At 68.5% G+C, this 222,794-nt stretch carries 202 protein-coding genes, 8 tRNA genes, 3 rRNA genes, 3 pseudogenes and 2 riboswitches (2 of these 218 only partly in view); of the genes and pseudogenes, 90 read left to right on the plus strand and 126 right to left on the minus strand.

What is annotated here, in order from left to right; translation table 11 throughout:
- From GT347_RS27510 to GT347_RS11440, 5 genes are all read left to right on the plus strand, one after another.
- Positions 1 to 141, plus strand: the 3' portion of a protein-coding gene (locus tag GT347_RS27510; protein ID WP_229722838.1) for a hypothetical protein. 102 nt of this gene lie to the left of the window's left edge; only the last 141 of its 243 coding nucleotides appear in the window; the start codon falls outside the window, past its left edge; it ends in the stop codon at positions 139 to 141.
- Positions 129 to 1,016: a TauD/TfdA family dioxygenase gene (locus GT347_RS11425; protein WP_229722839.1), complete on the plus strand. Its 888-nt coding sequence runs from the start codon at positions 129 to 131 to the stop codon at positions 1,014 to 1,016. Before GT347_RS27510 ends, GT347_RS11425 begins: the two co-directional genes overlap by 13 nt.
- A gap of 242 nt (positions 1,017 to 1,258) precedes the next feature.
- Positions 1,259 to 3,388 carry a hydantoinase/oxoprolinase family protein gene (locus GT347_RS11430; protein ID WP_160552070.1) on the plus strand — a complete coding sequence of 710 codons (2,130 nt, stop codon included), beginning with the start codon at positions 1,259 to 1,261 and terminating at the stop codon, positions 3,386 to 3,388.
- Positions 3,389 to 3,393: 5 nt separating this feature from the next.
- Complete coding sequence (locus GT347_RS11435; RefSeq protein ID WP_229722840.1) at positions 3,394 to 5,025, plus strand: hydantoinase B/oxoprolinase family protein; 1,632 nt, start codon at positions 3,394 to 3,396, stop codon at positions 5,023 to 5,025.
- A 61-nt stretch (positions 5,026 to 5,086) separates the two neighbouring features.
- Positions 5,087 to 6,079: a Bug family tripartite tricarboxylate transporter substrate binding protein gene (locus tag GT347_RS11440; protein ID WP_160552071.1), complete on the plus strand. Its 993-nt coding sequence runs from the start codon at positions 5,087 to 5,089 to the stop codon at positions 6,077 to 6,079.
- On the opposite strand, the gene GT347_RS11445 is transcribed toward GT347_RS11440, so the two are convergent.
- Positions 6,076 to 7,014, minus strand: coding sequence for a LysR family transcriptional regulator (locus tag GT347_RS11445; protein ID WP_160552072.1), 939 nt, complete (start codon positions 7,012 to 7,014; stop codon positions 6,076 to 6,078). The genes GT347_RS11440 and GT347_RS11445 overlap by 4 nt on opposite strands.
- Before the next feature lie 164 nt (positions 7,015 to 7,178).
- Between GT347_RS11445 and GT347_RS11450 the strand changes: the two genes are divergently transcribed.
- The 11 genes and pseudogenes from GT347_RS11450 to GT347_RS11500 all read left to right on the plus strand — a co-directional run bounded on the left by GT347_RS11450 (position 7,179) and on the right by GT347_RS11500 (position 20,251).
- Positions 7,179 to 8,333, plus strand: a complete 1,155-nt coding sequence (locus tag GT347_RS11450; protein ID WP_229722841.1) for a pyridoxal phosphate-dependent aminotransferase — start codon at positions 7,179 to 7,181, stop codon at positions 8,331 to 8,333.
- Between the two features lie 139 nt (positions 8,334 to 8,472).
- Positions 8,473 to 11,537, plus strand: a pseudogene (fdnG, locus tag GT347_RS11455) (formate dehydrogenase-N subunit alpha).
- Positions 11,538 to 11,547: 10 nt separating this feature from the next.
- Positions 11,548 to 12,531: a formate dehydrogenase subunit beta gene (fdxH, locus tag GT347_RS11460; protein WP_160552074.1), complete on the plus strand. Its 984-nt coding sequence runs from the start codon at positions 11,548 to 11,550 to the stop codon at positions 12,529 to 12,531.
- Positions 12,509 to 13,216 carry a formate dehydrogenase subunit gamma gene (locus GT347_RS11465; protein WP_160552075.1) on the plus strand — a complete coding sequence of 236 codons (708 nt, stop codon included), beginning with the start codon at positions 12,509 to 12,511 and terminating at the stop codon, positions 13,214 to 13,216. Before fdxH ends, GT347_RS11465 begins: the two co-directional genes overlap by 23 nt.
- A gap of 86 nt (positions 13,217 to 13,302) precedes the next feature.
- Positions 13,303 to 14,262 (plus strand): formate dehydrogenase accessory protein FdhE, encoded by a 960-nt coding sequence (gene fdhE, locus GT347_RS11470; RefSeq protein ID WP_160552076.1) that lies wholly within the window; start codon positions 13,303 to 13,305, stop codon positions 14,260 to 14,262.
- 2 nt (positions 14,263 to 14,264) lie between these two features.
- A complete protein-coding gene (gene selA / locus GT347_RS11475) occupies positions 14,265 to 15,683 on the plus strand; it encodes an L-seryl-tRNA(Sec) selenium transferase (protein ID WP_160552077.1) in 1,419 nt (472 codons plus the stop codon).
- Entirely contained in the window at positions 15,680 to 17,635 is a 1,956-nt protein-coding gene (gene selB, locus GT347_RS11480; RefSeq protein ID WP_160552078.1) for a selenocysteine-specific translation elongation factor, read from the plus strand. Before selA ends, selB begins: the two co-directional genes overlap by 4 nt.
- A gap of 29 nt (positions 17,636 to 17,664) precedes the next feature.
- Positions 17,665 to 17,757 (plus strand) — tRNA-Sec (locus GT347_RS11485).
- 129 nt (positions 17,758 to 17,886) lie between these two features.
- Entirely contained in the window at positions 17,887 to 18,132 is a 246-nt protein-coding gene (locus tag GT347_RS11490; RefSeq protein WP_160552079.1) for a hypothetical protein, read from the plus strand.
- A 120-nt stretch (positions 18,133 to 18,252) separates the two neighbouring features.
- Complete coding sequence (locus GT347_RS11495; protein WP_160552080.1) at positions 18,253 to 19,287, plus strand: LacI family DNA-binding transcriptional regulator; 1,035 nt, start codon at positions 18,253 to 18,255, stop codon at positions 19,285 to 19,287.
- A gap of 37 nt (positions 19,288 to 19,324) precedes the next feature.
- Entirely contained in the window at positions 19,325 to 20,251 is a 927-nt protein-coding gene (locus GT347_RS11500; RefSeq protein WP_160552081.1) for an EamA family transporter, read from the plus strand.
- Positions 20,252 to 20,260: 9 nt separating this feature from the next.
- Here GT347_RS11500 and GT347_RS11505 read toward each other — a convergent pair whose 3' ends face one another.
- A complete protein-coding gene (locus GT347_RS11505) occupies positions 20,261 to 21,220 on the minus strand; it encodes a LysR family transcriptional regulator (protein ID WP_160552082.1) in 960 nt (319 codons plus the stop codon).
- A 97-nt stretch (positions 21,221 to 21,317) separates the two neighbouring features.
- Between GT347_RS11505 and GT347_RS11510 the strand changes: the two genes are divergently transcribed.
- The 8 genes from GT347_RS11510 to GT347_RS11545 all read left to right on the plus strand — a co-directional run bounded on the left by GT347_RS11510 (position 21,318) and on the right by GT347_RS11545 (position 29,010).
- Complete coding sequence (locus GT347_RS11510; protein ID WP_160552083.1) at positions 21,318 to 22,670, plus strand: aspartate aminotransferase family protein; 1,353 nt, start codon at positions 21,318 to 21,320, stop codon at positions 22,668 to 22,670.
- Positions 22,671 to 23,322: 652 nt separating this feature from the next.
- Positions 23,323 to 24,468: an IS481 family transposase gene (locus GT347_RS11515; protein ID WP_160552084.1), complete on the plus strand. Its 1,146-nt coding sequence runs from the start codon at positions 23,323 to 23,325 to the stop codon at positions 24,466 to 24,468.
- A gap of 351 nt (positions 24,469 to 24,819) precedes the next feature.
- On the plus strand, positions 24,820 to 25,935 hold the full coding sequence (gene rutA, locus GT347_RS11520) for a pyrimidine utilization protein A (RefSeq protein ID WP_160552085.1): 1,116 nt from the start codon (positions 24,820 to 24,822) through the stop codon (positions 25,933 to 25,935).
- Between the two features lie 7 nt (positions 25,936 to 25,942).
- Positions 25,943 to 26,686: a pyrimidine utilization protein B gene (rutB, locus tag GT347_RS11525; RefSeq protein WP_160552086.1), complete on the plus strand. Its 744-nt coding sequence runs from the start codon at positions 25,943 to 25,945 to the stop codon at positions 26,684 to 26,686.
- A gap of 28 nt (positions 26,687 to 26,714) precedes the next feature.
- Complete coding sequence (gene rutC / locus GT347_RS11530) at positions 26,715 to 27,107, plus strand: pyrimidine utilization protein C (protein WP_160552087.1); 393 nt, start codon at positions 26,715 to 26,717, stop codon at positions 27,105 to 27,107.
- A 1-nt stretch (position 27,108) separates the two neighbouring features.
- A complete protein-coding gene (rutD, locus tag GT347_RS11535) occupies positions 27,109 to 27,936 on the plus strand; it encodes a pyrimidine utilization protein D (RefSeq protein ID WP_160552088.1) in 828 nt (275 codons plus the stop codon).
- On the plus strand, positions 27,920 to 28,510 hold the full coding sequence (locus GT347_RS11540; protein ID WP_160552089.1) for a malonic semialdehyde reductase: 591 nt from the start codon (positions 27,920 to 27,922) through the stop codon (positions 28,508 to 28,510). Before rutD ends, GT347_RS11540 begins: the two co-directional genes overlap by 17 nt.
- Before the next feature lie 14 nt (positions 28,511 to 28,524).
- Positions 28,525 to 29,010 carry a flavin reductase gene (locus GT347_RS11545; protein WP_160552090.1) on the plus strand — a complete coding sequence of 162 codons (486 nt, stop codon included), beginning with the start codon at positions 28,525 to 28,527 and terminating at the stop codon, positions 29,008 to 29,010.
- A 3-nt stretch (positions 29,011 to 29,013) separates the two neighbouring features.
- Here GT347_RS11545 and hpaH read toward each other — a convergent pair whose 3' ends face one another.
- Genes hpaH through GT347_RS11570 form a run of 5 tightly spaced genes read right to left on the minus strand, consistent with a single transcriptional unit; the run spans position 29,014 to position 32,974 of the window.
- Entirely contained in the window at positions 29,014 to 29,832 is an 819-nt protein-coding gene (gene hpaH, locus GT347_RS11550; protein WP_160555312.1) for a 2-oxo-hept-4-ene-1,7-dioate hydratase, read from the minus strand.
- A complete protein-coding gene (locus GT347_RS11555; protein ID WP_160552091.1) occupies positions 29,832 to 30,698 on the minus strand; it encodes a fumarylacetoacetate hydrolase family protein in 867 nt (288 codons plus the stop codon). The genes hpaH and GT347_RS11555 overlap by 1 nt, the downstream gene beginning before the upstream one ends.
- Positions 30,695 to 31,597, minus strand: coding sequence for an amidohydrolase family protein (locus GT347_RS11560; RefSeq protein ID WP_160552092.1), 903 nt, complete (start codon positions 31,595 to 31,597; stop codon positions 30,695 to 30,697). The genes GT347_RS11555 and GT347_RS11560 overlap by 4 nt, the downstream gene beginning before the upstream one ends.
- A 7-nt stretch (positions 31,598 to 31,604) precedes the next feature.
- Entirely contained in the window at positions 31,605 to 32,012 is a 408-nt protein-coding gene (locus tag GT347_RS11565) for a RidA family protein (protein WP_229722843.1), read from the minus strand.
- On the minus strand, positions 32,009 to 32,974 hold the full coding sequence (locus GT347_RS11570; RefSeq protein WP_160552094.1) for a Bug family tripartite tricarboxylate transporter substrate binding protein: 966 nt from the start codon (positions 32,972 to 32,974) through the stop codon (positions 32,009 to 32,011). The genes GT347_RS11565 and GT347_RS11570 overlap by 4 nt, the downstream gene beginning before the upstream one ends.
- Before the next feature lie 156 nt (positions 32,975 to 33,130).
- Here GT347_RS11570 and GT347_RS11575 point away from each other — a divergent pair, with 156 nt between their 5' ends.
- The 4 genes from GT347_RS11575 (at position 33,131) to GT347_RS11590 (ending at position 35,656) form a co-directional block, all read left to right on the plus strand.
- Positions 33,131 to 33,763 carry a flavin reductase family protein gene (locus tag GT347_RS11575; RefSeq protein WP_160552095.1) on the plus strand — a complete coding sequence of 211 codons (633 nt, stop codon included), beginning with the start codon at positions 33,131 to 33,133 and terminating at the stop codon, positions 33,761 to 33,763.
- The gene (locus GT347_RS11580; RefSeq protein ID WP_160552096.1) at positions 33,760 to 34,590 is read left to right on the plus strand and encodes an IclR family transcriptional regulator; all 831 of its coding nucleotides are present in this window, start codon (positions 33,760 to 33,762) and stop codon (positions 34,588 to 34,590) included. Before GT347_RS11575 ends, GT347_RS11580 begins: the two co-directional genes overlap by 4 nt.
- Positions 34,591 to 35,000: 410 nt before the next feature.
- On the plus strand, positions 35,001 to 35,288 hold the full coding sequence (locus GT347_RS11585; RefSeq protein WP_160552097.1) for a KGG domain-containing protein: 288 nt from the start codon (positions 35,001 to 35,003) through the stop codon (positions 35,286 to 35,288).
- Positions 35,285 to 35,656: a hypothetical protein gene (locus tag GT347_RS11590; protein ID WP_160552098.1), complete on the plus strand. Its 372-nt coding sequence runs from the start codon at positions 35,285 to 35,287 to the stop codon at positions 35,654 to 35,656. Before GT347_RS11585 ends, GT347_RS11590 begins: the two co-directional genes overlap by 4 nt.
- Positions 35,657 to 35,663: 7 nt before the next feature.
- Here the strand turns inward: GT347_RS11590 and GT347_RS11595 are convergent, their stop codons facing one another.
- The gene (locus tag GT347_RS11595) at positions 35,664 to 36,914 is read right to left on the minus strand and encodes an arsenic transporter (protein WP_160552099.1); all 1,251 of its coding nucleotides are present in this window, start codon (positions 36,912 to 36,914) and stop codon (positions 35,664 to 35,666) included.
- A gap of 109 nt (positions 36,915 to 37,023) precedes the next feature.
- Here GT347_RS11595 and GT347_RS11600 point away from each other — a divergent pair, with 109 nt between their 5' ends.
- Entirely contained in the window at positions 37,024 to 37,782 is a 759-nt protein-coding gene (locus GT347_RS11600) for a substrate-binding domain-containing protein (RefSeq protein ID WP_160552100.1), read from the plus strand.
- 6 nt (positions 37,783 to 37,788) lie between these two features.
- Here the strand turns inward: GT347_RS11600 and GT347_RS11605 are convergent, their stop codons facing one another.
- The 13 genes from GT347_RS11605 to GT347_RS11665 all read right to left on the minus strand — a co-directional run bounded on the left by GT347_RS11605 (position 37,789) and on the right by GT347_RS11665 (position 49,486).
- Positions 37,789 to 39,624 carry a serine aminopeptidase domain-containing protein gene (locus GT347_RS11605; RefSeq protein WP_160552101.1) on the minus strand — a complete coding sequence of 612 codons (1,836 nt, stop codon included), beginning with the start codon at positions 39,622 to 39,624 and terminating at the stop codon, positions 37,789 to 37,791.
- Entirely contained in the window at positions 39,621 to 42,155 is a 2,535-nt protein-coding gene (locus GT347_RS11610) for a beta-mannosidase (RefSeq protein ID WP_160552102.1), read from the minus strand. The genes GT347_RS11605 and GT347_RS11610 overlap by 4 nt, the downstream gene beginning before the upstream one ends.
- Positions 42,156 to 42,158: 3 nt before the next feature.
- Positions 42,159 to 43,184: a DUF1839 family protein gene (locus tag GT347_RS11615; protein ID WP_160552103.1), complete on the minus strand. Its 1,026-nt coding sequence runs from the start codon at positions 43,182 to 43,184 to the stop codon at positions 42,159 to 42,161.
- Positions 43,181 to 44,095 (minus strand): amino acid--[acyl-carrier-protein] ligase, encoded by a 915-nt coding sequence (locus GT347_RS11620; RefSeq protein WP_160552104.1) that lies wholly within the window; start codon positions 44,093 to 44,095, stop codon positions 43,181 to 43,183. Before GT347_RS11620 ends, GT347_RS11615 begins: the two co-directional genes overlap by 4 nt.
- Positions 44,096 to 44,114: 19 nt before the next feature.
- Positions 44,115 to 45,287 carry an acyl-CoA dehydrogenase family protein gene (locus GT347_RS11625; protein ID WP_160552105.1) on the minus strand — a complete coding sequence of 391 codons (1,173 nt, stop codon included), beginning with the start codon at positions 45,285 to 45,287 and terminating at the stop codon, positions 44,115 to 44,117.
- A gap of 39 nt (positions 45,288 to 45,326) precedes the next feature.
- The gene (locus GT347_RS11630; RefSeq protein WP_160552106.1) at positions 45,327 to 45,572 is read right to left on the minus strand and encodes an acyl carrier protein; all 246 of its coding nucleotides are present in this window, start codon (positions 45,570 to 45,572) and stop codon (positions 45,327 to 45,329) included.
- 98 nt (positions 45,573 to 45,670) lie between these two features.
- Positions 45,671 to 46,057 (minus strand): holo-ACP synthase, encoded by a 387-nt coding sequence (gene acpS / locus GT347_RS11635; protein ID WP_160552107.1) that lies wholly within the window; start codon positions 46,055 to 46,057, stop codon positions 45,671 to 45,673.
- 10 nt (positions 46,058 to 46,067) lie between these two features.
- Positions 46,068 to 46,802: a GntR family transcriptional regulator gene (locus GT347_RS11640; RefSeq protein ID WP_160552108.1), complete on the minus strand. Its 735-nt coding sequence runs from the start codon at positions 46,800 to 46,802 to the stop codon at positions 46,068 to 46,070.
- Positions 46,803 to 46,872: 70 nt separating this feature from the next.
- Complete coding sequence (locus tag GT347_RS11645; RefSeq protein WP_160552109.1) at positions 46,873 to 47,793, minus strand: ornithine cyclodeaminase family protein; 921 nt, start codon at positions 47,791 to 47,793, stop codon at positions 46,873 to 46,875.
- 5 nt (positions 47,794 to 47,798) lie between these two features.
- Positions 47,799 to 48,092: a 2Fe-2S iron-sulfur cluster-binding protein gene (locus GT347_RS11650; protein WP_160552110.1), complete on the minus strand. Its 294-nt coding sequence runs from the start codon at positions 48,090 to 48,092 to the stop codon at positions 47,799 to 47,801.
- 32 nt (positions 48,093 to 48,124) lie between these two features.
- Positions 48,125 to 48,427: a ferredoxin gene (locus GT347_RS11655; protein ID WP_160552111.1), complete on the minus strand. Its 303-nt coding sequence runs from the start codon at positions 48,425 to 48,427 to the stop codon at positions 48,125 to 48,127.
- A 15-nt stretch (positions 48,428 to 48,442) separates the two neighbouring features.
- Complete coding sequence (locus GT347_RS11660) at positions 48,443 to 48,757, minus strand: 2Fe-2S iron-sulfur cluster-binding protein (protein ID WP_160552112.1); 315 nt, start codon at positions 48,755 to 48,757, stop codon at positions 48,443 to 48,445.
- A 6-nt stretch (positions 48,758 to 48,763) separates the two neighbouring features.
- Positions 48,764 to 49,486 carry a TenA family transcriptional regulator gene (locus GT347_RS11665; RefSeq protein WP_160552113.1) on the minus strand — a complete coding sequence of 241 codons (723 nt, stop codon included), beginning with the start codon at positions 49,484 to 49,486 and terminating at the stop codon, positions 48,764 to 48,766.
- Positions 49,487 to 49,653: 167 nt separating this feature from the next.
- Here GT347_RS11665 and GT347_RS11670 point away from each other — a divergent pair, with 167 nt between their 5' ends.
- The 5 genes from GT347_RS11670 to GT347_RS11690 all read left to right on the plus strand — a co-directional run bounded on the left by GT347_RS11670 (position 49,654) and on the right by GT347_RS11690 (position 55,965).
- Entirely contained in the window at positions 49,654 to 51,114 is a 1,461-nt protein-coding gene (locus tag GT347_RS11670) for an aldehyde dehydrogenase family protein (RefSeq protein WP_160552114.1), read from the plus strand.
- 33 nt (positions 51,115 to 51,147) lie between these two features.
- Positions 51,148 to 51,627 (plus strand): GlcG/HbpS family heme-binding protein, encoded by a 480-nt coding sequence (locus GT347_RS11675; protein WP_160552115.1) that lies wholly within the window; start codon positions 51,148 to 51,150, stop codon positions 51,625 to 51,627.
- 26 nt (positions 51,628 to 51,653) lie between these two features.
- Entirely contained in the window at positions 51,654 to 52,673 is a 1,020-nt protein-coding gene (locus GT347_RS11680; RefSeq protein ID WP_160552116.1) for a 2Fe-2S iron-sulfur cluster-binding protein, read from the plus strand.
- 272 nt (positions 52,674 to 52,945) lie between these two features.
- Entirely contained in the window at positions 52,946 to 54,490 is a 1,545-nt protein-coding gene (locus GT347_RS11685) for a hypothetical protein (protein WP_160552117.1), read from the plus strand.
- Positions 54,491 to 54,495: 5 nt separating this feature from the next.
- On the plus strand, positions 54,496 to 55,965 hold the full coding sequence (locus GT347_RS11690) for a gamma-glutamyltransferase family protein (RefSeq protein WP_160552118.1): 1,470 nt from the start codon (positions 54,496 to 54,498) through the stop codon (positions 55,963 to 55,965).
- A 708-nt stretch (positions 55,966 to 56,673) separates the two neighbouring features.
- Here the strand turns inward: GT347_RS11690 and GT347_RS11695 are convergent.
- From GT347_RS11695 to GT347_RS11710, 4 genes are read right to left on the minus strand one after another with little or no spacing between them, the layout of a single operon-like run.
- Entirely contained in the window at positions 56,674 to 58,194 is a 1,521-nt protein-coding gene (locus GT347_RS11695) for an amidase (protein WP_160552119.1), read from the minus strand.
- Between the two features lie 14 nt (positions 58,195 to 58,208).
- Positions 58,209 to 59,330 carry a DSD1 family PLP-dependent enzyme gene (locus GT347_RS11700; RefSeq protein ID WP_160552120.1) on the minus strand — a complete coding sequence of 374 codons (1,122 nt, stop codon included), beginning with the start codon at positions 59,328 to 59,330 and terminating at the stop codon, positions 58,209 to 58,211.
- The gene (locus GT347_RS11705; protein WP_160552121.1) at positions 59,327 to 60,298 is read right to left on the minus strand and encodes a Bug family tripartite tricarboxylate transporter substrate binding protein; all 972 of its coding nucleotides are present in this window, start codon (positions 60,296 to 60,298) and stop codon (positions 59,327 to 59,329) included. Before GT347_RS11705 ends, GT347_RS11700 begins: the two co-directional genes overlap by 4 nt.
- A gap of 34 nt (positions 60,299 to 60,332) precedes the next feature.
- On the minus strand, positions 60,333 to 61,682 hold the full coding sequence (locus tag GT347_RS11710) for a D-serine ammonia-lyase (protein WP_160552122.1): 1,350 nt from the start codon (positions 61,680 to 61,682) through the stop codon (positions 60,333 to 60,335).
- A 98-nt stretch (positions 61,683 to 61,780) separates the two neighbouring features.
- Here GT347_RS11710 and GT347_RS11715 point away from each other — a divergent pair, with 98 nt between their 5' ends.
- From GT347_RS11715 to GT347_RS11725, 3 genes are all read left to right on the plus strand, one after another.
- A complete protein-coding gene (locus GT347_RS11715) occupies positions 61,781 to 62,746 on the plus strand; it encodes a LysR substrate-binding domain-containing protein (RefSeq protein WP_160552123.1) in 966 nt (321 codons plus the stop codon).
- A gap of 101 nt (positions 62,747 to 62,847) precedes the next feature.
- A complete protein-coding gene (locus tag GT347_RS11720) occupies positions 62,848 to 63,309 on the plus strand; it encodes a MarR family winged helix-turn-helix transcriptional regulator (protein ID WP_160552124.1) in 462 nt (153 codons plus the stop codon).
- Positions 63,306 to 64,514 (plus strand): multidrug effflux MFS transporter, encoded by a 1,209-nt coding sequence (locus GT347_RS11725; protein ID WP_160552125.1) that lies wholly within the window; start codon positions 63,306 to 63,308, stop codon positions 64,512 to 64,514. Before GT347_RS11720 ends, GT347_RS11725 begins: the two co-directional genes overlap by 4 nt.
- Positions 64,515 to 64,574: 60 nt before the next feature.
- On the opposite strand, the gene GT347_RS11730 is transcribed toward GT347_RS11725, so the two are convergent.
- The gene (locus GT347_RS11730; protein ID WP_160552126.1) at positions 64,575 to 64,961 is read right to left on the minus strand and encodes a hypothetical protein; all 387 of its coding nucleotides are present in this window, start codon (positions 64,959 to 64,961) and stop codon (positions 64,575 to 64,577) included.
- A 274-nt stretch (positions 64,962 to 65,235) separates the two neighbouring features.
- On the opposite strand from GT347_RS11730, the gene GT347_RS11735 reads away from it, so the two are divergent.
- Positions 65,236 to 66,267 carry a LacI family DNA-binding transcriptional regulator gene (locus GT347_RS11735; protein ID WP_229722844.1) on the plus strand — a complete coding sequence of 344 codons (1,032 nt, stop codon included), beginning with the start codon at positions 65,236 to 65,238 and terminating at the stop codon, positions 66,265 to 66,267.
- Between the two features lie 14 nt (positions 66,268 to 66,281).
- Here GT347_RS11735 and GT347_RS11740 read toward each other — a convergent pair whose 3' ends face one another.
- A complete protein-coding gene (locus GT347_RS11740) occupies positions 66,282 to 66,572 on the minus strand; it encodes a GNAT family N-acetyltransferase (protein WP_160552128.1) in 291 nt (96 codons plus the stop codon).
- A 101-nt stretch (positions 66,573 to 66,673) separates the two neighbouring features.
- Between GT347_RS11740 and GT347_RS11745 the strand changes: the two genes are divergently transcribed.
- The 3 genes from GT347_RS11745 (at position 66,674) to GT347_RS11755 (ending at position 68,832) form a co-directional block, all read left to right on the plus strand.
- A complete protein-coding gene (locus GT347_RS11745) occupies positions 66,674 to 67,168 on the plus strand; it encodes a MarR family winged helix-turn-helix transcriptional regulator (protein WP_160552129.1) in 495 nt (164 codons plus the stop codon).
- A gap of 66 nt (positions 67,169 to 67,234) precedes the next feature.
- The gene (locus GT347_RS11750) at positions 67,235 to 67,657 is read left to right on the plus strand and encodes an organic hydroperoxide resistance protein (protein WP_160555313.1); all 423 of its coding nucleotides are present in this window, start codon (positions 67,235 to 67,237) and stop codon (positions 67,655 to 67,657) included.
- Between the two features lie 71 nt (positions 67,658 to 67,728).
- Entirely contained in the window at positions 67,729 to 68,832 is a 1,104-nt protein-coding gene (locus tag GT347_RS11755) for a serine/threonine protein kinase (RefSeq protein WP_160552130.1), read from the plus strand.
- A gap of 7 nt (positions 68,833 to 68,839) precedes the next feature.
- On the opposite strand, the gene GT347_RS11760 is transcribed toward GT347_RS11755, so the two are convergent.
- A complete protein-coding gene (locus tag GT347_RS11760) occupies positions 68,840 to 70,510 on the minus strand; it encodes a Na+/H+ antiporter (RefSeq protein ID WP_160552131.1) in 1,671 nt (556 codons plus the stop codon).
- A 171-nt stretch (positions 70,511 to 70,681) separates the two neighbouring features.
- On the opposite strand from GT347_RS11760, the gene GT347_RS11765 reads away from it, so the two are divergent.
- The 3 genes from GT347_RS11765 to GT347_RS11775 are packed head-to-tail and all read left to right on the plus strand — an operon-like array spanning position 70,682 to position 73,012.
- Positions 70,682 to 71,536, plus strand: a complete 855-nt coding sequence (locus tag GT347_RS11765) for a hypothetical protein (RefSeq protein WP_160552132.1) — start codon at positions 70,682 to 70,684, stop codon at positions 71,534 to 71,536.
- Positions 71,533 to 72,159: a hypothetical protein gene (locus tag GT347_RS11770; RefSeq protein ID WP_160552133.1), complete on the plus strand. Its 627-nt coding sequence runs from the start codon at positions 71,533 to 71,535 to the stop codon at positions 72,157 to 72,159. The genes GT347_RS11765 and GT347_RS11770 overlap by 4 nt, the downstream gene beginning before the upstream one ends.
- 10 nt (positions 72,160 to 72,169) lie before the next feature.
- Positions 72,170 to 73,012: a hypothetical protein gene (locus GT347_RS11775; RefSeq protein ID WP_160552134.1), complete on the plus strand. Its 843-nt coding sequence runs from the start codon at positions 72,170 to 72,172 to the stop codon at positions 73,010 to 73,012.
- On the opposite strand, the gene GT347_RS11780 is transcribed toward GT347_RS11775, so the two are convergent.
- The 3 genes from GT347_RS11780 to GT347_RS11790 all read right to left on the minus strand — a co-directional run bounded on the left by GT347_RS11780 (position 72,976) and on the right by GT347_RS11790 (position 76,446).
- Positions 72,976 to 74,427 (minus strand): sensor histidine kinase, encoded by a 1,452-nt coding sequence (locus GT347_RS11780; RefSeq protein ID WP_160552135.1) that lies wholly within the window; start codon positions 74,425 to 74,427, stop codon positions 72,976 to 72,978. The two genes, GT347_RS11775 and GT347_RS11780, sit on opposite strands and share 37 nt — an antisense overlap.
- Complete coding sequence (locus GT347_RS11785) at positions 74,424 to 75,089, minus strand: response regulator transcription factor (protein WP_160552136.1); 666 nt, start codon at positions 75,087 to 75,089, stop codon at positions 74,424 to 74,426. Before GT347_RS11785 ends, GT347_RS11780 begins: the two co-directional genes overlap by 4 nt.
- Positions 75,090 to 75,150: 61 nt before the next feature.
- Positions 75,151 to 76,446 (minus strand): D-amino acid dehydrogenase, encoded by a 1,296-nt coding sequence (locus GT347_RS11790; RefSeq protein WP_160552137.1) that lies wholly within the window; start codon positions 76,444 to 76,446, stop codon positions 75,151 to 75,153.
- Between the two features lie 64 nt (positions 76,447 to 76,510).
- Positions 76,511 to 76,616, minus strand: a riboswitch (glycine riboswitch).
- A 4-nt stretch (positions 76,617 to 76,620) separates the two neighbouring features.
- Positions 76,621 to 76,705, minus strand: a riboswitch (glycine riboswitch).
- A gap of 184 nt (positions 76,706 to 76,889) precedes the next feature.
- On the opposite strand from GT347_RS11790, the gene GT347_RS11795 reads away from it, so the two are divergent.
- On the plus strand, positions 76,890 to 78,032 hold the full coding sequence (locus GT347_RS11795; RefSeq protein WP_160552138.1) for a glycosyltransferase family protein: 1,143 nt from the start codon (positions 76,890 to 76,892) through the stop codon (positions 78,030 to 78,032).
- Between the two features lie 561 nt (positions 78,033 to 78,593).
- Here GT347_RS11795 and GT347_RS11800 read toward each other — a convergent pair.
- The 20 genes from GT347_RS11800 to GT347_RS11895 form a co-directional block, all read right to left on the minus strand.
- Positions 78,594 to 79,289 (minus strand): hypothetical protein, encoded by a 696-nt coding sequence (locus GT347_RS11800; RefSeq protein WP_160552139.1) that lies wholly within the window; start codon positions 79,287 to 79,289, stop codon positions 78,594 to 78,596.
- 627 nt (positions 79,290 to 79,916) lie between these two features.
- Positions 79,917 to 79,992 (minus strand) — tRNA-Phe (locus GT347_RS11805).
- A 44-nt stretch (positions 79,993 to 80,036) separates the two neighbouring features.
- On the minus strand, positions 80,037 to 80,762 hold the full coding sequence (locus GT347_RS11810; protein ID WP_160552140.1) for a response regulator: 726 nt from the start codon (positions 80,760 to 80,762) through the stop codon (positions 80,037 to 80,039).
- Positions 80,763 to 80,832: 70 nt separating this feature from the next.
- Positions 80,833 to 83,118 carry a sensor histidine kinase gene (locus tag GT347_RS11815; protein WP_160552141.1) on the minus strand — a complete coding sequence of 762 codons (2,286 nt, stop codon included), beginning with the start codon at positions 83,116 to 83,118 and terminating at the stop codon, positions 80,833 to 80,835.
- Between the two features lie 28 nt (positions 83,119 to 83,146).
- Positions 83,147 to 83,758, minus strand: coding sequence for a DUF4390 domain-containing protein (locus tag GT347_RS11820; RefSeq protein ID WP_229722845.1), 612 nt, complete (start codon positions 83,756 to 83,758; stop codon positions 83,147 to 83,149).
- Positions 83,751 to 85,139 (minus strand): 16S rRNA (cytosine(967)-C(5))-methyltransferase RsmB, encoded by a 1,389-nt coding sequence (gene rsmB, locus GT347_RS11825; RefSeq protein ID WP_160552142.1) that lies wholly within the window; start codon positions 85,137 to 85,139, stop codon positions 83,751 to 83,753. The genes GT347_RS11820 and rsmB overlap by 8 nt, the downstream gene beginning before the upstream one ends.
- Positions 85,136 to 85,687 carry a LemA family protein gene (locus GT347_RS11830; RefSeq protein WP_160552143.1) on the minus strand — a complete coding sequence of 184 codons (552 nt, stop codon included), beginning with the start codon at positions 85,685 to 85,687 and terminating at the stop codon, positions 85,136 to 85,138. Before GT347_RS11830 ends, rsmB begins: the two co-directional genes overlap by 4 nt.
- A 93-nt stretch (positions 85,688 to 85,780) precedes the next feature.
- The gene (gene rpoC, locus GT347_RS11835; RefSeq protein ID WP_160552144.1) at positions 85,781 to 90,004 is read right to left on the minus strand and encodes a DNA-directed RNA polymerase subunit beta'; all 4,224 of its coding nucleotides are present in this window, start codon (positions 90,002 to 90,004) and stop codon (positions 85,781 to 85,783) included.
- Between the two features lie 20 nt (positions 90,005 to 90,024).
- Positions 90,025 to 94,137, minus strand: a complete 4,113-nt coding sequence (gene rpoB / locus GT347_RS11840) for a DNA-directed RNA polymerase subunit beta (protein WP_160555315.1) — start codon at positions 94,135 to 94,137, stop codon at positions 90,025 to 90,027.
- A gap of 277 nt (positions 94,138 to 94,414) precedes the next feature.
- A complete protein-coding gene (gene rplL, locus GT347_RS11845) occupies positions 94,415 to 94,789 on the minus strand; it encodes a 50S ribosomal protein L7/L12 (protein WP_160552145.1) in 375 nt (124 codons plus the stop codon).
- A 43-nt stretch (positions 94,790 to 94,832) separates the two neighbouring features.
- A complete protein-coding gene (gene rplJ / locus GT347_RS11850; protein ID WP_160552146.1) occupies positions 94,833 to 95,372 on the minus strand; it encodes a 50S ribosomal protein L10 in 540 nt (179 codons plus the stop codon).
- Between the two features lie 269 nt (positions 95,373 to 95,641).
- Positions 95,642 to 96,340: a 50S ribosomal protein L1 gene (rplA, locus tag GT347_RS11855; protein WP_160552147.1), complete on the minus strand. Its 699-nt coding sequence runs from the start codon at positions 96,338 to 96,340 to the stop codon at positions 95,642 to 95,644.
- 2 nt (positions 96,341 to 96,342) lie between these two features.
- Positions 96,343 to 96,774, minus strand: a complete 432-nt coding sequence (rplK, locus tag GT347_RS11860; protein ID WP_160552148.1) for a 50S ribosomal protein L11 — start codon at positions 96,772 to 96,774, stop codon at positions 96,343 to 96,345.
- Positions 96,775 to 96,916: 142 nt separating this feature from the next.
- Complete coding sequence (gene nusG / locus GT347_RS11865; RefSeq protein ID WP_229722846.1) at positions 96,917 to 97,531, minus strand: transcription termination/antitermination protein NusG; 615 nt, start codon at positions 97,529 to 97,531, stop codon at positions 96,917 to 96,919.
- Entirely contained in the window at positions 97,531 to 97,914 is a 384-nt protein-coding gene (secE, locus tag GT347_RS11870; RefSeq protein ID WP_160552149.1) for a preprotein translocase subunit SecE, read from the minus strand. Before secE ends, nusG begins: the two co-directional genes overlap by 1 nt.
- A gap of 93 nt (positions 97,915 to 98,007) precedes the next feature.
- A tRNA-Trp gene (locus GT347_RS11875) sits at positions 98,008 to 98,083 on the minus strand.
- A 15-nt stretch (positions 98,084 to 98,098) separates the two neighbouring features.
- Positions 98,099 to 99,289, minus strand: a complete 1,191-nt coding sequence (gene tuf / locus GT347_RS11880; protein WP_160552150.1) for an elongation factor Tu — start codon at positions 99,287 to 99,289, stop codon at positions 98,099 to 98,101.
- Between the two features lie 80 nt (positions 99,290 to 99,369).
- Positions 99,370 to 99,444 (minus strand) — tRNA-Thr (locus GT347_RS11885).
- Between the two features lie 77 nt (positions 99,445 to 99,521).
- Positions 99,522 to 99,595 (minus strand) — tRNA-Gly (locus GT347_RS11890).
- A gap of 64 nt (positions 99,596 to 99,659) precedes the next feature.
- Positions 99,660 to 99,745 (minus strand) — tRNA-Tyr (locus GT347_RS11895).
- A 138-nt stretch (positions 99,746 to 99,883) separates the two neighbouring features.
- Here GT347_RS11895 and GT347_RS11900 point away from each other — a divergent pair.
- Positions 99,884 to 100,966 (plus strand): patatin-like phospholipase family protein, encoded by a 1,083-nt coding sequence (locus tag GT347_RS11900; protein ID WP_160552151.1) that lies wholly within the window; start codon positions 99,884 to 99,886, stop codon positions 100,964 to 100,966.
- Here the strand turns inward: GT347_RS11900 and GT347_RS11905 are convergent, their stop codons facing one another.
- The 6 genes from GT347_RS11905 to gph form a co-directional block, all read right to left on the minus strand.
- Positions 100,967 to 101,674 carry a uracil-DNA glycosylase gene (locus GT347_RS11905; RefSeq protein ID WP_160552152.1) on the minus strand — a complete coding sequence of 236 codons (708 nt, stop codon included), beginning with the start codon at positions 101,672 to 101,674 and terminating at the stop codon, positions 100,967 to 100,969. It abuts the gene before it with no gap.
- 10 nt (positions 101,675 to 101,684) lie between these two features.
- A complete protein-coding gene (gene trpC, locus GT347_RS11910) occupies positions 101,685 to 102,476 on the minus strand; it encodes an indole-3-glycerol phosphate synthase TrpC (protein ID WP_160552153.1) in 792 nt (263 codons plus the stop codon).
- Positions 102,473 to 103,519, minus strand: a complete 1,047-nt coding sequence (trpD, locus tag GT347_RS11915; RefSeq protein WP_160552154.1) for an anthranilate phosphoribosyltransferase — start codon at positions 103,517 to 103,519, stop codon at positions 102,473 to 102,475. The genes trpC and trpD overlap by 4 nt, the downstream gene beginning before the upstream one ends.
- Before the next feature lie 17 nt (positions 103,520 to 103,536).
- Positions 103,537 to 104,115: an aminodeoxychorismate/anthranilate synthase component II gene (locus GT347_RS11920; RefSeq protein WP_160552155.1), complete on the minus strand. Its 579-nt coding sequence runs from the start codon at positions 104,113 to 104,115 to the stop codon at positions 103,537 to 103,539.
- Between the two features lie 5 nt (positions 104,116 to 104,120).
- The gene (trpE, locus tag GT347_RS11925) at positions 104,121 to 105,644 is read right to left on the minus strand and encodes an anthranilate synthase component I (RefSeq protein WP_160552156.1); all 1,524 of its coding nucleotides are present in this window, start codon (positions 105,642 to 105,644) and stop codon (positions 104,121 to 104,123) included.
- 257 nt (positions 105,645 to 105,901) lie between these two features.
- Entirely contained in the window at positions 105,902 to 106,594 is a 693-nt protein-coding gene (gene gph / locus GT347_RS11930; protein ID WP_160552157.1) for a phosphoglycolate phosphatase, read from the minus strand.
- A gap of 159 nt (positions 106,595 to 106,753) precedes the next feature.
- Between gph and GT347_RS11935 the strand changes: the two genes are divergently transcribed.
- Both GT347_RS11935 and GT347_RS11940 read left to right on the plus strand, forming a co-directional pair.
- Positions 106,754 to 107,236, plus strand: a complete 483-nt coding sequence (locus GT347_RS11935; RefSeq protein WP_160552158.1) for a hypothetical protein — start codon at positions 106,754 to 106,756, stop codon at positions 107,234 to 107,236.
- A 15-nt stretch (positions 107,237 to 107,251) separates the two neighbouring features.
- Positions 107,252 to 107,503: a hypothetical protein gene (locus GT347_RS11940; protein ID WP_160552159.1), complete on the plus strand. Its 252-nt coding sequence runs from the start codon at positions 107,252 to 107,254 to the stop codon at positions 107,501 to 107,503.
- A gap of 64 nt (positions 107,504 to 107,567) precedes the next feature.
- Here the strand turns inward: GT347_RS11940 and GT347_RS11945 are convergent, their stop codons facing one another.
- Both GT347_RS11945 and rpe read right to left on the minus strand, forming a co-directional pair.
- A complete protein-coding gene (locus GT347_RS11945) occupies positions 107,568 to 109,745 on the minus strand; it encodes a catalase (protein WP_160552160.1) in 2,178 nt (725 codons plus the stop codon).
- Between the two features lie 418 nt (positions 109,746 to 110,163).
- Positions 110,164 to 110,853 (minus strand): ribulose-phosphate 3-epimerase, encoded by a 690-nt coding sequence (gene rpe / locus GT347_RS11950; protein ID WP_160552161.1) that lies wholly within the window; start codon positions 110,851 to 110,853, stop codon positions 110,164 to 110,166.
- 66 nt (positions 110,854 to 110,919) lie between these two features.
- On the opposite strand from rpe, the gene apaG reads away from it, so the two are divergent.
- Both apaG and GT347_RS11960 read left to right on the plus strand, forming a co-directional pair.
- Positions 110,920 to 111,324, plus strand: a complete 405-nt coding sequence (apaG, locus tag GT347_RS11955; protein WP_160552162.1) for a Co2+/Mg2+ efflux protein ApaG — start codon at positions 110,920 to 110,922, stop codon at positions 111,322 to 111,324.
- Positions 111,324 to 113,378, plus strand: a complete 2,055-nt coding sequence (locus GT347_RS11960) for a site-specific recombinase (protein WP_160552163.1) — start codon at positions 111,324 to 111,326, stop codon at positions 113,376 to 113,378. The genes apaG and GT347_RS11960 overlap by 1 nt, the downstream gene beginning before the upstream one ends.
- Positions 113,379 to 113,385: 7 nt before the next feature.
- Here GT347_RS11960 and GT347_RS11965 read toward each other — a convergent pair whose 3' ends face one another.
- Positions 113,386 to 114,621 (minus strand): sensor domain-containing diguanylate cyclase, encoded by a 1,236-nt coding sequence (locus GT347_RS11965; RefSeq protein ID WP_160552164.1) that lies wholly within the window; start codon positions 114,619 to 114,621, stop codon positions 113,386 to 113,388.
- Positions 114,618 to 115,163: a YfiR family protein gene (locus tag GT347_RS11970; RefSeq protein WP_160552165.1), complete on the minus strand. Its 546-nt coding sequence runs from the start codon at positions 115,161 to 115,163 to the stop codon at positions 114,618 to 114,620. The genes GT347_RS11965 and GT347_RS11970 overlap by 4 nt, the downstream gene beginning before the upstream one ends.
- A gap of 302 nt (positions 115,164 to 115,465) precedes the next feature.
- Here GT347_RS11970 and GT347_RS11975 point away from each other — a divergent pair, with 302 nt between their 5' ends.
- Genes GT347_RS11975 through GT347_RS11985 form a run of 3 tightly spaced genes read left to right on the plus strand, consistent with a single transcriptional unit; the run spans position 115,466 to position 118,938 of the window.
- Positions 115,466 to 116,761, plus strand: coding sequence for a cation:proton antiporter domain-containing protein (locus GT347_RS11975; protein ID WP_160552166.1), 1,296 nt, complete (start codon positions 115,466 to 115,468; stop codon positions 116,759 to 116,761).
- Positions 116,751 to 117,872, plus strand: a complete 1,122-nt coding sequence (locus tag GT347_RS11980; RefSeq protein ID WP_160552167.1) for a YbdK family carboxylate-amine ligase — start codon at positions 116,751 to 116,753, stop codon at positions 117,870 to 117,872. The genes GT347_RS11975 and GT347_RS11980 overlap by 11 nt, the downstream gene beginning before the upstream one ends.
- Positions 117,873 to 117,930: 58 nt before the next feature.
- Positions 117,931 to 118,938, plus strand: coding sequence for a tripartite tricarboxylate transporter substrate binding protein (locus GT347_RS11985; RefSeq protein ID WP_160552168.1), 1,008 nt, complete (start codon positions 117,931 to 117,933; stop codon positions 118,936 to 118,938).
- Between the two features lie 10 nt (positions 118,939 to 118,948).
- Here the strand turns inward: GT347_RS11985 and GT347_RS11990 are convergent, their stop codons facing one another.
- Positions 118,949 to 119,761 carry a hypothetical protein gene (locus tag GT347_RS11990; RefSeq protein WP_160552169.1) on the minus strand — a complete coding sequence of 271 codons (813 nt, stop codon included), beginning with the start codon at positions 119,759 to 119,761 and terminating at the stop codon, positions 118,949 to 118,951.
- Between the two features lie 125 nt (positions 119,762 to 119,886).
- Here GT347_RS11990 and GT347_RS11995 point away from each other — a divergent pair, with 125 nt between their 5' ends.
- Both GT347_RS11995 and GT347_RS12000 read left to right on the plus strand, forming a co-directional pair.
- Positions 119,887 to 120,486, plus strand: coding sequence for a hypothetical protein (locus tag GT347_RS11995; protein ID WP_229722847.1), 600 nt, complete (start codon positions 119,887 to 119,889; stop codon positions 120,484 to 120,486).
- Complete coding sequence (locus tag GT347_RS12000; protein ID WP_160552170.1) at positions 120,476 to 121,162, plus strand: hypothetical protein; 687 nt, start codon at positions 120,476 to 120,478, stop codon at positions 121,160 to 121,162. The genes GT347_RS11995 and GT347_RS12000 overlap by 11 nt, the downstream gene beginning before the upstream one ends.
- A 45-nt stretch (positions 121,163 to 121,207) precedes the next feature.
- Here GT347_RS12000 and GT347_RS12005 read toward each other — a convergent pair whose 3' ends face one another.
- Positions 121,208 to 122,329 (minus strand): DNA alkylation repair protein, encoded by a 1,122-nt coding sequence (locus GT347_RS12005; protein WP_160552171.1) that lies wholly within the window; start codon positions 122,327 to 122,329, stop codon positions 121,208 to 121,210.
- Between the two features lie 52 nt (positions 122,330 to 122,381).
- Here GT347_RS12005 and thiL point away from each other — a divergent pair, with 52 nt between their 5' ends.
- Genes thiL through GT347_RS12020 form a run of 3 tightly spaced genes read left to right on the plus strand, consistent with a single transcriptional unit; the run spans position 122,382 to position 124,385 of the window.
- Entirely contained in the window at positions 122,382 to 123,338 is a 957-nt protein-coding gene (gene thiL, locus GT347_RS12010; RefSeq protein ID WP_160552172.1) for a thiamine-phosphate kinase, read from the plus strand.
- Between the two features lie 14 nt (positions 123,339 to 123,352).
- The gene (locus GT347_RS12015) at positions 123,353 to 123,871 is read left to right on the plus strand and encodes a phosphatidylglycerophosphatase A family protein (protein ID WP_229722848.1); all 519 of its coding nucleotides are present in this window, start codon (positions 123,353 to 123,355) and stop codon (positions 123,869 to 123,871) included.
- Between the two features lies 1 nt (position 123,872).
- On the plus strand, positions 123,873 to 124,385 hold the full coding sequence (locus tag GT347_RS12020; RefSeq protein ID WP_160552173.1) for a CinA family protein: 513 nt from the start codon (positions 123,873 to 123,875) through the stop codon (positions 124,383 to 124,385).
- Here the strand turns inward: GT347_RS12020 and GT347_RS12025 are convergent.
- Both GT347_RS12025 and GT347_RS12030 read right to left on the minus strand, forming a co-directional pair.
- Positions 124,382 to 125,938, minus strand: a complete 1,557-nt coding sequence (locus tag GT347_RS12025; protein WP_160552174.1) for a diguanylate cyclase domain-containing protein — start codon at positions 125,936 to 125,938, stop codon at positions 124,382 to 124,384. The two genes, GT347_RS12020 and GT347_RS12025, sit on opposite strands and share 4 nt — an antisense overlap.
- Entirely contained in the window at positions 125,923 to 126,747 is an 825-nt protein-coding gene (locus tag GT347_RS12030; protein WP_229722849.1) for a YecA/YgfB family protein, read from the minus strand. The genes GT347_RS12025 and GT347_RS12030 overlap by 16 nt, the downstream gene beginning before the upstream one ends.
- Positions 126,748 to 126,955: 208 nt before the next feature.
- Between GT347_RS12030 and GT347_RS12035 the strand changes: the two genes are divergently transcribed.
- The 3 genes from GT347_RS12035 (at position 126,956) to GT347_RS12045 (ending at position 131,151) form a co-directional block, all read left to right on the plus strand.
- Positions 126,956 to 128,725, plus strand: coding sequence for an FMN-binding glutamate synthase family protein (locus GT347_RS12035; RefSeq protein WP_160552175.1), 1,770 nt, complete (start codon positions 126,956 to 126,958; stop codon positions 128,723 to 128,725).
- A gap of 108 nt (positions 128,726 to 128,833) precedes the next feature.
- Positions 128,834 to 130,270: a hypothetical protein gene (locus GT347_RS12040; protein ID WP_160552176.1), complete on the plus strand. Its 1,437-nt coding sequence runs from the start codon at positions 128,834 to 128,836 to the stop codon at positions 130,268 to 130,270.
- Positions 130,271 to 130,308: 38 nt separating this feature from the next.
- Positions 130,309 to 131,151 (plus strand): BUD32 family EKC/KEOPS complex subunit, encoded by an 843-nt coding sequence (locus GT347_RS12045; protein ID WP_229722850.1) that lies wholly within the window; start codon positions 130,309 to 130,311, stop codon positions 131,149 to 131,151.
- On the opposite strand, the gene GT347_RS12050 is transcribed toward GT347_RS12045, so the two are convergent.
- Entirely contained in the window at positions 131,148 to 131,855 is a 708-nt protein-coding gene (locus GT347_RS12050) for a GntR family transcriptional regulator (RefSeq protein WP_160552177.1), read from the minus strand. The two genes, GT347_RS12045 and GT347_RS12050, sit on opposite strands and share 4 nt — an antisense overlap.
- Positions 131,856 to 132,028: 173 nt before the next feature.
- Here GT347_RS12050 and GT347_RS12055 point away from each other — a divergent pair, with 173 nt between their 5' ends.
- Genes GT347_RS12055 through GT347_RS12070 form a run of 4 tightly spaced genes read left to right on the plus strand, consistent with a single transcriptional unit; the run spans position 132,029 to position 136,727 of the window.
- On the plus strand, positions 132,029 to 133,396 hold the full coding sequence (locus GT347_RS12055) for a homoserine dehydrogenase (RefSeq protein ID WP_160552178.1): 1,368 nt from the start codon (positions 132,029 to 132,031) through the stop codon (positions 133,394 to 133,396).
- A gap of 27 nt (positions 133,397 to 133,423) precedes the next feature.
- Positions 133,424 to 134,776, plus strand: coding sequence for a GntT/GntP/DsdX family permease (locus GT347_RS12060; RefSeq protein ID WP_160552179.1), 1,353 nt, complete (start codon positions 133,424 to 133,426; stop codon positions 134,774 to 134,776).
- 17 nt (positions 134,777 to 134,793) lie between these two features.
- Positions 134,794 to 136,080: a 3-oxo-tetronate kinase gene (otnK, locus tag GT347_RS12065; protein ID WP_160552180.1), complete on the plus strand. Its 1,287-nt coding sequence runs from the start codon at positions 134,794 to 134,796 to the stop codon at positions 136,078 to 136,080.
- Positions 136,077 to 136,727, plus strand: a complete 651-nt coding sequence (locus GT347_RS12070) for a class II aldolase/adducin family protein (protein WP_160552181.1) — start codon at positions 136,077 to 136,079, stop codon at positions 136,725 to 136,727. Before otnK ends, GT347_RS12070 begins: the two co-directional genes overlap by 4 nt.
- Positions 136,728 to 136,744: 17 nt before the next feature.
- On the opposite strand, the gene soxR is transcribed toward GT347_RS12070, so the two are convergent.
- Positions 136,745 to 137,209 carry a redox-sensitive transcriptional activator SoxR gene (soxR, locus tag GT347_RS12075; RefSeq protein ID WP_160552182.1) on the minus strand — a complete coding sequence of 155 codons (465 nt, stop codon included), beginning with the start codon at positions 137,207 to 137,209 and terminating at the stop codon, positions 136,745 to 136,747.
- A gap of 128 nt (positions 137,210 to 137,337) precedes the next feature.
- Between soxR and GT347_RS12080 the strand changes: the two genes are divergently transcribed.
- The 3 genes from GT347_RS12080 (at position 137,338) to GT347_RS12090 (ending at position 141,121) form a co-directional block, all read left to right on the plus strand.
- A complete protein-coding gene (locus tag GT347_RS12080; protein ID WP_160552183.1) occupies positions 137,338 to 137,757 on the plus strand; it encodes a RidA family protein in 420 nt (139 codons plus the stop codon).
- Complete coding sequence (locus tag GT347_RS12085) at positions 137,754 to 138,935, plus strand: MFS transporter (protein ID WP_160552184.1); 1,182 nt, start codon at positions 137,754 to 137,756, stop codon at positions 138,933 to 138,935. The genes GT347_RS12080 and GT347_RS12085 overlap by 4 nt, the downstream gene beginning before the upstream one ends.
- A 377-nt stretch (positions 138,936 to 139,312) precedes the next feature.
- Entirely contained in the window at positions 139,313 to 141,121 is a 1,809-nt protein-coding gene (locus tag GT347_RS12090; protein ID WP_160552185.1) for an FUSC family protein, read from the plus strand.
- A gap of 6 nt (positions 141,122 to 141,127) precedes the next feature.
- On the opposite strand, the gene GT347_RS12095 is transcribed toward GT347_RS12090, so the two are convergent.
- Positions 141,128 to 141,583 (minus strand): putative toxin-antitoxin system toxin component, PIN family, encoded by a 456-nt coding sequence (locus tag GT347_RS12095; protein WP_229722851.1) that lies wholly within the window; start codon positions 141,581 to 141,583, stop codon positions 141,128 to 141,130.
- The gene (locus tag GT347_RS12100; protein ID WP_160552187.1) at positions 141,580 to 142,827 is read right to left on the minus strand and encodes a THUMP domain-containing class I SAM-dependent RNA methyltransferase; all 1,248 of its coding nucleotides are present in this window, start codon (positions 142,825 to 142,827) and stop codon (positions 141,580 to 141,582) included. Before GT347_RS12100 ends, GT347_RS12095 begins: the two co-directional genes overlap by 4 nt.
- Positions 142,828 to 142,908: 81 nt before the next feature.
- On the opposite strand from GT347_RS12100, the gene GT347_RS12105 reads away from it, so the two are divergent.
- On the plus strand, positions 142,909 to 143,556 hold the full coding sequence (locus GT347_RS12105; RefSeq protein ID WP_160552188.1) for a DUF4197 domain-containing protein: 648 nt from the start codon (positions 142,909 to 142,911) through the stop codon (positions 143,554 to 143,556).
- Between the two features lie 3 nt (positions 143,557 to 143,559).
- On the opposite strand, the gene GT347_RS12110 is transcribed toward GT347_RS12105, so the two are convergent.
- The 10 genes from GT347_RS12110 to GT347_RS12155 all read right to left on the minus strand — a co-directional run bounded on the left by GT347_RS12110 (position 143,560) and on the right by GT347_RS12155 (position 153,120).
- Entirely contained in the window at positions 143,560 to 144,828 is a 1,269-nt protein-coding gene (locus GT347_RS12110; protein WP_229722852.1) for a type II toxin-antitoxin system HipA family toxin, read from the minus strand.
- Positions 144,809 to 145,150 (minus strand): helix-turn-helix domain-containing protein, encoded by a 342-nt coding sequence (locus tag GT347_RS12115; protein ID WP_160552190.1) that lies wholly within the window; start codon positions 145,148 to 145,150, stop codon positions 144,809 to 144,811. Before GT347_RS12115 ends, GT347_RS12110 begins: the two co-directional genes overlap by 20 nt.
- 74 nt (positions 145,151 to 145,224) lie before the next feature.
- Positions 145,225 to 146,784 carry an RNA polymerase factor sigma-54 gene (gene rpoN, locus GT347_RS12120; RefSeq protein ID WP_160552191.1) on the minus strand — a complete coding sequence of 520 codons (1,560 nt, stop codon included), beginning with the start codon at positions 146,782 to 146,784 and terminating at the stop codon, positions 145,225 to 145,227.
- Positions 146,785 to 146,923: 139 nt separating this feature from the next.
- Positions 146,924 to 147,688 (minus strand): LPS export ABC transporter ATP-binding protein, encoded by a 765-nt coding sequence (lptB, locus tag GT347_RS12125; RefSeq protein WP_160552192.1) that lies wholly within the window; start codon positions 147,686 to 147,688, stop codon positions 146,924 to 146,926.
- Positions 147,685 to 148,371, minus strand: coding sequence for a lipopolysaccharide transport periplasmic protein LptA (gene lptA / locus GT347_RS12130; RefSeq protein WP_160552193.1), 687 nt, complete (start codon positions 148,369 to 148,371; stop codon positions 147,685 to 147,687). The genes lptB and lptA overlap by 4 nt, the downstream gene beginning before the upstream one ends.
- 107 nt (positions 148,372 to 148,478) lie before the next feature.
- Complete coding sequence (locus GT347_RS12135) at positions 148,479 to 149,159, minus strand: thiol:disulfide interchange protein DsbA/DsbL (RefSeq protein ID WP_160552194.1); 681 nt, start codon at positions 149,157 to 149,159, stop codon at positions 148,479 to 148,481.
- 50 nt (positions 149,160 to 149,209) lie between these two features.
- Positions 149,210 to 149,914 (minus strand): SPOR domain-containing protein, encoded by a 705-nt coding sequence (locus GT347_RS12140; protein WP_160555321.1) that lies wholly within the window; start codon positions 149,912 to 149,914, stop codon positions 149,210 to 149,212.
- Positions 149,915 to 149,952: 38 nt separating this feature from the next.
- On the minus strand, positions 149,953 to 151,638 hold the full coding sequence (gene argS / locus GT347_RS12145; protein WP_160552195.1) for an arginine--tRNA ligase: 1,686 nt from the start codon (positions 151,636 to 151,638) through the stop codon (positions 149,953 to 149,955).
- Positions 151,639 to 151,688: 50 nt separating this feature from the next.
- Positions 151,689 to 152,147, minus strand: a complete 459-nt coding sequence (locus GT347_RS12150; protein ID WP_160552196.1) for a DUF2214 family protein — start codon at positions 152,145 to 152,147, stop codon at positions 151,689 to 151,691.
- Positions 152,148 to 152,190: 43 nt separating this feature from the next.
- Entirely contained in the window at positions 152,191 to 153,120 is a 930-nt protein-coding gene (locus GT347_RS12155; RefSeq protein WP_160552197.1) for a LysR family transcriptional regulator, read from the minus strand.
- A 133-nt stretch (positions 153,121 to 153,253) separates the two neighbouring features.
- Here GT347_RS12155 and GT347_RS12160 point away from each other — a divergent pair, with 133 nt between their 5' ends.
- From GT347_RS12160 to GT347_RS12175, 4 genes are read left to right on the plus strand one after another with little or no spacing between them, the layout of a single operon-like run.
- On the plus strand, positions 153,254 to 155,428 hold the full coding sequence (locus GT347_RS12160) for a malate synthase G (RefSeq protein WP_160555322.1): 2,175 nt from the start codon (positions 153,254 to 153,256) through the stop codon (positions 155,426 to 155,428).
- 23 nt (positions 155,429 to 155,451) lie between these two features.
- Positions 155,452 to 155,682, plus strand: coding sequence for a cysteine-rich CWC family protein (locus GT347_RS12165; protein WP_160552198.1), 231 nt, complete (start codon positions 155,452 to 155,454; stop codon positions 155,680 to 155,682).
- A gap of 35 nt (positions 155,683 to 155,717) precedes the next feature.
- Positions 155,718 to 155,906 (plus strand): 4-oxalocrotonate tautomerase, encoded by a 189-nt coding sequence (locus GT347_RS12170; protein ID WP_160552199.1) that lies wholly within the window; start codon positions 155,718 to 155,720, stop codon positions 155,904 to 155,906.
- A 25-nt stretch (positions 155,907 to 155,931) separates the two neighbouring features.
- Positions 155,932 to 156,699 (plus strand): class II glutamine amidotransferase, encoded by a 768-nt coding sequence (locus tag GT347_RS12175; RefSeq protein WP_160552200.1) that lies wholly within the window; start codon positions 155,932 to 155,934, stop codon positions 156,697 to 156,699.
- Between the two features lie 118 nt (positions 156,700 to 156,817).
- Here GT347_RS12175 and rrf read toward each other — a convergent pair.
- From rrf to GT347_RS12260, 17 genes are all read right to left on the minus strand, one after another.
- A 5S ribosomal RNA gene (gene rrf / locus GT347_RS12180) occupies positions 156,818 to 156,930 on the minus strand.
- A gap of 127 nt (positions 156,931 to 157,057) precedes the next feature.
- A 23S ribosomal RNA gene (locus tag GT347_RS12185) occupies positions 157,058 to 159,935 on the minus strand.
- A 352-nt stretch (positions 159,936 to 160,287) separates the two neighbouring features.
- Positions 160,288 to 160,363 (minus strand) — tRNA-Ala (locus tag GT347_RS12190).
- 43 nt (positions 160,364 to 160,406) lie between these two features.
- Positions 160,407 to 160,483: transfer RNA gene (locus GT347_RS12195), tRNA-Ile, on the minus strand.
- A 79-nt stretch (positions 160,484 to 160,562) separates the two neighbouring features.
- Positions 160,563 to 162,095, minus strand: a 16S ribosomal RNA gene (locus tag GT347_RS12200).
- Together the 16S, 23S and 5S rRNA genes with 2 tRNA genes alongside form the textbook arrangement of a ribosomal RNA operon.
- A 451-nt stretch (positions 162,096 to 162,546) precedes the next feature.
- Positions 162,547 to 163,497, minus strand: a complete 951-nt coding sequence (gene gshB / locus GT347_RS12205; protein ID WP_160552201.1) for a glutathione synthase — start codon at positions 163,495 to 163,497, stop codon at positions 162,547 to 162,549.
- A gap of 38 nt (positions 163,498 to 163,535) precedes the next feature.
- Entirely contained in the window at positions 163,536 to 164,717 is a 1,182-nt protein-coding gene (locus GT347_RS12210) for a benzoate/H(+) symporter BenE family transporter (protein WP_160552202.1), read from the minus strand.
- 37 nt (positions 164,718 to 164,754) lie between these two features.
- The gene (locus GT347_RS12215) at positions 164,755 to 166,626 is read right to left on the minus strand and encodes a potassium transporter Kup (RefSeq protein ID WP_160552203.1); all 1,872 of its coding nucleotides are present in this window, start codon (positions 166,624 to 166,626) and stop codon (positions 164,755 to 164,757) included.
- Positions 166,627 to 166,762: 136 nt separating this feature from the next.
- Positions 166,763 to 168,055 carry a glutamate--cysteine ligase gene (gshA, locus tag GT347_RS12220; protein ID WP_160552204.1) on the minus strand — a complete coding sequence of 431 codons (1,293 nt, stop codon included), beginning with the start codon at positions 168,053 to 168,055 and terminating at the stop codon, positions 166,763 to 166,765.
- A gap of 113 nt (positions 168,056 to 168,168) precedes the next feature.
- Positions 168,169 to 169,449 (minus strand): glutamate-5-semialdehyde dehydrogenase, encoded by a 1,281-nt coding sequence (locus tag GT347_RS12225; RefSeq protein ID WP_160552205.1) that lies wholly within the window; start codon positions 169,447 to 169,449, stop codon positions 168,169 to 168,171.
- Positions 169,450 to 169,494: 45 nt separating this feature from the next.
- Entirely contained in the window at positions 169,495 to 170,565 is a 1,071-nt protein-coding gene (holA, locus tag GT347_RS12230; RefSeq protein ID WP_160552206.1) for a DNA polymerase III subunit delta, read from the minus strand.
- Between the two features lie 7 nt (positions 170,566 to 170,572).
- Positions 170,573 to 171,085 (minus strand): LPS-assembly lipoprotein LptE, encoded by a 513-nt coding sequence (locus GT347_RS12235; RefSeq protein ID WP_160552207.1) that lies wholly within the window; start codon positions 171,083 to 171,085, stop codon positions 170,573 to 170,575.
- Between the two features lie 11 nt (positions 171,086 to 171,096).
- Positions 171,097 to 173,757, minus strand: coding sequence for a leucine--tRNA ligase (leuS, locus tag GT347_RS12240; RefSeq protein WP_160552208.1), 2,661 nt, complete (start codon positions 173,755 to 173,757; stop codon positions 171,097 to 171,099).
- A 69-nt stretch (positions 173,758 to 173,826) separates the two neighbouring features.
- Complete coding sequence (locus GT347_RS12245) at positions 173,827 to 174,261, minus strand: ExbD/TolR family protein (protein ID WP_160552209.1); 435 nt, start codon at positions 174,259 to 174,261, stop codon at positions 173,827 to 173,829.
- A gap of 16 nt (positions 174,262 to 174,277) precedes the next feature.
- Positions 174,278 to 174,904, minus strand: coding sequence for a MotA/TolQ/ExbB proton channel family protein (locus tag GT347_RS12250; protein ID WP_160552210.1), 627 nt, complete (start codon positions 174,902 to 174,904; stop codon positions 174,278 to 174,280).
- Positions 174,905 to 174,920: 16 nt separating this feature from the next.
- A complete protein-coding gene (dapB, locus tag GT347_RS12255; protein WP_160552211.1) occupies positions 174,921 to 175,760 on the minus strand; it encodes a 4-hydroxy-tetrahydrodipicolinate reductase in 840 nt (279 codons plus the stop codon).
- A 63-nt stretch (positions 175,761 to 175,823) separates the two neighbouring features.
- The gene (locus tag GT347_RS12260) at positions 175,824 to 176,387 is read right to left on the minus strand and encodes an outer membrane protein assembly factor BamE (protein WP_160552212.1); all 564 of its coding nucleotides are present in this window, start codon (positions 176,385 to 176,387) and stop codon (positions 175,824 to 175,826) included.
- A 106-nt stretch (positions 176,388 to 176,493) separates the two neighbouring features.
- Here GT347_RS12260 and fur point away from each other — a divergent pair, with 106 nt between their 5' ends.
- On the plus strand, positions 176,494 to 176,934 hold the full coding sequence (gene fur / locus GT347_RS12265) for a ferric iron uptake transcriptional regulator (RefSeq protein WP_160552213.1): 441 nt from the start codon (positions 176,494 to 176,496) through the stop codon (positions 176,932 to 176,934).
- Positions 176,935 to 176,967: 33 nt separating this feature from the next.
- Here the strand turns inward: fur and hprK are convergent, their stop codons facing one another.
- The 3 genes from hprK to hpf form a co-directional block, all read right to left on the minus strand.
- Positions 176,968 to 177,921, minus strand: a complete 954-nt coding sequence (hprK, locus tag GT347_RS12270; protein ID WP_160552214.1) for an HPr(Ser) kinase/phosphatase — start codon at positions 177,919 to 177,921, stop codon at positions 176,968 to 176,970.
- 38 nt (positions 177,922 to 177,959) lie between these two features.
- Positions 177,960 to 178,427, minus strand: coding sequence for a PTS sugar transporter subunit IIA (locus GT347_RS12275; RefSeq protein WP_160552215.1), 468 nt, complete (start codon positions 178,425 to 178,427; stop codon positions 177,960 to 177,962).
- Between the two features lie 81 nt (positions 178,428 to 178,508).
- The gene (hpf, locus tag GT347_RS12280) at positions 178,509 to 178,838 is read right to left on the minus strand and encodes a ribosome hibernation-promoting factor, HPF/YfiA family (protein ID WP_160552216.1); all 330 of its coding nucleotides are present in this window, start codon (positions 178,836 to 178,838) and stop codon (positions 178,509 to 178,511) included.
- 460 nt (positions 178,839 to 179,298) lie between these two features.
- On the opposite strand from hpf, the gene GT347_RS12285 reads away from it, so the two are divergent.
- A complete protein-coding gene (locus GT347_RS12285) occupies positions 179,299 to 180,288 on the plus strand; it encodes a magnesium and cobalt transport protein CorA (protein ID WP_160552217.1) in 990 nt (329 codons plus the stop codon).
- A 1-nt stretch (position 180,289) separates the two neighbouring features.
- Here GT347_RS12285 and GT347_RS12290 read toward each other — a convergent pair whose 3' ends face one another.
- Complete coding sequence (locus tag GT347_RS12290) at positions 180,290 to 181,051, minus strand: 5'-methylthioadenosine/adenosylhomocysteine nucleosidase (RefSeq protein WP_160552218.1); 762 nt, start codon at positions 181,049 to 181,051, stop codon at positions 180,290 to 180,292.
- Positions 181,052 to 181,056: 5 nt separating this feature from the next.
- Positions 181,057 to 182,733, minus strand: a complete 1,677-nt coding sequence (locus GT347_RS12295; RefSeq protein ID WP_160552219.1) for an AMP-binding protein — start codon at positions 182,731 to 182,733, stop codon at positions 181,057 to 181,059.
- Between the two features lie 78 nt (positions 182,734 to 182,811).
- On the opposite strand from GT347_RS12295, the gene GT347_RS12300 reads away from it, so the two are divergent.
- Entirely contained in the window at positions 182,812 to 183,303 is a 492-nt protein-coding gene (locus GT347_RS12300; protein ID WP_160552220.1) for an NUDIX hydrolase, read from the plus strand.
- A 22-nt stretch (positions 183,304 to 183,325) separates the two neighbouring features.
- Here GT347_RS12300 and secF read toward each other — a convergent pair whose 3' ends face one another.
- The 3 genes from secF to yajC form a co-directional block, all read right to left on the minus strand.
- The gene (gene secF, locus GT347_RS12305) at positions 183,326 to 184,279 is read right to left on the minus strand and encodes a protein translocase subunit SecF (RefSeq protein ID WP_160552221.1); all 954 of its coding nucleotides are present in this window, start codon (positions 184,277 to 184,279) and stop codon (positions 183,326 to 183,328) included.
- 12 nt (positions 184,280 to 184,291) lie between these two features.
- Entirely contained in the window at positions 184,292 to 186,178 is a 1,887-nt protein-coding gene (gene secD, locus GT347_RS12310) for a protein translocase subunit SecD (protein WP_160552222.1), read from the minus strand.
- Between the two features lie 114 nt (positions 186,179 to 186,292).
- A complete protein-coding gene (yajC, locus tag GT347_RS12315) occupies positions 186,293 to 186,628 on the minus strand; it encodes a preprotein translocase subunit YajC (RefSeq protein WP_160552223.1) in 336 nt (111 codons plus the stop codon).
- 256 nt (positions 186,629 to 186,884) lie between these two features.
- Here yajC and GT347_RS27280 point away from each other — a divergent pair, with 256 nt between their 5' ends.
- From GT347_RS27280 to GT347_RS12325, 3 genes are all read left to right on the plus strand, one after another.
- On the plus strand, positions 186,885 to 187,055 hold the full coding sequence (locus tag GT347_RS27280) for a hypothetical protein (RefSeq protein ID WP_195812411.1): 171 nt from the start codon (positions 186,885 to 186,887) through the stop codon (positions 187,053 to 187,055).
- Positions 187,056 to 187,198: 143 nt separating this feature from the next.
- Entirely contained in the window at positions 187,199 to 188,170 is a 972-nt protein-coding gene (locus GT347_RS12320) for a Bug family tripartite tricarboxylate transporter substrate binding protein (protein WP_160552224.1), read from the plus strand.
- 118 nt (positions 188,171 to 188,288) lie between these two features.
- Positions 188,289 to 189,569 carry a hypothetical protein gene (locus GT347_RS12325; protein ID WP_229722853.1) on the plus strand — a complete coding sequence of 427 codons (1,281 nt, stop codon included), beginning with the start codon at positions 188,289 to 188,291 and terminating at the stop codon, positions 189,567 to 189,569.
- 12 nt (positions 189,570 to 189,581) lie between these two features.
- On the opposite strand, the gene GT347_RS12330 is transcribed toward GT347_RS12325, so the two are convergent.
- Positions 189,582 to 191,096, minus strand: coding sequence for a CoA-acylating methylmalonate-semialdehyde dehydrogenase (locus GT347_RS12330; protein WP_160552226.1), 1,515 nt, complete (start codon positions 191,094 to 191,096; stop codon positions 189,582 to 189,584).
- A gap of 110 nt (positions 191,097 to 191,206) precedes the next feature.
- Between GT347_RS12330 and GT347_RS12335 the strand changes: the two genes are divergently transcribed.
- Both GT347_RS12335 and GT347_RS12340 read left to right on the plus strand, forming a co-directional pair.
- Positions 191,207 to 192,133, plus strand: coding sequence for a LysR family transcriptional regulator (locus GT347_RS12335; protein WP_160555323.1), 927 nt, complete (start codon positions 191,207 to 191,209; stop codon positions 192,131 to 192,133).
- Between the two features lie 106 nt (positions 192,134 to 192,239).
- Positions 192,240 to 193,432 (plus strand): IS3 family transposase gene (locus tag GT347_RS12340; RefSeq protein WP_160552227.1). Its coding sequence is split into 2 segments (ribosomal slippage): positions 192,240 to 192,513 and positions 192,513 to 193,432, totalling 1,194 coding nucleotides; the frame shifts between segments, so codons are not numbered across the junction.
- A 567-nt stretch (positions 193,433 to 193,999) separates the two neighbouring features.
- On the opposite strand, the pseudogene dinG reads toward GT347_RS12340, so the two are convergent.
- From dinG to GT347_RS12355, 3 genes and pseudogenes are all read right to left on the minus strand, one after another.
- Positions 194,000 to 196,188, minus strand: a pseudogene (gene dinG, locus GT347_RS12345) (ATP-dependent DNA helicase DinG).
- Between the two features lie 67 nt (positions 196,189 to 196,255).
- On the minus strand, positions 196,256 to 197,155 hold the full coding sequence (locus GT347_RS12350) for a LysR family transcriptional regulator (RefSeq protein ID WP_160552228.1): 900 nt from the start codon (positions 197,153 to 197,155) through the stop codon (positions 196,256 to 196,258).
- A gap of 46 nt (positions 197,156 to 197,201) precedes the next feature.
- A complete protein-coding gene (locus tag GT347_RS12355; RefSeq protein WP_160552229.1) occupies positions 197,202 to 197,426 on the minus strand; it encodes a hypothetical protein in 225 nt (74 codons plus the stop codon).
- Between the two features lie 111 nt (positions 197,427 to 197,537).
- On the opposite strand from GT347_RS12355, the gene GT347_RS12360 reads away from it, so the two are divergent.
- Positions 197,538 to 198,518 (plus strand): Bug family tripartite tricarboxylate transporter substrate binding protein, encoded by a 981-nt coding sequence (locus tag GT347_RS12360; protein ID WP_160552230.1) that lies wholly within the window; start codon positions 197,538 to 197,540, stop codon positions 198,516 to 198,518.
- 16 nt (positions 198,519 to 198,534) lie between these two features.
- Here GT347_RS12360 and GT347_RS12365 read toward each other — a convergent pair whose 3' ends face one another.
- Positions 198,535 to 199,455, minus strand: a complete 921-nt coding sequence (locus GT347_RS12365; protein WP_160552231.1) for a LysR family transcriptional regulator — start codon at positions 199,453 to 199,455, stop codon at positions 198,535 to 198,537.
- 111 nt (positions 199,456 to 199,566) lie between these two features.
- Between GT347_RS12365 and GT347_RS12370 the strand changes: the two genes are divergently transcribed.
- Positions 199,567 to 200,328, plus strand: a complete 762-nt coding sequence (locus tag GT347_RS12370) for an SDR family oxidoreductase (RefSeq protein WP_160552232.1) — start codon at positions 199,567 to 199,569, stop codon at positions 200,326 to 200,328.
- Positions 200,329 to 200,338: 10 nt separating this feature from the next.
- Here the strand turns inward: GT347_RS12370 and cuyB are convergent, their stop codons facing one another.
- From cuyB to GT347_RS27840, 4 genes are all read right to left on the minus strand, one after another.
- Positions 200,339 to 201,046 (minus strand): cysteate racemase, encoded by a 708-nt coding sequence (gene cuyB, locus GT347_RS12375; protein WP_229722906.1) that lies wholly within the window; start codon positions 201,044 to 201,046, stop codon positions 200,339 to 200,341.
- Between the two features lie 5 nt (positions 201,047 to 201,051).
- A complete protein-coding gene (locus tag GT347_RS12380) occupies positions 201,052 to 201,951 on the minus strand; it encodes a transporter substrate-binding domain-containing protein (protein ID WP_160552234.1) in 900 nt (299 codons plus the stop codon).
- Between the two features lie 109 nt (positions 201,952 to 202,060).
- Positions 202,061 to 202,717 (minus strand): OmpA family protein, encoded by a 657-nt coding sequence (locus GT347_RS12385; RefSeq protein WP_160552235.1) that lies wholly within the window; start codon positions 202,715 to 202,717, stop codon positions 202,061 to 202,063.
- Positions 202,718 to 202,809: 92 nt separating this feature from the next.
- Positions 202,810 to 202,935: a hypothetical protein gene (locus tag GT347_RS27840; RefSeq protein ID WP_268236193.1), complete on the minus strand. Its 126-nt coding sequence runs from the start codon at positions 202,933 to 202,935 to the stop codon at positions 202,810 to 202,812.
- Here GT347_RS27840 and mltA point away from each other — a divergent pair.
- From mltA to GT347_RS12400, 3 genes are all read left to right on the plus strand, one after another.
- A complete protein-coding gene (mltA, locus tag GT347_RS12390; protein ID WP_407704153.1) occupies positions 202,934 to 204,139 on the plus strand; it encodes a murein transglycosylase A in 1,206 nt (401 codons plus the stop codon). The two genes, GT347_RS27840 and mltA, sit on opposite strands and share 2 nt — an antisense overlap.
- Positions 204,136 to 204,531: a hypothetical protein gene (locus tag GT347_RS12395; RefSeq protein WP_160552237.1), complete on the plus strand. Its 396-nt coding sequence runs from the start codon at positions 204,136 to 204,138 to the stop codon at positions 204,529 to 204,531. The genes mltA and GT347_RS12395 overlap by 4 nt, the downstream gene beginning before the upstream one ends.
- An 89-nt stretch (positions 204,532 to 204,620) precedes the next feature.
- A complete protein-coding gene (locus GT347_RS12400) occupies positions 204,621 to 205,028 on the plus strand; it encodes a LytTR family DNA-binding domain-containing protein (RefSeq protein WP_160552238.1) in 408 nt (135 codons plus the stop codon).
- A 12-nt stretch (positions 205,029 to 205,040) separates the two neighbouring features.
- Here GT347_RS12400 and GT347_RS12405 read toward each other — a convergent pair whose 3' ends face one another.
- The 7 genes from GT347_RS12405 to GT347_RS12435 form a co-directional block, all read right to left on the minus strand.
- On the minus strand, positions 205,041 to 207,458 hold the full coding sequence (locus GT347_RS12405) for a fimbria/pilus outer membrane usher protein (RefSeq protein WP_160552239.1): 2,418 nt from the start codon (positions 207,456 to 207,458) through the stop codon (positions 205,041 to 205,043).
- 6 nt (positions 207,459 to 207,464) lie between these two features.
- Positions 207,465 to 208,181 (minus strand): fimbria/pilus chaperone family protein, encoded by a 717-nt coding sequence (locus GT347_RS12410; RefSeq protein WP_160552240.1) that lies wholly within the window; start codon positions 208,179 to 208,181, stop codon positions 207,465 to 207,467.
- Entirely contained in the window at positions 208,178 to 208,900 is a 723-nt protein-coding gene (locus tag GT347_RS12415; RefSeq protein ID WP_160552241.1) for a DUF1120 domain-containing protein, read from the minus strand. Before GT347_RS12415 ends, GT347_RS12410 begins: the two co-directional genes overlap by 4 nt.
- A gap of 140 nt (positions 208,901 to 209,040) precedes the next feature.
- Positions 209,041 to 209,769, minus strand: coding sequence for a DUF1120 domain-containing protein (locus GT347_RS12420; RefSeq protein ID WP_160552242.1), 729 nt, complete (start codon positions 209,767 to 209,769; stop codon positions 209,041 to 209,043).
- A gap of 135 nt (positions 209,770 to 209,904) precedes the next feature.
- Complete coding sequence (gene pyk / locus GT347_RS12425; RefSeq protein WP_229722907.1) at positions 209,905 to 211,278, minus strand: pyruvate kinase; 1,374 nt, start codon at positions 211,276 to 211,278, stop codon at positions 209,905 to 209,907.
- Positions 211,279 to 211,514: 236 nt separating this feature from the next.
- Positions 211,515 to 213,392 (minus strand): gamma-glutamyltransferase family protein, encoded by a 1,878-nt coding sequence (locus GT347_RS12430; RefSeq protein WP_160552244.1) that lies wholly within the window; start codon positions 213,390 to 213,392, stop codon positions 211,515 to 211,517.
- A gap of 211 nt (positions 213,393 to 213,603) precedes the next feature.
- On the minus strand, positions 213,604 to 214,797 hold the full coding sequence (locus GT347_RS12435; RefSeq protein ID WP_160552245.1) for a phosphoglycerate kinase: 1,194 nt from the start codon (positions 214,795 to 214,797) through the stop codon (positions 213,604 to 213,606).
- Positions 214,798 to 215,023: 226 nt separating this feature from the next.
- Here GT347_RS12435 and GT347_RS12440 point away from each other — a divergent pair, with 226 nt between their 5' ends.
- Complete coding sequence (locus GT347_RS12440; RefSeq protein WP_160552246.1) at positions 215,024 to 215,401, plus strand: response regulator; 378 nt, start codon at positions 215,024 to 215,026, stop codon at positions 215,399 to 215,401.
- Positions 215,402 to 215,410: 9 nt separating this feature from the next.
- Here the strand turns inward: GT347_RS12440 and GT347_RS12445 are convergent, their stop codons facing one another.
- The 5 genes from GT347_RS12445 to def are packed head-to-tail and all read right to left on the minus strand — an operon-like array spanning position 215,411 to position 218,576.
- Positions 215,411 to 215,758 (minus strand): AzlD domain-containing protein, encoded by a 348-nt coding sequence (locus GT347_RS12445; RefSeq protein ID WP_160552247.1) that lies wholly within the window; start codon positions 215,756 to 215,758, stop codon positions 215,411 to 215,413.
- Positions 215,758 to 216,561: an AzlC family ABC transporter permease gene (locus tag GT347_RS12450; protein WP_160552248.1), complete on the minus strand. Its 804-nt coding sequence runs from the start codon at positions 216,559 to 216,561 to the stop codon at positions 215,758 to 215,760. The genes GT347_RS12445 and GT347_RS12450 overlap by 1 nt, the downstream gene beginning before the upstream one ends.
- Positions 216,558 to 217,520 carry a methionyl-tRNA formyltransferase gene (gene fmt, locus GT347_RS12455; RefSeq protein WP_160552249.1) on the minus strand — a complete coding sequence of 321 codons (963 nt, stop codon included), beginning with the start codon at positions 217,518 to 217,520 and terminating at the stop codon, positions 216,558 to 216,560. Before fmt ends, GT347_RS12450 begins: the two co-directional genes overlap by 4 nt.
- A 10-nt stretch (positions 217,521 to 217,530) precedes the next feature.
- Positions 217,531 to 218,067, minus strand: a complete 537-nt coding sequence (locus GT347_RS12460) for an outer membrane protein assembly factor BamE (protein WP_160552250.1) — start codon at positions 218,065 to 218,067, stop codon at positions 217,531 to 217,533.
- Positions 218,064 to 218,576 carry a peptide deformylase gene (def, locus tag GT347_RS12465; RefSeq protein ID WP_160552251.1) on the minus strand — a complete coding sequence of 171 codons (513 nt, stop codon included), beginning with the start codon at positions 218,574 to 218,576 and terminating at the stop codon, positions 218,064 to 218,066. Before def ends, GT347_RS12460 begins: the two co-directional genes overlap by 4 nt.
- 190 nt (positions 218,577 to 218,766) lie before the next feature.
- Here def and GT347_RS12470 point away from each other — a divergent pair.
- Together GT347_RS12470 and dprA are read left to right on the plus strand one after the other, a co-directional pair.
- A pseudogene (locus GT347_RS12470) lies at positions 218,767 to 219,971 on the plus strand (LysM peptidoglycan-binding domain-containing protein).
- A 23-nt stretch (positions 219,972 to 219,994) separates the two neighbouring features.
- Positions 219,995 to 221,131, plus strand: coding sequence for a DNA-processing protein DprA (gene dprA, locus GT347_RS12475; protein ID WP_160552252.1), 1,137 nt, complete (start codon positions 219,995 to 219,997; stop codon positions 221,129 to 221,131).
- Positions 221,132 to 221,134: 3 nt separating this feature from the next.
- On the opposite strand, the gene GT347_RS12480 is transcribed toward dprA, so the two are convergent.
- Complete coding sequence (locus tag GT347_RS12480) at positions 221,135 to 222,463, minus strand: chloride channel protein (RefSeq protein ID WP_160552253.1); 1,329 nt, start codon at positions 222,461 to 222,463, stop codon at positions 221,135 to 221,137.
- Between the two features lie 148 nt (positions 222,464 to 222,611).
- Here GT347_RS12480 and ssb point away from each other — a divergent pair, with 148 nt between their 5' ends.
- Positions 222,612 to 222,794: the 5' portion of a single-stranded DNA-binding protein gene (gene ssb, locus GT347_RS12485; protein WP_160552254.1), read on the plus strand. 378 nt of this gene lie beyond the right edge of the window; 183 of the gene's 561 nt are visible here — the first part of the coding sequence; it begins with the start codon at positions 222,612 to 222,614; its stop codon lies beyond the right edge, outside the window.

Here is a 222,794-nt window from a genome sequence, read left to right on the forward strand (position 1 = left end):
GCCGCCCTGCGCCATGCCGCCGCCCTGGACAAACCCCTGCTCGACATGGTGCAGGCCGACTTCCCCCTGGCCCCGCCACCCAGGCCCTGCTGCGCCAGGCCATCGCCACCACCCAGCAGCGCTGGGGCATGTGCCTGTTGAAGGGCTTTCCCACGGACGACTGGACCGAAACCGAGACCCGCCTGGCCTACTGGGGCCTGGGCCTGTACATGGGCGTGGGCCGCACGCAGAACCGCGCCAGCGAGTTCATCAACGATGTGCGTGATGCCGGCGGCTCCTACAAGGTCAAGGGCGGCCGCGGCTACAACACCAATGCCAAGCTCGATTTCCATACCGATTCCTGCGACGTCGTCGCACTGATCTGCCGGCGCACCGCCAAGTCCGGCGGCAGCAGCAAGGTGGTCAGCACCATCGCCCTGCGCGACGAGGTACAGCGCCTGCGGCCCGACCTGCTGGCCGTGCTGGAACAGCCCTTCTTCCACACCTACCAGGGCACGCAGGACGCCAGCCAGCCGCCCTTCTATCCGCTGCCCATCTTCGGACAGCAGGGCGAATTCTTCTGCGGCCGCACCAACCGCAAGAACATCGACGGCGCCTTGCGCGACTTCCCCGAGATCCCGCGCCTGACGCCGCAGCAGCTCGAAGCCATCGACCTGCTCGAAGAACTGATGGCCAGCGACAAGCTCTGCTTCGGCATGGAGCTCGAACGCGGCGACCTGCAGCTGCTCAACAACTTCGTGATCCTGCATTCGCGCACCGCCTTCGAGGACTTCGAGGAGCCCGACCTCAAGCGCCACCTGCTGCGCCTGTGGCTGGCCGTGCCCGGCTCGCAGCCGCTGCCCGAGGACTGGGAGGTCTACTTCATCGACGGCCGGGCCGGCGCCCTGCGCGGCGGCGTGCGCGGCAGCTCGATCACACCCGAGTTCCTGGCCTACGAGAAACGCCAGGCCGATGCCCTGGGCATGCCCAACAAGCCCTGGGCGCCCAAGGTGCTCAAGGAGGCCGTGGCCGCCTGACCTTTTTCCGAAGCCCGTGCAAGGCGGGCTTCGTTCTTGCTTGATGCCTGCAGGCCGCCGGCATCGCCCGGCCCGCCCGGGCTCCCCCGCTCCTCCCATCGAAGGCTCCCGCCGCCCATCCTGCCCAGCGCCGCTGGCAGGGTGACGCCGGTGCTGGGCGGCCCTCGACTGTTCGCGATTCACGAAAAAACACGCCGTTTTATTCGTTGGATTTGCCGGGCGCCACTTCCCAGAATGAAGCCATGCAAAAGCATTCATCAGGAGCAAACGGCGTGTCGAACTGGGCCATCGGAATTGATATCGGAGGGACCTTCACGGATGTGGTGGCCCTGGACTACGAAGACGGTGCGCTGCGCACACTCAAGGTGCTCACCACCCACGGCGACCCCGCCCGCGGCGTGGCAGAAGGCGTGGAGCGGCTGATCGCCGAGCACGCCATCGAGGCCGCCAGGGTGGGCCGCGTGGTGCATGCCACCACCCTCTTCACCAACGCGCTGATCGAGCGCCGCGGCGCCCGCACCGGGCTGATCGCCACCGAGGGTTTTCGCGACGTGCTGGAGATCGGCAACGAGCGCAAGTACGACCTCTACGACCTCAACATCGAGGCGGCCCCGGCCCTGGTGCCGCGCCGGCTGCGCGCCGAGATCGGCGCCCGCATGAACCACCGCGGCGAGGAGATCCGCCCGGTCGATGCCGAAGAGGTGAAGGCGGTGGTACGGGACCTGCTGGCCCAGGACGTGGATTCCATCGCCATCTGCCTGCTGCACGCCTATGCCGACGGCCGCCACGAGCGGGCGGTGCGCGACATCGTGCTGGCCCACGCGCCGCAGATGGACATCACCCTGTCCAGCGAAGTCGCCCCGGTGATCCGCGAATTCGAGCGCGGCTCCACCACCGTGGCCAATGCCTACATCAAGCCCCTGGCCAACCGCTACCTGGCCAGCCTGCAGCGCCGCCTGGCCGCGCTGGGCCTGCCTGCGGACGTGCTGATGATGCTGTCCAACGGCGGCCTCTCGCACCTGGACGAAGCCCGGCGCACCCCCATCGAGCTGCTGGAATCCGGCCCGGCGGCCGGCGCCATCTCCGCCTCGCACCACAGCCTGCGCGACGGCCAGGCCAATCTGCTGGCCTTCGACATGGGCGGCACCACCGCCAAGCTCTGCCTGGTGGAGAACGGCAAGCCGGCCATCGCCTACAGCTTCGAGGCGGCGCGGCAGAAGCGTTTCGCCGAGGGCTCTGGCCTGCCGATCCGCATCACCACCATCGACCTGATCGAGATCGGCGCGGGCGGCGGCAGCATCGCCCACCGCGACGCGCTGGGTCTGATGAAGGTGGGGCCGCAGAGCGCCGGCTCCGAGCCCGGCCCGGCCTGCTACGGCCTGGGCGGCACGGCGCCCACGGTCACCGATGCCAACCTGGTGCTGGGCTATCTGAATGCCGAGTACTTCGCCGGCGGCACCATGAAGATCGACCTGGGCGAGGCGAAGAAGGCCATCGCCGCCCTGGGCGAACAGCTGGGCCGCCCGGCCGCCGAGGTGGCCTGGGGCATCCACGACATCGTGGCCGAGAACATGGCCGGCGCCGCCCGGGTGCATGTGGCCGAGCGCGGCCGCGATCCGCGCGATTTTGTGCTGCTCTGCACCGGCGGCGGCGGGCCGCTGCACTCCTACTACGTGGCGCAGAAGATCGGCGTGAAGACCATCATCTGCCCGCCCGCGGCCGGCGTGGCCTCGGCCTACGGCCTGCTGGTGGCCCCCGCCCGGGCCGATCGCTCGCGCACCGCCAGCGTGCGGCCGATGAGCGATCCGCTTGAGGTGCTGGAAGCCTCCTTCGCCGAACTCGAAGCCCAGGTCTGCGCCGTGCTGGCGCCGCTGGACGACACCTTCGGCCCGGTGCGCCTCGGCCGCAACGCCGACGGCCGTTTCGTCGGCCAGGGCTTCAACCTCACCGTGCGCCTGCCCGACGGCCCTTATGCCGGCCCCGGCGCGGCCGACACCGCCGCCATGCGCGCGGCGCTGACCCGCGCCTTCGAAAGCGGCTACCGCGACAAGTTCGGCCGCACCCCGCCGGACGTGCCGGTGGAGCTGGTCAACCTGCGTGTCACCGCCGAGGCGCCGCCGCGCCAGCAGCCCGGCAGCGCCTTCCTGGCCGAGGCCGCGCAGGCCGAGCCCAAGGCGCACCGGCCGGTGTACTTCCGCGAACTCGACCGCCATGTCGACACCCCCATCTACGACCGCGCCGCCCTGGCCGCGGGCTTCGACCGGCGCGGCCCGCTGCTGGTGGAAGACGAAGGCTCCACCCTGGTGGTGGGCCCCCTGGGCCGGGTGCGCCAGCTGGCCACCGGCAACCTGGTCATCGACATCGGAGCCTGAGCATCATGGAACGCAAGAACAAAAGCCTGAACGAGGCAGCCGCCGACCCGATCTTCCTGGAGGTCTTCTGGACCCGGCTGCGCTCGGTGGTCAACGAGGCCGCCAAGCTGATCATCCGCACCTCCTTCTCGACCCTGTCCTCGGAGGCCAACGACTTCGCGGTGGTGGTCACCGACTCGGCCGGCCGGGCGCTGTCGGAGAACAGCGGCAGCATCCCCTCCTTCATCGGCACCCTGCCGCGCACGGTGCAGGCGGCCATCGCGCATTTCGGCACGGCCAGCATGCAGCCGGGCGACGTCTACATCACCAACAACCCCTGGATCGGCACCGGCCACCTGAACGATGTGAGCCTGGTCAAGCCGGTCTTCCACGGCGGCCGGCTGGTGGCCTTCGCCGCCTCGACCGCGCATGTGCCCGACATCGGCGGCCGCATCCGTTCGGTGGACACCCGCGAGCTGTACGAGGAGGGCTTCCACATCCCGCTGATGCGCCTGCTGCGCGACGGCGTGGCCGACGAGAGCCTGCTGACCCTGCTGCGCACCAACGTGCGCACGCCGGAGCAGACGGTGGGCGACATCTGGTCGCAGGTGGCGGCGGTGGAGCTGATGGCCGGCCGCATCGACGACATCCTCGGCGAGTACGAGCTGCCCGGCCTGGACGAACTGGCGCAGGCCCTGTTCGACCGCAGCGAGGCGGCCATGCGCCAGGCGATCCGCGCCCTGCCCGACGGCGACTACGGCTACGAGATGTCGACCGACGGCTTCGACGACCGCCTGCTCTTCAAGGTGCAGGTGCGCATCCGCGGCGACGAGATCAGCTGCGACTTCGACGGCAGCTCGCCGCAGCAGCCGCGCGGCATCAACTGCGTCTGGGCCTATACGGCGGCGATGACGGTCTATGCGATCAAGGCGCTGCTGCTGCCGGACCTGTCCAACAACGAGGGGCTGTTCCGCCCGATCAAGGTGCTGGCGCCCGAGGGCTCGCTGCTCAACCCGCGCCAGCCGGCGCCGGTCGGCGGCCGCTCCTGCACCGGCCACTATGTGCCGACCGTGGTGCTGGGCGCCCTGCATGCGGTGCTGCCGGACAAGGTCATCGCCGGTGCCGGCTCGCCGCTGTGGGTGGCCAACTTCACCGGCACCCGGCCGGACGGCCGGCCGTTCGCCACCGTGCTCTTCTTCAACGGCGGCATGGGCGCCTCGGCGCTGAAGGACGGCGCCTCCGTCATGGCCTGGCCGAGCAACATCTCGCCCACGCCGGTGGAGATCGCCGAGCGCGAGTCGCCGCTGTTCTTCGAGGCCAAGCGCCTGCGCGACGGCTCCGGCGGCGCCGGCCGGCAACGCGGCGGCCTGGGCCAGGAGGTGCGTTTCATCAACCGCCACACCGGGCCGCTCACCACCATCTTCATGGCCGAACGCACCAAGGTGCCGGCGCCCGGCATCGGCGGCGGCGGCACCGGCGGGCTGGGCGCGGTGCTGATCAACGGCGTCGAGATCGACAACCGCAAGCCCTGCGTGCTCCAGCCCGGCGACGAGGTGGTGCTGCGCACGCCCGGCGGCGGCGGCTTCGGCCGGGCCGATGAACGCAGTGCCGGGCAGCTGCGGCACGACCAGGAACAGGGTTACGCCAGCCTCGCCTGAAGGCGGGCTGGCCGATCGGCAGGGCGGGCCTTCCGCACCATATGACTCCAGGGAAAAAACGATGAATCTTCTGCGTACTGTCTTGCTTCATGTCTTGCGTATGCCGGCCGTGGCGGCCGCCCTCGCGCTGTCCGGCTTCGCCGTGCCGGCGCTGGCCGCCTGGCCCGACCAGCCGATCCACTTCGTCGTGCCCTACCCGGCCGGCGGCTCCACCGACGTGATGGCGCGCACCCTGGGCCAGCGGATGAGCGAGGTGCTGGGCCAGCCGGTGATCGTGGAGAACCGGGCCGGCGCCAGCGCCAACATCGGCACCAACTACGTGGCCAAGTCCAAGCCCGACGGCTACACCATCCTGCTGGCCACCTCGACCGCGCTGTCGGTCAATCCCAGCCTGTTCAAGAACCTGCCCTTCGACCCGCAGAAGGACCTCTCGCCCATCCTGCTGGCCGCGACCATGCCCAACATCGTGGTGGTGGGCAAGAACGTGAAGGCGGATTCGCTGCCCGAACTCAATGCCCTGATCAAGCGCGATCCCACCCAGGCCTCCTATGCCAGCGCCGGCAACGGCACACCCTCGCACCTGGGCGCGGAACTCTACAAACGCACCGTCGGCCTGGACGTTTCGCAGATCCCCTACAAGGGCGGCGCGCCGGCCCTGCAGGACCTGGTGGGCGGCCAGACCACCTTCATGATCGCGGTGATGCCCGAGGCCATGCCGCTGGTGAAGGACGGCCAGCTGAAGGCCCTGGCGATCACCACCAAGAACCGCCTGCCCGAGCTGCCCAACCTGCCCACCGTGGCCGAGACGGTGCCGGGCTACGAACTCACCGCCTGGTACGGCATCCTGGCCGCGGCCGGCACGCCCGAGCCCATCGTGCGCAAGTTCAACACGGTGCTCAACGATGCGCTGAAGGACCCGGTCATCTCCGCCAAGTTCAAGACCATGGGCTTCGACCTGCTCGGCGGCCCGCCTTCGGCGCTGACGCAGCTGATGGTGAGCGAGACGCCGAAGTGGAAGCAGGTGATCGAGGCGGCCAACATCAAGGTCGACTAGAGGCCTTTGGCCAAGGTGACGCCGGCGGGCAGTTCGCTGTCCGCCAGCACCTGCAGCAGCAGGGAGACGAAAGCCTCGCCGGCCGGCGACAGCGAACGCAGGCGGCGGGTGATCAGGCAGACCTCGCGCGCCAGGGCGGGCGCCGCCAGCGGCCGAAAACGCAGATGGCGGGCGGCGTCCACCGAGACCGACAGCGCCGTCAATATCGAATATTGCCCGGGCATTTTCATCAGCGAAAAAAGGGATGTGGTGCTGGAGACTTCGTCATGCACGCCGGCGCGTTCGAAAAAATCCGGCGCATTCGCATGCAGAAAGGCGCCGATACCGGTATCGCCGGTGAATCCGACAAAACGCCGGGCATCCAGCGCCGACCATTCGATTTCACCCTCTTCATTATTCAGCGCATCGTCCGGCCGGAATACCACGCCATAGGAATCGCGCAGCAGCGGTTGATAAACCAGCTCGTCCCGGCCGCTGAAACTGCTGGTGATGGCGAAATCGATCTCGCCCTCGTCCACCAGTTTCTCGACCAGCCGGGCACCCGCATCGCGCACCGAAAAGGTGATGCCCGGATATTTGCCGCGCATCAGCTCGATGACCTGCACGATGAAGATGTCTAGCACCGAGGCCGCCACGGCGATACGCAAGTGCCCACGCTGCAGTTGTGAAAAGGAGCGCAGGTCGGCGATCGAGGCATCGAAACGCTTGATCAGCTGCTCCGCATCCGCCACATAACGCGCGCCCTCGTCGGTTAGCGTGACCCGCCGGGTGCTGCGGTCGAAAAGCTTCAGCCCCACGCCTTCCTCGAACTGCTGGATGATATTGGTCAGCGAGGACTGCGTCATATACAGCCGCGAGGCCGCGGTGGTGAATGAGCCGCAGCGCGCGATTTCCAGGAAACAACGCAGGTGGCGAAGGGATATATGGCGCGACATGGGTATTAATCGGTTTTCACGAATAATAACGCCGATTTCTCCATTGGTGTAAAACCAGGCGGCTGCGTAGACTTTTCCATTCCCTTATTCCGCCCCAACCCGCAGGCCCGCCCGTGTCGATATTCGCCCAACGCGTACACCGCATCCAACCCTCCCCCAGTTCCATGGCCGGCGTGCGCACCCGCAAGCTGATCGCCGAGGGCCGCGACATCGTCGCGTTGACCAATGGCGAGCCGGATTTCGCCACGCCGCCCAACATCCTGGAAGCCGCCTCGCGCGCCATGGCCGCCGGCCGCACCAAGTACACCGACGTGGGCGGCACGCCCGAGCTGCGCGAGGCGGTGCGCCACAAGTTCAGCCGCGAGAACGGGCTGAGCTACCGGCAAGACGAGGTGGTCGTCGGCACCGGCGGCAAGCAGGTGGTCTTCAACGCGCTGATGTGCACGGTGGAGGCGGGCTGCGAGGTCATCATCCCGGCGCCCTACTGGGTGTCCTATCCGGACATCGTGCTGCTGGCCGGCGGCAAGCCGGTCTTCGTCGATTGCCCGGAGGCGCGCGGCTTCAAGCTGCAGCCCGAGGACCTGGAGCGCGCCATCACGCCGTCCACCCGGTGGTTGATCCTGAACGCACCCAACAACCCCAGCGGCGCCATCTACCGCCGCGAGGAACTGCGCGCCCTGGCCGACGTGCTGCTGCGCCATCCCCATGTCTGGGTGCTGACCGACGACATGTACGAGCATGTGATCTATGACGGCCTCGCCTTCCACACCATCGCCCAGGTGGAGCCCGCGCTGCAGGAGCGCACGCTGACGGTCAACGGCGTCTCCAAGGCCTATGCCATGACCGGCTGGCGCATCGGCTACGGCGGCGGGCCGGCGCCGCTGATCGCGCAGATGGTGAAGATGCAGTCGCACAGCACCTCCAACCCCTCCTCGGTCGGCCAGGCGGCCGCGGTGGAGGCGCTGCTCGGCCCGCAGGACTTCATCGCCGAGCGCTGCGCCATCTTCCAGGCGCGGCGCGATTTCGTGGTGGCGCAGCTGCGCGCCTGCCCGGGCCTGGACAGCCATCTGCCCGAGGGCGCCTTCTATGCCTTCCCCTCCTGCGCCGAGCTGATCGGCAGGAAGACACCGCAGGGCAGGACCATCGCCTCGGACAGCGACCTGGTCATGTACCTGCTCGACGAGGTCAATCTCGCCGTGCTGCAGGGCGCCGCCTACGGCAGCTCGCCGTATTTCCGGCTCTCCTACGCCTCTTCCATGCCGGAGCTGGAGGAAGGCGCCCGCCGCCTGCGCCTGGCCTGCGAACGACTGCAGGACTGAGCCGGGGCTGATCCCTGCCGCTATAGCCGGTTGGAAATAACGTGGGTATGTCCTAGCTTCCCCCTCTGGATTGATCCGCCTGCATGATGGGTTGCCTGCCTAAAATTGCAGCAAGAATCCGTCCCAAGAGGCACCCACGATGCAACTCTCCCGCCGCCAGTTCATGAAAGTGACTGGCTCCAGCCTGGCGGGCTCCAGCCTGGCCCTGATGGGCTTCTCGCCAGCGACCGCGCTGGCCGAAGTCCGCCAGTACAAGCTCGCCGCCACCACCGTCACACGCCAGACCTGCACCTACTGCTCGGTCGGCTGCGGCATCCTGATGTATTCCCTGGGCGACGGCGCGAAGAACGCCAAGCCCTCGGTCATTCATGTCGAGGGCGATCCGGACCACCCGGTCAACCGCGGCACGCTCTGCCCCAAGGGCGCGAGCCTGCTGGACATCGTCAACAGCCCCAACCGGCTGCTGTATCCCGAGTACCGCGCGCCCGGCTCCACCGAGTGGAAACGCATGTCCTGGGACGATGCCCTGAACCGCATCGCCGCCCTGATGAAGGCCGACCGCGACGCCAACTTCATCGAGACCCTGCCCGACGGCAAGCGCGTCAACCGCTGGACCACCACCGGCATGCTGGCCGCCTCGGCCTCCAGCAGCGAAGCCGGCTACATCACCCACAAGATCGCCCGCTCCTGGGGCCTCGTCGCATTCGATAACCAAGCCCGTGTCTGACACGGCCCGACGGTGGCAGGTCTTGCCCGACGTTTGGCCGTGGAGCGATGACGAACCATTGGGTCGACATCAAGAATGCGGACGTGATTCTGGTGATGGGCGGCAATGCAGCCGAGGCCCATCCCTGCGGCTTCAAGTGGGTGACCGAAGCCAAGGCCCATAACAAGGCCTATTTCATGGTGGTCGATCCGCGCTTCAACCGCTCGGCATCGGTGGCCGATTTCTATGCGCCCATCCGTTCGGGCAGCGACATCGCCTTCCTGGGCGGCGTGATCCGCTGGCTGCTGGAGAACGACCGCATCCAGCACGACTACGTGAAGGCGTACACCGACTTCAGCTTCATCGTGCGCGAGGACTTCAGCTTCGCAGACGGCTACTTCTCCGGCTACAACGAGGAAAAGCGCCAGTACGACAAGGCCAGCTGGGACTACGAGCTGGGCGAGGACGGCTTCGTCAAGACCGACCCCACGCTGCAGCACCCGCGCTGCGTCTACCAGCTGATGAAGCAGCACTACAGCCGCTACACGCCCGAGAAGGTGGAGAGCGTCTGCGGCACCCCCAAGGCCAAGTTCCTGCACATCTGCGAGAAGATGGCCAGCACCGCCGTGGCCGGCCGTGCCATGACCATCATGTACGCGCTGGGCTGGACCCAGCATTCCATCGGCGCGCAGATCCTGCGCACCGGCGCCATGGTGCAGCTGCTGCTGGGCAATATCGGCGTGGCCGGCGGCGGCATGAACGCGCTGCGCGGGCACAGCAACATCCAGGGCCTGACCGACCTGGGCCTGCTCTCGGCCAGCCTGCCGGGCTATCTGACGATGCCGCGCGATGCGGAACAGGACTACCAGGGCTACATCACGACCCGCACGCAGAAACCGCTGCGCGCCAAGCAGATGAGCTACTGGCAGAACTATCCCAAGTTCCACGTCAGCCTGATGAAGGCCTGGTACGGCCCGGCCGCCACCGCCGAGAACAACTGGGCCTACGACTACCTGCCCAAGCTCGACAAGGAGTACGACATGCTCCAGATCTTCGAGCTGATGAAGGAAGGCAAGGTCAACGGCTACCTGGCGCAGGGCTTCAATCCGCTGGCCGCCCTGTCCAACAAGGACCGGGTGCGCGAGGGGCTGGCCAAGCTCAAGTTCCTGGTCATCATGGATCCGCTGGCCACCGAGACATCGGAGTTCTGGAAGAACTACGGCGAGCACAACGACGTGGACTCCTCGAAGATCCAGACCGAGGTGTTCCGCCTGCCCACCACCTGCTTCGCCGAGGAAGAGGGTTCGGTCGTCAGCTCCTCGCGGGTGCTGCAGTGGCACTGGAAGGCCGCCGCGCCGCCGGGCCAGGCCGAGACCGACATCCGCATCATGTCGGAGCTGTACCTGCGCATCAAGGCGATGTACCAGAAGGACGGCGGCAAGTTCCCGGACCCCATCGTCAACCTGTGGTGGCCCTACGCCCAGTCCGACGAGCCCACGCCCATGGAGGTGGCCAAGGAATACAACGGCCGCGCCCTGGTCGACCTGATGGACCCGGCCGACCCGACCAAGGTGCTGCGCAAGGCCGGCGAGCAGATCTCCGGCTTCGGCGAACTGCGCGACGACGGCAGCACCATGAGCGGCTGCTGGATCTTCGCCGGCAGCTGGACCCAGGCCGGCAACCAGATGGGCCGGCGCGACAACTCCGACCCCACCGGCATCGGCAACACCCTGAACTGGGCCTGGGCCTGGCCGGCCAACCGGCGCATCCTCTACAACCGCGCCTCCTGCGATCCCGCGGGCAAGCCCTGGAACCCCAAGCGCGACCTGGTCCACTGGAACGGCAGCGCCTGGGTGGGTGCCGACGTGGCCGACTTCGGCGCCAACCTGGCGCCCGAGACCGGCGCCGGCCCCTTCATCATGAACCCCGAGGGCGTGGCGCGTTTCTTCGCCCGCAAGGGACTCAACGAAGGCCCGTTCCCGGAGCACTACGAGCCCTTCGACACGCCGCTCGGCTACAACCCGATGAACCCCAACAACCCCAAGGCGACCAGCTCGCCGGCGGCGCGGGTGTTCAAGTCGGTGTGGGAGACCTTCGGCAAGGCGGCGGACTTCCCGCACGTGGGCACGACCTACCGGCTGACCGAGCATTTCCACTACTGGACCAAACACGCGCTGCTCAACGCCATCGTGCAGCCGCAGCAGTTCGTGGAGATCGGCGAGGCGATGGCCAGGGAGTTGGGCATCGCCAACGGCCAGATGGTCAAGGTCAGTTCCAAGCGCGGCTACATCAAGGCCGCGGCGGTGGTGACCAAGCGCATCAAGCCGATGACGATCGAGGGCAAGACGGTGCACCACGTGGGCATCCCCATCCACTGGGGTTTCAAGGGCGTGACCAAGGCCGGTTTCCTGGCCAACACGCTGACTCCCTTCGTGGGCGACGGCAATACCAACACGCCGGAATTCAAGACCTTCCTGGTCAAAGTGGAAAAGGTCTGAGGAGCCCGACATGTCATTGCAATCGCTCGATATCAAACGGCGCTCCGCCACCACCCTGCCCGAGCCGCAGGCCCGCTCGCCCCATTCGGGCGAGGTGGCCAAGCTGATCGACGTCTCCAAGTGCATAGGCTGCAAGGCCTGCCAGACCGCCTGCATGGAGTGGAACGACCTGCGCGACGACGTGGGCAGCACGCTCGGTGTGTACGACAACCCGGCCGACCTCACCGAGAACTCCTGGACGGTGATGCGTTTCACCGAATACGAGAACGAGGAGAGCGGCAACCTCGAATGGCTGATCCGCAAGGACGGCTGCATGCACTGCGAGGACCCGGGCTGCCTCAAGGCCTGCCCTTCGCCGGGCGCCATCGTGCAGTACACCAACGGCATCGTGGACTTCCACGAGGAGGCCTGCATCGGCTGCGGCTACTGCATCGCCGGCTGCCCCTTCAACGTGCCGCGCATCTCCAAGAAGGACAGCAAGGCCTACAAGTGCACCCTGTGCTCGGACCGCGTGGCCGTGGGCCAGGAGCCGGCCTGCGTGAAGACCTGCCCCACCGGCGCCATCATGTTCGGCACCAAGCAGGCCATGAAGGACCAGGCCGAGGAACGCATCGAGGACCTGAAGGAACGCGGCTTCGACAAGGCCGGCCTGTACGACCCGGCGGGCGTGGGCGGCACGCATGTGATGTACGTGCTGCACCATGCGGACAAGCCCTCGCTGTACAGCGGCCTGCCCAACAAGCCCAAGATCAGCCCGATGGTCGGCTTCTGGAAGGGCGCGGCCAAGCCGCTGGCGCTGGCCGGCATCGCGCTGACCGCGCTGGCCGGCTTCTTCCACTACACCCGTGTCGGTCCCAACGAGACCAACCAACACGAGGAAGACGATGCCGAAGCCGAGGCGCTGGCCCGGCGCGAGGATGCGGGCGTGGACACCGACCCGCTGGCCGAAGTGAAGGAACAGGAGGCCCGCCATGAGCAGCATCCACAAGGCTGAAGCACCCACCGCGCGCGACTTCGCCACGGCCAACGAGGAGCCGGTGATCCAGCGCTACACGCCCAACGAGCGCAGCAACCACTGGATCACGGCGATCTGCTTCGTGATCCTGGCGCTGTCGGGACTGGCGCTGTTCCACCCCGCCATGTTCTGGCTGACGAACCTGTTCGGCGGCGGGCCGTGGACACGCATCCTGCATCCCTTCGTGGGCGTGGCGATGTTCATCTCCTTCACGCTGCTGGTGATCCGTTTCTGGCACCACAACTTCCTGGAACAGAAGGACGTGCAGTGGATGAGGCAGATCGGCGACGTGCTCACCAACCACGAGGAGAAGCTGCCCGCCATCGGCCGCTACAACGCCGGCCAGAAGCTGCTGTTCTGGGTGCTGCTGGCCTGCATGCTGGGCCTGCTGCTGACGGGGCTGGTGATCTGGCGGGCCTACTTCAGCCATTTCTTCCCCATCTCGGTGATCCGCGCGGCCTCGCTGCTGCATGCCTTCTTCGGCTTCGTGATCATCTGCTCCATCATCGTGCACATCTATGCGGCGCTGTGGATCAAGGGCTCGATCCGCGCGATGACCCGCGGCTGGGTGACCTACGCCTGGGCGCGCAAGCACCACAAGGGCTGGTATGACGAGGTGGTGGACCGGGAACGCGCGCTGGCGCGCGAGCGGCGCGATGTCTAGACTGGCCTGCCCGATCCTGTAGAAAGACGCCGGGTCCGCCCGGCGTCCCTGTTTTTGTCGATCCTTCTGCTTTGGGATATCTGTCCGTGCAACGCATCCTCCAGCCCGGCGAGATCGAGACCCTCGACCGCATCCACTTCCCCCGCATTCGCCTGCCGCAGCCGGCCACGCTGTTCCAGGAGCGGGCCGCGCGGCTGCGCCAGCTCGCGGCGGGCAATCCCATCGCCGACTACCTGCTGTTCGCCGCACGGCTGGTGGATGCGCAGCATCACCAGGTGAGCCAGGCGGCGCCTGCCGAGCCGCTGCCGGCCGGAGCGGCCGAACGCGCCAGCGCGCACGGCATGCCGCTGCTGCCGGTGGCCGATGCGCTGCCCGCGGCCTGGCGCGGCACGCTGCGCGGCCTGGTCGCCGAACTGAAGGGCGATGCCGCCGTGCCGGCCGCCCTGCAGCCGGTGTTCGACCACCTGGCCGCGCTGGACGACACCGCGCTGGATGCCCTGGCCCGCCAGGTGCTGGCCGACAACATCGGCCGGGAAGAGCTGGCCGCAGCCCCGCTGGTGATGGCCGCGCTGCAGGTGGTCTACGCCATACGCGCGGCGGCGCTGTCCGAGAAGGACGTGCCCTATGCCGAGCCCGCCACCGTCTGCCCCGTCTGCGGCAGCGCCCCGGTGGCCAGCGTGCTGCGCATCGGCGGCGAGGCGGGCGGCCACCGCTATCTGCACTGCAGCTGCTGCGCCACCGAATGGCACATGGTGCGGGTGAAATGCAGCCACTGCGAATCGACCAAGGGCGTGCGTTACCAGGGCGCGGCCGATGCCCAGGCCACGCCCGCGGGCAAGGCCGACACCCGCCAGCCGGTGCTAGCCGAGACCTGCGACACCTGCCACACCTACCGCAAGCTGGTGGACCAGGAGCAGGACCCGTATGTCGACCCGGTGGCCGACGACCTGGCCAGCATCACGCTGGACCTGCTGATGGGCGAGACCGAGTTCTCGCGCGCCAGCGGCAATCCGCTGCTGGCCATCGAGAAGCCTCTGGCGGTGTGAGCATGGACCAGCCCGCCCAGCGCCTGCCCTCGGTCGACCGTGTGCTGGGAGCAGCGCCGCTGCGGGCCCTGGCCGAGCGCTACGGCCATTCCGCCGTCGCCACCGCCCTGCGCGCCGAGTTCGACCGGCTGCGGCCCGCCGCCCTGGCCGGCCAGCTCGCGGCGGACGCCATCGCCGACGACACCCTGGCCGCCGCCTGCGAGCGCACCCTGGCCGAACGTTTCGCACCCAGGCTGCGTGCCGTCTTCAACCTCACCGGCACCGTGCTGCACACCAACCTGGGCCGGGCGCTGCTGCCGGACGCGGCGGTGCAGTCGGTGCTGCAGGCCCTGACCGCGCCGGCCAACCTGGAATTCGACCTGGCCACCGGCGGCCGCGGCGACCGCGACGACCTGGTCGCCGAGCTGCTCTGCGAGCTGACCGGCGCCGAGGCCGCCACCGTGGTCAACAACAATGCCGCCGCCGTGCTGCTCACGCTCAATGCGCTGGCGCCGCGCAAGGAGGTCATCGTCTCGCGCGGCGAGCTGGTGGAGATCGGCGGCGCCTTCCGCATCCCGGACATCATGGGCCGGGCTGGCGCGCGCCTGGTGGAGGTGGGCACCACCAACCGCACCCATGCCAAGGACTACCAGGAGGCCATCGGGCCGCGCACCGGCATGCTGATGAAGGTGCACTGCAGCAACTACGCCGTCACCGGTTTCACCAAGAGCGTGGGCGAGGCCGAGGTGGCCGCGATCGCCCATGCCCACGGCCTGCCGCTGGCGGTGGACCTGGGCTCGGGCACGCTGGTGGACATGGCGCAGTGGGGCCTGCCCCACGAACCCACCGTGCGCGACGTGGTGGGCGCGGGCGCCGACATCGTCACCTTCAGCGGAGACAAGCTGCTGGGCGGCCCGCAGGCCGGGCTGATCGTGGGCCGCCGGGACCTGATCGCGAAGATCAAGAAGAATCCGCTCAAGCGCGCCCTGCGGGTGGGCAAGCTGACCCTGGCCGCGCTGGAGCCGGTGCTGCGCCTCTACCTCTCGCCGGAACACCTGGCCGAGCGGCTGACCACGCTGCGCCTGTTCACCCGGCCGCAGGCGCAGATGCGGGCCGAGGCCCAGCGCCTGCTGCCGGTCGTGCAGGCGGCGGCGAAGGATTTCGAGGTGACGGTGGCGACCATGTCCAGCCAGATCGGCAGCGGCGCCCTGCCCGTCGATACCCTGCCCAGCGCCGGCCTGCGCCTGGCGCCGCGCGAAGCCAAACGCGCCGGCCGTCAGCTGGCCCGGCTGGAGGCCGCCCTGCGCGGGCTGCCGAGGCCGGTCATCGGCCGCATCGCCGACCAGTCCCTGTGGCTGGACCTGCGCTGTTTGGAAGCCGCCGACGAGGCCGCCTTCACCGACCAGCTCCCCATGCTGCAGGCACTGCTGGCCACGACATGATCCTGGGCACCGCCGGCCATGTCGACCATGGCAAGACCACCCTGGTGCGCGCCCTCACCGGCGTGGACACCGACCGGCTGAAGGAGGAGAAGGCGCGCGGCATCTCCATCGAGCTGGGTTACGCCTACGCACCGGTGCCGGAGGGCGGCGGCGTGCTGGGCATCATCGATGTGCCGGGGCACGAGAAGTTCGTCCACACCATGGCGGCCGGCGCCTCCGGCATCGCCCATGTGCTGCTGGTGGTGGCGGCCGACGACGGCGTGATGCCGCAGACCCGCGAGCACCTGGCCATCGTGGAACTCTTCGGCATCGCCCAGGGCACGGTCGTGCTGACCAAGACCGACCGGGTGGATGCCGAACGCATCGCCGCCGTGCGGACCGACATCGCGGCCCTGCTGCACGGCTCGCCGCTGCAGGACGCGCCGGTGTTCGAGACCGCCATCGCGCCCGACACCACCGGCCCGCAGCACGGCATCGAGGCCTTGCGCGAACACCTCTTCACCCTCGCCCGCCAGTGGCGCCAGCGCCGCGACGACGGCCTGTTCCGCCTGGCGGTGGACCGGGTCTTCACCCTGGCCGGCCAGGGCACGGTGGTCACCGGCACCGTCTTCGGCGGGCGGGTGGTGGTGGGCGACACGGTCACGCATTCGGCCACCGGCGAGCCGGTGCGGGTGCGCAGCCTGCATGCGCAGAACCGGGCGGCGACCGAAGGCCGGGCCGGCGAGCGGGTGGCGCTCAACCTGGCCGGGATCGACAAGCAGCGGATCGGACGGGGCGACTGGATCGCCGATGCCCGGGTGCTGCGACCCACCCAGCGCATCGACGTGCGCCTGCATCTGCTGGCCGACGCGCCCGCGCTGGGCGCCTGGACGGCCCTCCATGTGCACCTGGGTGCCGCCCACCGCCAGGCCCATGCGGTGCCGCTGCAGGCCGACACCGTCGCCCCCGGCGGCGAGGGCTGGGTGCAGCTGGTGTTCGACGCGCCGGTCTTCGTGCTGCCGGGCGACCGGCTGATCCTGCGCAACGCCCAGGGAAACCGCACGGTGGGCGGCGCCGTGGTGCTGGACCCGCAGGCCCCCGAGCGCCGCCGCCGCAGCGCCGAGCGTCTGGCCTGGCTGGCCGCGCTGGAAACCCTGGTGGCCGAGGGCGATGCCCGCCCGCTGCTACTGGCCGCGCCGGCCGGCCTCACCCGCAGCGGCCTGGCCCGCCTGCTGGGCCGCTGGCCGGATGCCGGCTGGGCCGGCAGCGACGCACCCGCCTTCCCTTTGGGCGGCGGCGCGGACGACGACCTGCTCTGGCTGGCGCCGCAGGCCTGGGCCGCCCTGCGCCAGCGCATCGTCGAAGCCCTGGACCGCCACCACGTCCGCGCCCCCGACGAGCCCGGCCTGAACAGCGCCCGGCTGCAGCGCATGGTCTTCCCCGCCCGGGGCAGCGCGCAGGCCCCGTACTGGAACGCCTGGATCGCCCGCCTGCTGGACAGCGACGACGGCGCCCTGCAGCGCAGCGGCCAATGGCTGCACCGCCCCGGCCACCGGCTGGAACTGGACGCAGCCGAAGAGGCGCTGGCCCGACAACTCCTGCCCCTGCAGCTGGCCGGCGGCAACGACCCGCCCTGGGTGCGCGACCTGGCCGCCGCCACCGGCCAGCGCGAGGACGCGGTGCGCGAGCTGCTGCGCAAGCAGGCCCGCAGCGGCGCCATGCACCAGGTGGTCAAGGACCTGTTCTATCCGTCCGAAAGCATCGCCAAGCTGGCCGGCATCGCCGCCGCGCTGGGCGACGGGCGGCCGGTGGAGGCCCGCGAGTTCCGCGATGCGGTGCAGCTGGGCCGCAAGCGCGCCATCCAGATCCTGGAATTCTTCGACCGCATCGGCTACATGCGCCGCGTCGGCGATGCGCACTGGATCCGCCCCGGCATGCGCTGGACCGAACACGGCCCGGCCAGCGAAGCCTGAACGCCTAGAATTTGCCTTTCGTTCATCGAGGAAAGCACACGCATCCGGTGGTGTGCCCGGGCTTCAAACCCGGTAGGGGGCGCCAGCCGCTTCCTGGTCGGTTCGACTCCGGCTGCTTTCCGCCCCTCCCCCCTTTTTCGCCGACGCATCCATGCGGTTGTCCGCCGACAGGGCCATGGGCTGCAGCCCTGCTTGCCGCGCGTTCCGCGGCCCCTAGAGTGGCCGCATTCCAACCCTTGACGGATCGCGCCATGTCCCAGCCCCACACCCTGATTTGCGCCGCCATCGCCGCCGTCGTGCTGACGGCCTGCGGCCAGCGCAGCAGCGATGCGCCCGCGGCACCGGCCGCCAGCGCGCCCGCCGCCGCTTCGTCCTCCTCCGACCATCCGAGCGCGCCGGCCGCGGGCGCCAATGCCGACCCCAAGACCCTGGCGCCCGCGCCCGGCTCAGGCGAAGGCGCCTCGGCGGCGACCGATCCGTCCCAGAAGAAGCCCTGAGCCCTTCTTCGAAAACAAGCGAACGCTTTCGTTTGTTCGACGTAAACAGTCGCCAGAAGGCGGAAGTGACCCAAAAGAACCCGCCGGAACCGGCAGGCCCTGGTCCTAGACTTGCCGGCCATGAATGCAGGACCCTCCTTGGACAGGGCCGCCGCCGAACGCGGCCGGCCCGCCGTCACCTTGCGTGAGGTGGCGCAGCTCGCGGGCGTTTCGGCGATGACGGTGTCGCGTGTGCTGCACACGCCGCAGCGGGTGACCGCGCCGTTGCGCGCCCGCGTCGAGCAAGCCGTGCGCGCCCTGGGTTATGTGCCCAACCTGATGGCCAACGGCCTGCGCTCCTCGCGCAGCCACCTGGTCACCGCCCTGGTGCCGACCATCCACGGCTCCCTGTTCTCGCAGATGGTGGGCGCGCTGACCGATGCCTTCGAGGCCCGCGGCTTCCAGCTGATGGTGGGCCAGATCGGTTATGCCCGCTCCCGCGAGGACGAGCTGCTGCGCGCCATCATCGGCCGCCGGCCCGACGGCATCGTGCTGACCGGCATCCTGCATTCGCCCGAGGGCCGCGCCATGCTGATCTCCTCCGGCATCCCGGTGGTCGAGACCTGGGACGACACACCCGAGCCGATCGACATGCTGCTGGCCCTGTCGCACGAACGCATAGGCCGCGATGTCTGCGGCTTCCTGCACGGCCGCGGGCGGCGCCGCCCGGCCTTGCTGAGTGGCCGGGACGACCGCGCCCTGCGGCGGGTGCAGGGCTTCTGCGACCAGGCGCGGGCGCTGGGCCTGCCGCCGCCACCGCTGCAGCTGGCCGATTCGCCCACCACCCACCGCCACGGCCGCGAAGGCCTGGCCGCGCTGCTGCAGGCCGACCCCGCCATCGACGCCGTGTTCTGCAGCTCCGACATGATGGCCGCCGGCGTGCTCACCGAGGCCCGGGTGCGCGGCATCCCGGTGCCCCAGCGGCTGGCGGTGGTCGGTTTCGGCAACCTGGACATCGCCGCCTCCATGCAGCCGGGCCTGAGCAGCGTGCACATCGACGGCGCCGCCATCGGCAGCATGGCGGCCGCGATGATCGCCGGCTGCGCCGAAGGCCGGCCGCCGGCCGAGCGGACCGTCGCGGTGGAGTTCCGCATCGTCGAGCGCGAAAGCACCTGAGGCCACCCGGCCGCGCCTGCCGCATGATGGCGACCGCATGACGACACCCCACACCTCCTTTGCCCCGCGCGAGCTGGCCGCCGCACTGCTCGTCGTCGTCATCTGGGGGCTGAACTTCGTGGTCACCAAGGTGACGCTGCGCGAGTTCACGCCCTTCCAGCTGGGCACCTTCCGTTATTTGTTCGCCGCGCTGCCCCTGGTGCTGGTCCTGCCGCGCCCGCCGCTGCGATGGCGCTGGCTGCTGGCCGCCGGGCTAGCCCAGCTGGCGCAGTTCGCCATGGTCTTCGTCGCCATCCGCATGGGCATGAGCGCGGCGCTGGCCTCGGTGCTGCTGCAGACGCAGGTCTTCTTCACCGCCCTGCTGGGCCTGCTGCTGCTGCGCGAGCCCCTGCGTGGCGCGGCCCGTGCGGCCCTGGCGCTGGCGGCGGCCGGCCTGGCCTGCTTCGGCATCGAGTTCGCGGGCGGTGCCGGCGGCGGCATCACGCTGGCCAGCCTGGTGCTGATCCTGGGGGCCGCCACCATGTGGGCGGTGTCCAACATCATCGTGCGGCGCATCCAGGCCAGCCAGCCGCGCTACGACGCGCTGCCCTTCATGGTGTGGATCTCGCTCGTGCCCATCCTGCCCTTCGCTGGCCTGGCCTGGCTGTTCGACCCCGAGGCCACGCGCTGGCAGTGGCTGCATGCCAGCGCCACCGGCTGGGCCGGCGTGGCCTATCTCGGCTGGTGCGCCACCCTGGCCGGCTACGCCCTGTGGACCTGGCTGCTGCAGCGCCACCCCGCCAACCGGGTGGCGCCCTTCAGCCTGGGCGTGCCGGTGATCGGCCTGGCCACCGGCATGCTGGTGCTGGGCGAGACCATCACGCCCTGGCAGTGGGCCGGCAGCGCCTGCATCGTGGCGGCGCTGCTGGTGGGCATGCTGGGGCCGCGTCTCTTCGTGCGCGCGGAGGACAGCGGGCCGGGCTGAGCCCCGGCTTCAGGGCGTTGGCGCCGCATGCGCCTCGACCAGGCAGTCGTGGAACAGCTTGGCGGCCCGCGAAGGCGCGGGCGAGCGCCGCAGCAGGCTGACGAAGCGGCATTCGTAGCGGAAACGCTCCGGCGCGATCGCCTGCATGCGGCCTGCCTGCTCGAAGGCCTGCGCATAGTGGTCGGGCAGAAAACCCAGGTAGCGGCCCGACAGCACCAGCAGCGCGATCGCCTCCTGGTCGAAACCCGTGGCCTTGCGGGTGAGCTGTGCGCGGTGGGTCAGCGCCATGTTGGGCGAGTGGTAGCCCAGGCCGGCGAAGGCGTATTCGCGCAGCCGCGCCCAGCTCAGCTTGCCGTGCGCGGCGCCGAAGAGCGGATGGCGCTCGCCGCAGTACAGCAGCATGGTCTCGCCGAACAGCTCGCCGTAGGCCAGGGTGCGCGAGCTGCGGTGCGCCGGGATGATGCCGACCTGGAAGGCGCCGTCGATCACGCCGCGCTCGATGGCGTTGATCGAGCCGATGTGCACGTTCAGCGCCACCTCCGGCGCCCGCTCGGCGAAACGCGCCATGGCGAGATCGACACGCGCCTCGGGATTGCTGGCCGTCTTGTCGAACACCGCCACGTCGAGCGCGCCGCCCATGCGGTGGTGGATGTCGTCCACGCTGCTGCGGAAGGCCTGCACCGAGGCCAGCAACCTCAGGGTCTCGTCGTACACCCGCTGGCCTTCCGCGGTCAGCGCGAAGCCGGCCCGGCCGCGCCGGCACAGCACCAGGGACAGGCGGGTCTCCAGGTCCTTCACGTGGCGGCTGACGGTGGAGGTGCCGATGTTGAGCTCCAGTTCGGCCGCCGACATGCCGCCGCATTCCACGACGGTCTTGAACACCCGCAGCAGGCGCAGGTCCATGTCGCTGAGCTGGCCGAGCAGGGCGCGCGATTTCTCGGGTGCGCCAGCGGGGGTCTTTACTTGCATGAACGCTCAAGTGAATAACGATATCGCGCCATTTTCAGGGGATAAGCGCCGCACCACAATCGCGGCTGTTGTCCACCTTCCGCTGGAGCCTTTCGCCATGACCCTCGCCACCATCGAACCGCAATCCCCCGAAGTCCGCACCGACGCCGCCTGGCTCGACGCCCACTGGATGCCTTTCACCGGCAACCGCAACTTCAAGGCCGATCCGCGCATGGTGGTGGAAGCCAAGGGCGCCTACTTCACCGACGACGCCGGCCGCAAGATCTTCGACGGCCTGTCGGGCCTGTGGTGCACCGGCCTGGGCCATGGCCGCCCGGAGATCACCGAAGCCGTCAGCCGCCAGATCGCCAAGCTCGACTACGCACCCGCCTTCCAGTTCGGCCACCCGTTGTCCTTCGAGCTGGCCAACAAGCTGAAGGAACTGACGCCCGCAGGCCTGGACCATGTGTTCTTCACCGGCTCCGGCTCGGAAGCCGCCGACACCTCGCTGAAGATGGCCCGCGCCTACTGGCGCGCCAAGGGCCAGGGCACCAAGACCCGGCTGATCGGCCGCGAGAAGGGCTACCACGGCGTGAACTTCGGCGGCATCTCGGTCGGCGGCATCGGCGGCAACCGCAAGCTCTTCGGCCAGGCCGTGGAAGCCGACCACCTGCCCCACACCCACAGCGCCGACCGCCTGTTCACCCGCGGCATGCCCACCGAAGGCGCCGCCCTGGCCGACCGCCTGCTCGATTTGATCGCACTGCACGACGCCTCCAACATCGCCGCGGTGATCGTGGAGCCGATGTCGGGCTCGGCCGGCGTGATCGTGCCGCCGCAGGGCTATCTGCAGCGCCTGCGCGAGATCTGCACCGCCAACAACATCCTGCTGATCTTCGACGAGGTCATCACCGGTTTCGGCCGCGTGGGCGCCTTCACCGGCGCGGAAGCCTTCGGCGTGACGCCGGACATCATGAACGTGGCCAAGCAGGTGACCAACGGCGCCCAGCCGCTGGGCGCGGTGATCGCCAGCCGCGAGGTGTACGACACCTTCATGGCTGCCGGCGGGCCGGAGTACATGGTGGAGTTTCCGCATGGCTACACCTACTCGGCCCATCCTGTGGCCTGCGCCGCCGGTGTTGCCGCGCTGGAGGTGCTGCAGAAGGAAGACATGGTCGGGCGGGTGCGGGCGCTGGCGCCGCATTTCGAGGCGGCCGTGCACAGCCTCAAGGGCGTGAAGCACGTGACGGACATCCGCAACATCGGGCTGGCTGCGGGCATCACGCTGGCCTCCGTTCCCGGTGAGCCGGCCAAGCGGCCCTATGAGGTGGCCATGGCATGCTGGAAGAAGGGGTTCTACGTGCGCTACGGCGGCGACACCATCCAGCTGGCGCCGCCCTTCATCTCGGAGAAGGCCGAGATTGACCGCATGGTCAGCGCTCTTTCGGATGCGTTGGCTGAGACTGCCTGAGGGGGGGGTCTTCTCCTTCGCGGAGGGCGGAGCTGGGGCTGCGCGCCCCAGACCGCGCTCACTTTCTTTGCTTCGCCAAAGAAAGTAAGCAAAGAAAGGCGACCCGGCTGCGGGAGTCCCCCCTCTTCGAGGGGGGCACGCTGCGGTGCTCGCAAAAGCGGGGTCCACGACAACTCGCTTCGCTCAAACAGGTCGTGGCCCTGATCCGCTTTTGCTGCGCTCCTCGCTCACCCGCAGACGGGACCCGGGGAGCGGGGACAGCCACTGCTTCGCAGGGCGACGGGCCGTCGCTGCGCTCGGCCTCTGATTGAACACCAGCCCACATTGGGCGCCGCCTTCCTACCCCAGGCCGAGCGCAGCGACGGCCCGTTGCGCTGCGAAGCAGCCGCTGTCCCCGTATCCGGGTCCCGTGAGCCCGAGAGCGAGGAACGGAGCAAAGGCGGATCAGGGCCACGACCTGTTTGAGTCGAAGGCGAGTTGTCGTGGACCCCGCCTTTGCGAGTACCGCAGCGGTGCCCGAAGGGCCTCGGGTGTCGGGTCGCCTTTCTTTGCTTACTTTCTTTGGCGAAGTGTTCAGACCGGGGACATGGGAAACGGGTGTGCGGGGACATGGGAAACACTTCTGTGCGGCAGACAAGCCGAGGAGAAGCCCATGCCCTGGCAACCGAGAGACCTCATGAGCACCAAGCAAGAGTTCGTGGAACTGGCCCAGCAGGAAGGGGCTAATCGGCGCGAGTTGTGCCGGCGCTTCAACATCACGCCCAAGGCGGGCTATGCGCTGCTCAAGCGTTTTGCAGTGGAAGGTCAGGCGGCCTTCGTGGAGCGCTCCAGGCGCCCCGTACACAGCCCGCTGCAGACGCCCGCGGACATGCAGTCGACCGTCCTGGCGATGCGGCGCGAGCATCCTGCCTGGGGCGCGCGCAAGATCTGCCGCAGGCTGCTGGACCTCGGCCACCGCGAGGTGCCCGCCACCAGCACCGTCACCGACATCCTGCGACGCAACGGCCTGATCCCTCAAGAGGCGAGCGCTGCCAGCCAGCCCTGGCAGCGCTTCGAGCACGAGCATCCCAACGCGCTGTGGCAGCTCGACTTCAAAGGCCACTTCGAGACCGCTGCCGGGCGCTGCAACCCGCTGACCTTGCTCGACGACCACTCGCGCTTCAACCTGGCCGCGGCCGCCTGCGCCAGGACCGACAGCGCCACGGTGCAGAGCCAGCTCCAGGCCGTCTTCGAGCGCTACGGGCTGCCCGCGCGCATCAACGCCGACAACGGCGCGCCCTGGGGCGTGCCGAGCGCACCGGGCCACCTCAGCGGGCTCGACATCTGGTTCATCCGGCTGGGCATGCGCGTCAGCCACAGCGCGCCGTACCACCCGCAGACCAACGGCAAGCTCGAGCGCTTCCACCGTTCGCTCAAGGCCGAGGTGCTCAACGGCAGGACCTTCGACAACCTCGCCCATGCACAGGACGCGCTCGACCGCTGGAGGGCTGTCTACAACCACGAGAGGCCGCACGAAGGCATCGCCATGCAGACACCCGCACAGCGCTACCGCATGAGCCCGCGGGCCATGCCGCAGGTGCTGCCGGAGATCGAATACGCCGAGCACGATCACGTCGTGACCGTGGGCTGGAACGGCTTCGTGAAGTTCCAGGGCCACAAGCTGCGCCTGTCGCACGCGCTGCACCGCCTGCCGGTGGCCTTCCGGCCCGATCCCGAGCACGACGGCTGCTATGACATCTACTTCAGCCACCACTGCTTCATGCGCCTGGACAGCCCTGCGGCGACCGCTTCCAATTGAGCCGAGGTGTTTCCTATGTCCCCGCACGGGTGTTTCCCATGTCCCCGGTCTAAACAGCGAAGCAAAGAAAGTGAGCGCGGTCTGGGGCGCGCAGCCCCAGCTCCGCCCTCCGCAGGAGAACCAGCCCTCGGCAAGAGAAAACCCCCAAAAACGCACCACATCCGCGCCCTCCGCGCACCACGCCCGGGCTCCTCCCTCACAGCCCAAAGCAAATCTGGACCATTTGGTCAAAAAAAACCACCCCCAGCATCACAAGCATTTGATTTAAAAAGAGATTCCCCCGTTGGCACGCCACGTGCATAAGCCCGCAAGCCCCGCCGCGCAGCGGCACCCCCAACGCCCAGAGGTCCCATGAAAGTCGGAGTCTTCATCCCCATCGGCAACAACGGCTGGCTGCTCTCGGAAACCGCCCCCCAGTACCAGCCGACCTTCGAACTCAACAAGCAGATCGCCCAGTCGGCAGAGCACTACGGCATGGACTTCGTGCTGTCCATGATCAAGCTCAGAGGCTTCGGCGGCAAAACCGAGTTCTGGGACCACAACCTCGAATCCTTCACCCTGATGGCCGGCCTGGCAGCCGTCACCACCAAGATCAAGCTCTTCGCCACGGCCGCCTCGCTGGTGATGCCGCCCGCCATCGTGGCCCGCATGGCCAGCACCATCGACTCGATCTCGAACGGCCGCTTCGGCGTGAACTTGGTCACCGGCTGGCAGCGCCCCGAGTACTCGCAGATGGGCATGTGGCCCGGCGACCAGTTCTTCTCCACCCGCTACGAATACCTCTCCGAATACGTGCAGATCCTGCGCGAGCTGTGGACCACCGGCAAGTCCGACTTCAAGGGCGAGCATTTCCAGATGGACGACTGCCGCCTCAGCCCCCGCCCGCAGGCCGACATGAAGGTGATCTGCGCCGGCGGCAGCGACGCCGGCATGGAGTTCTCGGCCAGGTACGCCGACTACAACTTCTGCTTCGGCAAGGGCATCAACACCCCCAAGGCCTTCGCGCCCTCCGCCGAGAAGCTCATCGAGGCGACCAAGAAGACCGGCCGCGACGTCTCCACCTACGTGCTGGCCATGGTCATCGCCGACGAGACCGACGAGGCCGCCCGCGCCAAGTGGGAGCACTACAAGGCCGGCGCCGACCAGGAGGCCATCTCCTGGCTCGGCGGCCAGGCGGCGGCCGACACCAAGTCCGGCAGCGACACCAATGTGCGCCAGATGGCCGACCCGACGTCGGCGGTCAACATCAACATGGGCACCTTCATCGGCTCCTACGCCACCGTGGCACGCCTGCTCGACGAGATGGCCGAGGTGCCCGGCACCGAGGGCGTGCTGCTGACCTTCGACGACTTCGTGCCCGGCGTGAAGAACTTCGGCGAACGCATCCAGCCGCTGATGAAGAGCCGCGTAGGCGCCGACACCCCCGTGCCCTCCCGGGTCGCCGCCGACCAGCCCGTCGCCGCATGAGGCCCGCATGACCGAGAAGAACCTCACCCTCACCTCCACCATCCCCGTCGGCCCGCCGCAGTTGCCGGGCGCGCCCGCGCCGCTGATCCTGCCGGCCCGGCCCGAGCCGGTGGCCCTGCAGCCGGCGCAGACCGCGCTGATCGTGGTCGACATGCAGAACGCCTATGCCACCGAAGGCGGCTATGTGGATTCGGCCGGCTTCGACATCTCCGGCGCCAAAGGCGTGATCGACAACATCGTGCAGGCGATCGCCGATGCACGTGCGGCCGGCATGCTGGTCGTCTTCCTGCAGAACGGCTGGGACGCCGCCTATGTGGAGGCCGGCGGCCCGGGCTCGCCCAACTGGTACAAGTCCAATGCGCTCAAGACCATGCGCAGGAAGCCCGAGCTGGCCGGCCGGTTCCTGGCCAAGGGCGGCTGGGACTACGAGCTGATCCCCGCCTGCCAGCCCCAGCCCGGCGACATCGTGGTGCCCAAGACCCGCTACAGCGGCTTCTTCAACAGCACGCTCGACAGCACCCTGCGTTCGCGCGGCATCCGCAGCCTGGTGTTCACCGGCATCGCCACCAATGTGTGCGTGGAGTCCACCCTGCGCGACGCCTTCCACCTCGAATACTTCTCGGTGATGCTGGAGGACGCCACCCACGAGCTGGGCGGCGGCGCCATCCAGAAGGCCGCCGTCTACAACGTGGAGACCTTCTTCGGCTGGGTCTCCACCGTCGCCGATTTCCGCAAGACCGTCTCCGCCTGAACCACCCCTGATCGCAGAAGGAAAGCACATGCCCAAAGAAGCCATCATCCCGCCCGGCACCGGTGTGCCCATCGCCCCCTTCGTGCCCGGCACGCTGGCCGACGGCATCGTCTATGTCTCGGGCACCCTGCCCTTCGACAAGGACAACAACGTGGTGCACGTGGGCGACGCCACCGCGCAGACCCGCCATGTGCTGGAGACGATCAAGGGCGTGATCACCGCCGCCGGCGGCACCATGGACGATGTCACCTTCAACTCCATCTTCCTCAAGGACTGGGCCGATTACGGCAAGATCAACGCGGTGTACGCCGAGTACTTCCCCGGCGTGAAGCCGGCGCGCTTCTGCATCCAGTGCGGCCTGGTCAAGCCCGATGCGCTGGTGGAGATCGCCTCCATCGCGCATGTGGGCAAGAAGGGCTGAGATGGCGGCGCCCTCCCCGCTGTATCACGAGGTCCATGGCCAGGGCCGGCCGGGCGCGCCCAGCGTGCTGCTGTCCTCCGGCCTGGGTGGATCGGCCCACTACTGGAAGCCGCAGGTCGCTGCGCTGGTCGATGCCGGCTGGCGTGTGGTGGCCTATGACCAGCGCGGCACCGGGCGCAGCCCGGCCACCCTGGGCACCGGCTACACGATCGCCGACATGGCGGCCGACGTGGCCGAGGTGATGGATGCCAGCGGCACCGAAAGCTGCCACCTGGTCGGCCACGCGCTGGGCGGCCTGGTCGGCCTGCAGCTGGCGCTGGATGCGCCGCAGCGCATCGCCAGCCTGGTGCTGATCAATGCCTGGTCCGCGCCCAATGCGCATTCGGCGCGCTGCTTCGATGCGCGGCTGGAGCTGCTGCGCGCAAGCGGCGTGGAGGCCTATGTGCAGGCGCAGCCGCTGTTCCTCTATCCGGCTGACTGGTCGCTGGAGAACGCCGCGCTGGTCGAGGCCGAGGTGGCGCATGCCATCGCGCATTTCCCCGGCGCCGACAACATGCGCGCCCGCATCGCGGCCCTGCGCGCCTTCGACGTGGATGCGCGCCTGGGCGAGATCCAGGCACCCGTGCTGGTCAGTGCGTCGCGCGACGACCTGCTGGTGCCCTGGACCCGCTCGCAGCGGCTGGCCGATGGCCTGCCGAATGCCACGCTGGATCTGTTGCGCCACGGCGCGCATGCCCACAACATCGTCGAGGCCGAGGCCTTCAACCAGACCCTGCTGGCCTTCCTGGCCAGGCAACCCGCCGGAGCCGCCCATGTCCTCAGCGCTTGATACCGCCGCGCTGGCCACCCTGTTCACCGAGGCGCGCAGCCAGAACGCCTGGACCTCGGAGCCGGTCTCCGACGACACGGTCCGCCGGCTCTACGAGCTGGTGAAGTTCGGCCCCACCTCGGCCAACTGCTCGCCCGCGCGATTCGTCTTCGTGCGCAGCCCGCAGGGCAAGCAGCTGCTGGCGTCGGCCCTGTCCAAGGGCAACCTCGAGAAGACGATGACCGCACCCGTCACCGTCATCGTCGCCTGGGACCGGGAGTTCTACGAGGAGCTGCCCAAGCTTTTCCCCCATGGCGACGCCCGCAGCTGGTTCACCGGCAGCCCGGCCGTGGCGCACGAAACGGCCTTCCGCAACGCCAGCCTGCAGGCCGGCTACCTGATCCTGGCGGCACGCGCGCTGGGGCTGGATGCCGGGCCGATGTCGGGCTTCGAGAAGGACAAGGTCGATGCCGCCTTCTTCGCCGGCACCACCTGGACCGCCAACCTGCTGATCAACCTTGGCCATGGCGACCAGGCCAAGGTCTTCGGCCGCCTGCCGCGCCTGGGCTTCGACGAAGCCTGCCGGCTGGCCTGAGCGGGGCGCCCGCCATGGCCGTCAGCAAGACCGAGTTCCGCCAGGCCATGTCGCGCCTGGGCGCGGCGGTGCACATCGTCAGCACCGACGGGCCCGCCGGCCGCGCCGGCTTCACCGCCTCGGCCGTCTGCAGCGTGACCGACGAGCCGCCCACGCTGCTGGTCTGCCTCAACCGCAATGCCTCGGCCTATGCGGCCGTCAAACGGAACGCGGTGCTGTGCGTGAACACGCTGGCGGCCGGGCACCAGGCCATCTCCGACCTGTTCGGCGGCAAGACGCCGCAGGACCAGCGTTTCGAAGCCGCCGAATGGACCCGCGGCGCCACCGGCGCGCCGCTGCTGGCCGATGCCGCCGTGTCCTTCGATTGCCGGGTGGTGGACTGCAGCGCCGTGGGCACGCACGACGTGCTGATCTGCGAAGTGGTGGGCACCGCGCTCGGCGGCGCCTCGCACGGGCTGGTGTATTTCGACCGCCGCTACCACGAGGTCGCGGCGGCCTGAGCTTCAACCGAAATGGCAGGAGACGCTGCCGAACTCGCCGTAGTCGGCCACGATGGTGTCGCCCTTGACCACATCGATAGGCCGGATGAAGGACCCCGCCAGCACCACCTCCCCCGCCTGCAGGCTCACGCCCTGGCGGTGCAGCCGGTTGGCGAGCCAGGCCACGCCGTGCGCCGGATGGTTGAGCACGCCGGCCGCCAGCCCCGTCTCCTCCACATCGCCGTTCTTGCTGACGATGGCGCCGATGCGCCGCATGTCGGCATCGAGCTGCGCCGGCTTGAAGGGCCGGCCGCCGAGCACGATGGCGGCATTGGCGGCGTTGTCGGAGATGGTGTCGAAGACGTTGCGGGTCTTGCCCGTCGCGGGGTCCACCCGCTGGATGCGGGCATCCAGGATCTCCAGCGCGGGCGTGACGTAGGCGGTGGCGTCCAGCACGTCGAACAGCGTGCAGTCCGGGCCCGACAGGGGTTTGGCCAGGATGAAGGCCAGCTCGGCCTCGATGCGCAGCTGCAGGAAACGCTCGGCCGGGATCACCCCGCCGTCGCGGTAGAACATGTCGTCGAGCAGCAGGCCGAAGTCGGGCTCGGCGATGTTCACCGCGCGCTGCATGGCCTTGGAGGTCAGGCCGATCTTGTGCCCCTTGGCCACGCGGCCGGACTGCAGCTTCAAGTCCATCCAGGCCGACTGGATCGCATAGGCGTCGTCGATGGTCATGCCCGGATGGCGGCTGGAGAACTGGCCGCAGGGGATGCGGCTCTTGTCGGCCTGCTCCAGGTCGGCGGCGGCGGCGCGGCATTGCTCGGGGCTGAGTGTCGTGCGGATCACGATTCGGCCTCCACCACGTTGCGCAGGATGCCCACGCCGCTGACTTCGATCTCCACCACGTCGCCCGGCTGCAGGAAACGCGGCGGATCGAAGCGGATGCCGGCGCCGGTCGGCGTGCCGGTGGCGATCACATCGCCGGCTTCGAGTTCGGTGAAGGTGGAGAGGTAGCTGATCAGGTAGGCGAAGTCGAACATCAGGCGTTCGGTGGTGTCGTCCTGCCGGGCCTCGCCGTTCACGCGGGTCAACACGCGCAGCGCGGCATAACCCTCGGGGTATTCGTCGGCGGTGGCGATCCAGGGGCCGATGGCGCCGGAGGACTGCCAGTTCTTGCCCTGGGTGACGTTGAACTTGGCATGGTGCACCCAGTCGCGCATGGTGCCCTCGTTGATGCAGGTGAGGCCGGCGATGTGTTCCAGCGCCGTCTCCTTCGAAATGCGCCGTCCGCCACGGCCGATGACGATGCCGATCTCGCCTTCGTAGTCGAGCTGCTGCGACTCCCGGGGCTGCACCAGCGGCGCGCCATGGGCGGCGAAGGAGCCGGGCACGCGCATGAAGATGCTGGGGTACTTCGGCAGGCTGCTGCCGTCCTTGTATTCGGCGTTGCGGTCGGCGTAGTTCACGCCGATGCAGAAGATCTTGCGCGGCGCGGGGATGGGCAATGCCAGCTGCACGTCGGACAGGGCGTGGTCGGCCTGGGCGCCTTGCAGCGCGGCTTGCGCCTCGGGCACGGCATCGGCCTCCAGCAGCGCCATCAGGCTGGCGTAGGAAGGCAGGCGGCGTCCCAGGTCGACGATGCCCTGGCCGCTGGCGTCCAGCGCGCCCCAGGCGGGGCGTCCGTGGTGAAAGTAGCTCAGCAGCTTCATGCGGCGGTCTCCATCTCGGCGGTGAATCCGAAGAAGCGGGCGGGGTTGTCCACCAGCACCTTCTGCAGGGTGGGCGTGTCGGGCGCGAATCGGGAGAGCAGATCGAGCAGGGCGCCCTCGTTGGGCGTGGCCTTGGTGGAGACCGGGTGCGGCCAGTCGCTGCCCCACACGCAGCGCTCGGGCGCGGCGGCGATCAGGCGTCGGGCCAGGGGCACGACGTCGTTCCAGGGCTCGCCGGTCTTCGAGAGCTTCTCGGACAACGACAGCATCACCCAGAAGTTGCCGCGCGACAGCAGGTCGAGCACGGCGGGCAGGCTCGGGTCCTGATCGCCGAGCGAGGGATCGACGCGGCCCATGTGGTCCATCAGCACCGGCAGGTCCAGGTGCTCGAAAGCCTTCATCTGCTCGGCGATGCCGCTGGGCTCGGGCTGCACCTTGATGTACCAGCCCAGTTCACGCACCTTGCCCAGGGCACGGTCCATCTCGGCGGGCGAGAAGCTGATGCCCAGGCCGCCGCGGGTGAAACGCGCGCCGCGCACGCCGGCATCGTGCAGCTGCTGCAGATAGGCGTCGTCGCGCTCCAGCAGCACCGCCGCGTTGGCGCAGCCCAGGTAGCGGCGCGGGCCGCGGCCGTTGAGGCCCTGCAGGGCATCGAGCACCACCTGGTGGTCGGCGCCATAGGTGGTGGCCTGCACGATCACGCCGCGCTGTATGCCCAGGGTGGCATGCAGGCGCTGCGCCACCTGCCAGGTGGCGGTGGGCATCTCGTAGGCCGCGCCGGGGCGCACGGGATAGAGGTCGCGTGGGCCGAAGACGTGGAACTGGCTGTCGCAGGACAGCGGCGGCGGCGCCTTGGCGGGCGCGCGCGGGTGGGGGTTGAAGGCTTGGTATTCGGGCATGGCGGGGTCAGGCGATGTAGGCTGTGAAGACGCACTCGATGAGTTTTCCCATGTCGAGTTCGGGCGCGTGGATCGCATGGCGTGCGGGCCGGGTGGTGGCGTCCGGGAACATCTCCAGCCAGGGCAGGTTGAGCGCCGGCCGCTGGCTGCGGTCCTTCATCCAGACGGTCACCTTGACCACGTCCTGCACGCCGCCGCCTGCCGCCTCGACGATGCGGCGCAGGTTGTCCAGCATGTGGCGGCACTGGGCCTCGATGCCCTCTGCCACCTGGCCGGTGGCCGGGTCGGTGCCCAGCACGCTGCCGCTCTCCACCAGCGGGCCGATGCGGCAGGCGGCGGGGATCGGGTTCTTGTGGCTGAAGCCCGCGATGTAGACGGCGGTACGGCCCGCCGGAGCGCTGCGGCCCAGGCTCATTCGGCCGAGATGTTGGCCTGCTGGATGATCGGTATCCATCGTTTGTCTTCCTTGTCGAGGAACTTGCCGAACTGGTCGGGGGACATGCCGCGGGCTTCGGAGCCGAGCACCTGGAAACGGTCCTGCACGGCCTTGTCGGCCAGGATCTTCTGCAGCGCGGACGAGAGCCGGTTCACGATCTCGGCCGGCGTGCCGTGCGGCGCCATCACGCCGGTGAAGGTCTCGGTGCTGAAGTCCTTGAAGCCGGATTCGGCGAGCGTGGGCACGTCGGGCAGCTGCGGCAGGCGCTGCGGCGAGGTCACTGCCAGCGCGCGGGTCTTGCCCTGGGCGATGAAGGGGCCGGCCACCGAGACCTGGTCGAAGTTGAACTGCACCTGGCCGCCCAGCAGGTCGGTGGTGGCGGGCGCGTTGCCCTTGTAGTGCACGGTGGTCCAGTGGGCGCCGCTCTCGCGCTGCAGGTATTCGCTGACCAGGTGGTTCTGGGTACCGGCGCCGGGCGAGGCCATGGTGAGTTTGTTGTCGGGCTTCTTGCCCTCGGCGATGAACTCGGCGATGGTCTTGTAGGGCGTGGACGGATGCACCTGCAGCACCAGCGGCGTGAAGGAGACCGAGCTCACCGGCGCGAAGTCCTTGCGCCAGTCGTAGGCCTTGCGCTTGAAGATGACGGGCGAGAAGAGGATGGGCCCGTTGGCGCCCATGAAGAAGGTGTAGCCGTCGGGCGCGGCCTTGGCCACGAACTCGCCGGCGATCATGCCGCCGGCGCCGGGCCGGTTGTCCACGATGAAGGGCTGCTTGAAGGCCTGCTGCAGCTGCTCGCTGACGATGCGGGCGGCGCCGTCCACATTGCCGCCGGGCGGATAGGGCAGCACCAGGCGGACGGGCTTGTCGGGCCATTCGGCCTGGGCTGCGAGCGGCGCGGCCACGCAGGCGGCCGCCAGGCTGAGCGCGATGAATTTGCGCATGTGTCTTGTCTCCTTGTTCATCCATCCGTGTCTTCGGATGTGGAGGCCCAATGTAGGCAGGGCGGGCCCGATGCTGCAACGCAATAAGCTCGAAAACGTCCACCATGTGGACGGCATCCGATATCGGATGCCGGCCGTCCGCACCACAATCGCGCCATGCAACTCGACCCCGCCAGCCTCACGCCCGAAGCCACTTACCGCCTGCTGAGCGGCCTGGTGGTGCCCCGGCCCATCGCCTGGATCAGCACACTCTCGCCCACCGGCGTGGTGAACCTGGCGCCGTTTTCCTGCTTCACCTTCGTGTCGAACAAGCCGCCGATGCTGGGCGTGAACATCGGCCGCAAGGCGGGGCGGCGCAAGGACACCGGCGCCCACATCCACCACCGCGGCGAGTTCGTGGTGCACATCGGCGATTCCTCCCAGCTCGAAGCCATCCACGAGAGCAGCGCCGAGCATCCCGAGGACGTGAGCGAGGCCGCGCTGCTGGGCCTGGCCACCGTGGCCAGCGACACCATCGCCGTGCCCCGCCTGGCCGCCGCGCCGGTGGCCATGGAATGCCGGCTGTCGCAGGTGATCCCCTTCGGCGAGACCGGCGCGGAGTTCGTGGTGGGCGAGATCACCCGCTTCCACCTGCGCGAGGGGCTGATGAAGGACGGCAAGGTCGAGACCCTGGCGCTGGACCCGGTCTGCCGCATCGGCGGGCCCAACTACGCCACGCTCGGCCGCATCGTCACCCTGCGCGGCATGGCGCAGACGGCCAAGAGCGTGCTGGGCAGCGGGCAGGCATGAAGGATGATGGCGCCGCCGCCCCCACCGCCGGTGCCCAGGTGGTGCGGCGGGCACTGGCGGTGCTGCGCATCGTGGCGGCGGCGCAGGAGCGCGGCGTGCGGGTGGTGGATGTGGTGGACGCCACCGGCCTGAACCGCCCCACGGTGCACCGCCTGCTGCAGGTGCTGGTGGAGGAAGGCGCGGCCGAGCGCGACGCGGCCACGCGGCGCTACCTGATCGGGCGGGATGTTTCGCTGATGGGGCTGGCGCGTTCGGCGCGTTTCCCGATCCGCTCGGTGGCCGCGCCCTTTCTGCGCGAGCTGAGCGAGCGCGAGGGCGACACCAGCTTTCTCACCATCCGCAACGGCGACGAGTCCGTCTGCCTGGCGCGGCACCCCGGCGGCTATCCGATCAAGGTGCTGAGCATCGAGGTGGGCGCGCGCCGGCCGCTGGGCGTGGGCGTGAGCGGCCTGGTGCTGCTGGCCGACCTGCCGCCCGAGGAGGTCGCCGCCGTGATGGCACGCAACAGCCGGCCGCTGCAGGCACTGCGGCTGGACATCGCGGCCGTCGCCGGGCGGCTGGAAGAGACACGCCGCCTGGGCTATGCCTATGCGCCCGTCGGTGTGGTGCCCGGCACCCGCGCGCTGGCGGTGCCGGTGCGCCACCCCGGCGGACAGGTGCTGGCGGGCCTGGCGGTCACCGCCATCGCCGACCGGCTGCCGGCCGAGCGGCTGCAGCCGCTGGTGCAGGCGATGCAGCAGCAGGCGCTGGGCATCGCCCAGCAGTGGGCGCAGCGGCTGCGGCCGCGCGGCCCGGCAGATAATCCGGCGAGCGCTTATTCAAGATGAAAATGAGACGGTGCGTGACAGCGAAACGCGCCTAAAATAGATTGGTGCAAAACTAATCATCTCGGCGGACCTTCGGGATTTCCCAGGGCCGTTCCGGTGGCCACGATCCAAGTCAGGTTCCCGGCAGCTTTCCTTGTGCATGCAAGCGCCTTTTCACTGGGAAATCCCGGGTCGGGGCAGCGCCGGGATGCCATATCCCCCTGATTATTCGCGGCGCCGCGGGCGGATAATCTGGCACGGCTTCTGAAACACACCGTTTCAACTCCGCTAATCGAGTAAAGCTGACCACAAGCTGAGTGGTCATTTCAGCCCTTTCACGCTGTCCGTTATTGCGCAAAAACCATGGCGCGCGGTTCACACTTGCATACAAGCCGGTCTCGAAGGGAGACCGCCTCACCCGAGTGCGTGCCATGAAGAACCATTCAGACGACCCCCTGCAGCCACCGAAGCAGCGGCGCGGCTTCGCATCCATGGACCCCGACCGCCTGCGCGACATCTCCAGCCGCGGCGGCAGTGCGCCCCACCGATCCGGCAAGCGCGGCTTCGCGCTGATGGACGAAGAGCGGCGGCGCGAGGTGTCGCAAAAAGGACTCGAAGCCCGGCGCGACCGCTCGGCCGCTCCCACGCTGGACCAGATGCCGACCCTGCCGCCATCGACGACGGCACAGCCCGGCAAGCTCGAAACCGAGGCGCCGTGAAAACCGGCCCGGCCGCCGCCTGCGCCCTGCTGCTGCTGCTCGCCGGCGCGGCATCGGCCGCCACCGAGGCGGCCGGCGAGATCCGCGACAAACCCGCACTGCAGGCCGCACGCGAGGCCTATTGGCTGTGCGCCTCGATGGAGGTGCCGAGCCGCCTTTCCAGCCCGGCCGAGATACGCCAGGCGGCCAACGAGGCCGCGACCCGTTGCGAGCGTGAACAACTCGCCCTGGCCGGCCATTTCGCGCTGCAGCATCCCGGCTCGCGGGAGGTGAGCCGCTACATGGAGCAGGCCCGCAGGCAGCTGGTGGAAGAGCTGACGCGCCGCATGGGCGAGCTGGAATCGCTCTACCAGCAGCGCGGCGAATAGGCCCGCTTCAGATCGCCACGGCCGCCAGTGCGCACAGCAGCGCCACCGGCATCGCCACCGCGCCCACCTTCAGGAACTGCCAGGCGCTGACGTCCTCGCCCTCGCGCCGGATCGCCGCCAGCCAGAGCAGCGTGGCCAGCGATCCGGTCACCGACAGATTGGGCCCCAGGTCGATGCCGATGGCGATGGCGCCCCGCACCGCCGCCGGTGCATCGGCCAGTTGCGCGACGGTGCCGGCCGCCAGCCCCGCCGGCAGGTTGTTGACCAGGTTGCAGCCGAAGGCCGCCAGCAGCCCGCCCGCCCAGGCGGCGAGCGTGGGCGAGTGTTGCGACAGCTCCCGCAGCGCCTCTGCCACCGGCTGCAGCAGGCCCGAACGCTGCACGCCCTCGACCAGCACGAAGAGCCCCGCCACCAGCGGCAGCACCCCCCAGGAGACGCCGCCCAGCAGCGGCCAGGGCGCCTCGTGTTTGGCCAGCAGGACCGAAGCCGTGGCGATCGCACCCACCACCAGCGCCGGCAGGCCCAGTTCCATGCCGCGCGCCGAGGCGGCCAGCAGCACCAGCGCCATCGCCACCACCGCGCCGGCGGCCAGCTTGCCGGTGGCGCCGAGGCGGCCGGTTTCGTCGGGCGCCTGCACCGATCCCGCCAGTTCGGCCCGGAACATCCAGCGCAGCACCAGGAAAGTGGCGACGATGGCCGCCACCGAGGGCAGCAGGAAGCGCCGCAGCCAGGGCAGCAGGGCCGGCAGCTGCTCGCCGAACACCACCAGGTTGGCCGGGTTGGAGATGGGCAGCACGAAGCTGGCCGCATTGGCGATCAGCGCGCAGGCGAAGAGATAGGGCAGCGGCTTCACCCCCGCCTGCCGGGTGGCGGCATAGACGGCCGGGGTCAGCACCACCGCCGTCGCATCGTTGGACATGAAGACGGTGACCACCGTGCCCGCGCCGTAGATCCACAGGAAGAGCCGGCTGGCCGAGCCCTTCGCATGGCGCGCCGCGATGCCGGCCAGCCAGTCGAACAGGCCCTCGCGCCGGCCCAGTTCCGAGAGCAGCATCATGCCGACCAGGAAGCAGTAGACATCCAGGCCCTTGGCCACCGCCTGCAGGCCCTCGCTCCAGGGCTGCAGCCCGCAGGCCAGCAGCAGCAGGGCGCCGGCCACGGCCCAGACGAATTCGGGGATGCGGGCCGGCCGCAGGATCACGCAGGCGGTGGCGGCGGCGGCGATCGCCACCGTGGCGCTTCGGGCATCAAGCAGCATCGTGGCGGCTCTTGTTCTTGGGGTGACGCTGCATCTTGTCCTGCTGTGCGGAAAAAGCGGCAATGGTAGAACCGGCACCGGCATGCCCGCCCTGCAATCCGTAACCGCCATGCGAAACCTGCGTCCCGCCCTGCTGCTCTGCCTCCTGCTGTCCGCCCTCGGCGCGCGGGCCGACACCGTCAAGGTGCTGACCAGCGGCGCCTTCAAGCCCATCGTGCTGGCCCTGGCGCCCGCCTTCGAGGCCCGCACCGGAAACACGGTGGTGGTCTCCAACGACACCGCCGGCGCCCTGGCCAAACGGGTCTCCGAAGGCGAGCCTTTCGACCTGCTGGTGCTGACGCCGGCCGCGCTCAAGGTCTTCGGCGACGACGGCAAGGTGGCCGCGGACAGCATCAAGCCGCTGGCGCGTGTGGCCATCGGCGTGGCGGTCAAACAAGGCGCGCCGCGTCCGGAAGTGGGCACGGTCGAGCAGTTCCGCCAGGCCCTGCTGCAGGCGCGCAAGGTGGCCTATATCGATCCGGCGGCGGGCGGCTCCAGCGGCATCTATCTCGACGGCCTGTTCCGCCGCCTGGGCATCGCCGAGCAGATGCGCGAGAAGGCGGTGCTGGTGCAGGGCGGCCTGGTGGCGCAGAAGCTGGTGACCGGCGAGGCCGACCTGGCGGTGCACCAGATCAGCGAGATCCTGGCGGTGACCGGCGCCGACCTGGTCGGCCCGATACCGGAATCCGTGCAGAACTACACCACCTATGCCGGCGCGGTCGGCGGCAAGGCCCTGCATCCCGAGGCCGCACGCGAATTCCTGCTGCTGCTCTCGGGCGAGACCGCCCTGCCCGTCATCCAGGAAAAGGGCATGTACCCCGCCGACTGAGCGCGCTCAGCCGTAGGTCTGCTCCACATGGCCGACCAGCAGCTCGTGCAGCTGCTTCTGGGCCCAAAGCGGCGTGAAGGTGTGGTCGGCGCCCTCCACCACGTGGAAGCGGAAATGGTCCATGCGGCGCAGCCGGGCGGCGCTCTCGCCCAGGTGGGTCTCCACCTCGTCGAGGCCGCCGTCGTTGGCGCTGAACACCATGAAGACCTTCACGCCGCGCTGCAGCAGGCCGCGGAACAGGGCGAAGACATCGGTGGAGTCCTGCATCTCGGCCAGTGACACCGGACGTCCGCCGCGCACCACCGAGCCCAGGCGCTTGGCCACGCGTTTGCGGATCAGGCTGGCCACGCCGTAGACGATGACCTTGGTGTCCACCTGGCCGCGCATCACCCGGCTCCAGGTGCCGCGGTCGAGCAGTCGGCTGCGGTAGAAGCGCAGGGAGCGGATGCCCTTGCGTCGCCGCATCTCCAGCGAATCGCCCTCGCGCCAGTTGAAGTTCTGCGGATTGATCATGACGATGGAGTCCACCGCCGGCTCGGCGATGGCGCCGCGGAAGGCCATGTAGGCGCCCGAGCACATGCCCACCATCACCACATGCGACACGCCCTGGGTCTTCAGGTAGGCGATGGCCTCGTGCACCTCGCCGACGGTGTGGCGAGCGAACAGGTGGTTGTCGCGCTGGCCCGGCGCGGCCGGGCTTTCGCCGACGCCGCCGATGTCCATGCGCAGCGCCAGGAAGCCCTTGGCGGCCAGCGCCCGGCCCTGGGTCACGTACATGCGGTTGGGGCCGATGTGGTGGTTGGAGCCGGTGGTCACGAACAGCACCGCCGCGCGGCCGCGCAGGCCCTGCGGCTCGACGGCGCGCGACAGGATGCCGAAGAGATTGCCGTGGGCGCCGAAGCGCACCGGCGTGTCGCGCACCGCCACGCCGTCCTGCTTCAGGGTGAAGGCGCCGTCGGTTTCCAGCGCCTGCGGGTGGCCGGCGCCCTGCATCGGATAACGCGCCTCCAGCCATTCGCGGATCACGCCCAGGGCTTCGTCGGGCACCACCGCATCGAAGGTGTCGCGCATCATGGCCGCGTAGCCGCCGACCGGCGACTGGGTGACATCGCAGCCGACCGCGCGCAGGTGGCGGGCCAGTTTCTCGTTGGGCGGAATGTCGTCGCGCTCCAGCAGCAGCACGGCACGGCCGGCGGCGTTCTGGGGGGTGACGATGGATGTCAGGTCCAGCTCGCTCATGGCGGCGATGGCCGCATGGGTGAGCAGGTAGCCGCCGGCTTCCTCGCCGGCATCGGGCGCATCGGCCTGGCCGGCCAGGCTTTCGCTGCTGCCATCGACGGCGCGCAGGGAACGCATGGCCCGTGTCTCGCGCAGCATCAGCCGGCCGGAGCTGAAGGGCGCCCAGGCGACGATGCTGTCGGCCCGGCCGGCCGAAGCCTGGGTGGCCGCGGCCAGCGCCAGCGTGGCGCCCATGCGCACGCCGAACAGGCTGAGCTTGCTGGCGCCGCTGATGTGCAGGCCGAATTCCACGGCGCGCGAGACGCCCCGGGTCCAGGCGGGAATGCGTTCGGGCGCCTCGTCGGTGCCGTCCGAATCGCCGGTGCCGTGGTGGTCATAGCGCAGCACCGCGAAGCCGGCGAAGGCCAGGCGCAGGGCCAGCTGGCGGTAGTGGCGGTGGGTGCAGATGGCGTCGTAGCCGATCGGATTGCACAGCACCACCAGGCAGTCGCGGCTGCCGCCGTCGGGGCCGGCGGGCGGGTGGTACCAGCCGAAGAGGGTGCGGCCCTCGCGGTCGAAACTGACCGGACGGGCGTCCAGCGATACGGAGGCGTGGCTGCTCATGCTTGTGTCTCTGTGGCGGCCATCGTGGGCACGCATCGTTCCGCGCCGTTGGCGGCCTTCAGGCTGGCGCGCAGCCGGCTGCCCGGCTTGCGGGCGCTCAGCTCGACCGTCTTTTCCTCGCCCGGCGCGAGATGGAAATAGTTGTGGCTGATACGGAAGCCCGGCGCGTCGATGGCCACCGCCTGGGCGAAGCGCGGGCAGCGCACGCTCAGGCGGTAGTGGTCGAGGCCGGCGGGGGCCATGGTGGCGCTCAGGCCCAGCGCGGGTTGCACCGCGAAGCCGTGGCCCTGGGGGAAATAGAAGTCCGAGGCGATGGCCTGGCCGGTGGCGGTGTCGCGCAGCAGCGCATGGGCCAGGTCGTGGCCGGGCGGGCCGAAGCGGTAGGTCCAGGTGCTGTCGGTGAAATGGCCGAAGAGCGCATCGCCACGCACCTGCACGCTGCCGTGGGCCGGCACGGTGAGGGCCTTGCTGCCTTGCGCGACCTGCTTCTCGCCGTTGCGCCAGAGGGTGAGTTCGACCTCGGCCTCGATCGCCCGCGGCCCGTCGTTGACCGCATGCAGCGACAGCCCGTTCACGCCTTCGTCGATGGCGAACAGCGCCACCGGCGCCATCGCCCGCTGCAGGTAGAACCAGGCGGCCTTGGGAATGCCGTGGGCGTCGATCACGCCCCAGCCGGCACCCGGCCACAGGTCGCGCAGGAACCAGACGATGGCGCCGGCGCAGCTCGATCCCTGGCGCCGCCATTCGGCCAGGGCCGCCCGCATGGCCTCGCCGCTGGCCAGGCGGCTGAGCGCCAGGTAGCGGTCCATGTCGGCATAGCGCAGGCGCATGGGATCGACGCCGAAGAGCTGGGCCAGGTAATGGTCGCGCACATCGTCGAAGTCCCAGCCGGCGCTGCTGTCGCGCGGCACGCGGGCCTTCCAGCGGGCATGGTGGATGGGCGACTGGCCCTCGGCCAGGAAGCCTTCCACCGTCTCGGGTTCGGGCACGTTGGCAAATGCCAGGCATTCGCTGGTGAAACGCACGCCGCTGCGGCGCGCATCGGTCAGCGGCTGCAGGTAGGCGCCGACGCCGAAGTAATGCGCCGCGCCGGCATCGACCTGAAAGGGCATGGCGCCGCCGGCCGGGCTCGAAGGCCAGTAGGGCAGGTCGGGCCGCAGTTCGGCGCCGATGGCGGGCAGCACTTCACCGAAGAGCCGGTTGCGCCACAGCGGCTGCTCCAGCCCCAGCATGGCCGCCTGCTGCTCCACCTCGCTGTTGCCGCAGAGCAGGCCCAGGCTGGGCGAAAGGCGGGTGCGGGTGAGGAACTGGCGAGCCTCGGCCTCCACGCTGGCGACGAAGCCCGCGTCCTCGGCCGGATAGTCCATGTTGGCGAACATCCAGTCGTGCCAGAGCAGGATGCCCAGCTCGTCGCACAGGGCGTAGAAATGCTCGGCCTCGTAGAACATGGTGCCGCCCACACGCAGCATGTTCATGCCGGCATCGCGCGCCAGGGTGAGGGTGGCGCGGACGGCCTGGGGGTCGCCGTGCAGGCGCAGGATGTCGGTGGTGGTCCAGCAGGCGCCGCGGCAGAAGACACGCACGCCGTTGATGTCGAGCGCGAAGTCGTCGCCCTGGCTGTGCAGCTCGATGCTTCTGAAGCCGGTGCGGCCGAGGTCACGCTGCTGCACCGCGCCATCGACCGTCAGCACCAGCGAGACGGCGTACAGCTCGGGCGTTCCATGGGTGTGCGGCCACCAGCGCTGCACCTGCTCGATGGTGACGGAGCCGCTGGCCGACCAGTGCGTCGCGTCGATGCGGGCCAGGGCCAGCACGGCCTCGGTATCGCCCACCCGCAGGCGGGCTTCGATCTGCCCGGTGGGCTGTTCACCGGCGATACGCAGCACGCCATCGAAACGCACGCTGCCCGTGTCGCCCTGCAGTTCGGCGAAGCAGTCGGTGCGCAGCCATTCCATGCCCGGACGCCGCTCCAGCCGCACCGGCTTCCAGGGGCCGATGGCGGGCACGGCGGGTGTCCAGCCGGGGATGCGGCCGAGCAGGCTGGCGCGTATCCAGCGCAGCTGCTGCTGTTCCACCAGCCGGGTGCGCCAGCGCGGGCGCGGACGGCGTGCCGTCAGCGCCTGCTGCACCGAGGCGAAGCGGATCAGCAGCTCGTGGCTGCCGGCCTGCAGGCGGCCGGCGAGGTCCACCTCGTGCGCCAGGAACATATTGTCCGAACGCAGGATGGACTCGCCATCCAGCCAGCATTCGGCCAGCGTGGCCAGGCCTTCGAAGACCAGTACGTCACGCTCGCCCGGCGCGGCGACGGCGGGCGTTTCGAAGCGGCAGCGGTACCAGCAGTCCTGGGCGTCGAGCGGCGGCAGGCGGTCGAAATCGGCCTGGCCGGCGTCGAACAGCGCGGCCATCGCCGTGCCGGGCACGGCGGCCGGACACCAGGCGAGGGCATGTTCCGCGAAGGCCTGCGGATCGGTGGCACTGCCGGCCGGCAGCATCGCCATCTGCCAATCGGCCAATACGAGCGCAGCCGCCATGCCCTAGCCGTAGCGGCGTGTCAGGCAGTCCATGCCGGCGGACCAGGCACGCGCCATGTCCTGCAGCAGCTCCTGGAACTGCACCTGCCGCCCGGTGTTGACCGCACGCGCGGTCTTCAGCAGCAGGGCCTTGGTGCCGGAGGAGATCTCCAGGAAGGCGGTCTGCGCGGTCGCCAGGCCCGGCTCGCCGTGCGCGCTCAGCCAGGCCAGGTAGCTGGCGGCCAGCTCGAAATTGGCGCCCAGCTGGCGCAGGGTGGCGAAGGCATAGCGGTGGTAGAAGCTCAGGCCCTCGCGCTGCAGCCAGGCCACGTCGGCGGGGTAACGCGCGGCGAAACGCTCGATCGGGTTCTCGCGCGGCAGCCGTGCCAGGTGCGAACGCAGCAGCTTGATCGAGGTGGCGACGAGCGCGGCGGGCGTGCTCTCGCGCAGCCGGTCGATGCGGGCGAACTCGGCGAAGAAGGGCATGTAGCCGGGGTCGTGCGGATAGTCGAGCCGGAACAGATGGGCGAAATCCTCGCCGCCCAGCTCGAAGTAGCCGGCATTGTGGAAATAGCCCAGCCGGCGCTGCTCCAGGTCCACCGCATTGATGACGATGGTGCTCTTGGTGTGCTGCTCGCGGTAGTCGGTGCCGGCGGTGTCGGGCATCCAGAAGGCATCGGCCTCGGTGAACACCAGCTTGCCTTCGCCCACATGGTGCAGCGCATGCTCCAGGATGTTGCCGCGCCAGACATTGAGCTCTTCCACCTCGATGCCGTAGAGCTCCTCCAGGTCGCGGTGCGGCGGCTTGAAGAAGGTCCACTGGTCGCCCTCGAAGGACAGGGCCACGGTGAAGGCCAGCATGGCCTCGGGCTGCAGGCCGAGCGCGTGCAGCGCCTCGATCCACACGTCCGCATAGCAGTTCTTCTGCACCCAGGCCTGGTCCTCGCGGTGCAGCGCATGGACCTGGTAGCCCTCGGCGGCGATCGGGAGCACGCGGGCGCTGGCAGCCTGTGCCAGCTCGGCCGTTTCCCGCTGCTCCATCGCGCTCATGCCTGTTCGGGCCAGAGCCGCGCGCGCACGCCTTCTGGCCACCGGGCCGGATCGAAGCCGTGGTGCTTGAACAGCGCCATGCAGACCCGCTCCAGGCCGAAGCCCAGGCAGGCGGTCTGCGCCTGCTCGCCGTTGGCCTGCAGGATGTCGAAGGTCTTGGAGAAATAGTCCTGGTGGTAGTTGAAGGAGCAGACCGCGGTCGGCTTTTCTTCGGAGATCACCGGCACCACCACTTCGAACTTGAGCTTCTGCTCCTTCTGCGCATTGGCCAGGATCTTGCCGACGCGGCCGAAGAAGGGATCGCTGGCGACTTCCTCCTGGGCCGGCAGGCCGAGCGAGCGCAGCAGGTCCAGGCCGCGCTGCAGCCACATGTCGCGCCACTCCAGCACCTCGTCGGGCGAGCCCACGCGCACGAACTCGCGCACGCGGAAGGCCTGCATGCGGGTGGGTTCGTCCGAGGGTTCGTGGCGGAACACCCAGTGCGTCATGTCCACCAGCCGGCCGCCCGCGGGCAGGGTGCCGGTGAAGCTGGGATAGACCGGATAGCAGGCCGCCGGGATCAGCATCACGCCGGTGCGCTCCATCATGTCGTCGTAGGACTGGCCTTCGGCGATGCGCTGCACCAGCTTGGGATGGTCGCCGGCGCTGCCGCAGAAGCAGACCACGCCCATGGCCAGCTGCGGGAACGACTTCATGTAGCCGCTCTTCTCGAAGATGCCGCGCGCCAGGGTGGGCGGGAAGGTGAACTTCTCGGCCTTGTCGTCCTGCGCGATGCGGCCGACCAGCGCGTTGAAGCGCTCCAGCACATCCTCGAACACCGCGTTGCGGCCGAACACGCCGGGTTCGCCAGAAGGCACGATGAGTCCGCTGGCAACCAGTCCGTCGTAGAGGGATTTGGAGTCGTATTGCATGGCTCGGTGGCGGTGACGCTCAGGCGTCCTTGTAGACAAGCAGCATGGAGGCGCTGCGGCCGTAGATGCGGTCGTTGCCGATCATCAGCTGGGCCGAATGCGCATCGCGCAGATGGCGGCCCAGGCTGAACTTGCTGTCGTTCTTGTAGCCCTGGATGCCGCAGATCAGGAGCGCCTGGTGCACGATCTGCACCACCAGGGTGGAGCAGGAGATCTTCAGGTTGTTCATCTTCAGCGCGAAGCCGAGCGTGAGCAGCGATTCGTTGCCCTCTGCGCTTTCCTGCAGCTCCTGGCAGTCGCGCGCCACGTCGTGCACGTTGGAGCGCATCGACTGCAGGGTGTTCGACAGCTCGGCCAGGCGCAGCGCGGTCGGCGGCACGGTGCCGGGATTGCGCCGGGCCTCGGCGCGCACGGAAGAGGCGGCGCGGCTCATGGCGTCCGAGGCGATGCCCAGCCACAGGCCGGACCACAGGATGTGCGAGTACGGCACCATGGTCTGGCCGGAGGAGTCGGCATAGTCGCCGGGCAGGATCTGCGCCGCGTCGCCCCTGGAGCGGAACTTGAAGCCGGGGCTGCAGGTGCCGCGCATGCCCAGGGTGTCCCACTGGCTGGTCTGCTCCAGCGTGTACTGGCCGCGCCGCACCAGCACCATCACCTGGTCGCTGCGGGCGGCCGCCAGATCGCGCCGGCAGGTCACCAGCAGCTCGTCGGCATGGGCGCCGTAGGAGACGGTGGTGGCATCCTTGTTGAGCACGAAGCGGTCGCCATCGACCTCCACGGCGCAGATGCTGGAGCGGGTGTCGCCGCCCACGCCCACCTCGGAGGTGATGGAACCGATCAGCAATTGCTTGTCGACCAGCTCGCGGCAGTACTGCCGGAAGAATTCCGAGCCCAGGCCGTGCCGCACGATGCAGGCCACCTGGATCTGGTGCATGGCGAACACCATGGCGGTGGCCGCGCAGTACTGGCCGAGCGCGGTGCAGACCGCGGTCAGCTCCACCATCTTCATGCCCATGCCGCCGAGTTCCTGCGGCACCAGGGCCGACAGCAGCCTGGCGTCCTTCAGCGCGGCGATGGCCTCGGCGGGAAAACGCGCGTTGCGGTCCACCTCCGCGGCATGGACGGCGGCGATCTCGCTGCCGATGCGGTGGGCCAGCTCCACGTTGGCGCCCTGGCTTGCGTCGTTGCTCATGCTGATGGGACCTCTAGGCGGCTGACGATGGCGCTTTTTTCAGGAAGCGGTGAGTTCTTCGATGGCGTCGCGGATGCTGGCGATGCTGCCGAACACGCCGCGCTTGAGCATGCGGTCCGGGAATTCGATGTCGAACTGGCCTTCCAGGCCCAGCATCACATTGACGCTGGCATGCGAGGTGAGGCCGGCCTGGTAGAGGTCGGCGTCCTCGGCCAGGGTGTCGGCATCGGCGGAGAGCCGGCCATGGGCCTTGAGGATCTGGCGGATGTCGTCGGTGGTGCTCAATTTCTGCGCCCTGTAATGCCTGTCGGCAGTTCTAACTTTTGCTTACCCTTCGCAGTCTAGTGCAGCGCACCGGGGTTTGCACCCACAAGCAAACAGGTTCAGCTGTCTATCGTCGCAGCCACCACGGCGATCGCCATGCTGCGTTCGTGGCTCAGGCTGAGGGAAAGGTCGACGATGCCGGCGGCGTCGGCGAGGCGACGGGCGCTGTCGTGCAGCTTGAGTTCGACCCAGCCTTCGGGCGTCTTCACCACCTCGATCGAGCGCCAGGGAATGCCGCCGCCCACCGGCCGCAGCACCTTCATGCAGGCCTCCTTGGCGGCGAAACGGGCGGCCAGGCGCTGGGCCATTTCCTCGCCGCCGGCCTCGCAGTAGGCGATCTCGTCCGGGGTGAAGATGCGTTCGAGGTAGCGGCGGCCGAAGCGCTCGCAGGATTCGGCGATGCTGGCGACTTCGATCAGGTCGGTGCCGATGCGGACCTGAACCATGGCATCGCTCTCAGGCGGCCGAGGCGCCCAGCGCGGCGGCATGGGCCGCCTCGTAGGCCGTGGCGGCATTGTTCACATGGCGCGCGGCCAGCAGCGCGGCCAGTTCGGCGTCGCCGGCGGCGATGGCTTCGAGGATCTGGGCATGGTCGTACCAGTTCTGCAAAGCCCGGCCGCGGTTGATGGGTGCGAACAACAGGGCGGTGCGGTCGCGCAGGGAACGGGTCATGTCGGCCAGCACTTCGTTGGAGGCGCCTTCGGCCACCAGGTCGTGCACCTGGGCGTTGACGGCCACCAGGGCATCGACATCGTTGCGGGCGGCGGCCTGGCGGCCGGTGTCGAGCAGGCAACGCAGGCGCTCGACCATCGAGGTGTCGCGCCGCTGGGCGGAGAGCCGGGCATTGAGGCTTTCCAGGGTGGCGCGCACCTCCACCAGTTCCTGCGCCAGCCGGTCGGACACGCTGGCCACCGTGGCGCCCCGGCGCGGCTCGATGCGCACCAGGCCCTCGGACTGCAGGGCGCGCAGCGCCTCGCGCACGGGGATGCGGGACACGCCGAGCTGCTCCGAGATGCGGCCCTCGACCAGGCGGTCGCCCTGCTGGTATTCGCCGTCGAGGATCTTGCGCCGCAGCGCATCGGTGACGATGGCGAACAGCGAGGCATGCTGGTCACCCAGGCTGGGCGGCAGGGCCGGTGCGGCGGGGGCGGCGGCCGTTTCGGCACCGCTGGACTCGACATTGGGGGACATGGGCGCCAGGAGTTCGCGGCTGGTATACAAAACCGGAATTGTAGTGGCGCCCTCGTCGCGCACCGGCTTTTCAGCCGGCGTGGATGCGGCTGTAGGCCAGGCCCGCCAGGGCCACGTCCTGCAGGCCGATGCCGACCGACTTGTAGAGGGTGATGTCGCTGTCGCGCTGGCGGCCGGGGACCTTGCCGCAGACCAGGTCGGCCAGTTCCACGATCTTGCCCTCGGGCAGCAGCGCGTCCGGCGCGGCGCGCACCAGGTCGCCGGCCTCGCGCAAAGTCTGCTGCTTCCATTCGATGGCGATCAGGCTGGCGCGGCGCAGGGCCGTGTCGTCCAGCTCGCGGGTGTGCGGCAGGCTCGATCCGATGGCGGCGACGAAGCAGCCTTCGGGCAGGGCCGAGCCGGCGAACAGCGGCTCGGTGGCGCGCGAGGCGGTGACGACGATGTCGGCCTCTTCGATGGCTGCGTCCGCGGTGGCGGCGTGTTCGATGGCCACCCCGCAGCGCTGCTGCAATGCGGCCAGGGTGGCGGGCGCGACATGCGGATCGAAGACGCGGATGCGCTCCAGCGGATAGGCCGCCGCCATCTGCACTGCATGCGCCTGCCCCTGCACGCCGCAGCCCAGCAGGCCGAGCCGGCGCGACGCCGGCCGCGCCAGGTGCCTGGCCGCGATCACCGAACAGGCGGCGGTGCGCAGCCGGGTGATGGCGCCGGCATCGAAGGAGGCCAGCGGCGCGCCGGTTTCGGTGGAGAACAGCAGGATCACGAAATTGAACTGCCCGGCGATGGTCGTGTAGACCTTGGCGCCGGCCACGTGCTGGCCCGGGATCACCGCGCCCAGGGTGGACAGCTTCACGCCGCCGGCCTCGGTGCGGATGCGTTCCTGCATCGCCGCCTCGCCGCGGCCCAGGCGCTCCAGCGCGTCCTGCAGGACATGCTGGGCATCGGCCGGGGAAACGGCCGCGTCGATCATGGTGTCGGTGATGTGCTGCATGGCTGTCAGGCCTTCTTCTGCCAGGACACGGCCACGCTGCCGCCGAGCACGAAGGCCTGGCAGGCCATGCGGTAGCCGGCCTCGAAGTCGGCATCGCCCAGGTGCTTGCGCTCCTTGGGCTTGATCTTGTCCATGTTCTCGATGCCCTGCTCGATCAGGCACTTGCAGGTGCCGCACAGGCCGCCGCCGCACTTGAACGGGATGCCGGCCTTCTCGCGCAGGGAGACCCGCAGCAGGTTGCTGTTGTCGGGCGCTTCGACGACCTGGGAATCGTTGGTGATGAATGTGATCTGGGCCATCGGGGATGCGGCAGTGGGAGGTAGCAGGAAACTCAGACCCGGATCAAGGCCGTGTCGATGGAGCCGAAGGAGGTGAGGTGGTGCAGCTCGCGCAGCGCCGCCTCCACCGTGTCGAAGCGTTCGAGGAACTTGGCCGGCACGCTGTTGACGGAAGGCTCGCCGGATTCGTCGATCACCTTCACGCGGGTGGTCGCCAGCGCGCCGGTCAGCTCGGCGATGACGAAACGCGCCTTGACGCGGCCGCAGAAGACATAGTCGTAGCTCTGCACCGCGGCCAGCCCCTCGCCCATCTCGGTGCGGAACTGACCGGGCTTGCTGGTGAGCACCAGGTACATGGCGGAACTCCGGTTTCAGGCGGCGGTGGTGGCCGCCGCGTCGTCCTGGCGCAGCTCGATGTCCTGCTCGATCCAGAGCTGGCAGGCCAGGCGCCAGCCGGCATCGAGCCGCTCGCCGAGCTGCTTCTTCTCTTTCCAGTTCGGCGGCGGCAGAAACTCGGCACCGGCCAGCACCTCGCAGGCGCAGGTCGCGCACTTGCCCATGCCGCACTGGTACTTCAGGTGCGGAAAGGGAAACTGCTTGATGCCGGCACGCACGACGAGGTTGGATTTCTCCTTCACCTCGCCCTCGTAGGCCTGGCCGTTCTTGCGAAAGACGACGTGGGGCATCGGTCCTCAGGCCGCGACGGCTTCTTCTTCCTGCACGGCGACGTAGTCGTTGTACAGGGCCGTCGTGTAGAGCAGGCGCATCTGGGCGCCCACTTCGCAGATCTTCAGGCAGCGGGCCTGCAGCTCGGGCGTGTTGGCCAGCTCCAGCACGATCTGGTAGCCGCGCTCGCCATGGATCTCGTCGGAGACGATGTGCAGGTCGAAGAACTCGACTTCCTCGTCGCTGAAGCCGTACTTCTCGCGCAGGGTCGGGGTCTGCTTGCGGTAGATGGAAGGCACTTGCGATTCCAGGCCCACGACCAGGCCGGCCACGGCCACCACCGGGTCTTCGCGCATCGCCACGGCGTAGCACCAGGCCTGCAGGGCACGGGTGGTGGGGGACATGTTGTCCTCGTCCTGCACCCGCTCGCGCGTGGTGCCGCAGGCCTCGGCGAAACGGATCAGCAGATCGGTGTGGCGGTCGCCGCCGATCTCTTCCTCGTACATATTGGCCAGCAGGAAGTCCTTGGCCTCGACATGCTGCGCGGGCATGCGAGCATAGACATAACCCAGGTAGTCGGCGAAGGGGCCGACGTAGTGGTAGTGGTTCTCGGCCCAGCGGGCGAGCTGGGCGCGGCTCAGCGTGCCGCCGGCCCAGGCCAGGCTGAACGGGGACTTGTTGGCGCTCTTGCCCTTGATGGCGTTCTCAAGGGCGGTGCGGAATTCGTCGCGGGACATCAAAGCGGACATGGCGGCTCCTGCTGGGGTGGAAGATGAAGAAGTACGAATACTGTATACCGAATTAAAAAGACGCTCAAGCGCATTTCGGAGTTTTACTAGCAGGAATCGCGCCGCACCCATTTGCGTCAGATCAAGTTTGGTATACAGTATTCGCACAAAGCCACTCGTCTTCCGACATGACCCTGCCTGCCACCACCACCTTCGACAACTACATCTCGGGCGCCTGGAAGCCCTGCCGCAGCGGCGCCACCTTCGCCGACACCAATCCGGCGGATACCGGAGAGACGGTCGGCCTGTTCCAGGCCTCGGGCGCGGAAGACGCACAGGAAGCGGTCGATGCCGCCCAGGCCGCCTTCGCCGGCTGGAAGAAAACCTCCATCACGAAACGTGCCAAGGTGCTGCTGGCCGCGGCCGACTACCTGGAAGCGAATGCCGACCGCTTCGCCGAGGAGCTGACCCGCGAGGAAGGCAAGGGCCTGGGCCTGGCCAAGGACGAGTTCCTGCGTTCGGCGCAGACCCTGCGTTTCTACGCGGTCGAAGCCCAGGGCTACACCGGCGAGACCTTCCCCCAGGACGATGCCGACATGGTGGTCTACACCCAGCGCGAGCCGCTGGGCGTGGTGACCGTGATCGCGCCCTGGAACTTCCCCGTCTCCATCCCGGCCCGCAAGATCGCCCCGGCGCTGGTGACCGGCAATACCGTCGTCTTCAAGCCTTCGTCCGAGGCACCGCTGTCGGGCCTGCGCCTGGTCGAGGCCCTGGTGCACGGCGGCCTGCCGGCCGGCGTGCTGAACTTCGTCACCGGCCGCGCCGGCGAAGTGGGCCCGGTGCTGACCACCGCGCCCGCCGTGCGCGCCATCACCTTCACCGGCTCCACCGCGGCCGGCCAGCAGATCCACCGCGCCGCCAGCCTCACCACCCGCACCCAGATGGAGCTGGGCGGCAAGAACCCGCTGATCGTGATGGAAGACGCCGACCTGGACCTGGCGGTGGACCTGGCCGTCAAGGGCGGCCTCTCGCTCTCCGGCCAGGCCTGCACCGGCACCAGCCGCATCATGGTCGTGAAGTCCGTCCTGGCCGCCTTCACCGAGAAGCTGGTCGCCAAGGTCAAGACCCTGAAGATCGGCAGCGGTTTGACCAAGGGCATGGACCTGGGCCCGCTCGCCAGCGCCAACCAGCTGAAGAACGTGCTGCGCTACATCGAGATCGGCAAGCAGGAAGCCCAGCTGCTGTGCGGCGGCGAACAGCTCACCGAGGGTGAATTCGCCAAGGGCTATTACGTGGCGCCCACCGTCTTCGGTGGCGTGACCCAGCAGATGCGCATCGCCCGTGAGGAGATCTTCGGCCCGGTGCTCGCCATCATCGAAGTGGCCGACTATGCCGACGCGCTGGCCCAGGCCAACGACACCGAATACGGCCTGTCCGCCGCCATCTGCACCCGCAACCCGCGTTATGCCCATGCCTTCGCGCTGGACATCGAATCGGGCACGGTGAAGATCAACCGCACGACCACCGGCAACCTGATCAACGCGCCCTTCGGCGGGCTGAAGAACTCCAGCACCTCCACCTTCCGCGAGTCGGGCCGCGGCGGCCTGGAATTCTTCCTGCAGACCAAGACCGTGTACCGCGGCGCCTGATTCCCTTTTTTCCCTCCTCACACCCTCCCGAACATGAAAAACGTCATCCGCCTCGAACTGCCCGAAGCCCGCACCATGATCGCCGCCGCGATCGCCAAGTCCAAGGAGATCGGCGTGCTCGAATCGATCTGCGTCTGCGACGACGGCGGCTACCCCATCGCCCTGGAACGCATGGACGGCGCCCGCATCACCGGCCCGCAGATCGCCTGGAACAAGGCCTTCACGGCGGCCGGCCACAAGCGCTCCACCCATCTGTTCAACACGGCGCCCAACGGCCCGGCCCTGCCGGGCAACGAGGCCTTCGGCATCCAGTGGAGCTTCGAAGGCAAGTTCGCCGTCTTCGTCGGCGGCTTCCCCATCGTGATCGACGACCAGGTGGTCGGCGGCATCGGCCTGTCGGGCGGCAATGGCGAGCAGGACACCGCCGCCGGCGTGGCCGCGCTGGCCGCCCTGGCCGAGATGCTGGCGCCCCTGGGCCACAAGGTCCTGGTGCAGGCCGACATCAAGAAGTAAGCCCCCTGCAAGAAGAAGGACCCGCCATGGCCTACCGCGTGCACCTGATGGAACCCGCCGCCTCCTTCGAGGTGGACGAGGGCGAGACCCTGCTCGAAGGCGCGGACCGTGCCGGCCAACACCTGCCGCACGACTGCCGCTTCGGCACCTGCGGCACCTGCCGGGTGCGGGTGGCCTCGGGTTCGGTCGGCTACCAGGAATTCCCGCCCGGCATCAGCGAAGAGGAGGCCGCCGCCGGCTTCGCCCTCGCCTGCCAGGCCCATGCGCTGAGCGACGTCACGCTGCTGCCGGAACGCCGTCTGGCGCCCTGCTCGGCGCCGGCCCGCCACATGGCGACGGTGTCCGCCGTGCGGGCGCTGGGCGATGGCGTGAGCCACCTCACCATCACGCTGCCCGAGGCGGCGGCCGCCGACCTGGTCTACCGCCCCGGCCAGTACGTCAACCTGTTCCTGGAGGACGGCAGCCCGCGCAGCTTCTCCATGGCCTCGCGGCCGGAGGGCGGCCAACTCGACTTCCACCTGCGTCGCATCCCCGAAGGCCGCTTCACCCACCACCGGGTGAACGCGCTGCAGGCCGGCGACCTGCTGGAGATCGAACTGCCCCTGGGGAACTTCTGCCACCACCCCGAGGACTACCGCCCGCTGCTGCTGGTGGCCACCGGCACCGGCCTGGCGCCGATCAAGGCCATCCTGGAGTCGCTGATGGACAGCGAGGACGGCCCGCCCGTCGCCTTGTACTGGGGCGTGCGCACCGAAGCGGATCTCTATCTGCACGAGGAGATCCAGACCTGGGCGGAACGTTTCGACGACTTCAGCTATGTGCCGGTGCTCTCGCGCGCGGACGAGGACTGGCAAGGCCGTCGCGGCCATGTGCAGCAGGCGGTGGCCGAGGACTTCCCGGACCTGTCCGAGCACGCCATCTACCTCTGCGGCTCGCCCGCCATGATCGAAGAGGCCCGGCGCGATTTCCTGGCCCTGGGCGCCAGCATCGACCACCTCTACGCGGACAGCTTCACCTTCCAGGCACAGGCGGCCGAGACCGTCTGACGCCGCGAAGCCCGGCTCCGGCAACCAGCCTCCACGACTTTGCGGTCATGGAGGTTTTTTGCTGGACGGTATACCGAATAGAGATCACATGCGATACGCACCGCAAGCGTGCACACCCTCGGAAATCACGCCGTTATAGAGCGTAAATTCCTCTGTATGCACCAGCAAAACCGGGCAGGGTAATTGCTACTCCTTTGAGGCAGATCAACGAATACAGTATACAAACTGACGTTGAGCCCTCAACCCACGGTCGTACAGGAGTTGCCTTTTCCATGGATCAGCATGTCGTCATCGGTGCCGCGCACTGGACTTATCTGGCGGGGGTCGCGGTCATCGTGCTGACGATGATCCTGCGGGCCAATGTGGTGGTGCCTTCCATCCTCGCCACCTTCTGCGTGGTCTTCGCCTGGTCGCACAGCCCGGTCACGGCGCTGGGCAGCATCTTCACGGCCAGCTTCGTGGCGGCCAAGGAACTGTTCAACATCTTCCTGGTCATCGCGCTGATGACGGCGCTGCTCAATGCCCTCAAGGAGCTGCGTTCGGACATCCGCATGGTCGAGCCCTTCCGCGCGGTGATGAAGAACGGCCACACCGCCTTCTTCATCCTGGCGGGCATCACCTACTTCATCTCGCTGTTCTTCTGGCCCACGCCGGCCGTGCCGCTGGTGTCTGCGGTGCTGCTGCCCGCTGCCATCGCAGCCGGCCTGCCGCCGCTGGCGGGCGCTATGGCCATCGCCATCGCCGGCCAGGGCATGGCCCTGTCTTCGGACTACGTGATCGGCGTGGCCCCGGGCATCAGCGCCAAGGCCGCCGGTGCCGCCGTCAGCGCCGCCGTGGTGGCGGACCGGGCGCTGGTGCTGTCGCTGATCGTCGGCGGCATCGCACTGGTGCTGGGTTACCTGTCGATCCGCAAACGCATCCAGCCGGCGAGCAACTCGCTGCTGGTGGCCTGGCAGGCGCAGTCCAGCGGCCTGGAGACCGAGCGCCTGGAAGAGGCCGGCACCTTCGACAAGGCCGAGCTGGCGCGCGGAACGAACGGCCGCGACACGCTGCTCTCCGACAAGGCGGTCGACCGCGCCCTGGCCTCGGCGCCGGCCAAACGCGTGTTCTGGTCCAAGGTGTTCGCGGTGCTGACGCCGCTGGCCTTCCTGGCGGTGATCGTCACCATGATCGCGCCCAAGCTCATGCCCTCGCTGCCGCCGCTGCGCGGCGGTGAAGCGGCCACGCTGGTGGGCGGCATGGCGGCGCTGCTGATGATCCTGGCATCGCTGGCCGCCGACGGCCCGCGCAAGATGCTGGACGTGAGTGCCGACCACATCACCAGCGGCTTCGTCTTCGCCTTCAAGGCCATGGGCTCGGTGCTGCCGATCGCCGGCTTCTTCTTCGTGGGCGCGGGCGAGACGGCCGGCCCCATTCTCAACATCGCCCAGGGCACCACGCCGCCGCACCTGCTGTTCGAGCTGATCCAGTCGGCCGAACACCTGATCCCGCACAGCCATCTCTTCGTGGCCTTCGGCATCCTGATCGTGGGCATGATCACCGGCATCGACGGCTCCGGCTTCGCCGGCCTGCCGCTGACCGGCTCGCTCTCCGGCGCGCTGGCGCCGGCCGCCGGCATGGACGCCGCCACGCTGGCCGCCATCGGCCAGATGGGCGCGGTGTGGACCGGCGGCGGCACGCTGGTGGCCTGGTCCTCGCTGATCGCGGTGGCCGGCTTCGCCCGGGTGCCGGTGCTGGAGGCGGTGCGTGCGCTGCTGCTGCCGGTGGTGACGGGGCTGATCGTGGCGACGATCTGCGCGGTGACGATCTGGAGCTGAGCGGCATGACGGGTTCTTCGGTTTCGCCGCAGGGCGTGGTGGCGGCCAACTGCATGGTGGCCACCGGCCATCCCCTGGCCTCGGCCGCCGCACGGCAGATGCTGCTGGCCGGCGGCAGCGCGGTGGACGCGGCGATCGCCGCCGACGCGGTGCTGGGTGTGGTCGAGCCCATGGCCACCGGCATCGGCGGCGACATGCTGGCCATGGTGGTGCAGGCCGACGGCACGCCCGTCAGCTACAACGGCACCGGGCGCGCGCCGGCCGGGCTGGAGACGTCATTGGTCGAGGCCCTGCCGGACCAGCGCATCCCCGAGCGCCATCCCTATGCGGTGACGGTGCCCGGCGCGGTGCGCGGCTGGGCCGACATGCACGGGCGCTTCGGCCGCCTGCCCTGGCCCGAGCTGTTCGCGCCCGCCATCGCCGCGGCGATGAACGGCTTCGAGGTGGCGCCGGTCTGCGCCCGCGAATGGGCGCTGTTCGCCAAGGTGCTGCTGCGCGACCCGGCCAGTGCCGAGCCGTACCGGGCGACGCAGCCGCCCAAGGCCGGCGAGCGGTTCGCCAATCCCGCCCTGGGACGGGTGCTGTCGGACATCGCCGAGCAGGGCCCGGACGCCTTCTATTTCGGCGCCGCCGCGCGTGCCGCCGCGCGCAACGTGCAGGCCCTGGGCGGCGTGCTGACGGCCGAGGATTTCGCGAACCACAGCGGGCATTTCTGCGCGCCGGCCTCGACCTCCTTTCGCGGGCTGACGGTGCTGGAATGCCCGCCCAACACCCATGGCGTGGCGGTGTTGCGGGCGCTGGATGCGCTGGAGCCGCTGCAGCTCGATCCGTCCGACCCCGCCACCGTGGTGAAGACGGTGCAGGCCATGGGCGAGGCCATGCAGTGGGCGCAGCGCACGGTGGCCGATCCGGCCGGCAACACGGTGTGCACCGTGGTGGTGGACCGAGACGGGCTGGCCGTCACGCTGATGACCAGCGTGTTCAAGCGCTTCGGCTCGGGCATCGCTGCGCCGGGTTGCGGCTTCGTGCTGCAGAACCGGGGGTTCGGATTCTCGAAGCCTGGGCACATCAACGGGCCTGCGCCTGGGAAGCGGCCTTATCACACGGTGGTGCCGGGGGCTGCGCTCCAGGATGGGCGGTTCTTCGGCGCCTTCGGTGTCGTGGGCGGGGCGATGCAGCCTCAGGGGCAGCTGCAATTGCTGCTGCGCGTGGCCGCGTTCGGGGAGCCGCTGCAGGCGGCGCTGGATGCGCCTCGGTGGCGGCTGGAATCGCAGTCGGCGCTGGCCATCGAGGCCGGGATGCCCGATGCGGTGACGCGGGCCTTGCGGGAGGCTGGCTATACCGATCCGGTGGGTGCTGGCGAGCTGGGCGGGCGCAGCGACTTCGGGGGGGCGCAGTTCGTGATGCGTCGGGCCGATGGGATGCTGGTTGGTGCTTCTGACCTTCGCAAGGATGGGGTGGCCTGGGGGGCTTGATTCTCTGGTTTGTCTCCTTGGCGGAGGGCTGGGTCTCCTGCGGGGGCTTGGTTCTCCTGCGGAGGGCGGAGCTGGGGCTGCGCGCCCCAGACCGCGCTCACTTTCTTTGCTTCGCCAAAGAAAGTAAGCAAAGAAAGGCGACCCGACACCCGAGGCCCTTCGGGCACCGCTGCGGTACTCGCAAAGGCGGGGTCCACGACAACTCGCTACGCTGCGCTTCGCTCAAACAGGTCGTGGCCCTGATCCGCCTTTGCTCCGTTCCTCGCTCTCGGGCTCACGGGACCCGGGAGCGGGAGCGGGGACAGCGGCTGCTTCGCAGCGCAACGGGCCTTCGCTGCGCTCGGCCTCCACTGAAATGCGGCCGATGCCAAGGGCGGGTTATTCAATCAGAGGCCGAGCGCAGCGACGGCCCGTCGCCCTGCGAAGCAGCGGCTGTCCCCGCTCCCCGGGTCCCGTCTGCGGGTGAGTGAGGAGCGCAGCAAAAGCGGATCAGGGCCACGACCTGTTTGAGCGAAGCGAGTTGTCGTGGACCCCGCTTTTGCGAGCACCGCAGCGTGCCCCCTCCGCAGGAGGGGGACTCCCGCAGCCGGGTCGCCTTTCTTTGCTTACTTTCTTTGGCGAAGCAAAGAAAGTGAGCGCGGTCTGGGGCGCGCAGCCCCAGCTCCGCCCTCCGCAGGAGAACCACCCCCGCCAAGGGGAAAAAAAACCTCAAACAGCCGAAGCCACCCCCAAAGAAGCCCCAGCATCCAACACAGCCGGCGCAGTCACGATAGACCTCAACCCAGGCTCATGAAAAGCCAGCCGTGACACATCAGGCAAGGGCCTGCGCAGCAGGGCAGAAGCAGCGAACGCCTGCTCCATCGCATGCCCCACCCCCAGCGTGAACCGGTCCTGCCGGAAGCCGCCCACCACCTGCAGCCCGAACGGCATCCCCGCCGCATCCACCCCGCAAGGCAAGGCCAGCGAAGGATGCGTGGTCAAAGTGGTCACATAGGTCAGCGACAACCACCGGTAGTAGTTCTCCTGCCGCTCCCCGTTGATGAAGGCCGCATGCGGCTGCGTCCAGGGGAAAGGCGACACCGGCGTGGTAGGCGCCAGGATCACATCGAACTCGCGGTAAGCCGCCTGGAAGCGACCCAGGATGCGTGTCTGCTCCGCCTGCGCCCACGCGCAATCGACCAGCTTCATCGCAGCACCCATCTCGTAGTTGGCGCGGGGATTCGGCCCCAGGCTCGAAGGATCGCGCTCATAGGCCTCGCGCATGCCGGCGACGAAGGCCTCGGCCCGCAGCACGTCGAAGCAGCGATGCACCTCGCCGAGATCCAGCGCCACCGGCTCGCAGCTGCGGAACAGATGCCGCATCGCCTCGATCTTGGCGCGGAACACCGCGCGGATGCCCTCGTCCACCGCGCAGGCGCCGAAGTCCTCGGTGTAGCCCACCCGCAGCGTGCCCAGGTCCACGTTCTGCGGCAGCAGGAAATCCAGGGGATCGAGCGGATAACTCAGCGGATCGCCGGCCGACATGCCGGCCGTCGCCGCCAGCTGCAGGCAGGCATCGGCCACCGTGCGGCCCATGGGGCCGACCACCGAGATCGGTGTCCAGCCCAGCGGCTTGCGCACGCTGGGCACCACGCCGGGCGACGGCCGGAAACCCACCACGCCGCACTTGGCCGCCGGGATGCGCAGCGAGCCACCGGTGTCGGAGCCGGTGCACACCGGCAGCATGTCCAGCGCCAGCGCGGCGGCCGAGCCACCGGAGGAGCCGCCCGCGTTCAGGCGCGGATCGAAGGGATTGCCGGTGGCGCCCCAGACCGGGTTGAAGCTGTTGGCGCCGGCGCCCATCTCGGGCACGTTGGTCTTGCCGGCGACGATGGCGCCGGCCGCGCGCAGGCGGGCCACCAGCTCGTTGTCGGCCGTGGGCACGTTGGCGCGGTAGATCGGCGAGCCGAAGGTGGTCAGCAGGCCCTCGGTGTTCTCCAGATCCTTCACGCCCAGTGGCAGGCCGTGCAGCAGGCCCAGGGGCTTGCCGGCCATGACGGCGGCCTCGGCCGCGCGGGCTTCGCCGCGGGCGCGCTCGAAGCTGGTCGCGGTGACGGCGTTGACGTAGGGGTTGGTCGCCTCGATGCGGGCGATGCAGGCATCCAGCAACTCGACCGGCGAGAGCTGGCGCGCGCCGATCCGGCGGCGCATTTCGGTGGCGGGAAGGGCGACGATTTCTTCGTGTGACATGGTTTCGGTGGCAGTCAGCGGCTGAGGCCGCGCGAGGATACCGGCCACAGCGCTTCGACCACGCCGGCGCGCAGGCAGACGATCTGGTCGTGCAGGTTGATGGTGGGGTCGCAGTGGCCGGGCACCAGCAGCAGTTGCTGGCCCAGCGCGGGCAGCGGGCCGTCGATGGCATGCACCACGCCGTGTTCGTCGCTGGCCTGGTGGTAGCGCAGCCGGCCGGGCGGCCAGATGCCGGGCAGGCCGGAGTCGGTGGTCAGGGACTTGAGGCCGGCATCGACCACCGCATGGCCCTTCGCGGCGGTGCTCATCACCGTGCAGGCCAGGAACATCGCATGCTCGAAACGCAGCGTGTCGGTGTATTCGTTGTCGCCGTAGTCGCGGTCCATGAAGGCATAGGAGCCGGCCTGGATCTCGGTGAAGACACCGCTGGCGAAGTCGAATTCGGCGCTGCCGCTGCCGCCGCCGGTGACGGTCCCGCAGCGCACGCCGCGGGCTTCCAGCGCCAGCACCACTTCTCCCGCGCGGGCGGCGGCGCGGGCCGAGCGCTCGCGCCGCTCCGCGTGGGAACGCAGGTGCTGCAGCGTGCCGTGATAGGCCTGCAGGCCGCGGAATTCCAGTTGCGGATGGCGGGCGATGCGGTCGAGCAGCGGCAACACGCCCTCGATGCCGGTCACGCCGCAGCGGCCATGGCCGATGTCGATCTCCACGAACACGCCGAGGCGGCTGCCGGCCTGTGCCGCGGCCTGGCCGAGCATGTCGACCTGGACGATGTCGTCCACGCACACGCTCATGCGCGCCACCAGCGCCGCCTGCGCCAGCAAGGCGGCCTTGGGCAGCGAGGCGATCTCGTTGCTGATGTGGATGTCGGCGACACCCGCTTCGATGAAGGGCAGCGCCTCGCTGACCTTCTGGCAGCAGATGCCGACCGCGCCGCGGGCGATCTGCGCCAGGGCCACGGCAGGGGTCTTGTGGGCCTTGCCGTGGGGGCGCAGCTTGACGCCGGCGGCGTCGGCGGCGGCCTGGAGGCGGTCGAGGTTGCGTTCGAAGGCGTCCAGGTCCAGGACCAGCGCGGGGGTGTCGATGGCCGCCAGCGGCTGGCCGGCGGAGGCGATGGGGGGCAGCGTCAGGTGTTTCATTCGGCCCGGATGTTGGCACGCAGGGCGATGGCGCGCATCAGCGGCAGTTCCTTCTCGATCAGGCTGGCGGTGGCCGCGCCGTTCTGCCAGCCGGGTTCCAGGCCGGCGCCTATGAGCTTCTCGCGCACTTCGGGGTCGGCCACCGTGTCCTGCAGGGCCTTTTCCAGGCGGGCCTTGACGGCCGGCGGCAGGCCGTGGGGCGCGACCACGGCGATCCAGGTGTCGGCATCCAGGTCGAAGCCGCTCTCGGCGAAGGTGGGCACGTTGGGCAGCAGGGCCGAGCGCTTGGCCGTGGTCACGGCGATGGCCTTGATCTTGCCGCTCTTCAGCTGCGGGATGGCGGCGGAGACGGTGTCCACCGAGAAGGGGATCTGGCCGCCCATCAGGTCGGTCATGGCCGGCGCGCTGCCCTTGTAGGGCACATGGACCATCTTCGTTCCGGTGGCGCGCAGCATCAACTCGCCGGTGAACTGGGCGGTGGTGCCGGTGCCGAAGGAGCCGTAGGAGTACTTGTCGGGGTTGGCCTTGACCAGCTCGACGTACTGCTTGGGCGTGCTGGCCGGCACGTCCTTGTTGGCCAGCAGGATCAGGCCGGTGCGGGCCACCAGGCCGATCGGCTCGAAGCTCTTGAGCGGGTCGTAGGAAAGCTTGGGCTGCAGCGCCGGGTTGACGGTGAAGGTGGTGCCCGAGCTGATCAGCAGGGTGTAGCCGTCCGGCGCGGCCTTGGCGGTGTAGGTGGCGCCGATGATGGTGCCGGCGCCGGCGCGGTTGTCGACGATCACCGGCTGGCCGAGCTTGTCGCCCAGGGTCTTGCCGATCAGGCGGCCGACCACGTCGGTGGCGCCACCGGGCGGGAAGGGAATCACCAGGGTGACCGGGCGCGAGGGGAAAGGCGCCTCGGCCCAGGCGGTGGAGGCCAGGGCGGCGGTGGCGGCGAAAGCGCAGGCGAGCAGGGTGCGGGTTTTCATGATGGGCAATCGAGGAGGACGGACGGGATTCGGATCAGGCGGTCTGCGCCATGGCGGCGCCACGGGCGTGGAAACGGGCGTATTCCTCCTCGGGCACGAAGAGGCCGCCGGTGGTCCAGGCGATGTGGGTGGCGGCTGCCATGTGGGTGTCCAGGCCATGGCGGCGCAGGTAGGCGCGGCCGGCCTCGCTGCCCAGCAGCATGGCGGGGCCGGCCAGGCCGGCGGCAGCCGAGGGCTCGATGCGCAGGCCTTCGGTGGCGGCGGCGGTGTGCAGGTCGCGGAACAGGGTGTCGTCTTCCACCGTGTAGACACCGCCGATGAAGGGCTTCACCACTTCGGCCGCCAGTTCGGAGGCACGCGGCACGGCCAGGCCGTCGGCCTCGGTGCGGTTGTCCTGGCCCACGTCGTAGACCGAGGGATGGGCGCCCAGGTGCGCCAGCAGCGGCGTGCCGGCCAGCATCTCCACCAGGAAGCAGGGCGAGCGGGTGGGCTCGGCGAAGAAGCAATGCACATGCGGGCCGTAGATCTGCGCCAGGCCGAAGGCGATGCCGCCCGGGGCGCCGCCCACGCCGCAGGGCAGGTAGACGAAGAGCGGGTGTTCGGCATCGACCGGGCGGCCGAGCGCGGCGAGCTGGCGCGCCAGGTGCGGCGCGGCGGCGGCGTAGCCCAGCAGCAGGGAGAGGGACTGCTCGTCGTCCACGAAATGGCATTGCGGATCGGCATCGGCCGCGCGGCGGCCGGCGGCCACGGCCTGGGCGTAGTCGCCGGCATGTTCCACCACTTCCACGCCGCGGCGGCGCAGGCGGTCCTTCTTCCACTGCTTGGCGTCGGACGACATGTGCACCACCGCCTGGAAACCCAGCGCCGAGGCCATCACGCCGATGGCCAGGCCCAGGTTGCCGGTGGAGCCCACCGCCACCTTGTAGCGGCCGAAGGCCAGGCGCGCCGAGGGGGTGGCGAGCAGGCGGTAGTCGCTGGCCTGGCCCTCTGGAAGCAGGCCGTTTTGCAGGGCGACGGACTCGGCGTACTCCAGCACCTCGTGGATGCCGCCACGCGCCTTGATCGATCCGGCCACCGGCAGGGCATGGTCGGCCTTCACCAGCAGCAGGCCCTGCGCGGTGGGCAGTTCCAGTGCCTGTTGCAGCCGGGGTACCGGCAGCAGGCTGGATTCGATGGTGCCTGCGCTGTCTTCCAGTTCCGGGAAGAGCCGCGCCAGCAGGGGCGCAAAACGGGCGAGCCGGGCCACGCTGCCGTCCACATCAGCATTGCTAATGCCGTTGAAGGCCGGGCCGGCAGCGCCGGAGCGATCGGCCCCGGAGGCCCACAGCACCGGCTGGCCGGCCTGCAGAGCGGAGAGAGTCAGGGGAGATGGGGACGGGGTCATGGTGGACAGACGGATCGGATGGACCGATTGTTCGCCCGCCGGGGCCCCGGCACAAAGCATTTATAGTTCGCCGGGTATTAGTCTTACTGATCCGCCTCATGCAAATCCGCCTCACACCGTCGCTGCTTGCATGGTTACGGTGCTTCGAAGCCACCACACGGTGCCGAAGCTTCACCAAGGCCGCATCGGAACTGTGCATCACCCAGGGCGCGGTGAGCCAGCAGGTCAAGCAGCTGGAGGAATTCCTGCAGCGCCCGCTGCTGCTGCGCACGCCGCGTGCCCTCATGCCCACGCCGGAGGGCCAGTGGCTGGCGGTGGTGCTGGGCGAATCCTTCCAGGCGATCGAGGGCACGCTCGGCCAGCTGCGGGTGGTGCAGGACGACCGGCCCACCACGCTCAGCTGCGCGCCCTCCTTCGCCATGGGCTGGCTCACGCCGCGGCTGGGCGATCTGTTCCGCGCCCATCCCCAGGTCGGCCTGCGGGTGGTGGGCGAGTTCCATGCGCTGGACCGGGAACGCATGGAGAGCGAGCACATGGCCGCCGCCATCCGCTTCGACCTGGGCGATTACCACGACCTGCTGGCCACCGAGTTCCTCGACGAATGGCTGCTGCCGGTGGCCAGCCCCGGCTTTTTGGCGGCGCATCCCGCCCTGCGCGGCCCGCAGGACCTGCGCGCCGAGGACCTGCTGCACGACACCAGCGCCTGGCATGGCGCCAGCACCTTCGAGGAATGGCAGTGGTGGCTCCAGCAGAGCGGCGCCGACACGCCGCAACTGGGCGAGATGGCGGCGGGCCACCATTTCAACCTGTCGCAGATGGCGCTGGGCGCGGCGCTGGCCGGCCAGGGCATCGCCATGGGCCGGGCGGCGCTGGTGCTGGACGAGCTGGCCGCCGGCCGGCTGGTGATGCCCTTCGGCCGGCCGGTGCGTTCGCGGGCCTCCTATTACTTCGTCACCCGCATGGCGCCCTCGCCGCGGACCACGCTGGTGCAGACCTGGATCGCGGCCGAAGCGGCGCGTTTCCGGCAGCAGCGCGATGCCCTGCTCGGCCTGGATACCGCCTGAGCGTCCGAGCAGGGTGCGCGGGTATTCCCGGATCTTTCGAAGGAGGAAAAATAGATGACATACCATCTATTGACTTGTCACCCAGTCTGCCTCCCGACCCGATGGACCATCCCCAGGAACACGACATGCGGCGCTTCTCCGCGCTGCTTTCGCAGAACGCGCGCCAGTGGCGCAAATCGATCAACGAGGAACTGCGCCCGCTCGGCCTGACCGAGGCCACCTGGCTGCCGCTGCTGCACCTGGCGCGTGCCGAGGGGCCGATGCTGCAGAAGGAACTGGCCCAGGCGATGACACTGGACAGCTCCTCCGTCGTGCGCCTGCTCGACGGCCTGGAAGCCGCCGGCCTGGCCGAACGCACCGTCGCCGACGACCGCCGCGCCAAGGCGATCCGCCCGACCGCCGCCGGCCGCGCGGTGGTGGCACAAGTCGAGCAGGTGGTGGACGACGCGCGGCGGCGCTGCCTGTCGGAGGTCAGCGCCGGGGAACTGGCCGTGGCCCTGCAGGTGCTGGAGAAGGTCGCCGCCGCTTTGTCGCCGGTGCCGCTGCAGGAGCTGGCGGCATGAGCGCGGTCCCTTCCGTGGCGGCGAGCCGCCCGCTGGTCCCCGTCTGGCTGCTGGTGCTGATCACCCTCAGCGGCACGCTGGGCATGCATATGTTCGTGCCGGCCCTGCCGCAGGCGGCGCTCGACCTGGGCACCGGCACGGCGGCGATGCAGATGACGATCAGCCTCTACATCGCCGGCCTGGCGGTGGGGCAGCTGATCTACGGGCCGCTGTCCGATGCCTTTGGCCGCCGGCCGATGCTGCTGGGCGCGCTGGCGCTCTACACCGCGGCGGGGGTGATCGCTGCGCTGTCCACCGGCATCCATGCGCTGATCGCCGCCCGGCTGCTGCAGGCCCTCGGCGGCAGCGCCGGCCTGGTGCTGGGCCGGGCCATCGTGCGCGACACGGTTCGCAGCGACGACGCGGTCAGGAAACTTGCGCTGCTCAACCTGATGATGGTGATCGGCCCGGGGCTGGCGCCCATCGTCGGCGGCCTGGTCGCCACCCATACCGGCTGGCGCAGCATCTTCCTGCTGCTGGCGCTCACCGGCGCGGTGGCCTGGGGCTGCGCCGCCAAGCTGCTGCCCGAGACCGGCCACCCCACCGGCCGGCTCAGCCCGCGCAGCCTGGCGCGCGACTACCGCGAGCTGCTGGCCTCGCCGCGGTTCCTGGGTTTCGCCATCGGCGGCGGCTGCTCGACCACGGCCTTCTATGCCTTCCTGGCGGCGGCGCCCTTCATCTTCGCCGGCCAGTTGCACCGGCCGCCGGCCGAGCTGGGCTTTTGCCTGGCGCTGCTGATGATCGGTTTTTCGGTCGGCAATGCCAGCACCAGCCGGCTGGTGCGTTTCATGGCGCCGGAGCGGGTGCTGATGGCGGGCAATCTGCTCAGCGTGGCCTGCGCGGCCCTGCTGCTGGCGCTGGCGGGCAGCGCCTGGCTGTCGGTCGGGCCGGTGATGCTGCTGATGTTCCTGTTCACCGTGGGCGCCGGCTCCTGCAGCCCGGTGGCGCTGGCCCGCGCGATCAGCGTGGACCCGCGCCTGACCGGCTCGGCCGCCGGGCTCTATGGCTGCGCGCAGATGGTGGTGGGCGCGATCAGCACCGCGCTGGTCAGCCTGGGCAGCGATCCGGCGATCTCGGCCGCCGCGGTGCTCACGCTGATGGCGGTGGTGGCGCGGGTCGGCTTCGTGGTGGGTGTGCGGCATCACAAGCCGCTGGCAGCGGCCTGATCCGGCCGTACCAAAAGCAAACGGCCGCTGAGGCGGCCGTGGCTGGGAGTGGGTGAAGGCTCAGTGGGCCGCGCTGGTGCGCTGCGTCGAACGCTGCAGCTTGCCATGGGGCACGGTGGCCAGGCGCTTGAACATGCGGCGGCAGTAGCCGGAGATGGCCAGGCAGTTGTTGATCTCGTCGACCGGCAGCGGGCCCGACACCACCACCAGGTCGTTGGCCGCGGCCTGGTTGCCGGCCGCGCGCAGGCGGCGCCGGTGGCCCAGCGCCCAGTTCAGGATGCGCTGCGGCGTGCCGTGCTGGTGCAGCGCGCCGGTGCTCACGTCGAAGGCCAGCGCCACGTCCTCGGTCTTGAGCCGGAAGCGCCGTTCGCCCGTGACGGCACTGAGCGGGTCGCTCAGGTCGTACAGGTAATAGCTGCCGGATTTGAGCTCGTACTGAAGGCTCATGTGGAAAACTCCTAGGGCCGGATTGTCGTCCGCGAATCGCCTGGGGCGGCTGCGAAGTAGCATGCCAACAGCGCCTTGTTTGCAGACTATCCTGGCGCTTGTGCCGCGAAAACGTGCATTTGCCGCGTCAAATTGTAGGCATGCGTCCCTGACCGGAGGCACCACCATAATCCAGGCAGGGCAAATCGCATGGGTCCGATCGGCCTGCCCGGCCGGCTCCGGGCCCTGCATATTTCGTGTACTCCCCCTCCATAGAGACGGCTTTTCCATTCCAGTGACCGACACCCCGGCAGGCAACCGTGGCGCGCGACGCGGCAGCGGCGGCATCACCCTCGACGATGTGGCCCGGCTGGCGGGCGTGTCGGCGATCACCGTGTCGCGCGCGCTCAACACGCCCGAGCGGGTGTCGCCCGACACCCGCGAGAAGGTGCGGCTGGCGGTGGAACACACCGGCTACGTGCCCAACCTGCTGGCCGGCGGCCTGGCCTCCAACCGCAGCCGGCTGGTGGCGGCGCTGGTGCCGACCATCGCAGGCCCGGTCTTCCTGGAAACCATCGAAGCCCTGACCGACGCCCTGGCGCGGCGCGGCTACCAGCTGATGCTGGGCCAGAGCGGCTACGGCGAATCGCGCGAGGACGCGCTGATCGACGCCATCGTCGGCCGCCGGCCGGACGGCATCGTGCTGACCGGCATCATGCGTTCGGAAGGCGGCCGGCGCCGGCTGCTGGCCTCGGGCATCCCGGTGGTCGAGACCTGGGACCTGACGCCCACGCCGGTCGACATGCTGGTGGGTTTCTCGCACGAGCAGGTGGGCGAGGTGGCGGCGCGTTTCCTGATGGACAAGGGCTACCGCCGGCCGGCGGTGGTCACCGGCGACGACCACCGCGCCATCCAGCGGCGCACGGGTTTCGAGCGTGCCTTCGCCGAGCGTGGCATCCACGGCGTGCCGGTCTTCACCGTGCCGGCGCCGACGACGCTGGGCAGCGGACGCGAGGCCCTGCGCGCCCTGCGGCTGGCGCATCCGGAGCTGGACGTGCTGGCCTGCAGCTCGGATGTACTGGCCCATGGCGCCATCGTGGAGGCCCATGCAGAAGGCCTGTCGGTGCCGCGCGATATCGCGGTGATGGGTTTCGGCGACCTGGCCTTCGCGCGCGACGCGCATCCGGCGATCACCACCGTGCGCATCGACGGCACCGGCATCGGCCGGCAGGCCGCGGCCTTCATCGCCGACCGGGCCGAGGGCCGGGCTTTCGGCCAGAAGGTGGTGGATATCGGCTTCTCGCTGGTCGAGCGCGCCAGCGCCTGAACCGGCGCCCGGCCTCAGGCCACCAGGTCGGCGTATTGCGGATGCCGGGCGATATAGGCCGCGATGAAGCGGCAGGCCGGCACCACCTTCAGGCCGCGCGAGCGGGCGTCGTCGAGCACCCGCAGCGCCAGGGCCGAGCCCACGCCCTGCCCTTCGAATTCGGGCTGCACCACGGTGTGGGTGAAGGTCACCACGCCATCGCCCGGCTCGTATTCGCAGAAGCCCGCCAGCGCGCCATCGAGCCGGGCCTCGTAGCGATGCAGCGGGCGGTTGTCGGAAATGGAGACGGCGGGGGCTTCGGACATGGGCGTTGGGAAGAAGGCATGCAGAAGCCATAGAGCCTAAGCCAGTTCGGATTCGCAAATTTGTATTGCACACAATTCAATTGCGAATTACATTTCAACCCATGGTCACGAAGACACCCGCCCCCAGCAACCCGGCCCAGCCCACGGCCGAGGACTTCCTGCGCCTCGACGGCCAGGTATGCTTCGCCCTGTACTCGGCCTCGCTGGCCATGACCAAGGTCTACCAGCCGCTGCTGGTCGAGCTGGGCCTGACCTATCCGCAATACCTGGTGATGCTCATCCTGTGGGAGGACGAAGGCATCACCGTGTCATCCATCGGCGAGCGCCTGTTCCTCGATTCCGGCACCCTCACCCCGCTGCTCAAGCGCATGCAGGCCGCCGGCCTGGTCACCCGCACCCGCGACAGCACCGACGAGCGCCGGGTGCTGATCGGCCTGACCGACGCCGGCCGCGCCCTGCGCCAGCAGGCCCTGGCGATTCCGCCCTGCATCCTGGAGAGCACCGGCTGCAGCATCCCCGAACTGGGCGAGCTGGTGGCCCGGCTCAATGCCCTGCGCGGCCAGCTCGCGGCGGCCGTGCCCGGCGCGTCGCCCTGACCGCCCTTTTTTTTTCGTCCCCCGCCTCACCCGAGGTTCTCTTTCAAAGGAAGCACCATGACCATCATCAAGCTCGACAAGGTTCTCTACACCGCCCACGCCACCTCCACCGGCGGCCGCGACGGCGCCTCGCGCTCGGACGACGGCCTGCTGGACGTCAAGCTGGCACCGCCCAAGGAACTCGGCGGCGCCGGCGGCGCGACCAACCCCGAGCAGCTCTTCGCCGCCGGCTACTCGGCCTGCTTCCTGGGTGCGCTCAAGCACGTGGCCGGCGTCGAGAAGGTGAAGATCCCGGCGGATGCCTCCATCGACGCCAGCGTCGGCATCGGCCCGATCCCGCAAGGCTTCGGCATCCAGGCCGCGCTGACCATCCACCTGCCCGGCCTGGAAAAGAGCGTGGCCGAGTCGCTGGTGGAGAAGGCCCACCAGGTCTGCCCGTACTCCAACGCCACCCGCGGCAACATCGAAGTGACGCTGACGGTCGCCTGAGCGTCCGGCTGCCAATGAAGCGGGGCCTGCGGGTCCCGTTTTTCATGGCGCGGGCGGGGCCACAATGCCGGATGCCCCAGCCTTTCGCCTCCCCCTCCTCCGCCGCCCCGGGCGACACCCTCCACCCCTACGCCACCCTGGGGCCGGACACGGTGCTCGACGCCCTGGCCTCGCTCGGCCTGCAGGGCGAGGGCCAGATCATGGCCCTGTCCTCCTACGAGAACCGGGTCTACCAGGTGCGCCTGGAGGACGGCAGCCAGGTCATCGCCAAGTTCTACCGGCCCGGGCGCTGGAGCGATGCGCAGATCGCCGAGGAACACGCCTTCTCCGCCGAGCTGAGCGCCGCCGAGGTGCCCGCCGTGGCGCCGCTGCTGCTGGGCGGCAGCACCCTGCACCACTTCGCCGGTTTCTCCTTCAGCGTGAGCCCGCGCCGCGGCGGCCGCTCGCCGGAGCTGGACGACGACGAGGTGCTGGAATGGACCGGCCGCTTCCTGGCCCGCCTGCACACCGTGGGCGCCGCGCGGCCCTTCGCCACCCGGCCGGCGCTGGACATCCAGAGCTTCGGCTTCGAGCCGCGCGACTGGCTGCTGCAGCACCAGGGCTTGCCGCTGGACGTGCAGAGCGAATGGCAGGACGCCTGCCGCGAGGCGCTGGATGCGGTGGCGGCCAGCGGGCTGTCTTCCGTGACGCCGCGCTCCACCGCCATCGACGAGGACGAAGACGAGTACAGCGACGGCCCGCCCGACCAGCCCCTGCCGATGGCCGCGATCCGCCTGCATGGCGACTGCCACCCGGGCAACATCCTCTGGACGCCCGCCGAATCCCCCGGCGGCGGCCCCCATTTCGTGGACCTGGACGACGCCCGCACCGGCCCCGCCATCCAGGACCTGTGGATGCTGGCCTCGGGCGACCGCCGCCAGCGCACCGGGCAGATGGCGGTGCTGATCGACGGCTACGAGCAGGTGCGCCGCTTCGACCGCCGCGAGTTGGCCCTGATCGAGCCGCTGCGCACCCTGCGCCTGCTGCACTACAGCGCCTGGCTGGCGCGGCGCTGGGACGACCCGGCCTTTCCCGCCGCCTTTCCCTGGTTCGGCAGCAGCGACTACTGGCGCGGCCAGGCGCGCACCCTGCGCGACCAGGTCGAGGCCATGGCGGAGCCGCCGCTGGTGATCTGACGCCGCCTCAATGCGTGTTGCGCACCGCCGCCTCGACCAGGTCGAGTTCGTGGGTGAGCAGGCGCAGGGTCTCGTCGTTGATGCGGTGACGCAGGCGCAGCCGGGCCAGTTCGTGGCGCTCGGCCTGCAGGATCTCCAGCCGCAGGCGCAGTTCCAGGGCGATCAGCTGGCGCGATTGGCTGCGGCCGTCGGCATCGGCGGCCGGGCCGTCCTGGCGCAGGCGGTGGCGGTAGCCGTGGTCGATGCGCTCGCAGATGTCGCGGTGCATGTCCGCTGGGCCCTGCGGCGGCGCCTGCGCGGCCAATGCCGCCAGGGCGCGCAGGGCGGCGCGGGCGCTGCAGCGCCGGGCCCAGCGGATCTCGCGCCCGGCATGCGGATCGTGCAGGGCGCCGGCCGCCGGCAGCCGGCGCAGCAGCGGCGGCAGCGCCAGCGCCGCCAGGCCCATGGACAGCACGATCACCAGCCCGGACAGGAACACCATCAAGCCGCGCATCGGGAACGGACTGCCGTCGGCCATGGTGAGCGGCACGCCCAGCACCGCCACCAGCGTGATCGCGCCGCGCACCCCGCCGATGGCACCGATGGCCGCGGTGGCCAGCGACATCGGCGTGCCCGAGCTGCGCCGCCGCAGCCAGGGCACATGGCGGCGCAGCAGGCCGGCGCCCAGAAAACCGGCGAAGCGGATCGCCAGCAGCAGCAGCAGGATCGCCAGGCCGGTGCCCCAGAGCCGCAGCGCGGAAGGGCTGAGTGGTGAATCCAGCAGGTTGAGCTGGTCCGGCAGCGCATGCAGGATGCCGGTGAGCTGCAGCCCCAGCAGCAGGAAGACCAGGCCGTCGAAGACATAACGCACCACCTCCGCCGTGGCGCGGGTGCGCACCTGGCTGGCATTGAAGCCGCTGCGCCGCACCGCCAGCAGGCTGGCGCCCATGCCGGCGGCCACCGCCGCCAGCACGCCCGACAGGCCCCAGTGCTCGGCCAGCAGATAAGGGGCGAAGGGCATGAGCAGCATCAGCAGCACCGCCGGCAATTCGGTGCGGTGCTCGCGGCCGCGCAGCAGGGCCTGCAGCAGCAGGTCGGCCGCCAGGCTGAACAGCAGCCCGACGGCGATGCCGCCCGCGGCCACCCGCACGAAATCCGCCGCCGCGCCCAGCGCCGAGAAATGCTGCGCCAGGGCCGCCGCCAGCGCGAACTTCACCGCCACCAGCGCGGTGGCGTCGTTCATCAGCGACTCGCCTTCGAGGATGTTCTGCAGCCGCGCCGTCATGCGCTGGCCTTGCACCATGGCCGACACCGCCACCGCATCGGTCGGCGACAGCACGGCGGCCAGCAGGTAGGCCATGGGCGTGGGCAGCGAGGGCACCAGCCAGGCGATGCCCCATCCGCCGACCAGCACCGTGGCCAGCACCAGGCCCACCGACAGCATCAGCACCGGCAGCGACTGCGCGCCGAGTTCGCGCTTGGAGATCAGCCAGCCGTCGGCGAACAGCATCGGCGGGATGAACAGCAGCATGAACACCTGCGGGTCCAGCGCCAGGTGCACGCTCTGCTGCGGCCAGCCGCAGACGGCGCCGAGCGCCACCTGCAGGATGGGCAAGGGCACACGCGGCAGCCAGCGGGCGATGCAGCCGGCCACGGCGACCAGCGTGAGCAGGGCCAGGATGGTGATGAGCAGGGTCATGGGCTGGCACTCTAGGGGCGGCCGATGAGGCCAGCATGAAGCGCAGGTCAAGCGCAGGCCAAGCGCGGGTGAAGCGTGAGAGCTGCGCTCCGAGTTCTGACGCCGGTTTCACCGAAGCCGCGGCGGCCGCGGCCTAAAAACCCGCCTTCGCCCACCCTCCGCAGCCGTCCCATGCCCTCGATCAAGCCCCCTTGGCCAGGCCTCGCGCTGGCATTCCTGGCCCATGCCGCCTGCGCCGCGCCCAGCGGCAGCATCTCCACCATCTACGAGGGCGCCCTGCCCGCCGATGCCAAATGGCTGTGCACCGAGGACAGCCCGTGCGCCGTCACCGGCGTGAAGGAGGTCTGGTACGGCAGATACACCAACTGGCGCTACCGCCAGCTCACCGGCGGCTTTCGCTGCGGCAACGAACTCTTCACCGATCCGATCGGCGGCGTGAAGAAGGACTGCTTCGTGCGCGACACCACGGAAAGCACCCTGCTGCCGCCACGCCTGGCGGTGCTGCCGGTGACGATAGAGCTGAATGACCTGGCGACGGTCGAGGCCGGCCGCTACTCGGTGGATCTGGTGGTCGGCATGCAGCGCATCGCGCTGAAGGCGCCGCACTTCGAGGGCACGCTCGGCTCGCTCGGGCTGGCCACCGATCCGAGCATGACCCAGGACTATTTCCAGTTCAACATCGTCGACAGCAAGCCGCCCACGCGGCAATACAGCCTCTTCATCGCCGCCACGCAGGAGCGCTGCACCAGTTTCCGCAGGATGGGCGACGGCTCGATGGCGATGTCCATGGGCCGTTTCATGGACATCTATTCCATCATCACCGAGCCCGCCACCGGCTTCATCCCGCAGCGCTCGGAGATGCAGCGCCTGTGCACCAACGACCGCGGGCAGCTGGCTTTCTATCTGCACTCGCCCAGCATCGACGCCTTCCGGATCAAGGTGGTGAGCCATGGCATCGCGGGCAAGGCCAACGATGTGTTCGACCTCTACATCCCGACCGCGCTGAACGCGGTCTACACCCAGTGAACGCGCCGGCATCGCGCCGGCTGGCGCTGGCCGCCGCCCTGGCCGGACTGGGGAGCTTGGGCGCGGCGAGCGCCCAGGCGGCGGCACCGCTGCTCGACCCGACCGAACTGTCGATGGCGGTCATGCCGACCACCCTGATCGACAGCGGCGGCGGCGACAAATACACGCTCTACGCCGACACCGGCGAGCCCGATCTGACACCCGTCGTGAAGGCCGGCGAGATCCGCCTGAAGGTCGCGCCCGCGCCCATCCCCACACCGGGCCGCAGCCGTTTCGTGATGCGCATCTATGCGCAGGACCAGGCGGAGTCGGCGCTCAACATCTCCTTCGTGGTCACCCGGCAGCGCTGCATGCTGACCACCATCGACCTGGCCCTCAACCAGGGCAGCGAGATGGGGCGGGTGGTGGAGATCACGCCGCTGCTGCTGGTCGAGCCGCCGCTGAAGCTGCCGCGCATGGGCGACACCAGCCGCGTCTGCACCGGCGACGGGGCCTCGCTGGCCATCTACTTCTCCAGCCCGAGTTTCGACATGGTGCAGATGACCGCCATCACCCGCAACCATGCCAACCACAGCGCCGCCGCGCATTTCCTGATGCTGCCGCTGCCGACCAGCAAGTTCTAGGAGCCCTCCCATGAAGACCTTCCCCTGGCGCCGGCTGCTGCTGGCGATGCTGTGCTGGGCCGGCATGCCGGCCAGCGCCGACCCGATGTTCTACCGGGTGCTGATCGCCCATCCGGACACCATCTTCACCACCGGCTTCGAGCCCTGGGGCAGCAACACCAACCTGCTGCAGCATGTGCAGGGCACCTCCTGCAACCGGGCCCGCCCCAGCGCGGACGAGCGCGAACGCTCCACCTACACCTCGCTGGCGGCCACCCACGAGGCGGCGATGCGGGTGGCGCGCGCCAAGCTGCGCCTGCTGGCGGCCAACGGCGTGGAGCAGGGCACGGTGTGGGTCTACCAGGTACGGCCCACCGACGCCTTCTACAACGTGGCCCGGACTTTCGAGAACGCCGGCCAGAACCTGCTCGAAGGCCGGCTGCGCTACCCCTACCAGAACGCCCTGCTGCTCGACGAGTGGGTGGCGCCCGGCCTGGTGCCGCCGACGCTGATCCGTGAAGCGCGGCAGTACCGCATGGCCGGCGGCGAGCCGGTGGAGGTGGAGAACACGGCCATGGCCAACCTGCGTTACCTGCCGGCCGACACCGTCGGCAACCCGCGCCCGCTGCCGGCCGAGGTCATCACCGGCCAGCGGGCCGGATCGGGCCGCACCATGGCGGTGATCGCCAACGCGGCCGGCGTGTTCTCCGCCTGCTACTGCGATGTGCCGCAGCGCGGCAACCACACCCGCTCCACGGCCGGGCCGGCCGCCGCCGACGCGGCGACGATCTGCGCCGCGCAGATCCAGTACCTCAACGATGCGATTCCCAGCGTGCGTTATTTCCCGAGCGATGGGTGGAAGGTGGAGTTCTGAGCGTCCGCCGCCTGCAGCCGCAGCCGGATGCGGGTGCCGCCGCCCGGCGGCGCCTCGGGCATCAGCAGGCTGCCGCGCATCTGGCGCAAGGCCTTGTCGACGATGGCCAGGCCCAGGCCCGAACCCTCGGTCTGCGCGTCGGGTGCGCGCCAGAAGGGCGCGGCCATCTGGCGCCGGGTGGCCTCGTCCAGCGCGGGGCCGTCGTCCAGCACGGTGATGTCCCAGGCCGCGGGCGGGCCGGCGACGGCCATCAGATCGACCTCGATGCGGGGACCGCCGTAGCGCAGCGCGTTGTCCACCACATTGCTCACCGCCTCTTCGAGCAGCAGCGGCACGGCCAGCACGGATGCCGGCCCGTCGAGCCGCAGGCCCGGGCCGGCGAGCAGGGTCTTGCCGGCGGCCCGGGCGGCGGCTTGCATGCGTTCGATGGTTTCGCGCAGCAGCGGCCGCAGATCGGTGCTTTCGCCCATCGTCCCGCCCGCCGCGCCGGCACGCGCCAGCACCAGCAGCTGGCGCACCAGGCGGGTGGCGCGGGTGGCGGTGTCGTGCAGGATGTCCAGCACTTCGGCGTCCGGCGGCTGGCGCGGATCGGCCTGGCGGGTGCGCCGCAGGTCTTCCACCAGCAGCTTGATGCCGGCCACCGGCGTGCGCAGCTGGTGGGCCGCGTCGGAGATGAAGCTGCGCTCGTGCGCCACCGCCGTGGCCAGGCGGGCCAGCAGGTCGTTGGTGTGCTGCACCATGCCGCGCAGCTCGTCGGGCACGCCGGCCAGCGGCAGGGGCGAGAGGTCGTCGATGCCGCGCCGCTCGATCGCCGCGCTGATCGCCTGGGCCGGCGCCAGCGCGGCCCGCACACCCAGCCAGATCAGCGGCAGGATGATGAAGCCCAGCGCCGCCGCCGGCAGGAAGATCGCCTCGGCCAGCTCGCTGCTGAGTTGGCTGCGTTTGGCCAGCGATTCGCCCACCACCACCCAGACGTTCTCGGCCTGGCCGGCCCGCTCGATATGGATCGCCACCAGGCGCAGCCGGCCCCAGAGCGTCTGTTCCTCGAAGAACAGGGCCTGCTCCGGCTCGGGCGGTCGGGCATCGGCCGGCAGCGCCAGCTCGGCATTGCCCGCCAGCAGCCGGCCGCCGTCGGTACGTACCGTGAAATGCGAGGGGGCGAAGGAGTCGTAGACCAGCGAGGACGCGGTGCGCGAATCGGCCGAGAAACGCGGGCCGGCCTCGTCCCAGCGGATCTGCGCGGCCAGGGCCACGGCGTCGTCCTGCAGGATGCGGTCGAAGGCGATGCCGGCGGAGCGGCCGGTGAGCCAGAAGGCGGTGAGCGCCGCCGTCAGCGCCGAGGCCACCCACAGCCACAGGAGCGGCGTGAGCAGCTTGCTGCGCAGGCTGAAACGCCCGCCGCGCGTGGCGTTCACACGGCTTCCATGGCGTAGCCCACGCCGCGCACGGTGAGGATGTTCACGCCGCAGCCGGCGAGCTTCCTGCGCAGCTTGAGCACGTAGATCTCGACCGCGTTGGCGGTGAAGCTGGTCTCCCAGTTCGACATGGTGGAGACGATGCGCGCCTTGGGCACCGCCTGGCCGGGCGAGGCCATGAGCAGCTCGACCAGGGCCGTCTCGCGCGGGCTGAGCGCCACGCGCTCGCTGCCGTGGCGCAGCTCGCGGCTGTCGGTGTTGAAGCTCAGGCCGCCCAGGCTCAGCACATTGGTCACGCCCTGGCGGCGGCGCCGGTGGATGGCGCGCAGGCGGGCCACCAGTTCCTCGGATTCGAAGGGCTTGGCCAGGAAGTCGTCGGCGCCCTCGTTGAGGGCCCGCACCCGGTTGCCCAGTTCGTCGCGCGCGCTGAGGATCATCACCGCGAAATCGAGCTTGAGTTCGCGCCACTGGCGCAGCACCTCGAAGCCGTCGTGGCGGGGCAGGCCCAGGTCGAGCACCGCCGCGTCGTAGGGCGCCACGGCGGTGGCGGTGAGCGCCAGGCCGCCGTCGGCCACCGCATCGACCTGCCAGCCCTCGGCCTGCAGCACGCGGCTGATGCCCAGGCGCAGGGCCGGATCGTCCTCTACGAGCAGGACCCGCATCGTGCCTTGGAGAAAGTGATGATGGACATGCCCGGATTGTCGGGCATGCCCTGGCGCCGCCTCAGGCCGGCAGGATGCGCGGCTGCGCCGCCAGGCCGGCGGGCTTGCCGCAGAAGGCGAAATCCACCTCCGGCTGGCGGCCGGACATCAGCTCGGCCAGTGCCCGGCCGGAGCCGCAGCCATGCGTCCAGCCCAGCGTGCCGTGGCCGGTGTTGAGGAACAGGCCTTTGACCGGGCTCTGCCCGATATAGGGCACATTGCCCGGCGTGGCCGGCCGCAGCCCGGCCCAGAAGCTGGCCAGTTCCGGCCGGCTGATGCCGGGGAAGACCTCCAGCGTGCGCTTGACGATGGCCGCGCAGCGCACCGGGTTGAGCGCCAGGCCGTAGCCGTTGAGTTCGGCCGTGCCGGCGATGCGCAGGCGGTCGCCGAAGCGGGAGAAGACGAGTTTGTATTCGTCGTCGGTCAGGCTGACCTGCGGCGCCTTCGAGGCATCGAGCACCGGCAGCGTGGCCGAATAGCCCTTGGCCGGATAGATGTCCAGCTTCAGGCCCACGCCCTGCGCCAGCAGCGGGCTGAAGCTGCCGGCGGCCAGCACATAGGCATCGGCCTGCAGGGTTTCGTACATGCCCTGTTCGTTGGCCAGCTCCACGCCGGTCATGCGGCCGCCCTCGGCGCGCAGCGCCTGGATGCGCACGCCGTAGCGGAACTGCACGCCCCGCTCGGCCGCGCGCTGCGCCAGGCCGGTGGTGAACTTGTGCACGTCGCCGGATTCGTCGGCGCTGGTGTAGGTGGCGCCGGCCAGGCGCGGGCGGATGTGGGACATGGCGGGCTCGATGCGCACCGCCTCGTCGGCATCGACCACCTGGCGTTCGCAGCCGAGTTCACGCATCACACGCGCCGGCTCCAGCGAGAGGTCGAACTCCTTCTGGCTGGTGTAGTAGTGCAGGATGCCTTTTTCCAGGTGGTCGTATTCGATGCCGGTGTCGCGCCGCAGGGCCTGCAGGCTGCTGCGGCTGTAGGTGCCCAGGTTGAGCAGCTGGATCATGTTGTGGGTGGAGCGCTTGGCCGGGCACTCCATCAGGAACTTCAGGCCCCAGCGCCACTGGGCCGGGTCGGCGCGCAGGCGGAACAGCAGCGGCGCGTCCTCGCGGCCCAGCCATTTCAGGAGCTTGAGCGGCGCGGAGGGGTTGGCCCAGGGCTCGGCATGGCTGACCGAGATCTGCCCGCCGTTGCCGAAGCTGGTTTCACGCGCCGCGCCGGCATTGCGCTCGAGCACGGTGACTTCATGGCCGGCCTGCTGCAGGTACCAGGCGGTGGCGGTGCCGATCACGCCGGCGCCCATCACGATGACTTTCATGGATGCGTCTCTCAAAAGGAAAGGGCAGCCGGCAAAGCTTTTGAAAATGCTTCACCGCCGCCCCACTGTCCTTTTGCCTGAGAGATTCGCCCCGCTCGGCGAGCGCGGCTTGCACCTTCGGCGGCCGCGTCGGTGGGTCGGTTCAGGACCCGCCAGCGGCACTCTCCAGTTTTTCGAAGAAATCCAGTCCTTGGACCTGAGCGTTTCGGGGATACGCCTTCGGTAGCCGCACGCAGCGGGCTTCTCCTGGATGGCTGGATTATGCAGGCCGGTGCCGGACCTGCACAGGCCGGCCGCCACGAAAAAAATGCATGGCCCCGGGCGCCTGGCGCCAGCACGGCAACCGCCGCGTAAAAAAAATCCATTAGCATCAAACGACCGCGGCAGGCACGCCAAATGCTTCCCCGCATAGTGCGGGACGCAATCTGACTGGAATTAAAACGATGACGAAGTTTTCACGCGAACGAAGTCGCCTGCGCGCCTTGCTCGAGGCCATGGGCTGGGCCTGGGGAATGCTGGGGCTGGTCATTCGCCGCGCCATCGGCCCACGCAAGGCATTGGTGGCATTTTCCGCGGCAGGCAGCGGCACCGGATGGGGCGGCGACCTGCGGTCCACAGCCATGTCGGCCGCACTGGGGCGCATGGGCTGGGAAACCTGCGTGTTCCATCCCAAGATCGGAGCGCGCACACGCAAGCTACTGGCGCGGCTTCTCGGCGTGGACATCGTCTTCCTGCAGCAGACACGCTCGCGCCACAACGATCCCGCGCTGTATTCACCCGTGCCCTGCGTGCTGGACGTGGACGATGCCGACATCATCAATCCCACGCAGACCCAGCGCATCGGCGCGGTCGCCAAGGGCTGTGTGGGCGTGGTGGCCGGCTCGCGCTACAACGCCAAGCTGTTCGCGCCCTGGAATTCCACCATCCGGGTGATCTGGACCGGCACCTATCTGCGCCAGGTCGAGGGCGCCAAACCCAACGGCCAGCGCGCGCGTGTGGTGGCCTGGGCGCCCAGCGATCCCTTCGGCTACCCCGCCGAGCGACAGTTCATCCAGAAAGTCGTGGCGGCCTTTCCGGCCAACGCCAACATCGAGTTCCGCATCTACGGCGTGCCTGAAGCCAGAAGCCGGGAATTGCTCGATGCATTCGCGCCCTTCGATCCGCACGGCTTCGTGCGCACCATGCCTTTCATGCCCTATTCGAAGTTCGTCGATACCCTTGGCGAAGTGGCCGTCGGCCTGCAGCCGATCTGCGCGGAACACGAATACAGCCTGGGCAAATCCTTCGGCAAGGTGCTGGCCTATCTGGCTGCGGACGTCGCGATCGTGGCGGCCGATGCCATCGACCATCCGCTGTTCTTCAAGGACGGCGTCAACGGCCGCCTGCTCCCGCTGGACGCGCAAGCCTGGTGCGACGCCGCCATGGCCCTGCTGGACGAGCCCGCCAGGCGCCAGGAGATCGTCAATGCCGCACGCGCGTCCTTCCTGGCCCGCCTCACCACCGAAGCCGCCGCCGCGCAGCTCGCTCCGCTGCTGAGCGCCACGCTGGCCAAGAAGCCCTGGCCGCCAATGCCGCGCGCCACCTGAGCCTCGGCTCAGCCGGCATGCGCGGGGAATGCGACTTCGACCTGTGCGGCCCTGCGGGATTCATGCAATCGCTGTATGACGATGGCTTGTACGCCTTGAATATCTCCGACGAGCATATCCACGCCGAGGCGTTCGGGTCTACGGACCTGATCGCGGCGTCTGCACGTATCTCAGGATTTTGCTGATCTTCCTGGACAACAAAAAAGCCCTGGCGTGTTGAAACGTCAGGGCTTTTTTGAGTTCTACCGGAAGTCTGGACTTCCGTAGAAATTGAAGTGGTGGCCTAGGACGGAATCGAACCATCGACACGCGGATTTTCAAGACAGCGAACGCCTACTTGCTCGATCGGCCCAGGGCCAAGATTCACAACATTTTTCCCTCGGTCGCGCGATAACGGGCGTGAGCTTCCGAACCTGTACAACCGAACCTAACCGAACTGTTTGGCGAGTTTGTGGCAAAGGTCTATGCATATCAAATGGTGCGCAGTTCACGTCTCAATCTCGCCGAACCTACTGCCGAATTTTGTCAACTGGGGCGTCTGTTTGGGTGGACAGCATAGCGTTAAGGCTCAGTGGCAAGTCCAGCAGCTTCGAAGTGGGCTCCGTGGAATGTTGCAACGCAATCATCGACAGCAGGCCCCGCACTACCGACCATCATTGCAAAGTTGGGCGGCCAGCGATCGCCGTTTAACCCTTCCCACTCACCGGAGTCCGGCGCCCCTCGCTGCCACAGCCCTGTCCTAGATGAGGTTAGCAGCGTATGCGCGGCCTGATGCCATGCGATCAATGCAAACACCCGAACGGCCTTTGCTGCCATCTTGAATTTTCGGGCGCTTTGCTCCTCACCCCGATTTGAGTGGTGCCGCACCATTTCAATCCGCACGGAGTGACTGGTCGCCCGCCGGCGACGAAGCAACGACAGGCTGTTCAGATCCTTGGCGATGGTGGCCCCGGTAGGCACACCTCTTGGGCTGAATTTGCATTCCACGGCAGAAACGATCTCACGCCCATGAACCACTACAAGGTCTATGCGAATCTTGCCCTCGGCAGCAGCAACGCCTTCGAGCGGAGCACGGACGATGCACTCGGCAAAGACAGCCCATCCTGCGTTTCTAGGCAGTTCGTTTCTAAGGTTGAAATAGAGCGCTGCGACAAGGCTGCCTTCTCCGTTTACCAGTTCGTTTAGGTAGTCAATGTTTGTTTTCTTCCATGCCTCTGCTAGTGCGTTCATCAAAACCGCGTGGACTTCGTCCTTCATGAGACCTTACCTTTCATTGAATGACAAGTTATGTTTGCAGCTAATTTTTGCCAGCGAGGACAAGCGCCAACTCTATAAAACGCTTATTGAAGCTGTCTGCGTCAGGCGACCAGTGCGCTGCGCGATGGCAATTTGGACAAAGTGCAATGCACGTCCATTCACGGTCGCTTTGCTCCACCCCGAACACGTAATGAACATCAAGAAATCCAGCATAGACGTGAGGCACCATGCCTCTCTCAAACATCCTCCTCAAATGCTGCGTACTTATTAACGCCCTGAAGAACCACATGACACGAGGTCTTATATTCCCTAAAGGCATCAGTAGAGGGCCGCTTACCCGAAATGGTCTCACACATACCCTGACCAGCCAACTCGTGAATGAAATGACCCAATGCACTTACGGCAAGAACAGAATGCGCCCTTAAAATATCCGTCGAATCTACGGCACTGGTGAGAATACTCTGAAAGATTTGTATAGCGCCCAAGATGCCGCACACGAGACACACTAGTCCTAAAGGTATCAATCGCCGACTGCAACACACGGCACCGATGTAAGAGTACAAAAATTCGAATCGACACCAAAAGCAAAAAGCCCCTGACCTGTGAAGATCAAGGGCTTTGCTTGTTTGGTGGCCTGGGACGGAATCGAACCATCGACACGCGGATTTTCAATCCGCTGCTCTACCAACTGAGCTACCGGGCCGTGAGCCTCGCAGTATAGCATGGCATCTAGCGCCGTACCGGACTTCAGGAAAGGTTTCTTTTCGCGCGGCCCAGGTCCACGCCCAGCTGACGCAGCTTGCGGTAGAGATGGGTGCGTTCCAGCCCGGTCTTCTCGGCCACCCGGGTCATCGAGCCGCCCTCCTGCACCAGATGGAATTCGAAGTAGGCCTTCTCGAAGCCGTCGCGTGCCTCGCGCAGGGGGCGGTCGAGGTCGAAGGACTGGTGCTGGCGCGGTCCGGTCTCGACCGGCGCGGCCACGGGCGCGTGGGACACATGGGCGGCCACGCTGGGCGGCACATAGCCTTCGGCCGAAGTGCGGGTCATGGTCATCGCGGGCGATGCGGCGGAGCTCAGCACTCTTGCCGGCGGCGCGGGCGGTGGGGGCAGGCTGCGTTGCAGGGCGTTCTCCACGCTCTTGAGCAGCTTCTGCAGGGTGATCGGTTTTTCCAGGAAGGCATGGGCGCCGATGCGCGTGGCCTCGACGGCGGTGTCGATGGTGGCGTGGCCGCTCATCATGATGACCGGCATGCTCAGGCTGCCGGCGGCGGCCCATTCCTTGAGCAGCGAGACACCGTCGGTGTCCGGCATCCAGATGTCGAGCAGCACCAGATCGAAAGTGCCGGCGACGCGCGCCTGGCGCGCCTGCGCGGCGTTCTCGGCGAGTTCGACACTATGGCCTTCGTCGTTGAGGATTTCCGAAAGCAGGTCTCGGATGCCCAATTCGTCGTCGACCACCAGGATATTTGCCATTGCTTGGACTGCTTTGAGCCGTCAGGAGACTTCGGGGAGGTGGTGCCCCGCGGGAGGCCGAAGGCCGTGCTCAGGCTTCGGCGCCCTGGGGCGCTAGCGGCAATGATAGCGAGACTTGCGCGCCTGGGGCGCCGCCGTCCCCGGTCCGGTTGCCTATGTCGATGCGGGCGCCGTGTTCATCGGCGATTTTGCGCACCACGGCCAGGCCCAGTCCGGTGCCTTTGGACTTGGTGGTGACGTAGGGTTCGAAGGCACGCTGCAGGATGTTTTCCGGAAATCCGATGCCGGAGTCGATGACCGACAGACGCACCCGTTTGGTCGATTCGCTGTAGCGGGTGCGGATCAGCACCGGCGGCGGCTCGGCATGGCCGACCGCCTCGGTGGCGTCCTGCGCGTTCTGCACCAGGTTGTGCAGCACCTGGCGCAGCTGCTGCGCATCGCCCAGGATCGGCGGACAGGCGGGGTCGTACTCAGCGCGCACGCCGACCGCGCCGTGTTCGGCCTCGTACAGCAGCAGCACATCGGCGACCAGGGCATTGAGGTCCAGCGGCGCGAGTTCGGCGGTGGGCAGGCGCGCGTAGTCGCGGAATTCGTTGACCAGGCGCTTCATCGCATCGACCTGCTCGACGATGGTGCGGACCGACTTGGTCAGCACCGCCTGGCTGGCCGCGTCGACCTTGCCGTCGAGCTTGAAGGCCAGGCGTTCGGCCGAGAGCTGGATCGGCGTGAGCGGGTTCTTGATCTCGTGGGCCAGGCGGCGCGCCACCTCGCCCCAGGCGCGGGCGCGCTGGGCGGAGACGATCTCGGAGATGTCGTCGAACACCAGCAGCCGGGTGGAGGCTGGCAGTTCGGCGCCGCGCGCGACCACGCTGGTGGCGTCCTGCTGCGGCCCGGAGGGTGCGGCGTGCAGTTCGTAGGACTGTTGCCAGTGGCCGATGCCGTGCTGCTCGCGTTCGTTGAAGAGCGAGTCGAACTGCGCCTGCACGTCGCGGCCGAACTCTTCCAGGCCGGGCACCTGCTGAAACAGCTGGCCGGTCATCGCGGCCAGGGGTGCACGCAGGATGCGGGTGGCGCCGAGGTTGGACGAGACGATGTGCCCCTGCGCATCGAGCACGATCACGCCGGTGGTGAGGTTGTCCAGGATGGTCTGCAGGTTGGCGCGTGCGGTGTCGACCTGGTTCATGCTCTTGTCGATGGCCGCGCGGGCATCGGAGAGCTGCTGGGTCATGTCGGCGAAGGAGCGGGTGAGGCCGCCGAGTTCGTCCTTGCCCTGCAGCACGGACTTGGGGCTCAGGTCGCCGGCGGCCACTTCCCGCACGCCTTCGGCCAGCACCAGCAGCGGCCGCGCCAGCTGGTTGCCCAGCAGCACGGCCAGCAGCACGGCGGCGAACACCGCCAGGAACAGGGTCAGCGTCAGGGTGCCGATGTACATGCGGCGCAGGCCGCCGCGGGCCAGGGCGCGTTCCTGGTATTCGCGGTAGGCCTCCTGCACCGCGATCGCGTTGGTAACCAGCGTGGACGGCAGCGCCTGCGTGACCTGCAGGTAGCGGGCCTCGGCGTTGAGGTCGACACCGGTGCCCGTCACCAGCGCCAGGGCCTTGATGCGGGCCTGCGGCGCGGTGGGGCCCTGGCCGGGCAGGCCGGGGTCGTCCAGTCCTTCGATCAGCGCGATGGAACGCTGGTTGCGCACATTGCGCAGCACCTGGGGCGTGGGCCGTTCCGGGCTGAGGTCGAAACGCGACTGGCCGGCGCTGGCCACCAGGTGGCCGCTGGCGTTCCACAGCACCACGTCGCTGGCGGCGAGCTGGTCGCGGATGCGTTCCAGCGCCAGGCCGGCAGCGGCGTCCGACTGGTTGGCCACCTGGGCGCCGGCGGCGCGGGTCTTGGCGGAGAGGTCGCTGGCCAGGGCGTCGAGCGTGGAGCGGCCCAGGCTGAGGCCGGCGTCGAGCGCCCCTTCGACCTTGACGTCGAACCAGCTCTCGATCGAACGCGCCACGAACTGGTAGGAGACCGTGTAGATCAGCATGCCCGGCAAAAAGCCGAGCACGGCGAAGATGACCGCCAGCTTCATCAGCAGCCGGCTGCCGAAGCGCCCGCGCCGCAGCCGCACGAAGAGCCGCAGGCCGATCCAGCCGATGACGGCCAGCAGCAGGCCGGCCACGACCACGTTGACGCCGAAGAGGCGCACGTAGTTCTGCTCGTACATCGCCCGGTTGTCGGTGGCCTGGGCCAGCAGGAAGAGCAGCACCAGGGCGATGGAAGCGACGGTGGCCGCGCCCACGCCGATGGCCCAGCGCATGGCGCGCGAGCCCAGCAGCGAGAAGCGTTCCTGGGATGGAGCCTGGTTCGGCGTCATGTTGTGTGGGCGAAGGCGGCCCGCGGGCTCAGCGCACGAGCACGGCGGGATCGATCGCCAGCGAGCGTTCGGCCGACAGGCTCCAGTCGGCGCGCCCGGCCACGCCCATCTGCAGTGGCCGCGGCAGCTGGCTGGTGTCGAGGCGGAAATCGAAGTCGGCCGTGTAGCGGCCGATCGGATCGAGCTGGGCCACATCGACGATGCGCCAGCGCGCGATGCGCTTGACCGACTCCAGCGCCTCGCCGAGCTCCTCGAAGTTCTGGCTGAGCGAGACCCCGAGCCCGGTGCTGAAGGCCGAGGGCGAGACGTTGAGACGGAAACGCCGGATCAGCGGCTGATACACCAGGCGCATGTGGCGCTGGGCGAAGGCCACGCGCTCGTCGGCCCAGTACCAGCGCTCGCGCATGATCTCGACCTGGGCCACGAAGAACAGGGCCACGCCCTTGAGCAGCGCGTCCTCGACCAGCGGAGGGAGGTCGAAACCGATGGTGGCCCACAGATAGAGCGCGTCTTCCACCCGCTCCAGCCGCAGGGTGGGCACATCGACGGCGTGCACGTCCGCATGCGCGGCGGCGGCCGTCGCCCCGATCAGCACGGCCGGCGCCCATCGCAGGAGCGCGCGTCTGCGCAGGTCAGGCACCGCGCTTGTGGAGCAGGGCGTAGAAGAAGCCGTCATGGTCACCGGCGAGATTGTCGGCGACACCCATTGCCATGGCCGCGTCGCGCGGCAGCAAATGACCGGGCGACGGACGTAAAACCGCATCGGTGTTGTGCGCAAGAAACGCTTCGATCTGGTGCTCGCCCTCCTCCCGGAACACCGAACAGGTGCAGTAGAGCAGGCGGCCGCCGGGCTTGAGCAAGGGCCACAGCCGCGTCAGCAGGCCGGCCTGGATGATGGCCAGCTGGGCGATGTCGCTCTCGCGCCGCAGCCAGCGCACGTCCGGCTGGCGGCGCACGATGCCGGAGGCGGTGCAGGGTGCGTCGAGCAGGATGGCGTCGTATTGCTCGCGGCCCTGCTGGGGCCACCAGCGCGCGGGCTCCTGGGCGTCCGCCGCCAGCACCTGGGCGCGGTCGGCGATGCCCAGGCGGTCCAGGGTCTGGTGGATGCGTTCGCAGCGCTGGGGGTCGATGTCCAGCGCGGTGACCATGATGGGCGAGCGCTCGCCTGCGAATTCGATCAGGTGGGCCGTCTTGCCGCCGGGGGCGGCGCAGGCGTCGAGCACCCGCAGGGGCTGGCGCAGGTCCAGGCCGTGCAGCAGCAGCGGCGCGGCCATCTGGGCGGCGGCGTCCTGCACCGAGAGTTCGCCTTCCGTGAAGCCCGGGATCTGCTCGACCGGCAGCGGATGGCCCATGACGATGCCCCAGTCGCCGACCGGATGGGCGACCAGGTTGGCGGCCTCCATGCGGCGCAGCGCGGCCTCGCGGCTGGTCTTCAGGCGGTTGACCCGCAGGGTCATCGGCGCATGGGAGTTGTCGGCGCGCAGGATCTCCTGCCAGTGGCGGGGATGGTCGCGCTTCAGCCGCTCGATCCACCAGCGCGGATGGTTCCACATGGCCAGCGGCTCGGGATCGGTGGCGGCCACCAGGGCATCCTGCTCGCGCAGGAAACGCCGCAGGCAGGCGTTGATGAAACCGGACTGCGGGCGGATGGCCGGCGTGCGTTTGGCCGCCTCCACCGCCTGGTCGACCAGGGTGAAGGGCTCGTAAGGCGCATCGGCGCTGCGCCAGGCCAGGGCCAGCGCGGTGCACAGCAGCGCATCGGCCAGCGGCGGCGGCGTGCGGGTGGCCAGCTTGCGGCGCAGGGCCTCGGCCCGGCCCAGCACCCGCAGCACCTGAAACACCAGGGCGCGCACGCCCGGGCGCAGGCCCTGCGGCACGGTTTCGAGGGCGGTCGGTGCGGAGCGGCCGCTGCGGATCGCGGCCAGGACTTCGGCGGCATGCTGCAGCTGCAGCCACAGTTCAGGCGAGTTGGAATGCGACGGAGACGAAGGAGAAGATGACACGGAGGAAGACAGGTTCATAGGACTTGCGCACGCCGCAGCCGCAGCAGCCAGGCCAGGATCGCGGCCGGGAACTGGCCCAGCGCCGCGTTGTAGAGGCGAACCGCCTGGTTGTATTGGTCGATCGCCAGTTGCACCTGGGTATCGCGCTGCTCCCACACCAGGTGGATGCTGCCCGGCTGGGCCTGGCCGCCGAAACGCGGCGTTTCGAGCAGCAGGCGCTGCCAGGCATCCCGAAGCACGTCGCGTGCCGCCGACAGCGCGGCGATGTCGGCGCGCCGCTGCCGCCGCTGCCGCCGCTGCCGCGCCACGGCCAGGCAGGCGCCCAGCTGCAGCGCGGCGGCACGCAGACCGGCCCAGCCGGCTTCGTCGGCCGCGGCGGCTTCGTCGAGCGGCGTGGCCGGATCCGGCGCGGGCGGCACGAGTTCGATCCACAGGGCCATGGCGGCATCGAGCTGGCCGAAGGCCTGCAGAACGGCCGCGCGCAGCCGCGTCAGCCGGTTGTGTGCACCGACTGCCCAGAACGCCAGCACGGCCGGCACGACCCACCACCACAAGCTCCAACGCATCGCGCGAGTATCTCCAAAAAAATCGAAGGCAAAAAAAAAGCCCCGACCTGCCGCAACAGGCCGGGGCTCGGCGAGAAGCCCTGGGACTTCGCCTTATTCGGCGGAAGCGCCCTGGCTGGTCTCGGCGGTATCGCTCAGGTCCTCGCCACCCATTTCGGCGGCTTCGGCTTCGGCGATGGCGGAGCGCTCGGCTTCGTCCATCTGGTCCTTGACCTTGCGGGCGTTGTGGTACGCCATGCCGGTGCCCGCGGGGATCAGGCGGCCGACGATGACGTTTTCCTTCAGGCCGCGCAGCTCGTCGCGCTTGCCCATGATGGCCGCTTCGGTCAGCACCCGGGTGGTTTCCTGGAAGGACGCCGCGGAGATGAACGAGTCGGTCGACAGCGAGGCCTTGGTGATACCCAGCAACAGGTTGGTATAGGTTGCCGGCACCTTGTTCTCGCCGCGCAGGCGGTCGTTGGTGTTGAGCATTTCCGAACGCTCGACCTGCTCGCCGGCGATGTAGCCGGACTCGCCCGAGGCCTCGACGACCACACGACGCAGCATCTGGCGAACGATCACCTCGATGTGCTTGTCGTTGATCTTCACGCCCTGCAGACGGTAGACGTCCTGCACTTCATCGACGATGTAGCGCGACAGCTCTTCGATACCCAGCAGGCGCAGGATGTCCTGCGGATCGGCCGGGCCGTCCACCACGGACTCGCCCTTGTTCACGACCTGGCCTTCGTGCACCAGGATGTTCTTTTCCTTGGGGATCAGTTCATCCCAGATCTTGCCTTCCGGATCGGTGATCTGCAGGCGGACCTTGCCCTTGGTTTCCTTGCCGAAGGAGACCGTGCCGGTCATCTCGGCCAGCATGCCCTTGTCCTTGGGCGAGCGGGCTTCGAAGAGCTCGGCCACACGCGGCAGACCGCCGGTGATGTCGCGCGTCTTCTGGCCTTCGACCGGGATACGGGCCAGCACTTCGCCGGGACCCACGTCCTGGCCGTCGCGGATCTGCACCAGCGAGCCGACCTGGAAGCCGATCGTCACCGAGTGATCGGTTCCGGGGATCTTCACTTCGACGCCCTGGGCATCGATCAGCTTGACCTGCGGACGCACCACCTTGGTGGAGCCGCGGCGCTTCGGATCGATCACGACCAGGGTGGACAGGCCGGTCACATCGTCGACCTGCTTGGCGACCGTCAGGCCTTCCTCGACGTTCTCGAACTGCACCTTGCCGGCGAATTCGGTGATCACCGGGCGGGTCAGCGGATCCCAGTTGGCCAGGATGGTGCCGGCCTTGACCGACTGGTCGGCCTTGACCGCCAGGATCGCGCCGTAAGGCACCTTGTGGCGCTCGCGCTCGCGGCCGTGTTCGTCATGGATGACGATCTCGCCGGAACGTGCGATCACCACCAGGTCGCCTTTGGTGTTGCTGACGTAGCGCATGGTGGCGTTGAAGCCGATCACGCCGTTGGACTTGGCTTCCACGCTGGAGGCGACTGCCGCACGCGAAGCCGCACCACCGATGTGGAAGGTCCGCATGGTCAGCTGCGTGCCGGGTTCGCCGATGGACTGGGCGGCGATCACACCGACGGCTTCGCCGAGGTTGATCAGGCCGCCGCGGCCCAGGTCGCGTCCGTAGCACTTGGCGCAGATGCCGAAGCGGGTTTCGCAGGTCAGCGCGGTGCGGACCTTAACCTCGTCGACGCCGGCGGCTTCCAGCTCCTCGATCAGGTCTTCTTCCAGCAGCGTGCCGGCCGGTGCCAGCACCGAGCGGTTTTCCGGGTGCAGCACTTCTTCGGCAGCGGTACGGCCCAGGATACGGTCGCGCAGCGACTCGATCACTTCACCGCCTTCGACGATGGCGCGCATCAGCGAGCCGTTGAAGGTGCCGCAGTCGATCTCGGTGACGACCAGATCCTGGGTCACGTCGACCAGGCGACGCGTCAGGTAGCCCGAGTTCGCGGTCTTCAGCGCCGTATCCGCCAGGCCCTTACGGGCACCGTGGGTGGAGATGAAGTACTGCAGAACGTTCAGGCCTTCACGGAAGTTCGCCGTGATGGGGGTCTCGATGATCGAGCCGTCGGGCTTGGCCATCAGGCCCCGCATGCCGGCCAGCTGGCGGATCTGCGCGGCGGAGCCGCGGGCGCCGGAGTCGGCCATCATGTAGATGGAGTTGAAGGACTCCTGGTCCACGGTCTTGCCGTTGCGGTCGGTGGTCTTTTCCTTGGCCAGCTGGGCCATCATGACCTTGGACACTTCGTCGCCGGCCTTGCCCCAGATGTCCACCACCTTGTTGTAGCGCTCGCCAGCGGTCACCAGACCGGAGGCGTATTGCTGGGCGATTTCCTTCACCTCGCCTTCGGCACGCTCGATGATGCCGACCTTCTCCGGCGGCACCAGCATGTCGTCCACCGCGATCGAGATGCCGGCCCGGGTCGCCAGGCGGAAACCGTTCTGCAGCAACTTGTCGGCGAAGACCACCGTTTCCTTCAATCCGCACTTGCGGAAGGACACGTTGATCAGCTTGGAGATCTCCTTCTTCTTCAGCGCCTTGTTCAGGTTGGAGAAGGGAAGGCCCTTGGGCAGGATTTCCGACAGCAGCGCGCGGCCGACGGTGGTGGCGGTCAGGGTGGTCGCGGCGCTGAATTCGCCGGTGGCCTTGTCCTTGGTCCATTCCGTCAGGCGCACGTTGATGCGCGCGGCCAGTTCGGCCTCGCCCGCATCGAATGCGCGCTGGACTTCACCGATGTCCGAGAACACCAGGCCTTCGCCCTTGCCGTTGACCTTGTCGCGGGTGGCGTAGTACAGACCCAGCACCACGTCCTGCGAGGGCACGATGGACGGCTCGCCGGAAGCGGGGAACAGGATGTTGTTGGAGGCCAGCATCAGCGTGCGGGCTTCCATCTGCGCTTCCACCGACAGCGGCACGTGGACGGCCATCTGGTCGCCGTCGAAGTCGGCGTTGAAGGCCGCGCAGACCAGCGGGTGCAGCTGGATCGCCTTGCCTTCGATCAGGATGGGCTCGAAGGCCTGGATGCCCAGACGGTGCAGCGTGGGCGCACGGTTGAGCATGATCGGGTGCTCTTTGATCACCTCTTCCAGGATGTCCCAGACCACCGGCGTGCCGGATTCGACTTCCTTCTTGGCAGCCTTGATCGTCGTCGCGATGCCCATGGCTTCGAGGCGCGAGAAGATGAAGGGCTTGAAGAGCTCCAGGGCCATGAGCTTGGGCAGGCCGCACTGGTGCAGCTTGAGCGTCGGGCCCACGGTGATCACGGAACGGCCGGAATAGTCGACGCGCTTGCCCAGCAAGTTCTGGCGGAAACGGCCGGACTTGCCCTTGATCATGTCGGCCAGCGACTTCAGCGCGCGCTTGTTGGCGCCCGTCATGGCCTTGCCGCGGCGGCCGTTGTCCAGCAGCGAGTCGACGGCTTCCTGCAGCATGCGCTTCTCGTTGCGCGCGATGATTTCCGGAGCCTTCAGCTCCAGCAGGCGGCGCAGGCGCGAGTTGCGGTTGATGACCCGGCGGTACAGGTCGTTCAGGTCGGAGGTGGCGAAGCGGCCGCCGTCCAGCGGCACCAGCGGACGCAGGTCCGGCGGCAGCACGGGCAGCACGTCGAGCACCATCCAGCCCGGCTTGATGCCGGACTTCTTGAAGGCTTCGAGCAGCTTCAGGCGCTTGGCGTTCTTCTTGACCTTGACTTCGGAGCCGGTCAGGTCGCCGCGCAGGCGCTCGATCTCGGTGTCGATGTCGATGGCTTCGAGCAGGTCCTTGATGCCTTCGGCGCCCATCTTGGCGATGAACTCGTCGCCGTATTCCTTGCGCTTGGCGTCGTAGTCGTCCTCGGACATGATGCCGAACTTCTTCAGCGGGGTCATGCCGGGGTCGGTGACCACGTAGGCTTCGAAGTACAGCACGCGTTCGATGTCGCGCAGCGTCATGTCGAGCACCAGGCCCAGGCGCGACGGCAGCGACTTCAGGAACCAGATGTGCGCGCAGGGCGCGGCCAGGTCGATGTGGCCCATGCGCTCGCGGCGCACCTTGGTCTGGGTGACTTCAACGCCGCACTTCTCGCAGATCACGCCGCGGTGCTTCAGGCGCTTGTACTTGCCGCACAGGCACTCGTAGTCCTTGATGGGGCCGAAGATCTTGGCGCAGAACAGGCCGTCGCGTTCGGGCTTGAAGGTGCGGTAGTTGATGGTCTCGGGCTTCTTCACTTCGCCGAAGGACCACGAACGGATCTTCTCGGGCGAAGCCAGGCCGATGCGGATGGCATCGAAATGCTCGTCCGGCGTGAACTGCTTGAACAGGTCGAGTAGTGACTTCATAGGTCTCTTTCCCTTTCCGATTAGGAACGTTCGAGTTCGATGTCCAGGCCCAGGGAACGGATTTCCTTGACCAGCACATTGAACGATTCCGGCATGCCGGCTTCGATGGCGTGTTCGCCCTTGACGATGGACTCGTACACCTTTGTACGGCCCTGCACGTCATCGGACTTCACGGTCAGCATTTCCTGCAGCACGTAGGAGGCGCCATAGGCTTCCAGCGCCCACACTTCCATTTCGCCGAAGCGCTGGCCGCCGAACTGGGCCTTGCCGCCCAGCGGTTGCTGGGTGACCAGTGAGTACGGGCCGGTGGAGCGGGCGTGCATCTTGTCGTCCACCAGATGGTGGAGCTTCAAGAAGTGCATGTAGCCGATGGTGGTCGGGCGCTCGAACTGCTCGCCGGTGCGGCCGTCGATCAGCCAGGCCTGGGTCCGGGTGTCGGTCAGGTTCTTGGCCTTGGCGAGTTCGTCCGGATAGGCGAGCTTGAGCATCGCGCGGATGTCTTCTTCGGCGGCGCCGTCGAACACCGGCGTCGCGAAGGTCGCGCCGTTGGACAGGTTGGCCGCCATCGACAGCAGCTGGCCGTCGTCGAGCTTGGCCAGGTCCACGCCGCGGCCGGTCGAGTTGTAGAGCTCGTCCATGAACTTGCGCAGCTCGGCCACCTTGGCTTCGCGCTGCAGCATGTCGCCGATGCGCTGGCCGATGCCTTTGCCGGCCCAGCCCAGGTGGACTTCCAGCACCTGGCCCACGTTCATGCGCGAAGGCACGCCCAGCGGGTTCAGGCAGATGTCGCACGGCGTGCCGTCGGCCATATAGGGCATGTCCTCGACCGGAACGATCTTGGAGACCACACCCTTGTTGCCGTGGCGGCCGGCCATCTTGTCGCCCGGCTGCAGGCGGCGCTTGACGGCCAGGTAGACCTTGACCATCTTCAGCACGCCGGCCGGCAGCTCGTCGCCCTGCGTGAGCTTCTTGCGCTTCTCTTCGAAGGCCAGGTCGAAGCTGTGGCGGGTCTGCTCGAGCGAGTTCTTGATCGATTCGAGCTGGGTCGCGACTTCGTCTTCCGCCGGGCGGATGTCGAACCAGTGGAACTTCTCGACGGACGACAGGTAGGCCTTGTCGAGCTTGCTGCCCTTGGCCAGCTTGTTCGGGCCGCCGTTGGCGGTCTTGCCGGTCAGCAGCTTCTCGATACGGTCGAAGGCGTCGGCCTCGACGATGCGCAGCTGGTCGTTCAGGTCCAGGCGGAAGCGCTTGAGCTCATCGTCGATGATCTGCTGGGCGCGCTTGTCGCGCTGGATGCCTTCGCGGGTGAAGACCTGCACGTCGATCACGGTGCCTTGCGAGCCCTGGTCCACGCGCAGCGAGGTGTCCTTCACGTCCGAAGCCTTCTCGCCGAAGATGGCGCGCAGCAGCTTCTCTTCCGGCGTGAGCGTGGTCTCGCCCTTGGGCGTGACCTTGCCGACCAGCGTGTCGCCGGGCTGCACTTCGGCGCCGACGTAGATGATGCCGGACTCGTCCAGGCGGTTGAGCTGCTGCTCGGCCAGGTTCGGGATGTCGCGGGTGATTTCCTCGGCGCCCAGCTTGGTGTCGCGTGCCATGACCACCAGTTCCTCGATGTGGATCGAGGTGTAGCGGTCTTCTGCGACGACGCGTTCGGAGATCAGGATCGAGTCTTCGAAGTTGTAGCCGTTCCAGGGCATGAAGGCGATGAGCATGTTCTGGCCCAGGGCGAGTTCGCCCAGGTCGGTCGATGCGCCGTCGGCGATCACGTCACCCTTGGCCAGCTTGTCGCCCTTCTGGACGATGGGACGCTGGTGGATGTTGGTGTTCTGGTTGGAACGCTGATACTTGATCAGGTTGTAGATGTCCACGCCGACTTCGCCGGCCTGGGCTTCTTCGTCGTTCACCCGGATCACGATGCGGGTGGCATCGACGTAGTCGACGATGCCGCCGCGCGTGGCGGTCACCACGGTGCCGGAGTCGACCGCGGAGACGCGCTCGATGCCGGTGCCGACCATCGGCTTCTCGGGACGCAGCACCGGCACGGCCTGGCGCTGCATGTTGGCGCCCATCAGCGCGCGGTTCGCATCGTCGTGCTCCAGGAAGGGCACGAGCGAGGCGGCCACCGACACGATCTGCGCGGGCGACACGTCCATGTACTGGATGCGGTCGGCGCTGACCAGGATGGATTCGCCGGCTTCACGGGCGGACACCAGGTCGCCGGTCAGCTTGCCGTCCTTGTCCAGGACCGCGTTGGCCTGGGCGATGACGTACTTGCCTTCCTCGATGGCCGACAGGTAGTCGATCTCCATCGTGACCTTGGCATCGACCACCCGGCGGTACGGTGTCTCGATGAAGCCGTATTCGTTCAGGCGGGCGTACAGGGCCAGCGAGTTGATCAGGCCGATGTTCGGGCCTTCAGGGGTTTCGATCGGGCAGACGCGGCCGTAATGGGTCACGTGCACGTCGCGCACTTCGAAGCCTGCGCGTTCGCGGGTCAGGCCGCCCGGGCCGAGGGCCGAGACACGACGCTTGTGCGTGATCTCGGACAGCGGGTTGGTCTGGTCCATGAACTGCGACAGCTGGGACGCGCCGAAGAACTCCTTCAGGGCCGCGGAAATCGGCTTGGAGTTGATCAGGTCGTGCGGCATCAGCGGCTCTTGCTCGGCCTGGCCCAGACGTTCCTTGACGGCCTTCTCGATACGCGCCAGGCCGGTGCGGTACTGGTTCTCGGCGAGTTCGCCGACGCAGCGCACGCGGCGGTTGCCCAGGTGGTCGATGTCGTCGACTTCGCCGTTGCCGTTGCGCAGGTCCACCAGGATCTTGACGACCTGCAGGATGTCGTCGTTGGTCAGCACCATCGGGCCGGTGGCTTCGTCGCGGCCGACCTTGGCGTTGAACTTCATCCGGCCGACGCGCGACAGGTCGTAGGTATCCGGATTGTAGAACAGGCGCTGGAACAGGGCCTGGACTGCGTCTTCGGTCGGCGGCTCGCCGGGGCGCATCATGCGGTAGATGGCCACGCGGGCGGCGAACTCGTCGGCGGTTTCGTCGCTGCGCAGGGTCTGCGAGATGTAGGCGCCCTTGTCGAGCTCGTTCGTGTAGATCACCTGCAGCTCGGAGATGCCCGAGGTGCGCAGCTTCTTCAGCAGCACTTCGGTCAGCTCGTCGTTGGCCTTGGCGATGATCTCGCCGGTGTCGGTATCGACGATGTTCTTGGTGACCACGCGGCCGATCAGGAAGTCTTCCGGCACGCTGATGTGCGTGGTGCCGGACTGTTCCAGTTCACGGGTGTGGCGGGCGGTGATGCGCTTGTCCTTGGCGACCACGACCTTGCCGGCCTTGTCGGTGATGTCGAAGCGCGCCACTTCGCCGCGCAGGCGTTCGGGCACGAACTCCATCTGCGCGCCGCTGTCCATCAGGCGGAAGTTGTCGTTGACGAAGAAGTTCGCCAGGATGGTTTCCGGCGTCAGGCCGATGGCCTTGAGCAGGATGGTGACCGGCATCTTGCGGCGGCGGTCGACGCGGAAGTAGAGGATGTCCTTCGGATCGAACTCGAAGTCCAGCCAGGAGCCGCGGTAGGGGATGATGCGTGCCGAGAACAGCAGCTTGCCCGAGCTGTGGGTCTTGCCCTTGTCGTGCTCGAAGAACACGCCGGGCGAACGGTGCAGCTGCGACACGATGACGCGCTCGGTACCGTTGATGATGAAGGAACCCTTCTCGGTCATCAGGGGCACTTCGCCCATGTAGACCTCTTGTTCCTTCACTTCCTTGACCACCTTGGACTGCGAAGTCGAGGACTCGCGGTCATAGATGATCAGCTGCACCTTGGCGCGCACGGCCGAGGCGAAGGTGAGGCCACGGGTCTGGCACTCGCGAACGTCGAACGCCGGCTTGGCCAGGTTGTATTCGACGAACTTCATCTCCACGAAGCCGTTGTGCGAGACGATGGGGAACGCAGCGTCGAAGGCGGCCTGCAGGCCCTCGATGGTTCGCTTGCGTGGGGCGGTATCGGCCTGCAGGAAGGCGGTATAGGCGTCCTTCTGCATTTGCAGCAGGTAGGGGACTTCCAGCACGCTGTCGCGGCTGCCGAAGCTTTTGCGGATGCGCTTGCGTTCGGTATAGGAATAGGCCATGAGTTCTCCGGGCAAAGACATGAGTCCTGATTCGACTTGACCTGCCGCGCGGCAGGCTATGCATGCGCGCGGCAAGCTTGGCGGTTGGCCACTACCAACCATGGCGGACGGCGATGCATTGCACATCGCCCGGACCAAGGCGCCTTCTGTCGTCGGGGCTCAGAAGACACTACAAAGACGCGAACTTCGCGTCTTTGTGCTGTGTTCTTAACACACTGCCTGAAACAGCAAAAGGCTGGGGGCCTTTCAGCACCCCAGCCCCCTGCTGCAGAAGAGCTTACTTCAGCTCGGCCTTGGCGCCGGCTTCGATCAGCTTCTTGACTGCTGCTTCGGCGTCTGCCTTCGGCAGGGCTTCCTTGACGTTCTTCGGAGCGCCGTCGACCAGGTCCTTGGCTTCCTTCAGACCCAGGCCCGTGATTTCGCGCACGGCCTTGATGACGCCGACCTTCTGGGCGCCGGCTTCGAGCAGCACGACGTTGAATTCGGTCTTTTCTTCAGCGGCCGGAGCAGCGGCGCCGCCACCGGCTGCCGGTGCGGACATGGCCGCGGCGGACACGCCAAACTTCTCTTCGATGGCCTTGACCAGGTCGTTGAGTTCGATGACCGTCATGCTGTCGAGCGCGGTCAGGAAAGCGTCTTTATCGAATGCCATTTTGAATTCCTAGAAAACTTGTGTTGGTTGGTTTGCCGAGCGCTCAGGCTGCGGCAGCTTCCGTCGCCTCGGCGGCCGGTGCTTCTGCGACTGCGCCTTCGCCACGCTTCTCCGCCAGCGCCGCGAGAACGCGAGCGGTACGAGAGATGGGGGACTGCATCAGGCCCAGCAGTTGTGCCAGCAGCACTTCCTTGGACGGGATGTTGGCCAGTTGCTTCACGCCAGCGACGTCCAGCGACTTGCCCGAAAGCGCGCCCGCGCGAATGACCAGCTTGTCGTTGGTCTTCGCGAAGTCGGCCACCACCTTGGCGGCGGCCACTGCGTCTTCGGAGAAGCCGTAGATCAGCGGGCCGGTCATCTGGTCGGCGACGATCTCGAAGCCGCTGCCGGCGACTGCGCGGCGTGCCAGGGTGTTCTTCAGAACACTCAGGGTCACACCGACGCTGCGCGCCTGGTTGCGAAGCTTCGTCATGTCGGCGACCGTGATGCCGCGGTATTCCGCAATCACCAGCGATTGAGCTTTGGCGGCGAGGCTGGTCACTTCTGCAATGACCGCTTCTTTCTCACTGCGATTCAGACTCAAGGTCTACTCCTTCAATGTGCCTGGGACCCGAAGGCCCTTCGGCACGCTCTTGTTGCAGCGACCAACCGTTTCCAGGATCAGGCACGAGGCTTGTTCCTTTGGCGGTGGGATCGCCATCTGCGCTGGCCGTCTTGCGGCGATTAAGCAGGACCTGCGCCCTGCACCAGCGGTCTTGGATGGCCTGGACGCCTCGCCTTCGGCACTTCTGCCGAGGGCGGGCGCCCAGCCCACCACCGGGCGGCCTGGCGGCCACCCGAATTTTTCAGCCCTTAGGCTGCAGCGATGGATTGGGTGTCCACGCGGACGCCCAGACCCATCGTGGAAGACACGGCCACCTTGCGCAGGTAGACACCCTTGCTCGAAGCCGGCTTGGCCTTGGTCAGCGCATCGATCAGCGCGACCAGGTTGCCTTGCAGCTTGTCGCTGTCGAAGGAACGACGGCCGATGGTGCCGTGGATGATGCCGGCCTTGTCGACGCGGAACTGGATCTGGCCAGCCTTGGCGTTCTTGACGGCGGTGGCGACGTCGGCGGTGACGGTACCGACCTTCGGGTTGGGCATCAGGCCGCGCGGGCCCAGGATCTGGCCCAGGGTACCGACGACACGCATGGCGTCCGGAGCGGCGATCACGATGTCGAAGGGCATGTCGCCCGCCTTCACCATGGCGGCCAGGTCGTCCATGCCGACGATGTCGGCGCCGGCGGCCTTGGCTTCTTCAGCCTTGGCGCCCTGGGCGAACACGGCCACGCGCTTGGTCTTGCCGGTGCCGTTGGGCAGCACGACGGCGCCACGCACGACCTGGTCGGACTTCTTCGCGTCGATGCCCAGCTGCACGGCCACGTCGATGGATTCATCGAACTTGGCGGTGGCGGCTTCCTTGACCATCGCCAGCGCTTCGGTCAGCGCGTACAGCTTGGTGGACTCGACCTTGCCTTCGAGGCTCTTTTGTTTCTTGGTCAGCTTAGCCATGATTACAGGCCCTCCACGGTCACGCCCATCGAACGGGCAGAACCCGCCAGCGTACGCACGGCGGCGTCGAGGCTGGCAGCGTTCATGTCCTTCATCTTGGTGTTGGCGATCTCTTCCAGCTGAGCGCGGGTGATCTTGCCAACCTTCTGCTTGTTCGCCACCGGCGAACCCTTGTCGAGCTTGATCGCCTTCTTGATCAGGACGGTCGCGGGCGGCGTCTTGATGATGAAGGTGAAGCTCTTGTCCGCGAAAGCGGTGATGACCACCGGCAGCGGCAGGCCCGGCTCGACACCTTGGGTCTGGGCGTTGAACGCCTTGCAGAACTCCATGATGTTGAGGCCGCGCTGGCCCAGTGCGGGACCGATCGGCGGCGAAGGATTGGCCTTGCCGGCCGGTACTTGCAGCTTGATGAAACCGACGATTTTTTTCGCCATGTTTTGCTCCTTGCGGGTGATAACGCCTGGCGGGTCACGAAGACCGCCGGGCTCCCCGGGGTTTGCCGACTCTATCGACTACGTCGCGGGCACCGAGTCGAAAAATGCGCCCGCGACAAATTGGGATGAAGACCGAAAAGCCTCAGGTCTTCTCGACCTGGCCGAATTCGAGTTCGACCGGCGTGGCGCGGCCGAAGATGGTGACGGACACCCGCACCTTGTTCTTCTCGTAATTGACTTCCTCGACCGAACCGTTGAAGTCGGTGAAGGGGCCTTCCTTGACGCGCACCAGTTCGCCCACGATGAACTCCACCTTGTGGCGGGGCTTCTCGGTGCCTTCCTGCATCTGGCTGACGATCTTCTGGACTTCTTCTTCCGAGATCGGCGCCGGACGGTTCTTGGCGCCGCCGACGAAGCCGGTCACCTTGTTGGTGTGCTTGACCAGGTGCCAGGTGTCGTCGTCCATCACCATCTCGACGAAGACGTAGCCCGGGAACAGGCGGCGCTCGGTGGTGCGGCGCTGGCCGTTCTTGACCTCGACCACCTCTTCGGTGGGCACCAGGATGCGGCCGAAGCGCTGCTCCATGCCGCCGCGCACGATGCGCTCGCTGATGTTGCGCTCGACCGCCTTTTCCATGCCCGAATAGGCATGGACGATGTACCAGCGCAGGTCCGGATTGGCAGCAGGCGCTGCGGGCGCAGAAGCGCCCTCGGGAACCAGCGCGTCGTCGGAAGTGTTGTCCACGGTGTCCGCCATTATTTTCTCCAGCCCAGCAACAGGTCGTAGAAGACCCATTCCAGCGTCTTGTCGGTCACCCACAGGAACAAGGCCATCACGATCACGAAGCCGAATACGTAGGCGGTGATCTGGATGGCCTCCTTGCGCGCCGGCCATACGACCTTGCGCACCTCGCGCCAGGAATCCTGGCCGAAGGCAATCAGCTGCTTGCCGTTTTCCGAGGTGAAGAACAGCACGGCGGCGACCACCAGGCCGACCAGCAACGCGGCCCACTGCGCCAATGCGCCCTGGCGCGACAGCAGATAGAACGCGACCAGCGCGGCCAGCACCATGGCGATGGACAGGCCGATCTTGGCCTTGTCCGCGCCGGTGCTGACGGTTTCAACTTGGGAAGTCGCCATGAGGCTGGGGTTTCCTGCAATGCAATCGAGAAAGGCGTCCCTGGAGACGCCGAAGCCCGTCAGGTCATGACGGGCTTGCTTGCCACCTTCAGGTGGCAGGGGCAGTAGGAATCGAACCTACAACCTTCGGTTTTGGAGACCGACGCTCTGCCAATTGAGCTATACCCCTTCGTAAAACAAAGCCTTAGGCGATGATCTTGGCAACCACGCCGGCGCCGACGGTCTTGCCGCCTTCACGGATGGCGAAGCGCAGACCTTCTTCCATGGCGATGGGGTTGATCAGCTTGACGGTGATCGACACGTTGTCGCCAGGCATGACCATTTCCTTGTCGGTCGGCAGCTCGATGGCGCCGGTGACGTCGGTCGTGCGGAAGTAGAACTGCGGACGGTAGTTGTTGAAGAAGGGCGTGTGACGGCCGCCTTCGTCCTTCGACAGAACGTACACCTCGGCGGTGAAGTGCGTGTGCGGCTTGATGGAGCCGGGCTTGCACAGCACTTGGCCGCGCTCGACTTCTTCACGCTTGGTGCCGCGCAGCAGGATACCGACGTTGTCGCCGGCCTGACCCTGGTCCAGCAGCTTGCGGAACATTTCCACGCCGGTGCAGGTGGTCTTGACGGTGTCGCGGATGCCGACGATCTCGATTTCCTCGCCGACCTTGACGATGCCGCGTTCGACACGACCGGTCACCACGGTGCCGCGGCCGGAGATGGAGAACACGTCTTCGACGGGCATCAGGAAGGCACCGTCCACGGCGCGCTCGGGCGTCGGGATGTAAGTGTCCAGCGCTTCAGCCAGCTTCATGATGGCTTCTTCGCCCAGCTTGCCGGAGTCGCCTTCCAGGGCGAGCTTGGCCGAGCCGTGGATGATGGGGGTGTCGTCGCCGGGGAAGTCGTACTTGTCCAGCAGCTCGCGCACTTCCATTTCGACCAGCTCGAGCAGCTCGGCGTCGTCGACCATGTCGCACTTGTTCAGGAACACGATGATGTAAGGCACACCCACCTGGCGGGCCAGCAGGATGTGCTCGCGGGTCTGGGGCATCGGGCCGTCGGCGGCCGAGCACACCAGGATCGCGCCGTCCATCTGGGCGGCGCCGGTGATCATGTTCTTGACGTAGTCGGCGTGGCCGGGGCAGTCGACGTGTGCGTAGTGGCGGTTGGCCGTTTCGTACTCGACGTGGGCCGTGTTGATCGTGATGCCGCGGGCCTTTTCTTCAGGCGCTGCGTCGATCTGGTCGTAGGCCTTGGCTTCGCCGCCGAACTTCTTCGACAGAACGGTTGCGATCGCAGCCGTCAGCGTGGTCTTGCCATGGTCCACGTGGCCGATGGTGCCCACGTTGACGTGGGGCTTGGTCCGCTCGAATTTTCCTTTTGCCATTGTCCGACTCCGAAAAAAACTTTAAATCTGAATTTCAAAACAACAGAAATGGGCGCCACCCCGAAGGATGGCGCCACAATTGGTGCCCTTGGCGGGAATCGGACCCACGACCTCTCCCTTACCAAGGGAGTGCTCTGCCACTGAGCCACAAGGGCAGCGAAGCCCGCTTTCGCGGACCCCACCGAAAATCAACACATCGCCAGATCTGTCACGACACCTGCAAAACGAACGATGGAGCGGGAGACGGGAATCGAACCCGCGTCATCAGCTTGGAAGGCTGGGGTTCTACCATTGAACTACTCCCGCATCGACCAGGCCTTGAGAGCCTGACTGAGCAACAAAAGTTCGCTACCACTTCAATTCGTTTCGCTGGTGGAGGAGGCTGGATTCGAACCAGCGTAGGCGTAAGCCAACAGATTTACAGTCTGCCCCCTTTAGCCACTCGGGCACCCCTCCGGCGAGCCTCAGAGTATAGCGAGGTTTTGTGGCAGTTTTCAATAGGTGTGCCGGTTTTTTGCAAGATCAGGCTCATTGGCCCACAATGCTGCACTGCAACATACCCTGCGCCTCCCCTGGCGGTGCAGCAGAAAAGCCATGAACCACAAGGACTTGCCGACGTCGGCAGTCGCCGTCCTGGAGGCGCCGAGGCCGATCAGCCTGGCGCTGCAAGGCGGCGGATCGCACGGCGCCTTCACCTGGGGCGTGCTCGATGCGCTGCTGGAAGACGGCCGGCTCGATATTTCCGGCCTGAGCGGCGCCAGCGCCGGCGCGGTCAATGCGGTGGCGCTGGCCCACGGCTTCGCCAACGGCGGACCGACCCGCGAGGGCCGCAGCCAGCTGGCACGCGACACCCTCGCGCGCGTCTGGCGCGGCGTCGCGGGCCTTGCCGGGCTGGGCTCGATGGCCCAGGGCATCGCCCGCCTGATGACCGGTGGCTGGAGCAGCGATGCCGGCAGCGCCTTCGGCGATGCGATGAGCCGCTGGATGTCGCCCTACCAGTCCAATCCCCTGGGCTTCAATCCGCTGCGCAAGCTCCTGCAGGAGGAGATCGATTTCGAATCCGTGGGCCGGCTGCAGCAGCCGAAGGTCTTCGTGTCCGCCACCCAGGTGCGCACCGGGCAGGCGACCATCTTCAAGGGCCGCAAACTCACCCTCGATGCGCTCATGGCATCCGCCTGCCTGCCCCAGATGTTCAAGGCGGTGGAGATCGACGGCGAGGCCTACTGGGACGGCGGCTTTTCCTCGAACCCGCCGCTGGCGCCGCTGGTGGACGGCTGCGACAGCCGCGACATCGTGCTGGTGCAGCTCAACCCGCTGTCGCGGGAGCGTATTCCGCAGGGCGTGCAGGACATCCAGGAGCGTGTCACCGAACTCAATTTCAACGCCAGCCTGCTGGCGCAGATGCGCACCATCGACTTCATCAACCGGCTGATCGCCCGCGGCGAACTGGTGGAGGGTGCCGAGTACAAGAGCGTGCGCCTGCACCGCATCGACGGCGGCAAGGCCATGCAGGATCTGTCGGCATCTAGCAAGCTGTCGGCCGACCCGGCGATGGTGGAGCGCCTCTTCGGCGAGGGCCGCGCGGCGGCGGCGAAGTGGCTGGCCCGGCATTTCGACGCGCTGGGCAGCGAAAGCACCATCGACATCCGCCGCGACTACGTCGGCAGCACCGCCTGATCAGGCGCCCGGCTTGCCGTGCCGGTCGCGCCATTCGCGCGCCTGCGAGAAATGCCCGTTGCCGATGAAAGGCACGGGCGGGCGCAGGGCCGACAGCGGCGAGGGATGGTTGGAGGCGAGGATCAGGTGCCGCTTCGTGTCGATCAAGGCACGTTTGCTCTGCGCATGCGCGCCCCACAGCATGAAGACGACCGGATGATCGCCCTCGGCCACCTGGCGGATGACCGCGTCGGTCAGCACCTCCCAGCCCTTGCCGGCGTGGCTGGCGGGCTGCGCCTCTTCCACGGTCAGGCAGGTGTTGAGCAGCAGCACGCCCTTGCGCGCCCACTTCACCAGGCTGCCGCCGGGCGAGGGAAACGTCGGCCAGGGGGTGCCCAGGTCGCGTTCCAGTTCCTTGAAGATGTTGCGCAGCGAGGGCGGCAGGGCCACGCCCGGCGCCACGCTGAAGGCCAGCCCCTCGGCCTGGCCGCGGCCGTGGTATGGGTCCTGGCCGAGGATGACGACACGCACCTCCTCGGGCGGCGTCAGCTCCAGCGCCCGCAGGGGCTGGGGCGGAAAGATGGTCGCTTCGGCGTCCAGCCGGGCCGCCAGGAAACCCAGCAGCTTCTGCCCGGCCGGACCGGTGAAGAAGGCATCCACCAGGGCTGCCCATCCGGGCGCGACCGGCCAGTCGGCGGGGTCGGCGCTGCTCAGCTGATCTGCCGCCATGGCCGCCGCCTCAGTCGAAGAACAGCTCGGCCAGGGCCTGGCCCGGTTCCTCGTGGCGCATGAAGGCCTCGCCGACCAGGAAGGCGTTCACGCCGGCGCCACGCATGCGCTCCACGTCGGGCTGGGCGGTGATGCCGGATTCGGTCACCAGCAGGCGGTCGGCGGGCACATCGGCCATCAGCGAGAGTGTGGTGTCCAGGCTGACCTCGAAGCTGCGCAGGTCGCGGTTGTTGATGCCGATCAACGGCGTGCGCAGCTTCAGCGCGCGCTGCAGCTCCTCGCGGTTGTGCACCTCGACCAGCACGGCCATGTCCAGGCCCAGCGCGATGGCTTCCAGCTCGGCCATTAGTCCGTCTTCCAGGGCGGCAGCGATCAGCAGGATGCAGTCGGCGCCCATGGCCCGCGATTCGTAGATCTGGTAGGGGTCGACCATGAAGTCCTTCCGCAGCACCGGCAGGCCCACCGAGGCACGTGCCTGCTTGAGGAAGTCCGGGCTGCCCTGGAAGAACTGCCGGTCCGTCAGCACCGAGAGGCAGGCGGCGCCGCCTTCGGCATAGCTCTGCGCGATGTCGGCGGGGATGAAGTCGGCGCGGATCACGCCCTTGGAAGGGCTGGCCTTCTTGATCTCGGCGATGACCGCCGGATCGCCCGCCGCGATCTTGGCGCGCAGGGCACCGACGAAGTCGCGGGTGAGCACCCGGCTCTCGGCATCGGCGCGCACCTGGTCCAGGGGCACCCGGTCCTTCGCCGCGGCGATTTCCTGGTGCTTGACTTCGATGATCTGTTGGAGGATGTCGCTCATGCGCTGGCTTTCTGCATGCCCAGCACCTGCGTCCGTTCGACGAAGTGCTGCAGCTTGGCGCGCGCGGCGCCGGAATCGATGGCCGAGCGCGCTTGCGCCAGGCCTTCGGGAATGGAGGATGCGACGCCGGCCGCATAAAGCGCCGCCGCCGCGTTGAGCGAGACGATGTCACGCGCCGGCCCGGGCGCGCCGTCGAGCACGCCGCGCAGCAGGGCCATGGACTCCTGCGGTGTCTCCACCTTCAGGGCGCGGCTGCTGGCCATGGCCAGGCCGAAGTCCTCGGGATGGATCTCGTATTCGTGGATCTCGCCGTCCTTCAGCTCGCCCACCAGCGTGCCGGCGCCCAGGCTGATCTCGTCCAGCCCGTCCTTGCCGAACACCACCAGGGCATGCTGCGCGCCCAGGCGCTGCAGGGCCCGCACCTGGATGCCGACCAGATCGGCATGGAACACGCCCATCAGGATGTTGGGCGCGCCCGCCGGGTTGGTCAGCGGCCCCAGGATGTTGAAGATGGTGCGCACGCCCAGTTCCTTGCGCACGGGCGCCACGTTCTTCATCGCCGGATGGTGGTTGGGCGCGAACATGAAGCCGATGCCGACCTCGGCGATGCAGCGGGCGATGGCCTCGGGCGGCAGGTTGATGTCGGCGCCCAGGGCCTCCAGCACGTCCGCGCTGCCGCTCTTGCTGCTGACGCTGCGGCCGCCGTGCTTGCTCACGCGCGCGCCGGCCGCGGCCGCCACGAACATGGTGCAGGTGGAGATATTGAAGGTGTGCGAGCCGTCGCCGCCGGTGCCGACGATGTCGACCAGGTGGGTGCTGTCGGCCACCTCCACCTTGGTGGCGAATTCGCGCATCACCTGCGCGGCCGCCGTGATCTCGCCGATGCTTTCCTTCTTCACCCGCAGGCCGGTGATGATGGCCGCCGTCATCGCGGGCGACATCTCGCCGCTCATGATGGTGCGCATCAGGTGCAGCATCTCGTCGTGGAAGATCTCGCGGTGTTCGATGGTGCGCTGCAGCGCCTGCTGGGGGGTGATGGGCATGGGTTCCTGCTCCTGTTTCACTTGCCGTCCAGGTAGTTCTTCAGCATCGCGTGGCCATGCTCGGTGAGGATGGACTCGGGATGGAACTGCACGCCCTCGATCGGCAACGTCTTGTGGCGCACGCCCATGATCTCGCCGTCGTCTGTCCAGGCCGTGACTTCCAGCACCTCGGGCGGCGCGGATTTCTCGATGGCCAGGGAGTGGTAGCGGTTCACGGTGAACTGCTCCGGCAGGTCGGAGAAGACGCCGGTGCGCTTGGTGGTGATCACGCTGGTCTTGCCGTGCATCAGTTGCTGCGCCCGCACGATCTTTCCGCCGAAGGCCGCGCCGATGGCCTGGTGGCCCAGGCACACCCCCAGAATGGGCAGCTGGCCGGCGAACGCCTGGATCGCCGCGACCGAGATGCCCGCCTCGGCCGGCGAGCAAGGGCCGGGCGATACCACCAGCCGCTCGACGCCGGCGGCGATGCGCTCACCCACGCCCTGGACCGTGATCTCGTCGTTGCGGAACACCTCCACCTCGGCGCCGAGTTCGCTGAAGTACTGCACCAGATTGAAGGTGAAGCTGTCGTAGTTGTCGATCATCAAAAGCTTCATGGCGTTCACTCCAGTCCTTCTTCCACCAGCTCCGCCGCCCGCAGCAGCGCACGCGCCTTGGCCTCGGTTTCCTTCCACTCCATCTCGGGCACCGAGTCGGCCACCACGCCGGCCGCGGCCTGCACATAGAGCACCTGGTCCTTGATCAGGCCGGTGCGGATGGCGATGGCCACGTCCATGTCGCCGCCGTAGCTGATATAGCCCACCGCGCCGCCGTAGAGGCCGCGCTTGACCGGCTCCAGCTGGTCGATCAGCTCCATCGCATGCACCTTGGGCGCGCCGCTCAGCGTGCCGGCCGGGAAGGTGGCCTTGAGCACGTCGGTGGCGCTCATGCCGTCCTTCAGCACACCCTCGACGTTGCTCACGATGTGCATCACATGGCTGTAGCGCTCCACCGCGAAGGCCTCGGTCACCTTCACGCTGCCGGCCTTGGCGATGCGGCCGATGTCGTTGCGCGCCAGGTCGATCAGCATGACGTGTTCGGCGCGTTCCTTCGGGTCGTTGACCAGTTCCACCTCGGCGGCCTGGTCGGCCTCGGGCGTGGCGCCGCGCGGCCGGGTGCCGGCGAGTGGGCGGATGGTGATCTTCTGGCCCTCGGATGTCTGCTCCTGGCGCACCAGGATCTCGGGCGAGGCGCCCACCACATGGAAGTCGCCGCCCTCTCCCGGGCGGCCGGTGCCCAGGTGGTAGAAGTACATATAGGGCGAGGGGTTGAGCATGCGCAGCGCCCGGTAGAGCGACAGCGGCGATTCGGTGAAGCGCTTCTGGATGCGCTGGCCCACCTGCACCTGCATGAAGTCGCCGGCGGCGATCAGCTCCTTGGCGCGCTCCACCGCCGCGATGTAGTCGGCCTTGGCGAAGCTGCGCTCCGAAGGATGGCTCTGCGAAGGCCGGATCTCCGGCGCCAGCACCGGCTGGCGCAGGCGCTCGCGCAGCACGTCCAGGCGCGCGCGGGCGGCGTCGTAGGCCCTGGGCTGGCCCGGGTCGGCATAGACGATCAGGTGCAGCTTGCCCGAGAGGTTGTCGATCACCGCCAGTTCCTCGCATTGCAGCAGCAGGATGTCGGGGCAGCCCAGGGTGTCGGGCGGGCAGCTGTTTTCGAGCTTCTTCTCGATGTAGCGCACCGCGTCGTAGCCGAAATAACCAGCCAGCCCGCCGCAGAAGCGCGGCAGGCCCGGACGCACCGCCGCCTTGAAGCGGCGCTGGTAGGCGGCGATGAAGTCCAGCGGATTGCCCTCGGCCTTCTCGACCACCTCGTCGTCGGTCAGCACCTCGCTGCGGGCCTGCGCGCCGAAGCCGCTGGCGCGCACCAGGGTGCGGGCGGGCAGGCCGATGATGCTGTAGCGGCCGAAACGCTCGCCGCCCACCACCGACTCCAGCAGGAAGCTGTTGCGGCCGCCGTCCTGCACATGGGCGAGCTTGAGGTAGAGCGAAAGCGGCGTTTCGAGGTCGGCGAAGGCCTCGGCCACCAGGGGGATGCGGTTGTAGCCCTGCTGTGCGAGGGCGTTGAATTCGGATTCGGTGAACACCAAAAGATCTCCGGCTGGGGTCCCGGCAGCTTCGGGGCGCGCAGCATTGGCGCGGCCCGGGCGACCGGGGTTCGTCTTGGAAAAGGGGGCGGTGGAGGAACCGCGGTGCGCGTCGGGGCGATGCCGCCGCGCCGGCTTCAGCCGGTGATTACACGCACGGCGTGGCAGCCGGCCGTCGCCAGGGCCAGGCTCCCCGGTCGGCCAGACCTGTGCGTAAGGTGCGGTGAACGAACATCTGGTGAAGTGTAGCAGCGGGGTCAGTTCGCCCGCGCCAGCAGCGCCGCCAGATCTTCCAGCGAATCCAGATGGAAGTCGGCCGGCACTTGCTCGATCGGCTCGCCGTGGTTGTAGCCGTAGCCGACCAGCGCGACCGCGCATCCGGCGCCGGAGGCCGCCAGGGCATCGTTGCGCGAATCGCCGATCGCCAGCGTGCGCTCAGGAACGCTGCCGAGCGCGCGGCAGGTCTCGCGCACCGGCAGCGGATCTGGCTTCTTGGCCGCGAAGCTGTCGCCGCCGAAGATGTGCTCGAAGTGATGCGCCAGGCCATTGGCCTCCAGCAGCGCGCGGGCGAAGGCCAGCGGCTTGTTGGTCAGGCAGGCCAGGCGCAGGCCGGCATCGCGCAGCGCCTGCAGGCCCTCGGGCACACCGGGGAACACGGCCGAATGCAGGCCGTTGACCAGGGCGTAGTGGCGGAAGTAGCGCGCCAGGGCATCGGCCGGGTCGTGCCCCGCAAGGCCCGCCAGCGGCAGCGCCGAATGCACCAGGTGCTCGGAGCCCTTGCCGACCAGCAGCATCACCTGCGCACGCGGCAGGGGCTGGGCGCCCAGCTCGACCAGCATGGCGCCCAGCGCCTGCTCGAAGTCGCCGAGGGTGTCGACCATGGTTCCGTCGAGGTCGACGATGGCGGCGTCGTAACGCAGCGCGGAAGGAGGCTGTGGCGTGGGATTCATGTGCCGCCTATCGTAGTGCGGACGACGCGGCGGCTCCTACAGCCTGCGGCAGCAGCGTCCTACCGGCAACGCCCTGCCAGGCGCCCAGCATGGTGTTCCAAGGGGTCGGAAAGCGCTTGCGAACCGCCCCGTGACTCTCATCCCGAAAGGACACACACCATGGCTGCACGTGAAGAATCCCTGAACCGCGACCCGATCAGCGACGAGCCGGGCGCACATCCCATCGGCACCGGCATCGGCGCCGGCGGCGGCGCCATCACCGGCGCGGCCCTGGGCTTGGCCGGCGGCCCTGTCGGCGTCGCCGTGGGCACCGTGATCGGTGCCGTGGTCGGTGGCCTGGCCGGCAAGGGCGCGGCCGAAGCCGTCAACCCCACCGCCGAAGACGCCTACTGGCGCGACGCCTACGTGGGCGAGCCCTACTACAGCGACGGCCTGGGCTACGACGACTACGCCCCCGCCTACCGCGCCGGCTACGAAGCCTGGGGCGGCGAAGGCCGGCGCGACTACGACGCCTACGAGGCCGAACTGGCTTCTAGCTGGGACAGCCGCCGAGGCGCATCGCGCCTCTCGTGGGACGAAGCCCGGCCGGCCACGCGTGCCGCCTGGGAACGCGCGCAGCGCCAATACCCGATGGACATCTGAAGGAGACGCCGCCCCATGAAGGAAGCCATCAGCAGCCGCTCGCTCCAGGGCCACACGCGGCCCGAGCAGCAGGAAACCGGCAAGGGTGCGACACCACGCACGCCCAACGAGCGCGACACCTCGTCCGATAGCCAATCGGCCCGCCAGTCCGGCGGACAGGCGGCCAACAAGGCCGCCCACAAGGATGCCGCCAGCGGCCGGCCCGATACCGACAAAGGACCCGAGATGGACCGCGTCTACGACAAGGTCAAGGGCTCGCCCAACTAGGCTTGCCGCCACCCACGAACAAAAGCCCCGCATGCGGGGCTTTTGTTCGGGGCGGATAAAAGGCTCAGGCCGGAATGGAGTCGATGTCCGGCCGGTCCCAGTGGCGGTGCAGCTGCATCGCCGCGATGAAGTCCTGCGCCGTCTGCACGCCCGCTTCGGCGCTGGCCTCGCCCAGCACCACGCCGGGATGGTTGCCCAGCGCATCGCGGTTCGCGCCCGCCTGGATGCCCAGCAGCGCCAGCAGCGCCACGCCGTCGCCGATGGCGCACACCGGCTTGCAGTGCTTGTAGGCCTCGAGCACGAAATGCACCGCATCGCCGCTCTTGGCCAGCGCCTCGGCGCTTTCGCGGCCACCGGCCACCAGCACCGCGTCGAACATCACCGAGGGCATGGCCTGCAGCGTGGCGGCCACTTCCAGGCGCCTGCCGCCAGAGGTGGCGACGGCACCCAGGCGCGGCGCCAGCACCCAGCATTCGGCGCCGGCATCGGTCAGCGCCTGCTGCACCGGCCGCAGGGACACCACATCCACCCCGTCGTTGGCCAGGATGGCCACCTTGCGGGTCTGGATGCCTGCCTTGTCCGGCCGCGGCGCCATGCTCAGCGCCGCCGACTCCTCGATCGGCAGCTCGAAGCGCACATTGCGGAACCCGGCCTGCCCCATCGCCGCCTTCGGGTCCGGCGGCTCGATGCCCAGCGTGGCCGCCACACGCTTGGCCAGGCGGGCATCTACATGGGCCAGGTTGTTGACCATGCGCTGGCGCACCGCCACGGTGGCGACCTTGCTCAGCTCGAAGCGGAAGGCAGCCACGATGTGGTCCTTCTCGGCCGGCGTCATGCTGTTCCAGAACAGCGTGGCCTGGCTGAAATGGTCGTCGAAGCTGGGGCTGCGGCGCCGCACCTTGGGCGGCTCCACCGTGTTGTCCGGCTGGCTGTGGAAACCCTGCAGGCCGCCGTCCACGCGGAACTCGGCGCCAGCGGCCAGCGAATTCGGCTCGTAGGAGACCTGGCCGCGGCCTATGGTCTGCCGGTGCATGCCGTCGCGCTGGAAGTTGTGCACCGGGCAGATGCCGCGGTTGATCGGGATCTCGTGGAAGTTGGGCCCGCCCAGGCGCGAGAGCTGGGTGTCGGTGTACGAGAAGAGCCGGCCCTGCAGCAGCGGATCGCTGGTGAAGTCGATGCCCGGCACCAGGTGGCCGGGGTGGAAGGCCACCTGCTCGGTCTCGGCGAAATAGTTGTCGGGGTTGCGGTCCAGCACCAGCTTGCCCACCGGCACCACCGGCACCATTTCCTCGGGGATGAGTTTGGTCGCGTCCAGCACATCGAAGCCCAGGGACGCGGCCTTGTCCTCGGACATGATCTGCAGGCCCAGCTCCCATTCGGGGAAGTTGCCCTTCTCGATCGCGTCCCACAGGTCGCGGCGGTGGAAGTCGGCGTCCTTGCCGGCGATCTTCTGCGCCTCGTCCCAGGCCAGGCCGTGCATGCCCAGCTTGGGTTTCCAGTGGAACTTCACGAAATGCGACTCGCCCCGGCCGTTGATCATGCGGAAGGTGTGCACGCCGAAGCCCTCCATCATGCGGAAGCTGCGCGGCAGGGCCCGGTCGCTCATCGCCCACATCAGCATGTGGGTGGTCTCGGGCATCAGCGAGGCGAAATCCCAGAAGGTGTCGTGGGCGCTGGCGGCCTGGGGGATCTCGTTGTGCGGCTCGGGCTTGACGGCGTGGATCAGGTCCGGGAACTTGATCGCGTCCTGGATGAAAAACACCGGCATGTTGTTGCCGACCAGGTCGTAGTTGCCTTCCTGGGTATAGAACTTGACCGCGAAGCCGCGCACGTCGCGTGCGGTGTCGGCCGAACCGCGCGAGCCGGCCACGGTGGAGAAACGCACGAAGACGGGCGTGCGCGCCTCGGTGTCATTGAGGAACTGGGCCGTGGTGTATTCCGACAGCGCCTTGTAGACCTGGAAATGCCCGTGCGCCGCAGCGCCGCGGGCGTGCACCACCCGCTCGGGGATGCGTTCGTGGTCGAAATGGGTGATCTTCTCGCGGAGGATGAAATCCTCCAGCAGGGTCGGGCCGCGCAGGCCGGCCTTGAGCGAGTTGTGGTTGTCCGGGATCTGCAGACCCTGGTTGGTGGTGAGCAGCTGGGCCGGCTCGTCCGCATAGGACTGCAGCTGCTGGATCTTGTCGGCGGCGGTGGGGCTGGCCTTGGCCTTGCCGCGGCCGCCGTTCCTGGATTGCACCATGGTGTCTCTGGCTTTCTTGCAAACGGCGCCCTGGGGCGCCGTCATCATGCGGGTGGAAGCCTACGGCCGCGCCACCCTCGGGTACGCGGCGCCGGCCCTGCTGTCGTTTTAATAGTCGTAGCAGCGCTCGAGAGCATTGACGAGCGCGGTCAAGGCCACTAGGCCCATCACACCTGCGACGCTCCACAAAACCCATTCCATGGTGATACCCCTCGATGCAAACGCTGCCGCCAAAACTTTTTTCGGCTGACGCAGCCCTGCTTTTGCAGTGCTTCTCAGCCTTGAAGAAAGGTTAATGGCAGGTAAACACGGCAACCGTAGCCGTAAGCGCGCGGGGTTTGTGGGCAATCGCGGGGTCGCGATGTCAGCGCGGTCCCACAGTCGCCGCGCCTATGGGGCCAGCCCTTTTTGCGATAGCTCAGCCGCGCAGCTGGGCGCGCATCGAATCGATCACGGCGCGGTAGTCGGGCTTGCCGAAGATGGCGCTGCCGGCCACGAAGGTGTCGGCTCCCGCGGCGGCCACGCGGGCGATGTTGTCGGGCTTGATGCCGCCGTCGACTTCCAGGCGGATGTCCTTGCCGCTGGCATCGATGCGCTTTCTCACCAGCTCGATCTTGCGCAGGGCCGAGTCGATGAAGCTCTGGCCGCCGAAGCCGGGGTTCACACTCATGATGAGGATCAGGTCCAGGTCCTCGATGGTCCAGTCCAGCACGTCGAGCGGCGTGCCGGGGTTGAACACCAGGCCGGCCTTGACGCCCTTGGAGCGGATCGCCTGCACGCTGCGGTGCACATGCTCGCTGGCCTCGGGATGGAAGCTGATGAAGTCGGCGCCTGCATCGGCGAAGGCCGCCGCCAGGGCATCGACCGGCTTGACCATCAGGTGCACATCGATCGGCACCGCCACGCCGTCGGGCGTCTTCGCATGCGGCTTGAGCGCCTGGCAGACCATGGGGCCGAAGGTCAGGTTGGGCACGTAATGGTTGTCCATCACATCGAAATGGATCCAGTCGGCGCCGGCGGCGACCACGCCGGACACCTCCTGGCCCAGGCGGGCGAAGTCGGCGGAGAGGATGGAGGGGGCGATGCGGTAGGTTCGGTCGGCGCTCATGGCCGCGATTCTCGCAGGAGTGGGGATGCTGACATGGCGCGCGGCGCCACGCACTAATATCGCCGGATGCCGAACTACCAGTTCACCGTGGCCGTCGCGCCGCAGTACCTCCCCGATCGCTCGGCCCCGGAAGACCAGCTCTTCGGGTTCGCCTACACCATCACCATCACCAATACCGGCGACATCGCCGCGCAGCTGATCGCGCGGCACTGGATCATCCGCGACTTCCAGGGCCGCAGCGAAGAGGTCAAGGGCCTGGGCGTGGTCGGCCAGCAGCCGCTGCTGCAGCCGGGCGAATCCTTCCGCTACACCAGCGGCTGCCAGCTGCGCGCCTCCAGCGGCACCATGCACGGCAGCTATTTCTGCGTGGCCGAGGACGCCCATCGCTTCGAGGTGCCGGTGCCCCTGTTCGTGCTGGAGGCCGATGCGCCGCCGGGCGCCGACGGCGGCGCCGCCCGCGTGCTGCACTGATGTCCAAGCGCGATCTGCAAAGCCTGCTCGACACCCTCGACCCGCAGGCCCCCCTGGCCGACCGCCACCTGTGGCTGATCGGCCTGTTCGAATGGATACGCGGCAAGAGCAGCAATCCGCAGGCCGCCGTCAGCCGGGTGCAGCTGCTGCTCGATGCGCTGGCCACCCAGCCGGCGGCGCGCCAGCGCCTGGTGCAGTGGTGGCGGGTGCTGCTGGAAAACGTGGACGTCACCTCGCTGCTGGCCGATTTCGGCTTCGCCCCGCGCACCGCCTTCTTCAGCGAATTCGCCGACCGCATGCGCAGGAAGCTGCTGCCGGCCAGCCCCGAGACCCGCGACGCCGCCGAGCTGTTCCCGCTGGTGCTGCCCGAGGCCTTCGATGCGCAGTGGATCGCCGCGCTCGACGAGCACCAGCTCGCCCGCATCGCCGCGCTGCTGGCGCCCGACGAGCTCGAAGGCGCCGACAGCGCGGCCTCCGCCCGGCCGGCCGCCAGCGCCTGGCAGCATCTGCTGCTCGACGCGATCACCTACTGCGCCGGCCAGGTGGTGGCCACCGGTTTCTCGCCCGAGCTGCGGCTGCGCATGGCGGATTCGGCCCAGCAGGCCCGGCCCTTCCAGGGCGTGATGATGGATGTGGAATGGCTGCGCCTGGAGGTGCTGCGCCGCCCGCGCGACGGCGAGGCGCTGGCCGCCGCCGTGCAGCAGCTGCGCGAGCGGCTCGATGCCTGCCGCCAGGCGGCCAACGGCGTCTATGCGCACCTGGAGGACAACGGCATCTCGGTCGGCCTGGTGTTCCGCCTGCGCCAGCTGCGCGCCCGCCTGCTGCGCATCCGCGAGCTGCTCGACTGCGTGCTCTCCGACAGCCCGCCGCAGGCCGGCGCCCGGCTGCTGGCGCGGCTGGTGCTGGTCGGCCAGGAGCGGCGCAGCGTGCGGGCGCTGGTCGCCGCCAACTCCTCGCTGCTGGCCGCCAAGGTGGCCGAACGCAGCGCCGAGACCGGCGAGCACTACATCACCCGCGACGCCGCCTCCTACCGCCGCATGCTGCGCCAAGCCGCCGGCGGCGGCGTGCTGACCGCCGGCACGGTGATCGGCAAATTCGGCATCGGCCTGCTGGGCTTGTCGGCCTTCTGGGGCGGCGTGTGGTCCAGCGCGCTCTATGGCGGCAGCTTCGTGCTGATCCAGTTGCTGCACTGCACCCTGGCCACCAAGCAGCCGGCCATGACCGCGCCGGCCATGGCGGCGCGGCTGCGGCAGATCGAGAACCAGGCCGGGGTGGAACGCTTCGTCGACGAGGTCACCCACCTGGTGCGCTCGCAGGTCGCCGCGGTGCTGGGCAATGTGCTGACCGTGTTCCCGGTGATGCTGCTGCTGGCCTGGGCCATCCAGGCAGTGGCGGGCGCGCCGCTGGTGCGGCCCGGCGAGGCGGCGCACACGCTGGCCTCGCTCAACGTGCTGGGCCCGACCGCCCTGTTCGCCGCCTTCACCGGCGTGCTGCTGTTCTGCGCCAGCATCGTCGCCGGCTGGGCCGAGAACTGGTTCGTGCTGCACCACCTGGAGTCGGCCATGCGTTTCAACCCGGCCATCATCCGGCTGCTGGGCCAGGCGCGGGCAGCGCGCTGGGCGCATTTCATGCGCGAGAACATCTCCGGCTTCGCCTCCAACATCTCGCTCGGCCTGATGCTGGGCATGGTGCCGCCCCTGCTGGGTTTCGTCGGCATCGGGCTGGAGGCGCGGCATGTCACGCTGTCCACCGGCCAGATCGCCGGCGCGGCCGTCACCTACGGCCTGGGCGTGGTGCACCTGAAGGCCTTCTGGCTGTGCATCGCGGCGATTCCGCTGATCGGCGCGCTGAACCTGACGGTGAGTTTCGCCCTGGCCTTCCAGGTGGCGCTGCGGGCGCAGAACGTGGGCAGCCCGGCACGGGCGCGCATCCGCGGCGCGATCTGGCGGCGGCTGCTGAAGCGGCCGCTGTCCTTCTTCCTGCCGGCGCGCGCAGACAAGGCGCCGCCGCCCTCCACCCTGCCGCCGGCCGACGACCGCATCGACCCGCGCTGAAACGCGCTCAGGCGCGTTTGGCGGCGTACATGGCGGCGTCGGCCTGGCGCATCAGGTCGGCGGCGTCGCGCGCATCCTCGGGATAGAAGGCCGTGCCTATGCTCACCGACACCCGCACGCTGGCGCCGCCGTGGAGCGCCAGGGGCTCGGCCATGCTGGCGAAGATGGCCTCGGCCACCCGGCGGGCGTCGTCGCGGCCGTGCAGGCCGTCGAGCAGCACGGCGAACTCGTCACCGCCCATGCGGGCCACCACGTCCTGCTCGCGCAGCGGGCGGCGGATGCGGCTGGCGATGGCCACCAGCACCAGATCGCCGGCTTCGTGGCCGTGGCGGTCGTTGATCTGCTTGAAGCCGTCGCCGTCCAGGAACATCACCGCCAGATGGCCGCCGCTGGCCTCGGCGCGGGCGATGGCGCCGGCCAGGCGCGATTCGAAGAAGCCGCGGTTGTGCAGCCCGGTCAGGCTGTCGGTGCTGGCCTGCAGGCTCAGGTGCGCGTTCTCCTGCTGCAGGCCTTGCTGGCGTGCCTGCAGCTCGGCCAGCAGGGCGTTGACGTCCTCGCCCAGTTCGTGGAATTCGGCGATGCGCGCGGCCGGCACCCGGCGGTCCAGGCTGCGCTCGATGCGGCCGGAACGCGCCACCGCCGTCAGCTCGCGCAGCGGCGCCAGGATCTTGCCCAGCACCCGCTGCATCGCCGAGGCCGCGGCCAGCGCGCTCAGCAACAGGCAGGCCAGGATGGCCGCCGCGCCGCCCAGCACGAAGCCCACCAGCCCGCCGCCGGCGCTGCGCAGCACCACCCGGCCTATCGTCACCCGGCCGTGGCGCACCGGCACCTCCACCGAAGGCGGCAGCAGCGCGGCGGCCAGATGCGCCTGCAGCCAGCTCCAGGGGGTGGCCGCGGGCCGGCTCCAGCGCACCAGCAGGCGGCCGTCCTCGTCGTAGACCCAGGCCTGCGACACGTCCTCGGCATCGACGATCAGCGCCACCGCCTCCGAGGCCGCCGCCTGGTCATGGAAGACGATGGCCGCCTCCAGCGTGTAGCTGACCGAGCGCGCCACCAGCTGCAGGTTGGCCGTCGTCTGGCTGCGCAGCACCAGGCCGCCGAAGAGGATCAGCAGGCAGCCGGCCAGCAGCACCGCCATGACGGCCACCGCCAGCAGGGCGCGGCGCAGCACCTGCTGCAGCGAGCGGCGCACCGGCGGGGTGGCCGGCGCGGCGCTTACGGGGGGCGTGGCCAGCAGCGTCATCGTCGGTGCTCCAGGTTGCGGCTGAGCTTGAGCAGCCCCGGCTCGACCCGCACGCCGCTCTGCGCCAGCGAGCGCAGGTCCACCTCGAAGCTGACGCCCGACAGGCGGATGTCCAGGCAGATCACGCTGGCGCCGCCGCAGCCGGCATGGCGCTCGCCGACGGTCAGCTCGGGCCGGCCGACGATGCGGCGCGCCACCTCGCGCTGCTCCTCGCGCGACATGCGGCCCAGGTAGAGCGCGTCGCAGTCGGCCGCCACATCCACCGGCGCCCGCTGGCGCACCAACACCTGCCGACCGCCGGCCTGCGCCACATGGCGGGTGGTCAGCAGGGCATCGGCATACAGCGTGCTGCCCACCACGCACAGCCGCACCCGGGACGGATCGCCCGGCCAGTGCGCGAAGCTGAGGATGCCCAGCGTGGTCGCCGCCACCGCATGCGCGGTGCGCTCCTGCTCGGTGGCGTCCAGCGGCGCCGGATGCGGCAAGGCCTCGGCCAGCACCGAGAAGCCGGCCACGGCCGCCAGCACCACGCAGGCCGGCATGGCGGCGGCCAGGCGGCGCCGCGAAGGCCCGGCGGATGGGGTCGACCCTGGTCCACGACAGTGCATGAAATGGCAAGCTCCTCGACAACCATGTCCGATCACGCCGCTGCGGCAGCCCGCAAGCGTTAAAGTGCGTCGCCTGACGCCACGGGCCCAGGACCTGCCACGGCCGGTCCGGCGCCCGTCTCTTCCCTGCCTCTCGCATGGCCTTCGCGCCACCGGCCCCCGGTGCGCGGCGGCTGCGTTCAGCGGCCGCGACCGGCCCCTGGCCCTCGCCCCGTGCCCAGCGCCTCTTGCACCCCATGAACGACCTCGTCACCGTCTGGATCGAATGGCTCCGGCCCTCGATCGGCCTCACCACCGTCCAATGGTCGCTGCTGCTGGCGGCCGCCTCGGCCATCGGCTATTTGCTGCACCGCTTCACCGGCCTGCCCAAGGTCATGGGATATGCGCTCGCCGGCAGTGTCGCCGGCTTCGCGGGCTTCGGAAGCGCCGCGCCATGGCCCCTTCGGGGCAATGGCCTGTTCCTGCTGGAGCTGGGCATCGCCGTCGTCCTGTTCGAGGCCGGCGGCCGGGTGCCGCTGCGCTGGTTCCGCCACAACCCCATGGTGCTGGTGCAGAGCGTGGCCGAATCGGCGCTGACCTATGCGGCCGTCGCCCTGGCGCTGCACTGGATGGGCCTGCGCCCGGCCGTCTACGGCCCGCTGGCGATGGTGGCGGTGGCCGCCTCGCCGGCCGTGCTGGCGCGGGTGGCGGCCGATGCCGGCGCCAGCGGCCCGGTGACCGACCGTGCCATGGTGCTGGCCACGCTCAGCACCCTGTACGCGCTGGCCATCGGCACCGCCCAGGCCGAGCTGCTGGCGCGCGAGGAGCTGCGCCTGCTGGCCACCATCGGCCCCGCGGCGCTGGTGCTGGGCCTGTCGGTGGCGGTGGGCGCGGCCCTGGCGCTGGCGCTGCGGCTGGCGCTGCGGGTGATGAGCCCGGCCAGCGAGAACACCTCCATCCTGCTGCTGGCGCTGATCGCCGCGGCCGCCGGCATCGCCTCGCACCTGGGCGGCTCGGCGCCGCTGGCCGCGCTGCTCGGCGGCATGCTGCTCAAGCAGTTCGCGCCGCGGCCCTGGTCCTGGCCGCGCCAGCTGGGCAGCGCGGCATCGCTCTTGACCATGCTGATGTTCGTGCTGGTGTCGGTGGTCACCGCGCGGGCCGACTGGCACCTGTCGGCCCTGCTGCTGGTGGCCGTGCTGGTGGGCGCCCGCGCCGTCGCCAAGATCGGCGGCGTGGTGCTGGGCAAGGTGGGCAGCGGCATCAACTGGCGCCAGGCCTGGTGGGTGGGCTGCGCGCTGACGCCCATGTCCTCGATCGCCCTGCTGGTCGCCTCGCAATACGCCCAGGTGCCCGGCGCCGCCTCGCGCCAGATGAGCGGCATCGCCCTGCCCGCCATCCTGGTGCTGGAACTGCTGGGCGGGGTGCTGGCCACGGTGGCCCTGCACCGGGCGCGCGAGGCCTCGCATCCCTGGCTGCCGCGCCGGGCCGGACGACCGCCGCAGGCCGCGCCCGCGCCGCTGCCCGCCGACGCAGGAGACGACCATGGCGCTTGAAGCCTTCACCCCTTCGAAAGCCCTGACGCTGGGCGTGGAGCTGGAGCTGCAGCTGGTCAACACCCACGACTACGACCTGGCCCCCTACGCCGAGAACATGCTGCGCCTGATGCGCGCCCACAAGCTGCCCGGCAGCGTGGTGCCGGAGATGACCTCGAGCATGATCGAGATCTCCACCGGCATCTGCCAGGATGCGGGCCAGGTGCTGGACGAACTCTCCACCATCCGCGACGCCCTGGTGCGCAGCGCCGACAAGCTCAACATCGCGGTGGCCGGCGGCGGCACCCATCCCTTCCAGGTCTGGCACGAGCAGCGCATCTACGACCGGCCGCGTTTCCGCGAGCTGTCGGCGCTGTACGGCTACCTGACCAAGCAGTTCACCATCTTCGGCCAGCATGTGCACATCGGCTGCCCGGACGCGGATGCCGCCCTGCTGATGCTGCACCGCATGTCGCGCTACATACCGCACTTCATCGCGCTGTCGGCTTCCAGCCCCTATGTGCAGGGGCAGGACACCCAGTTCGATTCCGCGCGCCTGAACTCGGTGGCTGCCTTCCCGCTGGCCGGCCGCGCGCCCTTCCACCTGGACTGGGCCGACTTCGAGAAATTCTTCGCCAAGATGGCGCGCACCGGCGTGGTCGGCGACATGAAGGATTTCTACTGGGACATCCGGCCCAAACCCAGCTTCGGCACCATCGAGATCCGCGTCTTCGACACCCCGCTCACCATCGAGCGCGCCGCGGCGCTCGCCGGCTACGTGCAGGCCCTGGGCGCCTGGTTCCTGGCCGAGCAGCCCTTCATGCCGGACGAGGACGACTACCTCGTCTACAGCACCAACCGCTTCCACGCCTGCCGCTTCGGTCTGGACGGCAACTACGTGGACCCGGGCAGCGGCGACCACATGCCGCTGCGCGACCACATCCTGCTGACCCTGCACCGCATCGGCCGCCATGCGCAAGGCCCCGGCGGCGAAGCCGCCCTGCACCTGCTGCGCGCCAGCGTGGCCGAGGGCATGAACGACGCCCACTGGCTGCGCCGCTGCCAGCAGCAGGAGCAGCTGCTGGCCGAGACCACCCGGCAGGCGACCCGGCTGTTCCGGGGGGCGCGCTAGGCGCGTGCCGCTGGCCTGGGGCTTGCTTCGTTCCCCGATCCCCTTCACAGGAACTCCGATGACCCAGATCGTTCGTCTCCTGCGCCGGCGCCTGCCGCCGCCCACCCTGCTGCTGCTGGCGCTGTGCAGCCTGCTGCCCCTGCCCGGCAGGGCCGCGGAACCGGCCGCCTGGCCCACACGCGCCATCCGCATCGTCGTGCCCTTCCCGGCCGGTGGTTATGCCGACAACCTGGCGCGCGTCATCGCGACGGACATGTCGAACACCTTCGGCCAGCCCGTGCTGGTGGACAACCGCCCCGGCGCCGGCGGCAACATCGGTGCCGACCTGGTGGCCAAGAGCGCGCCCGACGGCTACACGGTGGTCATGGGCACCATCGGCACCCATGCCGTCAACCCCTGGATATATCCCAGGATGCCCTTCAACGCGGCCACCGATTTCGCGCCGGTCGCCTTCGTGGCCGATGCCGAGAGCGTGCTGGTGGTGAACCCCGCCGTGCCGGCGCGCTCGGTGCAGGAACTCATCGCCCTGGCCCGGGCCAGGCCGGGCGACCTGACCTTCGCCTCGGGCGGCCCGGGCACCACCGGCCATCTGGCGGGCGAGCTGTTCAAGGCGGTGACACACACCTTCATCACCCACATCCCCTACAAAGGCAATGTGCCGGCGCTGACCGATCTGGTGGCGGGCCAGGTCTCGCTCTCCTTCGCCACCCTGCAACCCGCCCTGCCCTTCATCACCGCCGGCAAGCTGATCCCGCTGGCCACCCTGGGCACCAGCCGGGCGGCGGCCCTGCCCGCGGTGCCGACGCTGGCAGAAGCCGGCCTGAAGAACTTCGAGGTGCGCAACTGGACCGGCATGCTCGCGCCCGCCGGCACGCCCGCCGCCATCACCCAGAAGCTGGCCCAGGAGGTGGACAAGGCCCTGAGCGCCCCCGCCGTGCGCCAGACGATGGCCGCGCAGGGCCTGAGCTACACCAAGATGGGGCCGGAAGCCTTCGGCCAGTTCATCCAGTCCGAGTCCGCGAAATGGGCCGCCGTCGTGAAGGCCGCCAACGTGAAGGCGGACTGAAGCTGCGGCCCTAATTTGCCGCCATGTCGGGAAAGCGCCAGTAGAGCTGCTGCAGCACATAACGCAGCGGCTGCACCGCCCCGCCGAAGGGCCCGTGGCCGGGATAGGGCTGGGCCAGGGTGCGGCCGGGCACGATGTCCAGCGGATCGCTCAGCTGCAGGCTGCCGTTGCCGGGGTCGAGCAGCATCTGCAGGTCGATGATGCGCAGGCCCAGCACCTCCATGTGCCAGAGGATGAGCCGCAGGTCCCGCACCGTGTTGCGGGTGACGTAGGGCGACTGCAGGAACTTCGCCAGCATCTCCGGCTGCCAGACGATGCCCGGCTTGATCATGCCCATGCGGCGCGGCATGAGCATGGCCGAATGGCCGCGATAGTGGCCGGTGGAGACGATGTCGGCCACCGGAAAGCCCTGCTGCGCCAGCCAGGCCAGGCGCGCCAGCTCGGCGGGGATCTGGCGGCCGTGGATCGACTTCTCGATCAGCAGCACGAGGCCCGAGCTGCGCCCGTCCGGCCGCAGCACCTCGTGCGCGTTCTTGAAGGAACCCTCGGCGAAGACCGGGCCCAGCAGCAGCCCGCCGTAGTCGATGCCCTGCGGCAGCCGCAGCAGGCGCTCGCCGGCGCCGGTTTGCCGGGCTTGCAACGGTGGGCGGAATTCGGCTGCCGGCGTCGGCTCGTCCTGCCAGGAGGGCTCGGCAAGCTCCGCCAGTTCGGCCCGCACGGACGGCGCCAGCACCGCGGCCTTGGCGGCGGACGCCAGGCGGCCGGTGACGCGGCCCCAGATGCGCCTGGGTTCCGAAAGAGAAAGCGGTTGGTGGGGCAACATTCCGGCGATCAGAGTCAGGAAACCGCGCATGCTCCCGCAGTCGAGGCCGCAGGGCGACGGCGTTGGCGAAACGGCCGTCCCTGGGGACGAATCGGCACGGCAGGGGCCAGATCACGAAACTTGCCGTGGACGGCAAAATCCTCGATATTCGCAATTCACGAATAGCGAATACCGCCTCCATGGAACTGAAGCCCCAAGACCTGCTGGTGCTCTTGAAGGTGGCAGCCCACCCTCCCCAGCGCTGGACCTACGTCGCGCTGGGCGGGGCACTCAACATGAGCGCATCCGAAACCCACGCGTGCGTGAAACGGGCCGTGGCATCCGGCCTGGCCCTTGCGCCCTCACGTTCCGAATGGTCGCCGATCCGGCCGAACCTGCTGGAATTCATGCTGTACGGCGTGCGATACGTCTGGCCAGCCCCCTTGGGCCCGGTCAAGCGTGGTGTGCCGACCGCATTCGGTGCGGAGCCACTGGCCAGTCAGCTGACTGCCGCGGCCGGCGAGGCGCCAGTGTGGGCGCACCCCGACGGCAAGACCAAAGGGCCGACACTTCCCCCTCTGTATCGCACGGCGCCACACGCGGCACTGACCGACCCGGCCCTGCATCGGCTTCTGGCCCTGCTCGATGCCCTGCGCACCGGCCGGGCGCGCGAGCGCAATCTGGCCGCCAAGCTGATGGAAATCGAACTGATGCAGCCACGAGCCGGGGTGCCTGATGCGAGCTGACGACCCCAATCTTCCGCTGCTGCGCCAGATCGCCGCGGCATTGGGTGAACTGCGTGAACAAGTGGTCTTTGTCGGGGGCTCGGTCGCAGGCCTGCTGGTGACGGACCCCTTGGCGGCCCCCGTACGTGCCACCCGCGACGTGGATGCGGTGGTGCACGCCAGCAGGGCCATGTTCCATCGCATCGAGGAGGCAGTCGCTCAGCGCGGATTTGCTCGCGACATACACAGCGGCGTGATCTGCCGCTGGGTGCACAAGAGCTCGGGCGTGCTGTTCGACCTGATGCCTGTAGCGCCGGAAGTGCTGGGATTCTCCAACCGCTGGTATGCCTACGCGGTCGAAACCGCCGAGCCTTTGGAACTGGGGCCGGACATCTGCATTCGGCTGGTGAGTGCCGTGGCCTTCGTGGCGACAAAGCTGGAAGCTTTCGCCGGCCGCGGTGCGGGCGACTACCTGAGCAGCCACGACATTGAAGACGTGCTCAACATCGTCGATGGCCGTGAGGAGTTGGCAAACGAGATGAGCACGGCCCCCGCCGAGCTTCGGCAATCCGTAGGTGAGGCGTTCCAGAGGCTGCTGGCGGACCCAAACTTCGCGAACGTTCTGCCGGGCATGCTGGCCGAGCCGGAACGAGCCGAACTGGTTCTGCAACGCCTCAAGCTCATGCGACATCGATGAAGGCCGATCGATACACCTTGCGGCGCCGGCAGCCGGCTACCTGGTTCAGCGCGCCAGATCGAAGAAGGACTGCGCCAGCCTCTGCCCGTTGACCATCAGCTCCACCGCATGCCGGCCCGGATGGTGGGTGCGGGTGCTGAAGTCGCGCACCACCTGGCGTTTGTCCAGCGCCAGCGACTGGCCGGCGGCCAGCTCCACCGTCTTCCACTTGAACACCTTGGGCGAGGCGTGGCCGGCCGCCTTCACGTAGTGGATGGCGTAGTCGATCACCAGGCGCTGGGGCGCCGCCGAATTCGACTGCAGGCGCAGCTGCATCGCCAGCGTGTCGCCCAGCCGCAGGGCGCGCGGCGAGACCTCGAAGCGGACGCCCGCCACCAGCGGCGCGGCACCGGCGCCGACGATGGCCAGCGCCCGCCGGTCGCCCTGCTTGATCAGGTTGCGCAGCGCATGGCGGGCCACCCAGGCGCAGCGGGCGTCGTCCAGCGGCCAGGCCTCGATGCGCTCCATCACCCAGTCGGGGAACAGCTTGGCGATGTCGTTCAAATGGTTGGCGACCGACTTGCGCACATAGGCGCTGGGGTCGGCGCGCAGGGCCTGCAGGATGGGCTCGGCCATCGAGGGATCGGCCATCAGCACCGGCAGGCGCGCCGCCCAGGGCAGGCGCGGGCGGCTGCCTTCGCTGGCCAGGCGGCGTACATGGTCGTCGGGGTCCTCAGCCCATAGGCGCAGGGTCTTCAGGGTGCGCTGCGGGTCGCGCAGCAGGAAGGCGCGGATCGCGAATTCGGCGGAGCCGAAGGGGGTGAGGAACTTCAGGGTGTCCAGCGACAGGTCGAAGTCGTCCAGGCCGTACAGCGCCACGTAGTCGCCCAGCGCCAGGGTGGCGAAGCTGCTGTCGAATCGCGGCGCCAGCTGCCGCAGCACCTCGGTGTTGGCGCGGAAGTCGCCGGGCAGGGCGGCATGCAGGCTGGTCGAGACGCGGCGCAGGCGCTGCATCAGCGAGAGGGCATCCAGGCCGTCGTGGCATAGCGCCAGGAAGCGGTCGGCGTCGAAGGCCGGGCAGACGGCCGTCGCCTCGCGGGCGATGGATTGCAGGCGGGCGCGGTCGAAGATGTGCTTGAGCGCGGCGGGGTCGTCGAGGGCGGCTTCGGTGGCGGCTTCGGTGTTCATGGGCCCCGAGGCTATCCTTTCGCACTTCCGCACGCACCTGCTCCGGTCCTCCATGGGCGAATTCGACCTCATCTCCCGCTACTTCCACCGCCCCGCCCGCCGCTCGCCGCTGGGCGTGGGCGACGACTGCGCCCTGCTGGCGCCCGCGCCCGGCCAGCAGCTGGCGGTGTCTTCGGACATGCTGGTCGAGGGCCGGCATTTCCTCTCCACCGTCGATCCGGCGCGGCTCGGCCACAAGGCGCTGGCGGTGAACCTGAGCGACTTGGCGGCCTGCGGCGCCAGGCCGCTGGCCTTCACCCTGGCGCTGTCCCTGCCCTCGGCCAACGAGGCCTGGCTGGCCGGCTTCTCGCGCGGCCTGCTGGCCCTGGCCGACGAACATGCCTGCGAGCTGGTCGGCGGCGACACCACCCGCGGCCCGCTCAATATCTGCATCACCGTCTTCGGCGAGGTGCCGGCCGGCCGGGCGCTGCTGCGTTCGGGCGCGCGTGCCGGCGACGATCTGTGGGTCAGCGGCACGCTGGGCGATGCGCGACTGGCGCTGGAGGGCTTTCGCGGCACGCTGGCACTCGATGGCGATGTGTTCGCCGCCGCCCGCCAGCGCATGGAAACGCCCACGCCGCGCGTCGCCCTGGGCCAGGCCCTGCGCGGCATCGCCAGCAGCGCCATCGACATCAGCGACGGCCTGCTCGGCGACCTGCGCCATGTGCTGCAGGCCAGCGGCGTGGGCGCCACGCTGGAGACGGCGCGCGCCCTGCCCCTGCTGGCGGCCGGCCCGGCGGCCTGCGGCGAGGACTGGGCGCTGACCTGCGTGCTGGCCGGCGGCGACGACTACGAACTGGCCTTCACCGCGCCCTCCTCGGCACGTGCCGAGGTCGAGGCCGCGGGCGCGGCCAGCGCCACGCCGGTCACCCGCATCGGCCGCATCGAGGCCGAACCCGGCCTGCGCCTGCTCGACGGCCAGGGCCGTGCGCTGCAGCGCGGCTTCGCCGGTTTCGACCATTTCACCTGAGCACGATCACCCACATGCAAGACGAAGACCGCAACGCCATCCGCCCCGACTTCCGTTTCATGACACGCCATGCGGCGCACTGGATCGCCCTGGGCTTCGGCTCCGGCCTGTCGCCGGTGGCGCCGGGCACCGCCGGCACGCTGTGGGCCTGGGCCGTCTGGCTGCTGCTGTCGCAGTGGCTGGACAGCACTTCGCTCGGCGTGCTGCTGCTCACCTCCACCCTGGTCGGCTGGTGGGCCTGCACGCTGACGGCGCGGCACCTGCGCAGCCTGGACCCCTCCAACATCGTGTGGGACGAGGTGGTCGCCTTCTGGCTGGTGCTGTGGGTGCTGATGCCGGCCGGCTGGCTGGCGCAGCTGGCGGCCTTCGCGCTGTTCCGCTTCTTCGATGCGGTCAAGCCCGGCCCGGTGGGCTGGGCCGACCGGAGCTTCCACGGCTTCGGCCCGCGCGGCGGCTTCGGCATCCTGGCGGACGACTTCGTCGCCGCGTTCCTCACGCTGCTGGTGATGGCGGCATGGAAGGCCTTGTTCTGACATGGAAAACGACCTGCTCGAAGACACCGACCGCGCCGCCGCCGCCCTGTGGGAGCCGCTGGCCGAACTGCTGCTGGCGCGCGGCTGGATGCTGGCCACGGCCGAGAGCTGCACCGGCGGGCTGATCGCCGGCGGCTGCACCTCGCTGGCCGGATCGAGCCGCTGGTTCGAACGCGGTTTCGTGAGTTATTCCAACGATGCCAAGCACGACCTGCTGGGCGTGGACCCGGCCCTGATCGCCGCCCACGGCGCAGTCAGCGGCGAGGTGGCCCAGGCCATGGCCGGCGGCGCCATCGCCCATTCGGCGGCCCAGGTGGCCGTGGCAGTGACCGGCGTGGCCGGCCCTGGCGGCGGCACCGAGGCCAAGCCGGTCGGGCTGGTGTGGTTCGGCTTCGCGCTGCCGGACGGCAGGGTGGTGAGCGAATCGCAGCGCTTCGCGGGCGACCGGGCGGCCGTGCGCTCGGCCACGGTGCGCCACGCGCGCGAGCGGCTGCTGGCGCTGTTGCGGTCCTAGTCCGGCTGGCCGCGTTTGGCGCGGTACATGGCGGTGTCGGCGCGGCGCAGCAGGGTGTCCGCATCGCGGCCCTCTTCGGGGAACACCGCCACGCCGATGCTCAGCGTGACCCACAGCTGCAACTCGCCATGCGACACCGGATGCGCCATCGCCTGGCGCACCCGCTGCGCGGTCAGCTGCCAGGCGCCGTCGCGCACCTGCGGCAGCAGCACCACGAATTCATCGCCTCCCAGGCGCGCCACCGTGTCGCCGCCGCGCAAGGTGTTCTGCAGGCGCTCGGCCACGGCGCGCAGCACCGCATCGCCCACCTCGTGGCCATGGGCGTCGTTGACGCGCTTGAAATGGTCCAGGTCGATGAACAGCAGGGCCAGCCGCTCCTGGCGGTCTCCGGCGCGCTCGATCGCCCGGGCCAGGGTCTGTTCGAAGAAGCTGCGGTTGGGCAGGCCGGTCAGGAAGTCGTGCAGGGCATCGTGGCGGCTGCGGCGCTCGCGCTGGGCCACGGTTTCGTAGTTGCGCCGGAAGCCGCGCGCCAGCAGCACCAGCAGCAGCGACAGGGCCATGCCGCCGGTGGCCACCGCCAGGGGCAGCGGGCGCAGCCAGGGCAGGCCGGCATCGCGCTCGAAGGACAGGCGCCAGCGCCGTCCGCCCACGGTGAGTTCACGTTCGATCGGCGATGCCGGGCGTGCCAGCGGCCCGGCCTGCGGCGCGCTGTCGTAGAGCAGCGCCGCGTCGGACGAATGGTCGGCCAGGCCGATGTCCTCGATGCGCACGCGCCACCGGTGCTCGCCGGCGTCCAGCAGGCCGGCCATCATCAGCGGCAGGTCCAGCACCATGCCGAGCTGGCCGCGGTAGGTGCCGCGCCGCTGCTCCAGCGTGGTGACGCGGCTGCCGCGCTGGTAGACGGCGTAGCGCAGCAGCACCGCCCGGCCGCCCTGCACCAGGGCGGTCAGGCCCGACAGCTCGGGCCGGCCGCTGTCGCGGGCGCGCTCCTGCACCTCGCGCAGCGGCGGCGCCCAGCTGGCGTCGAAACCGAAGATGCGCGGGTTGGTCGGCACCGGCTCGCTGTAGAGGATGGGCATGTAGGCCGGGCGTTCGCCGGCCGGATGGATGGCGAAATCGGGATAGCCGCGCGCCGCCATGCTGCGGTCGGCGCGCGCGGCCGCCTCGAAGCGCTCGCGCTCGGCGGCCGGCACCAGCGGCGCGTACTGCAGGGCGACGACGGCGGGGAAACGCTCGGCGATCTGCTGGGTCTGGTACTGGTCGTGGAACTCGCTGCGCGACAGGCCGTCGCCCACCCTCAGCATGCCGCCGAAGCCCATGGCCAGGTCGAAATGGCGCTGGATGCGCTGGTTGGCCAGGTCCACCGTGCGGGCCACGGTCTGCTGCGCCGCCTGCGCGGCCACCGACTGCTCGCGCCAGCCCGCCGCCACCCAGGCGGCCAGGGTCAGGCCCAGCATGACGATGGGCAGCACGTCGGCCAGGCGCAGCACCCGCACGCGCGGCGGTGGCGCCGCGGCGGCGTCGGAGGCGGGCGATCTCAGGCGCCGTGGCACTTCTTGTATTTCTTGCCGCTGCCGCAGTGGCATGGATCGTTGCGGCCGGGCTCGTCCGACTTGCGGGCGGCCACCACACGCGGGCCGTAGCTCTTCCAGAACTTGCGCAGGTCGTACACCGCCCAGATGGCTTCGCCGAAGGCGTCGAGCCGGTCGTGGCTGATGCTGGGCGGGCCGTCCTCGGCGAACATGGGGATCTCCAGCGGGCCGTCGTCGGGCTCGGTCAGCTGATCGATGCAGTCCAGGGTCTCGTCGAGGATGGCAGCGGCTTCCTTGTCGCGCGGCGGCGCCCATTCCTCGGGCCAGGCCTGGGTGGCGGCGATGAAGCCCATGGCCCAGCCCTGGGCGATGGAGGGGATGTCCTCGGGCGCGATGTCCAGCCGCTCTTCCTCGGGCATGGAGGCGATGGCGCCCACCATGTCCAGCACTTCCGGCTGGTAGCTGGCCTCGTCTTCCAGGCTGTCCACCGGATGGTCGAGCGCCCAGGCGATCTCGTCGGCGCGGCGCTGCCACAGCTCGATGAAGCGGCGCTGCTGCACCGGGCCGGAGAAGACGCCGCTGTCGCTCTCCGACAGGGCGGCGCCGGGCGCGGGCGGCGCGGCGCCTTCGCCGAAGAGCTGGGGCAGGACTTCGTCCAGGCCCAGCGGACGGCGGCAGCAGACCACCGCGGCCAGGAAGCCGTCGCAGACCTCCCAGCTGGGGGTGTCGGGCTGGCGTTCGCGCAGGTCGTCGAGGATGTCGTCGAGCGCGTCGAAATCGTCGGGCGTCATCGGTTCGGGCATTTCGGCCGCGAGGGTGTCATCGGACATGGTGGCTACCTGGAAGAAGAAGAAAGCTGAAGGGGCCCGGCGGAGCGGGCACGCACTGAAGGCGGTCGGCGGGCGCGCGGATGGATTCGCACGGAAGACATCGTGGCCTCCTATCATCCGGCCCGGGCCGTGACGCGCGTCACCTTCGAAGCAGGCGATGCGCGCGAGAAGTCCGTATTTTACCGGCGCAGTCCAGGAGACCCCCCCGATGTCCACCATTCCCCGCGACCCAGCGCGCCCTTCCCTGCACGGGGCCCGCCGCGGCCTGGGCCGCTATCCGGTGCGCTACAGCGCCTTCGGACTGTGCCTGCTGGCCGTGCTGGTGCTGGCCTTCATCCACGACACGGCCAGCGCCTGGTGGTGGATCGCCACCGCGCTGGCGGTCGTGCTGTCGGTGGTGGGTTTCCGCGACCTGGCGCAGACGCGCCACGCCATCCTGCGCAACTACCCGGTTTTGGGGCACCTGCGTTTCTTCTTCGAATTCATCCGGCCGGAGATCCGCCAGTACTTCATCGAGAGCGACAACGAGACCCTGCCCTTCTCGCGCGCCCAGCGCTCCCTGGTCTACCAGCGCGCCAAGGGCGAGCCGGACAACCGGCCCTTCGGCACCCAGCTCGACGCCGGCCTGCAGGGCTACGAGTGGATCAACCATTCGATGTCGCCCAGCAAGCTGGCCAGCCACGATTTCCGGGTGTGGATCGGCGGCCGGCCCGGTGCGCCCTCCAGTTCGGTCGAGCCCTGCACCCAGCCCTACGAGGCCAGCGTGTTCAACATCTCGGCGATGAGTTTCGGCTCGCTGTCGGCCAACGCCATCCTGGCGCTGAACAAGGGCGCGGCGCAGGGCGGCTTCGCGCACGACACCGGCGAGGGCTCGATCTCGCGCCACCACCGGGTGCATGGCGGCGACCTGATCTGGGAGGTGGCCTCGGGCTACTTCGGCTGCCGCAACGACGACGGCAGCTTCAACGAGGAGAAGTTCACCGCCAACGCCCGCGAGCCGCAGGTGAAGATGATCGAGATCAAGCTCAGCCAGGGCGCCAAGCCGGGCCACGGCGGCATCCTGCCGGGCACCAAGGTGACGCCCGAGATCGCCGAGGCGCGCGGCGTGCCGGTGGGGGTGGACTGCATCTCGCCGTCCTCGCACAGCGCCTTCTCCACGCCGGTCGAGATGATGCATTTCATCGTGCGGCTGCGGCGCCTGTCGGGCGGCAAGCCGGTGGGCTTCAAGTTCTGCCTGGGCCATCCCTGGGAATGGTTCGCGCTGGTCAAGGCCATGCTGCAGACCGGCATCACGCCGGACTTCATCGTGGTCGACGGCGCCGAGGGCGGCACCGGCGCCGCGCCGGTCGAGTTCACCGACCACGTCGGCGCGCCGGTGCAGGAAGGCCTGCTGCTGGTGCACAACACCCTGGTCGGCGCCGGCCTGCGCAAGCGCATCAGCCTGGGCTGCGCCGGCAAGGTGATCAGCGCCTTCGACATCGCACGCTACATGGCACTCGGCGCCGACTGGTGCAACGCCGGCCGCGGCTTCATGCTGGCGCTGGGCTGCATCCAGGCGCAGACCTGCCACACCGGCAACTGCCCGACCGGCGTGACCACCCAGGACCCGCAGCGCCAGCAGGCCCTGGTGGTGCCGGACAAGGCCGAGCGCGTCACCCGCTTCCACCACCACACGCTGGAGGCGCTGAAGGAGCTGGTGCAGGCGGCCGGGCTGGAGCATCCGCAGCAGATCACCGCCCACCACATCGTGCGGCGTGTCACCGATACGGAAGTGCGCCTCTTGTCCAACCTGCTGCTGCAGGTGGAGGCCGGCGCGCTGCTGGGGCCGCTGGACGAGCTGCCCACCGTGTTCCGCCTCTACTGGCCGCTGGCTTCGGCCGACAGCTTCCGTGCGCAGGAGGCCGTGCCGGGCCCGGCGCCGCAGCATGCCGGCGCGACCCTGCCGACGGCGGTGCTGGCGCCGCGCTCATCCCTCTAGGAGCCTGGGCGGAGGCGGCTTTCGGGCCGCGTGACGAGGCTTCGGCGCGTGGGCCGGGCCGGGTCCGGGGCCTGGAAATGATGGGCGTTTTTTTCACTCGCTCCCACCATGTCCTGGCTCTCCACCGCCGCGCAGCTCCTGACGCAATTCCTTTACGTGCAATCGGCCCTGGCCGGGCTCACCGGGCGCCACATGCCGCCCGCCGCCGGCCCCGGCGCGCTGGCGCTGCCCGGTGGCACGAACCTGTCCGCCGGAGCGCATTTGCAGGGACTGCCCTTCGGCCCGCCGCACGCCCTGGAGACGACACCCGCCATCTTCGCCCCGCCGCGCGCCCGGCGGCTGCGCGGCAACCGCCGGCATCGCACCGCCGCGCCGGCCACCACCACCACCACCACCACCACCACCACCACCGCAACCGCAACCGCAACCGCAACCGCCGCGCCGCGTCGTGCCAGGCCCACCCTGTCGCCGCTGTGCACCACGGTCGAGGAAGGCGCCCGGGCCTACTACGCGCTGCACGACGCCCAGCGGCGCCAGCCCGGTGCGGCGGCCGAGGCCGATCGCGCCTACTTTCCGCTGCACTTCCACCTGATCCACGCGGCCTGCTCGCACGACCGCGCGCAGCTGGAGGCGCGGGACAGGAGCGGCCCGCCGCAGGAAGATCCGGTGCAGGCCTTCCACGCCCGCATCGCCAGCTTCGATGCCCGGGTCGAGGCCATCGACACCTTCTTCGCCCGGCTGGCCGAGGTCCGCACGCAGCTGTCCGACTTCATCGACCGCCAGGCACCGCGGCAGCTGCAGCCCGCCCTGCGCCAGCAGGCCCAGGAAGCGGTGGACCGCCAGGTCGAGCGCGCCGGCTGCGGCCTGAGCTACGGCGCCATGCCGCCCGACACCTTTCACCCCGATCTGGCCGAGCTGCAGGAGCCGCTGCGCCAGCGCATCGAGACGCAGAGCCGCGAGGGCCTGGCGCGCACCGAGGCCTTCTACGCCGCCGGCCCCGACATCCTGGGCACCCGCGAGAACGGCCTGGCCCCGGTGATGGCCCACATGCAGGATTTCGCGCGCAACGGCGTGCTGAGTTTTCGCGGCGGCAAGGCGCTCGACGATCTGCTCGAACACGCGCCGCGCGCGCATCGCCCCGCCAACGCCACTTCGCGCGGCGGCTGGCTTTATCTGCCGCAGGCGATGGCCGATGCCGGCACCTCCGGCCGCACGGCGGTCACCCGCCTGCGCCACGAGATGCACGACCCGGCGGCGCGGACGCAGCACACGCGCTACCGCGATGTCGAGCTGCGCGGCGATGCCTACCGCCTGGACCACGGCGACTGGCGGCCCAATCCCTTTCCCACCGACGCCGCGCGCGAGGCCGCCAAGCACCGGGCGGTGCAGGCCCTGATGGACCGCGTCGCCCGGCGCGCCTTCGACCTGATGTACCGCGACCAGCACTACGACCGCCAGGGCCTGCGCCAGGAGGGCTGGTTCTGGCAGCTGCTGGCGCGCTTCGGCCCCTTCAGCCAGGCCGGCAGCGACGACGAGCAGGGCTGATGCTCCCCGGACCGCCCCGGCATGGTTAGCATTGCCAGGTGAACCTGCCATCCGACTCCGATTACGAAACCGGCGACCTCGACGAGGCCGGCGCGCAAGAGGCCGCCGACTTCCTGCGCCAATGCCTGGCCACGCAGACCGAGCCGGTGCAGCGCTACCTGTGGCGCGACGGGCAGGTCTGGGTCAAGCGCAGCGTGGCGGCGCGGCCGCGCTGGCACTACTGGCTGCTGGGCCTGTTCGCCAGCGCCGTGCGCCTGCCCGCGCTGGCGCCGGTGCCCAATCCCGGCGGTGAGCAGGCGGTGCGCACCGAGGCGCGAAGGCTGCGCGAACTGGCCGCCCGCGGCCTGCGGGTGCCGCCGGTGCTGGCCGAGCTGCCCCAGGGCTTTCTGATGGAGCACCTGGGCCGCCCCGGCCAGCCCACCCCCTCGCTGGCCGAGGAGATGAACGAGAACACCGGCGACGATCCGCAGAAGGTGCTGGCCCTGTTCTGCCAGGGCCTGCAGGCCACCTCGCGGGTGCATGCCGTCGGCACCTGCCTGAGCCAGGGCTTCTCGCGCAATCTGGTGCGCTGCCCGGACGGCGTCATCGGTTATGTGGATTTCGAGGACGACCCGCAGGCCAGCCTGCCGCTGCTGCAATGCCAGCTGCGCGACGTACTCTGCTATGTGCACTCCAGCGCCGTCTACCTGCTCGAAGCCGGCCAGCTCGAAGCCGCCCGCGAACCTTGGCGCGCCTGGCTCTCGGCCCGCCCCGCGGCCCTGCAGGCCCAGGTCGCCGACAGCGCACGGCGCATGCGCTGGCTGCGCCGGCTGCCCAGCGACCGGCGCTGGGGGCGCGACCTGCAGCGGGCGCGCGCTGCGTGGGCTTTGCTGGAAGCCTAGGCGCGAGCCGCCTTTCGCGGCTGGCCCGCTGCCACGGCACGCAGCTCCGCATCCAGGAACTCCCGCGCCACGTTCCACCCGCTGCGGTGATGCTGCCGCAGGATCTCGCGCAGCAGCGGGCCGGCGCGCTGGCGTACCGCATCGAGGATGGCTTCGTGCTCCTGCACCGCGCGGCGCCAGCGTTCGGTCTTGCGGTTGCCAGCGTAGCGGTAGCGGCGGATGCGGGCCGACTCGGCCGCGTAGATGCGCGACAGCACCGGGTTGCCGGCGGCGTCCACGATGGCCTGGTGGATGGCCTGGTTGCAGCGGAAGTACTCCATCAGCTCTCCAGCCAGATAGGCCTGCTCCATGTGCCGGTGCAGCTCCTCGATGTGGGCCACCTGCGCATCGCCGATCTGCTGGCAGGCGGGTTCGGCCGCCAGGGATTCCAGGCCGATCAGCACCTCGATGGCGGCGGCCACCTCCTCCACCGTCATGGCGGTGACGACCGCGCCGCGGTTGGGCTCGATGGTGACCAGGCCCTCGGCCTCCAGGATCTTGAAGGCCTCGCGCAACGGCGTGCGCGAAACGCCTTCCAGCTGCTCGGCGATCAGCCGCTCGGTGATGCGCTGACCGGGCGCGAGGCTGCCCGAGACGATCAGCTCGCGCAGCCGCCGCGCGGCGAGCAGGCTGCGCTGGCCGCGTTCCTCGGTGGCGGTGTTCATGGGGTCAGGAGTCTGCATTGAATGCAATCACGGGGTCCATATTGTGTTTCTAGGTGATAACCCTGGCTTTCAGCGATTGATTGCATGCAATCATCGGGGGTTTGGTCATCCACAGGCGCCAGCGTGCCTTGCGCACGCCCCTTGGGCAGCGCGCCGCATCCTGAATCATCGCCATGAATTTTGAATTGTTGTTCGCCGCCCAGTCCGGCAAAACCGTGCGTTATGCCCTGACCGGCGCCAAGGGCGGCTTCTCCCGCACCCTGCTGGCCCAGACGCGCCGCATGCCCAATCTGCTGCCCACCGTGCTGTGCGACCTGGACCTGCCCGGCCTGCGCGCCCTTTGCCTGGAGCTGGGTTATGCCGAATCCGCCCTGCTGGAATGCGCCGACGCCGCCGCCGTGGCCGCCGCGCCGGCCGATGCGATCGTGCTGGTGGCCGACGTGGCGCTGATCGCGCACGAGCGCTACGACATCCTGGTTGAGGCCACCGGCAACCCGGTCATCGGTTACCGGATTGCATGCAGTGCCATCGACGCCGGCCGCCATGTGGCCATGGTGAGCAAGGAAGTCGATTCGGTCGCCGGCATCGCCATGTCGCGCCGCGCCGCGGCCAAGGGCGTGGTCTACACCACCGCCGACGGTGACCAGCCGGCCAACCTGATCGGCTGGGTGAGCTGGGCGCGCACCCTGAACCTGGAGATCGTGGCCGCCGGCAAGTCCAGCGAATACGACCTGGTGTTCGACCCCGCCACCGGCGACATCACCCAGCTCGACACCACCTTCGCCTGCCCCGCCATGGGCGCGCTGATGACGCTGGGCGCCGACGTGCCCGCCACCGTGGCGGCGCGCCGCGCGGCGCTGGCCGGCCGCAAGACCTCGGCCACCGCCGACTACTGTGAGATGTCGGTGGTCGCCACCAACACCGGCCTGGTGCCGGACGTGGAACTGCTGCACTACCCCATCGCCCGCACCGCCGAGCTGGCCGACATCTACGCCCTGAAGGAAGACGGCGGCCTGCTGGGCCGCAGCGGCGCCATCGAGGTGTTCAACGTGCTGCGCACGCCCGACGAAGCCAGCTTCGCCGGCGGCGTGTTCGTGGTGGTGAAGACCTTCGATTCCGTGACCTGGGAGCTGCTGCGCCAGAAGGGCCATGTGGTCAGCCGCGACGGCAAGTACGCCTGCATGTACCTGCCCTACCACTTCATGGGCATCGAGACGCCGATCAGCCTGCTCAACGCGGTGCTGCAGGGCCGCGCCTCGGGCAGCGACAAGCCGACGCAATGCGCCATCCTGGCCGGCCGCGCCACCGCCGACATTCCCGCCGGCACCGTGCTGAAGATGGGCGGCCACCACCATGACGTGACCGGCGTGCAGGCCGTGCTGCTGCCGCGCACCACGGCGCCGGCCGACGTCGCGCCGCTCTACCTGGCCGCGCACGCCACCACCGCTCGCGACATCCGCGCCGGCGAACTGCTGGTGCTGGGCGATCTCGCCAACGCCGAACCCGAGCTGCTGGCCGCCTGGCAGGCCGGCCTGCAATAAACCGCCGCAGATACGGAGACAACAACAATGCACAGCGACCTGACGACCCTGCTGATGGCGGTCGGTTCCATCGTGGTGCTGATCGTGCTGATCAGCAAATTCAAGCTCAACCCCTTCCTGGCGTTGACGCTGGCGGCCATCGGCCTGGGCCTGGCCAGCGGCGCCACGCCCAACGCGGTGGTGGACGCCTTCGCCAAGGGCGTGGGCGGCGGCCTGAACAAGACCGGCCCGGTGATCGGCCTGGGCACGCTGCTGGGCGGCATCCTGCTGGGCTCCGGCGGCGCGGACCGCATCGCCAACGCCTTCCTGGGCGGCCGGCCGGTGCAGTACGTGCCCTGGGCGATTTGCGCGGCGGCGCTGCTGATCGGCATGCCGCATCTGTTCGACGTGAGTTTCATCATGCTGGCGCCGCTGGTCTACACCGTGGCCAAGCGCACCGGCAGCCACCTGCTCTACGTCGGCCTGCCGCTGGCCGCCGGCCTGTATGTGTCGCACGGCCTGCTGCCGCCCCATCCGGCGCCCACGCTGGCGGTGTCGGCCTATGGCGCCAACACGGGCCTGACCATCCTGTACGGCCTGTTCATCGCGATCCCGACCGCCGTCATCTGCGGCCCGCTCTTCACCAAGTTCGCCGCCCGCTGGTTCGGCCCGGCGCCCGACCTCAATGCCGGCCCGGTCGGCGCCCGCGAGACCAGCGCCGAAGAGCTGGCCCGGGTGTCGCTGCCCGCCTCCATCGTGGCGGTGCTGCTGCCGCCGGCGCTGATGCTCATCGGCACCCTGGGCCTGGCCAACACGGCCAAGGGCACGGGCGCCTGGAACTTCTTCAGCGCGCTGAACAACCCCATCCTGTCGCTGCTGGCGGCCGTCATCTTCGCCTTCTTCGCGCTCGGCCTGCGTTCGGGCTACAGCCTGGAGCAGGTCGGCAAGATGGCCAGCAAGGGCCTGGCGCCGCTGGGCGCCATCCTGCTGATCCTGGGTGCGGGCGGCGGCTTCAAGGAGATGCTGACGCTGATCAAGGTCGATGCGCTGATCACCCACCATGCCTCGGGCTGGCCGGTGAACCCGCTGATCCTGGCCTGGGCGATCGCGGCGCTGCTGCGCATCTGCATCGGCTCGGCCACCGTCGCCACGGTGGCGGCCACCGGCATCGTCGCGCCGCTGGCGCTGGCGCATCCGGGCCTGTCGCCGGAACTGCTGGTGCTGGCCACGGCCTCGGGCGCGGTGATGCTCTCGCATGTGAACGATTCGGGCTTCTGGCTGTTCAAGGAATACTTCCAGCTTTCGGTCGCGCAGACCTTCCGCACCTGGACACTGATGCTGTCGCTGCAGTCCTTCATCGGCCTGGCGGGTGTGCTGCTGATCGAGGCTTTCATCGCTTAGAGAAAAAGGAAACGCAAATGGCTGAATCCAGGCCCGTGCTCGGCTGCATCGCCGACGACTTCACCGGCGCCACCGACCTGGCCAACAACCTGGTGCGCGGCGGCATGCGCACCGTGCAGACCATCGGGGTGCCGGCCGACGCGGCAGCGCGTGTGGATGCGGACGCCATCGTGGTGGCGCTGAAGTCGCGCACCACGGCGCCGGCCGAGGCGGTCGCCGAATCGCTGGCCGCGCTGCAGTGGCTGCGTGCGCAGGGCGTGGAGCAGGTCTACTTCAAGTACTGCTCCACCTTCGACTCCACCGCCGAGGGCAATATCGGCCCGGTGACCGACGCGCTGATGGAGGCGCTGGGCACCGGCTTCACCATCGCCACGCCGGCCTTCCCGGACAACGGGCGCACCGTCTTCAAGGGCCATCTCTTCGTCGGCGACCAGCTGCTGAGCGACAGCGGCATGCGTCACCATCCGCTGACCCCCATGACCGACGCCAACCTGGTGCGGGTGCTGCAGCCGCAGACGCGCCACCCGGTCGGGCTGGTGGCTTACGACGTGGTGGCGCGCGGCGAGGCCGCCGTGCGCGAGCGCTTCGCCGCGCTGCAGGCCGAGGGCGTGAAGATCGCCGTGGTCGATGCCGTCTCCAACCACGACCTGATGACCATAGGCGCGGCCGTCAAGGGCATGCCCCTGGTGACCGCCGGCTCGGGCGTGGCCATCGGCCTGCCGCAGAACTGGCCGGGCTTCGAGGGTGCACAGGGCAGCGCCGACCGCCTGCCGCCCGCCAGCGGCCAGCGCGCCATCGTCTCGGGCAGCTGCTCGCTGGCGACCAATGCGCAGGTGGCGGAATTCCAGAAGGCCGGCGGCGCCAGTTTCGCCATCGACCCGCTGGCGCTGGCCGAAGGCACCGACCTGGTCGGCCAGGCCCTGGCCTGGGCCGGGCGGCAGCTGCAGGAGGGGCCGGTGCTGGTCTATGCCACCGCGGAGCCCGCCGCCGTCAAGCAGGTGCAGGCGCAGCTGGGCGTGGCGCGCGCCGGCGCCATCGTGGAAGAGGCGCTCTCGCACATCGCCCTGGGCCTGGTGGAGCGCGGCGTGCGCCAGCTGGTCGTGGCCGGCGGCGAGACCTCGGGCGCGGTGGTGCAGGAGCTCGGTGTGCAGCAGATGGCCATCGGCCCGCAGATCGACCCCGGCGTGCCCTGGACCGCGGTGCAGTCGCCGGCCTGCCCGGGCGAGACGCTGCATGTGACGCTCAAGTCGGGTAACTTCGGCACTCCCGACTTCTTCACCAAGGCATTCGAGCGACTGGCATGAGCGACAGCAAACTGCGCGAAGAGATCTGCCGTGTCGGCGCCTCCCTGTATGCCCGCGGCTATGTGCATGCCACGGCCGGCAACATCAGCGTGCGCACCGAGGACGGCTACCTGATCACCCCCACCGACGCCTGCCTGGGCGCGCTCGACCCGGCCCGCCTGGCCGCCGTCGATGCCCAGGGCGTGCAGACCTCTGGCGACCGCGCATCGAAGACCCTGGTGCTGCACCGGCGCATCTACGGCGCCGACCCCGGGGCGCATTGCGTGATCCACACCCACTCCACCCACCTGGTCGCGCTGACCCTGGCCGGTGTGTGGCAGCCCGACAGCATCCTGCCGCCGATCACGCCCTACTTCGTGATGAAGGTCGGCCGGGTGCCGCTGATCCCCTACCACCGGCCGGGCGATCCGGTGGTGGGCGAACTGGTGGCGCAGCGCATCGCCGCCGCGCAGCAGGCCGGGCGCGCGATCCGCGCGGTGATGCTGGATCGGCTGGGCCCCAACGTCTGGCACCGCTCGCCGGCCGAGGCCAGCGCGGTGCTGGAAGAGCTGGAAGAAACGGCGCGGCTGTGGCTGATGACCAAGCCCGAGCCGCTGTCCGAACACAGCATCGAGGAGCTGCGCGGCAGCTTCGGCGCGAGCTGGTAAGCCCCCGCCCCGGGCGCCTAGACGTCTTCGCGGAAATGGGGCCCCGGTCCCTCGCCCGCCAGCACATCGCCCGCATTGCGCAGCGGGCAGACCTTGAGCGAGAGACAGCCGCAGCCGATGCAGCCATCGAGCTGCGAACGCAGCTGCGTCAGCGTGTGGATGCGTTCGTCCAGCTCCGCGCGCCAGGCGGTGGACATGCGCCGCCAGTCCGCCCGCGTCGGGTTGCGCCCCACCGGCAGCCGCGCCAGCGCATCGGCGATCGCCTGCAGCGGCAATCCCATGCGCTGGGCCACCTTGATCACCGCCAGCCGGCGCAGCACCGCGCGTGGATAACGCCGCTGGTTGCCGGCATTGCGTTCGCTGTCGATCAGCCCGCGGCTTTCGTAGAAATGCAGGGCCGATACCGACAGGCCGCTGCGGGCGGCGGCCTCGCCCACGGTGAGTCTTTCGCTGGCAGTGGGGCGGCTGGGTTTGAGGGACATTGGGATTCGGCGAAGGGACAGGCAGGACGCCATCTTGGCATGGACGAATAGTGCTTGACCTCAAGTGAAGTTGAGGCTCGATACTCGGCGAGGTCTTCAGCTCCTGGCGCCCCAAGCGCGTCCCGACCATGGCCTTCTCCCTGCACATGCTCAACCCCGCCGGCCTCTACGATCCGCGACCCAACGGCTATTCGCACCTGGCCTGCATCACCGGCCCGGCGCGGCTGATCTTCGTCGCCGGCCAGGGCGGCGAGGATGCCGAAGGCCGTCTGGCGCCCGGCTTCGCCGCACAGGTCGAACAGGCGCTCGACAACCTGCACACCGCCCTGGCCGCGGCCGGCGCCGGCTGGGCCGACGTGGCCGAGCTGACCGCCCTGGTGGTCGACCATTCGCAGGAGCGCCTGGGCATCTTCAGCCAGGCCCTGATGCGCCGCTGGGGCACGCTGGCCACGCCTGCCTGCACCCTGATCCCGGTGCCCCGCCTGGCGCTGGACGGCATGCTCTTCGAGATCGACGCCACCGCCGCCCTGCGGGACGAAGACCGATGACAGGCGCGCGCCCCGCCGCCCCGCTCTCCACCCCCGTCCTGCTGCTGATGGCCATGGCCTGCGGCCTGTGCGCCGGCGGCAACTACTTCAACCAGCCGCTGCTGCATTCGATCGCACGCGACCTGGGCATCGCCGAATCCCGCGCGGCGCTCACCGTCACCATCGCCCAGGTCGCTTATGCCTGCGGCCTGCTGCTGCTGGTGCCCCTGGCCGACATGCTGGAGCGCCGCGCCCTGGCCGTGTCGTTGATGCTGCTGGCGGCCGCCGGCCAGTTCGTCAGCGGATTCGCCTGCGGCTTCGGCATGCTGGCCATCGGCACCGCCATGGCCGGCCTGTTCTCGGTGGCCTCGCAGGTGCTGGTGCCCATGGCCGCCGCCCTGGCCGCGCCCGGCCGCAGCGGCCGGGCGACGGGCCTGGTGATGAGCGGCCTGCTGACCGGCATCCTGGCCGCCCGCAGCGTGGCCGGCCTGCTCTCGGGCTGGGGCGGCTGGAGCATGGTCTACCGGATCTCGGGCGCAGTGATGCTGCTGGTGGCCGCCCTGCTGTGGTGGGCGCTGCCGTCCTCGCGCAATGCCGAATCCGCGCGCTACGGCCAGATCCTGCGCTCGATGGGCACGCTGCTGCGCCGCCATCCGCGGCTGCGCAGCCGGGCCTGGCTGGGCGCCTTGTCCTTCGCCTCGGTCAGCTGCCTGTTCTCGACCATGGCCCTGCTGCTGTCCGGCCCGGCGTTCCGCATGGGCGACACCGCCATCGGCCTGGTCGGCCTGGTAGGCGTGGCCGGCGCCCTGGTCGCCAACCTGGCCGGCCGCTGGGCCGACCAGGGACGCCAGCAGGCGACCACCGGCGCATCGGCCCTGCTGCTGATCCTCGGCTGGGCCGCGCTCTACCTGGGTGGCACCCACCTCGGCTGGTTCCTGGCCGGCATGCTGATCGTGGACATGGCGCTGCAGGGCATCCACATCAGCAACCAGAGCGTGGTGTACCGATTACAGCCCTCGGCACGCGGCCGGATCAACGCCGTCTACATGACCGCCTATTTCATCGGCGCCGCCGCCGGCAGCGCCGCCGGCTCCATCGCCTGGCAACAAGCCGGCTGGCCCGCCACCTGCGCCCTGGGCGCAACACTGGCCCTGGCCACCGCCGCAGCCCGGACAGCAGACCTCCGCACCCAACAATAAGCAGGCCGAGCAAAGCGAAGGCCCGTAGCCCTGCGAAGCAGTGGCTGCCCCTGCCCCCGCTCCCGCTCCCGGGTCCCGTGAGCCCGAGAGCGAGGAACGGAGCAAAGGCGGATCAGGGCCACGACCTGTTTGAGCCGAAGGCGAGTTGTCGTGGACCCCGCCTTTGCGAGTACCGCAGCGGTGCCCGAAGGGCCTCGGGTGTCGGGTCGCCTTTCTTTGCTTACTTTCTTTGGCGAAGCAAAGAAAGTGAGCGCGGTCTGGGGCGCGCAGCCCCAGCTCCGCCCTCCGCCAGGAGACCCACCCGCAGGTCAGCCCCCAGACAGACTCCCCCCACTATCGTCAAGCCCCAATCCCACCAAAAAACAAGCCCCAAACCCATGACGAGCGCCCAGCTAGCCCAAGCCCTGCGCATGTCCCTGTCCGCCCTCCTGGCCTTCTCCCTGGCCACCCAGCTGGACATCCAGAACGCCTACTGGGCCGCCATGCCCGTCTGGGTGGTAGCCCAGTCCTCCAGAGGCCTGCTGATAGAGCGCGGCATCTACCGCCTGCTCGGCACGCTGGCCGGCGCAGCCGCAGGTTTCGCCCTGCTCGCAGCCACCAGGAACCCGCTCACCCTGCTCGCAGCGCTAGCCCTCTGGGTAGCCGCCATGGCCACCGCCACCCACCTCCTGCCCGGCGTGAAGAGCTACGCCGCCACGCTCGCCGGCATGACCGCCGCGGTGGTCCTCCTGCCCTGCCTGCATGCAGGCGAGCAACTCCTGCCCCTGGCCATCGCCCGCGTGCAATGCACCTTGATCGGCGTGCTGACCGTGACCCTGGTGACCGGCTGGTTCACCCCCGCCGCGGGACGCCGGGAGTTCTACCTGCGCATCCGGAAAATGGCCGCCGACGCCACCGACTTCGCCGCCCAGGCCGTGTCCGGCCACGACGATCCACAACAGCCAGCCCATGAACAGCGACTCCTGCTGGAGATCGCCGACGCCGAATCCGCCGCCCGCACCATGGCCGCCGGCTCGCTGCAGGGCTGGCGCCGCCTGCGCCACACCACCGCCCTGGCCGCCGCCAGCCTGGCCCTGATGTCGGCGGCGAGCGCGCTGCGCGCCCGGCGTCTGCGCGGCGATGCGGTGGACGAAACCCTGCCCCGCCGCCTGCTGGCCCAGGCGCAGGAGCTGCGCACCGATGGCAAAAGAACCGTCGGTGCGACAGCCTGGCCGGCCCACGGCGCGGAAGGCCCGGAAACACGCCTGCACGAGGCGATGCGCCAGATCGTGCAGGCCGAGGAAGCCCTGTTCGCCGACCGCCCCGTCGCCGTCACCGCCGCCATGCGCCTGCCGCCGCAGCGCGACTGGCAACGCGCCCGCATCCGCGGCCCGCTGGCCGGCCTGGCGACCTTCGTGGCCGCCCTGGCCGGCCTCTGGTCCGGCTGGGCCGCCGGCGAGCTGATGGCGCTGGGCGTGTGCATCTTCTCGATGGTGCTGGGCTCGCTGCCCTCGCCGCGCCTGGTCGCGCCCAGGCTGCTGGCCGGCGTGATCGTCGGTGTGGCGGCCGCCATGCTCTACCGCTTCTTCATCCAGCCGCAGGTGGCCGGGCCGCTCGGCCTGATCGCCAGCGTGGCGCCCTTCATCGTGCTGGGCGCGCTGGCGCGGGCATATCCCCGCACCGCCCTGCCGGCGCTGGACGCCAATATGTGTTTCATGCTCGGCAGCCAGGCCGGCATGCCGGAGGCCGGCCCGGCCGAGATCCTGGGCGGATCGCTGGCCCTGGCGCTGGCTGCTCTGCTGGTGGTTGGCGCCCTGCTGCTGTCGCCCGAACGCCGCGATGCACGGCTGCACGCGCTGCTGGCCGGCCTGCGCCGGGACATCGGCAGGCGCCAGGCCGCCGTCGCCCGGGCGGCGCTGCAGTTGCTGGGCGAATACCAGCGCCTGGGCCGTTCGGCCTCCCTGCCGGCCGGGCTGCTGTCGGCGCTAGGCTTCAGCGCCAGCCTGGGCCAGCTGCGCGAATTCGGCGAACCGACGGCGGCCGGCGTGCGTGTGCTCGAAGGCTTCGGGCAGGACCCGGCGGGGACAGCCGACGAGGCGGTGCGCCTGGCGCACCAGGCGCCCAATCCGGTGATCGGGCTGGAGTATTGCGATGCGGCCGATGCCCTGCGCAGCGGCTCGGCCTGGCTGGCCGCAGCACCCGCCTGAAGCCGGTCAGCGCGCGGGCAGCAGCACGGCCGGATCGACCGCCGCCGTGTCGAGCACCGTGCCCACCGTCACACCCAGGCCCGCCAGGCGCTTGCGCATGCAGAGCACCGCCCGGTCCTTACTCAGGAGCTGCGCGCGGTGGGCAGCCGCCAGGTCGATGAACACCTGGTCGTCCGGATCCTTGCAGGAGAAACCGATCTTGGGCGCCGGCTCGACGATGCGGGCGTGGCGGTCGAACTTCTGCAGGATGGCGGCCGGCGTCAGGCCGTAGAAGGCCAGGCGCGGCACCAGTTGGGCATAGTCCAGCACCCGCTCCAGCTCGTTGCGCATGTGGGGCGTGGCGATCCAGTCGAGCCGCCCTTCGGCCAGTCCGTCGCGCACCGGCTGCGAGGCCGGGTCGGCGAAGAGGAAGACATCGAGCACGACATTGGTGTCCAGCACCACCACCGGGGGCTGGCTCATTCCTGCGGCGGGCGCTGGCGCACCGCGCCGGCCACCATGTCGAACTTGAACAGCCGGCATTCGATGGGGCCGTTCCACATTGGCACGCGTCGCGATTCCTTCAGGCGCATGCGGCCGGGCAGCTTCAGGTCGGGGGTGAGCATCCAGGCGCTCCAGCCGGCGAAGTTGCGTTTCCAGTGGGTGGCCAGGGCGGGGAAGAAGTCGGCGCCGTCCTCGGTCTGGGCGGTTTCGCGCATCTCGCGCGGCTGCTGGGCGACGTCGCCGGCGCGCTGGCCCGCCACGCCGGCCACGGCGATGCGTTCGCCGTAGGGCGGGTTGAGCAGCATCACGCCGGTCTCGGCCGGCGGCATGCGCTGCAGGGCGTCGCCGCCGCGGAATTCGACGGCATCGGGCACACCCGCGCGGTCGGCGTTGCGCTGGGCGAAGTCGACCATGCGGTGCGACACATCGCTGCCGAACACCGGCACCGGCGGCGCGCAGACCGCTGCCTCGGCCTCGTCGAGCAGCAAGCGCCAGACATGGGGCTGGAAGGGCACCAGCTTCTCGAAGGCGAAGCGCCGGTGCGCGCCGGGCGGGATGCGGCAGGCGATCTGCGCGGCCTCGATCGAGATGGTGCCGCTGCCGCAGCAGGGGTCGTAGAGCGCGACCGGATTTTCGCCGTGAGGATTCCAGCCGCTGGCCGCGATCATGGCGGCAGCCAGCGTTTCCTTGAGCGGCGCGTCGCCCTTGTCCTCGCGCCAGCCGCGCTTGAACAGCGGCTCGCCGGAGGTGTCGATGTAGAGCGTGGCCTGGTCGGTGGTGAGGTGGGCGTGGATACGCACGTCCGGCCACTGGGTGTTGACGTCGGGCCGCACGCCGGTCTTGTTGCGGAACCGGTCGGCGACGGCATCCTTGATCTTGAGCGCGGCGAAATTCAGGCTCTGCAGCGGGCTGTGCTGGGCCGTCATCTCGATCTTGAAGGTCTGCTTGGTGCCGAACCAGATCTCCCAGGCGACTTCGGAAGCGGCCTCGTAGAGATCGCGTTCGTTGCGGTACAGGGTCTGCGACAGCTGCACCAGCACACGCTGGGCCAGGCGGCTGTGCAGGTTGAGTTGCATGGCGTCGCGCCAGGAGGCGCGCAGCAGCACGCCGCCGCGCAGGGTCTGCAGGTCCATGCCGGCCAGGCCGGTGAGCTGGTGGACTTCGTCTGCGAGATAGCCCTCGACGCCGGCGGCGCAGGGCAGGAAGAGCTGGAACTGGTTCATGGAAGTCCGCAAGGATACGCGCGCGGCCGCCGCGGTAAATCGGCAAGGCCACAATGGCGGGACATCCACCGGAGCAGCACCATGATTTCACGCAAAACCTTCGCGGCCACCGCCGCCGTCCTGGCCCTCGCCCTGGTGGGCGCTCCGGCCTCGGCCCAGGTGGGCGGATCGGCCATCAAGAGCATGCTCGGCCAGGCTTCCGACAGCGCGCTCGACCAGCTCTCCAAGCCCGGCGCCTTCTCGGCCGACCAGGCGATCGCCATCGCCCTGCCCGGCGGCAAGGGCGTGGGCGACCTGATGAACCTGGCCAGCAAGGCCGGCCTGACCGGCGACATCAACGGCAGCCTGAACCGCGCCGCCGAACAGGCAGCCGCCCAGGCCAAGCCGATCTTCCGCGCCGCCATCGACAAGGCCACCTTGAACGATGCCGTCGGCGCGCTGCGCGGCGACACGGGCGCGACCGACTACCTGAAGAAAAGTACCGGCCCGGAGATCGCCGCCCAGCTCAAGCCGCTGGTGCAGGCGGCGCTGCAGAGCAGCGGCGTGCTCAAGCAGACCTCGCAGCTGTCGGCCCTGGGTTTCAACGACGCCAAGCTGACCGACTACGTGACCGGCAAGACCTCCGACGGCATCTTCACCTATGTGGGTAGGGAGGAAACGAAGATGCGGCAGAACCCGCTGGAGACGGGCAAGAACCTGCTGCAGGGGATGAAGGGCCTGAAGTTCTGAGCTTCAGGCGCTGATGGCCTCGGCCTGGCGGGCGACGAAATCGGCCATGCGCCGGGCCAGGGCCTCGTCGCCGCCCCGCTCGGCCACAGCCGCTGCAGCACGGCGGGCCAGGGTGGCCAGGGTCGTGGAGACGATCTCTTCGGCCCGGTCGGCGTTCAGGCCGAAATGCGGCGCGGCCTCGCGGGCCAGGGCCAGGCGCGCATCGCGCTGTCCGGGCAGGATGGCCAGCTCCTGGTAGCCGGCCATGCCGCCGAACTGCGGCACCATGTCGAAAGCCGGCGCCAGGCGCCAACGGCCCTGATGGTCCTGCAGCATGCCGTGGTTCTTCACATGGTCATCGGTGTTGCCCACGGCCAGGTTGAAGACGAGGCGGCGGAACAGCTCCTGCAGGTCGTGTTCCGGCCGGAAGGACAGCCGCCGCAGCGTCTGGGCCAGCTCGACATAGCTGCCGCCGCTGGACTGGTAGGCCACGTCCAGCAGCGCCGAACACGAGAGGTAGTGCAGGCGGCGCTCTCCCTGGGGCGACATCTCCCGGTCGAAGCGCCGCACCAGCAGCGCATGGCCGCGGCTGAGCGGCTGCAGGACAAAGGCCGGCACCTCGATGCCGCACTCCGCGGCCAGGGACAGGGTCGCCGCCTCGACGACCTCCATGTCGCAGTCGTCCGCGCGCGAAGCGAACTTGGCGATGTGGCGCCGGCCCTCGTGGAAGAAGCTGGCTTTGGGCCGGGCACCGCCCAGGCTCGCGCCGCCGCGCAGCAGGGCCTGCATGGCGGGCGTGACCTCGAAGCCAGCCTCCAGCTGGCGTGAAGCCTCGGCAACGGCCTCCAGCGCCAGCAGGCTGCCCGGCGGATCGCAGGGCTGGATCGGCAGCCGCGTAGAGAACACCATGGCGCCGACCCGGTCGTCGTTGGTCAACAGCAGGGCGTCGATGTCGTCCAGCGGACCGCCGTGGCGCGCTTCCAGCACCCGGCGGCCCCAGCTGTCGGGCAGCGCGTCCTGCAAGGTCAGCGGCAAGGCGCCACCGTCGCGCAGCCTGCGCGGGGCGAGCGGGAAAGCTGCATCCTGCAATGGCAGCCAGGCGGGATTGAGCGCCAGCGCATCCGGCCGTTGCAGGTAGCGGCGGCCATACGCGAATTCGCCCGACTCCATCACGCCCTGGCGCAGCAGCTTGAGCAGGCCGACCGGCGGGATCTCCTGGCGGTCGTCGTTCCAGGCCAGGCCGACATAGACCTGGCGTTCGGCGGAGGCAGGATCAGAAATCAAGCTCGTCACCCGAGATGCGGCCCGGCACCGGCTGGCCGGCGGCACGGCGCACGCGGCGGCCGGCGGCCACCAGCGGCGCGGGCGCCAGGGCATCGAGGCCGTCGAGTTGGCCCAGCAGCCAGAGCGCATGGGCCAGCACACCGACGCTGGTGCCGGCCTTGCCGCCTTCCAGCGCGCGCCAGGTGGTGGGCGAGCAGAGCAGGCGTTCGGCCATCTCCGCGACCGTCCAGCCGCGTGAGATGCGGTGCGCGCGCAGGCGCTGGCCGAGCGACAGCAGCGATTGCTGCGCCGGCTCGGGCAGGGAAGAGAGGGAGGCTGCAGCCTTTTTCATCAATAAACTGGCGATTAAGCGGCTTAAGAACCAGTTTATTGGTTTTTTCTCGCCGCCACAATGCGGCCCGGCCGCTACAGCGACTTGCGCAAATTGGCCGGCGCGATGCGCAGGGCATCCCGGTACTTGGCCACGGTGCGCCGCGCGCATTCGATGCCCTGCTCCTTGAGCATGTCGGAGATCTGGCTGTCCGACAGCGGCTTGCGCAGGTCCTCGGAGCTGACGAACTGCTTGATCAGCGCCCGCACCGCCGTGCTCGACGCGTTGCCGCCGGTCTCGGTGCCCAGGGCCGAGCCGAAGAAATACTTCAGCTCGAAGGTGCCGAAGGGCGTGGACATGTATTTGGCGGTGGTCACCCGGCTGATGGTGGATTCGTGCAGGCCCAGCTCGTCGGCGATCTCGCGCAGCACCAGCGGGCGCATGGCCAGCTCGCCGTGCACGAAGAAGTTCTTCTGCCGCTCGACGATGGCGTTGGACACCCGCAGGATGGTGTCGAAGCGCTGCTGGATGTTCTTGATGAACCAGCGCGCCTCCTGCAGCCGCTGCTGCAGGGCGGCGCTGCCCTCGCCCTTGTGCTGCTTGAGGGCGCTGGCGTAGATGTCGTGCACCTTCAGCCGCGGCATCACGTCGGGGTTGAGCTGCACCCGGAAGCGCGGCTGCGGGCCGCGGCCGATCTTCTGCACCAGCACGTCGGGGATGACGATGTTGCGCTCCACGTCCACGAAGCGGCGCCCGGGCTTGGGTTCCAGCCGGGCGATCAGGCCCATGGCGGCGCGCACCAGCTCGTCTTCCACGCCGCAGGCGGTGACCAGGCGCTTCACGTCGCGCCGGGCCAGCAGTTCCATGGGCTGGGCGCAGATCGCCAGGGCGGCATCGACCAGCGCGGGCGGGACGGTGCCGGCCCCGCGCAGGGCCTTGAGCTGCAGCGTGAGGCATTCGCGCAAATCGCGCGCGCCCACGCCGGCCGGCTCCAGGTGCTGCAGCAGGCGCAGGGCCATGGTGAAGCGCTGCACCAGTTCCTCGACCTCCTCGGACTGCTCCTCGTCGGGGCCGGCCAGGCCGAGCGCCAGCGAGGGCAGGGAGTCTTCCAGATAGCCGTCGTCGTTGAGCGATTCGATGAGAAAACGCAGGGCAGCGCTGTCCTCGGGCGACAGGCGCAGCGACAGGGCCTGGCGGTGCAGATGGGCGGTGAGCGACTCCTGGCTGCGCGCCAGTTCGGTGGCATCGACGGCTTCGTCGCCGCCCAGGTTGTTCTGGCGCGCGGGGGCGTCGCCGCCCCATTCGCCGTCGTCGGCCACGACCTCGTTGGTGCCGCCTTCGCCGTCCCAGCTGGGTTCGGCCTCCATGCCGCCCTCGCCCTCGGACTCACCGGCGGTGTCGGCCGTGCTGGTGCTGCTGGTGTCGGCGCTGGTGTGGTAGCTGTCGTCCTCGGATGCGGGGGCTTCGGGCGTGACGGAGCCGAAGTCCTGGACCGGCTCGTCCAGGCTGGCTTCCAGGAAGGGGTTCTCGTCGAGCATCTGCTCGACTTCCTGGCTCAGTTCGAGCGTGGAAAGCTGCAGCAGCCGGATCGACTGCTGCAGTTGCGGCGTCAGCGCGAGATGCTGCGAAACCCGAAGAGACAGACCTTGCTTCAACCCAAATACCTCGTGAGGCCGTGCGCGAAGCGCACGCCGGAATCCTGGAGGCCGCCGCGCACGGCCGCCCGAAGCGGCCGGCCTGCCCCCCCGGGGGGTTGGCGGAGACACGAAGTGCGAAGCCTGGGCGGGTATCCATTTACATTCTGAAGTGCTCGCCGAGGTAGACCCGGCGCACGTCGGCGTTGTCGACGATCTGCTCGGGCGTGCCCTGGGCCAGCACCCGGCCGTCGCTGATGATGAAGGCGTGGTCGCAGATGCCCAGGGTCTCGCGCACGTTGTGGTCGGTGATCAGCACGCCGATGCCGCGGTCCTTCAGGAAGCCGATGATGCGCTGGATCTCGATCACCGCGATCGGGTCGATGCCGGCGAAGGGCTCGTCGAGCAGGATGAAGCGCGGCTGGGTGGCCAGGGCCCGGGCGATCTCCACCCGGCGGCGCTCGCCGCCCGACAATGCCATGGCCGGCGAATCGCGCAGGTGTTCCACCCGCAAATCGGCCAGCAGGGCGTTCAGGCGCTCCTCGATGGCGGCACGGGTGAGCGAGCGGCCGTTCTCGTCTTCCTGCAGTTCGAGCACCGCACGCACGTTCTCCTGCACGCTGAGCTTGCGGAAGATGGAAGCCTCCTGCGGCAGGTAGGACAGGCCCAGCCGAGAGCGCCGGTGAATCGGCAGGTTGCCGACCGGCTGGCCGTCGATGCTGATGTCGCCGCCATCGGAGCGCACCAGGCCCACGATCATGTAGAAGGAGGTGGTCTTGCCCGCGCCGTTGGGGCCCAGCAGGCCGACGACTTCGCCCTTCTGCACCGACAGGGACACGTCCTTGACCACGGTGCGGCTGCCGTAGGCCTTGCGCAGGTGGTTGGCTTCGAGCCGGCTGTTGCTCACCGCGATCGCGCCGTTCAAGGCTTGCTCCCGCCGATGGCAGGCGTGCTGCGCAGGGCCGGCGCGGGACCGCCCGGATCGACCGGCGGCGTGCTGGTGGCGGGCGACTCGCCCGGCGCGCCGCGCGGCGACAGCACGGCGCGGATGCGGCCGCCGGGCGTGCTGCCGCCGCTGGCGTTGGCGGCGCCGCTGGCATTCGGCGTGGTCGAAGTGGGGCTGCCATCGACGGTGTAGACGTCGGTCACGTTGTTGTAGACGATGACATTGCCGTGGACCTCGTCCATCACGGTGCTGGCCTGCAGGCGGTGCATCTCCGCCCTGCGGGTGAAACGCACCCGGTCGGCTTTGCCGTCGTAGTCGATCACCTCGCCCTCGCCCTCGATAAACTCATCCGGCGCACCGGGCTGGGTGTCGCGCTTCTGCTTGAAGTAGGCGCGTTTGCCCGGGTCGGCGGTGACCACGCCGAACTGGTAGCCGTCCGGGTCCTGGCGCACTTCGAGGCGGGTGCCGCGGATGATGATGGTGCCCTTGGTGAGCACCACGTTGCCGGTGAAGACGCTGGTCTGGGCCAGGTCGTCATGGCGCAGGGCATCGGCCTCCACGTTCATGGGCTTGGTGCGGTCGGCCTTCTCGGCGAAAGCGCAGGAGCCGAACAAAAGTCCGGAAATCAGCAGCAAGAGTGGCGCGGCGTTGGATGTTTTCATAGGGGCACGAATCTTGCAGGCATTGTACGGCCCATCGCCCGCCCCTTTGGACCGCCCACAAAAATGCCCGCCGAAGCGGGCATGGTTTTGGTGTGGAGCCGGAAAGCTCAGGCGCCCTTGCGGGTCTTGGCGATCAGGAAATCGGTGACCTGCAGGGCGCGGTCCATGCTGCCGGCCATCTGGCCATCGGTGTAGTAACGGCCCGCGATACCCAGGGCCGGCACGCCCTCGACCTTGTACTGGTCCTGCAGCAGCTTGGCGCGGTTCGCCTTGGAGTTGACCGAGAAGGAGTTGAAGGTTTCGGTGAACTTGGCCTTGTCCAGCCCCTGCTTGGCGGCCCAGTCGATGATGGCGGCGTCGCGGCTGATCTGCTGGCGCTCGACATGGATGGCGTTGAAGACCTTCACGTGCAGCTGCTCGACCTTGCCCATCGCTTCGAGCGTGTAGTAGAGCTTCTGCTGCGGCAGGAAGTCGTCGCGGAAGGACACCGGCACGCGGTGCACCACCACGTCCGAGGGCACGGCCTTGGCCCAGCGCTCGAATGCGGGCTCGAAGGCATTGCAGTGCGGGCAGCTGTACCAGAAGAACTCGACCACCTCGATCTTGCCGGCGGGCGCGTCCACCGGTGCGGGCTGCTTGAGCACCGCGTAGTCCTTGTCGGCCTGCGGCGCGGCCGACTGGGCGGATGCGGCCTGGGGCAGCAGCAGGCCCGGCATGGCGGCAGCGCCGATCAGGGCGGCGGTGGTGCCGGTGAATTGGCGGCGATCGAGATGCGAGAAAAGATCCATGAGAAAAGAAGCTCCTTGGGCCGGTCAGAGCGTGTCCGACGTAAAAAAGTTCAGCGCTGCACGCGCACCAGGCTCGATTCCATGCCGGAGGAGTCCAGCGTGTCCTTCAGCCGCTCGGCATCGTCGCGCCGCGTGAAGGGGCCGATGCGCACGCGGTAGACGGTGCGGCCGGCCTGTTCACGCTCGCTGACACGGGCCTCCCAGCCCATGATGGCCAGGCGGGCGCGCTGGGCTTCTGCATCGGCCTCGGTGCGGAAGGCGCCGGCCTGGATGAGGTAGTCGAAGGCATCGGCACCGCCGGACGCAGGCGCGGCGGACGCGGCGCTGGCGCTGGTCGACGGGGCTGCGGCCGAGCGGGTGCGGGCCAGGTCGCCCAGCGGATCGGAGGAGGCCGGGGCCGAGCGCGGACTGGCCGGCGTTGCCGCCGTCGCCGCAGCACTCGCGGGTGCGGCCGGGATGGTGGCATCCGGCTTGGGCGCCTGCGGTGCCACGACACCGGTGGCGGCGCCGGCCGGGGCCGCGCCGGTATCGGCCGCCTTGCCGCCGGCGGCGCGTTTGCCGAGGATGGAGTTGGGATCCCAGTCGCGGTTCTTCTGCGCCTCCATCGCGTCCTGCTCGGCACTGCGCGAGGCATTGCGGTTCATGAACGGGATCGGCACCTTGGTGACATACACCGCCACGGCCAGCGCGGCGCCCAGTCCGAGCACCACGCCGATGACGATGCCGAGGAAGGTGCCGCCGAACTGGCGTTTCATCGTACGGGCCGGAGTCACGCGTTTTCCTTTTGCTTGCATCACATCTTGGCCGGAGCGGACACGCCCAGCAGAGCCAGGCCATTGTGCAGCACCTGCGCGGTGGCCGAGACCAGCGCCAGGCGGGCGAGCTTGACGGCTTCCTCGTCCACCAGGATGCGCTCGGCGTCGTAGTAGCTGTGATAGGCCGCGGCCAGGTCGCGCAGGTAGAAGGTCAGGTCGTGCGGCGCGAAATCGCGTGCGGCGGCGGCCAGCATGTCGGGGTACTTGGCCAGCTGCAGCATCAGGGTCTGCGCGGCCGGCGTATCGAGCGCGGCCAGGTCGATGGCGGCGAGGCCGGCACGGTCGCCGCCCCAGGCCGCCAGCACCGAGCAGATGCGCGCATGGGCGTACTGCACGTAGTAGACCGGGTTGTCGTTGTTCTTGGCCACGGCCAGGTCGACGTCGAAGGTGTATTCGGTGTCGGGCTTGCGGCTGAGCAGGAAGAAGCGGACGGCATCGGTGCTGGTCCATTCGATCAGGTCGCGCAGGGTGACGTAGCTGCCGGCGCGCTTGCTGATCTTGACCTCCTCGCCGCCCTTGACCACCCGCACCATGGTGTGGAGCACGTAGGCGGGATAGTCGGCCGGAATGCCCAGGCCATCGACGCTGGAGGCGGCCTGCAGGCCCGCACGCACCCGGGCGATGGTGCCGTGGTGGTCGGTGCCCTGGATGTTGACCACGGTGTGGAAGCCGCGCTCCCACTTGGCCAGGTGGTAGGCGACGTCGGGCACGAAGTAGGTGTAGGTGCCGTCGCGCTTCTTCATGACGCGGTCCTTGTCGTCGCCGAAGTCGGTGGACTTCAGCCAGAGCGCGTCGTCGAGTTCATAGGTCTTGCCCGAAGCCTGCATCTTGCCCACGGCCGCCTCGACCCGGCCGCTGGTGTAGAGGCTGGACTCCAGGTAGTACTGGTCGAAGCGGACCTGGAAGGCCTTCAGGTCCAGGTCCTGTTCGCGGCGCAGGTAGGCGACGGCGAATTCGCGGATCGAGTCCAGGTCCTCGATGTCGCCGCTGGCGGTGGTGCTGCGGTCGTCGGCGGTGACGGTCTTCCGGGCCAGGAAGTCGGTGGCGATGTCGGCGATGTAGTCGCCGTTGTAGGCGGCCTCGGGCCAGCCTTCCACGCCGGGCTTCAGGCCCTTGGCGCGCAGCTGGGTGCTGGTGGCCAGGGTGCCGATCTGCACGCCCGCATCGTTGTAATAGAACTCGCGCCAGACCGACTTGCCCTGGCTGGCCAGCAGGTTGCAGATGGCATCGCCCAGCGCCGCCTGACGGCCATGGCCCACGTGCAGCGGACCGGTCGGGTTGGCCGAGACGAACTCGACCAGCACCTTCTCGCCGGTGGGCGCGGCGCGACCGTAGGCATCGCCGGCCGCGAGGATCTCGCGCACCGTCTGCTGCTTGGCCTCGGGCTTGAGGCGGATGTTGAGGAAGCCGGGGCCGGCGATCTCGACGGCCGAGGTCCAGCGTTCGAAGGCGGGGCTGGCCAGCAGCTTCTGGCGCAGGGTCTCGCCGAGCTGGCGCGGGTTCTGGCCCAGCGGCTTGGCCAGCTGCATGGCGGCGGTGACGGCCAGGTCGCCGTGGGCGGCGACCTTGGGCAGTTCGAAGGCGGCGCGCGCGGCGGCGCCGGGCATGAGGGATTCCAGCCCGTCGGCCAGCGCCGCGAGCAGGTCTTGTTTGACGGAGAGCATGGGCGGATTCTACGGGCCGCCACCACTGGCCCGCCCTGCGGCCCGAGGCCTTATCCGCGCCCGCCGAAGCCGCGCGCCAGGAAGGTGGCCGCCAGGGGAATCAGCGGCAGCAGATGCGCCTGCAGCATGATCAGGCGCCGGGTGGCGCGCACCTCGGCTTCGGCCGGCAAGGCCGCGCCGGCCCTCTGCGCCTTCACCCAACGGCGGATGGTGAGCGTGGGCTTGATCGAGATCAGCGCGATCACCACGAAGATGCCCACCTTGGCATGCAGCAGCCAGTTGCCGCCGTAATACGCCGGCCCCTTCACGCCCCAGACGATGCGGGCCACGCCGCTGGCCAGCACCGCCACGGCGGCGATGCCGTAGATCAGATCGAGCTTGCCCAGCCGCGCCACCGCCTTGGGATTGAGCCACTCGCTGCGGCACAGCGCTGCCTCGCTGGCGAGGAACACCACCATCGTGAGGATGGCGAGCAGGTGCAGATAGGCGAGCAGGGATTCGAGGACCATGGCGTGGGTTCCGGCGGGTGGCTTCGTGGAGAACGATTGTCGGTCAGCCCGCCGCCTGCCAGAAGGCTGGCCGGGTGTAATGGAAACGCAGGAAGTCGATCCACAGCCGCACCCGCAGCGGCAGGTGCTTGCGCTGCGGCACCACCGCATAGATGCCGTTGGGCGGCGCGGCGAAATCGGCCAGCACTTCCACCAGGCGCCCGGCGGCGATGTCGTCCTGCACCTCCCACAGGCTGCGCCAGGCGATGCCGTGTCCCGCCACGCACCAGTCGTGCAGCACCTGGCCGTCGGAGCAATCGAGCAGGCCGACCGGCCGCAGGAACTCCACCGGCCGCGTACCGCCCGCTTCGGCCGGCATGGCGAAGGCCCAGCCGCGCGCCTGCGAGGCTTCGCTCGACAGCGTCAGGCAGGCGAAGCGGGCCAGGTCGGACGGCTGCTCCGGCCGGCCGTGGCGCTGCAGGAAAGCCGGCGCGGCCACGCACAGCCGGCGGTTGTCGGCCAGCCGCAGGCTGACCAGGGACGAGTCCGGCATGTCGCCGACGCGCACCGCGCAGTCGAAGCCTTCGCCGGTCAGGTCCACCACACGGTCGCCCAGGTTGAGCGAACAGCGCAGGCCGGCGTGCTCGGCCTGGAACTGCGGCAGCAGCGGCGCCACATAACGCCGGCCGAAACCTGCCGGCGCGGTGATGCGCAGATGGCCGCTGGCGCGCAGTCCCCCGGCGCTGACGCCGGCCTCGGCTTCGGAGAGTTCGGACAGGATGCGCTGGCAGTCCTCCAGGAACGCGCTGCCCTCGTGCGTCAGCGTCAGGCGGCGGGTGGTGCGCAGCAGCAGCTTCACGCCCAGGCGCTCTTCCAGCGCATCGAGGCGCCGGCCGATGACGGCCGAGGCCACGCCCTCGGCCCGCGCCGCGGCCGTCAGGCTGCCGCGCTGCGCCACCGAGACAAAGGTCTCGACCTGCTTGAACTTGTCCATCCGGCGATTATTAGCTGCAGCGCAGTCACATAAAAACGCAGAAATCCAGGGTTAATGCCGCGCCAGCGGTGCAATACATTTGCTGGATCGGCCTGCGCCCGCCGGCCTCCACCGCTTTTTGCCCATGCCCGCCATGACCGAACGCATCGCCTCCCATCGCCTCCAGGTCGCCACGCCGCTGTACCGTTTCATCGAAGACCGCGTCCTGCCCGCCACCGGCGTGGACAGCGCCGCGTTCTGGCAGGGCTTCGACGCGATCGTGCACGACCTGGCGCCGCGCAATGCCGCACTGCTGGCCGAGCGCGATCGCCTGCAGCTCGAACTCGACGCCTGGCACAAGGCCCACCCCGGCCCGATCGCCGACATGCCGGCCTACCGCGCCTTCCTGGAAAAGATTGGCTACCTGCTGCCACAGCCTGAGGGCGTGCGGGCCACCACCGCCAATGTCGATGCCGAGCTGGCGCAGCAGGCCGGGCCGCAGCTGGTGGTGCCCATCCTGAACGCGCGGTATGCGCTCAACGCGGCCAACGCCCGCTGGGGTTCGCTGTACGACGCGCTGTACGGCACAGACGCCATCCCCGAGGACGACGGCGCGGGCAAGAGCGGCGGCTACAACCCGGTGCGCGGTGCCCGGGTGATCGCCTTCGCGCGCAAATTCCTCGATGAATCCGTGCCGCTGGCCGGCGCTTCCTATGCCGATGTCACGGCCTATTCGGTCCAGGGCGCCACCTTGCAGTTGAAGACCGCTTCCGGCACCACCGGCCTGCAGGACCCATCCCAGTTCATCGGCTTCCAGGGCACGGCCGAAGCGCCCAGCGCCATCCTGCTCAAGCACCACGGCATCCACATCGACATCCGCATCGACCGCAGCACCGCCATCGGCGGCAGCGACCCGGCCGGCGTCAGCGACGTGGTGCTGGAAGCCGCCCTGTCCACCATCCTCGACCTGGAAGACTCGGTCGCCGTGGTGGACGCCGAGGACAAGGTCCTGGCCTATGGCAACTGGCTCGGCATCCTCGAAGGCACGCTCACCGAATCGGTCAGCAAGAACGGCAGCACCTTCACCCGCGGCCTCAACCCGGACCGCGAATACACCGGCGCCGACGGCCAGCCGGTGAAGCTGCACGGCCGCTCGCTGATGTTCCTGCGTAACGTCGGCCACCTGATGACCAACCCCGCCATCCTCTGGGACGGCGGCCGCGAGATCCCCGAGGGCATCCTCGACGCCGTGGTCACCACCACCATCGCCCTGGTCGACCTGAAGCGCCGCGGCAACTCGCGCACCGGCAGCGTCTACATCGTCAAGCCCAAGATGCACGGCCCGGCCGAAGTGGCCTTCGCCAGCGAACTCTTCGGCCGCGTCGAGCAGCTGCTCGGCCTGCCGGCAGACACCGTCAAGCTCGGCATCATGGACGAGGAGCGCCGCACCAGCGTCAACCTGCAGGCCTGCATCGCCGAAGCCGCCGGCCGCGTCGCCTTCATCAACACCGGTTTCCTGGACCGCACCGGCGACGAGATGCACACCGCCATGCAGGCCGGCGCCATGCTGCGCAAGGGCGACATGAAAAGCACGCCCTGGATCGCCGCCTACGAGAAGAACAACGTGCTGGTCGGCCTGGCCTGCGGCCTGCGCGGCCGCGCCCAGATCGGCAAGGGCATGTGGGCCATGCCCGACCTGATGGCCGACATGCTCAAGGCCAAGATCGGCCACCCCAAGGCCGGCGCCAACACTGCCTGGGTGCCCTCGCCGACGGCCGCCACCCTGCATGCCATGCACTACCACCAAGTCGATGTGGCCGCGGTCCAGCAGGCGCTGGAAAAGACCGATGCGGCTGGCCAGCGCGATGCCATCCTGGCCGATCTGCTGCAGGTACCGGTCGCGCCGAATCCGGTATGGGGCGATGCCGACAAGCAGCAGGAGCTGGACAACAACGTGCAGGGCATCCTCGGTTACGTCGTGCGCTGGGTGGACCAGGGCGTGGGCTGCTCCAAGGTGCCCGACATCCACAACGTCGGCCTGATGGAAGACCGCGCCACGCTGCGCATCAGCAGCCAGCACATCGCCAACTGGCTGCTGCACGGCGTGGTGACGCGTGAGCAGGTGGTGGCCACGTTCGAGCGCATGGCGGCGGTGGTGGACCGGCAGAACGCCGGCGATGCGCTGTACCAGCCGATGGCCGGCCGCTTCACCCAATCGCCCGCCTACCAGGCTGCGCAGGACCTGGTCTTCAAGGGGATCGAGCAGCCGAGCGGCTATACCGAGCCGCTGCTGCACGCATGGCGATTGAAGGTGAAGGCTCAGGCCTGACCCCGGGCCGCTAAACTGCGGGAATGCCTGTCGCATCTCCCGAGTCCAGCGCGCTGCAGCCGTCATCGACGGATGCGGCGCGTTGTCCTTTGTGCGGCGGCGACAACGCATGCGCGCAGTGCACTCCCGGTGCCGTCGACGGTGCGGCGTGCTGGTGCATGTCCGTGCAGGTGAGCCGGGCCGCCCTGGCCCGCATACCCGATGCGCAGCGTGGAAAGGCCTGCATCTGCGCGGCCTGTGCAGGCGGCGCCTGATTTTTTCTCTCTCAACCCTGATCCAGTCCCATCCCATGCCCACTTATCACATCGAAATGATGGAAGGCCGTACGGTCGAACAAAAGCGCAAGCTCGTCGAAGAGATCACCCGCGTCACCGTCGAGGTGCTCGGCGGCTCGCCCGAATCCGTCGATATCCTGATCACCGACGTTGCCCGCCACAACTGGGCCACCGGCGGCAAGCTCTGGTCCGAGCCGCGTTAGTCTTTTTCCAGCAGGACGCCGACCGATGTGCCAATTGCTCGGCATGAACTGCAACACCCCGACCGATGCGACCTTCAGCTTCACGGGGTTCACCCAGCGCGGCGGGCGCACCGCCGATCACGTGGACGGCTGGGGTGTCGCCTTCTTCGAGGGCGCCGGCCTGCGGCACTTCGTGGATCACCTGCCGGCCGCCGAGTCTCCAGTCGCAGAACTGATTCGCAAATATCCCATCAAGAGCTGCAACGTCATTGCGCATATCCGCAAGGCCACGCAAGGCGCAGTCAACCTGCAGAACTGCCATCCCTTCGTGCGGGAACTGTGGGGTCGATATTGGGTGTTTGCCCACAACGGCAATCTTGAGAACTATGCGCCGCGGCTGCACGCGAACTTCCATCCCGTGGGCACGACGGACAGCGAACGTGCCTTCTGCTGGCTGATGCAGGAGTTGGCGAAGTCGCATGCGAGTGTTCCCAGCGTGGAGGAGCTCACCATCACGCTGCGTGAATTGGTGCCCCAGATTTCCCGGCACGGGACATTCAACTTCCTGCTGTCGAATGGAGAGGCACTCTGGGCCCACGCCTCTACGCATCTCTTCTACCTGGAAAGAGGCTTTCCTTTTGCGTCGGCAGAGTTGGCGGACGAAGATCTGACCGTCGATTTCGCGGCACAAACCTCACCGGCAGATCGTGTCACGGTGGTGGTCACTGCACCGTTGACCAAGAATGAAACCTGGACTGCCTTCCAGCCGCACGAGCTGATTGCATTCGTCGATGGACGCGCAATACGAGCTTGAAAATCCAGCAATCTTCTGATTGCGCAGCCGTACCGCACGGCTGTTTTTCGGCAATATCTACGCCCCAAAGACAAAAGCCCCTCAATCTTTCGACTGAGGGGCGTTTGCGGCTGTAAGAGCCTGACGATGACCTACTTTCACACGGGAACCCGCACTATCATCGGCGCGGAGTCGTTTCACTGTCCTGTTCGGGATGGGAAGGAGTGGTACCAACTCGCTATGGTCATCAGGCATAAAGGGTTGCCGTCCTGGTTTTGAGGTCAGGACAGCGAATTCATAGAGTCAAATCAGTTTGAGTATTTTGATTACGTCTTGGCATAACACCCTGACATCTGCGCTGGCAGTGTATCAAAGTTATAGGGTCAAGCCGCACGAGCAATTAGTATCAGTTAGCTTAACGCATTACTGCGCTTCCACACCTGACCTATCAACGTCCTGGTCTAGAACGACTCTTCAGGGGGCTCAAGGCCCCGGCAGATCTTATCTTGAAACGAGTTTCCCGCTTAGATGCTTTCAGCGGTTATCTCTTCCGCACTTAGCTACTCGGCAATGCCACTGGCGTGACAACCGATACACCAGAGGTGCGTCCACTCCGGTCCTCTCGTACTAGGAGCAGGCTTCCTCAAATCTGCAGCGCCCACGGAAGATAGGGACCAAACTGTCTCACGACGTTTTAAACCCAGCTCACGTACCTCTTTAAATGGCGAACAGCCATACCCTTGGGACCGGCTACAGCCCCAGGATGAGATGAGCCGACATCGAGGTGCCAAACACCGCCGTCGATATGAACTCTTGGGCGGTATCAGCCTGTTATCCCCAGAGTACCTTTTATCCGTTGAGCGATGGCCCTTCCATACAGAACCACCGGATCACTATGTCCTGCTTTCGCATCTGCTCGACTTGTCAGTCTCGCAGTTAAGCACGCTTATGCCATTGCACTATCGTCACGATGTCCGACCGTAACTAGCGTACCTTCGAACTCCTCCGTTACGCTTTGGGAGGAGACCGCCCCAGTCAAACTGCCTACCATGCACTGTCCCCGATCCAGATAATGGACCTAGGTTAGAACCTCAAACGCACCAGGGTGGTATTTCAACGTTGGCTCCATGCGATCTAGCGACCGCACTTCAAAGCCTCCCACCTATCCTACACAGATCCGTTCAAAGTCCAATACAAAGCTACAGTAAAGGTTCATGGGGTCTTTCCGTCTTTCCGCGGGGAGATTGCATCATCACAAACATTTCAACTTCGCTGAGTCTCGGGAGGAGACAGTGTGGCCATCGTTACGCCATTCGTGCAGGTCGGAACTTACCCGACAAGGAATTTCGCTACCTTAGGACCGTTATAGTTACGGCCGCCGTTTACTGGGACTTCAATCAAGAGCTTGCACCCCATCATTTAATCTTCCAGCACCGGGCAGGCGTCACACCCTATACGTCCACTTTCGTGTTTGCAGAGTGCTGTGTTTTTAATAAACAGTCGCAGCCACCGATTTTTTGCAACCTCATTGGGCTCCAGGAGTAAATCCCTTCACCTACTAAAGGCACACCTTCTTCCGAAGTTACGGTGTCAATTTGCCGAGTTCCTTCTCCCGAGTTCTCTCAAGCGCCTTAGAATACTCATCTCGCGCACCAGTGTCGGTTTGCGGTACGGTCGTCAATAGCTGAAGCTTAGTGGCTTTTCCTGGAAGCAGGGTATCACTCACTTCGTCTGCAAGCAGACTCGTTATCACCCCTCATCTAAGCCCGGCGGATTTGCCTACCAGGCACGACTACAGGCTTGAACCAACATGTCCAACAGTTGGCTGAGCTAACCTTCTCCGTCCCCACATCGCACTATTGATCGGTACAGGAATATTGACCTGTTTCCCATCAGCTACGCATCTCTGCCTCGCCTTAGGGGCCGACTCACTCTACGCCGATGAACGTTGCGTAGAAAACCTTGCGCTTACGGCGAGGGGGCTTTTCACCCCCTTTAACGCTACTCATGTCAGCATTCGCACTTCTGATACCTCCAGCATCCTTTACAAGACACCTTCACAGGCCTACAGAACGCTCTCCTACCACGTGCCATAAATGACACATCCGCAGCTTCGGTAACTGGCTTAGCCCCGTTACATCTTCCGCGCAGGACGACTCGATCAGTGAGCTATTACGCTTTCTTTAAATGATGGCTGCTTCTAAGCCAACATCCTGACTGTTTTAGCCTTCCCACTTCGTTTCCCACTTAGCCAATTTTAGGGACCTTAGCTGGCGGTCTGGGTTGTTTCCCTCTTGAGTCCGGACGTTAGCACCCGGTGCTCTGTCTCCCAAGCTGTACTCTGCGGTATTCGGAGTTTGCCTTGGTTTGGTAAGTCGCCATGACCCCCTAGCCAAAACAGTGCTCTACCCCCGCAGGTAATACTTGAGGCACTACCTAAATAGTTTTCGGAGAGAACCAGCTATTTCCAAGTTTGTTTAGCCTTTCACCCCTATCCACAGCTCATCCGCTAGTTTTGCAACACTAGTCGGTTCGGACCTCCAGTACCTGTTACGGCACCTTCATCCTGGCCATGGATAGATCACTTGGTTTCGGGTCTACACCCAGCGACTGGACGCCCTATTCGGACTCGATTTCTCTACGGCTTCCCTATTCGGTTAACCTTGCCACTGAATGTAAGTCGCTGACCCATTATACAAAAGGTACGCAGTCACCCTTGCGGGCTCCTACTTTTTGTAAGCATGCGGTTTCAGGATCTATTTCACTCCCCTCCCGGGGTTCTTTTCGCCTTTCCCTCACGGTACTAGTTCACTATCGGTCGATGATGAGTATTTAGCCTTGGAGGATGGTCCCCCCATATTCAGACAGGATTACACGTGTCCCGCCCTACTTGTCGCTGGCCTAGTACCACACGTCGGTTTTCGCATACAGGGCTATCACCTGCTATGGCTGACCTTTCCAGATCATTTTGCTAACCGTCGTGCTATCACCAGCAGGCTCTTCCGATTTCGCTCGCCACTACTTTCGGAATCTCGGTTGATGTCTTTTCCTCGAGCTACTGAGATGTTTCAGTTCACCCGGTTCGCCTCGCATGACTATGTATTCATCATGCGATACCCCTAAGGGTGGGTTTCCCCATTCGGAAATCTCCGGATCAAAGCTAATTTGCCAGCTCCCCGAAGCTTATCGCAGGCTATCACGTCCTTCGTCGCCTATCATCGCCAAGGCATCCACCACATGCTCTTATTCACTTGACCCTATAACTTTGACGTCTCTCATCGAAACATCGCCGCACTATCAAGGAATTGTCAGGTCTTTCACCTGACGCGTTATGCCGTATGACCCTTGCGGATCGATACTTTGAATTTCCAGACTTAGTCTGAATATTCGTTTTGACGCAATCAAAAATTCATGTCACCGGCGGCACGGTGAGGACTTGTCCTCTTTCCGCCGGCAACACTGATTAGACTCTATGAATTTTTAAAGAACAGCCGATCAATCGCACTATCACGATCAACAACAAAACAGCCTCTTGCAAAGCTGCTTTGGTATTGAACCCAGAATTTCATCCCAGAATCATAAGCATCTGTTGTTGACTTCGAAGAAGAATGGTGGAGGATGACGGGATCGAACCGACGACCCCCTGCTTGCAAAGCAGGTGCTCTCCCAGCTGAGCTAATCCCCCAATAAGGCCTCACGCCATATCTCTTCTATCCAGTCACCCGAAATGGTGGGTCTAGTTGGGCTCGAACCAACGACCCCTGCGTTATCAACACAGTGCTCTAACCAGCTGAGCTACAGACCCATTCGCCGAGTGACTCGACTTCTTCCAACAACCGATAAGTGTGGGCGTTCAATAACGCTAAACTTGCTAGTTTTTCCAGAAAGGAGGTGATCCAGCCGCACCTTCCGATACGGCTACCTTGTTACGACTTCACCCCAGTCACGAACCCTGCCGTGGTAATCGCCCTCCTTACGGTTAGGCTAACTACTTCTGGCAGAACCCGCTCCCATGGTGTGACGGGCGGTGTGTACAAGACCCGGGAACGTATTCACCGCGACATTCTGATCCGCGATTACTAGCGATTCCGACTTCACGCAGTCGAGTTGCAGACTGCGATCCGGACTACGACTGGCTTTATGGGATTAGCTCCCCCTCGCGGGTTGGCAACCCTCTGTACCAGCCATTGTATGACGTGTGTAGCCCCACCTATAAGGGCCATGAGGACTTGACGTCATCCCCACCTTCCTCCGGTTTATCACCGGCAGTCTCATTAGAGTGCCCAACTAAATGTAGCAACTAATGACAAGGGTTGCGCTCGTTGCGGGACTTAACCCAACATCTCACGACACGAGCTGACGACAGCCATGCAGCACCTGTGTTACGGTTCTCTTTCGAGCACCAAGCCATCTCTGGCGAGTTCCGTACATGTCAAAGGTGGGTAAGGTTTTTCGCGTTGCATCGAATTAAACCACATCATCCACCGCTTGTGCGGGTCCCCGTCAATTCCTTTGAGTTTCAACCTTGCGGCCGTACTCCCCAGGCGGTCAACTTCACGCGTTAGCTTCGTTACTGAGTCAATGAAGACCCAACAACCAGTTGACATCGTTTAGGGCGTGGACTACCAGGGTATCTAATCCTGTTTGCTCCCCACGCTTTCGTGCATGAGCGTCAGTGCAGGCCCAGGGGATTGCCTTCGCCATCGGTGTTCCTCCGCATATCTACGCATTTCACTGCTACACGCGGAATTCCATCCCCCTCTGCCGCACTCCAGCAATGCAGTCACAAATGCAGTTCCCAGGTTGAGCCCGGGGATTTCACATCTGTCTTACATTACCGCCTGCGCACGCTTTACGCCCAGTAATTCCGATTAACGCTTGCACCCTACGTATTACCGCGGCTGCTGGCACGTAGTTAGCCGGTGCTTATTCTTACGGTACCGTCATAGACCCATCGTATTAGGACGAGTCTTTTCGTTCCGTACAAAAGCAGTTTACAACCCGAAGGCCTTCATCCTGCACGCGGCATTGCTGGATCAGGCTTGCGCCCATTGTCCAAAATTCCCCACTGCTGCCTCCCGTAGGAGTCTGGGCCGTGTCTCAGTCCCAGTGTGGCTGGTCGTCCTCTCAGACCAGCTACAGATCGCAGGCTTGGTAGGCCTTTACCCCACCAACTACCTAATCTGCCATCGGCCGCTCCGTCCGCGCGAGGTCTTGCGATCCCCCGCTTTCATCCGTAGATCGTATGCGGTATTAGCACAGCTTTCGCTGCGTTATCCCCCACGATCGGGCACGTTCCGATGTATTACTCACCCGTTCGCCACTCGTCAGCATCCGAAGACCTGTTACCGTTCGACTTGCATGTGTAAGGCATGCCGCCAGCGTTCAATCTGAGCCAGGATCAAACTCTACAGTTCGATCTTGATTGTTTTACTCATAAAAACGGAATTGAAGTGACTTCACTTCTATTCTCATGAGCGTTTGATGAGAGTCAGTTAAGACTCTCTGGTTCTGTGAACCTTGGCAAGTCGCCTCTCAAACGCCCACGCTTATCGGCTGTAAGTTTTTAAAGATTTCCTGCAAAACCCGGCAGCGTTTGCCACCCTGTTTTACTTGCTAGCTGCGATCAGCTGAGCCTTAAATTCTACACCGTTTTTGAAGTTCGCGTCAAACTTTTTTTCACTTGCTTCGAACAACTCGCTGAATTTCTTCCAGCTCGCCGTTTTCTGCTGAGCCTCGAATTCTATACTGCTTTTTCGACTTTCGTCAAACAACCGTAAAAAACTTTTCGACCCATTCAGCGCAACCAACTTGCTGCAGATGCAGCGCACTGTGTTGTGCTGAGCCAGCGACTATAGCACAGGAAATTCAGCTTTTCATCGCTGCTTCCAGCGCATCGACAAACATGGCGGGAACATCGAATCCCGTCTGGTCATGGATCTCCTGGAAGCAGGTGGGGCTGGTCACATTGATTTCGGTGACGTTCTCGCCGATGACGTCCAGGCCGACGAGCAACAAACCACGCTGATGGAGCACGGGCGCGATGGCACGGGCGATCTCCCAGTCGCGCGCCGTCAGTTCACGGGCCACGCCCTTGCCGCCGGCCGCCAGGTTTCCGCGCACCTCGCCGCCCTGGGGAATCCGCGCCAGGCAATAAGGAGCGGGCACGCCGCCAATCAGGAGGATGCGTTTGTCGCCTTCGGCGATGGCCGGCAGGAATTTCTGCACCATGACGGTATTGGCGCCGCCCAGGTTCAAGGTCTCGATGATGGAGCCCAGGTTCATGCCGTCTTCACGCACGCGGAAGATGCCCATGCCACCCATGCCGTCGAGGGGCTTGAGGATGATGTCGCGGTGCTCCGCATGGAAGGCGCGGATCGCCGCGTCGCTGCGGGTGACGATGGTGGGGCCGATGAATTCCGGGAATTCGAGGATGGCCAGCTTCTCCGGGTGGTCACGCAGGGCGCGCGGCTTGTTGAAGACCCGCGCGCCTTCGCGCTCGGCCTGCTCCAGCAGGTGCGTGGCGTAGAAGAACTCCGAATCGAAGGGCGGATCCTTGCGCATCAGCACCGCGTCGAAGCTGTTGAGCGGCTGCAGGCCTTCGGCGGTGACGACTTCGAACCAGTCTTTCGCATCTCCGGTGAGGCGGAGATTGCGCACGGCCGCGCTGACCTTGCCGCCGCGCTGCCACACCAGGTCCTGCAGTTCGCAGGCGGCGAGCGTGTGGCCACGCCGCTGCAGCTCGCGCATCATGGAGAAGGTGGTGTCCTTGTAGATCTTGAAGGACTCGAGGGGGTCGGCGACGAAAAGAATGTGCATCGGATGCCTGGTGAATGCGGCCAAGGCGCCGACGCCATTCAGAGGCGGGCCGGCGCGCGGGATCGGTATTTTTGTACGAATAGCGCAATCGTGCCGGCAACCACGCCCCAGAAGGCCGAACCGATGCCGAACAGCACCACGCCGCTCAGGGTCACAAGGAAGGTGATGACCGCGGCTTCCCGGTAGGTGGCGTCTTCCACTGCCGCCGCCAGCCCGTTGCCGATGGTGCCCAGCAGCGCCAGACCGGCGATGCAGGCGATCAGCGCCGGCGGAAACGCGGTCAGCAAGGCGACGACCGTGGCGCCCAACAGTCCCAGCACGATATAGAGCGCTCCGCTGGTGACGGCGGCGGGGTAGCGCCGCTCCGGATCCGGATGCGCTTCCGGCCCCATGCAGATGGCGGCGGTGATCGCACTCAGGTTCAGGGCGTAGGCGCCAAAGGGTGCCAGCAGCAAGGTGGCCACGCCCGTCATGCTCACCAGGCGCGAGACGGGCAAGCGATAGCCCGCCGCCCGGATCGCCGCCACGCCGGGCAGGTTCTGCGAGGCCATGGTCACGATGAAGAGCGGCAGGCCGAGCCCGATGCAGGCCGACCAGCTGAACTCCGGCGCGACGAACACCGGCCGCGCGAACGTCAAGGGCACGGATGCGCCGGCCAGTTGGCCCTGAAGAGCTGCGCACACCACGCCGGTGACCAGGCTGGCCAGCACCGCGTATCTCGGCCAGAAACGCCGCGCCACCAGATAGGCCGCGACCATGCAGACCACCAGCAGCGGCGCATGCTCGGCCGCGGAAAACGCCTGCATGCCGAAACGCGCCAGCACGCCCGCCAGCAGGGCGGCGGCGATACCGGGCGGGATGCGGTCCATCATCTTCTCGAACCAGCCGGTCACGCCGACCAGCAGGATCAGCGCGGCCGCGGCCAGGAATGCGCCCACGGCCTGCGCCAGGGAATGGCCGCTCGCGCCCATCACCAGGACGGCGGCGCCCGGCGTGCTCCAGGCCACCATCACCGGCTTGCGCCACCAGAGCGAGGGCAGCATCGAGCACAGGCCGACGCCGATGCCGATGGCCCAGATCCACGAAGACACGACGGCTTCGTCGCCGCCCAGCGCCCGCGCCGCCTGGAAGACGATGGCGGCCGAACTGGTGAAGCCGACCAGCACCGCCACCACACCCGCCGTGAACGCCGACAGGCTGAAATCCCGGATCAGCCGCATCAGGGCCGGCGGCTATGGAAGAGAGACACGGACGCGCTCATATCTCGATCTTCGAGCCCATCTCCACCACCGAATTGCTCGGCAGGTTGAGGAAGTCCGCCGCCGCGCCGGCATTGCGGTGCATCTGGGCGAAGAGTTTTTCGCGCCAGTCGGCCATGCCGCTGCCGATGGTGGGGATCACCGTGTCGCGCGAGAGGAAGTAGCTGGTGGTCATTGGATCGAGCCCGCAGCCACGGCCGCGCAGGTTGGACAATTCCTTGGGGATGTCCGGGTCGTTCTTGAAACCGTAGTGGATGACGACCTGCCAGCAGTTGCGGCCCAGGGGCTCGACTTCCAGCCGGCGGTCCATGCCCAGCCAGGGCACCTCGTGCGAACGCACGGTGACGAACAGGTTCTGCTCGTGCAGCACCTTGTTGTGCTTGAGGTTGTGCAACAGCGCGTTGGGCACGCTGCCCGGCTCGCCGGTGAGAAAGACGGCCGTGCCTTCCACGCGGGTGGGCGGGCTGGTGAAGACGGCCTCCAGAAAGCTCGGCAGGTCGATCGCATCGCTGCGCAGCTTCTCGTTGACCAGGGCGCGGCCGTCCTTCCAGGTGATCATCAGCGTGAAGATGCCGCCGCCGATCATCAGCGGGAACCAGCCGCCGTCGACCAGCTTGAGCAGGTTCGACGTGAAGAAGGCCAGGTCCACCACGAAGAAGGCGCCGGTCGCGGCGATGCACAGGGCCAGCGGATAGTGCCAGCGGTAGCGGATCACGAAGAAGGTGAGCACCGTGGTGATGAGCATGTCCAGCGTCACTGCGATGCCGTAAGCGCCGGCCAGGTTGCTCGATGAGCGGAACATCACCACCGCCAGCACGATGGCCACGAACAGGCCCCAGTTCACGAAGGGGATGTAGATCTGGCCGGCCTCGCGCACATTGGTGTGCTGCAGGTTCAGGCGCGGCAGGTAGCCCAGCTGCACCACCTGCTTGGTGATGCTGAAGGCGCCCGAGATCAGCGCCTGCGAGGCGATGACGGTGGCCATGGTGGCCAGCAGCACCAGCGGCAGCAGCGCCCAGGCCGGCGCCATCATGAAGAAGGGGTTCTGCACCGCGCCGGGCTCGGCCAGCAGCAGCGCGCCCTGGCCGAAATAGTTGAGCGTCAGCGCGGGCATGACGATGAGGAACCAGGCCAGGCGTATCGGCTTCTTGCCGAAGTGGCCCAGGTCGGCATAGAGCGCTTCGGCACCGGTCACGCACAGCACCATCGCGCCCAGGATGATGAAGGTCACCAGCGGGTGCATGTAGATGAAGCGCAGCGCGTAGTACGGGTTGAGCGCCTTGAGGATCTCCGGATGGCCGCTGATGTGCATCACGCCCAGCACCGCGATCGTCACGAACCACACCAGGGTGATCGGCCCGAAGAACTTGCCGATGCCGGCCGTGCCGCGCTTCTGCACGGCGAAGAGGCAGAACAGCACCACCAGCGTCAGCGGGATCACGTAGCTGCGGAAGGCGGGCGACACCACCTCCAGGCCTTCTACCGACGACAGCACCGAGATGGCTGGCGTGATGACGCCGTCGCCATAGAACAGCGAGGTGCCGAAGATGCCCACCAGCAGCAGCACCTTGCGCAGCTGGGGTTTGTCCTTCACCGCCTGCGAGGCCAGGGCCAGCATGGCGACCAGGCCGCCCTCGCCGTTGTTGTCGGCCCGCAGCACCAGCACCACGTACTTCAGTGCGACGACGATGACGAGTGTCCAGAAGAACATGGACAAGACGCCATACACGTTCTCCGGCAGGAAGGGCACATGGCCGGTGTGGAAGACCTCCTTGACGGCGTACAGCACGCTGGTGCCGATATCGCCGTAGACGACACCGATGGCGCCGAGGGTCAGGGCGGGAAGCGAGGTTTTGTTGTTGGAGGACACAGGGCTCGCGGCGGCGCCATCGCCGTTGTCATGGGGTCGCTATTGTGCGCCGCAACGCATGACAGACAAGCATCGCGCACCATGACCGGGCCCTGGCGGGGCCCGCGGCGTTGCGGCGGGACAACCGCCGCAGGCCTCAGTCGTATGCCTCGGCCTCGGGGTTGGTGGCTTCGAGTTCGTAGCTCGCGGACAGCATGGCCAGGCGGCCGATGACGCCATACATGTAGAAGCGGTTCGGCGCTTCGGCCGAGCCCTTGGCCCCCGGCGCGGTGAGCCGGGCGCTGTCGTCGTAGTCCAGCGGCACGGCGCTGGCGCCGGGGCCGCTGAGGTTCTCGTCGGCGCCACGCTCGCCGTGCACCCGGTAGAAGCCGCCGACCACGTAGCGGTCCATCATGTAGACCACCGGCTCGGCATTGGCCTTGCCCACGTGCTCGTAAGTGGGCACGCCCTCCTGCACGATGATGTCGTGCACCGTCTGGCCGTCCTTGCCGCTGCTCATCTTCTGGCGGGCGCGTTCGCTGAGCGACTCCAGGTCGCGTGCGTCGTGCACCGTCATCACGCCGATGCCGCCGGTGCCGTTGTCGGTCTTGACGACGGCGAAGGCCTTTTCGTTGATGCCGTATTCCTTGTACTTGCGGCGCACCCGGGTCAGCAGGGTGTTGACGCTCTGCGCCAGCGCTTCCATGCCGCGGCCGCTGGCGAAGTCGACCTCGCCGGCATTCTCGAACAGCGGATTGACCAGCCAGGGATCGATGCCCAGCATCTTGCCGAAGCGCTTGGAGACTTCCTCGTAGCTCTGGAAATGCCGGCTCTTGCGCCGCACCGACCAGCCGGCGTGCAGCGGCGGCAGCAGGTACTGTTCATGCAGCTCTTCCAGGATGCCGGGGGCGCCCTGCGAGAGATCGTTGTTGAGCAGGATGGTGCAGGGATCGAAATGCCGCGTGGCCAGCCGCCCGCCGTTGCGCACCACCGGCTCCAGGCGCAATTGCTCGCCGCTGGCCAGGGTGAGCATGGTCACGTCCTTGATCTCCGGATCGACCGAGCCGACGCGCACGTTCAGGCCGGCCGCATGGAAGATGCGCGAGAGCTGCGCCACGTTCTCCAGGTAGTCGGGATCGCCGTGGTTCTCCGGGATCAGCAGCAGGTTGCGCGCCTCGGGGCAGATCTTCTCGATCGCCGCCATCGCCGCCTGCACCGCCAGCGGCTGCATCTGCGGGCTCAGGCGGTTCCAGCCGCCGGGAAACAGGTTGGTGTCGACCGGCGCGAGCTTGAAGCCGGCATTACGCACATCCACCGAGCTGTAGAACGGCGGCGTGTGTTCCATCCACTCCAGGCGGAACCAGCGTTCGATGGCCGGGGTGGAGTCGAGGATGCGCTGCTCGAGTTCGTTGATCGGACCGTTCAGTGCCGTGATGAGATGCGGAACCATGCGGTCCTCTATGGCTGACTAGCGAAAAACAAAGGCCCGGCCGCCCAAAGGCGGCACGGGCTGGAGGGATATAGGGTGTACCCGAGCGTCTGCAAGGGGGTTGAGGCCGGCCTTCACTGGCGAATTTCGCCCTGACCGAGCACCACCCATTTGAGCGAGGTGAGTCCTTCCAGGCCGACCGGGCCGCGGGCGTGGAACTTGTCGGTGCTGATGCCGATTTCCGCGCCCAGTCCGTATTCAAAGCCATCGGCGAAACGGGTGCTGGCATTGACCATGACGCTGGCCGAATCCACTTCACGCAGAAAGCGCTGGGCATGCATGTGGTCGCGGGTCAGGATGGCGTCGGTGTGGTGCGAGGAATAGCGGTTGATGTGGGCGATCGCCTCGTCCAGGCCTTCGACCACCTTCACGCTGATGACGGGCGCGAGGTATTCCTCGGACCAGTCCTCCTCCGTGGCGGCCTGCACTTTCGCGCCCGGCACGGCGGCCAGGAGGGCCAGCGCCTCGGCGTCGCCGCGCATCTCCACGCCCTTGTCGGCGTAGATGCGGCCGATCAGCGGCAGGAACTCGGCCGCCACGCCGCGCGCCACCAGCAGGCCTTCGGTGGCGTTGCAGGGGCTGTACTTCTGCGTCTTGGCGTTGTCGGCCACGGCGACGGCCATGGCGATGTCGCAGGGGTCGTCCACATAGGTGTGGCAGTTGCCGTCCAGGTGCTTGATGACCGGCACCCGGGCCTCGCGGCTGATGCGTTCGATCAGGCCCTTGCCGCCGCGAGGAATGATCACGTCCACGTATTCGGGCATGGCGATCAGCTGGCCGACCGCCTCGCGGTCGGTGGTGGCGACGAGCTGCACGGCTTCAGGCGGCAGGCCGGCTTCGGCGAGCGCGCGGCCCACCAACTCCGCCAGCGCCTTGTTCGATTCGATGGCCTCGGAGCCGCCGCGCAGGATGCAGGCATTGCCGCTCTTGATCGACAGGCTGGCCGCCTCGATGGTGACGTTGGGCCGGCTCTCGAAGATCATGCCGAACACCCCCAGCGGCACCCGCATGCGGCCCACGCGGATGCCGCTGGGCTGCTGCTGCAGGCCGACGATGTCGCCGATCAGCTCGGGCATGGCGGCGAGCTGGTCGCAGCCCTGGGCCACGGTCTCGATGACCTTGGGGGTCAGGCGCAGCCGGTCGACCATGGGCGGCGGCAGGCCGGCCGATTCGGCACGGGCCAGGTCGCGGGCATTGGCCTCGGCCAGCGGCGCCGGGTTCTCGCGCAGCAGGCGCGCCAGGGCACGCAGGGCGCGGTTCTTGGTGGCGGCGTCTGCACTGGCCATGCGGGCGGACGCGACCCGGGCCTGCAGCCCCAGGGTGTGGACGTATTCGGCGACGTTCAGGGCGTTCATGCCGCCATTTTCCCACGCGCCGGTGACAGCGCCGTCAAAGCCGCCTCAGGCCGTACCGGGCGTGGGTGTTCCGGCGCAGGCGCGGCACAGGCGCAGCGCCAGCCGCATCAGGGCCTGCCAGCCGTTGGCGGGCCAGCCTTCCTGGGGCAGGCCCTTGACGATGCCGTCCACCTTGTGGGCGTCCTGCAGCAGCGTGGCCAGCAGGCGGCCGTCCAGGCGCGGCAGCACCCGTTCGAAGAGGCGTTCGCGCGCGCCCCAGACCCGCTGCTCGCGCAGCGCCATCGGCAGCGGGCGGCCGGCGTTCATGGCGTCCTTCACGCGCTTGAGGCCACGGATGTCCTCGGCCAGCGTGTAGTGCACCAGCACTTCGGCCTCGCCCTCGGCGCGCAGTCCGTCGAGCATGCGCTGCACCCGGGCGGTCTGCCCGGCGAGTACGGCTTCGGAGAGCTTGAAGACGTCGTAGCGCGCCACGTTGAGCACCGCCGTCTCGACCTGCGCCCAGGTCAGCGGCCCGGGCGGATGCAGCAGCGCCAGCTTCTGGATCTCCTGGTGCGCGGCCAGCAGATTGCCTTCGACCCGGTCGGCGAAGAACTGCAGGGTGCGCTGGCCTTCCTCGCCGGGCACCACCTGCTGGCCCTGCTGCTGCAGGCGCTGGGCGATCCACTGCGGCAGCGCGCCGCGCTCCACCGGATCGACCTGGATGGTGGCGCCATGCTGTTCCAGCGCGCCGAACCAGGCGCCGGTGCGGGTGGCCTTGTCGAGCTTGGGCAGCAGCACCAGCGTCAGGGTGTCGGACTGGCCGGCCGACACCTCCGCGATCTGCTGAAGGGCCGCGCTGCCTTCCTTGCCGGGCTTGCCGGAGGGGATGCGGATCTCGACGATGCGCCGCTCGGAGAACAGCGACAGCGCGCTGCCGTCGGCCACCACCGCGCTCCAGTCGAAATGCGCGCCGGCGACCGTGTGCACCATGCGCTCGGACGCGCCCTGCGCACGCGCCGCGGCGCGGATCGCGTCGGCGGCTTCCTGCACCAGCAGCGGCTCTACACCGTGCACGGTGTAGAGCGGCCGCAGGGTCTTCTGCAGCTGCGCGGCGAGCTGGGCCGGGGCGACTTGCATCGGCCGCTCAGATCGTGCGGACCGCAGCCAAGCGGCGCAGGATCTGCTGCACCACGTCCGACTGCAGGTTGCGGTAGATCAGCTGCGCTTCCTGCTCCTTGGCCAGCGCCAGGCTTTCGTCGTAGCTCTGGTCCTGCTGCAGCAGCAGTTCGGTGGACGGCAGGATCTCCCGGTCATCGGGCGTGCGAAGCGAGAAGCGCACCCGCACCCGCAGCTGGAATTCACGCACCTGGCCGTTGGTGTTGTAGCCCAGCACGATGCGTTCGCGCTGGTCCTGCAGGATGTCCAGGATCACGTCGCTGCTGTCGCGCTGCGACAGCTCGCGGGTCACCTGCAGCCCGGTGCCGGCCTGCAGGTTGCGGCGCAGCTCGGCGGCCAGCGTGGAGGCCGGCGCGCCGTTGAGGTAGATCTTCTTGAAGGCGAAGGTCGGCGCCTGGCGCAGGTGGAAACCGCAGCCGGCGAGCGGGCCCAGCGCGGCGGCCGAGGCCAGGGACAGGACGGCGCGACGGCGGAGTGTCATGCCCAAAACCCTCAGACCACCACGTTGACCAGACGGCCCGGGACCACGATCACCTTCTTGGGTGTCGCCCCCGCGGCGAACTTGACGAAGTCCTCGCTGGCAAGGGCCGCGGCCTCGATCGCCGCCTTGTCCGCGCCGGCCGGCACGCGCAGCGATCCGCGCAGCTTGCCGTTGACCTGCAGCATCAGCTCGATCTCGTCCTGCACCAGGGCGGATTCATCGACCGTGGGCCAGGGCGCGTCGAGCAGGTCGCCCAGCTCGCCGGCATAACCGAGTTGTTTCCACAGCTGGTCGGCGATGTGTGGCGTGGCCGGATACAGCACCCGCAGCAGGATGCCGAAGCCCTCGATGGCCGCGACTTCCGCGCCCGGCACGCCTTCGCCCTTGAAGGACTCCAGCGCGTTGATCATCTTCATCGCACCGGAGACCACGGTGTTGTATTGCATGCGCTGGTAGTCGTAGTCGATCTGGCGCAGCACGTTGTGCATCTCGAAGCGCAGCGCCTTGGCGGCCGGGCCGAAGCTCACCTGCTGCAGCTTCGCCACGCCCTGGATGCTGGCGTTGGCCGCCGCGCCATCGACGCCGGCCAGCTTCACGCCGAAGTTCCACACCCGGCGCAGGAAGCGGTAGCTGCCCTCGACCGCCGCGTCGTTCCATTCGAGCGTGGCCTCCGGCGGCGCGGCGAACATGGTGTAGAGCCGGGCGGTGTCGGCGCCGTACTTCTCGATCAGGTCCTGCGGATCGACACCGTTGTTCTTGCTCTTGCTCATGGTGCCCACGCCGCCGTACTCGATGGCCGAGCCGTCGGACTTGAGCGTGGCGCCGATCACCTTGCCGGCGGCGTCGTGCACGTCCTGCACCTCGTGCGGCCAGAAGTACTCGATGCCGCCCTTGTCGGTCTTGCGGAAGTAGATGTGGTTGAGCACCATGCCCTGGGTGAGCAGCTTGGTGAAGGGCTCGTCGATCTTGACCAGGCCCAGGTCGCGCATCACCTTGGTCCAGAAGCGGGCGTAGAGCAGGTGCAGGATGGCGTGCTCGATGCCGCCGATGTACTGGTCCATCGGCATCCAGTAGGCCGCGCCCTCGCCGACCATCTGCTGCTCGTTCTTCGGATCGCAGTAGCGCATGAAGTACCAGGACGAATCCACGAAGGTGTCCATGGTGTCGGTCTCGCGGCGCGCGGCCTTGCCGCAGACCGGGCAGGTCACGCCGGCGTGGAAGCCTTCGTGCTTCGCGAGCGGATTGCCGGAGCCGTCGGGGATGCAGTCCTGCGGCAGGATCACCGGCAGGTCTTTCTCGGGCACCGGCACCGCGCCGTGTTCCTCGCAATGGATGATGGGGATGGGCGTGCCCCAGTAGCGCTGGCGGCTCACGCCCCAGTCGCGCAGGCGCCAGGTGGTCTTCTTGCCGCCCAGGCCGCGTTCTTCCAGCGCATGGGCCACCGCATCGACGGCCTCTTCATAGGCCAGGCCGCTGAAGGTGTCGGAGTTGACGGTGACGCCGTTGCGCTTGTCGCCGTACCACTCGTGCCAGTGGTGGTAGTCGTAGTGCTCGCCGTCGACCTGCACCACCTGGCGGATCGGGATGTCGTACTTCAGCGCGAAGGCGAAGTCACGCTCGTCGTGCGCCGGCACGCCCATCACGGCGCCGTCGCCGTAGCTCATCAGCACGTAGTTGCCGACCCAGACCTCGATCGGGTCCTCGATGAAGGGATGCTTCACGAAGAGGCCGGTGCGCACGCCCTTCTTCTCCTGCACGGCGAGCTCGGCCTCGGTGGTGCCGCCGGCCTTGGATTCCTCGATGAAGGCGGCCACGGCCGGGTCCAGCGTGGCGGCATGGGCGGCCAGCGGATGCTCCGGCGCCACCGCGCAGAAGGTGACACCCATGATGGTGTCGGCCCGCGTGGTGAAGACGAACATGCGGCCATCGCCGATCAGCGCGCCGGAGGCATCGCGGATGTCGTGCGGGAAGGCGAAACGCACGCCCTGGCTTTTGCCGATCCAGTTCTCCTGCATCAGCTTGACCCGCTCGGGCCAGCCGGGCAGCTGGGTCTGCACATGGCCGAGCAGCTCTTCGGCGTAGTCGGTGATCTTCAGGTAGTAGCCGGGGATCTCGCGCTTCTCGACCGGCGCGCCGGTGCGCCAGCCCTTGCCGTCGATCACCTGCTCGTTGGCCAGCACCGTCTGGTCCACCGGGTCCCAGTTCACCACCTGGGTCTTGCGGTAGGCGATGCCTTTTTCCAGCATCTTCAGGAACAGCCACTGGTTCCATTTGTAGTACTCGGGCGAGCAGGTGGCGACCTCGCGCGACCAGTCGATGGCCAGCCCCATCGCCTGCATCTGCTTCTTCATGTAGGCGATGTTGTCGTAGGTCCACTGCGCCGGCGGCACCTTGTTCTTCATGGCCGCGTTCTCGGCCGGCAGGCCGAAGGCGTCCCAGCCCATGGGCATCAGCACGTTGTAGCCGCGCATGCGCAGCTGGCGCGCCAGCATGTCGTTGATCGTGTAGTTGCGCACATGGCCCATGTGCAGCTTGCCGCTGGGGTAGGGCAGCATCGAGCAGGCGTAGAACTTGGGGCGTGCCGCGTCCTCCGTGACCCGGTAGGCGTCGCGGGCGGTCCAGTCGGCCTGAGCGGCGCTTTCGACCTCTTGATGGGAGTATTTGTCTTGCATGGGAGAAGGAAGGACGCTGGCGGATGGGCGCCGGCGAAAAGCCGGGCGCCCCGGGGGCAGAGAGCGATTTTAGGGTCGCGCGGCGGCTGGCGGCTGCGGCAGGGCGACGAAACCCACGTGGGCCAGCCCCGCCTGCTGCGCCAGGCCGAGCAGGGCGACCACCCGGCCATAGGGCACTGCCGTGTCGGCGCGCAGCTGCACTTCGGTGTCGGGATCGTCCGCGGCAATGCGCAGCAGGCGTGCCGAGAGGGCTTGGTCGTCGAGCGGCTTGTCTTCCACGAAGGCCTGGCCGGCGGCGTCCACCACCAGCTGGAGCGCGGCTTTCGCGGCCGGCGCCGGCGCGGCGGCGGCCTGCGGCAGGTCGAGGCGGATGCTGGTCGCCAGCAGCGGCGCGGTCAGCAGGAAGACCACCACCAGCACCAGCATCACGTCGACCAGGGGCGTGACGTTGATCTCGCTCAGCGGGGCGGCGTCGGGGCCGCGGGAGAGTCGTCCGAAAGCCATGGAGGGGCCTTGGGCTTCAGAAGTCGCGCAGGTCTTGCGCGAAACCTTCGAGTTCGGCCTCGATGCGCACGATGCGCCGGCCGAGCAGGTTGTAGGCGAGCACTGCCGGGATCGCCACCGCCAGCCCGGCGGCGGTCATCACCAGCGCCTCGCCGACCGGCCCGGCGATGCGTTCGATGCTGATCTGCCCGGCGCCGGCGATATCGACCAGCGCGCGGTGAATGCCCCAGACCGTGCCCAGCAGCCCGACGAAGGGCGCGACGGCGCCCACGCTGGCCAGCAGGATCTGGCCGAACTGCAGCTGCCCGGAAGCACGGTGCAGGGCATCGCGCAGGACGCGGGTGCGGCGCGACGCACGGTCGGCCTGGGCGCCCAGGCCGGGAAGGGTTTCGTCCTCCAGCGCGGCCACGAAGGGCGTGACCATGCCCTGCGGATCGAAGGCCGCCAGCCGCTGCCGCGCCTCGACCAGCGTGGCCGACTGCCAGAAGGCGGCGATGGCGCGCTGGCAATGGCCGGCCGCCGAACGCAGCAGCCAGGCCTTCCAGAGGATCAGCACCCAGCTCGCCACCGACATCAGCACCAGCACCAGCGCGACGCTGCGGGCGAGCACATCGCCGGCCAGGAAGAAATCGACTGCCTGCATGCGGTGGCCGCCGCCTTCAGCCGCGCAGGCCGAGCACGTCGAACATGTCGTAGAGGCCGCTCTTGCGGCCTGCCAGGAAACGCACCGCCCGCAGGCTGCCCTCGGCATAGGTGGCGCGGCTGGAAGACTTGTGGGTGATCTCGATGCGTTCGCCGGTGCCGGCGAACAGCACGGTGTGGTCGCCGACGATGTCGCCGCCGCGGATGGTGGCGAAACCGATGGTGGACGGGTCGCGCGGACCGGTCTCGCCTTCGCGGGTGTAGACGGCGCAGTCGTCCAGCGAACGGCCCAGGGCCTGGGCCAGCACCTCGCCCATCTTGAGCGCGGTGCCCGAAGGCGCATCCACCTTGTGGCGGTGGTGGGCCTCGATGACCTCGATGTCGTAGCCGGTGGACAGCGCCTTGGCGGCCATCTCCAGCAGCTTCATCGTGACGTTGACACCCACACTCATGTTGGGCGCCATGACGATGGCGATGTCGCGCGCCGCGGCCTCGATCTCGGCCTTCTGCTGGGCGGTGAAGCCGGTGGTGCCGATCACCGCATTGACGCCGTTCGCGCGGCAGATCTCCAGATGCCGCAGCGTGCCTTCGGGCCGGGTGAAATCGATCAGCACCGAGGCGGGCGCGATGCCGGCCTGCAGGTCGGCGGTGATCGCCACGCCGCTGGCGTAGCCGAGGAAGGCCGAGGCATCCGACGCGATCGCCGGGCTGGTGGCCTGGTCGAGGGCGCCGGCCAGCACGCAGTCGTCGTTGGCGCGGATCGCCTCGATCAGCATGCGGCCCATGCGGCCGGAGGCACCGGCGATGGCGATCTTGTGCGGGGCGGCGGGCGCCGGGGAAGAGGAGGTCGCGGTCATGGCGGATTCAATCTGCGGGAACAGTCGTGAAGACAGCCGGGCGGGCGCCCACTGCCCGGACGCTCAGCGGCTGGCGGGCGCGTTGAGCGGCGGATAGGAGGCGGTCGGCACGGCATCGGCGCCGATCGCCTTGGGGGCCGGTTCGGCATCGGCCTTGGGCCGGCCGGGGAACTTGGCCAGCTCGGCCGGCGTGGCCTCCAGCGGCGGCACCTTGCCGACCCGCTGCGCACTGCCGAGCGTGGCGACGAACTCGGCCTCGGTCGGCATGTCGTCGCCTTCGAAGCGGGCCAGTCGGTCGTTCTCGAAATACACGCTCAGATGGTGCGACTGCGGCTCCAGGCCCGGGCGCTTGATGGTGAAGACGTAGTCCCAGCGGTCGGCACGGAACAGGTTGGTGATCAGCGGCGTGCCCAGCACTTCCTTGACCTGCAGCCGGGTCATGCCCTTTTCGAGCGCGGCGACCTGCTCCTTGGAGACGAAGTTGCCCTGGACGATCTCGATCTTGTAGGGCGTGATCGCACTGACCAGGCGGTTGCTGGCGCCGTCGACCGTGCCGCAGCCGGCCGCCAATGCTGCCGACGCGGCGAGCAGGACGAGCGGCAGGCGGCGCAAAATGTGAACGGGCATGGTTGATAGCGCAGGCGATATGATCCGATGATTGTAGCGGCAGGGTTTTCGGCGACCGTCCGGCCAGCTCCGGCCGCAGCCGCCCCGGCCCGCCAGGGAAAGCCTCATGCACACCAATATCGAAGACCTCAAGAGCACTGGCCTGAAGGCCACCCTGCCCCGCCTGAAGATCCTCGAGATCTTCCAGACCGGCAAACAACGCCACATGACGGCCGAAGACGTCTTCCGCGTCCTGCTGGAAGAACGCTCCGACATCGGACTGGCCACCGTCTACCGCGTGCTGACCCAGTTCGAACAGGCCGCCATCCTCAGCCGCCGCCATTTCGAAAGCGGCAAGGCGGTCTACGAACTCAACGAAGGCTCGCACCACGACCATTTCGTCTGCACCAACTGCGGCAAGGTCGAGGAGTTCTACGACGCCGAGATCGAGCAGCGCCAGCAGGCCGTGGCCAAGGCCAAGGGCTGGCAGGTGCAGGACCATTCGATGGCGCTCTACGGCCTGTGCGCCGACTGCGGCAAGGCGCCCGCCGCACGCCGCGGCCAGTAAATACAGGTATTGGGCCCGGACGGCCCGGGGCGATCAGTGCTCGCCGCTTTCCATCGCGCGCTGGTGGCGCTCGACGAACTCCTGATAAGTGTCGATGCCGCGCAGCTGCAGGATGGTGTTGCGCACCGCGGCTTCCACCAGCACGGCGATGTTGCGGCCGGCCACCACCTGGATCACCGCCTTGCGCACCGGCACGCCCAGCACATCCTGGGTCAGCGGCTCGTAGGGCAGGCGTTCGTACTCCCGCTCCATCGTCTCCTTGCGCACCAGGTGCACGATGAGCTTGAGCCGCATCTTGCGGCGCACCGCCGTCTCGCCAAAGATCGCGCGGATGTCCAGCAGGCCGATGCCGCGCACCTCCAGCAGGTTCTGCAGCAGTTCGGGACAGCGGCCCTCGATGGACGCCTGGTTGATGCGGTAGAGGTCGACCGCATCGTCGGCCACCAGGCCGTTGCCGCGCGAGATCAGCTCCAGGCCCAGCTCGCTCTTGCCCAGGCCGGACTCGCCGGTGATCATCACGCCCAGGCCCAGGATGTCCATGAAGACGCCGTGCATGGTCGTGCGGTCGGCGAAATGCTTGGACAGGTAGGCGCGCAGCACGTCGATCACGAAGGCCGACGACTCGTAGGTGGAGAACAGCGGAATCTGCGCGCGCTCGCACATCGACACCAGCGCATCCGGCGCGGTCTGCGCATCGGCCAGCACCAGCACCGGCGGCTCCAGCGTCACGATGCGGGAGATGCGGCGGGCGCAGTCCTCGGGCGTGGCGTTGACCAGATAGGCGATCTCGCGTTCGCCCAGGATCTGCACCCGGTAGGGATGGATGTAGTTGAGATAGCCGACCAGGTCGGCGCCGGACCGCGCCGCGCGCACCACGATCTCGTCGAAGCGCCGTTCCGAAGCGCCGAGTCCGGCGATCCACTCCCAGCGCAGGGAGCCGCGGAATTCTTCAAATAGCGCGTCCGCGCTGACGACAGTAGGCTTCAAGAGGGAATTTCTTCAGCCGGGGCGACAGCTGCGCGCGCTCAGGCAGGCTGGGTGGATTGCCACTGGGCAATGGTGGCGTGGAGTTCCTGCGCACTGCCGCCGGCCTTGATCTTTTCGCGCAGGGGCGCGTCGCTGAGCAATTCGGCGATCTCGGAGAGGATTTCGAGGTGCTTCTGCGTGGCCGCTTCCGGCACCAGCAGGAAGATCAGCAGCACGACGGCCCGCTCGTCGGGCGCATCGAAACCGATGGGCTGCGCCAGCTGGAAGACGGCGGCCATCGGCGCCTTGAGGCCCTTGATGCGGCCGTGGGGGATCGCCACGCCGTGCCCGAGGCCGGTGGAACCGAGCCGCTCGCGGGCGAACAGGCTGTCGGTCACCAGTGCGCGGCTCAGCCCGTGAAGGCTTTCGAACAGCAAACCGGCTTCTTCGAAAGCCCGTTTCTTACTCGTGGCATCGAGGCTCACAAGGACCTGTTCGACAGGCAGGATGGCGGCTAGGCGGTTCATGGCAGTGGAGCGGCATTATGCGCCGCCCCAGGGCCAACACCTATTTCGCGGCGCCGCGTGGCGCGCTTAAGCAACACTTGCTCACATCATGCGCTTGGGCGCTTCGTGGTGGTGATTCTGCACCCGGTCCTTGTGGCGCACGACCTGGCGATCGAGTTTGTCCATCAGCTCATCGACCGCGGCATACAGGTCGGCATGGCAACTCTCGGCGAACATCTCATTTCCCTTGACGTGAATGCTGCATTCGGCTCTTTGCCGCAGCTGCTTTTCCTTCTGCTTGTCCACGGTCAGGATGACCTTGATATCGACCACATCTTCATAGTGACGCATGACGCGTCCGAGCTTGGTGGTGACATAGCCGCGCAGTGCGGGGGTGACATCGAGATGATGGCCGCTGATCGTCAGGTTCATGGAAGGTCCTCCAACTTGGGGTTGCACCGGTTGAAAAAGCCGTTCGGCATTGCACCGACCGGCATACGAACTTGGTTCTTCTGCGCTGGAATTCACTATGCGCCCCGCATGGCCCGATTGCAATGCGACTCGGCCGCCGCACCCGCAAACGAATGCAAGCAAAAACCCGGAATGGCTCGCAAGTTGGCGCAGGCATTGGGATTTTTTTGTCACAGATCCGTCACCAAAAAGTGCAGCGAAGGCATTCCCGCTTCGCCAGCAGGGCTGCAAGACCCCTCGCCTCAGTGGGGCGGAAGGACATGCCACGAATGCCATAATCCGCCGTCCTGCTGTCTGGAGAAAGCACCGTGGAAACCTACCCGAGTCGGTAGCTTTCTGCTCCCATGGATCGCATCGGGGGTGGAAAGCGTGCCTTACACCCCCCCGTTTTCGATGTCATCCCCCGCTTTGGGAGCACACCATGCTCAACATCTTTTCGCTCGCCAACGGCCGCCTCTTCCAGGAAGAGATCGAGTCGCTGGAAGAACTCGCACGTTTCACGCCGATCTGGGTCGATCTGGAGTCACCCACCGTCGAGGAAAAACGCTGGATCAAGCAGCACTATGAGATCTCGATCCCCGAGGACGCCACCGAGGACGACATCGAGGAATCGGCCCGCTTCTACGAGGAAGACAACGGCGACCTGCATGTCCGCAGCGACTTCCTGATCGCCGACGAGGACGAGCCGCGCTCGGTGCGCGTGGCCTTCATCCTGAACCAGCTCGACACCGGCAAGAAGAGCCGCGGCGTGCTGTTCTCGATTCACGACGAGGATGTGCCGGTTTTCCGCCTGCTGCGCCTGCGCGCACGGCGCGCGCCCGGCCTGATCGAAGACGCCAAGGACGTGCTGCTCAAGCTCTTCGACGTGGACGCCGAATACTCCGCCGACACGCTGGAAGACATCTACGACGAGCTCGAGAAGGCCAGCCGCCTGGTGCTGTCGGAGAACGTGACCGATTCGCTGGCCGGCGAGGTGCTGGGCGCCATCGCCCGCCAGGAAGACCTGAACGGCCGCATCCGCCGCAACGTGATGGATACCCGCCGCGCGGTGAGTTTCATGATGCGCAGCCGCATGCTCAACGCCGAGCAGTTCGAGGAGGCGCGCCAGATCCTGCGCGACATCGAATCGCTGGACAACCACACGGCTTTTCTCTTCGACAAGATCAACTTCCTGATGGATGCCACCGTCGGCTTCATCAACATCAACCAGAACAAGATCATCAAGATCTTCTCGGTGGCCAGCGTGGCCCTGCTGCCGCCGACGCTGATCGCCAGCATCTACGGCATGAACCTGCAGTTCCCCGAGCTGGCGGCGCTGGGCAAGGCGGCTTACCCGTATGTGATCTCGCTGATGGTCGGCAGCGCCGTCATCCCCATGCTGTACTTCCGCCGCCGCGGCTGGTTGAAGTAGCTCAGCGCAAGCCGAAGAGCGCCGCCACGATGGCCTGCGCGTAACGGCTGGCGACCACCTCGACGAAGGCGGGGAAATCCACATGCGCCGTGTCGTCGGCGCGGTCCGAGACGGTGCGCACGGCCGCGAAGGGCACGCGGTAGTCGTGGCAGACCTGCGCCACGGCCGCGCTTTCCATGTCCACCGCCAGCGCCTGCGGCAGGGCCGCGCGCAGTTCGGCCGCCTCGGCCAGGGCGCTCACGAAACGGTCGCCGCTCACCAGCAGGCCCTGGTGCACCTGCACCGCATGCAGGCCGAAGCGGGCCAGGTCGGCCGCATCGCACAGGCCGTCGACGTCGGCCAGGGCGCGGCGCGCGGCCTCGCGCAGCGCGGTCACCAGCGCCGGATCGGCGTCGAACCGGGCCCGGCCGTACAGCGGGATCTCGTGCCGGGGGAACAGCGGCGAGGCGTCCATGTCGTGCTGGATGAAGGCATCGCCGACCACCACATCACCCACCCGCACCGCAGTGCCCAGGCCGCCGGCCACGCCGGTGAAGAGCAGGCGCCGCACTTCGAAGCGCTCGATCAGCATCGCCGTGGTCGCGGCGGCCGCCACCTTGCCAATGCCGCAGAGCGCCAGCACGACCGGCTTTCCGCCCAGGCGGCCGCGCACGAATTCGCGGCCGGCGTGGGATACCGCGGGCTGGCGCTCCGCCAGCAGTTCGACCAGGCCGTGCTGCTCCTCCGGCAGGGCGCTCAACAGCCCGGTCGCAGCTTCATCCATCGCCATCAGGCCTTGTCCCGCAGTTCGCGCCGCAGCACCTTGCCGATCGGCGTCTTGGGCAGCTGATCGCGGAATTCCACCACCCGCGGGCGCTTGTAGCCGGTGAGGTTCTCCTGGCAATAGGCACGCACCTGCTGCTCGCTCACGCCTGCATCGCGGCGCACCACCACCAGCTTGACGGCCTCGCCGGTCTTGTCGTCGGGCACACCCACCACCGCGCATTCGGCCACGCCGGGCATGCTGGCCACCACGTTCTCGATCTCGTTGGGATAGACGTTGAAGCCGCTCACCAGGATCATGTCCTTCTTGCGGTCGACGATGCGGAAGAAGCCGCGCTCGTCCACCGTGGCGATGTCGCCGGTGCGCATGAAGCCATCGGATGTCATCACCTTGGCCGTGTCTTCCGGCCGCTGCCAGTAGCCGGCCATCACCTGCGGCCCGCGGATCGCGATCTCGCCGGGTTCGCCCATGGCCACCTCGTGGCCGTCGTCGTCGAGCAGCGCGAATTCGGTGGACGGCAGCGGAATGCCGATGCTGCCGCGCACCACGCCGTCCCCGGCCGTGGGATTGCAGGCCGCCGAGGGCGAGGTCTCCGACAGGCCATAGCCTTCGCGGATCTTCGAGCCGGTCTTCTGCTCCCAGAGCTCGGTGACCGCGGTGGACACCGCCGCGCCACCGGCCACGGTCAGGCGCAGGCCGCTCCAGTCGACCGTGCCGAAATCGGCATGGTTCGCCAGCCCGGCGAACAAGGTGCCGACCGCCGGAAAGACGTGGAAACGCTGCTGCGACAGCGTCTTCAGCGTGGCCTTCAGATCGCGCGGATTGGGCACCAGGATGCATTTGCTGCCGGTGCGCAGCGCCAGCATCATGATCACGGTGAAGGCGAAGATGTGATACAGCGGCAGCGCGCAGACGAAGGTGTGCTGCTCGCCGCCCGGCACCTTGCTGGTGGCCGGCGCATGCCAGGCCTCGGACTGCAGCACATTGGCGGTGACATTGCGGTGCAGCAGCATCGCGCCCTTGGCGACGCCGGTGGTGCCGCCGGTGTACTGCAGCAGCGCGAGGTCGTCCGGCCCCAGTTCCGGCGCGCGGAAGGCCAGGCGCCCGCCCCGCGCCAGCACCTCGTTGAAGCGCAGGGCCTTGGGCAGCTCGAAGGCCGGCACCATCTTCTTGAGATGCCGCACCGCCAGATTGACCAGCGTGCCCTTCAGCCAGCCCAGCCGATCGCCGGTGGCGCACAGCACGATATGTTCGATGGCGGTCCTGGCCAGGCACTTCTGCAGCGTGTGGGCGAAGTTCTCCAGCACGAAGATCGCCTTGGCGCCCGAGTCGCGCAGCTGGTGTTCCAGCTCCCGCGCGGTGTAGAGCGGATTGACGTTCACCACCACGCAGCCCGCGCGGATCACCGCGGCCACGGCGGCCGGGTACTGCGGCATGTTGGGCATCATCAGCGCCACCCGGTCGCCCCTGGAAAGGCCGAGCGACTGCAGCCAGGCGGCGATGCGGCGGCTGTCCCGGTCGGTGTCCGCGAACCGCACCTGCTCGCCCATGAAGGTGTAGGCCACCTTGTCGGCGTGTTCACGAAAGCCCTGGTCGATCAGCTCGGCCAGCGAACGGTAGGCGGAGGTGTCGATGTCGGCAGGCACGCCGGGCGGATAGGCATCGAGCCAGATTTTTTCCATGCTGTCTCCGGATGAACTGACGATTCTTTTTGGCAGGGGCCGAGCTTAGCGTCACAAGGCCCCTGGATAATCAGGGGCATGACGCATCCGGCACCGCTCCGTTGGAAACCAAACGTCACCGTCGCCGCGGTGATGGAACGGGAGGGCCGCTTCCTGCTGGTCGAGGAAGAAACCTCGGACGGGCTCAGGCTCAACAATCCCGCAGGCCATCTCGATCCGGGCGAAACCCCGGCCCAGGGCTGCGCCCGCGAGGCCATGGAAGAGTCGGCCCACGAGTTCACGCCGACGGCGCTGGTGGGTGTGTATATCTCGCGCTTCACCCGCAGCCGCGACCAGGAGGACATCACCTACCTGCGTTTCGCGTTCTCGGGAGAGGTCGGTGCCCACCATCCGGAACTGCCGCTGGACGAAGGCATCGTGCGTGCGGTGTGGATGACGGCCGACGAGATCCGGGCCTGCCCGGAGCGGCACCGCAGCCCGCTGCTGCTGCGTTGCCTGGAAGACTATCTGGCGGGCCAGCGCTTCCCGCTCTCCTCGATCTACAGCGATCCCAGCGTGACGGGGGCCTGACCCCCGCCGCCCGCCAGCGCCCTCAGACCTGGGCGCCGTTGTTGGGGTCTTTCGCGTCGCCCTTGGCGGCCTGCGGCTTGACCAGGTCTTCCCGCTTCACGCCCAGCCACATCGCGATCGCCGCTGCCACGAAGCAGGACGAGTAGATGCCGAACAGAATCCCGATGGTCAGCGCCAGCGAGAAGTAGTGCAGCGTGGCACCGCCGAAGAAGAACATCGACAGCACCATCATCTGGGTGGAGCCGTGGGTGATGATGGTGCGGCTGATGGTGGAGGTGATGGCGTGGTTGATCACCGCCTCGGTGTCCATCTTGCGCTGGCGCCGGAAGGTCTCGCGCACCCGGTCGAAGATGACCACCGACTCGTTGACCGAATAGCCCAGCACCGCCAGCACCGCCGCCAGCACCGCCAGCGAGAACTCCCACTGGAAGAAGGCGAAGAAGCCCAGGATGATGACCACGTCGTGCAGGTTGGCCAGCACGGTCGCCACGGCGAACTTCCATTCGAAGCGGAAGGCCAGGTAGATCATGATGCCGGCCACCACCACGGCCAGCGCCTTCAGGCCGTCGGTGGCCAGTTCCTCGCCCACCTGCGGGCCGACGAACTCGACCCGGCGCAGCGTGGCGCCGGCGGCCTTGTCGGCGCCCAGGGTGGCCATCACACGTTCGCTCTGCTGGGCCGAGCTGACGCCCTTCTGCGCCGGCAGGCGGATCATCACGTCGCGCGCGGTGCCGAAGTTCTGCACCTGCACATCCTGGAAGCCCAGGCCGGCCACCGCCTTGCGCACCGATTCCAGATCGGGCGACTGCGTGTAGTTGACCTCCATCACCGTGCCGCCGGTGAACTCCACCGACAGGTGCAGGCCGCGGTGCAGCAGGAAGAAGACGGCGAGCACGAAGGTGATCACCGAGACCGCGTTCAGCACCAGGGCATGGCGCATGAAGGGGATGTCGCGTCGGATGCGGAAGAATTCCATGGCTCTAGCTCCTTACTTCGCGACCGCGCGGGACGCTTCATCGGCGCCGGGGCGCCACACGGTGCCGATGGCCACGCTCTTCAACTTCTTGCGGCGGCCATACCAGAGGTTGACCAGGCCGCGCGAGAAGAACACGGCCGAGAACATCGAGGTCAGGATGCCGATGCAGTGCACCACCGCGAAGCCGCGCACCGGGCCCGAGCCGAAGGCCAGCAGGGCCAGGCCGGCGATCAGGGTGGTGACGTTCGAATCCAGGATGGTCGCCCAGGCCCGGTCGTAGCCGGCGGCAATCGCCGCCTGCGGCGAGGCGCCGTTGCGCAGTTCCTCGCGGATGCGTTCGTTGATCAGCACGTTCGAGTCGATCGCCACGCCCAGCGCCAGCGCCATGGCGGCGATGCCGGGCAGGGTCAGCGTGGCCTGCAGCATCGACAGGATGGCCACCAGCAGCATCACGTTGACCAGCAGCGCGATGGTGGAGATCACGCCGAACAGCGCGTAGTAGATGCACATGAAGACGGCGATCGCCGCCAGGCCCCAGGCCACGCTGTGGAAGCCGCGCGAGATGTTCTCGGCGCCCAGGCTCGGGCCGATGGTGCGTTCCTCGATGATTTCCATGGGCGCCGCCAGCGAGCCGGCGCGCAACAGCAGCGCGGTGTCGTTGGCTTCGGTGGTGCTCATGCTGCCGGAGATCTGCACCCGGCCGCCGCCGATTTCCGAGCGGATCACCGGGGCGGTCACGACCTCGCCCTTGCCCTTCTCGAAGAGCACGATGGCCATGCGCTTGCCGATGTTGTCGCGGGTGATGTCGCGGAAGATGCGCGAGCCCTTGGCGTCCAGCGTCAGGTTGACGGTGGGCTGCTGGGTCTGGTTCTCGAAGCCGGGCTGGGCATCGGTGAGGTTCTCGCCGGTCAGGATGACCTGCTTCTTCACCACCACGGCCTGGCCGCCGCGGTCGCTGTATTTCTCGTCGCCGAAGGGGACGCTTCCGGCGCCGCGCTCGGCCGCGCGGGCCTCGCTGCTCTCGTCGACCATGCGCACTTCCAGCGTGGCGGTGCGGCCCAGGATGTCCTTGGCCTTGGCCGTGTCCTGCACGCCGGGCAGCTGCACCACGATGCGGTCGGCGCCCTGCTGCTGGATCACCGGCTCGGCAACGCCCAGTTCGTTGATCCGGTTGTGCAGGGTGGTGATGTTCTGCTTGAGCGCCTGGTCCTGCACCTTGCGCACCGCCTCGGGCTTGATGCGGGCCACGACCCGGGCGCTTTCGCCGTCGCCGGCGTCGCTCACGACCAGGTCGGGGAACTGGTCGGCGATGACGTTCTTCACCGCGGTTACGGTGGCCGCATCGCGGGCACGGACTTCGACGGCCTGGCCGTCGCGCGAGACGCCGCCGTGGCGGATGTTCTTGTCGCGCAGCGCGCCGCGCAGGTCGCCGGCATAGGACTCGACCTTCTTGTCCAGCGCCGCGTTCATGTCGACCTGCAGCATGAAGTGCACGCCGCCGCGCAGGTCCAGGCCCAGGTACATCGGCACCGCGCCGAGCTTGGTCAGCCAGGCGGGCGAACGCGACAGCAGGTTGAGCGCCACCACATAGGGCGCGTCGTTCGCGTCGGGGATCAGCGCGCGCTGCACCGCGTCGCGGGCCTTGAGCTGCTCGTCGGTGTTCTCGAAGCGGGCGCGCACCGAGCTGCCGTCGAGCGTGACGGCATCGGCATTCAGGCCGGCGGCCTTGACCGCCTGGGCCACACGCTCGCGCACGGCCTCATCGACCTTCACCGCCGACTTGGCCGAGGAGACCTGCACCGCGGGTGCTTCGCCGAAGAAATTGGGCAGGGTGTAGAGCACGCCCACCAGCAGCACGATCACCAGGATCGTGTACTTCCAGACCGGATAACGGTTCATGATCGCGCTTCGTGCGGCCTCGGCCGCTCGGGGGACCGCGGCGCTGATGCCATGCGGTCCGGGGTTCAGACAAACGCAGGGGGCACCGGCCGCAGCGGCCGGCGCGGCCTCTGCTTACTTCAGGGTGCCCTTGGGCAGCACCTGCGCGATGGCGCTGCGCTGCAGCTGCACTTCGACGCCGGGGGAGATTTCCATCGACACGCTGCCTTCGTGCAGCTTGGTGATGCGGCCGATCAGGCCGCCGGAGGTGGCGATCTCGTCGCCCTTGGCGACGGCCTCGATCATCAGGCGATGCTCCTTCTGCTTCTTCATCTGGGGCCGAATCATGATGAAGTACAGCACCACGAACATCAGCACCAGGGGCAGCATGCCGGTGAGGGAACCCATGATGCCGCCGCCGGTGGCGGTGGCGGCGGGCGCGGTCTGGGCGAAAGCGGAAGAGATGAACACGGGTTTCGGCTCCACGGCCGTTGTCGGCCGTCGGGGTGGGGAAAAGGGCGGATCGCGCCGCGCCCGCGGCACATGGGCAGCAGGCAGGCAACCTCGGATTGTATGCGGCCACTATGTCGGGCCCACCGGGCAACCCCTGGGCCGTGCGGTTATGGGTGTAGGAGCCGGCCGATGCGGAACTGGCGACGCCCGCGTACGTCAGGCGCCGCGGCGGCACGGCAGGCTCTGGCCCAATTCAACCATCGAGGAGTCTGCCGTGTCTTTTGCCATCTACATGGTCGGTTTCGTGATCTTCCTGGGCGGCCTGATCTGGGCCGCCGTGGCAGCCCATGTGCCGCAAACCTATATCGCCATCGGCGCGGTGATCATCCTGGGCATCGGCATCTTCAGCGCCGTGGGCCGCACGCGCAGCAAAGACCCGTCCTGAGCGGACGGCGGCAGGCCGCACCTGCGGTTTTCCCGCTGAGCCGACACCTCCGATTGCGGCACACTCCCCGCCTCGCGCGCCGCGCGCGGGGGCCGCAAAGCTCCGCGCGGGCCGCATGCCGCAGCCCCGTCGGAGACACCCTCATGATTCGCAAGTTCCTGTCCTTCTCCCTGCTCGCCCTGGCGCTCGCCGCCGGCGCGCAGGCCCAGACCGCATATCCCAACCGGCCGATCCGCATGATCGTGCCCTTCCCGCCCGGCGGCGGCACCGACATCCTGGCGCGGCTGGTCTCGCAGAAGCTCACCGAGTCGGTCAAGTGGACCGTGGTGCCGGACAACCGCGCCGGCGCCGGCGGCACCATCGGCATCGCCGAGGCCGCCAAGGCCCAGCCCACCGGCTACGACATGGTGATGGGCCAGAAGGACAACATGGTCGTCGCGCCCTGGCTCTACAAGAACGTGGGTTACGACCCGACCCGCGACCTGGTCGCCGTGGCCGAGGTGGCCTACACCCCCATCATCATCGTCACCGCCGCCAACAACCCGCGCTTCAAGACCCTGGGCGACGTGGTGACCGCGGCCAAGGCGCAGCCCGACGCGATCACCTTCGGCTCGCCCGGCAACGGCACCACCATCCACCTGGCCGGCGAGATCTTCAAGAACGCCGCGGGCATCAAGATCCGCCACGTGCCCTACAAGGGCTCCAATCCGGCGTTGATGGATGTGCTGGCAGGCAATATCGACCTGATGGTGTCCTCGGTGCCGTCCGCCCTGGGCCAGATCAAGGCCGGCAAGCTGCGCCCGCTGGCCGTCACCTCGGCCAAACGCAGCAGCTCGCTGCCCGACGTGCCCACCGTGGCCGAGCTGGGCTACAAGGACGTGGACGTCAGCACCTGGTATGGCCTGTTCCTGCCGGCGGGCACGCCGGCGGCGGTGGTCACCCAGGTCAACCGCGAGGTCAACAAGCTGCTGGCCGGCAAGGAGATGCAGGCCGCCATCCACGAGCAGGGCGCCGAGCCGGAAGCGCGTTCGCCCGAGGCCTTCGGCGCGCTGGTCAAGGCCGACTACCTGAAGTGGAAGGACATCGTGAAGACGTCCGGCGCCACCATCGAATAAGGCGGCCGCCCTTCTCGCCAGGCCGGCCAGCGCTGCGCCTGGCGTCACGACGGCCGCCGAAGGGCTGCGGAGCATGGAGCGCCTGCATTTGCGCAGGTGCCACCTTTCGAGGACACCCATGCTCTCTTTTTCTTCGCCTGCGAACCGCGGTTCCGGCGTTTCCCCCGGTACGTCCATCGATCCTGTGCCGAACCATGGCCGGGACTTGCCGCCAGGCGGCGGCGAGACGATCCGCATCGATCCACAAGCCGCCACCTTGCAGATCGGCGAGCGCCGGCAGGATGCCAGCGCATCGGCCGCGGACTTCCAGGCCACCGTGTTCGCCGGCAAGCATCAGGACATGGCGCTGCACATGGCCCGCATGGTGCAGATCCGCGGCCCTGGCAACACCGACAGCCTGGGCGACTATCTGGACCCGCTCACCGGCGCGCAATACCACGTGAAGCTGGTCGAAGCGCCGGGCAAGGCCCGCAACGAAGTGATGATGGGCGAGCTGGCGCGCATCTTCGGCCTGCACGTGCCGCAGACCCAGGTCGTCGTGCACCAGGGCCGCAACTGCGTGGCCAGTGCCCTCATCGAGGGCCTGCGGACGGCCGGGCAGTTGTTCCCTGACTGCGCCATCGACATCGACCAGCTGCTGCGCATACCGGAGGAATGTCCGGAGATCGGGCTGGCCTATGTCGTCGCCGTGCTGCTCAACGTGCGCGACATCATCGGCCCGGTCTGCGACAACCTGGGATTCCTCGTCCTGCCCGATGGGCGGCTGCAACCCTACTTCCTGAATTTCGGCGGTTCCGGCGGATACCGAGCCCGCAGGGGCAGGAAAGAGTTCAACGAGAAGGCCGAGGAGTTCTTCAGCCTGGCGAATCCGCTGCTGGCGGCCGGGCCCAAGGGCATGATCTTCGGGCGCACCCCGCGCGCCATGCTGCACGAAAGCCTGCGGCGCATCCAGGCGGTTCCGGATGCGGATATCCAGGCCGTGATCGCCCGCCACATCGAGGACCCGGCCGCGGCGCGCCAGCTGTTCGAGCTGCTGATACGGCGCCGCGACGCCATCGCCGGCTACCTGGAGCGGGACCTGCCCACCCATTTCCAGTCGATCGTGGACAACACGGCCGAGTTCGGCATCGATTGCGCGTTCATCGGGCTGGCCACGGAGCGGCTGCCGGTCGCCGAATTGCGCAAGGCGCTGGAAGACGATCTGCGCCAAGCGATCGGACCCGCGCTCGCCGACTACAAGGAAAGAAATTTCCGCCTGCTGGCCACCTTCGAAGGCCAGTGGCGCTACGGCGACGGGGTCGAGGCGATGGCCCAGGCGCTGCTCGCCGAACCCGCGCGCCGATATGCCGAGGCACTGGAGGCACAGGCCGCATCGTCCTGCGCCAGCGCCGGCCCCTGAGCGCGGGCGGCCTTACTTGGCCGTCGGCATCACGAATTCGGCGCCCTTGGCCGTGCTCTCCGGCCAGCGCTGCATCACGCTCTTCTGCTTGGTGTAGAAACGCACGCCTTCCTCGCCGTAGGCGTGCATGTCGCCGAACAGGCTGCGCTTCCAGCCGCCGAAGCCGTGCCAGGCCATGGGCACCGGGATCGGCACGTTGATGCCGACCATGCCCACCTGGATGCGCCGGGCGAACTCGCGGGCGATATGGCCGTCGCGGGTGTAGCAGGCCACGCCGTTGCCGAACTCGTGGTCGTTGACCAGGTCCACCGCCTCGGCGAAATCCTTCACCCGCACGCAGGACAGCACCGGGCCGAAGATCTCTTCCTTGTAGATGCGCATCTCGGGCGTCACCTTGTCGAACAGGGTGCCGCCGGTGAAGAAGCCGGCCTCGTGGCCCGGCACGCTGAAGCCGCGGCCGTCCACCACCAGCTCGGCGCCCTCTTCCACGCCGGTGGCGATATAGCCCTCGATGCGCTCCAGGGCCTGCTTCGTCACGATCGGGCCCATCTCGGCGTCGAGTTCCATGCCGTTCTTCACGATCAGCGCCTTGGCGCGCTCGGCCAGCTTGGGGATGATCTTGTCGGCCACATCGCCCACCAGCACCGCCACCGAGATCGCCATGCAGCGCTCGCCGGCCGAGCCGTAGCCGGCGCCGACCAGTGCATCCACCGCCTGGTCCAGGTCGGCATCGGGCATCACCACCATGTGGTTCTTGGCGCCGCCCAGGGCCTGCACACGTTTGCCGTGGTGCGCGCCGGTCTCGTAGATGTAGTTGGCAATCGGCGTGGAGCCGACGAAGCTGATCGCCTTCACGTCCGGGTGTTCGAGCAGCGTATCGACCGCCAGCTTGTCGCCCTGCACCACGTTGAACACGCCGTCGGGCAGGCCGGCCTCGGTCAAAAGACGGGCCATCAACAGGGAGGCGGAAGGATCGCGCTCGCTGGGTTTGAGGATGAAGCAGTTGCCCGCGGCCAGGGCCACCGGGAACATCCAGCAGGGCACCATGACCGGGAAGTTGAAGGGTGTGATGCCGGCCACCACGCCGAGCGGCTGGCGCAGCGTCCAGTTGTCGATGCCGGTGGAGACCTGGTCGGTGAAGTCGCCCTTGAGCAGCTGCGGGATGCCGCAGGCGAACTCGATGATGTCGATGCCGCGCGAGACCTCGCCCTGCGCATCGGTGAACACCTTGCCGTGCTCGGCGGTGATGATGGCGGCGAGTTCGTCCTTGTGCTGGTTGACCAGCTCCAGGAACTTCAGCATGACCCGCGCACGGCGGATCGGCGGCGTGTCGGCCCACTTGGGGAAGGCCTTCTTGGCGCTGGCGATGGCCGCTTCGACATCGCCCTTCTCGGCCAGCTTCACCCGGCGGGCTTCCTTGCCGTGGGCCGGGTTGAAGACGGCCTGGCTGCGCTCGCCGGCGCCCTGGAACGGCTTGCCGTCGATGAAATGGACGATGTCGGCGCTGTCGGTGAATGCTGCGGTCATGGCGGAGCTGGTCTCGGTTGGAAGGTGAGAGGGCCAGTCTAGGAAGCGCCCGCGCGCCTGCCTAGGCCGCCAGGCTGAATTAATTGTTCGTTTTGCTGAACAATGACGCCATGAAATCCGAAAATATCGATGCGCTATGGTCGCACCTCCACTGGCTGACCGTGCTGCGCCAGCAGGGCAGCTTCACCGCGGCCGCGGCCCGGCTGGGCGTGAGCAAGGCGGCCATGAGCCAGCGCATCGCCGACCTGGAGCGCGCGGCCGGTGTGCCGCTGGTCCAGCGCACCACCCGCAGCGTGCGGCTGACCGAAGCCGGTGAGCGCCTGGTGGACGGCACCCGCGGGGCCTTCGACCAGATCCGCGACAGCTTCGCCAGCGTGCGCGACCTGGCGGCCGAGCCGCAGGGCCTGCTGCGGGTGACGGCGCCGGTGGCTTTTGCGCGCCAGCAGCTGCTGCCCTGTCTGCCGGATTTTCTGCGGGCGCATCCGCAGGTGCGGCTGGAGCTGGACATGTCGGACCGGCTGCGCTCCCTGGCGACCGAGGGCTTCGACCTGGCGGTGCGCCATACCGCCGCACCGCCGGAGACGCATGTGGCCTGGGCGCTGGCCTCCACCCGCACGGTGCTGGTGGCCAGCCGGGGCTATCTGCGGCGGCGGGGGACGCCTGCTGTCCCTTCTGAACTCGCTTCGCACGATTGCCTGTTCTACCCCCGGGCGCAGGAAACGCCGGCCTGGGCCTTTGTCTCTGGCGAGGAGGAGCGGGTGACGGTGCCTGTGTCCGGGCCGTTTTCGGCCAATAACAGTGAGGTGTTGCGGGATGCGGCTTCTGCGGGGGTCGGGATTGCGCTGTTGCCTGATTTCAGTGCGCAGTCTGCTTTGGGTTCGGGGCGGCTTGTCGAGATATTGCCTGGGTGGCGGAATGTGGATGCGTTTGGGGATCGGCTTTATGCGGTTCGGGCTTATTCGCCTCAAGTGCCTCGGGCTGTGGGGGCTTTTGTTGGGTTTCTTCGGGGGGTTTTTAAGGGGGGGTTTTCGGTTTGAGTTTTTTTATTTACTTCTTCTTTTGTTGTGAGGGTGGAGGTGTGTCCTGGTCTAATTTCCAAAGACAAGTCGATAGGGGATTCAAACCCCTGAGGAAAACTGGAACATGACGAACCGCCTTCCCCGCCGCAGCTTCGACGAGGCCTTCAGGCTTCAAGTCGTCAAGATGATCCGAGAGCAGAACCTGAGCGTGCCGCAGGTCTGCAGAGACATGAGCCTGACCGACAGCGCGGTGCGCCGTTGGGTCGAGCAATACGATGCAGAGAGTGCAGGCCAGCCCGGAATTGGCAAGCCTTTGACCGAGGAGCAACGGCGTATTCGTCAGCTCGAAGCAGAGCTGCGGCAACTGCGCCAGGACAACGACATCTTAAAAAAAGCATCGGCCTTCTTCGCCCGGGAACTGAAGTAATCCACCGCGTGATTGCTCAGTGGCAGAAGAAGGCCGAGACAGTTGCAGTGAGCACGCTGTGTCGTGTCTTGAGTGTCAGCCGAGCAGGTTATTACGCAGCGCTTAAACGAGCAGCTCGGCCTGCCGTAATCGAGCCCATTGAGGTGCAACTGAAGGCCGCATTTACAGCGAGCGGGCGCAGCTACGGCAGCCGTCGGTTGCGTGCTGCGCTCGAGGTCCAGGGCATTGACGTTGGCCGCTGGCGCATACGCCGACTAATGCGCGAACACCGCCTGCAGCCAAGCTGGAAGCGCAAATTCGTTCACACCACCGACAGCCGCCACACGCTGCCGGTGGCTGCAAACGTGCTGCAGCGGCAATTCGCGCCAGCCTCGGCCAATCAAGCTTGGGTGGCAGACATCACCTATATCCGGACTCGCAGCGGCTGGCTTTATCTGGCTGCCGTCCTGGACCTGTATTCACGCAAGTTGATTGGCTGGGCTACTGCACCGAGCATGCCGGCAGAGCTGGTCTGTGCGGCTTTGGAGATGGCCATTGGCCAACGAAAACCCAGCCCCGGCTTGATCGTGCATACCGACCGGGGCAGTCAATATGCCAGCGAGCTTCATCGCGACGTACTGCAACGCCACGGCCTGCTGGCCAGCATGAGCGGCAAGGGCAACTGCTGGGACAACGCGGTGATGGAGCGCTTCTTCTTGAACTTGAAGATGGAGCGCGTCTGGCAGCGCGACTACGCCAATCACGCCGAGGCTGCTGCAGACATCGGCGACTACATCGTCGGCTTCTACAACAGCACTCGACTGCATTCGACATTGGGTTATCTGCCGCCCAACGCCTTCGAGCGAAAAATGGCAGCAACACGCCCTATCGAACTGTCCGAAAATTCTTGACCAGGACAGTGGGGCTGGCGTCGCCCCACACCCCCGGTAACTTTCTTTCCATTGAAAGAAAGTCACCAAAGAAAAATTAAAAAGCGGGATCGGGGACGGGCTTTCGCCCGAGACGGGCCATTGTTTTGCTGCGCTTCACTCGGCTCTCGGCATGGCGTAGTGGGCTCAGCAACGATTGCCAATGCTCGAGGATCGGGCCGCTCGTTCGCCAAAAGCTTCACGCTCTGGCGCGCTTGGTGAGCGCTTGGTTTGGCGCACTGGCGGTTTCCAGCGGATTTGACGCGGCGCTTGATCAAACTTGTCGGACGGCAGAGCGTGAAGCTTTTGGCGAGTGGGCGGCCCGATCCTCGAGCTTTTGCAATCGTTGCTGCGATGAAATCGCCATGCGGAGAGCCGAGTGAAGCGCAGCGAAACAAAGGCCCGACCCGGGCGAAAGCCCGTCCCCGATCCCGCTTTCTAATTTTTCTTTGGTGACTTTCTTTCAATGGAAAGAAAGTTACCCGGGGTGTGGGGCGACGCCAGCCCCACCTCCACCCTCACAACAAGAGAAGAAGTAAATAAAAACCATCAAGCAGGAATAACCAGGGAAGAACCCCGAGAAACAGCAAACGCAGGCAACCCACTCAAAAGCCTCTGCCCATAAGCAGTAGAAACCAGCCGCCGGTCATAGCAATAAACCGAAGCAAAGTCATCCTCAGTCCGAATAGCCCGCCCCACCCACTGCGCCAGCCGGATCGCAGTAGCCGGCACCACCAGCTCGGTAAACGGATCCCGCCCCGCCCCCGAAGCCATTCGGCCCGCGCCTCCCCCACCGGATCATCCGGCGGCGCAAACGGCAGCTTGGTGATGAACACGGACTCACAGAGCCGCCCCGGCAGATCCAGCCCCTCCCCAAACGACTGCATCCCGAAGATGACCGAAGCCGACCCCGCCTCCACCCGAGCCCGGTGCAGGGTCAGCAACTGCGCCCGCGGCATCGCCGTCTGCACCAGGACGCGAGGCACCAGCGCAGGCGGCAAGGCAGCCACCGCCTGCCGCAGCTGTTCCCGCGAGGTGAACAACACCAGCGCACCGAAGCGCACGGACAGCAGGTCCCGCAGCAAGGCCTGCACCATCTCCGCCGTATAGGCCGCAGCATCCCGAGGATCGGCCAAGGTGCTGGCAGCGATCAGCCGCCCCTGCCGTGCATAGTCGAAGGGACTGGCCACCTCCAGCGTGGAAGCCGCCTCGTCCTCGTGCAGCCCGGCCTCCCGCAGGAAGAAGTCGAAACGCCCGCAGCTGGTCAGCGTGGCCGAGGTCAACACCGCGCCCCGCACCTGGCTCCACAGGCGATTGCGCAAAGTAGCCCCAGGCAGCAAGGGACTGGCATGCGCCTGCAGCACCGGCAGGTCGCCATCGCTCTCCAGCGTGAACCACTTGGCCGGCGGCACCGCCCCCGGCTCGGTGTCGCGCAGCAGCAGCTGGGCGGTCTCCAGCATGGCTTCCAGCCGTGGCGCCAGGGCGCCGAGCTGGGCGTACTGGGTGGACAGCCGGCGGGCCTGCTCCGGCTGCTCGCGCATCTCGGCCCGCAAGGCCTTGGCGATGCAGCGCAGCGCCACCAGAAAACCCTCGGCATGGTGCGCCACCTGGCCCAGCGGCTCGGCCAGCGCCTCGGGCAACTCGCCCTTGGGCAGGCGCACCCGGGCGGCGCCGCGGCCGCTGGCCTGCTGGGCCGCCTGCAGCGCGGGGCCGTAGAGGTCGCTCACGATGCGTTCGGTGTCCAGCAGGGCCTGGCGCATGAACTTGGCATGCACCGGCACATCGGCCACCTCGGTCACGCCCAGCAGCGAGCCGAAACGCACCGCGCGCCGCGCCAGGGTCTCGGCCCAGGCGTGGCGGGCCAGGTCCATGCGGCAGCCGAACTGCGCCAGGGCGGTGGCGGGCAGGTGATGCGCCTCGTCGAGGATCAGCAGGCTGCTGTCGAGCTCCGGCAGCAGGCGGTTGCCCAGCGAGGACAGCAGCAGGTCGTGGTTGACCACGATGACCTGGGCGCCCACCAGGGTCTTGCGCCGCTCGTAGTAGGCGCACTGGCCGAAGGACGGGCAGTGCTTGCCGGTGCAGGAGGCCGCCTCGGCCGCCATCGGCAGCCAGACATCCGGCGTGGGCGGCGATTCCAGCGTGTCGCGGTCGCCGTCCCAGGCGCCGCTGGACAGCGCCTGCGCCACGCCGGCATAGAACTTGATCCGCGCCTCCACCTCGTGCGCCGGCCGCTCCTGGTGGGCGCGGCGCTGCTGGGCGGGTTCGTCTGCGAAGAGGTCGTCCTCGGGATCGTCCTCGTCGATCTCCGGCTCGGCCAGGCCGCCCAGGCGCTCCAGCTTCAGCCGGCAGACATAACGCCCGCGTCCCTTGGCCAGGGCGAAACGGAAAGGCTGGGGCAGCAGCTTGGCCAGGGCCGGCAGGTCCTTGGCCACCAGCTGCTCCTGCAGCGCCACGGTGGCGGTGGAGATCAGCACCCGGGTGCCGCGCGCCAGCGCCAGGGCGATGGCGGGCGCGCAATAGGCCAGCGACTTGCCCACGCCGGTGCCGGCCTGGATCACGGCGATGGCGCGTTGCGGCTCCTCGTCCTCCTCCAGCTTGCCCAGCGTGGCCGCGCCCAGGGTGCGGGCGACCTTCTCGGCCATGTCGCGCTGGCCGGGCCGGCTGCGAAAGCCGCTGGCCGCGGCCACCACCTCGTCGAAGGCGCGCAGGCCGACGGCGGCCGCCTCCTCGGCGTTCAGGGGAGCGGGGCTGGGGTTTTCGGTGGCGGGGGTCGGCGAATCCGGGGAAGACATGGGCCCTAGTGTCTCAGGCCGGCTCTTCACTGGCTGCCGTGACGGTCTTCATCGCCTTGATGAAATCGGCCACCGCCTTGGGCGAACGCACGCCCTGCGGCATCAGCGCCCGCACCTCCACCGCCACCTCGGGCAGCACGGTGCGTACATGCAGGCGGTCGTTGCGCACCGCGCGGGCGGTGAAGGAATCGATGATCGCCGGGCCGAAGCCCTCCTCGGCCAGCACCATGGCGATGTGGTGGGTCTGCACCGTGATGCCGGCCTGCGGCGCGCCGCCCAGGCGCGACCACTGCTCGGCCAGCATGGTGCCGATGGGGTCGCGGTCGTCGATGCGGATGAAAGGCCCGCGCAGCACCTCCTCCAGCGTGATGGTGGTGCGGCGATCGGCCTCGGCGGCATCTGCGCGCGACACGCACATCAGCCGGCCGGTGGCGATCAGCTCCTCCTCCACCGCCGGATGCGCCTTGCTGCCGTAGACGATGCCCACATCGCCCTCCTGCAGCGCCACCGCATGGGCGATCTCGCGCGAATGCTGCACCCGCACCGACACGTTCATCTGCGGATGTTTGCGGCGGAAGAGGCGCAGCGCATCCGGCAAGGCCTTCACCGCCAGCGAGGGCACGATGAAGAGGCGCAGCTCCTGGGTCTCCGCCCGGCCCAGCGCGCTGGCGATGCGCCGCACCGCCTCCAGCTGCGCCATCAGCTGCTGGACTTCCGGATACAGCGCCTGCGCCTCCACCGTGGCCACCAGGCGCTGGCGCTGGCGGGTGAACAGGGCATAACCCAGATGCAGCTCGGCATGCTGCAGCGCCTGGGTGACGGCCGGCTGGCTCACATGCAGCAGGCGCGCGGCCGCGCCCACGCTGCCGGTCAGCATGACGGCGTTGAAAACCTCGATGTGCTTGAGTCTCATGGTGTGCCGCGGCGGCGTGCAGGAAACGTACCCGCGGCGGCGCCGCTCACATCAGCCGCCACACCGCGAAGAAACCTCCGAACACGCCCAGGAAGAGCTGCAGGGCATAAAAGGCCAGCGTGACCTTGCGGATCGCCGCCTCGGGCTCGGTGCGGGCACACCACACGGCCAGCAGGATGTCGAGCACGAAGACGAAGGTGAAGACGAGGACGAGCATGGCGCTTTCGGCAGGCTGGAAACGGGTGGGAAACAGGCGGACGGGGGCCGACATCTTGCCTCGGCGGCAAATCGCTTACCGCTGCTGACGATTTGGATGGCGGCTCCCGTATGATGATCCCGTGTCCATTCGCGCCAGTTTCGGCGCTCCGCTGGGTACCTCCGAATGAAACGCACAACGCTCCGATTGCTCGCCGCCTCGGCCCTCACGGCCACGGGCCTGGCGGCGCGGGCCCAGCGGCCGGGACCGCCGCAGCAGCCGATCCGCTGGGTCGTGCCCTACGCGCCCGACGGCACCACCGACCAGATCGCCCGCCTGCTGGCGCCGCGCATCGCCCGCGAACTGGGCGAGGAGATCGTGGTGGACAACCGCCCCGGCGCGGCCAGCATCCTCGGCGCGACCTTCGTGGCGCGCGCGGCCGCCGACGGCCACACCATCGGCAGCGCGGACTCCGGCACCCTGGCCTTCAACCCGGCGATGTACGCCTCGCTGAGCTACGACGCCGAGAAGGACTTCAGCTTCATCGGCGGCCTGGGCCGCATGCCCCTGGTGCTGGTGGTGGGGCCGCGCCAGGCGGCGCGCAACCTGCGCGAGTTCCTGGTGCTGGCGCGGCGTTCGCCCGGCGCCCTGTCGGCCGGCTCCTCCGGCCCCGGCGCGCCGCTGCACGTGGCGCTGGAGCTGTTCAAGCAGCAGAGCCGTACCGACATCCGCCATGTGCCCTACAAGGGCTCCGCCCCCGCGCTGGCCGATGTGGCCGGCGGCCAGCTCGACGCCATGTTCATCGACCTGCCGCCCAGCCTGGCCGCCATCCGCAACGGCAAGGTGCGGGTGCTGGCGGTGGCCACGCCGCAGCGGCTGGCGCTGCTGCCGGAGGTGCCGACCCTCGCCGAGACCGGCCTGGCCGGTTTCGAGGGCTATGCCTGGCAGGGGCTGGTCGGTCCGGCGCGCATGCCGGAGCTGACGGTGGCGCGGCTCAACCGGGCCCTGTCGGCCGCGCTGCGGGCGCCCGAGCTGCGCGCGCAGCTGGAAGAGCGCGGCATCGAGCCCATGCCCGCCAGCCCGAGCGAATTCGCACGGTTCGTGCGCGAGGAGCAGAAGCGCTGGGGCGCCCTCATCCGCGCCGCCGACATCCGGCTCGAATCCTGACGGGCGCCCCGCCTCATCAGGCCCGCACCCGCCGGGCGAATTCGCGCTGCCCGAACTGCTCCACCACGAAGTCGATGAAGACCCGGGTGCGCATCGGCAGCAGTTTCTTGCTGGCGTAGTAGAGCGAGATCGGCCCGCCGTCGGCCGACCAGCCCGGCAGCAATCGCAGCAGCGCGCCGCTCTCCAGGCCCGGCAGGGCGAAGGCCATGGGCACCAGGGTGACACCCAGGCCCATGGCGGCCGCCTGGCACATGGCCTCGGGGTCGTCGAAGACGATGCACGGCCGGGGCTCGGCCGCCGCCGTCTCGCCCTCGGCATTACCCAATGCGTGGCTGTAGACCCGCGCGTCGCGGCGCGAGCGGCGCACGATGCCGTCGAACTGCGCCAGCTCCGCCGGATGGCCAGGCAGCGGCCTGCCGGCGAGATAGGCCGGCGCGGCCACCGCCACCACCGCCACCCGCCCCAGTTCACGCGCCACCATGCCGGGCCGCAGCTCCAGGCCGCTGCCGATGCCGGCATCGAAACCCTCGCCCACCAGGTCGACCTGCCGGTTGTCGAAACGCCAGTCCGGCAGCACCGCCGGGTAACGCCGCAGGAACTCGCCCAGCAGCGGCAGCACATAAGCGCGTCCGAAGCCCGAGCCCATGGCCACACGCAGGGTGCCGGCGGGCTGGCGGTCCCATTCCGCCGCGCCCGCAACCGCATCGGCCACGGTCGCCAGTGGCCCCGCGATCTGCTGCAGCAGCCGCTCGCCGCCCTCGGTCAGCGTGAGCCGGCGGGTGCTGCGCTGGAACAGGCGCACGCCCAGCGATCGCTCCAGCGTGGCGATGTTCTTGCTGACCGCGGCGGGTGTCATCTCCAGCCGGCGGGCGGCGGCGGAGAAGCTGCCGGCCTCGGCGGAACGGATGAAGGATTCGAGGTGGGAGAGCGGCTGCATGGGCGCCATTTTCAACCATGAGTTGAAATTGAAAGAACCCGTCTGGCGCTACCGGCGCGCAATCGAAGTGCCGACACTGCAGGCACCGACACACACCACCCGGAGCTTTCCATGAACACCGCCTCTTCTTCCCCCACCCCGCTGGCCGGCAAGGTTGCCTTCGTCACCGGCGGCTCGCGCGGCATCGGCGCGGCCATCGTGCGCCGCCTGTCGCGGGAAGGTGCGCAGGTCGCCTTCACCTATGCGCGCTCGGCCGATACGGCGCAGGCCCTGGTCGCCGAGATCGCCGCCGCTGGCGGCAAGGCCCTGGCCCTGCAGAACGACGGCGCCGATGCCGTCGCGCTGCAGGCCGCCGTGGACGAGGCCGCCCGCTTGCTCGGCCGCATCGACATCCTGGTCAACAGCGCCGGCGTGCTGCGCATGGGGCCGCTGGAGGGTTTCTCGCTGGCCGACCTCGACGAGACCCTGGCGGTGAACGTGCGTGCGGTGTTCGTCGCCACCCAGGCGGCGGCGCGCCACATGCCCGACGGCGGCCGGGTGGTCACCATTGGCAGCATCAATGCCGAACGCATGCCGCAGGCCGGCGGCAGCGTCTACGCCATGAGCAAGGCCGCCATCGTCGGCCTGACCCGCGGGCTGGCGCGCGACCTGGGCCCGCGCGGCATCACCGTCAACAACGTGCAGCCCGGCCCCACCGGCACCGACATGAACCCGGCCGACGGCCCCTATGCCGGTGGCATGCACGGGCTGATGGCCATCCCCCGCCATGCCCATGCCGACGAGGTCGCGGGCATGGTGGCTTATCTGGTGGGACCGGAGGCCGGCATGGTGACCGGTGCCAGCCTCAGCATCGACGGCGGCTACGGCGCCTGAGGCCTGCCCTTCAGGCGGCGCGTTGCGCCAGCGACCAGGCCACGCTGCGGCGCGCCAGGGCGGCGGTGGCGTCCACCACCGGGATCGGCGCATTGCCGTTGTTCAGCACCAGCGGGATCTCGGTGCAGCCCAGCACGATGGCCTGGGCGCCGCGATCGGCCAGGGCCTGCGCCGCCTGCACCAGCAGCGCGGCGGCGCCCGGCACGTCGCCGGCCTTCACCGCGTGGATGCCGGGCGTGACCCAGCGCGCGATCTCGTCCTGGGCCGGCAGCAGCCATCGCAGGCCGGTGTGGCCGCGTCCGGTGTAGAGGCCGGATGCGAGCGTGGCCTCGGTGCCCAGCAGCCCGAGCCGGGCCTCGGGGCCGACCAGGGCCACGGCCTCGTCCAGCGCGACGTCGATCAGGTGCAGCATGGGCAAGCCCAGTGCCTGCTGCAGCGGCTCGAACCACAGGTGCGCGGTGTTGCAGGGAATGGCGATCAGCCCCGCGCCCGCGCGCACCAGCCGCTGGCCGCTGGCGACCAGCGCCGGCAGCGGCGATTCGCCCCGGCCCTGGAAGGCCGCGGTGCGGTCGGGCACCTGCGGGATGGAGCTGGTCACCACCGGCACATGGTCCTGGTCGACCTGAGCGGGCGTGGCATCGATCACCTTGCGCAGGAAATCCACCGTGGCCAGCGGACCCATGCCGCCGAGCACCCCCACCACACCCGCGTCCTGCATGCCGCTCACAGCGCGGGCTTGTCCGACAGGGCGGTCAGGTTGGCCTTGAGTTCGTCGCTCATCGGCGCGTTGAGGTTCACGCCCTTCGGGGGGATGGGCGACTGGAACCACTTCTTGTAGAGCTTCTCGAAATCGCCGCTCTTGACCAGCGAGGCGATGGTGCCGTCCACCAGCTGCTTGAAGCCGGCATCGTCGCGGCGCAGCATGATGGCGTAGGGCTCGACCTGCAGCGCCTCGCCGACCACGGCCAGCGAATCCGGCGCCTGCGCGTTGGCCTTGATGCCGTAGAGCAGGATGTCGTCCATGGCGAAGGCATCGGCCCGGCCGCTTTCCACCAGCAGGGCGGATTCGGCATGGTCCTTGGCCGACAGGATCTCCATGTCCAGGCCCTTGTCCTTGTTGACGTTGCGGATCACCAGGATGTTGGTGGTGCCGGTGGTGGAGACCACCTTCTTGCCCTTGAGGTCGGCCAGCGACTTGATCGGCGAGCTGCTCTTCACCAGGAAACGCGTGCCGGTGTAGAAGTAGTTGGTGGCGAACTGCACCTGCTTGCCGCGCTCGCTGTTGTTGGTGGTGGAGCCGCACTCGATGTCGATGGTGCCGTTCTGCAGCAGGGGCACGCGGTTGGCGGAAGTCACGGCCTGCGTCTTCACCTGCAGGTCGGCGCGGCCGGTGGCCTTCTTCACCTCATCGACGATGCGGCCGCAGATCTCCCAGGCGAAGCCGGTGGGATGCTGGCCGTCGGCCAGATAGGAGAAGGGGATGGACGACTCACGGTAAGCCACCGTGATCGCACCGCTGGACTTGACCTTGTCGAGCGTGGCCGATGCGGCCTGCTGGGCCTGGGCGGCGAAGCCCACGAAGGAGGAAGCCAGTGCGGCGACGACGAGAACCTGCTTGACCATGGACTTGCTTTCGAGGGGAAGGACAAGCCCTGCATGCTAGGCCCATGCGGCGGCCCGCGGTGATCGATTTTTCACCGCGGTTCATAAGCCCAGCTAATGGGCTATGCGATCAGGAGCGGCCCTGCTCGCCGATGAAGATCTCGACGCGGCGGTTCTGGGCGCGGCCGGCGGCGCTGTCGTTGCTGGCGATCGGCTGGTGCGAGCCACGGCCTTCGACCTCGAAGCGGCGCGAGTCGATGCCGCGCATCACGATGTAGTCGCGGGTGGCGGCGGCACGGCTGACCGACAGCGGATCGTTGACCGCATCGCTGCCGGTGTTGTCGGTGTGGCCGACGATGCGCACCGTGGCGCCGGGGTTGCCCTGCAGGCTGGTGGCGAAGCGGTCCAGTACCGGCGCGAAGTTGCTCTTGACGTTGGCCTTGCCGGTGTCGAAGGAGACATCGCTGGGCACATCGAGCTTGAGCTGGTTGTCCGAGGTCTGCGAGACCGCGATGCCGGTGCCCTGGGTGGCGGCCTGCATGTCGCGCTTCTGCTTTTCCATGCGTTCGGACCAGATGTAGGTGCCGAGGGCACCGACGCCGGCGCCGATCAGCGCGCCCTTGCCGGCATTGCCGCCGCCGGCCAGGGCACCGATCACGGCGCCGCCGGCCGCGCCTGCGCCCGCGCCGACAGCGGTGCGGCGCTGGGTATCGGACATGTTCATGTCGGCGCAGCCGGTGACGAGCAGCACGGCGGCGGCGGTTCCTGCGAGGATGAGTTTGCGCATGGCGAGAGTCCTTCTTTATGGGTTTTCGAGGCGAAAACCCATTATTCGAAAGGCCCTGGCCGGCCGCCGTTTCGTCATGTAAACCCTTTGGCCTACTGCTCCGGGTCCCGCTCGGCCGGCGGCGGCTCGCCGCGTTTGCGGCCGGCGAACATGGTCCACCAGACGATGAGCAGGAGCACCCCGAGGGCCAGCAGGGCTTCAAGCAGAATCAGCAACATGACAACAAGACTCCCGCGGCGTTCGGTGGACCGGGCCATTCTAGGAATCCTGGCGACGGCCACCGCCCTGCTGCTGGCCGCCTGTGCCGTACCCACCTTGCCGCCGGACGCATCCGCGCCCGCTGCCGTGCCCGGTGTCGGCGAACCGGCCATCGGCCGCCCGGGTGCCTTCGCGCCGGTGCCCGCCGCCCCGGTGGCAGGCCGTGGCCGCTGGGTGCCGGCGGACTGGTCGGAGCTGCCCGGTTTCGCCGACGACGACCTCTTCGAGGCCTGGAACGCCTGGACCAAGAGCTGCGAGAAACCCGGCCCCGCCTATGCCGCCCTGTGCGGCGACGTGCGCCGGCTCAGCATCGGCACGCCCGAGGAGCAGCGCGCCTGGATGATGGCCAAGCTGCAGCCCTACCGCGTCGAGTCGGCCGAAGGCAATCCCGAGGGCCTGCTCACCGCCTACTACGAGCCGGTGGTGCCGGCCAGCCGGCTGCAGGCGCCGGGCTTCAACGTGCCGCTGTACGCGCCGCCTGCCGGCCTGGGCCAGCGCAAGCCCTGGTACACCCGCCAGCAGATCGACACCCTGCCCGAGGCCCGCGCCGCGTTGCAGGGCCGCGCCCTGGCCTGGCTGGCCGACCCGGTGGAGGCCATGGTGCTGCACATCCAGGGCTCGGGCCGGCTGCGCATCAGCGAGCCCGACGGCAGCGTGCGCCTGGTGCGCCTGGCCTATGCCGGCACCAACGACCAGCCCTACCGCAGCATCGGCAGCTGGCTGCTGCAGAACGGCCAGGTGCGCGACGCCACCTGGCCCGGCATCCGCGCCTGGCTGGCGCAGAACCCGCAGCGCACCAACGAGCTGATGTGGACCAATCCGCGCTACGTGTTCTTCCGCGAGGAGCCGCTGGATGCGCTCGATGCCTCCTTCGGCCCGCGCGGCGCCCAGGGCGTGGCGCTGACGCCCGGCCGCTCGATCGCGGTGGACCGCACCAGCATCCCCTACGGCACGCCGGTCTGGCTGGCCTCGCCGGGGCCCACGGCCGCGCTGCAACGTTTGGTCATGGCCCAGGACACGGGAAGTGCCATCGTCGGAGCGGTGCGGGCCGACTACTTCGTCGGCTGGGGCGCGGATGCCGGCGAGGCCGCCGGCCGCCTCAAGCAGAGCCTGCGGCTGTGGGCCCTGTGGCCGCGTGGATTATCGGGAGGACCTTCGCCATGACATTTCTGCTGATGCCCTCAAGGCTCTCCAGGCGCGCTGCCCGCCGCACGGCCGCCCTGGCCCTGCTGCCCCTGGCCGCCGCGCTCGGCGGCTGCGCCACCGGCCCCTTCGCCAACCACTTCTCCGGCACCGCCTACCGCTGCGACAACGGCGTGGCGGTGCGGGTGAAGGAAACCGAGGGCCGGGCCACCCTGCAGACCGGCCGCGGCACCGAGGTGCTGCTGCGCGATGCCGGCGGCGTGGGCCCGCAGCAGGCGGTCTACAGCAATCCGCAGGTGCGGCTGCAGACCGGCATGGATCCGGAGGCGCGCGGCGCCTTCCTCGAAGGCATGGTGGCCGGCGGCAAGGCGCGCTGCCTGCGGGAACGCTCCTTCACCGAGTGGTTCCAGTAGGGCCTGCCGGCCCGCGGTCCGGTCGTACGGACTATTGCGTGGCGGACCGGGCGATGGTCCCCTAGCGGCTTTGCACCGCCCTCCGCTCCATGGTCCAGCGCGCCGAAGCATTCCAGACTCCGCATCCCCCGCAGCCTTCGACCGCCGTGGAAGCGGCCGCCGCATCGGCGCCGCGCCTGGTCGCCATCTCCCGCGGGCCGGAGATCATCGTGGCGGCGCTGGACCAGGTGCGTTATTTCCAGGCCGAGGGCAAGTACACCCGGGTGCTGCTGGCCCGGGAAGAGGGCATGCTCAATCTCGGCATCACCGCGGTGCAGGCGCAGCTGCCGCCAGGCCTTTTCGTGAAGGTGCACCGCAGCGTGGTGGTGAATCTGGCGCTGGTGCAGCGGGTGCGCCGCGACGAGCTCGGCCACATGTACCTGTGCCTGGATTCCCGCAACGAGCGGGTGCGGGTGGCGCGCACCTGCGAGGCTTATTTCCGCACCGGCATCTTCTGAGGCGGCGCCGCTTCACAGGCAGCGCGCCGAGGCACGGATGAAGAAGTCGTCGGGCCGCGCCGGCTCGGGCTCGAACAGCCCGATGGCGCAGCGCTGGCCGTCGGCGAGTTCGGCCGACCAGCGGTCCTGCTCGTCGCGCTGGATCACCAGCGCCCGTCCGTCGTCGTCGGACACCGTCACCAGTTCGCTGCCGTTGCGCAGGATGGCCGAGCCCGCCGGCAGGCGCGAGCCGTCGGCCAGGCGGATGGCCAGCATCCAGCGATGCACCCGCTGCAGGCCCATGTTCAGGCGCAGCACCGCGCCGCGGCCGGCCTGCACCACCTGCAGGCCGTCCTGCACCTCCACGTCCAGCGGCACCGACTTGCCCGCCAGTTCGATGCGCGAGTCGAGATAGGCCGGCAGCGCCGGCAGCGCGGCCAGGCCGTGGGGACCGGACCAGACAGGGCCCTGCGGCGTGTCGATGCGCACCAGGGCCACATCACCGGTGCGCACCGTGCCGAAGCTGTCCTGCACCGGGTAGGGCGAGAAGGCCAGGCCGTCGCCGGTCAACACCACGCCGCCGCTGGCTTCGCCATGCAGGGACTGGCTGGGGCCGCTCTGGCTGATGCCGGCCGACAAGGTGCTGAACCAGGGCGTGCCGTAGACGGTGAGGTCGCGCCCGGACGGGCCCGAGCCCTCGTCCATGCTGGCGCGCCAGCCGAACTGCGGATGCACGCGCTGCTCGACGGAGATGCCGCGCCGCGCCAGGCCGTCCTGCTGCTGCAGGGTGCTGCGGCTGGTGGCATTGCCGCCCAGCGGCCAGCTCAGGTTGACGAAGAGCGAATTCGAGCTCGCCGCGCCGGACACGGCCGAAGGCGTATGCGTGTCGCGCCGCGCCAGGCCCACATTGAGGCTGGCGCCGGCGGCGAAGCTCTTGCTCCAGGCCAGGTTCACCGTGTCGGCCGCGCCGCTGCCGGCCTGGTTCACCCGCGCCAGGCCGAGGGAGACGGCACCCGCCGCGCCCGCATGCCAGCCCAGCGCCAGCCCCAGCTGGGAGCGCTGGGCGACATCCTCCGTGTCCTGCACCGAACGGTAGCCCGGGCTGCGCAGGCTGGCCGACACACCCAGGCTCCAGGCACCGCCGACCGCGCGGCTGGCCGTGGTGCTGCCGAGCAGGCCCTGCTGCCCGCCGTGCTGCGAAACCAGCAGCTGGCCCCAGAGCTGCGACTGCAGCGACTCCAGCCGCGCGTTCACCGCGGTACCGGCCGCCGCATATCCGGCCGAGGCCAGCAGGCCGGCCACACCGGCCAGCGGGCCGTGGGTCCAGCCGCGCGAGCCGGAGGCCAGCGCCGGCCCTGCCGCCAGGCGTTCGCCGCCGGGGTCGCGCAAGGTGCCGGCCGCCAGGTTCCAGCCCTCGAACTGGGCGTTGCCGGCGGCCAGCAGCAGTGTCGCGGAGGGCACCACATAAGCCTGGCTGGCGCCGCCCTCCTCCTGCAGCTGCACCTCCAGTTCGCTGTTGCGGTCGGTCAGCACATAGTTGGACAGGGCGTAAGGGCCGGGTGGCACCACCGTGTCGAGCAGCGGCACGCCGTGCTGCAGCAGCCGCACCCGCGTCAGTGCGTTGGCCAGGCCGGTCACCGCGTAGCTGTTGCCGGCGATCAGCGTGCGTTCCGGAAAACCCTGCACCCCCAGCAGCGGCAGGCCGCCGAAGAGCGGATCCTGCAGCGACAGCAGGCCGGCCTGCAGCACCTGCTGGCGCGCTTCGAGGGTGGTCTGCGCATAGGCGCCGCGCCAGCGCAGGCGGGACGCGCTGCCGCTGCTGCCGTCCCAGTCCTGCTGGGAACGCAGCAGCCAGCCGCCGGCATTGAGGCCGGCGGTGGTGTCGACATAGCGGTTGCGCAGGCGCGGTGCATCGCCGCCGGCACCGAAATCCAGCGCATAGGCGCGGTAGTTGAAGAGCGCGCCCAGGCCGCCCGAGATGCTGCGCGACTGCGGCGCCACCGGCCGCAGCAGCTCCTGCGGCACGCCGATCTCGACCGCGCCGGCCTGCGGCCGCAGCGAGACCAGGGCGCGCGGCAGCACGCGGCGCGGGTCGGGGCAGGCATCGGGCGCGGCGGCGCCGTCCCCGGCCGCCAGCAGTCCCGCCTCGGCCAGGAAGGCGGGCAGGAAGCAGGGCTGGCCGCCGGCATCGAACAGCAGCCGGTGCACGCCGCGCGATTCGCCGTTGATGCTCAGCTGCACCGCCTGCCAGCCGGCGGCAAAACGCCCGCCGGCCGCGAAATAGCGGGCCAGCGAGGGCGGCAGGCCGCGCTCGCCCAGCAGCTGGGTGTCGAAGGTCCAGGACTCGTCGCCGACCGCTGGCGGCGGCGGGCCTGGCTGCGCCCCGGCAGGAGGGCCGGCCAGCGCCAGGCAGGCAGCGGCCAGCAGGAGGGTGCCCGGGCGCCGCCGCACATCACGTCAGCGGCGGATGGCCGCGTCGTAGGGGGCGGCGGCAAAGCCGTGCAGCGTGGTCGGGAAGAGGCGCACCGCGCTCAGGCTGGCCGGATCCAGGTCGGCCGGCAGCGCGGCATGCAGCACCTCGCCCGGCAGGATGAAGGTGCGGCCCAACAACTCCAGCGGGCGCTGCGCGGGCAGCAGCAGGGTCTCGCGCGCCAGACGCACCACGTAGGCGCTGGGATTGCGCAGCACCAGCTCGCGGCCCTCGGTGCCCAGCAGCAGGCGCCGCCAGGGCGCGTCGTCGGGCTCCAGGCCGCGCGGCGAGATCACCACCGGCAGGTCGTAGCGGATGTTGAGCTGCACCTGCGAGCGGTCCCGCGCGGTGCTGCGCGGCGGTATGCCCTCGAAGGTCACCCTCTTGAAATGCTGCGCCACCAGCGGCTGCTCCGGCCGCTCCAGCACGAAGCGCACCACCTGCCGGGCCTGCGGCTCGACCCGCGCCACCGAGGGCAGCGGCACCAGCTTGAGCGCCCGGTCGCCCTCGTCCACATCGTAGATGCGGCTGTAGAGCAGCAGCGGCCGCGGGTCGCGGTTCTGCAGGCCGATCTGGGCCTGTCCGCCGTCCTCGGAAACCAGCAGCACCGCCGCATCCGGCACCAGGCCGGAGCTGGCGTTCTGGGCGGCGGCCGCGGCCCAGCCGCAGGCCGCCAGGGCCAGCAGGGCGGCGGACCGCCTCACAGGCCGATCAGGGTGATGGTGGCCGAGCCGTCGAGCAGGATGTCGCTGGTCGCGCCATCGACCACCGCCTGCAGCGGTTCGAAGGAGAAGTCGATCGGGCCGGAAACGTCCGCCAGCGCGCCGGGCGCGGTGTCGACCGGCAGGGAGGTGAAGCCCAGCGACTTGCCCGAGGGCAGGAAGATGTCGTCGTTGCCGGTGGCCCGGGTCCAGGTGCTGGCCGCGGTGGCCGCGCCGTCCGTCAGGAACGCGCCCTGGGGTGCGATCGCGTCGGCCGAGGTGGTCGCCTTGACCACCAGCTTGGTGAAGCTGACGACATAGCGCCCGATGTTCTCCACCGGCCCGCTCGGCGATGTGTAGCTGCCCAGGCCGTAGCTGTAGCCCTGCCCCGCCGGCCCCGACACCGTGCCGGCCCGGTTGTCGACGAAGGACAGGGCGAAGCGCGTGGGCGAGGTGCAGCCCACATGCAGGTCGAGGGAGCGGACGACGTTCGCATCGAGACCGCTGTAGCGCTGCGGATTGGTCTCCACGGGCCAGGTCTTGATGGTGCCGGTGGAGATCGGGCCGAAGTCCGCCACGCCGCCGCCCGAGAGCGTCAGCACGCAGGGCGAGGGCGTGATGGTGCCGATCACCGTCCAGCCGGTGGAGCTCCGCGCCTGGGCCTGGGCACCCAGGCCGGCGGCCATCAGCAGGGCGGCTGCAGCGAAAGTTCTTTTCAACATGGCGATACCTTTTTGCGGGTGATGGAGAGGGCCATGCTAGGCAGTGTCCGGCCGCTGCGCGGGACCCATGGGCACGGACGGTCGCGGGACGCGCATCAGCGGTGCTCCAGGCGCAACGAAGGGCATGGCGGCGGCCCGCCTCACAGGCCGATCAGGGTGATGGTGGCCGAGCCGTCGAGCGACATGTCGCTGGTCGCGCCATCGACCACGGCCTTCAGCGGCTCGAACATGAAGACGAGGCCGCCCAGGACCCTGGCCAGCGCGCCGGGAGCGGTGTCGAACGCATCGGCGGTGAAGCCCAGGGACTTGCCGGCCGGCAGATAGACGGCGTCCAGGCCCGTGGCCTGGGTCCAGGTGCTGGACGGGGTGGCGGCGCCGTCGGCCAGGAAGGCGGCCTTGAACTTCGACAGGGAGTCTCCGGGGGACCGGCCGACGTAGAGATTGCTGAAGTTGACGACGTATCGGCCGATGTTCACCACCGGTTCGCCCGGCGGCGCATAGCCGCCCAGGCCGTAGCTGTAGCCCTGCCCTGCCGGCCCCGACATCGTGCCGGCCCGGTTGTCGACGAAGGACAGGGCGAAGCGGGTGGACGAGGTGCAGCTCACGCTCAGGTTCATCGACCGGCTGACGTTGGCGTCGATGCCGCTGTAGCGCGCGGGATCGGACTTCACCGGCCAGGCCTTGACGGTGGCCGTGGACAGGGGGCCGAAGTCGGCCACGCCGCCGCCGGTGAGCGTCAGCACGCAGGGCGAGGGCGTGATGGTGCCCGCCACCGACCAGCCGGTGGAGCTGCGCACCTGGGCCTGCGCCAGCAGGCAGGTCGCCAGCAGCAGGCCGGCGGCGACGACGACATTTTTTCTCGGCCACATGGCGCGCCTTTCATCGAACGATGGGAAGGCGGCCATGCTAGGCAGGGCCCGGGCCGCGCGCCGGCCCCATTGGCATGAGCCGGCGCTACGCGGCCACCAGTGGCACGGTGGCGGCCACGAAGCGCTCCGGACGGCTCAGACCGCCCGGCAGATCTTGAGCATGTTGGTGCCGCCCGGCGCGCCCATGGGCTCGCCGCAGGTGATGGCGTAGACGTCGCCGCTCTTCATGATCCCGCGGTCCTTCAGGTACTGCTCGGCCTCGGACAGCGCCATGTCGCGCTCGGCGCTCGAATCCATCAGCAGCGGCCGCACGTTGCGGTAGAGCGCCATGCGGCGCTGGGTGGCGATGCGCGGGGTCAGCGCATAGATCGGCACCTGCGTGCGGTGGCGGCTCATCCACAGCACGGTGGAGCCGCTGTCGGTCAGCGCCACGATGGCCTTGGCGCCCAGGTGGTTGGCGGTGAAGAGCGCGCCCATGGCGATGGACTGGTCGATGCGGCGGAAGGTCTGGCCGGTGAAGTCCGAGTCCAGCTCGAACTCTTCGGCGGCCTCGGCGGCCGAGCAGATGGCGGCCATCTCCTGCACCACTTCCAGCGGATAGCGGCCGGCGGCCGTCTCGCCGGACAGCATCACCGCATCGGTGCCGTCGAGCACCGCGTTGGCCACGTCGCTCACCTCGGCGCGGGTGGGCACGGCGTTGGTGATCATGCTCTCCATCATCTGGGTGGCGGTGATGACCAGCTTGTCCGACTCGCGGGCCAGCTTGATCATGCGTTTCTGCAGCGCCGGCACGGCCGCGTGGCCCACCTCCACCGCCAGGTCGCCGCGCGCCACCATGATGCCGTCGGACACCCGCAGGATCTCGTCGAGTTGCGGCAGCGCCTCGGCCCGCTCGATCTTGGCGATCAGGCCGGGCTTGTGCTTGAACTCGGCGCCGGCCACGTTGCAGAGCTGGCGGGCCATCTCCATGTCGGTGGCGTTCTTGGGGAAGCTCACCGCCACGTAGTCGGCCTGGAAGCTCATCGCGGTCTTGATGTCCTCCATGTCCTTGCCGGTGAGCGCCGGCGCGGTCAGGCCGCCGCCCTGCTTGTTGATGCCCTTGTTGTTGGACAGCTCGCCGCCGATGCGCACCACCGTGTGCACCTCCTCGCCGCGCACCGACTCCACCTTCAGCACGATCAGGCCGTCGTTGAGCAGCAGGATGTCGCCGGCCTTCACGTCGCGCGGCAACTCCTTGTAGTCGAGGCCGACGCCCTGCACGTCGCCGAGTTCGGTGCGGGAAGCGTCGAGGATGAAACTCGCGCCCTGCTCCAGCTCCACCCGGCCGGAGAGGAACTTGCCGACGCGGATCTTCGGGCCCTGCAGGTCGGCCATGATGGCCACCTCGCGGCCGGCGCGCTGGGCGGCCTCGCGCACCACGCGGGCACGCTCGACATGGTCCTCGGCCTTGCCGTGGCTGAAGTTCAGGCGCACCACGTTCACGCCGGCGCGGATCATGGCCTCGATCATCTCGGGCGTGTTGGAGGCCGGGCCCAGCGTGGCGACGATCTTGGTGGCGCGGCGCGGGCGGTTGGAAGCGGTGAGTTGGGCGGCGGCGGGAATGGCGAAGGGCAAGGTGGTCTCCATCGGATCGAAGCGGGTGATTCTGCTACCGCTCGCGCGGCAGGCCCATGACGGATACCCAAAGAAAAACCCCGCGGGGCCATGATGGCGCCGCGGGGTTCGTCCGATGGGCAGGGCCCGTATCAGGGCGTGAAGGTGTCGCCCAGCACCACGCCTTCGCGGCGCGGATCGGTGCCGCCGGTCCAGATCGGCGCGCCCTTGTAGGTCGAGGCGATGATGTTGCCCACGCCGCTGGTCTGCGCGCCGGTGGAGATGGTGTGGCCCATCGCCGTCAGGCCGGAGACCAGGGACGCCAGCTGGCCGTTCACGAAGTACGGATGCTCGCCGCCGATGGTGGTGGTGGGGCTGTTGCTGGCACCGAAATCGACCAGGCTGGCCGACTGCTGTGCATCCAGGCCCCAGTCGAGTGCACCGACCAGCGTCTTGACCACGTACTGGATGATGGTGCCGCCGCCGGGCGAGCCGGTGGCCATCACGAAGTCGCCCTTGCTGCCGTCGGCCGCGATCTTGAAGACCATGGTCGGCGCCATCGTGCTGCGCGGGCGCTTGCCGGGCGAGACCCGGTTGGCGACCAGCAGGCCGGTGGTGGTGTCGATCGGGTTGGCCGAGAAGTCGGTCAGCTGGTTGTTCAGGATGAAGCCGTTGGTCATGTGGAAGGAGCCCATGCTCGATTCCACCGTGGTGGTCATGGTGGCGACGTTGCCCTTCTTGTCGACGATGGTGAAGTGGTTGGTGCCGTGCTCGACCGTCGTGTCCACGCCCTGCGGCACCGCGCCCAGCGCACCGGCCGTGGCGGTGCGCATGCTGGTGCTGAAGCTGATCAGGTTGGCGCGGCTGCTCAGGTAGTTCTTGTTGAGCATGGTGTCCCAGGTGCCGCCGGGCAGGGGCACGAAGTCGGTGTCGGCCACGTACATGTCGCGGTCGGCATAGGCCAGGCGCTCGGCCTCGGTCACCAGGTGCACGCCCTTGACCGTCGGGATGCCGCCTTCGTCGGTGCCGGCGGGCTTGTACAGCCCCATGTTGAAGTTCTCCAGGATGCCCATGGCCGAGGCCACGCCGATGCCGCCGGAGGACGGGGGCGACATGCTGCAGACCCAGTAGGCGCGGTAGGTCACGCAGACCGGCTCGCGGCGCTTGGCCTTGTAGCCGGCCAGGTCGGCCATGGTGGTCAGGCCGGGGGTGATGGCCGTGACGCCGTCCGCGGCCAGGGTGATGCCGATCTTGGCCACGATGTCCTGGGCGATCTGGCCGGTGTAGAGGGCGTCCGCGCCCTGGGCCGCCAGCTTGGTCAGCGTGGCGGCGTACTTGGGGTTCTTCAGCACGGTGCCCAGGGCCTTGGGTGTGCCGTCGGCGTTGAAGAAGTACTCGGTGGCCTCGGCATCGCGCTTGAGGCTGGTGGCATTGCTGGAGATGGCCGCGGCCAGGCGGCCGCCGATCGGGAAGCCGTTGGTGGCCAGGGAGGTGGCGCTGCCGAACAGGTCCTTCCAGGCCATCACGCCGTGGTCCTTCTGCGCGAGTTCGAGCATGCGCACCGCGCCGATGGTGCCGATGGAGCGGCCGCTGGCGCGGGCACCGGTGGGCAAGGGGGCGGCGGTGGAGGTGCCGGTCTGGTCGATGTAGCGCAGGTAGTTGTTGGTGGCAGCGGCCGGCGCGGTCTCGCGGCCGTCGTAGGCCTGCACCGTCTTGGCGGTGGCGTCGTAGTACAGCATGAAGGCGCCGCCGCCCAGGCCGGTGGCCTCGGGCACGGTCAGGCCGAGCACGGCCTGCACGGCGACGGCCGCATCGGCGGCGCTGCCGCCGGCTTTCAGCACATCGCAGCCGGCCTTGCTGGCCAGCGGGTTGGCCGACGACACCATGAAGGTCTTGGAATAGGCCGTCTTCAGGCCGACGCGGTAGCCCGATGCGGCTTCCGGCAGCGAAGGGTCGCCGGCGGCGCCGCTGCCCACCACCACGGTGGTGCCGTCGGCATTGGTGGTGTTGCAGCTGAGGTCGGCGACCACCGGGGCGCGACGACCGCGGGCGGCGGAGGCGCCACGACGACAGGATCGTTGCCCCCGCCACAGGACGCGAGGAGCGCCGTCAGGGCGACCAAAGACCCGAGGGCCGGCTTGCTGAAACTTTGTTGCATCACGGTATAGAACTCAAACGTATAAGTTAAGAACCGTAACCGTAAGCAAGGCCCATGCCTCTCGGGGTCTTCCCCGAAAACGTTCAGCCGGCCGCGCGCTTTTCCAGGATCTCGAAGGCCGGCAGGGTCTTGCCTTCGAGGATTTCGAGGAAGGCGCCGCCGCCGGTACTGATGTAGCCGACGTCCTTCTCGATGCCGTACTTGGCGATGGCCGCCAGGGTGTCGCCGCCGCCGGCGATGCTGAAGGCGGGCGACTTGGCGATGGCGCGTGCGATGGTCTCGGTGCCATGGGCGAAGGCATCGAACTCGAACACGCCGACCGGGCCGTTCCAGACGATGGTGCCGGCGGCTTCGAGCTGCGCGGCCAGGGCCTTGGCGGTCTCCGGGCCGATGTCCAGGATCAGGTCGTCGTCGGCCACGTCTTCGGCGCGCTTGACGGTGGCGGTGGCGGTGGGGCTGAACTCCTTGGCGACCACCACGTCGGTGGGGATGGGCACGGCCGCGCCGCGCTCGCGCATGGCGTCGATCACGGCCTTGGCCTGGTCCAGCAGGTCGGGCTCGGCCAGCGACTTGCCGATCGGCAGGCCGGCGGCCAGCATGAAGGTGTTGGCGATGCCGCCGCCGACGATGAGCTGGTCCACCTTGCCGGCCAGGGCCTTCAGGATGGTGAGCTTGGTGGACACCTTGGAGCCGGCCACGATGGCGGCCAGCGGACGCTTCGGGTTGGCCAGGGCCTTGCTGATCGCATCGATCTCGGCCGACAGCAGCGGACCGGCGCAGGCCACCGGGGCGTATTGCGCGATGCCGTAGGTGGAGGCTTCGGCGCGGTGGGCGGTGCCGAAGGCGTCGTGCACGAAGATGTCGCAGAGCCTGGCCAGCTTCTGCGCCAGCGCCGGGTCGTTCTTCTTCTCGCCCTTGTTGAGGCGGCAGTTCTCCAGCAGCACCACGCTGCCCGGGGCGACCTCTACGCCATCGACCCAGTCGGACACCAGCGGCACTTCGCGGCCCAGCAGTTCGGACAGGCGCGCGGCGACGGGCGCCAGGCTGTCCTCGGGCTTGAACTCGCCTTCGGTCGGGCGGCCCAGGTGCGAGGTGACCATCACCGCCGCGCCGGCCTTCAAGGCCAGCTCGATGCAGGGCACCGAGGCGCGGATGCGGGTGTCCTCGGTGATGCGGCCGGACTTGTCCTGCGGCACGTTGAGGTCGGCACGGATGAAGACACGTTTGCCGGAGGCGTCGCCGCGGGCGCACAGATCGGAGAAGCGAAGGATGTTCATTCGAGGATTTTGAAAAGTTCGGAAAAAGGGAAAGGGATTCGCGATTCCGGGCCCGCTCCCGCCCTTGGTAACCGCCTGGTAACCGGGCGATTGTAGAAACGCCCGATGCACCCGCCGCCACTCGGCTTTTCTGAGACGGCCTAGTCCTACATCCGGTGAGCCGGTCTGCTGGCCTACTGTGCGGTCTTCGCCAATACTGCCTCGCGCTTTCCGATGCCGACGTGCCATGCTTTCCGCCTTCCTCGTTGAAGACAATCCGCTGATCCGTGAGAACCTGAGCGCGGCCTTGACGGAGCTGGCGCCGGTCCAGATGCTTGGCTGGGCCGCCGGCGAGGAGGCCGCCCGCCAGTGGTTCGCGGCGCACGACGACTGGCATCTGGCCATCGTCGATCTCTTCCTGGAAGACGGCAACGGCCTGGGTGTGCTGCGGGCGCTGCAGGCGCGCGACGAGCCGCGCCAGCATGTGGTGGTGCTGACCAACTACGCCACGCCCGACATCCGCAAACGCTGTACCGACCTGGGCGCCGACGCGGTGTTCGACAAGTCGTCCGAGATAGAGGCGCTGGCCCAGTACTGCGACGAGCTGGCGCAAGCCTCATCCTGAAATCCTCCGCTACCAGCCCAGCCCGATGTGCAGGGGCAGGTAGACCAGCATGCCCGCCACGATGGTGAACAGGATGCTGCGCCGCCAGAAATACACCGCCATGCCGACCGCCGCCGCCGGCAGTCGGGCATCGGCCCAGGTGGTGAGGAAATGGCCGTCGCGCATCAGCAGTTCCGGCGCCACCACCGCGGCCAGCGCCGCCAGCGGCGCATAACGCAGGCCGCGCTGCAGCAGCGAGGGCAGGCGCCATTCACGCTCGGGCAGCATGAAGAAGCTGCGGCTGAGCAGGGTGATGACCCCCAGGCCCACCATGGTCAGCAGGTCGAGCGCGGTATCGAGCCAGTCGCCGCCGGACATCAGGCGCCGTCCTTCTTCGAGGAAGACGCCACCCGCGCGCGGCGCACCACCCGGCTGTGCGGCGGGATGAGCTGCTCGGCCACCAGCCCGACCACCACCGCGGCCGCGATGCCGACCAGGATGTTGAGCTTGAGCGGCAGCGCGAAGGCGGCCACCGCGCCGGCCGCGGCCACCACGGCCGACAGCGCCTCCAGCCGCCCGGCCAGCATCGAGCCGGCCACGCCCAGCAGGGCCAGCACGCCGGCGAAGCCCAGGCCCCAGGCCACCGGAATCGTGTCGGCCAGGAAGATGCCGATCAGGCAGGGCACCTGCCAGAAGAACCAGTTGCAGATCGCCGCGCCCCAGAAATACGCCTCCTGGCCCGCTGCCGGCCGCTGCACCGGATAACGGCGCAGGAACAGCACGAAGACCACGTCGCCGCTGAAGTAGCCCAGCGCGCAGCGGCGCGGCCGCGGCAGGTGGCCGAAGAAGCTGCGCCACATCGAGCTGAAGATGACGAAACGCAGGTTGACGCAGCAGGCGGTCAGCCAGATCACCCAGATCGGCGAGCCCGCCGCCAGCAGCGGCAGGGTGGCGAGCTGGGCGCTGCCGGCATAGGTCAGCAGCGCCATGGTCACCGCCATGCCGGTGCCCAGGCCTGCCTTGGCCATGGCCACGCCGGTGACCAGGCCCCAGGCGCCCACGCCCAGCGAGGTGCCGAGGATGTCGATGGCGCCGCGGCGGAATTCCGGGTCGCGCGGCAGCTCGCGCCAGGGCACGGGTCCGGGTGCCGCGGCCTCGGATGCGAGGGCGGCGGCCGTCATGCCAGCAGGCTGCCGGCGGGCAAGGGATGGCCGCGCAGGAAGCCGTCGGCCGGCAGGCGTTTGCCGCCGGCGCGCTGCAGCACGCTGGCGCGCAGCACGCCCTGGCCGCAGCGCACGAAGACGCCGTCCGCGCCCGCGGCCAGCACGGTGCCGGGCGCGGCGCCGGCATCGGCCGCATGGCCTTCCAGGGCCTCGGCCGACCAGATCTTGATCGCCGTGCCGTCCAGCGCGGTGGATGCGCCCGGGAAGGGATCGAAGGCACGCACCCGGCGGGCGATCTGCACGGCGTCCTGCGACCAGTCGATGGCCGCCTCGGCCTTGTCGATCTTGGCGGCGTAGGTGACGCCTTCGGCGGGCTGGCGCTGCGGCTGCAGCGCGCCGCGTTCGGCCTGGCGCAGCACCTCGCACACCAGCGGGCCGCCGCGTGCGGCGAGTTTGTCGTGCAGGCTGCCGGTGCTGTCGTCGGGGGCGATGGGCACCGGCTCGGTCAGCAGCATGTCGCCGGTGTCCAGGCCGGCATCCATCTGCATGATGGTGTTGCCGGTCAAGGCGTCGCCGGCCTCGATGGCGCGGTGGATGGGCGCGGCGCCGCGCCAGCGCGGCAGCAGGCTGGCGTGGATGTTGAAGCAGCCCAGGCGGGGCAGGTCCAGCACCCATTGCGGCAGGATCAGACCGTAGGCGGCGACCACCATGGCATCGGCCCGCAGCGCGGCGAGCCGGGCCTGGGCGGCGGCCGCGTCCTCGGCGTAGCGGCCGTCCAGGCGCAGGCCGCGCGGCTGCGCCACCGGCAGGCCGTGGGCCTGGGCGAACTGCTTGACGGCCGAGGCCTGCAGCTGCATGCCGCGGCCGGCGGGGCGGTCGGGCTGGGTCATCACCAGGGCGATCTCGAAGCCCGCGCCATGCAGGTGTTCGAGCGCCGAGGCGGCAAAGGCGGGTGTGCCCGCGAAGACGATCTTCATGCCGCGGGGCCTAGCGGCTGTCGCGGTCGCGCGCGGCGAACTCGTCCGTGTAGATGATGCGCTGCACCACCCCGGCCGGGTCGATGTGGATGTGCACCAGGCGCGGGTTGTTCAGGTCGCTGAAGCGGTAGGTCCAGATGTCGCCCTGGAAGCTGTAGACCTTCTCCACCAGGCCGGGCCGGCCGAGCAGGCGCAGCACGTCGTCGCGGGTCCACTGGCCCAGCACGATGCGGTTGAAGTTGGTGTAGGTCAGGCCGTCGTCCACGCCCAGCAGGCGGCCGGCGGCATCGAAGTCGGCGTTCCACACATGCTGGCCGGCCGGCGCGGTGGAGTACTGCAGGCGCTGCCCGCCACCGGGCAGCGGGTACCGGGCGGTGGGCTGGCCGACGGCGGCGATCGCCGCATCCGGCGTGCTGCCGGCCGGCAGGTTGGCCGGGGAGGCGCAGCCGCCGGCGATGGCCGCGGCGGCCAGTGCCAGCACCAGGGCAGCCATGCGGCGGGGGTGGCGGGAGTGGCGGCTTGTCTCGTTCTTGTGCTTCGGGGTCATGCTTTCGCTTCGTCCTTCTGCTGCTTGAGCAGCTTGGTGCGGATGCGGTTGCGCTTCAGGGGCGACAGGTATTCGACGAAGACCTTGCCCAGCAGGTGATCGAGTTCGTGCTGGATGCAGATGGCCAGCATCTCCTCGGCCTCCAGGGTGAACTCCTTGCCGTCCAGGTCGGTGGCCTTCATGCGGATCGCGGTGGCGCGCTCCACGCCGTCGTAGATGCCGGGCACCGACAGGCAGCCCTCCTCGCCAGTCACCCGCTCGGGGCCATACCAGGTGATCTCGGGGTTGACCAGCACCAGGGGCTGGTCGCGGCCTTCGGACACATCGATCACCACCAGGCGCTCGTGCACATCGACCTGGGTGGCCGCCAGGCCGATGCCGTTGGCGTCGTACATGGTCTCCAGCATGTCGGCCACCAGGGTGCGGATGCGTTCGTCCACGGCCTGCACCGGGCGCGCGACGGTGTGGAGCCGGGCGTCGGGGAAACGGAGGATGGGAAGCAGGGCCATGGCAAAAGAACGCAGGTGTGGGGGGAAGGGGATGGCGGCCGGGACGGCATCGCCGTCGGGCGCGGATGTCGCTATTTTCGCCAATTCGGAGTGGTCCCTGACCGCCGCCGCCAATAATCGTTGTCGTCGCAAGGCCAAAGCGTAGAGAATCGGCGCGAGCTTTTGTAACCGAACCGCGAGCATTCTTCCGATGCCAGTGAGATTTCCGAGTCTGCGCCGTGCAGCCGCCCCCGCCACGATGGCCGCGGCCTGCCTGATGGCCATCGCCCAGCCCGCGGCCGCGCAGAACTATCCGGTGACGCCCACCCAGCGGGCCGTCGCCCAGGCCACCGCCGAGAGCGGCGTGCCCGAATCCGAACTCGCCCCCAACGCACCCGACATCTACACCGTCAAGCGCGGCGACACCCTCTGGGCGATCTCCGGCATGTACCTGCGCCGGCCCTGGCGCTGGCCGGAGCTCTGGGGCATGAACCTGGAGCAGATCCGCAACCCGCACCTGATCTATCCCGGCCAGCAGCTCTACCTGGAACGCAGCGGCGGCCGGGCCCGCCTGCGCACCACGCCGCCGGGCATGGGCGACGAGGCGCGCATCGAGCCGCGCATCCGCTACGACCGCATGGGCGCCAATCCGCTGCCCACGCTGCGGCCCTCGGCGATCGAGCCCTTCCTGGCCGAGCCGCTGGTGATCGACGGCCCGACGCTGGTCAACTCCGCGCGTTTTGTCGGCACCCAGGAAGACCGCGTCATGCTGGCCCGCGCCGACCGCGCCTATGTGCGCGGCGCCCCGGCCAGCCGCTGACCATGGCGCCCGGCACGCCGCGCAACTGGCGTGTGTTCCGCGACGCCACGCCGCTGAAGGACCCCAACACCGGCGAGGTGCTGGGCTACGAGGCGCAATACCTGGGCCGGGCCGAGCTGGTGCGCGGCGAGTCGGTGGAGAACAGCCTGCTGGACGGCAAGCCGCTGCAGGAAGTGGTGCCGGCCACCTTCGACATCACCGTCACCAAGGAAGAGATGCGGGTCGGCGACCGCCTGCTGCCCGAGCCGCCCACCCCCACCACCATCTACGTGCCGCGCGCGCCCACGGTGCCGGTCAGCGGCGCCCGGGTGATGTCGATCTACGGCAGCGCGGTGCTGGACGCGGCGCAGAACCAGGTCGTCTCGATCAACCGCGGCAGCCGCGACGGCTTCGAGCCCGGCTTCGTGATGGCCATCCTGTCGGAGGGCGACCGCATCGTCGACAAGACCGATCCGGACAAGGCCCGCATCAAGCTGCCCGACGAACGCAACGGCCTGCTGATGGTGTTTCGCACCTTCGACCGGGTCAGCTACGGCCTGATCCTGAACATCCGCACCGGTGTGAAGGTCGGCGACCGGCTGGTGTCGCCCGAGTAAGCACCGGGGCTTTCGGTCTGAGCATGGATCGCGCGGAACTCGCGGCCTGGCTGCGGCTCGACGTCACCCCCGGCGTGGGCCGGCATTCCGCCCGCAAGCTGCTGGCCGCCTTCGGCCTGCCGCAGGCCGTGCTGGACGCCAGCGGCGCCGCGCGGGCACAGGTGGCGGGCACGAGCGCCGCCGATGCGCTCGCCATCCCGCCGCCCGGCTTCGACAAGCTCCTCGACACCACCTGGGCCTGGCTCAACGAGGCCGAGCCCGGCGGCGCCGCCCGGCGTATCGCCACCCTGGGCGATGCGCACTACCCCGCCGCCCTGCTGAACATCGAAGACCCGCCGCTGATGCTCTACCTGCTCGGCCAGGAACTGCCCGGGCCGCGGACACCGGCGATCGCCATCGTCGGCACCCGCCACCCCACGCCGCAGGGCCTGCAGGATGCCCATGCCTTCGCGAGACATTTCGCGCAGTCCGGCATGACCGTCGTGTCCGGCCTGGCCCAGGGCATAGACGGCGCGGCGCACGAGGGCGCGCTCGACGGCGCCCTGCCGGATGCGCCCTGCGCCACCGTCGCCTTCGTCGGCACCGGGCTGGACCGCGTCTACCCGCGCCAGCACCGCGCCCTGGCGCACCGCATCGCCGCGGGCGGCTGCCTGGTCAGCGAATACGCGCTGGGCACGCCGCCGGTGGCGCACAACTTTCCGCGCCGCAACCGGCTGATCTCCGGCCTCACGCTGGGCACGCTGGTGGTGGAGGCCACCCAGCCTTCGGGCTCGCTGATCACCGCGCGGGTGGCGGCCGAGCAGGGCAAGGAGGTGTTCGCCATCCCGGGCTCCATCCATGCGCCGCAGTCGCGCGGCTGCCATGCGCTGATCCGCCAGGGCGCCAAGCTGGTCGAGAGCGCGCAGGACGTGCTGGAGGAGTTGCGCCTGCCCTCCGCATCGGTGCATGCGGCAACGGCGCAAGCGCCCGGGGAAGACGACAGCGCAGGTCCGGACCCGCTGCTCGAAGCCATCGGCCACGCCCCGGTCAGCGTGGACGCCCTGGTCGCCCGCACCGGCATCGCCGCCGCGCAGATCCAGGTGCAGCTGCTGGAACTCGAACTCGACGGCCGCATCGCCCGCCTCACCGGCGGCCTGGTGCAGCGCCTGGCCAGCGCCTGAGCTTCAGCCCCGGCGCTGGCCGGCCACCATGAAGTCGGCCAGGGTTTCGTACAGCGGCCGGGTCATCAGGCGCGACAGCAGGCTGGCCAGCATGGCCGCGGCCATCAGGCTGAGCACCATCGAATGGCCGTCGACCATCTCCATCACCACGATGAAGGAGGTCAGCGGCGCCTGCGTCACCGCCGCCAGGAAAGCCGCCATGCCCATGGCGATCAGGGCCGGGGCCAGATCGGCGCTGCCGGCGATCTGGGCCACGTCGTGGCCGATGCCCGCGCCTATCGACAGCGAAGGCGCGAAGATGCCGCCCGGCACGCCGCTCCAGGCGGTGAGCCAGGTGGCCAGGAACTTCAGCGGCACGTACAGCAGCGGCACGTCGGCATGGCCGGCCAGCATGTGTTTGACCGCCTCCGAGCCGGCGCCGAAACTCGCGCCGCCCGAGGCCAGGCCGAGCACCGCCACCGCCAGCCCGCAGCCGGCCGCGAAACGCACCGGATAGGCCGCGCGCAACCAGCCCAGGCGACCGCCGCCGCCCGTCAGGCTCATGGCGAGCAGCCGGGCGAACAGGCCGCCGGCCACGCCCGCCACCAGCACCGTCAGCAGCCCGGGCGCCAGCGCGGTCCACTGCAGGTGCGGCACCCGGATCACGCCGAAATAACTCAGGTTGCCGAAGGCCGAGACCGCCATCAGGCCGGCCAGCACGATGGCCGCGATGATCAGCCCGCTGCTGCGCGACTCCAGCTTGCGCGACAGCTCCTCGATGGCGAAGACGATGCCCGCCAGCGGCGCATTGAAGGCGGCCGCGATGCCCGCCGCGCCGCCGGCCACCAGCAGCGCATGCACCGGCACCCGCCCGCCCAGCCAGCGCTGCGCATGGGCCATGATGCCCGCGGCCACCTGCACCGAAGGCCCTTCGCGGCCCACCGACAGCCCGCCCAGCAGCCCCGCCGAGGACAGCAGGATCTTGGCCGCCGACACCCGCAGCGACACGAAACGCGGCCGGGCGGCGGCCGGCATCTCCGGGTCCAGCGCGGCGATCACCTGCGGAATGCCCGAGCCGGCCGCGCCGGGCGCGAAACGCCGGGTCAGCCAGACGATGCCGGCGGTGCACAGCGGCGTCCACAGCAGCAGCGACCAGCGGTTGAAGCCGTGCCAGGCGGCGAAGAGATCGGCGGCATATTCCGCCAGCAGGGTGAAACCGACCACCGCCAGCCCGGCGGCGACCGCATAGGCCAGCACGATGGCGCGGTCGCGCCAGATGCGGAAATCGGCGAATTCACGCCGCAGGTTCTGCAGGAGGTTCGGTTCCCGCGAATGCGGATCGGACGAAGACATGTGCGCCCGATTGTGCCTCGCATGCCGCCGCGGCCGTCCGTCGCCGGGCCCGCCCGGGACCGGATGCGGCACAATGCTGGCCTCGCGCGGGGCCGCGCCACCAGCGATTCGCCGCCCCGTCTCCCCTCCCCTTCAGGCACTGCAAAACATGGCATCCGTCAACAAAGTCATCATCGTCGGCAACCTCGGGCGCGACCCGGAAATGCGCTCCTTTCCCAGCGGCGACCAGGTGGCCAACGTGACCATCGCCACCACCGACCGCTGGCGCGACAAGACCAGCGGCGAGATGCGCGAAGCCACCGAATGGCACCGCGTGGTCTTCAACGGCAAG

It is taken from the genome of Xylophilus rhododendri (assembly GCF_009906855.1).
Classification (GTDB): domain Bacteria; phylum Pseudomonadota; class Gammaproteobacteria; order Burkholderiales; family Burkholderiaceae_C; genus Xylophilus; species Xylophilus rhododendri.

What these genes read in the sequence shown, in the direction of transcription:
- lptA (WP_160552193.1), bottom strand. Translation starts at nt 148,371, where the DNA reads ATGAAAACATCCAACGCCGCGCCACTCTTGCTGCTGATTTCCGGACTT.
- GT347_RS12460 (WP_160552250.1), bottom strand. Translation starts at nt 218,067, where the DNA reads ATGACCCCGAAGCACAAGAACGAGACAAGCCGCCACTCCCGCCACCCC.
- rsmB (WP_160552142.1), bottom strand. Translation starts at nt 85,139, where the DNA reads ATGAACCTGTCTTCCTCCGTGTCATCTTCTCCTTCGTCTCCGTCGCAT.
- hpf (WP_160552216.1), bottom strand. Translation starts at nt 178,838, where the DNA reads ATGAACCTGACGATCAGCGGCCATCATCTCGATGTCACCCCCGCACTG.
- GT347_RS11560 (WP_160552092.1), bottom strand. Translation starts at nt 31,597, where the DNA reads ATGCCCGAATACCAAGCCTTCAACCCCCACCCGCGCGCGCCCGCCAAG.
- GT347_RS12450 (WP_160552248.1), bottom strand. Translation starts at nt 216,561, where the DNA reads ATGACGGCCGCCGCCCTCGCATCCGAGGCCGCGGCACCCGGACCCGTG.
- GT347_RS12155 (WP_160552197.1), bottom strand. Translation starts at nt 153,120, where the DNA reads ATGGACAAGTTCAAGCAGGTCGAGACCTTTGTCTCGGTGGCGCAGCGC.
- rutC (WP_160552087.1), top strand. Translation starts at nt 26,715, where the DNA reads ATGCCCAAAGAAGCCATCATCCCGCCCGGCACCGGTGTGCCCATCGCC.
- GT347_RS12330 (WP_160552226.1), bottom strand. Translation starts at nt 191,096, where the DNA reads ATGACCGCAGCATTCACCGACAGCGCCGACATCGTCCATTTCATCGAC.
- rutA (WP_160552085.1), top strand. Translation starts at nt 24,820, where the DNA reads ATGAAAGTCGGAGTCTTCATCCCCATCGGCAACAACGGCTGGCTGCTC.
- GT347_RS11785 (WP_160552136.1), bottom strand. Translation starts at nt 75,089, where the DNA reads ATGCGGGTCCTGCTCGTAGAGGACGATCCGGCCCTGCGCCTGGGCATC.
- GT347_RS12140 (WP_160555321.1), bottom strand. Translation starts at nt 149,914, where the DNA reads ATGAAACGCCAGTTCGGCGGCACCTTCCTCGGCATCGTCATCGGCGTG.
- GT347_RS12335 (WP_160555323.1), top strand. Translation starts at nt 191,207, where the DNA reads ATGAAATCCGAAAATATCGATGCGCTATGGTCGCACCTCCACTGGCTG.
- GT347_RS11905 (WP_160552152.1), bottom strand. Translation starts at nt 101,674, where the DNA reads ATGGCGGCAGATCAGCTGAGCAGCGCCGACCCCGCCGACTGGCCGGTC.
- soxR (WP_160552182.1), bottom strand. Translation starts at nt 137,209, where the DNA reads ATGTCCCTCAAACCCAGCCGCCCCACTGCCAGCGAAAGACTCACCGTG.
- trpC (WP_160552153.1), bottom strand. Translation starts at nt 102,476, where the DNA reads ATGAGCGACATCCTCCAACAGATCATCGAAGTCAAGCACCAGGAAATC.
- otnK (WP_160552180.1), top strand. Translation starts at nt 134,794, where the DNA reads ATGGCTGAATCCAGGCCCGTGCTCGGCTGCATCGCCGACGACTTCACC.
- rutB (WP_160552086.1), top strand. Translation starts at nt 25,943, where the DNA reads ATGACCGAGAAGAACCTCACCCTCACCTCCACCATCCCCGTCGGCCCG.
- GT347_RS11605 (WP_160552101.1), bottom strand. Translation starts at nt 39,624, where the DNA reads ATGAGCAGCCACGCCTCCGTATCGCTGGACGCCCGTCCGGTCAGTTTC.
- GT347_RS12355 (WP_160552229.1), bottom strand. Translation starts at nt 197,426, where the DNA reads ATGTCGGCCCCCGTCCGCCTGTTTCCCACCCGTTTCCAGCCTGCCGAA.
- GT347_RS12295 (WP_160552219.1), bottom strand. Translation starts at nt 182,733, where the DNA reads ATGGAAAAAATCTGGCTCGATGCCTATCCGCCCGGCGTGCCTGCCGAC.
- nusG (WP_229722846.1), bottom strand. Translation starts at nt 97,531, where the DNA reads ATGGCGGACACCGTGGACAACACTTCCGACGACGCGCTGGTTCCCGAG.
- GT347_RS12050 (WP_160552177.1), bottom strand. Translation starts at nt 131,855, where the DNA reads ATGAACACCGCCACCGAGGAACGCGGCCAGCGCAGCCTGCTCGCCGCG.
- GT347_RS12320 (WP_160552224.1), top strand. Translation starts at nt 187,199, where the DNA reads ATGATTCGCAAGTTCCTGTCCTTCTCCCTGCTCGCCCTGGCGCTCGCC.
- tuf (WP_160552150.1), bottom strand. Translation starts at nt 99,289, where the DNA reads ATGGCAAAAGGAAAATTCGAGCGGACCAAGCCCCACGTCAACGTGGGC.
- GT347_RS11465 (WP_160552075.1), top strand. Translation starts at nt 12,509, where the DNA reads ATGAGCAGCATCCACAAGGCTGAAGCACCCACCGCGCGCGACTTCGCC.
- GT347_RS11765 (WP_160552132.1), top strand. Translation starts at nt 70,682, where the DNA reads ATGCCCTCGATCAAGCCCCCTTGGCCAGGCCTCGCGCTGGCATTCCTG.
- GT347_RS12480 (WP_160552253.1), bottom strand. Translation starts at nt 222,463, where the DNA reads ATGTCTTCGTCCGATCCGCATTCGCGGGAACCGAACCTCCTGCAGAAC.
- GT347_RS11700 (WP_160552120.1), bottom strand. Translation starts at nt 59,330, where the DNA reads ATGAAACACCTGACGCTGCCCCCCATCGCCTCCGCCGGCCAGCCGCTG.
- GT347_RS11680 (WP_160552116.1), top strand. Translation starts at nt 51,654, where the DNA reads ATGGCCTACCGCGTGCACCTGATGGAACCCGCCGCCTCCTTCGAGGTG.
- GT347_RS11565 (WP_229722843.1), bottom strand. Translation starts at nt 32,012, where the DNA reads ATGAGCCTGGGCCGCAGCGCTCCGGCGGGCCGTACCGCCGTCTACATC.
- GT347_RS11425 (WP_229722839.1), top strand. Translation starts at nt 129, where the DNA reads ATGTGCCTGTTGAAGGGCTTTCCCACGGACGACTGGACCGAAACCGAG.
- GT347_RS12260 (WP_160552212.1), bottom strand. Translation starts at nt 176,387, where the DNA reads ATGCCCGTTCACATTTTGCGCCGCCTGCCGCTCGTCCTGCTCGCCGCG.
- GT347_RS11540 (WP_160552089.1), top strand. Translation starts at nt 27,920, where the DNA reads ATGTCCTCAGCGCTTGATACCGCCGCGCTGGCCACCCTGTTCACCGAG.
- GT347_RS12170 (WP_160552199.1), top strand. Translation starts at nt 155,718, where the DNA reads ATGCCCACTTATCACATCGAAATGATGGAAGGCCGTACGGTCGAACAA.
- GT347_RS11575 (WP_160552095.1), top strand. Translation starts at nt 33,131, where the DNA reads ATGCAACTCGACCCCGCCAGCCTCACGCCCGAAGCCACTTACCGCCTG.
- GT347_RS12135 (WP_160552194.1), bottom strand. Translation starts at nt 149,159, where the DNA reads ATGGATCTTTTCTCGCATCTCGATCGCCGCCAATTCACCGGCACCACC.
- GT347_RS11490 (WP_160552079.1), top strand. Translation starts at nt 17,887, where the DNA reads ATGTCCCAGCCCCACACCCTGATTTGCGCCGCCATCGCCGCCGTCGTG.
- GT347_RS11610 (WP_160552102.1), bottom strand. Translation starts at nt 42,155, where the DNA reads ATGGCGGCTGCGCTCGTATTGGCCGATTGGCAGATGGCGATGCTGCCG.
- GT347_RS11985 (WP_160552168.1), top strand. Translation starts at nt 117,931, where the DNA reads ATGACCCAGATCGTTCGTCTCCTGCGCCGGCGCCTGCCGCCGCCCACC.
- GT347_RS11710 (WP_160552122.1), bottom strand. Translation starts at nt 61,682, where the DNA reads ATGACCCCGTCCCCATCTCCCCTGACTCTCTCCGCTCTGCAGGCCGGC.
- GT347_RS11515 (WP_160552084.1), top strand. Translation starts at nt 23,323, where the DNA reads ATGCCCTGGCAACCGAGAGACCTCATGAGCACCAAGCAAGAGTTCGTG.
- GT347_RS11715 (WP_160552123.1), top strand. Translation starts at nt 61,781, where the DNA reads ATGCAAATCCGCCTCACACCGTCGCTGCTTGCATGGTTACGGTGCTTC.
- GT347_RS12210 (WP_160552202.1), bottom strand. Translation starts at nt 164,717, where the DNA reads ATGCGGCTGATCCGGGATTTCAGCCTGTCGGCGTTCACGGCGGGTGTG.
- thiL (WP_160552172.1), top strand. Translation starts at nt 122,382, where the DNA reads ATGGGCGAATTCGACCTCATCTCCCGCTACTTCCACCGCCCCGCCCGC.
- GT347_RS12435 (WP_160552245.1), bottom strand. Translation starts at nt 214,797, where the DNA reads ATGAACATCCTTCGCTTCTCCGATCTGTGCGCCCGCGGCGACGCCTCC.
- GT347_RS11655 (WP_160552111.1), bottom strand. Translation starts at nt 48,427, where the DNA reads ATGTACCTGGTGCTCACCAGCAAGCCCGGTCAGTTCCGCACCGAGATG.
- GT347_RS11725 (WP_160552125.1), top strand. Translation starts at nt 63,306, where the DNA reads ATGAGCGCGGTCCCTTCCGTGGCGGCGAGCCGCCCGCTGGTCCCCGTC.
- GT347_RS12360 (WP_160552230.1), top strand. Translation starts at nt 197,538, where the DNA reads ATGAAACGCACAACGCTCCGATTGCTCGCCGCCTCGGCCCTCACGGCC.
- dprA (WP_160552252.1), top strand. Translation starts at nt 219,995, where the DNA reads ATGGATCGCGCGGAACTCGCGGCCTGGCTGCGGCTCGACGTCACCCCC.
- GT347_RS12150 (WP_160552196.1), bottom strand. Translation starts at nt 152,147, where the DNA reads ATGGTCCTCGAATCCCTGCTCGCCTATCTGCACCTGCTCGCCATCCTC.
- GT347_RS11690 (WP_160552118.1), top strand. Translation starts at nt 54,496, where the DNA reads ATGACGGGTTCTTCGGTTTCGCCGCAGGGCGTGGTGGCGGCCAACTGC.
- selA (WP_160552077.1), top strand. Translation starts at nt 14,265, where the DNA reads ATGGACCAGCCCGCCCAGCGCCTGCCCTCGGTCGACCGTGTGCTGGGA.
- GT347_RS11600 (WP_160552100.1), top strand. Translation starts at nt 37,024, where the DNA reads ATGCGAAACCTGCGTCCCGCCCTGCTGCTCTGCCTCCTGCTGTCCGCC.
- GT347_RS12060 (WP_160552179.1), top strand. Translation starts at nt 133,424, where the DNA reads ATGCACAGCGACCTGACGACCCTGCTGATGGCGGTCGGTTCCATCGTG.
- GT347_RS11505 (WP_160552082.1), bottom strand. Translation starts at nt 21,220, where the DNA reads ATGCAAGTAAAGACCCCCGCTGGCGCACCCGAGAAATCGCGCGCCCTG.
- GT347_RS11660 (WP_160552112.1), bottom strand. Translation starts at nt 48,757, where the DNA reads ATGCCCCACGTCGTCTTTCGCAAGAACGGCCAGGCCTACGAGGGCGAG.
- GT347_RS12070 (WP_160552181.1), top strand. Translation starts at nt 136,077, where the DNA reads ATGAGCGACAGCAAACTGCGCGAAGAGATCTGCCGTGTCGGCGCCTCC.
- GT347_RS12415 (WP_160552241.1), bottom strand. Translation starts at nt 208,900, where the DNA reads ATGTTGAAAAGAACTTTCGCTGCAGCCGCCCTGCTGATGGCCGCCGGC.
- GT347_RS11545 (WP_160552090.1), top strand. Translation starts at nt 28,525, where the DNA reads ATGGCCGTCAGCAAGACCGAGTTCCGCCAGGCCATGTCGCGCCTGGGC.
- GT347_RS11965 (WP_160552164.1), bottom strand. Translation starts at nt 114,621, where the DNA reads ATGACGCTGCTGGCCACGCCCCCCGTAAGCGCCGCGCCGGCCACCCCG.
- secD (WP_160552222.1), bottom strand. Translation starts at nt 186,178, where the DNA reads ATGAACCGTTATCCGGTCTGGAAGTACACGATCCTGGTGATCGTGCTG.
- fdxH (WP_160552074.1), top strand. Translation starts at nt 11,548, where the DNA reads ATGTCATTGCAATCGCTCGATATCAAACGGCGCTCCGCCACCACCCTG.
- GT347_RS12395 (WP_160552237.1), top strand. Translation starts at nt 204,136, where the DNA reads ATGACATTTCTGCTGATGCCCTCAAGGCTCTCCAGGCGCGCTGCCCGC.
- GT347_RS12235 (WP_160552207.1), bottom strand. Translation starts at nt 171,085, where the DNA reads ATGACACTCCGCCGTCGCGCCGTCCTGTCCCTGGCCTCGGCCGCCGCG.
- GT347_RS11740 (WP_160552128.1), bottom strand. Translation starts at nt 66,572, where the DNA reads ATGTCCGAAGCCCCCGCCGTCTCCATTTCCGACAACCGCCCGCTGCAT.
- GT347_RS12290 (WP_160552218.1), bottom strand. Translation starts at nt 181,051, where the DNA reads ATGGATGAAGCTGCGACCGGGCTGTTGAGCGCCCTGCCGGAGGAGCAG.
- GT347_RS11920 (WP_160552155.1), bottom strand. Translation starts at nt 104,115, where the DNA reads ATGAAGCTTTTGATGATCGACAACTACGACAGCTTCACCTTCAATCTG.
- GT347_RS11450 (WP_229722841.1), top strand. Translation starts at nt 7,179, where the DNA reads ATGGCCGGCGTGCGCACCCGCAAGCTGATCGCCGAGGGCCGCGACATC.
- trpD (WP_160552154.1), bottom strand. Translation starts at nt 103,519, where the DNA reads ATGCCCATCACCCCCCAGCAGGCGCTGCAGCGCACCATCGAACACCGC.
- GT347_RS12400 (WP_160552238.1), top strand. Translation starts at nt 204,621, where the DNA reads ATGGTCCAGCGCGCCGAAGCATTCCAGACTCCGCATCCCCCGCAGCCT.
- GT347_RS11830 (WP_160552143.1), bottom strand. Translation starts at nt 85,687, where the DNA reads ATGCGTTGGAGCTTGTGGTGGTGGGTCGTGCCGGCCGTGCTGGCGTTC.
- GT347_RS11790 (WP_160552137.1), bottom strand. Translation starts at nt 76,446, where the DNA reads ATGAAAGTCATCGTGATGGGCGCCGGCGTGATCGGCACCGCCACCGCC.
- GT347_RS11815 (WP_160552141.1), bottom strand. Translation starts at nt 83,118, where the DNA reads ATGACGCCGAACCAGGCTCCATCCCAGGAACGCTTCTCGCTGCTGGGC.
- GT347_RS12420 (WP_160552242.1), bottom strand. Translation starts at nt 209,769, where the DNA reads ATGTGGCCGAGAAAAAATGTCGTCGTCGCCGCCGGCCTGCTGCTGGCG.
- GT347_RS27840 (WP_268236193.1), bottom strand. Translation starts at nt 202,935, where the DNA reads ATGTTGCTGATTCTGCTTGAAGCCCTGCTGGCCCTCGGGGTGCTCCTG.
- GT347_RS11620 (WP_160552104.1), bottom strand. Translation starts at nt 44,095, where the DNA reads ATGCAATACGACTCCAAATCCCTCTACGACGGACTGGTTGCCAGCGGA.
- GT347_RS11800 (WP_160552139.1), bottom strand. Translation starts at nt 79,289, where the DNA reads ATGAAGGACGAAGTCCACGCGGTTTTGATGAACGCACTAGCAGAGGCA.
- GT347_RS11580 (WP_160552096.1), top strand. Translation starts at nt 33,760, where the DNA reads ATGAAGGATGATGGCGCCGCCGCCCCCACCGCCGGTGCCCAGGTGGTG.
- gshB (WP_160552201.1), bottom strand. Translation starts at nt 163,497, where the DNA reads ATGCACATTCTTTTCGTCGCCGACCCCCTCGAGTCCTTCAAGATCTAC.
- GT347_RS11685 (WP_160552117.1), top strand. Translation starts at nt 52,946, where the DNA reads ATGGATCAGCATGTCGTCATCGGTGCCGCGCACTGGACTTATCTGGCG.
- GT347_RS12370 (WP_160552232.1), top strand. Translation starts at nt 199,567, where the DNA reads ATGAACACCGCCTCTTCTTCCCCCACCCCGCTGGCCGGCAAGGTTGCC.
- rpoC (WP_160552144.1), bottom strand. Translation starts at nt 90,004, where the DNA reads ATGAAGTCACTACTCGACCTGTTCAAGCAGTTCACGCCGGACGAGCAT.
- GT347_RS12445 (WP_160552247.1), bottom strand. Translation starts at nt 215,758, where the DNA reads ATGTCCGGCGGCGACTGGCTCGATACCGCGCTCGACCTGCTGACCATG.
- GT347_RS12285 (WP_160552217.1), top strand. Translation starts at nt 179,299, where the DNA reads ATGCTCAACATCTTTTCGCTCGCCAACGGCCGCCTCTTCCAGGAAGAG.
- rpe (WP_160552161.1), bottom strand. Translation starts at nt 110,853, where the DNA reads ATGAGCGCCGACCGAACCTACCGCATCGCCCCCTCCATCCTCTCCGCC.
- GT347_RS12020 (WP_160552173.1), top strand. Translation starts at nt 123,873, where the DNA reads ATGGAAAACGACCTGCTCGAAGACACCGACCGCGCCGCCGCCGCCCTG.
- GT347_RS12385 (WP_160552235.1), bottom strand. Translation starts at nt 202,717, where the DNA reads ATGCGCAAACTCATCCTCGCAGGAACCGCCGCCGCCGTGCTGCTCGTC.
- GT347_RS12160 (WP_160555322.1), top strand. Translation starts at nt 153,254, where the DNA reads ATGACCGAACGCATCGCCTCCCATCGCCTCCAGGTCGCCACGCCGCTG.
- GT347_RS12015 (WP_229722848.1), top strand. Translation starts at nt 123,353, where the DNA reads ATGCAAGACGAAGACCGCAACGCCATCCGCCCCGACTTCCGTTTCATG.
- GT347_RS11500 (WP_160552081.1), top strand. Translation starts at nt 19,325, where the DNA reads ATGACGACACCCCACACCTCCTTTGCCCCGCGCGAGCTGGCCGCCGCA.
- GT347_RS11570 (WP_160552094.1), bottom strand. Translation starts at nt 32,974, where the DNA reads ATGCGCAAATTCATCGCGCTCAGCCTGGCGGCCGCCTGCGTGGCCGCG.
- GT347_RS11430 (WP_160552070.1), top strand. Translation starts at nt 1,259, where the DNA reads ATGCAAAAGCATTCATCAGGAGCAAACGGCGTGTCGAACTGGGCCATC.
- GT347_RS12005 (WP_160552171.1), bottom strand. Translation starts at nt 122,329, where the DNA reads ATGAACACCGAAGCCGCCACCGAAGCCGCCCTCGACGACCCCGCCGCG.
- GT347_RS12325 (WP_229722853.1), top strand. Translation starts at nt 188,289, where the DNA reads ATGCTCTCTTTTTCTTCGCCTGCGAACCGCGGTTCCGGCGTTTCCCCC.
- GT347_RS12115 (WP_160552190.1), bottom strand. Translation starts at nt 145,150, where the DNA reads ATGAAAAAGGCTGCAGCCTCCCTCTCTTCCCTGCCCGAGCCGGCGCAG.
- cuyB (WP_229722906.1), bottom strand. Translation starts at nt 201,046, where the DNA reads ATGCAGGACGCGGGTGTGGTGGGGGTGCTCGGCGGCATGGGTCCGCTG.
- GT347_RS11510 (WP_160552083.1), top strand. Translation starts at nt 21,318, where the DNA reads ATGACCCTCGCCACCATCGAACCGCAATCCCCCGAAGTCCGCACCGAC.
- GT347_RS12040 (WP_160552176.1), top strand. Translation starts at nt 128,834, where the DNA reads ATGTCCTGGCTCTCCACCGCCGCGCAGCTCCTGACGCAATTCCTTTAC.
- GT347_RS12000 (WP_160552170.1), top strand. Translation starts at nt 120,476, where the DNA reads ATGCGAGCTGACGACCCCAATCTTCCGCTGCTGCGCCAGATCGCCGCG.
- GT347_RS11615 (WP_160552103.1), bottom strand. Translation starts at nt 43,184, where the DNA reads ATGAGCGCGATGGAGCAGCGGGAAACGGCCGAGCTGGCACAGGCTGCC.
- holA (WP_160552206.1), bottom strand. Translation starts at nt 170,565, where the DNA reads ATGCAAGTCGCCCCGGCCCAGCTCGCCGCGCAGCTGCAGAAGACCCTG.
- GT347_RS11495 (WP_160552080.1), top strand. Translation starts at nt 18,253, where the DNA reads ATGAATGCAGGACCCTCCTTGGACAGGGCCGCCGCCGAACGCGGCCGG.
- GT347_RS11730 (WP_160552126.1), bottom strand. Translation starts at nt 64,961, where the DNA reads ATGAGCCTTCAGTACGAGCTCAAATCCGGCAGCTATTACCTGTACGAC.
- selB (WP_160552078.1), top strand. Translation starts at nt 15,680, where the DNA reads ATGATCCTGGGCACCGCCGGCCATGTCGACCATGGCAAGACCACCCTG.
- GT347_RS11760 (WP_160552131.1), bottom strand. Translation starts at nt 70,510, where the DNA reads ATGACCCTGCTCATCACCATCCTGGCCCTGCTCACGCTGGTCGCCGTG.
- mltA (WP_407704153.1), top strand. Translation starts at nt 202,934, where the DNA reads ATGACAACAAGACTCCCGCGGCGTTCGGTGGACCGGGCCATTCTAGGA.
- fmt (WP_160552249.1), bottom strand. Translation starts at nt 217,520, where the DNA reads ATGAAGATCGTCTTCGCGGGCACACCCGCCTTTGCCGCCTCGGCGCTC.
- GT347_RS12175 (WP_160552200.1), top strand. Translation starts at nt 155,932, where the DNA reads ATGTGCCAATTGCTCGGCATGAACTGCAACACCCCGACCGATGCGACC.
- GT347_RS11555 (WP_160552091.1), bottom strand. Translation starts at nt 30,698, where the DNA reads ATGAAGCTGCTGAGCTACTTTCACCACGGACGCCCCGCCTGGGGCGCG.
- GT347_RS12350 (WP_160552228.1), bottom strand. Translation starts at nt 197,155, where the DNA reads ATGAGACTCAAGCACATCGAGGTTTTCAACGCCGTCATGCTGACCGGC.
- GT347_RS12250 (WP_160552210.1), bottom strand. Translation starts at nt 174,904, where the DNA reads ATGCAGGCAGTCGATTTCTTCCTGGCCGGCGATGTGCTCGCCCGCAGC.
- dapB (WP_160552211.1), bottom strand. Translation starts at nt 175,760, where the DNA reads ATGACCGCGACCTCCTCTTCCCCGGCGCCCGCCGCCCCGCACAAGATC.
- GT347_RS11795 (WP_160552138.1), top strand. Translation starts at nt 76,890, where the DNA reads ATGACGAAGTTTTCACGCGAACGAAGTCGCCTGCGCGCCTTGCTCGAG.
- apaG (WP_160552162.1), top strand. Translation starts at nt 110,920, where the DNA reads ATGCCGAACTACCAGTTCACCGTGGCCGTCGCGCCGCAGTACCTCCCC.
- GT347_RS11755 (WP_160552130.1), top strand. Translation starts at nt 67,729, where the DNA reads ATGCCCCAGCCTTTCGCCTCCCCCTCCTCCGCCGCCCCGGGCGACACC.
- GT347_RS11445 (WP_160552072.1), bottom strand. Translation starts at nt 7,014, where the DNA reads ATGTCGCGCCATATATCCCTTCGCCACCTGCGTTGTTTCCTGGAAATC.
- GT347_RS11435 (WP_229722840.1), top strand. Translation starts at nt 3,394, where the DNA reads ATGGAACGCAAGAACAAAAGCCTGAACGAGGCAGCCGCCGACCCGATC.
- GT347_RS11990 (WP_160552169.1), bottom strand. Translation starts at nt 119,761, where the DNA reads ATGTTGCCCCACCAACCGCTTTCTCTTTCGGAACCCAGGCGCATCTGG.
- GT347_RS12225 (WP_160552205.1), bottom strand. Translation starts at nt 169,449, where the DNA reads ATGAACGCCCTGAACGTCGCCGAATACGTCCACACCCTGGGGCTGCAG.
- GT347_RS12165 (WP_160552198.1), top strand. Translation starts at nt 155,452, where the DNA reads ATGCCTGTCGCATCTCCCGAGTCCAGCGCGCTGCAGCCGTCATCGACG.
- GT347_RS11625 (WP_160552105.1), bottom strand. Translation starts at nt 45,287, where the DNA reads ATGAGCAACGACGCAAGCCAGGGCGCCAACGTGGAGCTGGCCCACCGC.
- GT347_RS12100 (WP_160552187.1), bottom strand. Translation starts at nt 142,827, where the DNA reads ATGAACCAGTTCCAGCTCTTCCTGCCCTGCGCCGCCGGCGTCGAGGGC.
- rplA (WP_160552147.1), bottom strand. Translation starts at nt 96,340, where the DNA reads ATGGCTAAGCTGACCAAGAAACAAAAGAGCCTCGAAGGCAAGGTCGAG.
- GT347_RS11595 (WP_160552099.1), bottom strand. Translation starts at nt 36,914, where the DNA reads ATGCTGCTTGATGCCCGAAGCGCCACGGTGGCGATCGCCGCCGCCGCC.
- GT347_RS11945 (WP_160552160.1), bottom strand. Translation starts at nt 109,745, where the DNA reads ATGGTGCAATCCAGGAACGGCGGCCGCGGCAAGGCCAAGGCCAGCCCC.
- GT347_RS12055 (WP_160552178.1), top strand. Translation starts at nt 132,029, where the DNA reads ATGAATTTTGAATTGTTGTTCGCCGCCCAGTCCGGCAAAACCGTGCGT.
- secF (WP_160552221.1), bottom strand. Translation starts at nt 184,279, where the DNA reads ATGGAATTCTTCCGCATCCGACGCGACATCCCCTTCATGCGCCATGCC.
- GT347_RS11935 (WP_160552158.1), top strand. Translation starts at nt 106,754, where the DNA reads ATGGCTGCACGTGAAGAATCCCTGAACCGCGACCCGATCAGCGACGAG.
- def (WP_160552251.1), bottom strand. Translation starts at nt 218,576, where the DNA reads ATGGCCCTGCTTCCCATCCTCCGTTTCCCCGACGCCCGGCTCCACACC.
- fur (WP_160552213.1), top strand. Translation starts at nt 176,494, where the DNA reads ATGCACACCAATATCGAAGACCTCAAGAGCACTGGCCTGAAGGCCACC.
- pyk (WP_229722907.1), bottom strand. Translation starts at nt 211,278, where the DNA reads ATGATCGAGGCCATGATCCGCGCCGGCGTGAACGTGGTGCGCCTGAAC.
- GT347_RS11975 (WP_160552166.1), top strand. Translation starts at nt 115,466, where the DNA reads ATGAACGACCTCGTCACCGTCTGGATCGAATGGCTCCGGCCCTCGATC.
- secE (WP_160552149.1), bottom strand. Translation starts at nt 97,914, where the DNA reads ATGGCGACTTCCCAAGTTGAAACCGTCAGCACCGGCGCGGACAAGGCC.
- GT347_RS12275 (WP_160552215.1), bottom strand. Translation starts at nt 178,427, where the DNA reads ATGAACCGCCTAGCCGCCATCCTGCCTGTCGAACAGGTCCTTGTGAGC.
- GT347_RS12380 (WP_160552234.1), bottom strand. Translation starts at nt 201,951, where the DNA reads ATGGTCAAGCAGGTTCTCGTCGTCGCCGCACTGGCTTCCTCCTTCGTG.
- rplL (WP_160552145.1), bottom strand. Translation starts at nt 94,789, where the DNA reads ATGGCATTCGATAAAGACGCTTTCCTGACCGCGCTCGACAGCATGACG.
- GT347_RS11440 (WP_160552071.1), top strand. Translation starts at nt 5,087, where the DNA reads ATGAATCTTCTGCGTACTGTCTTGCTTCATGTCTTGCGTATGCCGGCC.
- gshA (WP_160552204.1), bottom strand. Translation starts at nt 168,055, where the DNA reads ATGGTTCCGCATCTCATCACGGCACTGAACGGTCCGATCAACGAACTC.
- GT347_RS11650 (WP_160552110.1), bottom strand. Translation starts at nt 48,092, where the DNA reads ATGGCCCAGATCACATTCATCACCAACGATTCCCAGGTCGTCGAAGCG.
- GT347_RS12245 (WP_160552209.1), bottom strand. Translation starts at nt 174,261, where the DNA reads ATGGCTTTCGGACGACTCTCCCGCGGCCCCGACGCCGCCCCGCTGAGC.
- rutD (WP_160552088.1), top strand. Translation starts at nt 27,109, where the DNA reads ATGGCGGCGCCCTCCCCGCTGTATCACGAGGTCCATGGCCAGGGCCGG.
- GT347_RS11720 (WP_160552124.1), top strand. Translation starts at nt 62,848, where the DNA reads ATGGACCATCCCCAGGAACACGACATGCGGCGCTTCTCCGCGCTGCTT.
- GT347_RS11900 (WP_160552151.1), top strand. Translation starts at nt 99,884, where the DNA reads ATGAACCACAAGGACTTGCCGACGTCGGCAGTCGCCGTCCTGGAGGCG.
- GT347_RS12085 (WP_160552184.1), top strand. Translation starts at nt 137,754, where the DNA reads ATGACAGGCGCGCGCCCCGCCGCCCCGCTCTCCACCCCCGTCCTGCTG.
- GT347_RS12090 (WP_160552185.1), top strand. Translation starts at nt 139,313, where the DNA reads ATGACGAGCGCCCAGCTAGCCCAAGCCCTGCGCATGTCCCTGTCCGCC.
- GT347_RS11705 (WP_160552121.1), bottom strand. Translation starts at nt 60,298, where the DNA reads ATGAAAACCCGCACCCTGCTCGCCTGCGCTTTCGCCGCCACCGCCGCC.
- GT347_RS11940 (WP_160552159.1), top strand. Translation starts at nt 107,252, where the DNA reads ATGAAGGAAGCCATCAGCAGCCGCTCGCTCCAGGGCCACACGCGGCCC.
- GT347_RS11980 (WP_160552167.1), top strand. Translation starts at nt 116,751, where the DNA reads ATGGCGCTTGAAGCCTTCACCCCTTCGAAAGCCCTGACGCTGGGCGTG.
- argS (WP_160552195.1), bottom strand. Translation starts at nt 151,638, where the DNA reads ATGCTCTCCGTCAAACAAGACCTGCTCGCGGCGCTGGCCGACGGGCTG.
- GT347_RS11970 (WP_160552165.1), bottom strand. Translation starts at nt 115,163, where the DNA reads ATGCCGGCCTGCGTGGTGCTGGCGGCCGTGGCCGGCTTCTCGGTGCTG.
- gph (WP_160552157.1), bottom strand. Translation starts at nt 106,594, where the DNA reads ATGAATCCCACGCCACAGCCTCCTTCCGCGCTGCGTTACGACGCCGCC.
- GT347_RS11585 (WP_160552097.1), top strand. Translation starts at nt 35,001, where the DNA reads ATGAAGAACCATTCAGACGACCCCCTGCAGCCACCGAAGCAGCGGCGC.
- GT347_RS11675 (WP_160552115.1), top strand. Translation starts at nt 51,148, where the DNA reads ATGAAAAACGTCATCCGCCTCGAACTGCCCGAAGCCCGCACCATGATC.
- GT347_RS11695 (WP_160552119.1), bottom strand. Translation starts at nt 58,194, where the DNA reads ATGTCACACGAAGAAATCGTCGCCCTTCCCGCCACCGAAATGCGCCGC.
- rplK (WP_160552148.1), bottom strand. Translation starts at nt 96,774, where the DNA reads ATGGCGAAAAAAATCGTCGGTTTCATCAAGCTGCAAGTACCGGCCGGC.
- GT347_RS12035 (WP_160552175.1), top strand. Translation starts at nt 126,956, where the DNA reads ATGTCCACCATTCCCCGCGACCCAGCGCGCCCTTCCCTGCACGGGGCC.
- GT347_RS11665 (WP_160552113.1), bottom strand. Translation starts at nt 49,486, where the DNA reads ATGTCCGCTTTGATGTCCCGCGACGAATTCCGCACCGCCCTTGAGAAC.
- GT347_RS12365 (WP_160552231.1), bottom strand. Translation starts at nt 199,455, where the DNA reads ATGCAGCCGCTCTCCCACCTCGAATCCTTCATCCGTTCCGCCGAGGCC.
- GT347_RS12440 (WP_160552246.1), top strand. Translation starts at nt 215,024, where the DNA reads ATGCTTTCCGCCTTCCTCGTTGAAGACAATCCGCTGATCCGTGAGAAC.
- GT347_RS12030 (WP_229722849.1), bottom strand. Translation starts at nt 126,747, where the DNA reads ATGTCCGATGACACCCTCGCGGCCGAAATGCCCGAACCGATGACGCCC.
- GT347_RS12080 (WP_160552183.1), top strand. Translation starts at nt 137,338, where the DNA reads ATGGCCTTCTCCCTGCACATGCTCAACCCCGCCGGCCTCTACGATCCG.
- GT347_RS11645 (WP_160552109.1), bottom strand. Translation starts at nt 47,793, where the DNA reads ATGCAGCACATCACCGACACCATGATCGACGCGGCCGTTTCCCCGGCC.
- GT347_RS11775 (WP_160552134.1), top strand. Translation starts at nt 72,170, where the DNA reads ATGAAGACCTTCCCCTGGCGCCGGCTGCTGCTGGCGATGCTGTGCTGG.
- GT347_RS11640 (WP_160552108.1), bottom strand. Translation starts at nt 46,802, where the DNA reads ATGTCCCCCAATGTCGAGTCCAGCGGTGCCGAAACGGCCGCCGCCCCC.
- acpS (WP_160552107.1), bottom strand. Translation starts at nt 46,057, where the DNA reads ATGGTTCAGGTCCGCATCGGCACCGACCTGATCGAAGTCGCCAGCATC.
- rpoB (WP_160555315.1), bottom strand. Translation starts at nt 94,137, where the DNA reads ATGGCCTATTCCTATACCGAACGCAAGCGCATCCGCAAAAGCTTCGGC.
- GT347_RS11810 (WP_160552140.1), bottom strand. Translation starts at nt 80,762, where the DNA reads ATGGCAAATATCCTGGTGGTCGACGACGAATTGGGCATCCGAGACCTG.
- GT347_RS11960 (WP_160552163.1), top strand. Translation starts at nt 111,324, where the DNA reads ATGTCCAAGCGCGATCTGCAAAGCCTGCTCGACACCCTCGACCCGCAG.
- GT347_RS11670 (WP_160552114.1), top strand. Translation starts at nt 49,654, where the DNA reads ATGACCCTGCCTGCCACCACCACCTTCGACAACTACATCTCGGGCGCC.
- leuS (WP_160552208.1), bottom strand. Translation starts at nt 173,757, where the DNA reads ATGCAAGACAAATACTCCCATCAAGAGGTCGAAAGCGCCGCTCAGGCC.
- GT347_RS11745 (WP_160552129.1), top strand. Translation starts at nt 66,674, where the DNA reads ATGGTCACGAAGACACCCGCCCCCAGCAACCCGGCCCAGCCCACGGCC.
- GT347_RS12300 (WP_160552220.1), top strand. Translation starts at nt 182,812, where the DNA reads ATGACGCATCCGGCACCGCTCCGTTGGAAACCAAACGTCACCGTCGCC.
- GT347_RS12095 (WP_229722851.1), bottom strand. Translation starts at nt 141,583, where the DNA reads ATGAGCCAGCCCCCGGTGGTGGTGCTGGACACCAATGTCGTGCTCGAT.
- GT347_RS12105 (WP_160552188.1), top strand. Translation starts at nt 142,909, where the DNA reads ATGATTTCACGCAAAACCTTCGCGGCCACCGCCGCCGTCCTGGCCCTC.